The following is a 229,554-nucleotide window of genomic DNA, read 5'->3' on the forward strand; positions in this document are numbered from 1 at the left end:
ATGACGAACACGGAACAGGATCGCTGGTCGCGGGTGAAGGGACGTTTGCGGACGAGCGTTGGCGAGGACGTCTACACGAGCTGGTTCGCTCGGATGGATCTGGAGAGCGTGCACGACGAGAGCGTGCACCTGTCGGTTCCGACCCGGTTCCTCAAGAGCTGGATCCAGGCGCACTATGCCGAACGCGTGCTTTCCTGCTGGCAGGCCGAGATGCCCGAAGTGCATCGCATCGACCTCACCGTGCGCTCGGCGATCCGCGCGACGGCTCCGGTGAAGGAAACGGTTGCGCCCGTCGAAGTGCGCCGCATCGAGCGCACCGACGGCCGGCTCGTGCCTGAACTGCGCTCGGTTGCGACCGCGCCGGTGTCCGCGAGCCACGACGCGCTCGGCGGCTCGCCGCTCGATCCGCGCCTGACCTTCGCCAGCTTCGTCGTCGGCAGGTCCAACACGCTGGCCCATGCGGCGGCCCGCCAGGTCGCGGAAGGTCGCCGCGGCGATCCCGTGATGTTCAACCCGCTCTACATTCATGCCGGCGTCGGCCTCGGCAAGACGCATCTGCTGCAGGCGGTGACCTGGGCCGGCAATTCCGGCAGCGAGCGCAAGGTGCTGTATCTCACCGCCGAGAAATTCATGTACGGCTTCGTCGCGGCGCTGAAGACGCAGACGGCGCTGGCCTTCAAGGAGGCGCTGCGCGGCATCGACGTGCTGGTCATCGACGATCTGCAGTTCCTGCAGGGCAAGTCAACGCAGGCCGAGTTCTGCCACACGCTGAACGCGCTGATCGATGCCGGCCGCCAGGTCGTGATCGCTGCCGACCGTCCGCCGTCGGATCTGGAAAGCCTCGACGACCGCGTGCGCTCGCGGCTCGCCGGTGGCCTCGTGGTCGAGATGGGCTCGCTCGGCGAGGAACTGCGGCTCGGCATCCTGAAGTCGCGCGTCGCCGCCGCCCGCGCCCACCATGCGAGCTTCGATGTACCGGAGGAAGTGCTCGACTATCTGGCGCGCACCATCACCCATAACGGCCGCGACCTTGAAGGCGCGATCAATCGCCTGCTGGCGCACTCCAAGCTCAACAACCAGCCGGTGACGCTGGAGATGGCCGAGCGCGAGGTGCGCGACCTGATCCGCCCGCAGGAGCCGAAGCGGATCAAGATCGAGGACATCCAGCGCGTGGTCGCCCGGCAGTACAATGTCAGCCGCTCCGACTTGCTGTCGTCCCGCCGCACCGCCAATGTGGTGCGCCCGCGCCAGGTCGCGATGTATCTGGCGAAGACACTGACCTTGCGCTCGCTGCCGGAGATCGGCCGGCGCTTCGGCGGCCGCGACCACACCACGGTGTTGCACGCCGTGCGCAAGATTGAGGCACTGGTCGCCAAGGACACGGCGCTGTCGGAGGAAGTCGAATCGCTGAAGCGCCAGCTGCAGGAATAGGGCCGCTTCATCCGGCCGGCTCGTTCCATCGCCCTCCCCTTTGCCAAAGGGGAGGGCTAAACTTTTTTCCGACCCAAAACGTGGGGAACGGGGCTCGTTTCACGCCCGTATCCCTTGCACCGGCCGCCCATACGCGCCACCTTGCGGTCCCCCCGTGGGTTTGATCAAATCCGGTATTGATCCGGCTTTTCGGGTTTCCAATGCCGCGGTGCTGCCCTGAACGGCCGCCCGGCTTTTCCATCTGAGGGATCTGGCGGGTATTGCAATGAAGGTCACCGTCGAGCGCGCGCAACTCCTGAAATCGCTGGGTCACGTTCACCGCGTGGTCGAGCGCCGCAACACCATCCCGATCCTCGGCAACGTGTTGATCCGCGCCGAGGGCGCGAAATTGTCGCTGAAGGCGACCGACCTCGACCTCGAGGTGACGGAGACCTTGGCCGCCGAGACCGGAACCGCCGGCTCGACCACGGTGCCCGCGCACATGTTCTACGACATCGTCCGCAAGCTGCCCGACGGCTCGCAGATCGTGCTGGAAGCCGACGGCGACCGCTCGGTGCTGGCTGTGCGTGCCGGCCGCTCGCGCTTCACGCTGCAGACCCTGCCCGAGAGCGACTTCCCGGGCCTTGCCGCCGGCGACATGACGCATTCGTTCTCGCTGCCGGCCTCCGACATCAAGCGCCTGATCGACCGCACACAGTTCGCGATCTCGACCGAAGAGACCCGCTACTACCTCAACGGCATCTATCTGCACGCGGCAGGCAACGCCAAGGCGGCGACCCTGCGCGGGGTTGCGACCGACGGCCACCGGCTGGCGCAGATCGACCTCGCGCTGCCCAAGGGCGCAACCGGCATGCCCGGCGTGATCGTCCCGCGCAAGACCGTTGGCGAAGTACAACGGCTGATCGAGGGCGACGACGCCGAGATCTCGATTGAGCTGTCGGACGGCAAGATCCGTTTCACGCTCGGCAATGTGGTGCTGACCTCGAAGCTGATCGACGGCACCTTCCCGGACTATGGCCGCGTCATTCCGCAGAACAACGACAAGGAGCTGGTCGTCGACAAGAAGGATTTCGAAGCCGCCGTCGACCGCGTCTCGACCATTTCCAGCGAACGCGGCCGCGCGGTGAAGCTCGCGCTGTCCGCGGGCAAGCTGGTGCTCTCGGTCACCAACCCGGATTCCGGCAGCGCCACCGAGGAACTCGAGGTCGAGTACGCCTCCGACGCGCTGGATATCGGCTTCAACTCGCGCTATCTGCTCGACATCGCCGCCCAGATTGAGGGCGAGGTCGCGGTGCTGAAGCTCGCCGATCCCGGCTCACCGACCCTGGTGCAGGACCGCGACAGCAAGGGCGCACTCTACGTGCTGATGCCGATGCGGGTGTGATTCCTCCTTCTCGTCATGGCCGGGCTTGACCCGGCCATCCATCGAGCAAGAGATGACCTATTGGGTGTACATTCTCGCGAGCAAGCCCGGTGGAACCTCTTTAACTCGGTGTAACCAATAATCTGGTGCGGCGCGTCTACGAGCATCGCGAAGGTCTGGCCGAGGGCTTTACCAAGAAGTACGGCATCAAGACGCTCGTCTATTTTGAGGCACACGAGACGATTGCCGTCGCACTTCAGCGCGAGAAGAATATCAAGCACTGCGTGTGTGGAAGATCGATCTGATCGTTGCCGGCAATCCCGACTGGCGAGACTTATGTGATGAAATTGTCCGCTGACGCGGACGATGGATTGCCGGGTCAAGCCCGGCAATGACAAGGTAACATGACCCCGTCCCGCATTCACCGCCTGTCGCTGACGCATTTCCGCAATTACCGGACGGCGACGCTGCAGGTCGCCGGCGACATGGTGGCGCTGGTCGGGCCGAACGGTGCCGGCAAGACCAATTGCATCGAAGCGGTCTCGTTTCTGTCGCCGGGCCGCGGCCTGCGCCGCGCGACGCTGGAGGACATCGCCGACAACCAGGGCGACGGCTCCTGGGCGGTCTCGGCCGAAGTCGAGGGCGCGCTCGGCCTTGCGACGCTCGGCACCGGTATCGATCCGCCGACCGGCGACGCCGGCAGCACGAGGCGCTGCCGCATCGACCGCGAACCGGTGGGGTCCGCGACCGCGTTCGGCGATCATCTGCGCATCGTGTGGCTGACGCCGGCGATGGACGGCCTGTTCATGGGCGCCGCGTCGGAACGGCGGCGCTTCTTCGATCGCCTGGTGCTGGCGATCGATTCCGAGCATTCCAGCCGCGTCTCGGCACTGGAGCGCTCGCTGCGCTCGCGCAACCGGCTGCTCGAGGTGCGCAACTATGACGACCATTGGTGTGACGCGATCGAGCGCGAGACCGCCGAGCTCGCGGTCGCGGTCGCCGCATCACGGGGCCAGACCGCCGCCAAGCTCGCCGTGATGCTGCGCGAGCGCGGCACGGCCTCGGCCTTCCCCTCCGCCGAGATCATGCTCGACGGCTGGATGGAGAACGCACTGCTGCAGGAGCCTGCAACGGCGGTGGAGGACCGCTACCGCGAGATCCTGCGCGCCAGCCGGCCGCGCGATGCCGCCGCCGGGCGCACGCTCGACGGCCCGCATCTGACCGATCTGCAAGTGGTCTACGCGCCGAAGAACATGCCGGCGCGTGACGCCTCGACCGGCGAGCAGAAGGCGCTTTTGATCGGGCTGGTGCTGGCGCACGCTACGATGGTCGCGGAGATGACCGGCATCGTGCCGCTGCTGCTGCTCGACGAGGTCGTCGCCCATCTCGATCCGAACCGCCGCAAGGCGCTGTTCGACGAGCTCGCCAAGCTCGGCGCCCAGGTCTGGATGACCGGCGCCGATCCCGCGGCGTTCCTCGACATCGGCCCTCGGGGGGAGATTTTCGACGTCGAATCCGGCCGAGCCGCACGGCGCGGCTGAGGGTGCGGAATCTGCTCCGCGAGGGCCTCGAATCCGCCTTCGAATCGGGCTTTTCGAGACCGCCGAAATCGGCCTTTGAAAGCCTTGAAACAGGCCTAAAAAATCCTATTTATTCAATAGTTTGTAGATGGAGACTTTGCGCTAGGCGCAACCCCTCTTTCATGGCACAAATAGCGGAATCAGCGCCTCATATTGCGCAGCTGATTCGGATATCCTCGAAGGCCTCACATGACTGAACCTGCCCGGCAGACCCCTGCCGAATCTGAGCATCCCGTTCCGGCCGAATATGGTGCGGAATCGATCCGGGTGCTGAAGGGCCTCGACGCCGTCCGCAAGCGCCCCGGCATGTATATCGGCGACACCGACGACGGTTCCGGCCTGCACCACATGGTCTACGAGGTCGTCGACAACGCGATCGACGAGGCGCTGGCGGGCCATGCCAGCCGCGTCCTGGTCACCCTCAACGCCGACAATTCCGTCACCGTGTACGACGACGGACGCGGCATTCCGGTCGGCATCCACAAGGAAGAGGGCGTCTCGGCAGCCGAAGTCATCATGACCCAGCTGCACGCCGGCGGAAAATTCGACCAGAACTCCTACAAGGTTTCCGGCGGTCTGCACGGCGTCGGCGTCTCCGTCGTCAACGCGCTCTCGAGCAAGCTTGCGCTGCGGATCTGGCGCGACGACAAGGAACACTACATCGAATTCGCGCACGGCGATGCCGTGGCGCCGCTCAAGGTGGTCGGCGATGCCCCGGGCAAGCGCGGCACCGAGGTCACCTTCCTTGCCTCGGCCGAGACCTTCAAGAACATCGAATATGATTTCGCGACGCTGGAGCACCGGCTGCGCGAGCTCGCCTTCCTCAATTCCGGCGTCAACATCGTGCTCTCGGACATGCGTCACGCGGTCGAGAAGCGCGAGGAGATGCACTATTCCGGCGGTGTCGAGGAATTCGTCAAATATCTCGACCGCAACAAGAAGGCGATCGTGCCGGCACCGATCATGGTGCGTTCGGAAGCCAACGGCATCGGCGTCGAGGCGGCGCTGTGGTGGAACGACAGTTACCACGAGAACGTGCTGTGCTTCACCAACAACATCCCGCAGCGCGACGGCGGCACCCATCTGGCCGGCTTCCGCGGCGCGCTGACGCGCCAGGTCAACGGCTATGCCGAGGCCAATGCGAAGAAGGAAAAGGTCGCGCTGACCGGCGACGATTGCCGTGAAGGCCTCACCGCGGTGCTGTCGGTGAAGGTGCCCGATCCGAAATTCTCGTCGCAGACCAAGGACAAGCTGGTGTCCTCGGAGGTTCGGCCGGTGGTCGAGAACGTCCTGAACGAGGCGCTCGCCGCCTGGTTCGAGGAGAATCCGAAGGAAGCCAAGGAAATCGTCGGCAAGGTCATCCAGGCCGCCGCGGCCCGCGAGGCTGCGCGCAAGGCGCGCGAGCTGACCCGCAAGAATCCGCTCAGCGTCTCCTCGCTGCCCGGCAAGCTCGCCGACTGCCAGGAGAAGGACCCGGCTAAATCCGAACTGTTCATCGTCGAGGGCGACTCGGCAGGCGGCAGCGCCAAGCAGGGCCGCAACCGCGAATTCCAGGCGGTGCTGCCGCTGCGCGGCAAGATCCTGAACGTCGAGCGCGTCCGTCCCGACAAGATGCTGTCCTCCGAGCAGATCGGCACGCTGATCACCGCGCTCGGCACCGGTATCAGCGACGATTTCTCGGTCGACAAGCTGCGCTATCACAAGATCATCGTGATGACCGACGCCGACGTCGACGGCGCCCATATCCGCACGCTGCTGCTGACCTTCTTCTATCGTCAGATGCGCTCGATCATCGACGGCGGCTACCTCTATATCGCCCAGCCGCCGCTCTATAAGGTCTCGCGCGGCAAGTCCGAGCAATACCTGAAGGACGAGCGCGCCCTCGAGGACTATCTGATCTCGACCGGACTCGACGAATGCGTCTTCAAGCCGGCCTCCGGCGACGACCGCTCGGGCCGTGATCTGCTGTCGCTGGTCGAAGACGCCCGGGTCATCCGCTCGGTACTGCGCAACCTGCACAGCCGCTACAATCGCGCGGTCATCGAGCAGGCCGCGATCGCGGGCGTGCTGAGCCCGAGGATCACCGCCGAGATCGCCACCGCCAACTCGGCGGCGGAATACATCGCCAAGCGGCTGGACGCCGTGGCCGAAGAGGTCGAGCGCGGCTGGATCGGCACCTTCACGGAAGGCCATGGCTTCCAGTTCGAGCGCACCGTGCGCGGCGTCAAGGAAGTGGCGGTGATCGACGACGCTTTCCTCGGCTCGGCCGATGCTCGCAAGCTCGATGAATACGCGACCAAGCTGCAGGAGATCTATGTGCGGGCGGGCAAACTGCGGCGCAAGGATACCGAGCAGATCATCCACGGTCCGGTCGACCTGTTCGAAGCCGTGACTGATGCCGCTCGCAAGGGCATTTCGCTGCAGCGCTACAAAGGTCTCGGCGAGATGAATCCGGAGCAGCTCTGGGAGACCACGCTGGACAAGGACGCGCGCTCGCTGCTCCAAGTGAAGGTCAAGGAGGTCGACGAGGCCGACGATATCTTCACCAAGCTGATGGGCGACGTGGTCGAGCCGCGCCGCGAGTTCATCCAGGACAATTCGCTCAGCGCCACCATCGACATCTAGGGTTCTGCGCACGGCGAGGCGGGCGGGCGCTTTTCGGCGCGGTGGCGGCGCTACCTTTCGTGTGGAAGGTGCGCCGGGAGTTGTGTTACGGTGCCGGACGGCCATTGATTCCGTTGTGGAATTTCCAATGGCCAAGTCTGAATGATGCGTTAGGGGACATTCCGCGTGGCGCCGATCCAATACATCGTCGAAGGCGGCCGCCGCCTTTCGGGCACCATCGAGCCGTCGGGCAACAAGAACTCCGCGCTGCCGATCATCGCCGCGGCACTGCTCACCGAGCACCCGGTCACGCTGACCAACGTGCCACGTATCCGCGACACCGAAACGCTGGTCGAATTGTGCCGCTCGGTCGGCGCCACCGCCGAATGGACCGAACGCAACACGCTGCAGATTCATGCCAAGGAGATCCGCGCCGCCGATCTCGATCCGGCGCTGTGCGCGCGCATCCGCGCCTCGATCCTGCTCGCAGGTCCGCTGCTCGCCCGCTGCGGCGAGGTCGCGCTGCCGCCGCCCGGCGGCGACGTGATCGGCCGCCGCCGGCTCGACACACACTTCCTGGCCTTCGAGCAACTCGGCGCCACGGTCACCGCGACGCATCGGCTCGAATTCCGCGCCTCGCGCCTGAAGGGCGCCGACGTGTTCCTCGACGAGCCCAGCGTCACCGCGACCGAGAACGCGCTGGTCGCAGCCGTCGCCGCCCGCGGCACCACCTATCTGCGCAACGCGGCCTCCGAGCCGCATGTGCAGGACCTCGCCAATTTCCTGATCGCGCTCGGCGCCAAGATCGAAGGCGTCGGCACCAACACCATCATCGTGCACGGGCCGGCAACGCTCGGCAGCACGACTTTCGCGATCCAGCCCGACCATATCGAGGTCGGATCGCTGATCGGGCTTGCCGCGGTGACCCGCTCGCCGCTGCGCATCGCGCGCGCCGGCGTCGAGCATCTGCGCTCGATCCGGATGGGCTTTGAGCGGCTCGGCATCGTCTGCGGCGTCGAGGGCGACGACCTCGTCGTACCGTCCGGCCAGACCATGAAGATCCAGGACGATTTCGGCGGCCATGTGCCGAAGCTCGAGGACCAGCCCTGGCCGGCCTTCCCGGCCGACCTGATGTCGATCGCGATCGTCACCGCCACGCAGTGCGACGGCGTCATCCTGATGCACGAGAAGATGTTCGAATCCCGGATGTTCTTCGTCGACAACCTGATCGCGATGGGCGGCCGCATCGTGCTGTGCGACCCGCACCGCGCGATCGTCGCCGGCCCCAGCCGGCTGCGCGGCGCGCCGATGAACTCACCCGACATCCGGGCCGGTATGGCGATGCTGCTGGCCGCGGTATGTGCCGAGGGCACCTCCACCATCAACAACGCCGACCAGATCGAGCGCGGCTATGAGCGGATCGATGAGCGGCTCAACGCCCTCGGCGCCAAGATCAAGCGGATTCCCGCGCGATCGTGATCCGGGCACGATCCGGAAAAGTGTAAAGCGGTCCTCCGGTCTCAATCGACAATCTGGGGCGCGACGACCTCTGCGTGAGATCGTCGCGTTTGCGCAACTTGGCCATCCTTCCGGCCGGTTTGCCGTGCTAAGCGTGCCGTCATGACCTGCATCGACAAGATCGACCCGGCCGCGCCGAACGCGGCCGTTGTCGTCCCTCGCAACCTGCTCACGGCCGAGCTCGCGGAAACGCTGAAGCTCGCGGTGCCGCTCGCGCTGACCCAGCTCGGGCAGATCGCGATGATGACGACCGATCTCGCCTTCATCGGCCGGCTCGGCAGCGAAAACGTCGCCGCAGCGGCGCTGGCGCACACCGTGTATTTCGTCAGCTTCACCATCGGCATGGGCATGATGTCGGCGGTCTCCCCCCTGGCCGCGCAGGCGTTCGGCGCGCGCAACCCACGCGTGATGCGGCGCGCGCTCCGCGTCGGCCTGTGGGCCGGCTTTTTCATGGTGCTGCCGCTGATGGCGCTGCCGTTCCAGGGCGAGCGCATCCTCATCGCGCTCGGCCAGACCCAGGCCACCGCGCATCTAGCGCAGCAATATCTGTTCGGTCTCGCCTGGGGCATCCTGCCGGCGCTGTGGTTCATCGCACTCCGCGGCTTCATGAGCGCGGTGAACCGGCCGGAGCCGGTGCTGTGGATCACGCTCGCGGCGATCCCGGCCAATGCGCTGATGGTCTACCTGTTGCTGTACGGCAAATGGGGCATGCCCGAACTCGGCATGTTCGGCGCCGGACTTGCGACCACGATCGTCAATCTCGGCACCTTCCTTGCCGGCGTGTGGTTCGCGGCGCGCCGCCGTCCGTTCCGCAAGTACCATGTCTTCAGCCGGCTCTGGCGCATCGACTGGCCGCTGATGGGCAAGCTGGTCGCCGTCGGCGCGCCGATCTCGATCGCCTTCCTGCTGGAGTACGGCCTGTTCGGTGCGGCCGGTCTGCTGATGGGGCTGATCAGCACCACGGCGCTGGCCGCGCACCAGATCGCGCTGCAGATCGCGGCGATCCTGTTCATGGTGCCGTTCGGCGTCAGCATGGCCGCTACCGTGCGGGTCGGTCAGGCCGTCGGCCGCCGCGATACCGACGCGGTGCAGCGCGCTGGTTTTGTCGCGATCGCACTCTCTGGGATCTTCATGAGCATCATGACGCTCGCGGTGATCCTGGCCCGCTTCGAGATCGCGGCGCTGTTCCTCGGCGAGGCCTCCGACACCACCGCGCAGCTCACCGCGGCGCTGCTGTTGATCGGCGCGACCTTCTTCATCGCCGACGGCATCCAGACCACCACCGCGGGCGCGCTGCGCGGCATGAACGACACCCAGGTGCCGCTGCTGTTCGCCGTCATCAGCTATTGGCTGATCGGCTTCGCGTCGGCCTCAGCGCTCGCCTTCTGGGCCAAGCTCGACGCCGCCGGTGTCTGGATCGGGCTATCGCTCGGGACGGCGGTCTATGCGACCCTCCTTGTCTTGCGTTTCCGCTTGCTGGCACGCAGACTGGGCAAATGAGGGTCGACGAGGTCACGCCGAACGTGGATTCCGCCGCGCTGCTCGCCGGTGCGCAGTTCATCGACGCGTTCCGCGTCGCGACTGCGCGCCCCGACCTCGATGCGCGGCACGCCGCCGAAGCGATGGTGGCGCGGCAGCCGCGCTGGATCGAATGGCTGCTTGCCATGCGCAATTTCATCGTCGCGCCGCTTGGCCTGAAAACCTCGGGCGCGGCCGACGGCGCGGCACGCGACATGATCGGGATCTTTCCGGTGGTCAGCGAGACGCCGGAGCGGCTGATCGCGGGGTTCAACGACAAGCATCTCGACTTCCGGCTCGTCGTCGACGTCGCCTCCGCGGGAGCTGTGCGCAGCATCACCGCGACCACGCTGGTGCTCACCCACAACTGGTTCGGACGCGCCTATCTCGCAGTGATCATGCCGTTCCACCGCCTGATCGTGCCCGCGATGCTGCGCAAGGCCGTAGGCTGAATGACGGGACTCCAGACGCGTTTTCTTCACGCGAACTGGCGCCCGCTTCGCTCGTAAACGCTCTCGTCTCAAGCCGCGCTCTTCTCCGGCGTGTCGGCGACGATCTTCTCGGAGGCGTCGGCGTTGGTGCACCAATTGCCGTGGCAGCGCTTGAGGTCGTTGAGATTCTGCCGCATCTGATCGAGCGAGAAGCCGAGCGCGTAGAAGCGCTCGGCGGCATCGACCGGCAGGCCGCGGATCAGGCCATCCCGGCGGACCGCGGCGACCTCCTCGCCATAGGCGTGCAGCGCCGCATCGACCGGCGCCATGTCGGCCGGGCCGCTGCCGGCGCGCAATGCGGTCGCGACCGCCACCATGTAAGTCACGATCGCCTTGCTGACGTCGGCCAATGGCCGCGCCAGCCTCGCCTGGATGTCGGCCGGCAGCGGCACCACGCAGGCCCGCCCGATCATCACGACGTCGTGCCGCAGCCGCTGGATGGTCCGCAGCAACGGGCCGGTGTCCGGCCCCGATGACAGATGCATCGAGCGCTCGCGCTCGGCCTCGAGACCGGTCGCATGCAGATTGGTCACCGCGGTGCCGATGCCGTCCTGGATCCGGTGCAGCGCGTCGTTGTCGAGGCCGCGGGTCAGGCCGGCGAGCAATTCGGCGAACGCCGCCGACAGCAGCTCCAGCAGCTTCGATCCATTGACCCTGATCTGGCTGACCGCGCGCGACGGCAGCACCAGGAACGAGATCAGAAGCCCGGTGAGCGCGCCGACCGTCACCTCGAGGACGCGATCGATCGCGGAATCCAGCGGGTTGGAGTGATGCATCGTCGGCAGCAGCAGCACGATCACCGCCGTCACCGTCGCAGAGTTCAGGCTCGGATTGAGCGCGGCGATGAAGGCCAGCGGCACAATCGCCAGCACCAGCAGCGCCAGCAGGCTGCCCTCGCCGGAATGCGGGATCAGAACCGCGATCGCACCGCCATAGACGGCGCCGCCGATGGTGCCGAGCATGTAATCGCGGCTGGCCTTCAGCGAGCGGCCGACGCTCATCTGGGTCACGATCAGCGAGGTCAGCACCGCCCAGAGCGGCAGCATCAGGTTGAGCGCCAGCGCGATGGTATAGGCCGCCACGCCGGCGGACGCGATCCGGACCGCCAGCGCCAGCTGCGTCTTGCGGGTCCAGAGCTGGTCGAACATGCGTTTTGCGAAGGTCCTCATGCACCGTGATCCGCAATCAAAGGAAAGGCCCGTGTTACATGACTTGAAGCTAAACCGACCTGGACGTCAGGACTTGGAGCATGGCAGCAGCCCGCGGCGGCAAGGTGGCTTGAAAGGCCTGACCTGCCCGCCTACCCTGCGCCGCAAAATTGAGGAAACACGATGGCCCACGAAACCGCAACGCTCGCCGCCTATGTCGCCGATCTGAAATATTCCGACATTCCGCCGGAGGTGCTGGAGCGCGCCAAGGTTTTGACGCTGGATTTCCTCGGCAGCACCATCCGCGCCCGGCGCGACGCGGAATCGACGCCGTCGCTGATGAAGATGCTGGAGGCGCTGGCGCTCGACGGCAAGGGCGAGGCCACCGTGTTCGGCGATACCAAGACCTGGACCCCGGCAGTCGCCGCGCTGCTCAACGGCGCGCTCGGCCATTCGCTCGATTTCGACGACACCCACGCCGATTCATCGCTGCATCCGAGCGCACCCGTGGTGCCCGCCGCGTTCGCGGTCGGCGAGATGGTCGGCGCATCCGGCCGCGACGTGCTGACCGCGATCGTCGCCGGCTATGAGGTGTGCTGCCGGCTCGGCAACGCGCTCGACCCGACCTCGCATTACGCCCGCGGCTTCCACCCGACCGCGACCGCCGGCACCTATGGCGCGGCCGCGGCGGCAGCCAAGCTGTTCGGCTTGTCGAAGGAGCAGATCGTCTCCGCTTTCGGCGTCTCCGGCAGCCAGGCCGCGGGCTCGCTGCAATTCCTGGTCAACGGCGCCTGGAACAAGCGCTACCAGGTCGGCGCCGCCGCGATGAACGGCGTGATCGCCGCGACGCTCGCGCGCAACGACTTCATCGGCTCGAGCGAGGCGGTCGAGGGCAAGCACGGCCTTTTGGTCGGCTACAGCGACGATGCGCATCCGGACAAGGCGGTGGCCGGGCTCGGCAGCACCTATGAGACGCTGAAGATCGGCGTGAAGCCGTATCCGAGCTGCCGCTACACCCACGCCGCGATCGACGCGCTGATCGCGATGCGGCGCGAGCACAATCTGACGCCGGACCAGATCAGGAAGGTCGAGATCGGCCTGCACCGCAACGGCATCACGCTGACCGGCGACGCCGCCACCAAGCGCCACCCGACCTCGGTGGTCGGCGGCCAGTTCTCGATGTTCTTCACCGGCGCGATCGCGCTCGACCAGGGCCATTTCGGCTGGGACGATTACGACCGGCTGGGCGATGCGGCCATCGACGCGCTCGCCGACAAGTTCGACGTGGTGCAGGACGACCGCCTCGAGGTCGGCCGCACCCACCCGTTCGGCGCCCGCGTCTCGATCACCACAGATGACGGCACCCATGAGCGCCTCTATGCCGATCCCTCCGGCGAGCCGACCTCGTTCCCCGACGCAAAGGCGATGCAGCAGAAGTTCCTGACGCTGGCCCGCCCGGTGCTCGACAAGCGCGCCGACCAACTCGCCGACGCCATCCTGACGCTGGAGCGCTTCGATCGCGTGGAGAAGGCGACGCAGCTGGGGCGGCAGTAAGCAGGCGGTCGAGGCGGCTCACGTCGCGAGCCCGCGTTTACGGCTGTCGTCCCTGCGAAAGCAGGGACCCATACTCCGCGGCTTCTGTTGTGAACGGGACTCGTCGTTCCACCATCGCGCAACCAGCAGCAATGGTGGTTATGGGTCCCGGCCTGCGCCGGGACGACGATGAGGATGCGGTGTCGCGCCCTGGAATGACGGCGCGTCCTACTCCACTCCATCGATGATCACGAAATCCCCCTCTGAATATTTCTGTCGGATCGCCTTCGCCGCCTGATATTCAGGGCAGGTGTAACATTCCATCGCGGTGGCGCGGTCCCTGAATTCGATGACAAAGTTGCGCTGGCGCGTTGCGCCTTCCATCACCTCATAGGGGCCATTGCGCACGATGAAGTTGGCGCCGTATCTGGCGAATACCGGCATCGCGGCGGCGAGATATTCGGGATAGCGGGCTTCATCGTGAACCGTGACGTGCACGATCCAGTAGGCTTTCGGCATGATGGTCTCCGGCTGATGCGTGCTTTATGAAACTATGGCGCACCTCCTCACGAGATGCGCCACCGCATCAGAAAATTCCGAAGGCCGAGATTCAATTCACGATCGCGCGGGTGTTGTGTGACGTGCCGGTCAATTGCCGCCCGCGAGCCGCGGGCTTGCAGACGTCACGGTGACGACGTCACGGACCAGATCGAACACGCCGTCGGCCTCGGGCGGGATGTTCGGCGAGCGGCCGAGGCGCACAATGACGAGCCGCTGCGACGGCACGATAATCACGTATTGCCCGATCGTACCCTTGGCGAAGAAGGCGTCGCGCGGCCAGCCGTGCTCGACACGGTAGTGGGCGCCAAAGCTGTCGCCGAGATTGGTCCAGAAGCCGGCGCCATAGCCGACCCAGGCATTCGGCGTCGGCGATGCCGAATACTTCACCCAGCCCTCGGGCAGGATGCGCTTGCCGCCGGCCACGCCGTCGTTGAGATAGAGCTGACCCAAGCGCGCCCAGTCGCGCGCGCTCGCCATCATCGCGCCCGATCCTTCCGGCGTGCCCGCAGCGTCGAACTGCATCACGACATTGCGCATGCCGAGCGGTCCGAACAGCTCCTCACGCGCAAAGCGCATCACATCAGCCGCATGCCCGCCGGCGGCGTTGCGGACCAGGTGCGAGAGGATCAGGTAGTTGCCGTCGTGATAGTTCCAGACCCGGCCGGGCGCGCTCTCCAGCGGAGCGCTCTCGGCGAAGGCGGCCATATCCGATTCCATGTACTTCATGCGGTTGACCGGCTCGAGCACGGATGCCAGCGACGCCTGCAGCGAGCTGCCGAGCGCGAGGCCCGCGGTGTGGCGCAGCAGCTCGTCGACCGTAATCGCGTGGCGCGGATCGTCGGAATTCCGCCAGGCCGCGATCGGGACCGGCTGGTCGCGCGTCAGCCTGCCTTCGCGGACCAGGATTCCGATCAGGGCCGAGATCGCCGACTTGCTCATGGAGAAGCCGAGCAGCGGCGTGTCGATGCCGATGCCGTCGGCGTAACGCTCGGCGACGATGCGACCGTCCTTCATCACGACGACAGCGCAGGTGTGGCGGAATGGCGCCTCCGCGGGCTCGGCAAAGGTGCGGTCGAGCGCGGCCGCAAGCTGCGGGGTCTGCGGCGGGACGAGCTCCGGACCCGCGATCTCGGGCAGCAGCGCGGCCTGTGGCTTCTCCGGCGGAAGCGCGGTATCGCCCAGCGTCTCGCCATGGTCGAGCGTGCAGCCCATGCCCTCGCGATAGACCGCATGGCTGCGGCCGAGCCCGAACAGCGTCACGGTGACGTCCCTGCGGTCGAGGTCGACCTCGATGTCCATCGCCCAGGTGATCAGGCCGGCCCCCGGCATCGCATCGGTGGTCTCGGTCAGGTTTTGCCTGGGGTCGAGCCCGCTGACGAAGGTCTCCGAGCAGATGACGTTGGCCACAAAGCCGGTCGCGACCTCAGGCACATCGCGGGCGCGGGCGGCGGACAGTGCCAGCGCACCGAAGGCGGTGCTGGCGGCGAGAATGAGAAAGAGCTTTCGACGGGTCACGGGATCCTCCGGCATGGCGCGATAGGTGCGTGGCCGGATCAGGCCGCGGGGGACGGAAGAACGCTTGCCGGATTTGGAAGTCGGGCTAGCCGAGGATTGGAGGCGACTGGTCGATTCTGGAATTGTGACGTGATTACAATGACTTTGGCAGCGGGCTCGCTTCGCCTCTCCCGCTTGCGGGGGGAGGTCGGATCGCATCGAACGATGCGATCCGGGTGGGGGCTCTCTCCCCAAAATGAAAGGGCGTACGTTGCGGAAGCACCCCAACCCCGGCCCTCCCCCGCAAGCGGGAGAGGGAGGTTCACACCGCGCTTGCCTTCAGCTTCCGGTACTCCGTCGGGGTCACGCCGGTCGTCGCCTTGAAGGCGCGGTTGAAGGGGCCGAGCGACTGGAAGCCGGCGTCCATGGCGATGGTGATGACCGGGACTTCGGCCTGGGAGGGATCGGCGAGCGCGGCCTTGGCCTCCTCGATCCGGTGGTTGTTCAGGAAGACATTGAAGTTGCGGTAGCCGAGCCGCTGGTTGATCAGCCGCCGGAGACGATATTCGGGAATCTTCAGCCGGGTCGCCAGCGTGCCGATCGTGACGTTGTCGTGGCGGTAGATCCGCTCGTCCGCCATCAACCGCATCAGGGCATCGACCAGCTTGCGGTCGGCCGCCTCCTCGGCCGCGGCTGGTTTTGTCAGCACGTCCGCCTCCGCCGGCACCGTGAACAGGTCTGCACCATCGACGCGCATCATCGCCCAGGTGATTGCGGCCACGATGGCGGTGAGCACGGCCGCGTTCACCAGGTTGGCCCATTCCACTGTCACGCGGCTGCCGGCATAGGCAATCTGAAGCAGCGCGTTCAATCCGCCGTACAGCGCAGACGCGGCGACGATGAAGACGCGGACACGTCGGCGACGCTCGACCAGATCCGCCGACCACGATCCGATGGTTTGCGCCACCGCAAGCGCGATGAAGACGAGCGTGAGCGAATTGACCATGATGATCGCGATCCGCGCGTGACCGGCGGGTGCAATCCACATGCAATTGACGAAGCTGTAGGCCACGACCGCGGCCCAGATCAGGCCGTGCCACCAGCGCAGCTGGAACGTGTCATCGAACAGCGCGCGCGTGAACAGCCAGAACACCACGATATCGCCGGTCGAGAGCGCGATCAGTGGCGCATGCCAGTCCGAGACCGGCGGCCCGGCACCGATCGACGCGGTCACCGCATGTGCGGCCGAACCGAGCGCGAAGGCGGCCGCAAGGCGCCCGGAAAGCGCCTTGCGAAAATCGGTGAGCAGCAAGGCGGCAAGCACCAGCAGCAGCGCCACGCTGGCGCTGCGCAGGCAGAGTTCAAGTGCGGCCCAGTGTGAAGCAGCCGATGTCATCGCCGAACAATCGTCGGTCGGAGGTGGTTTTTCAAGATGGCTGGCGCTGCCAACGTTGACGCGACGTCACCCAGATATCGACGACGTCGCCCTCGAGCTTGCCCGGCCCCTCGTTCACGGCACCGAGCCGCCGCGCCACGGCCTGGGAAGCTGCGTTGACCGGATCGATGCAATGGATGATGCGGTCGACCGTGAAGTTCGCGAACACAAAGTCGATCGCAGCCCGCGCCGCTTCCACCGCATAGCCCTTGCCGCGATGCTCTTTGGCGATGCCCCAGCCGACCTCGAAGCCGGGCCATTCCGGCGGACAGTACGGGCCGACGCGGCCGATATAGCGGCTGGAGGATTTCTCCTCCACCGCGAACATGCCGAAGCCGTGCAGCGCCCAATGGCCGGATATGACGGCGGCGTTGCGCCAGCCCTTCAGCTCCGAGGTGACCGGCTGGTGATCCGGCGTGATGAAGCGCGCGGTCTCGGGATCGGACAGCATTCGCGTGTTCTCAGCGATATCCGATGCGCGCCACGGCCGCAGGATGAGCCGCGCGGTCTCGATCACGGGACCGTCGACCTGCAGCAGTCTTGCGCCTGGCTTGATCAGAGAAACCATGACTGTCTCCGGTTTCCAAGATTATGCTGTTATCACGCGCGCGCACGCGTCAGAAGTATGTCGTCGTCCCTGCGAAAGCAGGGACCCATAACCACAGGGCTTCGTTGCTTGACGAAGCCGTGGCCACAGCCTGCTCCATCACCGCGCCCTGTGGTTATGGGTCCCGGCTCGCGCTTCGCTTGGCCGGGACGACGATTGGAGTATGATTGTTACACCACCGTAAGGAGTCCGACATGAGCTGGCAGCCCTCGACCGATCCCGAACTCGGCGATCCCAAGACCTGCGACGCGCTGGATCTGATCATCGTGCCGCGCACCCGCGATCTCGGCGACGGCTTTGCCGTGCGCCGCGCGCTGCCGCACGGCAAGCGGCAGATGGTCGGGCCCTTCATCTTCTTCGACCATTTCGGACCGGTGCAGTATCTCGCCGGCAAGGGCATGGACGTGCGGCCGCATCCGCATATCGGGCTCGCCACCGTCACGTATCTGTTCGACGGCAGCATCATGCACCGCGACAGCGAGGGCAACATCCAGGAGATCCAGCCCGGCGCGATGAACCTGATGACCGCGGGCCGCGGCATCGCGCATTCCGAGCGCACTCCCGACGTGCAACGCCGCGACGGCCAGAAGATGCTGGGCCTGCAAAGCTGGATCGCGCTGCCGGCGGGCAAGGAGGAGATCGCGCCGTCGTTCCAGCATTATGGCGCAGGCGACCTGCCGATGATCTCCGAGCGCGACTTCACCGCGCGCATCATCGCGGGCTCGGCTTTCGGCATCACCTCGCCGGTCAGCATGGTCTCGCCCTGGTTCTACACCGAGGTGACCGCGAAGCCTGGCACCTTGGTGCCGCTCGATCCCGATCACGAGGAGCGCGCGATCTATCTCGTCGACGGCGAGGTCGAGATCGCGGGCGACCGCCACGAAGGGCCGCGGCTCCTGATCTTCCGGCCCGGCGACCGCATCACCGTGAAGACGCTGCGGCCGACCCGCATGATGTTCCTCGGCGGCGACGCCCTGGAGGGGCCGCGCCACATCTGGTGGAATTTCGTCTCCTCCTCCAAGGAGCGGATCGAGCAGGCCAAACAGGACTGGAAAACCGGCCGTTTCGCGCAGGTTCCGCACGAACACGAGTTCATTCCGCTGCCGGAGTGAGCTAATTCCTGTGGCTCTTTGATTTGAGCATGATCTTTTCGGAAAACCGCTGCACACTTTTCCGGATCATGCTCTAGTCTGCGGCGCCCGCACGCCTCGTGCGGGCGCTCGTCTTTGAAGGCTACCTAGAAAGATCACGCCATGACCGCGATGCTATCCAGCGATTTGCCCCTGCCCCGGATCGGCCGCGGCAAGGTGCGCGATATCTACGCCGTCGGCGACGATCGCGTGTTGCTGCTGACCACCGACCGCATCTCGGCATTCGACGTGGTGATGGCGGAAACCATTCCGATGAAGGGCGCGGTGCTGACTCAGATCAGCGCCTGGTGGTTCCGGCAGCTCGAGGGCACCGTGCCGCATCACATGATCAGCGCCGATGCCGACGAGATCATTCGCGCCGTGCCTGAACTGAAGAACCATCGCGCCGACATCCTCGGGCGCGCGATGCTGTGCAAGCGCACCACCGTGTTCCCGATCGAATGCGTGATCCGCGGCTACGTCTCCGGCTCGGCGTGGAAGGAATACGCGGCCGATGGCACGCTTGCCGGCGAGAAGCTGCCGGCCGGCCTGGTCGAGAGCCAGAAGCTCGAGCCCGCAATCTTCAGCCCGGCGACCAAGGCCGAGGCTGGCCATGACGAGAACATCACGGTCGCGCGGGTGCGCGAGATCGTCGGTGCCGACGTCGCCGCGACGCTGGAGAAGATGGCGCGCGACGTCTACGGCTATGGCGAGCAGACCAGCCGCGCCCGCGGCATCATCATCGCCGACACCAAGTTCGAGTTCGGCCGCGACAAGGACGGCCGCATCATCCTGATCGACGAGGTGATGACGCCGGATTCGTCGCGCTTCTGGGCGGTCGATGCCTACAAGCCCGGCCAGCCGCAGCCGAGCTTCGACAAGCAGCCACTGCGCGACTATCTCGACGTCGAGCGTCGCGCCGGCCGCTGGAACGGCGACGCGCCCGCCCCGCCGCTGCCGGCGAGCGTGGTGGATGCAACGAGCAAGCGGTATCTGGAAGCGTATCGCCGCGTGACGGGAAGCGAGCTGAAAGTCTGATCGGTCGTCCGTAGCGTGGGTAGAGCGAAGCGAACCCCACGATCTCTATCCGTGGCACGATGGTGATGGGTTTCGCTACGCTCTACCCCATCCGCGTCTTAATGGTTGCTACGAAATATCACCGCCAACCCCGCGAAGGCGCGCAGCGTCGTGCCCGCCATTGTGGCCGTGCTCGTGATGGTGGGCGCGCTTCGCTTTGCCCACCCCGCGGAGTTGCGCCTTTCGTCGCGGGATTGCACCGTAGTCGCCTCTGATGTCACTCTCCGGGCACAAACAAGAACAGCCCAGGGAGCGCCCCATGTCCGATACCGTGCTCGTCGAACGCGATGGTCCCGTCACCATCATCTCCATCAACCGTCCGCACAACCGCAACGCCGTCGATGGCGCCACCGCGCGCAAGCTGTATGACGCGTTTCTCACCTTCGATGCGGACGCGAGCGCATCCGTCGCGGTGTTCACCGGCACCGGCGGCTATTTCTGCGCTGGCGCCGATCTGAAGGCGGTGGCGGCGGGCGATCCCGAGAAGAAGCGCGAGGTCGGCGGCCACGACACGATCGCGCCGATGGGACCGAGCCGGCTGCGGTTGTCGAAGCCGGTGATCGCCGCGATCGAAGGCTTTGCGGTCGCCGGCGGCATGGAGCTCGCGCTGTGGGCCGACATGCGTGTTGTGGCCGAGGACGCAACCTTCGGCGTGTTCTGCCGCCGCTTCGGCGTGCCACTGATCGATCTCGGCACCATCCGCCTGCCGCGACTGATCGGCCATTCGCAGGCGATCGACCTGATCCTCACCGGACGCCCGGTCGGCGGCGCTGAAGCCCACCGCATGGGGCTCGCGAACCGATTGGTGCCGAAGGGCGAGACCCGCGCCCACGCCATCGCGCTCGCCAAGGACATCGCGAAATTCCCGCAGAACTGCCTGCGCGCCGACCGGCTGTCGGCGCTGCGGCAGTGGGACCTCGACGAGGAAGAGGCGATCAGAAGCGAGATGCGCGGCGGGCTCGAGGTGATCGCCTCGGGCGAAACGCTGTCGGGCGCGGCGCGCTTTGCCTCCGGCGTCGGCCGTCACGGCGCCTTCGGCAATGAGGGCGGCCACGGCTGAAGATCACGTCTCGCCTACCCTCTCCTTCCCCCTGAAAGGGGGAAGTTCGGGATGGGGGGCAGCCGCAGGCGACGCTTGATGCGGGAAAGCAGATCCCCACCCGCTTTGCTCTGACGAGCAAAGCGACCTCCCCTCTTCAAGGAGAGGTTGACGCCAATTCCGCGGCCCTGGGTTTCGTTGGGCTTTGCGCGAGAAGCAAAATGCGCGCGCTGAGAATTGGTTGTCACAAAAATCCTGTTGTCGTCCTGCGCCGGGCTCGTCTACGACTGGCGGCGAAAGTTCAGGACATTTTTTAACGTGATTGGTCGATCGCTTTATTTCGGCTCGCAAGCGCGGCGGGCGATGCACGACGTGCTCGGCGGCGGTGCTGCCAGTGTGCTCGGCATCACGTTCGGCCTGTCCTACGCGCTCTTGATCTTCGCCGGGCCATTGTCGCCCTATCTGTCATACGGCGTGGCGGCGACATTCATTTCCTCGGCAGTGCTCGCGACCTTCATCGCGCTCGGCAGCTCGCTGCCCTTCGCGGTCGCCGGCCCCGACACCTCCACCGCGGCGGTGACGGGCATCCTGATGGCCTCGCTGGTCGAGCGCATCGCTGCCGCCAATCCGACGGCGCCGCTGCTCGCGCCGGTGCTGATCACGCTCGGGCTCTCGACCATCGTCACCGGCATCGTGCTGTGCTGTCTCGGGCTGACACGGTTCGGCCGTGCCATCCGCTACGTGCCTTACCCTGTCGTCGGCGGATTCCTCGGGGCAACCGGCCTGTTGATCGTGCTGGGCGCGATCAGGGTGATCACCGGCTACCCCGTGCAGCTCAGCACCCTCTTCTACTTCACCAACATCATCACGATCTCCGAGCTCAGTGCCGCCTGCGCGATGGCGCTGGTGCTGTATCTGACCTGGCATCGCTCGCGCACCCCGTTCGGTCTGCCGATCATCCTGATCGGCGGCGTGATCGTGGCGCACCTCGTATTCTGGATCATCGGCATCACGCCCGAGGAAGCGCATCTGACCGGCTGGACCTTCGAGCCGCCGCCGGCATCGACCTTCATGCTGCCGTGGCACATGGCCGAGCTTGCGCAATATCCGTGGTCGGCGGTGCCGGACCTGCTCGGCAACATGATCGCCGTCGTGTTCGTCACGGCGGCGAGCACGCTGTTCAACACCACCGGCATCGAGGTCGCGGTGCATCGTGAGGCCAATCTCGAGCGCGAGCTCAACATCACCGGCCTCGCCAACATCGTGACCGGCGCTCTGGCCGGCTATGCCGGCTGCATCTCGGTCAGCCGCTCGATCCTTAATTTCTCAAGCGGCGGGCGCGGCCGGCTGTCGGGGCTGACAGTCGCCGCGATCTCGCTGCTGATGCTGGCGGTGGCTCCGCAGCTGCTCGGCTACATGCCGAAATTCGTGCTCGGCGGCCTTCTGCTCTATCTCGGCGCCGACCAGCTGCACAAATGGATGATCGAATCGCGCAAGCGGCTGTCGAAGACCGAATATGTGTCGCTGCTCGCGATCATCGCCATCATCGTGACCTGGGGCTTCGTGCCCGGCATCCTGATCGGCGTCATCATCGGCTGCGCCACCTTTGCGCTCAGCGCGGCGCGGGTCGAGGCGATCAAATACGGTTTCGACGGCTCGGAATATCGCAGCTCGCTGGATCGCTCGCGCGACGACCGCGAGGTGTTGTCGGCGCATGGCGGCAAGATCCAGGGGCTGACCCTGCAAAGCTATCTGTTCTTCGGCTCCGCCAACCGCCTGTACCAGCACGTCAAGGCGCTGCTGCGCGAGCACCCGGAGTGCCGCTATCTGCTGTTCGACTTCAAGCTCGTTACCGGCGTCGATTCATCGGCGGCCTACAGCTTTGCGCAGATCAAGCGCAGCGCGCACGAGGTCGGCGTCGAGCTGGTCCTGGTGCATCTGTCGGCCAAGGCCGAGCAGGTGCTGCGCTCCGGCGATTTCATCACCGAGGGTGTCACCGTGATCGACGAGCTCGATCGCGCGCTTGAATGGTGCGAGAACCAGATCATCGCGCAGCACCAGGAGCTCGCGCAGGAGGAAGCTGACCTGCGCGGCTGGTTCGCGGGGATGCTCGACAGCGAGAACGACGCCGACGCACTGATCCGGCGCTGCCAGCGCATCGAGGTCGACGCCGGCGAGGTCATCGTGCATGCCGGCGACGCCGCCGATTCCATGCACTTCATCCTCGACGGCCGGGTCGGCATCATGGTGCCCGCCGAGGACGGCCGCTCCACCCGGGTGCGCAGCCTCGGCCGCTACACCACGATCGGCGAGATGGGCCTCGTCTCGCAGGCCCCGCGCAGCGCAACCATCCAGGCCGAGATGGCGAGCGTGCTCTATGTGCTGAACACCCACCAGTTCACCGCGATCCGCGACGAGGAACCCGAGCTCAGCTACAAGCTGCTGACCTATTTCGTGTCGGTGATGGCGGAGCGGCTGACGTTTGCCAATCGCACGATTGCGGTGCTGCGGCGGTAGACAAGACGTAGCCCGGATGGAGCGCAGCGCAATCCGGGGTTTAGCCGCGCGGCAGCATCGGCCTCGGATTGCGCTTCGCTCCATCCGGGCTACGAGAGTGAGGTCGAGCTACAGCAACCCGCGGCTTTCGCTCGCCGCGAGCTCGGCCATCAGCGCCTTGTCGTCATAGCGCGCCCGCGAAAGGCTGCGGGCGAATGCGGGAGCCGGCGCGCCGACCACAGCGCGGGCGCAGAGATCGCCGGTGGCGCAGGCGCCCATCGTGCCGTAGCCGGAGAGCGCGGTGGCGAGGAACACGCCCGGTGTCTTCGCAGCCCCGATCAGCGGCCAATTCTCTCTCGTCATCGGATAGTAGCCGCCGTAATGCATGCGGTCGCGCGGCAGCGCGCCGAGATAGTGCGCGAGCTTTGGCTGCAGCCGGCTCGCCGCGCGCAGCACGACTTCGGGGAAATAGGGATTCAGCTCCGGCTCGCGATCCGGCTCGGTGGTCTGTTCCGCGTTGAACGCCCAGCCGAGCTTGATCCACTCGCCGTGATCGCCGCCGTCGGGCCGGCAATGGATGCTGCCCGGCATCGGCGCCAGCAGACGCGAAAATTCCGGCGCCGCTGACAGCGCCTCGCGCTCGTCATCGGACCAGGCCAGCGTCTGGCCGTCGAGATCGATCGCGAACGGCATTTTGCGATCGACCGCGCGGTTGCGGTCGGCGAACGCGATTTTCTGCTGCAGCACGTTGACGATCGGCAGCTCTTCGCCATGCATCGCCGCGACATGCGCCGCGAACGGGCCCGCGGCGTTGACGATGATGTCGGCCTTGATGGTCTGCCTCGCGCCATCGGCGAGTACATCGACGGTGAAGCGACCAGTCTTCGCGATGCCGAGCACCTTGGCCCGCTGGAATTGCGCGCCGAGCGGACGCACGGTCTCCAGCATGTACTGGCCGAGCTGCTGGCCGCTGATATCGCCGGCGCGGCGGATATGCAGCGCCGTCGCGACCTCCTTGTCGAAGCTCGGGTAATGGGCCTGGATCAGGTCGCGGCCGAGCAGGACGTCGACCCCGTCAGGCGCGCCCTGCCAGTCCGCCGAATGCGGCGGCAGATAGCCTCGGCCGTCGCCCTCATGCATGCGGATCAACTGTTCGGCCTTCGCGCCGTAACCGGCATGCAGCTGCTGCAACAGTTCCTCGGGCTTCTCCTCGCGGGTGACCAGAAGATAGCCGCGCCGCGTCATGTGGATGCGGTTGTCGCTGCGGCGCGCGATCTCCTCCATCAGGTCGGTGGAATGATTGGTGAAATCGGCCATCGTCGGATGCGGCCACCAGTTGCGGTAGTTCTCGCCCGACTGCGCCGAGGTCAATGCCATCGGCTGGCCTTCGTCGACGATCAGCAGGCGCGAACGCTTGTGCTGTATGGCGAGGTAATAGGCCGTGGCGATGCCGACGATGCCCGCACCGATCACCAGGATTTCGACATCATTGGTCTTCACGCGCACTCTCCTGCGGCCGCGCAGCGCGGCCCGCGATCATTCACATTGTCTGAGCGACGATCAGGCAGGGCGCCCTTCGCCTGCATCGCGCAGCGCCTGGCGCTGCGCCGAGCGCAGCGTCTTCTGCGTCTCCTCGATATGGTCGCGCAGCAGCCGGACCGCCTTCTTGACCTCGCCGTCGCGGCAGAATTCGAGCAGCCGGTAGTGCTCGCGCTGCGGCCGCTCCTTGCCGGTCGCCTGCGACACCAGCGCCCGGGTGAAGCGGCCGACATGGCCGTAATTCGCCTCGATCATGCTGAGCAGGCGCGGGCGATTGCACGGCGCGTAGAGCGTGGCGTGGAATTTCCAGTTGAAGGCGCCCCATTGCGCCGGATCGGGCTCGGCATCATAGGCGCGGAGGATTTTCGTCGCCTCCTCGAGATCGATCTCGCCCATGGCCGGGATCGCCAGGCGCAGCGCGTGGCATTCGAGCGCGATCCGGATCTCGAGCAGCTCGATCACCTCGTCGATCGACAGATCCGAGACCACCGCGCCGCGGTTCGGCAGGAAGGTCACAAAACCCTCGGCCTCGAGCTGGCGCAACGCCTCGCGCACCGGGATGCGGCTGGTCCCGAACCGCGCGGCAAGCTCGTCCTGACGCAGCTGCAATCCGGGCGCGAGCTCGCCCGAGCTGATCGCGGCCCGCAATGCCTCGCGCACGGCGTCCGGTGCTGAACCGTGGGGTCCGGCCCCTCGATGGCTGATGACGGTTGCGGGTTCCATCCGGCTTCTCTCTCTGTGCGGCGGGCATCAGGATATCCGCCATGGTCCATATTGTATAAAATCGGTTTCTAATTTATGCAATGCTATGTATAAAATCTCGCCTCATCGTATCCAACATTGCCAGCGCTCGCGAGCACCTGATGCGTCAAACCACCAAGCGGTTGATCTGCCTGGCTTTTCTTGCGGCGACGGTGTCCGCCCCGGCACAGGCCCAATCGTCCGGCGGCACCCTGGCCAAGATCCGCGATGCCGGCGAAATCCGGCTCGGCCACCGCGACGTCTCGGTCCCGTTCTCCTATCTCGACGACAACCAGCAGCCGGTCGGCTTCGCGATGGACCTCTGCGCGCGGATCGTCGATGCGGTGAAGGCCGAGCTCAAGCTACCGGCGCTGCAGATTAGGCTGCAGCCGATCCAGCTCTCCACCCAGATCCCACTGATCGAGAACGGCACCATCGACATCGTCTGCGGTCCCGCCACCAATACGCTGGAGCGGCAGAAGGTCGTCGCCTTCAGCAACACGATCTTCGTGTCGAGCATCCGCGCGGTGGTGCATAAGGACGCGCCGATCAAGACCTTTGAGGATCTCGGCGGCCGGCCGGTCTCGCTGACCTCGGGCTCGACCTCGATCGGACTGTTGAGCGCACGGGCCCAGGAGAAGAACTTTCAGACCAGAAACATCCTGACGGCGGACCACGCCGCATCATTCCTCGCGCTGACCACCGGGCGCAGCGAAGCCTTCGTGATGGACGACATTCTGCTGGCGAGCCTGATCGCGGGCAGCCGCAACCCGGCGGACTGGCGCATCATCGACGACAGCCTGCGCACCGAACCCTACGGGCTGATCATCCGCAAGGGCGACCCGGAGTTCAAGGCGCTGGTCGACAAGACGCTGGTCGCTATGATGAAGAACGGCGAATTTCAGGAGCTCTACGCAAAATGGTTCACGCGGCCGATCCCGCCGAAGAACGTGAACCTGAATTTTCCGATGACGGCGCCGCTGAAGGATGCCGTCGCCAACCCGAACGACAAGGGCGTGTGATCAAGCGAAAGCCCGGCTCCGATTCAATCGGAGCCGGGCTGAAGCGCGACGACAATGACGGCGATCAGACGCCGGCCATCATCACGTATTTGATCTCGACATATTCATCCATGCCATGGCGCGAGCCTTCGCGGCCGAGGCCCGATTCCTTGACGCCGCCGAACGGCGCCACTTCGGTCGTGATCAGGCCGGAGTTGACGCCGACCATGCCCGACTCCAGCGCCTCGGCGACGCGCCAGACGCGGCCGATGTCGCGCGAATAGAAGTAGGAGGCGAGGCCGAACGGCGAGGCATTGCACATCGCGATCACGTCGGCCTCGTCCTTGAAGCGGATCACCGGCGCAAGCGGACCGAAGGTTTCCTCGTGCGACACCAGCGCGTCCGGCCGCACATCCGACAGCACCGTGGGCTCGAAGAAGCTGCGGCCGAGCGACGAGCGCTTGCCGCCGGTCACGATCTTGGCGCCGCCCTTCACCGCATCGGCAATGTGCCGTTCGACCTTCTCGATCGCTTCCATGTTGATCAACGGCCCCTGCGTCACGCCCTGCTCCGTGCCGTCGCCGATCTTCATCTCGGCGACCTTCTTCGACAGCTTCGAGACGAACGCGTCGTAGATCTTGTCCTGGGCATAGAGACGGTTGGCGCAGACGCAGGTCTGGCCCATGTTGCGATACTTCGAGACGATGGCGCCTTCGACGGCGGCATCGATATCGGCGTCGTCGAACACCACGAACGGCGCATTGCCGCCGAGCTCGAGGCCAAGCTTCTTCACGCCGACCGACGCCTGCCGGTACAGGATCTTGCCGACCTCGGTCGAGCCGGTGAAGCCGACGAAGCGCACCGCCGGATGCTCGCACAGCACCTTGCCGATCGGCGGCGCATCACCGGTGATGATGTTGAACACGCCCTTCGGCACGCCGGCTTTCTCGGCCAGCGCAACGAGCGCGAGCGCGGACAGCGGCGTCTCGTTGGCGGGCTTCAGCACCACGGTGCAACCGGCCGCCAGCGCCGGCGAGACCTTGCGGGTGATCATCGAGTTCGGGAAATTCCATGGCGTGATGGCGCCGCAGACACCGATCGGCTGCCGGATCGCGAGCAGACGCGCGTCCGGACGCTGGGTCGGGATCGTCTCGCCGTAAACACGCCGCGCCTCTTCCGCGAAGAATTCGACATAGGCGGCGCCGATATCGACCTCGCCGAGCGCTTCCGCCAGCGGCTTGCCCTGCTCGGAGGTCAGGATCAGCGCAAGGTCCTCGCGGTTGGCGATGATCAGATCGAACCATTTGCGCAAGATGTTGGAGCGCTGTTTCGCGGTCAGCTTGGCCCAGGTCGGAAACGCGCGCTCGGCGGCCTCGACGGCCCTGGTCGCGTCATCGGCGCTCAGCTGCGGGATCTTGATCAGCTCGACGCCGGTCGCCGGATTGTTGACGGCGAATTCGGGGGTGCCGACCCAGGCGCCGTCGATGTAGCAGCGGTCGCGCAGCAGCGAGGGGTCCTTCAGGCGGCTTTGCAGGGAGGATGCTGCGGATTGGGTGGCGCGTGCGGCAACGGGCGGGGTCATGGCGTTACTCCTGTCATTTCTGGAATTTCTTGGGGGTGTTCGCGCCTATATAAGCGGAAAGCCGCTGCGATGCACCGGCGCCGGGCGCGACCCTGCCTCAAGCAATATTGAGGGCTCGCGCGCGATCTTTTTTTACGCGCCGTCGTGCAGCGGCGCTCAGACCGCCCCGCCAGACATATAGGTTTCCCGACGGCCGATCATGCGCTCGGCCGCGGCCTTGGCGTCCGCCTTGGTCGAGGTCGCGCAGGTCCGGTATTCGAGGTCGGCCTGCGCCTGCGCATCGCGGCGGCCGAACCAGGATTTGGCGCCGGTCTGCAGCAGCGCCAGCGCCCGCGCGACATTCTCGACGGCCTCGAACGAGTGCAGTGCGCCGGTACCTGCGTAGCGAACTTCGTAGAGACCTGGGCTGATCGGCGCTTCGATATTCTCGCCGCGGCCCGGCCGCGGATAGCGCTTCCATTCACTCCATGTCGAAATCATTGCTGCGCCCCCGCAAGGCGGGAAATGACGAATCTTTTCGTCAAATCCGGTCCAATCCGCCGCACCGTTTGTGCAGCGATCTGAATGCGTTAATGCAAATAATCAGGTGCGAAAATCATTCCTTGATCACGTTACCGTGGCCGCCCGCGAAGGTCACCGGGACTTGCGCGGCGTCCCCTGCAAAATCTGCGCGCGTGGTGAACGCCTCCCGACCAAGGCCGTTCCTAGCAGCCGGCCTTCACGACATCGCGACGTGGTCGCATCGCGCCCGCCTTGCGGGAGCGGAAAAGCGGGAGGATGATCCGCCCACTTCAAAACAATAAACCCCACCGGAGGAAGCCCCCAATGCAGAGCAAGGCTCAGATCGATCAGGTATTGCGCCAGAAGAGCGAGGCAAAGGAAATTCCCGGCGTGGTCGCCATCGCGGCCACCGGCAAGGACGTGATTTACGAAGGCGCGTTCGGCAAGCGCGACCTCTCCAAGAGCGATCCCATGACGGCGGACAGCGTGTTCTGGATCGCCTCGATGACCAAGGCGGTGACCTCGGCGGGCGCGATGCAGCTCGTCGAGCAGGGCAAGCTCTCGCTCGATGAGCCGATCGGCAAGCTGTTGCCCGATCTCGCCGCGGCGCAGGTGCTCGACGGCTTCGACGCCAAGGGCGAACCGCAGCTGCGGCCGGCGAAAAAGCCGATTACGCTGCGCCAGCTCATGACCCACACCGCCGGCTTCGCCTACGACATGTGGGACGCCAACCTCGGGAAGTATCTCGAAAAGACCGGCACGCCCGGCATCATCACCTGCCTGAATGCCGCGCTGAAGACGCCGATCATGACCGATCCCGGCACGCGCTGGGAATACGGCACCAATATCGACTTCGTCGGCAAGGCGGTGGAAGCCGCATCCGGCAAGAAACTCGATGCCTATCTGCGCGACAACATGTTCGCACCGCTCGGCATGAGCGACACCGCCTTCAAGATCTCCGACGACATGCGCAAGCGGCTGGTCGGCATGCATGCCCGCGGCGAGGACGGCACGCTGGCGGCGATCCCGTTCGAGCTCGAGCAGAACCCCGAATTCCACATGGGTGGCGGCGGCCTGTATTCGACCGCGGCCGACTACATCAAGTTCTGCCAGATGATCCTCAACAAGGGCAAAGGCAACGGCAATCAGGTGCTGAAGGCCGAGACGGTCGCGACGATGGGGCAGAATCACATCGGCGAGCTCACCGTCGGCAAGATGACGACGGCCTTGCCGATGTACACCAACGATGTCGATCTCTATCCCGACATCGTCAAGAAATGGGGACTGAGCTTCCTGATCAACACCGCCAAGACGCCGGAAGGCCGCAGCGCCGGCAGCCTCGCCTGGGCGGGCCTTGCCAACACCTATTACTGGATCGATCCGTCGCGCGACGTCTGCGGCGTGATCCTGACCCAGCTGTTGCCGTTCGCCGACAAGCACAGCCTGGAGGCCTTCGCAGGCTTCGAGAAGGGCATCTATGCCGGGCTGGACGCCGGCAGCGGGCAAAGGGCGGCGTAAGGCTCGATGAGATAAGTCGTACCAGCCGTTATGGGACTCCTCTCCCTCTCCCCGTTCTTACGGGGAGAGGGTTGGGGTGAGGGGCTACTCCCGCGCAGACGGTCGCAATTGGACTCGCAGAGACTCCCCTCACCCGGATCGCATCTTCGATGCGATCCGACCTCTCCCCGCACGCGGGGCGAGGTGAAGCGGAACCCGTCGCCGCTACAATCGAAAACCATACCCGCCATTGGTCGGGCCTGTCCCATCTGCGCCAAACGACTAAGATCGCGCAAAAAAGCGCGGCGACACGAACACGACCACGAGGAGGACGAGCTTGGCACCCACACCCAAGGGAGACAGCAAGGCAGACAGCTATGTCTGCGGCATTTCCGATACGCCGTTGCTCGGTGAAACCATCGGCCGCAGCCTCAACCGTGCTCGCGCACGCTGGGGCGAGCGCGAGGCGCTGGTCTCGCCCAGCCACAATGTGCGCTGGACCTGGAACGAATTCGCCTGTCACGTCGATGCCTTGGCGGCGGGCTTCATCGCGCTCGGGTTGCAGCGCGGCGAGCGGATCGGGATCTGGTCGCTGAACCGCCCGGAATGGACGCTGACGCAATTCGCCGCCGCGAAAGCCGGACTGATCCTCGTCACCATCAATCCGGCCTATCGGCTGAGCGAGCTGGAATTCGCGCTCGGCAAGGTCGGCTGCGCCGCGATCGTGACGGCGACCGCATTCAAGACCTCGGCATATATGGAGATGCTGAATACGCTGCTGCCCGAGCTCGCAAGCTCGGAGCCCGGTCACTTGCGGTCGGCGCGGCTGCCGAAACTGCGCGCCGTGATCCAGATCGGCGGACCGGCGGCGCCGGGCACCATTCCATTCGATGCGGTATCGCAGATGGGCGGCGAGCGCCATCGCGAGCAGCTTGCGGCGCTCGGCGAGAGCCTGCAGTTCGACGATCCCGTCAACATCCAGTTCACCAGCGGCACCACCGGCTCGCCGAAGGGCGTGACGCTGACCCATCACAACATTCTCAACAACGGCTACTTCACCGGCCGCGCCATGCGCCTGACCGAACAGGACCGCATCTGCATTCCGGTGCCGCTCTATCACTGCTTCGGCATGGTGATGGGCAACCTCGCTTCCGTCACGCTCGGCACCACCATGGTCTATCCCGGCGAAGGCTTTGATCCGCTGGCGACGCTGACGACGGTCGCGCAGGAGAGATGCACGACGCTGTACGGCGTGCCAACCATGTTCATCGCCGAGCTCGACCATCCCGACTTCGCGCGCTTCGACTTGTCCTCGCTGCGCACCGGCATCATGGCCGGCGCGCCCTGCCCGATCGAGGTGATGAAGCGCGTCAACACCGAGATGAACATGCGCGAGGTGACGATCGCCTACGGCATGACCGAGACCAGCCCGGTGAGTTTTCAGAGCGCGACCGACGATCCACTGGAGCGCCGCGTCTCGACCGTCGGCCGCATCCATCCGCATGTCGAGGTCAAGGTGGTCGATCTCGGCGGCAAGGTGGTGCCGCGCGGCGAACGCGGCGAGCTCTGCACCCGCGGCTACAGCATCATGCTCGGCTATTGGGACGAGAAGGAAAAGACCGGCGATGTGCTCGACGCCAATGGCTGGATGCACACCGGCGATCTCGCCGTGATCGACGACGAAGGCTATTGCAACATCGTCGGCCGCATCAAGGACATGGTGATCCGCGGCGGCGAGAACCTGTATCCGCGCGAGATCGAGGAGTTCCTCTACCGCCATCCGAAGATCCAGGACGTGCAGATCTTCGGCGTCGCCGACGAGCGCTATGGCGAAGAGCTGTGCGCCTGGGTCAGAATCAGGCAGGGCGAAACGCTCACCGCCGACGAGGTCCGCGCCTTCTGCCAAGGCCAGATCGCCCACAACAAGATCCCGCGCTATGTCGAGTTCGTCGATGAATTCCCGATGACGGTGACAGGGAAAATCCAGAAGTTCGTGATGCGCGATGCGGTGGAGCAGCGGCTGGGATTGAAGGCGGCGAAGACGGCGTGATCTCTCTTCTCCCTCGCCCCGCTCTTTGCGGGGAGAGGGTCGGGGTGAGAGACCGCCTCCGCAAATTCGAAAGCAGTGAATACGCGGAGACTCCCTCTCACCCGGAACGCATCTACGATGCGATCCGGCCTCTCCCCGCAAGCGGGGCGAGGCGAAGGAGAAAAGCCCCGCCTAAACCAGCAGCCCCTGCTGCTTCGCCAGATCCTGCAGCGACACCAGCGGCCGGGCGCCGATGTGCTGGATCACTTCGGCCGCGGCGAGCGCGCCGAGCCGGCCGGCATTCTCATGGCCGACCTTGCGCACGAGACCGACGAGGAAGCCGGCGGCGAACAGATCGCCGGCGCCGGTGGTGTCGACCAGCCTGTCGATGGGCGAGGCGGGCGGCGCGACGACACTGTCGCCGGAGATCACGACGCACCCCTTCTCGCTGCGGGTGACGACGCCGAGTTTGGTATCCTTGCCGAACTGCTTCAGCGCGGTGTCGAAATCCGAGGTCTGGTACAGCGAGTGCAGCTCGGACTCGTTGGCGAATACCAGATCCACCACGCCCTTGCGCATCAGATCGAGGAATTCGTCGCGGTAGCGATCGACGCAGAACGAATCCGACAGCGTCAGCGCGACCTGGCGGCCCGCGCCGTGCGCGATGGTCGCCGCCTTCACGAAAGCGTCCTTGGCGTTCTTCGGATCCCAGAGGTAGCCCTCGAGATAGATGATGCTGGCGGCAGCGATCTGGTTTGGATCGATGTCGTCGGGCGTCAGGTCCTGCGCGGCGCCGAGATAGGTGTTCATGGTGCGCTCGCCGTCCGGCGTCACCAGGATGTAGGAGCAGCCGGTGGCCGGGCCGGTCCTGGCCGGCGCGGTGTCGAAGGTCACGCCGGCGGCGCGGATGTCGTGGACGTAGAGCTTGCCGATCTGGTCGTCCTTGACCTTGCCGACATAGGCGGCGCGGGCGCCGAGACTGCCGACGCCGACGATGGTGTTGGCGGCCGAACCGCCCGACATTTCGGTCGCCACCCCCATGTCGCCGTAGATCGCGGTGGCGCGCGCCTCATCGATCAGCTGCATCGAGCCCTTGGTCATGCCGTGACGGGCAAGGAATGCCTCGTCGGTCTGCACCAGCACGTCGAAGATCGCGTTGCCGATCCCAAGAACGTCGTATTTTGCGTCAGCCATAGACCTGCCCTGTGTTAACGCCACCCAACAAGAGCCGCGACCTATCACGTTACGCCTCGGGGCAGCAAGGGAAGCTATTTGGGCGAAACCCTGTCAGCATTGCGCTCTGCCAACCCGTCATCCTGAGCGCGTAGCGCGTCTCGAAGGATGAAAGGCCCGGCTCAGGCCGATTCATCCTTCGAGGCTCGCTTCGCTCGCACCTCCAGCGACAAAGGCGGAGCCTTTGCGCGGGGATGACGGGTTTAAGACGGCACCACTGGAAGCAATACCTGCTACTGCTATACAGACCCCATGTTCCGCTCCTTCCTCACGGTCTCCTCGGGAACGCTGGCCTCGCGACTGCTCGGTTTCGTGCGCGATTCCGCGATCGCGGCGCTGCTCGGCGCGGGACCGGTGGCGGATGCATTCCTGGCGGCATTCCAGCTTGTGAATGTTGTGCGACGGCTGTTGTCCGAGGGCGGGCTGAATGCCGCCCTGGTGCCGGCCTGGCTGAAGGCGCGCGATGCCGGCGGCATGGACGCGGCAACCGCCTTTGCCGGCCGCGTGCTCGGCACCGTCAGTGCCGCGGTGATCGCGGCCGCGCTCGTCATCGGCGTGCTGATGCCGCTGGTGATCGCGGCGATCGCGCCGGGGTTCGTCGACCGCGACACGCTGCAATTCGCCGTCGACGACGCGCGGCTGATGCTGCCCTATCTCGCCTTCGCCGGCCCGGTCACGGTGATGATGGCACTGCTCAGCGCGCAAGGGCGCTTCGCGCTGACCGCGTTCTCGCCGCTGTTGTTCAACATCGCGCTAATATCGGTGATGGCCGTGCTGCTGGTGCGGCAGCAGGAGCCGGCGCAGGCCGCGCTGGTGATGGCGGCGACGATCGGCATTGCCGGCTTCCTGCAACTGTCGATGCTGGCGCTACGCGGCGCGAAACTCGCTTCGCCGCTCCGCGTGTCCTTCGATCCTGACATGCGCGGCTTTCTCGGCCGCGCGATCCCCGGCATGGTCGCGAGCAGCGCGCCGCAATGGCTGATGGTGGCAGGCGCGGTGATCGCATCGACCTCACCGTCGGCGGTGTCCTGGCTCTATTTCGCCAACCGCCTGCTCGAGCTGCCGCTCGGCATCGTCGGCGTCGCCATGGGCACAGTGCTGATCCCGGAGATGACGCGCGCCGTGCGCGGCGGCGAATCCAGCGCGATCGCGCATGCGGAATCGCGTGCCCTCGAGCTTGCGGTCGGGCTGGCCCTGCCGGCGACGCTCGGCCTGATGGTGCTGAGCGAGCCGATCGTGCGGATGCTGTTCGAGCACGGCGCGTTCACCGCCCAGGATAGCGCGGCAACCGCGCAAGCCTTGATCTGGCTGACGCTGGCCTTGCCGGCGCATGTGCTGGTGAAGGCGCTGTCGCCGGCATTCTTTGCGCGCGAGGACACGCTGACGCCGCTGCTCGCGACGCTGAAGGCGGTCGTGGTGGCGATCGCGGCGTCCTTCCTGCTCGGCCAGATCTTCGGCGCGAGCGGAATCGCCGCAGGCATTGCGCTCGGCTCCTGGAGCAACGCACTTGCGCTGATCCGCAAGGGTGCCGCAACCTTCGGCTTTTCGATCGACGCCGCAGCGCGCCGCCGGCTGCCGCGCATCCTGGCCGCGGCGCTCGCGATGGGCGCCCTGCTCTGGCTTGCGGAGGGCGGGCTGCCGTCAGCCGGCAGCCACGGTTTCGTGCAAGCAGCCTCCCTGCTCGCGTTGATCGCGGCAGGTATCGCCGGTTACGGGCTGTTCTTGCAGCTTTTCGGCGTCACCGGCTGGCGCGAGGCGGTTAACGCCGTCAGGCAAAGGCGCCCCGCCTGACTTGCGCGCGCGGAGCTTAAGTGGCAAACGACGCGGCAAAACTAGCCATTTCCGGGAATCGAGACCATGGCGTTCGTTGAACGGGTTTTCTCAGGCGTCCAGCCGACGGGCAATCTGCACCTCGGCAACTACCTCGGCGCCATCGTCAACTTCGTGAAGATGCAGCAGACCCACAACTGCATCTATTGCGTCGTCGACATGCATGCGATCACGCAGGGCGTCGAAGTCTGGGGCGGCCCGGCCGAGCTCGCCCGCAACACCCGCGAGGTCACCGCGGCCTTCATCGCCGCGGGCATCGATGCCAAGAAGCACATCGTGTTCAACCAGAGCCAGATTGCCGGCCATGCCGAGCTGACCTGGATCTTCAACTGCGTCGCGCGGATCGGCTGGCTGAACCGCATGACGCAGTTCAAGGAGAAGGCCGGCAAGGACCGCGAGAACGCCTCGGTCGGCCTCTACGACTATCCGGTGCTGATGGCCGCCGACATCCTGCTCTACCGCGCGACCCATGTGCCGGTCGGCGAGGACCAGAAGCAGCATCTGGAGCTGTCCCGCGACATCGCGCAGAAATTCAACAACGATTTCGGCGATTCGATCCGCGGTCATGGCTTTGCCGACGGCCTGTTCTTCCCGCAGCCCGAGCCGCTGATCACGGGGCCCGCGACGCGGGTGATGAGCCTGCGCGACGGCACCAAGAAGATGTCGAAGTCGGATGCGTCGGACAATTCGCGCATCAACCTCACCGACGACGCCGACACCATCGCGCAGAAGATCCGCAAGGCGAAGACCGATCCGGAGCCGCTGCCGTCGGAGGAGAAGGGTCTCGAAACCCGCCCCGAGGCCGACAACCTGGTCGGCATCTACGCGGCGCTGGCCGGCATCTCCAAGCAGGAGGTGCTGACACAGTTCGGCGGCGGGCAGTTCTCCAGCTTCAAGAACGCGCTGGTCGAGGTTTGCGTCGCGAAACTGGCGCCGATCGCCTCCGAGATGAAGAGGCTGGTCGCCGATCCCGGCCATGTCGACGCGGTCCTCGCCGACGGCGCCAACCGCGCCCGCGGCATCGCCGACGAGACCATGCGCATCACCAAGGACATCGTCGGCTTCATCCGCCCGCGCTGACGCTAAAGGCAGGAACTGCGCGCTCCCTCTCCCAAACGGCGAGGGAGTATGGCACCATGGGTTGGTTTGGTTCAGCACCGGGACATGCATGACCACCCAGCGACGAAGCTACGAATCAGGTCACAAGCCGAAATGCCTCGTCATCGTTGACGACACTGCGGAATGGGACCGCGCGGTCTATTACGCCAGCCGATGGGCGATCCGGGTCGGCGGCGGCGTCGTGATGCTGCGGGTGATCGAGACCGAGGACCAGAACCAGCAATGGCTCGGGGTCGCCGACATCATGCGCGCGGAGGCCGAGGAGGCCGCCAATGAGGCGCTCGACCGCGCCGCCGGCCGCGCCAACGGCATCGCCGCGATCACCCCGGAGCGGGTGATTCGCGAGGGCGACCCGATCGAACAGATCCTCGACGTGATCGACAAGGACGTCGATATCGCGGCGCTGGTGCTGGCCGCCAATCCGGGCGCCGAGGGGCCCGGGCCGATCATCACCACCATGGCCAAGACCATGGGGGCATTCCCGATCCCGGTGACCATCGTGCCGGGCGGCCTGACCGACGCCGAGATCGACGCCCTGTCCTAGCGCGTTACCGGCCCCGGACCCGCTTCCGGGCATGGGTGTGAGCCTGGAACCGCGGTTTTGCGGCTTGATCGCGGGCTTTTTAGTTGCCATCTGACTCCTTGATTTGACGCGTTTTCTTCGCGAACCGGTGTCACTTCGCTCGAAAACGCTATAATGGAACCCAACGCGCCGGCCTTGAACCGGCGACGCCGGAGACAGCAGATGTTCATTCAGACCGAAGCCACGCCCAATCCCGCCACGCTGAAATTCATTCCGGGCCGCATGGTGCTCGACAGCGGGACGATGGAATTTTCCTCGCCCGAGTCCGCCGCGCGCTCGCCGCTCGCCGAACGGCTGTTCGCCGTATCCGGCGTCACCGGCGTGTTCTACGGCGGCGACTTCATCACCGTGACCAAGGCGGACGGCGACTGGCAGCACCTCAAGCCCGCGATCCTCGGCGCCATCATGGAGCACTACATGTCCGGCGCGCCGCTGCTCGCCGACGGCACCGCGGCCAGCGACGATGCTCGCGATGAGGAAGACGAGTTCTTCGACGAGGCCGACGCCGAGACTGTCGAGCAGATCAAGGACCTGATCGAGACCCGCGTGCGTCCCGCGGTTGCCAATGACGGCGGCGACATCACCTTCCGCGGCTTCAAGGACGGCATCGTCTATCTCAACATGAAGGGCTCCTGCGCCGGCTGCCCGTCATCGACCGCAACCCTGCAACACGGCATACAGAACCTGCTCCGGCACTTCGTGCCCGACGTGCAGGAAGTCCGGCCGATGTGATGGAGCGGCGAATGGCGCGTGGCGGATCGCGAATAGCATTCTCCTCTGGACCTCTATTCGCCATTCCCCATTTGCCATTCGCCCTCCCATGATGATTCTCGCCATCGATACGGCGCTCGACGCCTGCTCCGCGGCGGTGCTCGACACCACCTCCGGCAATACAATCGCCATTGAATCGCAGGCGATGCAGCGCGGCCATGCCGAAGCGCTGATGCCGCTGATCGCTCGGGTGATGAAAGAGAGCGGCATCGGCTTTGCCGGGCTCGACCGCATCGCCGTCACCACCGGCCCCGGCAGTTTCACCGGCCTGCGCGTCGGCCTCTCGGCGGCGCGCGGCCTGGCGCTGGCCTCGGAAAAGCCGGTGGTCGGACTGTCGACGCTCGCCGCCTACGCCGCGCCTGTCGTCGCCGAGAATGGCGCGGCTGCGATCCTGTCGGCGATCGATGCGCGGCATGATCACGTCTATTTCCAGCTGGTGGGCGGCGACGGCAGCCCGATCATCAAGCCGAAGGTGGCGCCGATCGCGGAAGCGCTCGAGGCCTCCCAACACGGCGCGCTGCATCTGGTCGGCAACGCTGCCAATATCCTCGCCGAGCGCTGGCCCGCCGACGCGGCAACGCCGGTCAAGGTCAACCGGCAGCCCGCGCCCGATATTACCTGGGTCGCCTGGATCGGCGCGGCCGTGGATCCTGAAACCGCGCCGCCGCGGCCGTTCTATCTGCGTGCGCCCGACGCCAAGCCGCCGAGGGACCGGCTCGAGATCAGCACGCCGCGATCGACATGATCGGCTGGCTGTCACGATGGTGGGGCGGCGGTCCGCCCGCGGTCGAGCCCGCATCGCTGCGCGATGCGGCGCGACTCGCGCAATTGCACGGCGCGTCGTTTCATCGCGGCTGGGGCGAGGGCGAATTCGAGGCGATGCTGACCGAGCGCAACACGCTGGTGCACCGGCTGCGGCAGGGACGCAAGGTGATCGGCTTTGCCGTCTCGCGGATGGCGGCGGACGAGGCCGAAATCCTGTCGATTGCGATCGATTCCAATCAGCGCGGCCGCGGGCTGTCGCGCGACCTGCTGCTGACTCATCTCGGCCATCTTGCCGGCCGCGGCATCCGCACCATCTTCCTCGAGGTGGAAGAGAACAATCAGCCGGCGCGACGGCTCTATGAAAAGGCCGGATTCGGCGTGATCGGCCGCCGCGAACGCTACTACAAGCAGCCCGGCGGGGAACATTTGAACGCGCTTCTGATGCGGCGCGACTTGTCGTAACATCGGCGCGATGGCAGAACATCGCCCTGCTCTGCCATCCAAGGCCCAAGGACTGGCCAAGGACCTGCCAAGGACCCATGACGACGGTGAAAATCACGCCTGCGCAGAAGAATACCGGCATCGAGGCGCGCTGCGCCGCGACCGGCATGCGCATGACCGAACAGCGCCGTGTGATCGCACGCGTGCTGGCGGAGGCCATGGATCACCCTGACGTCGAGGAGCTCTACCGCCGCTGCGTGGCGGTCGACGACAAGATCTCGATCTCGACCGTCTATCGCACCGTCAAGCTGTTCGAGGATGCCGGCATCATCGAGCGCCACGACTTCCGCGAGGGCCGTGCGCGCTACGAGCAGATGCCCGAGAGCCATCACGACCACCTGATCAATCTGCGCGACGGCAAGGTGATCGAGTTCACCTCCGAGGAAATCGAGAAACTGCAGGCCGAGATCGCGCGCAAGCTCGGCTACAAGCTGGTCGATCACCGTCTCGAGCTGTATTGCGTCCCGCTCGACGAAGACAGCAAGTCGTAAGCCGGGTGAGTTTCGACCTCGTCATCTTCGATTGCGACGGCGTGCTGGTCGACAGCGAGGTGATCTCCTGTCGCGCGCATGCGGAGACGCTGACGCGGCACGGCTTTCCGATTACACCTGACGGCGTGCTGAAGCGCTTCCTCGGCGTGTCCGACCGCGAGGCGCGGCGGATCGTCGAGAGCGAGATCGGCCGCGCGCTGCCCGAAACCTTCGAAGCCGAGGTCAAGCACGCGACGCTGAGCTTCTATGCCGACGATCTCAGTGCGATCGCGCATGTCGGCGAGGCGATCGCTGCGCTCGGCTTACCGAAATGCGTGGCGTCGAGCGGCACGCCGGAAAAGATCCATCACGGCCTGACCTGCGCCGGGCTCTACGACCAGCTCGCACCGCATATTTTCTCCGCCACCCAGGTCAAGCGCGGCAAGCCGGCGCCCGATCTCTTCCTGTTCGCGGCGGCGCAGATGGGCGCCAGCCCGGCGCGCTGCGTCGTGATCGAGGACAGCGTGGCCGGCGTCACCGGCGCCCGCGCCGCCGGGATGACCGTGCTCGGATTTTACGGCGGCAGCCATTGCACGGCGGAACACGAGGACATGCTGCGCCAGGCCGGCGCGGCCGTCACCTTCGCCGATATGCGGAAATTGCCCGATTTGATCGCCCGGCTGGGGGCCAAAACCGCGGTTGCGTGAGCAATCTTCCCCTTCCCCCTGAAAGGGGAAGGTCGGGATGGGGGTTCCAGCCGCGGGCGCCGCTGCGTGCGGAGGGAGCTGATCCCCACCCGCTTTGCTCTGGCGAGCAAAGCGAGCCCCCCTTTTCAAGGGGAGGTGACAGGACCAGCCCCGGACCGCTGGATTTTCCCCGGTTTAAGCTATATTTCAGCCCCGGCGCCCCCGATGGCGCCGTTTCCATTTTTCGCTCTCAGGGTTCCATGACGACGCCGCGCAAGCTGCACATCAAGTCCTATGGCTGCCAGATGAATGTCTACGATGCGCAACGCATGGCGGACACGCTGGCCGGCGAGGGCTTTGTCGAGACCGCGAGCGCCGAAGACGCCGACCTCGTGATCCTCAACACCTGCCACATCCGCGAGAAGGCGTCGGAGAAAGTCTATTCCGAGCTCGGGCGGCTGCGCGTCGCCAAGGACGAGGCCGCGCGGGCGGGGCGCGAGATGAAGATCGCGGTCGCCGGCTGCGTCGCGCAGGCCGAAGGCGCCGAGATCATCCATCGCGCGCCGACCGTCGACATCGTGGTCGGGCCGCAGAGCTATCATCATCTGCCTGAGCTCTTGAAGCGCGCCAAGGCAAACGGCCGCGCGCTGGAAACCGAATTCCCGGTCGAGGACAAGTTCGGCTTCCTGCCGCAGCCGAAGCCGGATGCGATCCGCGCCCGCGGCATCTCCGCCTTCGTCACGGTGCAGGAAGGTTGCGACAAGTTCTGCACCTTCTGCGTGGTGCCCTATACGCGCGGCGCGGAAGTCTCGCGTCCGGTCGCCAGGATCATCGACGATGTGAAACAGCTCGCCGACAATGGCGTGCGCGAATTCACGCTGATCGGACAGAACGTCAACGCCTATCACGGCGAAGGTCCCGACGGCCGCGTCTGGCCGCTCGGCAAATTGTTGCAGCGGCTGGCCACAATTTCCGGCGTCACACGGCTGCGCTATTCGACCAGCCATCCGCGCGACGTCGACGACACCCTGATCGCGGCACATCGCGATTTGCCCGAACTGATGCCGTTCGTGCACCTGCCGGTGCAATCGGGGGCGGACCGGATCCTTGCCGCCATGAACCGCAAACATACCGCCGATGACTACCGGCGCGTCATCGACCGGTTCCGCGCCGCGCGGCAAGACATTGCTTTTTCATCAGATTTTATCGTGGGCTTCCCCGGAGAGACCGCGGAAGAATTTTCCGCCACCCTCGCGCTTGTCACGCAAATCGGATACGCTGCGGCGTATTCATTCAAATATTCGCCACGGCCGGGCACGCCGGCGGCGGAGATGCGGGAGACAGTGTCAGCAGCCGAGATGGACGAGCGCTTGGGGCGGCTTCAGGAATTGATCGACAGCCAGCAATCGGCCTTCAACCGGGCTGCGATTGGCACAACGGTCGATGTGCTGTTCGAGCGCGCCGCGCGCAATCCGGGCCAGATCGTCGGCCGCACCGCCTATCTGCAGCCCGCCCATGTGATGGCATCGCCTGACATCGTCGGCCAGGTCCTCCCGGTGAGGATCGACAGCCTCGAGCGCTACAGCCTGATCGGCGAGCTCGCGACGCGACCCGCGCCCGGCCTCATTTCGCAGACCATTGGAGCCTGAAATCCTTGCCCAAAAGCGCATCGGATTCGTCTTCGCTCGCTCCCAGCCGCAAACCTGACCGCGACATGCAAATGCCACCTGAGACCCGGCCCCCTGAAACTCAGGTCGTCATCGATTTCGACGACAACCGCGCGGCATCCGCGCTGGTCGGCCCCTACGGACAGAATCTGGCGCTGATCGAGCGGCGGCTCGGCGTCGTGGTCGATTCCCGCGGCAATCATCTCACCATCGCAGGCTCCCGAGACGGCTGCGACGCGGCGCGGCGCGTGCTGGAGACGCTCTACGCGCAGGCCGTCGAAGGACACGACCTCGATCAGGGCGAGGTCGAAGGTGCGATCCGCGCCGTGATCGCGCAGGGCTCGCTGTTCGAATTCGACAACAAGACCGCCAAGCCGACCTTCGAGACCATCAATCTGCGCAAGCGTCCGGTGCGCGCCCGCACCGCGGCGCAGGATTCCTACATCCGCGCGCTGAAGCGGCATGAGTTGGTGTTCGGCATCGGCCCGGCCGGCACCGGGAAGACCTGGCTCGCGGTCGCCCATGCCGCGCAGCTGTTCGAGCGCAAGGAGGTCGATCGCATCATCCTGACGCGCCCCGCGGTGGAAGCCGGCGAGCGGCTCGGCTTCCTGCCCGGCGACCTCAAGGAGAAGGTCGATCCGTATCTGCGCCCGATCTATGACGCGCTGTACGATCTGATGGATGCCCGCGTCGTCGAGCGCGCGCTGCAGGGCAACGAGATCGAGATCGCCCCGCTCGCCTTCATGCGCGGCCGCACCCTGACCAATGCCGCCATCATCCTCGACGAGGCGCAGAACACCACGACGATGCAGATGAAGATGTTCCTGACGCGTCTCGGCGAGAACAGCCGGATGATCGTCACCGGCGATCCGTCGCAGGTCGACCTGCCGCACGGCCAGACCTCGGGGCTCACGGAAGCCGTGAAGCTGCTCGACGGCGTCGAGGGCATCGCGCAGGTGCATTTCAAGGCCGAGGACGTCATCCGCCATGAATTGGTGGCGCGCATCGTGGCCGCCTATGAGGGATTGCCGCAAAAGCCGGCAAACGCCAGATCTTGAGACCAATAGCTTCGGCCGCGAGCCCGCACGACGCAGGATCCGGCCATAACGCAGATTTTGAAACCAACGTGTCTGCTTTTCCTGCAACCGAGGTTCTCGTCACCGCCGAATGCTGGCAGGCCGAGCCCAATGCCGACGCGGTGATCCACCGCGCCATCGAGGCTGCCGCCGAAATCGCCGATGCCGATGTCGCCGACGCCGAGCTTGCGGTGATGCTGACCGACGATGCCGGCATCCGCACCCTCAACGCCAACTGGCGCAGCATCGACAAGCCGACCAACGTGCTGTCGTTTCCGGCGCTGCAGCCGGAAGGCGCCGGCGGATCCGACGATGCCCCGCGCATGCTCGGCGATATCGCGATCGCCTATGAGACGACGCGGCGGGAAGCCGATGAAGAGCAGAAACCGTTCGACCATCATTTGAGCCATCTCGCGGTGCATGGCTTCCTGCACCTGATCGGTTACGACCACGAGAACGACGACGATGCCGAGGACATGGAGGCGCTCGAGCGCGAGATCCTCTCTTCCCTCGGCATTCCCGACCCCTATGCGGATCGGATCGCCTGACATGCCGGATTCCGAACCGACCCACGACAACCCGCGCAACGTGAGCAACCTGCCCGCCGTGGTGCACGAGGGCGAGGTGCAGCGCCCGGCGGCCGAGGGCTGGCTGGTGCGCGCGATCCGCACGCTGTTCGGCTGGAAGGCCGGCTCGGTGCGCGACGATTTGCAGGTCGTGCTCGACGCCTCGACGCCCGACGACGTCGGCTTCTCGGCGATCGAGCGCACCATGCTGCGCAACATCCTGTCGCTGAACGAGCGGCGGATCGCCGACGTCATGGTGCACCGCGCCGACATCGTCGCGGTCAAGCGCGACATTCCGCTCGGCGAATTGATGAGCCTGTTCGAGAGCGCGGCGCATTCGCGGCTCGTCGTCTACAACGAGACCCTCGACGACCCCGAGGGCATGGTGCACATCCGCGACCTGCTCGCCTTCATGACCGCGAGAGCCCGCGTCACCGACGCGACCAAGACGAAGCGCAAGAAGCCGTTTCCGGCCGGGCTCGATCTGCGCAGCGTCGATCTCGCGCTGCCGCTGTCGGAAGCCAATATCATCCGCAAGCTGCTCTATATCCCGCCATCGATGCGCGCGATCGACCTGCTGGCGCAGATGCAGGCCTCGCGGATCCATCTCGCGCTGGTGGTCGACGAATATGGCGGCACCGACGGGCTGGTGTCGATCGAGGATATCGTCGAGCAGATCGTCGGCGAGATCGACGACGAGCACGATTCCGACGAGCCGCCGTCCATCGTGCGCCAGCCGGACAACTCCTTCATCGCCGATGCGCGCGCCAGCCTCGACGATGTCCGCTCGGTGATCGGCGAGGATTTCGTGATCGGCGACGCCGGCGAGGAGGTCGAGACGCTCGGCGGTTACCTCGTATCGTTCGTCGGACGCCTGCCGGTACGCGGCGAGGTGATTTCGGGGCCCGGCAATTACGAGGTCGAGGTGCTCGACGCCGATCCGCGGCGGGTCAAGCGCGTGCGCATCACCGCGCGCAAGGAACGGCCGACGCCGCGCAAGGAGCGCGAGCGGCGCCGCGAGCAGGCGCCGGACTCCGGAAACCCGCAGGCGAATGACAACATGCCGCCGCCCGGCGAGGGAGCCGGTCCGCAGTGAGGCTGTCCGACAAGCTCCGATCGATCGGCCTTGCAATCATCCTGACCTGGGGATGGAAACGCGCCGTCCTCGCGCTCACGGCCGGCGCGCTGTCTGCGCTGGCGATGGCGCCGTTCAACGTCTGGCCGGTTCTGTTTCTCACCTTTTCCATCGCGGTCTGGCTGATCGACGGCAGCGCGGCCGGCCGCTGGCGCGGCGTGCCCGCCGCGGCGCTGTCCGGCTTCTGGTTCGGCCTCGGCTATTTCGTGCCGGGGCTGTACTGGATCGGCTACGCCTTCTTCGTCGATGCGGACACCTTCGCCTGGCTGACACCGTTCGCGGTGCTCGGCCTGCCCGCCTATCTCGCTTTGTTCACCGCGTTCGGCTTCGCGCTGGCGCGGCTGATCTGGCCGCGCGACGCCTCGCGCGTGCTGGCGCTCGCGGTCAGCCTGACGGTTTCGGAATGGCTGCGCGGCCATCTCCTCAGCGGCTTTCCGTGGAATGCGTTCGGCTACGCACTGACCGAGCCGCTGGCGCTGGCCCAGACCGCGTCGCTGATCGGGCTGTGGGGCATGACGTTCCTGGCCGTCGCGATCTTCGCAAGCCCGGCCGTGTTGATCGACGGCGGCTCGCGCGGCCGCAAGCCGTGGCGCGCGCCGGTGGCCGCGGTGCTGGTGCTGGCGGCAATGCTGGCGTTCGGCGTGATCCGCCTCGCGCAGCAACCGACCAGGATGGTCGACGGCGTCAAGCTGCGCATCATGCAGCCCGATTTGCAGCAGGACGCCAAGTTCAACTACTCCGCCAAGGCGGCGGTGATGCAGAAATATCTCACCCTGTCGGATCGCGCCTCAGGGCCGCACGCCACGGGCGTGAAGGATGCCACCATCCTGATCTGGCCGGAATCCGCGTTTCCGTTCTTCCTGACCAAGGAAGCCGACGCGATGGCGCAGATCGCCGACTTGCTGCCGAAGGGAACCGTGCTGATCACCGGTTCGGTGCGCGCGCCCGATCTGCCGCCCGGCGTCCGCGTGACGCGCGCCTATAATTCCATCTACGTCATCGACCACGACGGCAGCGTGCTCGCGGTCTATGACAAGCTGCATCTTGTCCCGTTCGGAGAATATCTGCCGTTCCAGGACTTGATGGAGAAGCTCGGCTTCGTGCAGCTCACCAAGGTGCAGGGCGGCTACATTCCCGGCACGATCCGACGGCCGCTCGATATTCCGAACGCACCGCGCGCCCTGCCCGTGATCTGCTACGAGGCGATCTTTCCCGGCAATATCGTGAGCCGCGACGACCGTCCCGGCTGGATCGTCAATGTCACCAATGACGGATGGTTCGGAATCTCGACCGGCCCTTACCAGCACCTGCAACAGGCCCGGCTGCGCACCATCGAGGAAGGCCTGCCGATGGTCCGCGCCGCAAATACGGGCGTCTCGGCCGTCATCGACCCGGTTGGCCGGATCGTCGCACAACTCGGGCTCGGCATCGAAGGCGTGCTCGATGCCGGCCTGCCGGCGGCCATCGCGCCGACGATCTATGCGCGTGTCGGGAACATCCCCGCCGCTGTGATTGTGATCACAGCCTTGGCGTTCGTGTTGCGGCGGCGGTTTGTGAGGCGAAAACCCTGACGGCTGCATATCGCCGGTTGTCGCGAACCCGAAAAAACGTCGAAATTTACCTCAGTATGATTCCACCAGTTGACAGATCGACCGTGCACTTCGCATTGTACGGGTCCACGCGAAATCACAAGCCAAGTCAGCCCCTTTGCGCAAATTGTCCGCATTTCGTCCCGATCCTCCTTGCAGGATTTGACGGCACCGGCGCCTGAGGCATACTCCACTTCCAACTTGCCTCATCCACGGGCGCGCAATCCCTTAGGAGAGTTGGAGATGTCCACCAAAGCGCCCAATCCTGTTGACAAATATGTCGGCAGCCGCGTCCGTATGCGACGCATCATGCTCGGCATGAGCCAGGAGAAACTGGGCGAGGCGCTAGGCCTGACGTTCCAGCAGGTGCAGAAATACGAGAAGGGCACCAACCGCGTCGGCGCCAGCCGGCTGCAGCAGATCTCCGAAATCCTGCAGGTGCCGGTCTCTTTCCTGTTCGATGGCGGCCCGAGCGGGGTCAAGACCGCCGACGGCTTCAGCGAGGGCGCCTCGCCGACCTACGTCTCCGATTTTCTGGCAACCGCCGAGGGCCTGGCCCTGACCCGCGCCTTCACGCGGATCGCGGACGCCAAGCTCCGCCGCAGCATCGTCGAACTGGTCGAGCAGATTGCGGCGCGCGAGGCAGCCGAGCAGGCCTGATTCAGCCATATCCGTTTGAGAGATCGTCAAATCTGGAATATGCCATTCCGGCGCGCGCCAACGCGATGAGCTCAGCTTGAGCATCATCGCGCTTGAGCGCCTCCTTCGAGCATGATTCCGGATCGTGCTTCGGCGCGTGCGCGCAATGACAAAGCGAATTCACAGGCGACGACAACAGCATGTCCAGCAATCCGTTCGAAACCGCCGTGATTCTCGACGGCATCCGCCGCTGGGTCGAGATCGAATCTCCGACGGAGCGGCCCGATCAGGTCAACAAGCTGGCTGATCTCGTCGCCTCGGGCTATCGCGACCTGCCGGCCACGGTGGAGCGCATTGCAGGACGCGACGGCTGCGGCGATCACCTGGTGACGCGCTCGTCCTGGGGCGAGGAGGCGCCGGGCATCCTGGTGCTGAGCCATCTCGACACAGTCCATCCGATGGGATTCATCGAACGGTTACCATTCAAGGTCGACGGCGACAGCGCGTTCGGCCCCGGCATCTACGACATGAAGGGCGGCGCCTACCTCGCCTATCATGCATTCCGGCAGGTCTGCGCCGACGGCGCGCGCCCGCCGCTCGGCATCACCCAGCTCTACGTGTCGGACGAGGAGATCGGCAGCCCGACCTCGCGGGCGCTGATCGAGGCCGAGGGCCGCAAGGCCAAATACGTGCTGGTGACGGAGCCGGCGCGCGACGGCGGCAAGATCGTCACCGGACGCAAGGGCGTTGCGCGTTTCGACGTCACCATCAAGGGCGCGCCGGCCCATGCCGGCACGCGCCCCGAGGACGGCCGCAGCGCGATCCGGGAGCTCGGCAATGTGATCCAGGCGCTGGAGGCCATGAACGATCTCAAGCGCGGCGTCACCGTCAATGTCGGTGTCGTCCGCGGCGGCACCAAGCCGAACGTGATCGCCGAAGAGGCCTATGCGGAAGTCGACATGCGCGTGCCGACCATGGCCGACGCCGACGAGCTGGTTCCGAAGATCCTCGGGATCACCTCACGCACCGAGGGCGTCAGCGTGAAGATATCGGGCGAATTGAACCGTCCGCCCTATGAGAAAAGCAATGCCGGCGCCGCACTCTACGAGCACGCCAAGGGGCTGGCCGCCGAGCTCGGCTTCGAGCTGGCGGATGTGTTCACCGGCGGCGGCTCCGACGGCAATTTCACCGCGCCGCACACCGCGACCCTCGACGGCCTCGGCGTCGACGGCAAGGGTGCGCATACCCATTACGAGCAGCTCTACATCTCGTCGATCGAGCCGCGCGCGCGGCTGCTCCACCGTCTCTATCAAACGCTGCGATGACACCGGCTCCAGGCGACCGCGGCGATCGCGATTCCCCCGACGACGGCACGATGGCGCATGCGCGCGGCTCGTTCTTCGGACGGCGCAAGGGCCATAAGCTGCGCCCGCATCAGGCCGACCTGATCGACACTCTGCTGCCGCATCTGGCCGTCGACATCTCGGCGCCCGCGCCCGAGGCGCTGACCGAGTTGTTCGATGACGGCATCGAGAATGTCAGGCTCGAAATCGGCTTCGGCGGCGGCGAGCATCTGATCGCGGAGGCACAGGCCTTTCCGAGCACGGGCTTCATCGGCTGCGAGCCCTATGTCAACGGCATGGCGAAGATCCTGACCCAGATCGAGGCGCAAAATATCGGCAACATCCGCCTGTTCGCCGGCGACGCGGCCGAACTGCTGGCCTGGGCGCCGACGCGCTCAGTTGCGCGCATCGACCTGATCCATCCCGATCCGTGGCCGAAGCGGCGGCACTGGAAGCGGCGCTTCGTGCAGGATGCAACGGTCACTGCGATGACACGATTGCTGCCGCCGGGCGGCGAATTCCGCTTCGTCAGCGATATCGATGATTATTGCGCCTGGACGCTGGCGCATCTGATGCGCTCGCCAGACTTCGCCTGGCTTGCCGAGCGCGCGATCGACTGGCAACAGCCGTGGCCGAACTACACGATGACGCGCTACGGCGCCAAGGCCGAGCGCGAGGGGCGCAAGGCGGCGTATTTGCGATTCAAGCGGTTGCCCTAACGCCGTCATTCCGGGCGATGCGCAGCATCGAACCCGGAACCTCGAGATTCCGGGTTCGTCGCTATCGCGACGCCCCGGAATGACGGATAGCTATCCCTTCACTTCCGCCAGCCGCGCCTTCCTGACGTCGGTCGCCTCCCACACCATCCGCTTGCCGCGCTCGCGGCCGAGCAGCTCGATCGGATCGTGATTGTCGATGTGGCCGAACTGGCCCTTGTAGACGCTGTAGCCGCACAATTCCTGCAAACGGCGCGGAAAGCGGGCCGCGGTCTCGCGCGGAATGCCGAGTTGCAGGTTCTCCTGCTGCCGCATCCAGCCCCAGCAATAGGCGCAGGAGAAGGCAAAGCGCCTGGCGTCGCTGCTATTTGCGCCGCCGCCATGCCACAGGGCGCTGTCGAACAGCATCACGCTGCCGGCCGGCATGGTCGCGGTGACCGCGTCGTACTCCTTGCCGTATTCGGGCGACGAATCGAATTTGTGGCTGCGCGGAATGATCCGCGTCGCGCCATTGTCGTCGCGGAAATCGGACAGCGCCCAGATCGCATTGATCGTGATCGGGATGTGCGGCCGCGGCAACGGGATCAATTGGGTGTCTTCGTGAATCGGCTGCGCCTCCTGGCCGGGCCCGAGCACCAGCGAGCAGAACGACGAGAGCAGGCATTCCCTGTCCAGCACGCGTTCGACCACCGGCAGCACGTTGTCATGCAGCGGCACCTCCCAGAACAGATCGTCATAGGTCAGGAGGTTGTTGATGCGCAGCGTCTTGAAGCCTTCGAACGATGTTCGGGCAGGTGCGAGACTGTGCTCGCGCTCGATTCTCAGCACCGCCGCCTTCAACCCCTCGACCAGATCGGGCGAGGCGGCGCGCTCGATCACGGTGTATCCGTCGTCGCGGATCCGCGCGGCGTGCGTTTGGATGTCGGCGTCCGTCAGCATGGCAATCTCCCCGTTGGCGCTGTGTCGCGCCTTGCGGAAAGCATAGCGGAACGATTTTGGGTTTGGGAAGTGTGCACTATGATCCGTCATGCTGAGGAGGCCGCAAAGCGGCCGTCTCGAAGCCCGACGGCCCGGCTGCAACAGCGTGGCCGTGCATCCTTCGAGACGCGCACAAATGCGCGCTCCGCAGGATGACGGAATGAAGAGTCCCCGGCGGACTAGCGCGACTTCCAGAACTCCACGACGCGCTGCGCCGTCGAGGGCATCAGGCGCACGAAATTCACCCGCGCACCTTCGATATCGGCAGGAGACGGCACGCGGTTCGGCCCGAGCCGCATCAGGATCAGGGCGCGCACGGTCGGCCATTCGAAGCCGATCGTCTTGCTCGCAATCAGGATCGGATCGTAACGGTCGCCGGAGATCAGGCGATCGAGCGTGACGATCTTCACGCCGGCCATCGCGGCGAGCGCCGCCACGCATTCCTCATACTTGAAGGCCTTTGCGAAGCCGGCCACCGCGGCCTCGTTCAATTCGCCGGCGCGATGCAGCGCCAGGATGGCGCGCTGCGCGGCTGTGAAATCGCGGCCCTCGACCTGAACGATCACGCCCTCGATCTCCTTCATCGCCAGCTTGATCTCGGCCTGGCGTTCCGGCTTGGCGACGGCATGCAGACGGCGGCGGATCACGTCGATCGAGCCGGCGAGCAGGCCCTTCAGATGCTCGGGCGGAAGATCATCGCGGCGGCCGATCCGCAGCGTCAGCACGCCGTCCTGGCCGGCTCGTTGTACCAAGGTCGTGAAGGAGGCGTCCGAGAACGCCGCGCCCGCATTGCCGGCCGCGCATCGGATGACGTCGCGATCGCCGCGTCGGACGAGGACGTCGGTCAGCGCAGTCGAGAGCTTCGATCGCTCGGCCATCGCGAGCAGATGGCCCTGGCCCTTGGCATTGGCGATCTCGACCAGCACCTTTTCGTCAATCACCGGCGATCGGCGCAGCAGCGGCCCCGCGATCGCGACCTCGTCCTCGCGGGCGAGTTGCCCGACCAGATGCCGCGGCGCGTTGGCGAGCAGCGCGAGCCGTTCGGCGAGATCGACCCGCGCAGCAAGCTCGGCATGCGGGACCAGGCTGGTCAGCACCCCGTCGAACAGGTCGATATGGTCGGGACGGAAGCTCGCGGCGCCCTGAAGAAACAGCTCGCCGAGCCGCCGCGCGGCCTCGGCGCGGCGCTTGGGGTCGCCGCGGCGAACGATGTCGTCGAGTTCCGGGATCAGCGCAGGGGCTGTCGTCATGAGCCTTGTCCGACCGGCGACTTCTGCCGATTTTCGGCAATCTATGGTCCCGTTCGTAAACGGAGGGTTAGATCAATCCGGCATCCTGGGAGCCGTAAAATCGCCTCCCGCCGGACCCGGGGGCCTTGCCGGAGCCGGGCAAAAGAGCTATATCCAGCGCAACTTATGGTATCTCATACGATCGCGTAGGAGAGTGGGCCCCCCGGGACCCGCTCTTTTTTATTACCTGACGGGACCCAACGAGGCCGGGTCCAGTTTGGGTAGCGTTAGCGGCCCCTTAAGGCCACCTGAACAACACAACAGACCTCCGCAGCCTTTAGACCTTAGACAGCCTTTGACACTGGATATGACCGAACCGACCGCCACGTCCGTGGACACCGAACTGCTCGCCGAGCCGCGTCTCGTCGTTGAGCCCGGGGTCGCGGCGCGTGTCGCCGCGGTCGCGGTCCCGGTGCTGCAGGGCATGGGCTATCGCCTGGTGCGCATCAAGGTCTCGGGCGACGCCGGCTGCACCGTGCAGATCATGGCGGAGCGGCCCGACGGCTCGATGCAGCTCGAGGATTGCGAGGCTATCTCGCGCGCGCTGTCGCCGGTGCTCGATGTCGCCGACCCGATCGAGCGCGCCTACCGGCTGGAAATCTCTTCGCCCGGCATCGACCGCCCACTGGTGCGCCGCTCCGACTTTGAGCGCTACACCGGGCATCTCGTGAAGATCGAGATGGCGGTAGCGCATCAGGGCCGCAAGCGGTTCCGCGGCCTGCTCGCCGGCGTCGAGGGCGATGCGGTGCGCATCAGGCGCGACGATCCGCGTCCCGACGAGGACGTCGAGGTTCTCCTGGTGATGGAGGACATCTCGGACGCGCGGCTGGTGCTGACCGACGAATTGATCGAGGAATCGATGCGGCGCGGCAAGGCCGCCGAGCGCGAGCTGCGCCGCGAGCTCGGCCTCGCGCCGCCGCAGCCGGCCCACGCCAAGAAGAGCGATCCGGCGAAGAGCCAGAAGCCGAAACCCAAGCCTGCTCACAAGCCCGGCAAGAAGCCGGCTCCGACCAACACCAAAAAGCACCGCCTGGCGGCCGAGCGCGCGCGCCGTGGCGAGATCGATCCATCCGAAGGAGACTAAGCCATGGCAGTCAGCGCCAACAAACTCGAACTGCTGCAGATCGCAGACGCAGTTGCGCGCGAAAAGTCGATCGACCGCTCCATCGTGATCGCGGCGATGGAAGACGCCATCGCCAAGGCCGCGCGTGCCCGCTACGGCAGCGAGACCGACGTCCATGCCGAGATCGATGCCAAGAAGGGCGAGCTGCGGCTGACCCGCCACATGCTGGTGGTCGACGTCGTCGAAAACTCGTCGAACCAGATTTCGCTGCACGATGCGCAGCGCGCCAATCCAGGCGCCCAGGTCGGCGACACCATCGCCGACACGCTGCCGCCGCTGGAATATGGCCGCATCGCCGCGCAGTCGGCCAAGCAGGTGATCGTGCAGAAGGTGCGCGAGGCCGAGCGCGACCGGCAGTACCAGGAATTCAAGGATCGCATCGGCGACATCGTCAACGGCATCGTCAAGCGCGTCGAATATGGCAGCGTGATCGTCGACCTCGGCCGTGGCGAAGCGATCGTGCGCCGCGACGAGATGCTGCCGCGCGAAGTGTTCCGCAACGGCGACCGCGTCCGCGCCTATATCTTCGACGTCCGCCGCGAGACCCGCGGTCCGCAGATCTTCCTGTCGCGCACCCATCCGCAGTTCATGGCGAAGCTGTTCGCGCAGGAAGTGCCGGAGATCTACGACGGCATCGTCGAGATCAAGGCGGTCGCCCGCGATCCGGGCTCGCGCGCCAAGATCGGCGTGATCTCGCGCGATTCCTCAGTCGACCCGGTCGGCGCCTGCGTCGGCATGCGCGGCTCGCGCGTGCAGGCCGTGGTGAACGAGCTGCAGGGCGAGAAGATCGACATCATCCCGTGGTCACCCGACATCGCGACCTTCGTCGTCAACGCGCTGGCGCCGGCTGAAGTCGCCAAGGTCGTGATCGACGAGGACCGCGAGCGCATCGAGGTCGTGGTTCCCGACACCAATAACCAGCTGTCGCTGGCGATCGGCCGCCGCGGCCAGAACGTCCGGCTCGCCTCGCAGCTGACCGGCTGGGACATCGACATCCTGACCGAGCAGGAAGAGTCGGAGCGCCGCCAGGCCGACTTCGAGAACTCGACCCGCGTGTTCATGGAAGCGCTCAATGTCGACGAGGTGGTCGGCCAGCTGCTCGCCTCCGAGGGCTTCACCTCGGTCGAGGAACTCGCGCTGGTGGACGTCAAGGAACTCGCCGGCATTGAGGGTTTCGACGAGGAGACCGCCACCGAGCTGCAGACCCGCGCCCGCGAATATCTGGAACAGCTCGAGGCGGAACTGGAAGCCAAGCGCAAGGAACTCGGCGTCGAGGACGCCATGAAGGACGTGCCCGGCATCACCGGCAAGATGCTGGTGAAGCTCGGCGAGAACGATGTGAAGACGGTCGAGGATCTCGCCGGCTGCGCCACCGACGATCTGGTCGGCTGGACCGAGCGCAAGGAAGGCAGCGAGCCGACCAAGCATGCCGGGTTCCTCGACGGCATCGAGATCTCGCGCGACGAGGCCGAGGCCTTGATCATGCAGGCCCGTCTGAAGGCCGGCTGGATCACCGAGGCCGACCTCGCCAAGCCTGCTGAGGAGGCCGAGGCCGCCGAAGCAGAAACGACGGCCTCGTAAGGAGATGCCCCACGGATGCTGGCTCAGGCTGACCCCGATCTCGACGATGGGCCGCGGACGCAGAAGTCCGCGACCACGCGGATGTGCGCGGTCAGCCGCGAGGTGCGTCCGATCGACGAGCTGATCCGGTTCGTCGTCGCGCCCACGGGCGAGGTGATCCCGGATCTCAAGCGCAAGCTGCCCGGCCGCGGATTATGGGTTTCCGCATCGCGGCGCAGCGTTGCGGAAGCGGTCCGCCGTCACCAATTTAGCAAGGGATTCAAGCGCGACGTCCGCGTCGCGCCGACCCTCCCCACCGACACCGACACCCTCCTGGTGCGCAGCGTCACCGAGGCCCTGGCGATGGCCGCCAAGGCCGGTCAGGTCGTTTCGGGCTTCGGCAAGGTCGAGGACGCACTCAACCGGAACGAAACTGCAGCCCTGATCCACGCTTCCGACGGCGCGGCGGACGGAATCCGCAAATTGGACGCGATCGTGAGGCAAAGGGGCGAAAAACGTGGTGAATCGCCGGTAATCCCCGTCGTCAATGTTTTGACGTCGGAAGAATTGGATTTGGCACTTGGGCGGTCAAATGTGATACATGCTGCGCTGCTCGCGGGCCCGGCGAGCAAGACGTTCCTGTCGCGCTGCCAGATGCTGGTCCGATACCGGATGGCCGACGACGACAAGACCGCCGAAGCGGCCAGAAATTCCAGAGCGTGATCCGGGAAGGCGGACGCCGTCTTTCCGACCGGTCATGCTCAGCAAACGACGACACGTTGAAGGATTTGTGCGGCAAACGCACAGCGAAACGAGATTAGGACTGCTGAATGGTTGATACCAAGACCCCTGGCGACAAGACTTTGAGTGTCCCGAGCAAGACGTTGTCGCTGAAGCCGCGCGTCGAGACGGGCACCGTGCGCCAGAGCTTCAGCCACGGCCGGACCAAGCAGGTCGTGGTCGAGAAACGCGGCAAGCGCCGCGTCGGTGGCGATGGCCCCGGCGAGGCGCATGCGCCGGAACCCGTGGTTGCAAAGCCGGCGGCGCCGGCCGCCAGGCCGCCGCTCGGCCGCCCGTCAGGCCCGCCTCCCGGCCAGCAGCAGCGTAACACCCGCTCCGGCGTGGTGCTGCCGACCCTGACCGAGGACGAGCGTTCCGCGCGCGCCAGCGCGCTGGCCGACGCCCGTCAGCGCGATATCGAGGAACGCCGCCAGGCCGAAGAGGAGGCCAAGCGCCGCGCCGTCCGCGAGGCTGCCGAGAAGGCCGAGCGCGAGGCCGCCGAGGCCCGCCGCAAGGCGGAAGAGGAACGCCATCGCCACGAGGAAGAGGCCAAGCGCAAAGCCGAAGTCGAGGCCAAGCGCCGCTTTGGCGAAGGCGAGGCCAAGCCCGGTGCGGCGCCTGTCGCTGCTCCCGCCAAGCCTGCCGGAGCCGCACCTGCGTCTGCTCCGGCCGCCCGTGCGCCCGCAGCACGCCCAACGACCACGACAACCGCGCGCACACCGGCCTCTGCGCCGAGACCGGCGGCGGTTGCAGCCGGGCCCGACGAAGATGAAGGTCCGCGCCTGGTGCGCCGCCCCGGCGGCGCCGTGCGCCCCGCCGCGGCTCCGAAGACCACCCACAAGCCCGGTCCGCAGAAAGAGCGCGGCCGCCTCACTCTGACCACTGCGCTCAACGCCGACGACGTACGCGAGCGTTCGATCGCCTCGTTCCGCCGCCGCACCCAGCGCCTGAAGGGTCATGCGTCGAACGAACCCAAGGAAAAGCTGATCCGCGAAGTCACCATCCCGGAAGCGATCACGATCCAGGAACTCGCGAACCGCATGTCGGAGCGCGCGGTCGACGTCATCCGCATGCTGATGAAGCAGGGCGCGATGCACAAGATTACCGACGTGATCGATGCCGACACCGCGCAGCTGATCGCCGAAGAGCTTGGCCACAGCGTCAAGCGTGTCGCGGCATCCGACGTGGAAGAGGGCCTGTTCGACGTCGTCGACAATTCCACCGACACCGAGCCGCGCTCGCCTGTCGTCACCGTCATGGGTCACGTCGACCACGGCAAGACCTCGCTGCTCGACGCGCTGCGCCACGCCAACGTGGTGTCTGGCGAAGCCGGCGGCATTACCCAGCATATCGGCGCCTATCAGGTGCTGTCGCCCGAGAGCGGCACCAAGATCACCTTCATCGACACGCCCGGCCACGCCGCATTCACCGCGATGCGCGCCCGCGGCGCCAAGGTCACCGACATCGTCGTGCTGGTGGTCGCGGCCGATGACGGCGTGATGCCGCAGACGATCGAAGCGATCAACCACGCCAAGGCGGCCAAGGTGCCGATGATCGTGGCGATCAACAAGATCGACAAGCCCGATGCACGGCCCGAGCGCGTGCGCACCGAACTGCTGCAGTACGAGGTGCAGGTCGAATCGCTCGGCGGCGACGTCGTCGACGTCGAAGTCTCGGCCAAGAACAAGACCAATCTCGACAAACTGCTCGAGATGATCGCGCTGCAGGCCGAAATCCTCGATCTGAAGACCAATTCGGAGCGTCCGGCGGAAGGCACCGTGATCGAAGCCAAGCTCGATCGCGGCCGCGGTCCGGTCGCGACCGTGCTGGTGCAGCGCGGCACGCTGCGTGTCGGCGACATCATCGTGGCCGGCGCCGAGATGGGCCGCGTCCGCGCCTTGATTTCCGACCAGGGCGAGAATCTCGAAGAGGCCGGTCCGTCCGTGCCGGTCGAGGTGCTCGGCTTCAACGGCCCGCCGGAAGCCGGCGACCGTCTCGCCGTCGTCGAGAACGAAGCCCGCGCCCGCCAGGTCACGAGCTATCGCGCGCACCAGAAGCGCGAGAACGCGGCGGCCTCGATCTCCGGCATGCGCGGCTCGCTCGAGCAGATGATGTCGCAGCTCAAGACCGCGGGCCGCAAGGAGTTCCCGCTGATCGTCAAGGCCGACGTGCAGGGCTCGCTGGAAGCGATCCTGGGCTCGCTCGAGAAGCTCGGCACCGACGAAGTCGCCGCCCGCATCCTGCATGCCGGCGTCGGCGGCATCTCGGAGTCCGACGTCACGCTGGCGGAAGGCTTCAACGCCGCGATCATCGGCTTCTCGGTCCGAGCCAACAAGGAAGCGGCGGCCGCGGCCAAGCGCAACGGCATCGAGATCCGCTACTACAACATCATCTACGACCTCGTGGACGATATCAAAAAGGCGATGTCCGGCCTGCTCGCCCCCACGCTGCGCGAAACCATGCTGGGCAACGCGCAGATCCTGGAAGTGTTCAACATTTCCAAGGTCGGCAAGGTCGCGGGTTGCCGCGTCACCGACGGTACCGTGGAACGCGGCGCCAATGTTCGCCTGATCCGCGACAACGTCGTGGTGCACGAAGGCAAGCTGTCGACGCTGAAGCGCTTCAAGGATGAAGTGAAGGAAGTGGTCTCCGGCCAGGAGTGTGGCATGGCATTCGAGAACTACGGCGACATGCGTGTCGGCGACGTGATCGAATGTTACCGCATCGAGACGATCCAGCGCTCTCTGTAAGTCCAAATCTTACGAAGCGCAGATCTTACTAAGCGTTGGGTCCATTTAACTGAAAATGCGACGGCGTGGCCGGACTTTAGTCCGGCCACCAGCGCATTGTCTGATTGAAGCAAAGCTAGGACATTGATGCCCGCGGCCAAGGCCTGCGGGCGCGACGGTTTTGGAAGAAGGTCATGCCCCGTCAAAAGAAGAGTTCCAGCCCCGGCGGCTCACAACGTCAGCTGCGCGTCGGTGAAACGGTTCGCCATGCAGTTGCCGAGATTTTGTCGCAGGGTGAGGTCCACGATCCCGATTTGGAAGGCCACATCATCACCGTTCCCGAGGTGCGTATGTCGCCGGACCTGAAGCTCGCGACGATCTACGTGATGCCGCTCGGCGGCCGCGACACCGACACGGTGATCGCCGCGCTCGAGCGCAACAAGAAGTTCCTTCGCGGCGAGATCGCGCATCGCGTCAACCTGAAATTTGCACCCGACATTCGCTTCCGCGTCGATGAGCGGTTCGACGAGGCGGAGCGCATCGAGAAACTACTGCGGACACCTGCGGTGCAGCGAGACCTTGCACCCGATTCGGACGACGAGTGATGACTGTGATGACGACCAACAGCGCTGTGGACGCGAAGGATGCCGACGCGCGCGACGCTGAGCGGGATGCTTTTGCCGGGCAGCGCGCCGACGAAGCGCGCCGCACCAACAACGACCCGCGCCAGAAGCAGGGCAGGCAGAACCAGCAGCCGCGCCGCGACAAGCGCGACGTCCATGGCTGGGTGGTGCTCGACAAGCCGATCGGCATGACCTCGACGCAGGCGGTCGCCGTGCTCAAGCGCCTGTTCCAGGCCAAGCGCGCCGGCCATGCCGGCACCCTCGATCCGCTCGCTTCCGGCGGCTTGCCGATCGCGCTGGGCGAGGCCACCAAGACGGTGCCGTTCGTGATGGACGGCCGCAAGCGCTACCGCTTCACGGTGTGCTGGGGCGAGGAGCGCGACACCGACGACACCGAGGGACGGCCGGTCAGGACCAGCGAAAGCCGGCCGACCGCCGATTCGATCCGGGAACTGTTGCCGCGCTTTACCGGGGTGATCGAGCAGATCCCGCCGCAATATTCGGCGATCAAGGTGCAGGGCGAGCGCGCCTATGATCTGGCGCGCGACGGCGAGACCGTGGAACTGAAGCCCCGCCCGGTCGAAATTCACGAATTAACCCTTGTGGAACATGGCGATAACGGCCAGTCCGTGTTCGAGGCCGAGTGCGGCAAGGGAACCTATGTCCGGGCGCTGGCCCGCGATATGGGCCGGATTCTGGGCTGTTTTGGCCATATCTGCGCCCTGCGGCGGACCCTTGTCGGTCCGTTTACCGAGCGGGACATGATTCCGCTGGAACAGTTGGAGGCTTTATGCAATAGAGCCGCGTCTGGCGAGGGCAGCCTCGCCGACGCGCTTTTGCCCGTTGAGACCGCGCTGGACGACATCCCGGCACTGGCCGTCACACGGGCTGATGCGGCAAGGCTCCACAGGGGCCAGGCCGTTTTGTTGCGCGGACGGGATGCGCCCAATACCAGCGGCACAGTCTATGTCACGGTGGCAGGCCGACTTCTCGCGCTTGCCGAAATTGGCAATGGCGAACTCATCCCCAAGCGCGTGTTCAACCTGAACGGACTGACTGCCGGTCCGGCTCGCAACAATGAAAGTAACTGACGATGTCGATTACCGCAGAACGCAAAGCGGAAGTCATCAAGACGAATGCCAACAAGGCCGGCGACACCGGCTCGCCCGAGGTTCAGGTCGCGATCCTGTCGGAACGCATCAATAACCTCACCGAGCACTTCAAGAGCCATGTGAAGGACAACCATTCACGCCGAGGCCTCCTGAAGCTCGTGTCGACGCGTCGCTCCCTGCTTGACTACATCAAGCGCAAGGACGAGGCGCGCTACAAGGCGCTGCTCGAAAAGCACAACATCCGTCGTTGATTTGAGAAGCACGCGCGCGAGGGTTCGCGCGCGTTTTCGCATGGTCGTCCGTGAACTCGGGCTTTCGAATTGTCGAAAGATGATCATGCGCAGCATGGCAGTCGCGCCATGCACACTAGCGTCCAGCAGCAATCCGGCCGCTGGACCGGGCAAGATGCCCAGATGACCGAAAGGATGGACGCCATCCGAAATCCAGGGACCATGGCAGGATCGCCGGATGCTGATCGCAACAGCGCATCAGTGTCTCGCCGTCTTGGCATGGTCTTTGTGTTTCAGGGCGCCGTGCTTTCGTGAAACCATGAAAGAAAACCGAAATGTTCAATTCGCATTCCGTCGAAATCGACTGGGGTGGACGTCCCCTCAAACTTGAAACCGGCAAGATCGCCCGCCAGGCCGACGGCGCCGTGATGGCCACATACGGCGAGACCGTGGTGCTTGCCACCGTCGTTGCGGCGAAGGCGCCGCGCGAGGGCGTCGACTTCCTGCCGCTCACGGTCGACTACCAGGAGAAGACCTACGCCGCAGGCCGCATTCCCGGCGGCTATTTCAAGCGCGAAGGCCGTCCGACCGAGAAGGAGACGCTGGTCTCCCGCCTGATCGACCGCCCGATCCGTCCGCTGTTCGTCGACGGCTGGCGCAACGAGACCCAGGTGATCGTCACCGTGCTCTCGCACGACATGGAGAACGATCCGGACATCGTGTCGCTGGTCGCCGCCTCCGCCGCCCTGACGCTGTCGGGCGCACCGTTCAAGGGCCCGATCGGCGCCGCGCGCGTCGGCTTCGCCAATGACGAATACGTGCTCAACCCGACGCTCGACGAGATGACCGAGACCCAGCTCGACCTCGTCGTCGCCGGCACCGCCGACGCCGTGCTGATGGTCGAATCGGAAGCCAAGGAGCTCAACGAGGACGTGATGCTCGGCGCGGTCATGTTCGGCCACCGCCACTTCCAGCCGGTCATCAACGCGATCATCGAGCTCGCCGAGAAGGCCGCCAAGGAGCCGCGCGAAGTCACCACGATCGACAACTCGGAGATCGAGAAGGAGATGCTCGGCATCGCCGAACAGGAGCTCCGCAAGGCCTATGCGATCCCGGTCAAGCAGGAACGCTATGCCGCGGTCGGCGCCGTCAAGGAGAAGGTGCTGGCGCACTTCTTCCCGGAAGGCCAGGAGCCGAAATACGACAAGCTCCGCGTCGCCGGCGTGTTCAAGGAACTGGAAGCCAAGATCGTTCGCTGGAACATCCTTGACACCGGCAAGCGCATCGACGGCCGTGACGCCAAGACCGTGCGCAACATCATCGCCGAAGCCGGCGTGCTGCCGCGCGCCCACGGCTCGGCGCTGTTCACCCGCGGTGAGACCCAGGCGATGGTCGTGACCACGCTCGGCACCGGCGAAGACGAGCAGTACATCGATGCACTGTCGGGGACGTACAAGGAAACGTTCCTGCTGCACTACAACTTCCCGCCCTACTCGGTCGGTGAAACCGGTCGCCTCGGCGGCACCAAGCGCCGCGAAATCGGCCACGGCAAGCTCGCCTGGCGCGCGATCCACCCGGTGCTGCCGCCGCATCACGAGTTCCCGTACACGATCCGCGTGGTCTCCGAGATCACCGAGTCGAACGGCTCGTCCTCGATGGCCTCGGTGTGCGGCGCGTCGCTGTCGCTGATGGACGCCGGCGTGCCGCTGAAGCGGCCGACCGCCGGTATCGCCATGGGCCTGATCCTCGAAGGTCAGCGCTTCGCGGTGCTGTCGGACATCCTCGGTGACGAGGATCATCTCGGCGACATGGACTTCAAGGTCGCCGGCACCGACCACGGCATCACCTCGCTCCAGATGGACATCAAGATCGAGGGCATCACCGAGGAGATCATGAAGGTTGCGCTTGGCCAGGCCAAGGAAGGGCGCATCCACATCCTCGGCGAGATGGCCAAGGCGCTGACCGCGGCGCGCGCCGAGCTCGGCGAATACGCACCGCGCATCGAGACCTTCAAGATCGCCACCGACAAGATCCGCGAAGTGATCGGCACCGGCGGCAAGGTGATCCGCGAGATCGTCGAGAAGACCGGCGCCAAGGTCAACATCGAGGACGACGGCACCGTGAAGGTCGCCTCCAACGATGGCGAGGCGATGAAGGCTGCGATCAAGTGGATCAAGTCGATCGCCTCCGATCCGGAGGTCGGCCAGATCTACGAGGGCACCGTCGTCAAGGTGATGGAGTTCGGCGCGTTCGTGAACTTCTTCGGCGCCAAGGACGGCCTCGTCCACATCAGCCAGCTCGCGACCAACCGCGTGCAGAAGACCTCCGACGTCGTCAAGGAAGGCGACAAGGTCAAGGTCAAGCTGCTCGGCTTCGACGATCGCGGCAAGACCCGCCTGTCGATGAAGGCGGTCGACCAGGAGACCGGCGAGGATCTCGAGGCCAAGCAGAAGACCGAAGCGCCGGCTGCGGCGCCGCGCGAAGCTGCCGGCGAGTAAGCCAGGGCAAATCGATTGTTACCAAATCGACTGTTACGAAAAGGGCGGCCCTGTGGCCGCCCTTTTTGGTTTGCCGAGATCGGACGCAAATCAATCTCCGCTGATCGGCATGCGCGGTTTTGACCCGGCATTGTGACCGGATTCGCTGGAACCCGTTCACAACTCGGGCCTAACATCAGGAAGCTTTCCCAGCACGGAGAACCACGATGTCCTCGATGTCCCGACGCCATTTGATCATCGCAGCAGGCGGCATCGCCGCGGCCGCCGCCGCATCGCGCGCAGCGTTCGCGCAAGCCACGGCGCAGGCTCCAGCCGGACCTTTCAAGATCGATCCGCTGACCTATCCCACCAATGCGCTGGAGCCGCATATCGACGCCAAGACGATGGAAATCCATCACGACCGGCATCACCAGGCCTATGTCACCAACCTCAACAATTTCGCCAAGGACAATCCGCAGATCGCCGAGAAGCCGGTCGTCGAGGTGCTCGCCAATCTCGGCAGCGTGCCGGAGGCGATCCGCACCGGCGTGCGCAACAACATGGGCGGCCATGCCAACCACACGATGTTCTGGCAGATCATGGGACCGAACGGCGGCAAGGCGGACGGCGAGGTGCTCGCCGCGATCGATCGCGACCTCGGCGGCATGGAAAAATTCCAGACCGATTTCAACGCTGCCGGCGGGCGCGTGTTCGGCTCCGGCTGGGTGTTCGTCACTGTGACCAAGGACGGCAAGCTCGCGATCGAGACCCGGCCGAACCAGGACAATCCGATCATGGACGGCAAGCGCGCGTTGCTCGGCAACGACGTCTGGGAGCACGCCTATTACCTGACCTACCAGAACCGCCGGCCGGATTATCTCAAAGCATGGTGGAATACGGTGAAATGGAAGGCCGTGGCCGAGCGCTATGCGGCAGCAAAGGCCGGCACGCTCGGCGTGTGAGCCGCCGGCCTCGCCGGTCGCAAACAACTGCGCTAGAGTTGAAAGCCCCGCGAGGCGATCGCGGGCTTTCACCTTTATGCATCCACAGCGTCACGCCGCCGGCGTCGCACGCGATAGGGAACAATGACGGCGCCGAACATCCGCCCCGCTCGTCCCGACGAACATGACGCGATCGCGCGCGCCTGGATGGACAGCTGGGCTTCGACCGGGCTCTCGCAAGCCAGCGACAGCCTGTTGAACGATCTGCGTATCCGCTTGCCGCGCGAGATCGCTGGTGGCTGGAGCCTGTTCGTCGCCGACGATCGCGGCGCCATCGCCGCCATGCTGGCGCTGCACCTGCCGACCTTGCTGCTCGATCAGCTGATGGTGGTCCCCGCCTATCAGGGCCGGAGCCTGGGACGCGAGCTGCTTGCCTTCACGCGCCGGCAGATGCCCGACGAGATCTGGCTGAAATGCGTCCGCGAGAACGAGAAGGCCTGGCGCTGGTACGAGCGCGAAGGCTTTGTGTTCGAGAAGGAAGCGCCCAATCCGGTCACCGGCTTCATGATGAAGCACTATCGGTGGAAGAAAACAAACCGCACATCGGAGGCTAGGCCATGATCAAGCTGTACTGGTCGCCGCGCTCGCGCTCGTTCTCAGCCATTTGGCTGCTGGAGGAATCCGGTCTGCCATACGAACGGGTGCTGACCGACATCAGCACCGGCGCGCAGAAATCGGCAGATTTTCTCAAGATCAACCCGATGGGCAAGGTGCCGGCGTTGACCGACGGCGACGCGCAACTCGCCGAGGCCGCCGCGATCTGCGCCTATATCGCCGACCGCTATCCCGAGACCAAACTCGCGCCGGCAGCGACGGACCCGAAGCGGGCGCGCTATCTGCAGTGGCTGTTTTTTTCGCCGAGTTGCATCGAGCCGGCGCTGATCCAGCTCTTCACCAAGCTCGAGGTGCCGACCAGCACCGCCGCGTGGGGCAGCGCCGCGCAGGTGTTCGACGTGCTCGACGCCGAGCTGCAGAAGGGGCCATGGATCCTCGGCGATCAATTCTCCGCTGCCGACATCGCGATCGGCGCGGGACTGAACTTTGCGGTGCGCGTGTTCAAGATGGTGCCGTCGCGGCCGTCGTTCGAGGCCTATATCGGCCGCTGCGTGGCCCGGCCCGCGTTCCAGCGCGCAGAGAAGATCGCGGCGGGAGGAAGCGCATAGCCCGGAGAAGCCAACGGGTCGCGCGAACGCGCGCCCGATGACAGGCTCCGCGAAATCCGGAACACGTCTTAACCTCCCCTTGAAAAGGGGAGGTCGCTTTGCTCGCCAGAGCAAAGCGGGTGGGGATCCGCTCTCTCCGCAGACAGCATCGTCCGCGGCTGCCCCCCATCCCGACCTTCCCCCTTTCAGAGGGAAGGAGAAGACAGGTCTGTGACCTCTCGCGTGATTCCCGAACGGCCTAACCCGGCACGACGCGGGGATCGACGTCCTGCGTGTAGTCAACGCCGTCGATGCCGAAGCCGAACAGGCGGAGGAACTGGCTCTTGTACTCGCCGAGATCGGCCAGTTCGCCGAGCGTCTCGGTGGTGAGCAGCGGCCAGCGCCGCGACACTTCCGTCTGCACCTCGGGCGACAGCTCCCAGTCGTCGACCCGGACGCGCTGCGCGTCATCGAGCGCGACGCCCTTACCGAGCTTCGTCCGGAACAGGCGATCGATCTGCTCGATGCAGCCTTCGTGGAGACCGAGCTGCTTCATCACCTTGAACAGCACCGTGCCATAGAGCGGCACCACCGGAATCGCCGAGCTCGCCTGGGTGACCACGGCCTTCAGCGCGACGACGCGAGCCGCGTCGGCGCCGAGCCGGTCGCGGATCGCTTCCGCCTTGCTGTCGAGATCGACCTTGGCGCGACCGAGCGTGCCGTTCCAGTAGATCGGCCAGGTCAGTTCGCTGCCGATATAGGTGTAGTTGAGCGTCCGGAAGCCCGGCGCCAGCACGCCGGCATCCGCCAACCGGTCGATCCAGCGTTTCCAGTCGTCGCCGCCCATCACAGCGACGGTGGCTGCGGTTTGCTCCTCGCTCGCCGGTTCGAGCGTGGTCTGAAACACCTCGCCGGTCTCGGTGTCGAGCGTCTTGATCTCGACCGGGGCGCCCAGCGGCTTGATCACCGAACGATAGGTCTTGCCGGTGTCGGGATCGGTCCGGACCGGAGCGGCCATGCTGTAGACCAGCAGGTCGAGCTGTCCGAATTTCTCGCGTACGCGCTCGATGAAGGTCGCCTTCAACTCGTCGGAGAAGGCGTCGCCTTCGAGCGTGAGCGGCGAGCGCCCGATCTTCTGGGCCTCGATCTCGAAGGCGCGGTTGTTGTACCAGCCGGCGCTGGCGCTTCTCTTTTCCGACGGCTCGCGCTCCAGCGACACGCCGATCGTATCGGCGCCGCCGGCGAAGGTCGCGACGATGCGGCTCGCGAGGCCATACCCCGTCGAGCAGCCCAGCACGGCAACGCGCTTCGGGCAGTCGGCGGCCGGGCCCTGCTTCAGAACATAGGCGATCTGTTCGCGGACATTCGTGGCGCAGCCGACGGGATGTGCCGTCGTGCAGATGAAGCCTCGCACGCGCGGTTCAATAATCATTCCCACCCCATTCCGGATCGTTGCAATGTTCCCATTCGCTGCCTGCGGACCTCCCTCAGCAAGCGAGGAGAGGCGAAATCACGCGTCAAGCCGCCTGAACACCAGCGTCGCGTTGGTGCCGCCGAAGCCGAACGAGTTCGACAGCACGGTGTTGAGCTTGGCGTTGTCGATGCGCTTGCGCACGATCGGCATGTCGGCAAACACCGGATCGAGTTCGGTGATATGCGCGCTCTCGCAGATGAAGCCGTTGTTCAGCATCAGCAGCGAATAGATCGCTTCCTGCACGCCGGTGGCGCCGAGCGAGTGGCCGGTCAGCGCCTTGGTCGCCGAGATCGGCGGGCACTTGTCGCCGGTGCCGAACACCTTGCGGATCGCCTCGATCTCCGGCGGATCGCCGGCGGGCGTCGAAGTGGCGTGCGGATTGATGTAATCGACCGGCGTGTTCACCGTCGACATCGCCATGCGCATGCAGCGCTCGGCGCCCTCGCCCGACGGCGCCACCATGTCGTAGCCGTCGGAGGTTGCGCCGTAGCCAACGACCTCGCCATAGATCCTGGCGCCGCGCGCCTTGGCATGCTCGAGCTCTTCCAGCACCACGACACCCGCGCCGCCCGCGATGACGAAGCCGTCGCGGTTGAGGTCGTAGGGACGCGAGGCGGTGGCGGGCGTGTCGTTGTATTTCGAGGACATCGCGCCCATGGCGTCGAACAGCACCGACAGCGTCCAGTCGAGTTCCTCGCAGCCGCCGGCGAAGATGACATCCTGCTTGCCGATCTGGATCGTCTCATAGGCGTTGCCGATGCAATGGTTCGACGTCGCGCAGGCGGACGAGATCGAATAGTTCACGCCCTTGATCTTGAACCAGGTCGCGAGCGTCGCCGACGCGGTCGAGGACATGCCCTTCGGCACCGCGAACGGACCGACGCGCTTCGGGCCCTTGGCGCGCGCGATGTCGGCGGCCTCCACCAGCGTGCGCGTCGACGGTCCACCGGATCCCATGATGATGCCGGTGCGGATGTTGGAGACTTCGCTCTCTTCGAGGCCCGAGTCGCGGATTGCCTGTTCCATCGCAACGTGATTCCACGCCGCACCTTCGGCAAGGAACCGCATCGCGCGGCGATCGATCACCTCGGCAGGATTGAGTGTCGGCGCACCGTGCACCTGCGAACGGAAGCCGAGTTCGGCGGCCTTCTCCGCGCGCGAAATGCCCGACTTCGCCTCGTAGAGGCTCGCAAGCACTTCCTGGGTGTTGTTACCGATGGACGAGACAATACCCATCCCCGTGATGACAACCCGCCTCATGTTCGCCTCGCCCTGCCTTTATGTTGCCGCATGATGATCCTGCTCAAGATGGCGCCGTGCCCTGCTTGAACAACCCGACCTTCAAGTCCTTGGCGCGATAGATAATCTCGTCGTCCATGGAAAGCCACCCGTCGGCAATTCCAAGCACGAGCTTTGACCGCATCACGCGCTTGATATCGATGTTGTACACAACCTTGCGCGCGTGCGGCAGCACCTGTCCGGAGAACTTCAGCTCGCCGAGGCCGAGCGCGCGGCCACGACCTTCGCCACCGATCCAGCCAAGGTAAAAGCCGACCATTTGCCACATGGCATCGAGGCCGAGGCAACCCGGCATCACCGGATCGTTCTTGAAATGGCAGCCGAAGAACCAGAGATCCGGTTTCACCTCGAGCTCGGCGCGCACCAGTCCCTTGCCGAACTCGCCGCCATTCTCCGAAATCTCGCTGATGCGATCGAACATGAGCATCGGCGGCAACGGCAACTGGGCGTTGCCGGGACCGAAAAGCTCGCCCCGCCCGCAAGCCAGCAAATCCTCGTATTCGTATCCGCCGCGCCGATCCAGCATCCTCTTTCCACCTCTGATGTCCCGATGAGCGCTTTGCTTGGTCGGACCTTGATCTACCCACGGGAACCGGAGTAACCCGTCCCGCATCTTGGCGCTACCTGGGTACGCTACGGCCTGTTATCTCTGCCGAAAGCGCATATGTGGTCCGCGCGCTCTCTAACATAGCGCCAACTGGGCGGCAAAGCGGCATTCGGAGGATAAATGACCGCTTCTCCTTAGGTTTCTACCGCAGCTTGGATTCGTTCTAGTTGCGAAAAACTTGCATCTGATAGGCATCCTTTTTATATTTATGAGGAATATTGCCTGAGTTGGGTGCATAGAGTGGATATGAACGAGGAAGTACCGGCTGTGAATGATGATGCCGTGCACCCGGCTGCCCGGGGCGCTGGGCACCACCCTGCCCTGACCGGCTGTCCGTGGCATGACGTCAACGAAATGTTGCAGTCTGCCGGTCTGCGGCCGACCCGCCAGCGCATGGCGCTGGGCTGGCTGCTGTTCGGCAAGGGTGCCCGCCACCTGACCGCTGAAATGCTGTACGAGGAAGCCACGCTGGCCAAGGTTCCGGTGTCGCTGGCGACTGTGTACAACACCCTGAACCAGCTGACCGATGCCGGGCTGCTGCGCCAGGTCAGCGTCGACGGCACGAAAACCTATTTCGACACCAACGTGTCGACACACCACCACTTCTATCTCGAGCACAATCACGAGCTGGTCGACATTCCCGACCCGAACCTCGTGCTCTCGAAGATGCCCGACGTGCCGGAAGGCTACGAGATTTCCCGCGTCGACATGGTCGTGCGGCTGCGCAAGAAGCGCTGAACCGTCTTACCGTCGATTTGAGTTGTGATGGCCGGGCTCGTCCCGGCCATTGTCGTTTTGCACTTACGTCATTCCGGGGCGATGCGTCACCATCGAACCCGGAATCTCGAGATTCCCCGGTGCGCAATTGCGCACCTGCGGTCTGGTGCTCGCGCACCATCCCGGAATGACGCTGCGCGTCAGTCCACCTTCTCGTCGGCGTAGACGCCCCAGAGGCGCTGCTGCTCGATCCAGCCGTCGAACCCGCTGCCGGTGACCCGGCACCAGTTATTGGCGCATTTCTTCACCTGCGCGACGACGCCGGCCTGCAAGCGGGCCGCGATCGCGCTGGTGGCGTCCGGGCGATCGTACAGCGAGGCCAGATCGTCCTTGTTCTTCATCGTGACGACCGCGGTGCGGCGGCCGGACAGCAGGGAGTGATAGACCCAGCCTTCGGCGCCCTCGGAATCGCGCACCCGGCGCCAGTTCTCGAACTCGGCGGTGATTTCGACCGGCAGCCCCGACCGCGTGTAGACCCAGGCGACGTCATTGTCCTTGGTCGGGCCGGCCCGGACGTTCACGTGATCCGACTTCAGGCTGACATAGCGCGGGATCGGCAGGCCGCTGGTGGTGGGGCTCAAATCCTTGGCGGAATGTCCGGGCATGACCGACGCACTCAGCATGCTTCCGACCAGAGCCACCAATGAACCGAAACGCCAGACCATCAACTTGTCTCCTGCCGAGATGCCCAACCCGCATTCGGCGAGCTGCAACCCAAACCGCGCCCGAAGGCCCCAGCGCCTCTGCCCGTTCGCTCCCGCACTGCAAGTCCGAGGGGTTCTTGTCTTGGCCCGGCCTTCTGCTAGAGAGGACGGAACGCCTGAGAGCCAGAACACCCGAATTTGCTCGTCGTTTCGCCTTGGCGAAAAGCCGGGGCAAGTATCGGGGAACCCTAGGAAGCGCGAAGGAAACGCCGGGACAGCGCGGCTATCAGCAGTGTCGAACAACCGGGTTAATGAGGCCTCAACGGTTTGCTTTTTGGCACGCCGCGCGCCTCATGAAAGCAGGACATGTCGGTGAAGAAAAAGCCTCTCGTCGTCGTCACCCGCAAGCTGCCGGACTCGATCGAGACCCGGATGCGCGAGCTGTTCGACGCCAGATTGAACCTCGACGACACGCCGATGACGCCGGAGCAGATCGCCGAGGCGGCGCGAACCGCCGACGTGCTGGTGCCGACCGTGACCGACATGATCCGCGAGGACGTGATCAATCAGCCCGACTGCAAGCTGAAGATGATCGCCAATTTCGGCAACGGCGTCGACAATATCGACGTCGCCGCGGCGCATGCCCGCGGCATCACGGTGACCAACACGCCGAAGGTGCTGACCGAGGACACCGCCGACATGACCATGGCGCTGATCCTGGCGGTGCCGCGGCGCCTGATCGAGGGCGCCTCGATCCTGACCGAAGGCAGGCAGCACTGGGCGGGCTGGTCGCCGACCTGGATGCTCGGCCACCGCATCGGCGGCAAACGGCTCGGCATCGTCGGCATGGGCCGCATCGGCCAGGCCGTGGCGCGCCGTGCCCGGGCCTTCGGCCTGCAGATCCACTATCACAACCGCCGCCCGGTGGCGCCCATGATCGCCGAAGAGCTCGGGGCGACCTATTGGGAAAGCCTCGATCAGATGCTGGCGCGGATGGACATCATCTCGGTGAATTGTCCGCACACGCCGGCCACCTATCACCTGCTCTCGGCGCGGCGGCTCAAACTGATCCGGAAAGAGGCCTATGTCGTCAACACCGCGCGCGGCGAGGTGATCGACGAGGACACGCTGATCAAGCTGATCGAGGCCGGCGATATCGGCGGCGCAGCCCTCGACGTCTATGAGCACGAGCCTGCGGTGAACCCGAAGCTGGTGCGGCTCGCCAAGGCCGGGAAGGTGACGCTGCTGCCGCATATGGGCTCGGCCACCATCGAAGGCCGCGTCGAGATGGGCGAGAAGGTGATCATCAACATCCGAACCTTCCTCGACGCTCACAAGCCGCCGGATCGCGTGCTGCCGAGCATGCTGTGATTTCGTAACCGGGATTACGCCGCGCTCGATACAAGCCACGCAGTTCCAACCTCCCCTTGAAAAGGGGAGGTCGCTTTGCTCGCGAGAGCAAAGCGGGTGGGGATCATCTCTCTCCACGAGCGACGGTGCGTGTGGCTGGACCCCCATCCCGACCTTCCCCTTTCAGGGGGAAGGGGAAGAGAGATTTGTAGCCCGGATGGAGCGCAGCGAAATCCGGGGCCTGTATCCGCGGACAGACCGCCCCGGATTGCGCTTCGCTCCATCCGGGCTACGGGGCTACGGAACGTGGATAGCCTTAGCCCGCCGTCGTTGGGGCGAGCTGCCAAAATATCGAAAACAACCCCATGCAAAGTTGCCGGGCTACGGGACTGCCGAGCACACTCTGAGACCAACATTCGGTGTTGTCCCTGCGAAAGCAGGGACCCATAACCACCGGTGTTCGTGGTTGGACCGAGCTGGGGCTCCAGCCTTTCGCATTTGTGAGAGCTGTGGTTATGGGTCCCGGCTTTCGCCGGGACGACGATGTGGTGACAGCCTGCCCTATCTCTTCCGCCGCGCCTGCTTGCGCCAGTCGGCGACGAACGACACGAAGGCGGCCAGCGCGGGCGGCGGCTGACGGCGGCTCGGATAATAGAGGAACGGTCCGTCGAACGGCGGGCACCAGTCGTCGAGCACGCTGACCAGCGCGCCGGATTTCACGCCGTAGCGGACATACCCCTCGAACGTCGCCCAGTAGCCGACGCCGTCATGGACCGCGCGCAGCGCGAGACCGAGATGGGTCGCGGTCAGCCTGGCCGGCGGCGAAATCTTCACCACGCGGCCGTTCTTCTCGAACTCCCAATCGAACATCACGCCGTTGCTGAAGCGGCTGCGGATGCAGGGGTGCGCCAGCAGATCCTTCGGATGCATCGGCCGGCCGTGCTTTGCGACATACTCACTGGACGCCACGATCGCGTAACGTTGCGGCGCGCCAAGCGGGACCGCGACCATGTCCTGTGCCAGGTGCTCGCCGTAACGCACGCCGGCGTCAAAGCCCTGCGCGACGATGTCCACGAACGCACTCTCCGCGACGACGTCGAGTTCGACCCGCGGATATCTGGCGAGGAACGGCGCGATCATCGGCGCCAGCACGAGATCGACCGCAGGCGGCGGCGCGTTGATGCGCAACCGCCCCGACGGCTCGGCGCGCAGGCCGCGCACCTCGGTGATCGCATCGGCGACGTTGACCATGGCCGGCGCGACGCGGGCCAGCAGCAGTTCGCCGGCCTCGGTCAGCGCGACGCTGCGGGTGGTGCGGTTCATCAGGCGGACGCCGAGCCGCTCCTCCATGTCGCGCAGGCGCTGGCTGAGGCTGGAGACCGAGACGCGCTGCTCGAGCGCCGCACGCCGGAAGTTGCGCGTGCGCGCCACCGCCACGAAGGCGTCGAGGTCGCGAAGGTCGAAGTCCTGCATTGTTCGATATAGTGAACAAGCCATTCGCGATTGTCCAGCTTATCGGTGAAAGCCGGCCGGCCCATATCACCTCGACATTTGGCGACGGATTTTCCGCCGCAAACGTTCGAGGAACATCCACATGGACACACGCAAACTCGGCTCAACCGGGCCCACCGTCTCGGCCCTCGGCCTCGGCTGCATGGGCATGTCCGAGGTCTATGGCCCGGCCGATCGCGGCGAGAGCATCGCCACGGTGCATGCGGCGCTTGATGCCGGCATCACGCTGCTGGATACCGGCGACTTCTACGCCATGGGTCACAACGAGATGCTGGTGCAGGAAGCCCTGAAGGACGTCGCGCGCGACCGGCTGCAGATCAGCGTCAAGTTCGGCGCGCTCCGTGGCCCCGCGGGCGAATTCGCCGGAATGGACACCCGGCCGGCCGCGACGAAGAATTTTCTCGCCTATTCGCTGCAACGTCTCGGCACCGACTACATCGACATCTACCGGCCGGCACGTCTCGATCCCAACGTTCCGATCGAGGAGACGATCGGCGGCCTCGCCGATCTGGTGAAGTCCGGCTACATCAGACATATCGGCCTGTCCGAGGTCGGCTCCGACACCATCCGCCGTGCTCATGCCGTGCATCCGATCGTCGATCTCCAGATCGAATACTCGCTGATCGAGCGTGGCATCGAGCGCGATATCCTGACGACCTGCCGCGAGCTTGGCATCGGCATCACAGCCTACGGCGTGCTGGCGCGCGGGCTGATCAGCGGCCACTGGTCGAAGGAGTCCGGCAAGATCGGCAGGGACTACCGGCTGATGACGCCGCGCTTCCAGGGCGCGAACCTCGATGCCAATCTCGCGCTGGTGGAGCAGTTGCGCGCCATTGCCGCCGAGATCGGAGCAACGCCGGCGCAGGTCGCAATCGCCTGGGTCGCGGCGCAGGGCAAGGAGATCGTGCCGCTGGTCGGCGCCCGCACCCGCAACCGTCTCACCGAAGCGCTCGGCGCGACCAAGCTGACGCTGACGCAGGCTCATCTCGCAGCGCTGGCTAAAGCCTTCCCGCCGGATATCGCGGCCGGCACGCGCTATGCGGCCGAGCAGATGGCGCATCTCGACAGCGAGAAGCGGGCCAGCACCTAAAGCATGATCGGGAAAAGTGCGAAGCGGTTTTCCGAAAAGATCATGCTCAAACAAAGAGCTAAGGCGCGATGACGATTCAACCTAATCTCATCGCGCTTTTGAGCGTTTTCGAGCGAAGTGGATACCGGTTCGCGTGAAGAAAACGCGTCACAACAAGAGTCTGGAGTCCCGTTCCGATTCTCTCGGAACGGGAAAGGCTCTAACGACAGCAATCAGGTGCGATGGACGCTGAGGTCAGTGATGGCGGGCCCATCGCCATTGAGCGGGTTCTGCGGATCGCGCGCGTAGCGCAGGGTTTCGAACCGCATCGCGCGCGCATCCACCATCAGGAGGCGACCGACCAGGCCCTCGCCGAATCCGACGATCTCGCGGATCGCCTCCAGCGCCATCATCGACCCCAGCACGCCGGCGAGCGCACCCATCACGCCGGCCTCGGCGCAAGCCGGCACCGTGCCCGGCGGCGGCGCCTCCGGAAACAGGCAGCGATAGGTCGGATTGAATTCGCCGTCCGCATTCTTCTCGTGCGCGCGGATCGTGGTCAGCGAACCGTCGAACTGGCCCAGCGCCGCCGTGATCAGCGGCCGCTTCGCGAGGAAGCAGGCATCGGCGACGAGATAGCGGGTCTCGAAATTGTCGGAGCCGTCGAGCACAAGATCGTAGTTCGCGATCAGCGCCATCGCATTGTCGGCGGTGAGTCGCATCGGATGCGCCTCGAACGTCACATGCGGATTGAGCGCATGGATCTGCGCCGCCGCGCTGTCGACCTTGCGCTTGCCGATATCGGACGTCGCATGGATGATCTGGCGCTGCAAATTGGAGAGCGAGACGATATCGTCATCGATCACGCCGAGCCGGCCGACGCCGGCGGCAGCCAGATACATCAACACAGGCGCGCCGAGGCCGCCAGCGCCGATCACCAGCACCGACGCTTGCTTCAGCGCATTCTGGCCGGGGCCGCCCACCTCGCGCAGCACGATGTGGCGGGCATAGCGTTCAAGTTCGTCGGCAGTCAGCATTGTTCGATCAGTTCCCACATATCGATCCCCTCATGTGAGGAGCGCGAAGCGCGTCTCGAACCATGAGGCCGGGTTCTCTGGCCTCATCCTTCGAGACGCGGCTCTCGCCGCTCCTCAGGATGAGGGTTGACGCACTCCCTGAACCGGAGCGCGGTTGTTGCCGACCAAGCAGATGTGCTTAATTGCCTGGACGTCAATGGTGTCAGTCATTCCCCCCGGATTTGTCATGAGATCGGTGCTTTCGGCAACATTGATGGCCGCCTCCATTACGGTCACAGGGATGGGCATGGCAGAGGCCCAGATGACCCCGCCCTCGACGGCGGGGGCGAAGCCGAAGACCGTGACGACGGTGCCGATACGCCCCGCTTTGCAGAAGCCGGAGGATACCGCTGGCGCGATGACGCAGGCCGAGCGGCTGGCGCTGCAATCCGACCTCGCCTGGGTCGGCGAATATAACGGCGCCATTGCCGGCGACGTCAGCGAGCGCATGGTCAATGCGATCAAGGAATTCCAGAAGAAGCGCGGCGGCAAGCCGACCGGCGTGCTGAACCCGCAGGAGCGCGGCGTGCTCGCCGACACTGCGCGGCGGAAGCAGGAAGGTGTCGGCTGGCGGATCGTCACCGAGCCGGCCACCGGGGCGCGGCTCGGCATTCCCACCAAGCTGGTGCCGCAGCTCACCAGCGATGCCGCCGGGGCCAAATGGACCTCGCCGACCGGCACCGTCCAGGTGCTGCTGACCCGGCGCAAGGAAGCCAGTCCGACCACCGCAAAGCTTGCCGAGCAGGAAAAGAAGGAGCCGGCCGGGCGCACCATCGACTACACCGTGGTGAAGCCGGATTTCTTCGTGCTGTCGGGCATGCAGGGCCTGAAGAAGTTCTATCTGCGCGGCACCCTGAAGGGAGACGAGGTCCGCATCCTCACCATCCTCTATGACCAGGCGATGCAAACCACCATCGAGCCGGTGGTGATCGCGATGTCGAGCGCCTTCAACGCATTTCCGTCCGCCGTGCAGGCCGGTCCGCCGCCGCGCAAGACCGTCGAATATGCCACCGGCGTGGTGGTCAGCGACGACGGTGCCATCGTGACCGATCGCGTGGCGACCGACGATTGCATCGCGCTGACGATCCCGGGCTACGGCAATGCCGATCGGATCGCCGACGACAAGGATCACGATCTCGCGCTGCTGCGCATCTACGGCGCGCGCGGGCTGAAGCCGCTCAATATCGCAGGCCAGGCGACGCAGACCGCGTTCGACATCACCGGGATCGCCGATCCGCAGAGCCAGGGCGGCGGCGCGGCCGCGAGCAGCGTGAAGGCTTCGGTCGCGCAGACCGGCGGCGGCGATCAGGCGCTGTCACCGGCGCCGGCGCTCGGGTTCTCCGGCGCGGCGGCGCTCGACGGCGGCGGCAGGTTTGCCGGCATCGCGGTGCTGAAGCCCGTCATCGTTGCGGGCCCCGCAAACGCGGCGCCGCCGGCGCAGGCCGCGCTGGTGCCGGCCGACACGGTGCGCAGCTTCCTGAAGGCGCACGGCGTCACCGCGTCGGGCGACTCGGCGGACGCCTTGGCCGCCGTGGTCCGCGTGATCTGCGTCAGGAAATAATTCAAGCCATCGCCCGCATGCGGGTGATCCGGCAGCGCAGCCCGGGTTCTGTCCATTTCGTCGTCCCGGCGCAGGCCGGGACCCATACGCCGCAGCAGGCGTTGTAGGCGAGACTCGTCGTTTCAGCAGCGCGCAACAATGACGGGCTGTGGTTATGGGTCCCTGTGTCTTGGAAGTCTGTCAGGATGGGTTGGGCGGGAAGCCGTTGGGTCCTTGGCGCTTGACGCCGTGAGCCGGCTCGGCCTCCCGCCCGTTCCATTACCAACCTGAACAGTTGCACGAGGCTGCGCCAACAGACCTCGCATCACAGGGACAGGCACCGTGATCATACCCCCTCGTTATGTCGGAATCGACGTCTCCAAGAAGCATCTCGATATCTTTGATGAAGCTGACGGCGTGTCCAGGCGCATCGCCAACGCGGCACAGGCCATCACACAGCAGGTGGCGCGTTGGCGATGCGATGCGCTGGTCGTCTTCGAGGCCACGGGCGCCTATGATCTCGCGCTTCGCGAGGCCCTAAGCCAGGCCGGTGTCCGCTTCGCTCGGATCAATCCGGCTCGAGCTCGCGATTTTGCGCGGGCCAGCGGCCAACTTGCCAAAACCGATCCGATCGATGCACGGATGCTGGCGGCCTTTGGCCGGGTCATGCAGCCGGCAACCGAGCGGGCCGCCAATCCCGCCCGCAACGCTTTGGCAGGGCTTGCAAAACGGCGGGACCAACTGGTTCTCATGCGCGCGCAGGAGAAGAACCGGCGCAGCGAGGCCGACGACTGCGCCATGGCCGAACGGATCAGTCGGCTCGTTGAGGTTCTCGACGGCGAGATCGCCGAGATCGAGGCCGATATCAACGCATTGACCAAGGCCGAGCCGGAGATCGCGGACGATGCGCGGTTGATGCGCTCACTGCCGGGCGTGGGTCCCGTGGCTTGCATGCAGCTGATCGCGAAGATGCCGGAACTTGGACATGTTGGAGCGAAGCAGATCGCCGCGCTCGCGGGCCTTGCCCCCTTCAACGTCGACAGCGGCGCCTTCCGTGGAAAACGCAAGATCGCCGGCGGCCGAAAGCGCGTTCGTGACGCCCTCTATATGGCGGCTCTGAACGCGGTTCGTCGGGCCGATCCATTCAAGGCCTTCTACGCGCGGCTGCGACAGGCCGGCAAACCAGCCAAGCTCGCTCTCATTGCCGTTGCCAGGAAGCTCCTAACGGTCCTCAACGCCATGATGCGCGACAGAAAGCCCTACCTGCAGACCAAGCCGACATAACAGTTGCCGGCTTTCGCCGGGACGACGATGGGGATGGCTCTCGATTCAAGATTTCAAACACGCGGTGTCATCGTCCGCCACCGGGTCGCGCGAACGCGCGCCCGATGACAGGCTACGGCGGACGATCAGGCATTCCAGAGACTCCTGTGATTCAGCCACGGCTCTTCCCATACGTCGTCCTGGCGAAAGCCAGGACCCATAACCACCGCATTCAGCGATGAAACCGGATCGCGGCCCCGGCGTCGCACAACAATGAGATTTGGGGTAATGGGTCCTGGCTTTCGCCAGGACGACGTTGAGGATGGTTCTCGGTTCAACCTGTCAAACAGCGTAGTCGGCGTCACCTCAACGCAAACCGCACCCCGGCGCGGGCGAGGCCGCCGGCAATGCCGACCGGAGTGCCGTCGGCGCGCCAGCAGGCTGCGCCCGACATCGTGCCGTCGGCGTGAAACTGGATCGCGTTCATGCCGCCGGCCACCGTCGGCACGACCTGCACTCTGTGGCCCTTGGCTGACAGCGCGGCGCGGACGGCCTCCGGCACCGCCTGCTCGACCTCCAGCGCATTGCCCTCGGTCCAGACCCGCGGCGCCTCGACCGCCTCCTGCAGGCTCATGCCGTGGTCGATCAGATTGATCAGCGCCTGCATCGCGCTCGGGAAGATGCGCTTGCCGCCGGGCAGGCCGAGCGCGTAAGCGAGCTTGCCGTCGCGCAGCGCCATCATCGGCGACATCGAGGTGGTGACGCGCTTGCCGGCGGCCAGCGACAGCGCATGCCCCGGCCGCGGATCGAACAGGTTCATGTAGTTGTTCGGCACGGTGCCGAGGCCGGGGATCAGGATCTTGGCGCCGAACAGATTGTTGATGGTCTGGGTGGTCGCGACCACATTGCCCATCGCATCCGCCGCGGTCATGTGCGTGGTGTGAGCGCTTTCGAGTTGGGTGACGCCGGCGCCCCAGGCTTTTGCAGCGGCGGGATCGATCGCGCGGCGTCGCTCCTCGGCATAGGCCTTCGAGGTCAGCCGCTCCACCGGCACGTTGATATAGGCGGGATCGCCGCTCGCGGCCGCGCGGTCGGCGAAGGCGATCTTCAGCACCTCGGCGAGATAGTGGATCGTCTCGGTCGTGCCGAAGCCGAGCCGCGCGATGTCATAGCCTTCGAGGATGTTGAGCATCTGCGTGATGTGCACGCCCGATGCCGCCGGGGGCGGAGGCCCGAGGATTTCCCAACCGCGGTAGTCGCAGCGGATCGGCTGCCGCTCGACGGTCTTGTAGGTCGCAAGATCCTCCTGCGCGATGAAGCCGCCGTTCTTCTTCATGTAGTCGACCAGGATGTCGCCGAGCGGCCCCTGGTAGAGCGCGTTGTCGCCATGATCGGCGATGTATTTCAGCGTCTCGGCATATTCCGCCTGCACCACGCGCTCGCCGGGCTTCAGCGGCGCGCCATCAGGCAGATAGATCGCCGAAATCGGCTTGTCCTTCAGCATCTCCTCGGCGCCATCGGTGATGCATTCATGCAAATAGGGCGTCGCCGCATAGCCGCGCGCGGCGTGCTTGATCGCGGGCTGCATCACGTCGGCGAGGCTCATGGTGCCGAAGCGGCGCAGCGTCTCGCACCAGGCCTTCAGCGAGCCCGGCACCGCGACCGCTTTCGGCCCGTTCAAATTCTCGTCGCCGACGGTGTCGAACACGTCGTGCGCCGAACCGGGCTTCGAGGTATAGGTATCCGGCCGCACCGCCTGCGGCACCGTGCTTTGGCCATCGATGAAGCGATGGCTGCCGTCGGCGAGGCGAATATGCGCCATGCCGCCGCCGATGATGCCGACCATCATCGGCTCGACCACGGTCAGCGTGAACAAGGTGGCGATTGCCGCATCGATCGCATTGCCGCCGGCAGCCAGCATCTCGGCGCCCGCGCTCGATGCCAACGGATGATTGCTCACCACCATGCCGCGGCTGCTGGTGGCCGGTTGCTTCTCGCATTGAAAACTTGTCGCGGCGCGGTCGCGCCAGGCATCATTCATTGACATGCCGTTCATCGCCATTGTGTTCTCGTTCTTGATGGAGCGATCGGAGCCATGTTCTCCGGCCGCGCGTGCACGGTCAAGGCGCCGCGATTTTCCTCGCGGCGGTATTCGCAAATAAGGTCACGGCTTCGCGCGATCGCGCAACCAGGTCTCGCGCGTCACCTTCCATTTCTCCGCTCTGGATTCGCCGTTATGGTGCGCAAGCTCGACGAAGCCGACGAATTCGGCTCCAGTCTTCTGCTTGACCCGGCGCGAGCCGACGTTGGACGGCGCGTTGCAGACATGGAAGTGATCGAGGCCAAGCGTCAGGAAGGCGAAATCGTTCACCGCCGCGATCGCCTCCGTCATCAGGCCCTGATTCCAATACGGCTCGGCGAGCCAGAACCCGCGATTGCCCTTGCGGCCGTCGGCGCGCGGCCGGAAATTGATGTTGCCGATCGCCTCGCCGTCGCCAGCACGCAACACCAGCACCCATTGATAGCTTTCCTCGCCGGCCGCGATCTTGTCGAGCTCCCGCCTGATAAAGCTTTCCGCGCCGTCGCCGGGATACGGCCACGGCACCACCGTGGCGAGAGTCTTGATCACATTCCAATTGTTGAAGTGACGCTGGATCGCCGCGGCATCCGACAGCGCAAGCGGCCGCAAGATCAGGCGCGGCGTCTCGATGCGCGGGGTCTCGAACATTGCTACTTCTGGCACTTCGGGCACCAGAACGTCGAACGGCCGTTCTGGGTGAAGCGCCTGACAATGCCCTCGCAGCCGGACGTACGGCACGTCTCGCCCTCGCGGTCATAGACCTGGAACGAATGCTGGAAATAACCGAGATCGCCATTGGTCAATCGATGGTCGCTGATCGAGGAGCCGCCGGCCTTGATCGCCTGGTTGAGCACCGAATGGATCGCGTCGACCAGCCGCTTGGCATGGTCGGTCGGCTCGCCCCCGGCAACGCCCTTGCGTTGTCCGGACTTGGTCGCAAGCGTCGCGGCCAATCGCCGCGGCGACAGATGCGAACGAAACAGCGCCTCGCAGACATAGATGTTGCCAAGTCCCGCCACCACGCGCTGATCGAGCAGCGCGGCCTTCAGGCTGGTCTTCTTGTTGTGGCAGGAGCGCGCCAGCATCGCGGCGTCGAACTCGTTGCCGAGCGGCTCGGGACCGAGCCCTTTCAGCAGCGGTTCATCCTCGATCGCGTTGCGCGCGATGATCTTCATGTAGCCGAAGCGCCGCGGATCGTTGAAGACGACGGCCGCGCCCGACGACATGTGGAACACGACGTGATCATGCGCGCGGTCCTCGCTGCGCGGATGGTGGAATTGCCCCGGCGTCGCCGCGCCGTCCTGCTTCAGCACGCGGAACGAGCCCGACATGCCCAGATGCATCAGCAGCACGTCGCCGGAGTTCAGGTCGGCCATCAGATATTTGGCACGGCGGCCGAGCCCGGTGATGGTCCGGCCCTCGAGCCGGGCGATAAAGTCTTTTTGAAACGGAAACCGCAAATCCTTGCGGCGGGCCTCGGCCTTGAGGATCTTGGACCCCTCCATGGCCGGCTGCAGGCCGCGGCGGACGGTCTCGACTTCGGGTAATTCCGGCATAGCAGGCATTCACCTTTTGGAAGTGACGTGATAGCGCCATTGCGGCCGCCGCGCTATGGTCTGGCTGGAGCGTTTTCGAGCGAAGCCTGTCCCGTACTTGATACGGGATGGGCACCGGTTCGCGTGAAGAAAACGCGACCAAAAGGTAAGAGTATGAGTTGATGGATCGGCCGGATCAAACCACCCATTTCGGCTTCAGGGACGTGCCCCTGGGCGAGAAGCAGACGCTGGTGAACGACGTGTTTCACAGCGTGGCATCCCGCTACGACCTGATGAACGATCTGATGTCGGCGGGCCTGCACCGGGCCTGGAAGGACGTCATGATCACGACGCTCGATCCGCCGAAGGGCGACCGGCCGTTCGCGCTGCTCGACGTCGCCGGCGGCACCGGCGACATCGCGTTCCGGGCCGCCAAGACCGCGGGCGCGGGCTTTCATGCCACGGTCTGCGACATCAATGCCGATATGCTCGCCGTCGGCCGCGAGCGTGCCGCGAAGCAGCACCTCGATGACCGCGTGTCGTTCGTCGAGGGCAATGCCGAAACGCTGGGTTTTGCCGACCGCGCGTTCGACGCCTACACCATCGCGTTCGGCATCCGCAACGTGCCGCAGATCGACCTCGCGCTGCGCGAGGCCTATCGCGTGCTCAAGCCGGGCAGCCGCTTCCTGTGCCTGGAATTCTCCACCGTCGACGTGCCCGGCCTCGACAAGATCTACGATCTGTTTTCCTTCAAGGTGATCCCGCCGCTCGGCCGCGCCGTCACCGGTGACGCCGAGTCCTATCAATATCTCGTCGAGTCGATCCGCAAATTCCCGCGGCCGAACGCGTTCGCCGAGATGATCGGCGCCGCCGGCTTTGCCCGCGTGAAGTGGCAGAGCCTCTCCGGCGGCATCGTGGCGCTGCATTCGGGCTGGCGTTTGTGATCTCTGCACTGACCCACATCACGCGCCTCGCCCGCGCCGGTTTCGTGTTTGCGCGCGAGGGCGTGTTCGGCGTCGTCGATCCCGCGCTGGTGCCGCCGCCCGGGCAGCTCGCGCTGAAGCTGGCGCGGCTGATCGAGCGCCGCTCGGCCAAGTCAGGTCCGCGGTTGTCGCGCGCACTGACGCGGCTCGGACCCGCCTATCTCAAGCTCGGGCAATTCCTCGCCACCCGCCCCGACGTGGTCGGCGTGGCGATGGCGCGCGATCTCGAAAGCCTGCAAGACCGGCTGCCGCCGTTCGCGCAGGAGGCGGCCGAAACCGTCATCACGCAGTCGCTGGAACGGCCGCTGGCGCAGGCCTTTGTGCATCTGGGCCCTGCGGTTGCCGCAGCCTCGATCGCGCAGGTGCATCGCGGCGAAATCGAGCGCGACGGCGTCCGGCAGCAGGTTGCGGTCAAGGTGCTCCGGCCCAGTGTCGCCGCGCGCTTCCGCCGCGACCTCAGCGACTTCTTCTTTGTCGCGCACAAGGCCGAAGCGCATTCCGCCGAGGCGCGGCGCTTGAGGCTGATCGAGGTCATCAACACGATGTCGCGCTCGGTCGCGATGGAGATGGACCTGCGGCTCGAGGCGGCCGCGCTGTCCGAAATGGCCGAGAACACCCGCGACGATCCGGACTTCCGTGTCCCCGCGGTGGATTGGGATCGCACCGCGCACAGCGTGCTGACGATGGAGTGGATCGACGGCATCGCGCTGAACGATCACGTCCGGCTGGCGCAGGCCAAGGTCGATTTGCCCGATCTCGGCCGCAAAGTGATCCAGAGCTTCCTGCGCCACGCGCTGCGCGACGGCTTCTTCCATGCCGACATGCATCCCGGCAATTTGTTCCTCGACGAGGCCGGCCGGCTCGTCGCCGTGGATTTCGGCATCATGGGACGGCTCGGGCTGAAGGAACGGCGCTTCCTGGCCGAGATCCTGCTCGGCTTCATCACCCGCGACTATCGCCGCGTCGCCGAGGTGCATTTCGAGGCCGGCTACGTGCCGGGCCACCATTCGGTGGAGAATTTTGCGCAAGCGATCCGCGCGATCGGCGAGCCGATCCACAACCGCACCGCTGAGGAAATCTCGATGGCGAAGCTGCTCACGCTTCTGCTCGAGGTCACCGGCCTGTTCGACATGCAGACGCGCCCCGAGCTGATCCTGCTGCAGAAGACCATGGTGGTGGTCGAGGGCGTGGCGCGCGGCTTCGATCCGAAGCTCGACATCTGGAAGATCGCCGACCCCGTGGTGCGCGAATGGATCACGCAGAATCTCGGCCCGGCCGGCCGCATCCAGGGCGCGCTATCGGGCGCGGGCGAGCTCGGCCGCGTCCTCGCCAACCTGCCGTCGATCGCCAACCGCGCCGTGACCGTGCTCGAGCAGCTGGAGACCATGACACGGGAGGGCCACATGCTGTCGTCGGACTCGATCGACGAAATGGCCCGCGCCGAGGCCCGCAAGGCGCGGGTGCAGACCGTCGGCCTCTGGGTCATTGCGATCGCCTCCATCGCGATCTTTTTCGCCATCCGGGCGCACTGATTGCAATGCATGCACCATGTGATAGCATCGCTATCACACTTGATTGAGCATGATGCCTGAGGGCACGCCATGGCCAGCCTGACCATCCGCAAACTCGACGACACGCTGAAGGCCTATCTGCGGCTGCGCTCCGCCAGGAACGGCCGCTCGGTCGAGGAGGAGGTCCGGGTGATCCTCCGGGACCTCGCGGACGGCGGTACGGGGCCCGCAGAGACGCTTGGGGCGGGTTCCGCGACGGCTGTCGCCCCTGTTCCACGGGCCGCCAGCGCGACAGGAGAGCCGCGCGTCACCCTGATCATCGGCGGAGGGATTGCGGCCTACAAGGCACTGGATTTGATCCGGCGGCTCAAGGAACGGCGCATCCAGGTCCGCTGCGTGCTGACCAAGGCGGCCCAGCAGTTCGTCACCCCGCTCGCCGCCAGTGCGCTGTCGCATGAGCGCGTCTACACCGACCTGTTCGACGCCGAGAGCGAGTTCGACGCCGGCCATATCCGCCTGGCGCGGGACTGCGACCTGATCGTGGTGGCGCCCGCGACCGCCGACCTGATGGCCAAGATGGCGCAGGGCCATGCCGACGACCTCGCCACCGCCACCTTGCTGGCGGCCAACCGGCCGATCCTGCTGGCGCCGGCGATGAACCCACTGATGTGGAACAATCCGGCCACCCGCCGCAACGTGCTGCAGCTCCGCCGCGACGGCGTCCATACCGTAGGCCCCAACGCCGGAGAGATGGCGGAAGCCGGCGAGGCCGGCGTCGGGCGGATGGCCGAGCCGACCGAGATCGCCGCCGCCGCCGACCGCATGCTGCGCCCGCCGCAGCCGCGTCCGCTGGCCGGCAAGCGGGTGCTGATCACCGCGGGCCCGACCCATGAGGCGATCGATCCGGTCCGCTACATCGCCAACCGCTCGTCCGGCAAGCAGGGCTTTGCCATTGCCGCCGCCGCGCGCGCCGCCGGCGCCGAAGTCGTGCTGGTGACCGGACCGGTCGAGCTCGACGACCCCCAGGGCATCTCGGTGATGCGCGTGGAGTCCGCACGCGACATGCTGCACCGGGTCGAGGCCGCGCTGCCGGTCGACGTCGCGATCTTTGCCGCCGCGGTCGCGGACTGGCGGGTCGCAACCGAAGGCAGCCAGAAGCTGAAGAAGACCGCGGCCGGCATGCCGCCGCTGCAGCTGGTCGAGAACCCCGACATCCTCGCGACAATTTCCAAGCTGAAGGAGCAGCGGCCGCCGCTGGTGATCGGCTTCGCCGCCGAGACCGAGCATCTGATCGAGAACGCCAAGGCGAAGTTCGCGCGCAAGGGCTGCGACTGGATCGTCGCCAACGACGTCTCGCCGGCGACCGGCGTGATGGGCGGCGACCGCAACACCGTTCACCTGCTCTCGCGCGAGGGCAAGGACGTCACCGTCGACTCCTGGCCTGTCATGACCAAGGAGGAAGTCGCGACCGCGCTGGTGTCGCGCATCGCAAGAGCCGTAGGAACCGCACCGTGAGCGCCATCATCAAGGTCGAAGTCCACCAATTGCCGCACGGCGCAGATCTCCTGCTGCCGATCTATCAGACCGCCGACGCGGCCGGCCTCGACCTGCTGGCGGCGGTGCCGCGGTCGGCGCCGCTGCTGCTGCTGCCGGGCCGCTACGAGATGGTTCCGACCGGACTGACGATCGCGCTGCCGCCGGGCTACGAGGCGCAGGTGCGGCCGCGCTCCGGCCTTGCCGCCAAATACGGCGTCACGGTGCTGAACTCGCCCGGCACGATCGACGCCGACTATCGCGGCGAGATCAACGTGCTGCTGATCAATCACGGCCACGAGGTGTTTTCGATCCGGCGCGGCGAGCGCATCGCGCAGATGGTGATCGCGCCGGTCACGCGGGCCGAGCTGGCTCCGGTCGGCGTGCTAACGGCGACCGGGCGCGGCGGCGGCGGCTTCGGCTCGACCGGACGCTAGCGCGCGAAGTGTGCGGACGAGCCTCGGGAGATCACGCTTCGTGCGCTCCCCGCACGATTACGGGGTCAATTCGCGTAAAATCCGCCCCACCCGGCCGCATTTTTTCACAGGGGATTCTGCGTTCACGGTCTGGACTCTTACTCGCCGAGTCCCGTTGGGACTATTCTGTTTTGATTCGAGCACGACGGGGGGTCTTCGTCGGGCTGACTGGTCCTGCTTGGGCATGATCGGCGGACAAACGTTGTACGTTTGCCGTGAGGGAACACCGGTCTCCTCTTTTCCGGATCATGCCTGGGGTTTGTGCGTTCTGGGGCAACATATGTCGGGCGTAGTCGCGGCAATGCGTCGAACCCTGCTGTCATGCACCTCACTGGCGCGCGACGGCATGATTGGGCTCGCCATCACCGCATTGCTGCCGGCTCGCGCCTCGTTTGCCGCCGAGAGCCCGGTCGCCCAGGCGATGTCAGATCATTTCGGCTTCAATCACCAGGAGGTCGCGGTCCTCGCGACGTCGCTTGCGCTGGTCGGCTTCTCGGCCGTCGCCGCGATCCTCTTGATGCGCACCCGCGTGCGCGCGACGAGGAACGAGGAGCAGTTGCAGTCCGAGATCTCGGACCTGCAGGCGCAATCGGACCGGCTGCGCGCGCTGCTGTTCGTCGAGCCGCAGGTCCTGATCTCCTGGGCCGCGGGCGACAACCGGCCGCAGATCTCGGGCGACATCTCGCTGGTGATGTCGCAGGAAGGCTCGCCGCAACGCGTCCTCGCCTTCGGAACCTGGCTGCCGCCCGAGCCGGCGCTGCAGATGGATCACGCGGTCGATGCGCTGCGCGAGAAGGGCGAGGCATTCCTGCTCAACCTCTCGACCTCGGCCGGCCGCGCCATCGAGGCGATGGGCCGCGCGATCGGCGGCCAGGCCATCGTGCGGATCCGCGAGCTCGGCGGGCTGCGCCGCGAGCTCGCCGAGTCCAACCTGCGCTTCAAGACGCTGCAGGAGGAAACCGAGCTGCTGCGCGATTTCGCCGCCGCCGCGCCATGGCCGATCTGGGCCAAGAGCCTCGAGGGCAACCTGCGCTATGCCAACGCGGCCTATGTCCGCGCCACCGAAGGCAAGAGCGTGTCGGACGCGCTGCAGCGCAATCTCGAACTGCTCGAAAGCGACCAACGCACCGAATTGACCCGCGCGCTGAACGACAATGCCAGTTATGCCGCACGACTGCCGATCGTGGTCAGCGGCGAGCGGCGGATCTACGACGTGCAGGCGCTCAAGCTCTCCGGCGGGAGCGCCGGCATTGCGATCGACGCCAGCGAAGCTGCGGCGCTGCGCGCGGCGATCGCGCGGATGATCGAAGCGCACCGGCGCACCCTCGACCAATTGTCCTCGGGGGTCGCGGTGTTCGATACCGACCGGCGGCTCACCTTCTACAACGAGTCCTATCGGCGGCTGTGGGGCCTCGACCAGGCCTTCCTCGACGGCAACCCCGACGATTCCAGCGTGCTGGACCGGCTCCGCGCCAACCGCAAGCTGCCCGAGCAGCCCGATTTCCGCGCCTGGAAGGCCAAGCTGCACGAGGCCTATCGCGCGGTCGAATCCGAGACCTATACCTGGTTCCTGCCCGACGGCCGCGCCATCAGCGTCGTCACCACGCCGAACCTCGAGGGCGGCGTAACCTATCTGTTCGACAACGTCACCGAGAGCCTCGACCTCGCGCGCCGCTACGACCGCCTGACCCGGGTGCAGCGCGAGACCCTCGACAATCTCGGCGAAGCGGTCGCGGTGTTCGGCAGCAACGGACGCGCCGAACTGTTCAACCCGCCGTTCGCCAAGATGTGGAAGCTGCCGGCCGACGCGCTGCAGGGCGAGCCGCATATCGAGGCAGTGGAAGCGCTGTGCCGGCCGCTGTTCGACGACGCCCTGACCTGGCGCACGCTGCGCGAATCGATTACCGCGATCGAGAACCGCGCCCAGGTCGCGCTCAAGCTCGAGCGCAAGGACGGCAGCGTGCTGAATTGCATGACCATCCCGCTGCCCGACGGCAAGACCCTGCTCGCCTTCCAGGACATCACCGACACCGAAAATGTCGAGCGGGCGCTGCGCGAGCGCAACGAGGCGCTGGAAGCCGCCGACCAGATGAAGGTGGATTTCGTCCACCACGTCTCCTACGAGCTGCGCGCCCCGCTCACCACCATCATCGGCTTCGCGCATTTCCTCAGCGATCCCTCGACCGGACCGCTGACGCCGAAGCAGGCCGAATATCTCGACTACGTCACCAAATCGACCAACGCGCTGCTGGCGCTGACCAACAACATTCTCGATCTCGCCACCATCGACGCCGGCGCGATGAAGCTCGAGCTCGGCCCGGTCAATATCGGCCAGGCGATCGAGGCCGCCGCCGAAGGCATCCAGGATCGTCTCGCGACCGACCGCATCACGCTGAAGGTCGATATCGAGCCCGACATCGGCGCCTTCGTCGGCGACGAGCGACGCGTGGTGCAGGTGCTGTATAATCTGCTCGCCAACGCGGTCGGCTTCTCGCCGCACGATGCCACCGTCACGATCAGCGCGCACCGCACCGAGCACAGCGTGGTGTTTGCGGTGACCGATGCCGGCCCCGGCATTCCGGCCGAGATGCGCGACAAGGTGTTCAACTGGTTCGAGAGCCATTCCCACGGCTCGCGGCATCGCGGCGCGGGGCTCGGCCTGTCGCTGGTCCGCTCCTTCGTCGAACTGCATGGCGGACGGGTGCGGGTCGATTCGACCGTAGGCCGCGGCACGACCGTGACCTGCGACTTCCCGATCGACCAGACCGCACATCGCAACGCTGCTGAATGACGGCGACCTCGACATTCTCGGTGGCACTCGCGAACGAGACCGCGACAGCAGAGCTGATGGCCGACCTCGCGCTGCTGATCGGCGCCGGCGACGTCATCACGCTGTCCGGCGACCTCGGCGCCGGCAAGACCACGGCCGCGCGCGCGTTGATCCGTTACCTCGCCGCCGACGACGCGCTGGAGGTGCCGAGCCCGACCTTCACGCTGGCGCAGAGCTACGAGCTGCCGTCGTTTCCGCTCGTCCATGCCGACCTCTACCGCATCAACGACGCCAGCGAGCTCGAGGAGATCGGGCTGTCGCCGCTGCCCGACGACATCGTGGCACTGATCGAGTGGCCGGAGCGCGCGCCCGACGCGATGCCCGCCAACCGCATCGATATCGCGTTCAGCCATCGCCCGGCGCTCGGATCGGCGGCACGCGCGGCCGAGATCACCGGCCATGGCAAGGGCGCGGCGAAGGTCGCGCGACTCAACGAGCTGCGCCAGTTCCTCGATCGCGCGGGCTTTCTCAATGCCCGGCGCGAACGCATGCCGGGCGATGCCTCGACACGCTCCTATGCGCGGCTGCGCAACGACGACGGCACCGTCATCCTGATGAACTCGCCGCGCCGTCCCGACGGCCCGGCGATCTACAGCGGCCAGTCCTATAGCGCAGCGGTGCATCTCGCCGAAGACGTCAGGCCGTTCGTCGCGATCGGAAACGGCCTGCGCAAGCATGGTTTCTCCGCGCCCGCGATCCGTCACATCGATCTCGGATCCGGCTTCCTCATCACCGAGGATTTCGGCGCCGAAAGCGTCATCGATGGCGATCCACCGCAGCCGATCGCCGAGCGTTACGAGGCCGCCGTCGACATGCTGGCGGCACTGCACCGCGAGGTGCTGCCGGAGCAATTGCCGCTGACGTCAGACGAGAGCTACGACATACCGGTGTTCGACATCGACGCCTGGCTGATCGAGATCGGGCTGATGCTTGAATGGTACCTGCCCGACCGCGGCGTGCAGCCGAGCGAGGAGCTTCGCGCCGAATTTCGCGGGATGTGGCGCGGCCTGCTGGAGAAGCCCGCAGCCGCGCCGCGGACCTGGGTGATCCGCGACTTCCATTCGCCGAACATCATCTGGCTTGCCGAACGCACCGGCATCCTGCGCGTCGGCGTCATCGATTTCCAGGACGCGCTGCTCGGCCCCGCAGCCTATGACGTGGTGTCGCTGCTGCAGGATGCCCGGATCGATGTGCCCGAGCAGCTCGAGTTGTCGCTATTGACCCGCTACATCAAGGCGCGGCGCGCGACCGATGAAGGCTTCGATCCGGCCGGCTTCGCCGAGCTCTATGCGATCATGTCGGCGCAGCGCAACACCCGCCTGCTCGGCACCTTTGCGCGGCTCAACCGCCGCGACGGCAAGCCGCAATATCTCAAGCACCAGCCGCGGATCTGGACCTATCTCGAGCGGTCGCTGGCGCATCCGGCGCTGACCAGCTTCCGCATCTGGTACACAGCCAACGTCCCTCCTCCAGTACCGTAGTTTACGGGTTATTAGCCTCAGGTCCCCTAAGGTTGCCGAGCCCGCACCTGATCCATGGCGCGGCCGGATCTGGAGCGGGACCACACGATGGGGACGGAACGACGCAAGGGCGATCGTGTCACGTTTGAGCGCGGCATAGCGGCGCACATGATGGGCATCGACGGCACCTGGCGGCGCGACTGCACCATGGAAGACGTGTCGGAGACGGGCGCCAAGCTCTCCGTCGACGGCTCGGTCGAGGGCCTGAACCTGAAGGAGTTTTTTCTGCTGCTGTCGTCCACAGGATTGGCCTATCGCCGCTGCGAGCTGGCATGGGTCAATGGCGACCAGATCGGCGTCAACTTTCTCAAACAAGGCGACAAGAAGAAGAAAACCGCCAGACGCGGCACGCAAGCTGCCGACGTCTAGGCCAGGGTCGTCATTGCCGTCTTACGGCCGTCATGTCTCGTGACTATGGCGTCTGATTGATGTGCTTGCCGAATCGCCGTGATATGATCGGCGCATGAGAGATGATGACCGAGAATATCCGGAAGATGCCCGTCACTCCCCATAAAGCCATGGTGCTCGCTGCGGGCCTCGGCGTGCGCATGCGCCCCCTGACCAACACGATGCCGAAGCCGCTGGTCAGCGTCGCCGGCCAGCCGCTGCTCGACCATGTGCTCGACAAGCTCGCCGGCGCCGGCGTCAGCGAAGCCGTCGTGAACGTGCACTATTTGCCCGACCAGATCATCGAGCACGTCAAGACCCGCAGCCGTCCGCGCGTGATCATCTCCGACGAGCGCGACCAGGTGCTCGGCACTGGTGGCGCGGTGGTGAAGGCACTGCCGCTGCTCGGCGATGCGCCGTTCTATCATCTGAACGCGGACACGATGTGGATCGACGGCGTGCGCTCCAATCTGGCGCGGCTCGCGGAAACCTTCGATCCCGCGCGGATGGATATCCTGCTGCTGATGGCGCCGACCGCTACGAGCATCGGCTATGGCGGGCGCGGAGACTATTCGATGTTGCCGGATGGAGCGTTGCGCAAGCGGCGCGAGCACCAGGTGGTGCCGTTCGTCTATGCCGGCGCCGCGATCATGTCGCCTGCGCTGTTCGCCGACGCGCCGGCCGGTGAGTTCTCGCTGACCAAGATGTTCGATCGCGCCAACGAGCAGGAGCGGCTGTTCGGCCTGCGCCTCGACGGCGTCTGGATGCATGTCGGAACTCCAGACGCGATCCAGGCTGCGGAAGAAGCCTACCTGGAAAGCGTCGCGTAGGCGGCACCCGTCGTCGTCAGCCCTCGGCGTCGATCGCAAGCACCGCGAAGCTTGCAAGCCAGTGTTCGCCCATATAGTCGCCGGCGATATGCGGCAGGCCGGCGTTGAGATGACGGCGCGCGGCATCCTGCAGGATCGGACGACGGGCATCGGCCGCCGGCAACGTGCCGGCCAGCGAACGCCAGCACCATGCGCGGCTGAGATTGAGCCCGTCGAGATGCGTCAGCTTGCCATCCGTGCGATCGGTGACCGTGGCGGGCCGGAACAGGGTTGCTGGTTCGCGCAGTTCGAGCCGCGGCAGGAAGCGGTCGAACCAGGGCAGGAAGTCGCCCGGCGCCAGCAGCCGGCGCATGCACTCCGCTTCGATCAGCGCGGACGACTGGAAGTCGTCGCCGCTCGGCTCACCCCAGGCGGGGCAGTCCTGATCGGCGCCGTACCAGCGCAGCGCTGTGTCGCGCAACAGCGCACCGAACGCATCGTCCTGTGTCACTGCGGCGTAGTCGGCTGCCATGCGCAGCCCGAACGCGGTGTTGAAATGGGTGCCGACCCGCACCGGATAGGTGGCGAGCGGCAGGAAATCGCGGAAGCGCTGTGCGAAAATCTCGGCAAGCGGAGCCATCCGCTCGCGCCAGTTGGTATTCTCGAGCAGCGCGAGCTCTGCCGCAAGCTTCAATAGCCAGCCCCAGCCGTAAGGCCGCTTGAAGCCGCGCGCGGTCGGGGCGGCGAGATAGCTGCATTCGGCCGCGATCTTCTCCGCAACGAACTGCGCGTCGAACAGCGCGCGGATATCGTCCGCCGCCTCGGATGAGGGATAGCGGCGCAGCAGCCGGGCAAGCATCCAGTAGCTGTGGACGCAGGAGTGCCAGTCGTACTGCCGAAGAACACCGGATGCAGCTCGCGCGGCGTGCGCGCATCCTCCGGCCCCGCCAGCACGTGATCCGGCTTGTTCGGATATTCGCGCGTGACATGGCCGAGCGCGATGCGCGCGAAGCGGACGGCGAGGTCTTCGGTCAGGATCGTCGCGCTCATGGTGAGGCATTCTCCTTGCGCTCGCGGCGAACAAGCATCTCGATCAGCCGCGGCGTCATATAGATCGGAAACTGCGTCGCGGCGAAGAACAAGGCCGTCATCGGCGACACCGCAGCGCCCATCGCCGACCAGACCAGTCCGACATTGCGGTTGCCGAGAATGAGGCCGCTGGTCAGCCGTGCAGCCAGATTGCCCGGCGTGAGCAGCGCGCCACATAATTGCAGGGCAAGATTGCAGGCGAAGGCAAGGCCGACGCAGGTGAACGCGGCGGCCGGTTGCGCTTCGATCTGGGTGCGCACCCCGGCCATGGTGGCGATCGCGAACAGCAGCAGCGAGGCGAGCACGAGCGCGTCGATGATGCGCGCATGCTGCACCAATTGTGCAGCGGCCTGACGGCGCAGCAGCAACGCCAGACCGCCGGCGGCGCCGACCAGCAGCGCAAGCCGCGTCGCAAGCGCCAGCGGATCGAGCGCGAGACCGGCAAATCCCGCGGCGATCAGCGGCACGGTAACCGGCGCCAGCGCCATCGACAGCAGCGTCACGGCAAGCGGAATGGTCGCGTCGAAGCCGAGCATGCGCGCGACGGCTGCCGTGCCGCTCGACGGCGGCGCACACACCGACAGCACCAATGCGACGATCAGCTCGGGTCGAAAGCCGGCGCCGCGCGCGGCAAGGCCGACTGCAAGCGGGCTCGCCAGCATGGCGAGCGCCGGCAACAGCAGCCAGACCAGCGGCCGCCGCAACGCGCGTCGGAACGCCGTCCCGTCGACCTGGAGGAAGGTGCCGAGCACCAGAACAAAGATCGCCGCCGCCATCAGCGGGCGCACGCCATCCGCCAAGGCCGGGAAAGCCAATCCCGCCAGCACGCCGGTGATCAGCAGTGTCGGCCCGCGCGGCACCAGCCTCGCAAATCTCGCCAAATTCCTGGGTCCCGTCGTCATGTCCGGCCAACGAGCATAGGCCGGAGCAAATCATTGTTGAAATCGATTATTGTTATATGCACTATTGCCACAATGAATTTATCCGCCATCGATCTCAACCTGCTGGTCGCCTTCGAGGCGCTGATGGAGGAGCGCCACGTCACCCGGGCGGCCGAGCGCATCGGGCTCGCCCAGCCGTCCATGAGCAGCGCGTTGCGGAGGCTGCGTGCGCTGTTTGCCGACGAACTGTTCCTGCGTGCCGGCGCGGGCATGCAGCCGACCGAAAAGGCGCTGGCGCTGGCCGGGCCGATCGGCGAAGCGCTGCGGCAAATCCGGAGCGCGTTGGTGCCCGATCAGGGCTTCGATCCGGCCATCGCGCGACGGCGCATCACCATCGCCGCGACCGACTACGGCGATCTCGTTGTGGTGCCGGAACTGACCCGGCTGCTGCGCGTCGAAGCGCCCGGCATTGACCTTGCCGTGCGCCCGCTCACCGACGCGACGGTGGCGCTGGCGAAGCTGGAGCGCGGAGAACTCGATGCGCTGATCGGCGGGCACCTGCCGGAGTCACCGCGCTGCGTCCGGCACCGGCTATTCGAGGAACGCTTTGTCTGCGTCCGCGATACCGCGCGCACGAACCGATCGGAGCGCCTGAGTCTGGAAGATTACGCGACCCTGCCGCACGCGCTGTTCTCGGCGGCCGGCGGCGACGGCCTGCCGAGCGTGATCGACGCGTTGCTGGCGCGCCATGGACTGAAACGACGAGTGGCGATGACGCTTGCGCATGTGGTGGCCGTCCCGTTCGCCGTGGCCGGCACCGATCTGATCGCCACGATGTCCGAGCGCGTCGCCCGGCGCTTCACGCATCTGGCCGACATTGCCGTCGTCGCGCCGCCGATCGACATCCCCGCCTTCGCGATCGACCTGATCCATACGAGCCGCGCTGCCCAGGATCCGGCGTTGCGCTGGTTCCTGGATGCCGCGGATCGCTGCGCCGGCCGATTGCGATATTGAGCGGTGACGGTTCTCCGACAGGGGTGGCTAACGACGGCCGCCGATCCCTATATTGGCGCCGGATTCGAATCAGGCAGCCCATGCGCGTCTTCAGTGTTCCCGTTTCTGCGCCGTTCCTGCGGACCGTCATCTCGGCGCTGGTCGATGGCCGGCTGGTCGCGGGATTCGAGGCGCAGAACGATCCGGCAAGGCTCGCCAACGCCACGCTGTATCTGCCGACCCGCCGCGCCGGGCGGCTGGCGCGGGAAATCTTCCTCGATGTGCTCGAGTCGGACGCCGCCGTGCTGCCGCGCATCGTCGCGCTTGGCGACATCGATGAGGACGAGCTCGCCTTCGCCGACCAAAGCGAGGACGTCGGCGGCGCCGCGCCGCTGGAGATTCCGCCAAGGCTCGGCGAGCTCGAGCGCCGGCTGACCCTGGCGCATCTTGTCGCGGCCTGGGCGAAGACGCCGGTGTCGGCGCCGCTGGTGGTCGGCGGGCCGGCCTCAACGCTGCAACTCGCCGGCGATCTGGCGCGGCTGATGGACGACATGGTGACGCGCGGCGTCGACTGGCGCGCGCTCGACCGCCTGGTGCCGGACCAGCTCGACAAATATTGGCAGCACTCGCTCGACTTCCTGCGTATCGCGCGCGACGCCTGGCCCAGCTACCTCAAGGAGATCGGCCGGATCGAACCCGCGGCGCGGCGCGATCTCCTGATCGAGGCGGAAGCGGCGCGGCTGACCGCGCACCACGCGGGCCCGGTGATCGCCGCCGGTTCGACCGGTTCGATGCCGGCGACGGCGAAATTCCTGCACGTGGTGGCGAAGCTGCCGAACGGTGCGGTGGTGCTGCCCGGGCTCGACACCGATCTCGACGAGGGCAGCTGGGACACGATCGGCGGCGAGCGCGGCGACGACGGCAGGTTCGTAACGCCGCCCTCGTCGAACCATCCGCAATTCGCGATGCACGCCTTGCTCGACCGCTTCGGCATCAAGCGTCGCGATGTCGAGAGCCTTGCCGACCCGGCGCCGCTCGGCCGCGAGGTGCTGGTGTCGGAGACGATGCGTCCCTCGACCGCGACGGCGCAGTGGCACGACCGGCTGGAACGACCGGAGATCGTGGCGCGGATTTCCGCCGGGATGACCAACCTCACCGTGGTCGAGGCGCCCAATCCGGAAATGGAGGCGCTGGCGATCGCGGTGGCGATGCGCGAGGCGCGGCATCTCGGCAAATCGGCCGCGCTGGTGACGCCGGACCGCGCATTGGCGCGCCGCGTGATGGCGTCGCTGACGCGCTGGAAGCTCGAGTTCGACGATTCCGGCGGCGATGCGCTGATCGAAACGCCGGCCGGCGTGTTCGCCCGCCTGACCGCGGAGGCTGCGGCCAAGGGGCTGGAGCCGCCGACATTGCTCGCGCTGCTCAAGCATCCGCTGTTCCGGCTCGGCGGTTCGCATGGCGCCCTGCGGCGCGCGATCGAGGTGCTGGAGATCGCGCTGCTGCGCGGCACGCGGCCGCAAGCCGGGACCGCCGGCCTCGCCCGCGACTTCGCGCGCTTCCGCGCCGAACTGATCAAGCTGCACGGCGGCGAGACCTCGTCGCTGCACGCGATGGAGCCGCGCGCCCGGCTGCGCGACAACGAACTCAACCGGGCGCAGGACCTGATCGCCAAGTTGCAGGCGGCGCTGGCGCCGCTCGAAGGCATGGCGTCGTCAAAACCCTATGATTTCGCCGAGCTCGCCGCGCGCCACCGCGAGGCCCTGATTGCGCTGTCCGGCGATCAGAATGGCGTTGCTGTCGCGTTCGAGGAGCGCGCCGGTGCGTCGCTGGCGTCCGCGTTCGACGAGCTGCTCGCCAAGCAGCAGCCGAGCGGGCTGATGACGCCGCTCGCCGACTATCCCGAGGTGTTCCAGACCGCGTTCGCCGACCGCATGGTGCGGCGGCCGGAAGCGGCGCGCGCGCAGCTCAACATCTTCGGCCAGCTCGAAGCCCGTCTCACCGAATCCGATCGCGTCATCCTCGGTGGTCTGGTCGAGGGCGTCTGGCCGCCGGCGCCGCGGGTCGATCCGTGGCTGAGCCGGCCGATGCGGTACGAGCTCGGGCTCGACCTTCCCGAGCGCCGCATCGGCCTTTCCGCGCACGACTTTGCTCAGCTGCTCGGCCATGACGAGGTGATCCTCACCCACGCCGCAAAAGTCGGCGGCGCACCGGCGGTCGCCTCGCGCTTCCTGCATCGGCTCGAAGCCGTTGCGGGCGAGGCGCGCTGGAGGGCCGCGACATCGGCCGGCGAAACTTACGTGCAATATGCCGCCGAGCTCGACCGGCCCGACAAGGTCGAGCCGATCCCGCAGCCGGAGCCGCGGCCGCCGCGCGAGGCACGGCCGCTGAAAATGTCGGTCACCGCGATCGAGGACTGGCTGCGCGATCCCTACACGATCTATGCGCGCTATATCCTCAAGCTCGATCCGCTCGACCCCGTCGACATGCCGCTGTCGGCGGCCGATCGCGGCTCGGCGATTCACGAGGCGCTCGGCGAGTTCACGCAGGTCTATGCCGACGCGCTGCCCGCCGACACCCTGCGCACGCTGCGCGAGATCGGCTCCAAATATTTTGCGCCGCTGATGGAGCGGCCCGAGGCGCGGGCGCTGTGGTGGCCGCGCTTCCAGCGCATCGCAGGATGGTTTGCCGAATGGGAGCAGGCCCGGCGCGGCCAGATCGAGGCCATCAAGGCCGAGATCCGCGGCGAGATCGGTATCCCGCTCGACGATGCCAGGACCTTCATCCTCTCGGCGCGCGCCGACCGCATCGAGCGGCGCGATGACGGCAGCTTTGCGATCCTCGACTACAAGACCGGCCAGCCGCCGACCGGTAAGCAGGTGCGCATGGGCCTGTCGCCGCAGCTGACGCTGGAAGCGGCGATCCTGCGCGAGGGCGGCTTCGCCGACATCCCGGCCGACTCCTCGGTCGGCGACCTCGTCTATGTCAGGCTGAGCGGCAACAACCCGCCGGGCGAGCAGCGTTCGCTGGAGCTGAAGATCAAGACCAACGACACGCCGCAGCCGCCCGATGAGGCCGCCGACAGCGCACGGCGCAAGCTGGAGGCCCTGATCCGCGCCTTCGACGACGAGCAGCAGGCCTACACCTCGCTGAACCTCTCGATGTGGGCCAACCGCTACGGCGCTTATGACGACCTCGCGCGCATCAAGGAATGGTCCGCCGCCGGCGGCCTGGGGATCGAGGAATGGTGAAGGCGCCACGTCCGATCCCGCCCGCCGTGCGCGACGCGCAGGCGCGCGCGTCCGATCCGAAGGCGTCGACCTTCGTGTCGGCCAATGCCGGCTCGGGCAAGACCCATGTGCTGGTGCAGCGCGTGATCCGCCTGCTGCTGTCGGGCGTGCCGCCGGAAAAGATCCTCTGCATCACCTTCACCAAGGCCGCGGCGGCAAACATGGCCGAGCGCGTGTTCACGACGCTCGGCCATTGGGTGACGCTCGACGACGCCGGGCTCGATGCCGCGATCCGCGAGGCCGGCATTGCCCATCCTTCCGCCACGCTGCGGCGCGAGGCGCGCAAACTGTTTGCCTGCGCGCTGGAGACGCCCGGCGGCTTGAAGGTGCAGACCATCCACGCGCTGTGCACCCGCCTGCTGCAGCAGTTTCCATTCGAGGCCAACGTGCCGGCACGCTTCGCCGTGCTCGACGACCGCGACCAGAACGAGATGATGGAGCGCGCCAACCTCGCGGTGTTCCTCGAAGCGTCGCGGATTCCCGACAGTCCCATCGGCCGCGCGCTGCGGACGGCGATGGCAAATGCCGCCGACGTCACCTTCAAGGAGGTGGTCCGCGAGGCCTGCCTCAGCCGCGACCATTTCATGGCCTGGACCGATGCCGCCGGCGACGCCGCGGCCGCCGCCGCGCAGATGTCGGCGGCGCTCGGCGTCTCCGCCGACGATCGCATCGAGAATGTCGAGCGCGAGATCGTCGACGGGCCGAACCTGCCGCGCGCGAGCTGGAAGGAGATGGCGACGCTCCTCGACACCAGCAGCAAGGCGGATCAGAAGCAGGCCGAACGGCTGCGGAGCGCGCTGACCTTCACCGGTGCAGCCCAGGTCGACGAATATCTCGGCGTCTTCCTCACCGACGAGCGCGCGCCGCGCGCGTCCGTCGTCACCAACAGTTTCATCAAGAAGAATTCGATCGCGGGCCATCGGGTCGAGGCGGAGATCGATCGGCTCGGTCCCTTGATCGAACGCCGCCGCGCCGTGATCGCGCGCGACCGCACCGAGGCGCTGATCCACATCGCGACCGCGGCCGCCGCGCATTACCGGCGCGAGAAGCTGGAACGCGGCCTGCTCGACTATGACGATCTGATCGACAAGACGCTGGCGATGCTCGACCGCGTCTCGTCGGGCTGGGTGCATTACAAGCTCGACCGCGGCGTCGATCACGTGCTGATCGACGAGGCGCAGGACACCAGCCCCCGGCAATGGGACATCGTCGCGCACATCATCTCGGAATTCACCTCCGGCGCCGGCGCGCGCGACGGCCTGGTGCGCACGGTATTTGCGGTCGGCGACGAGAAGCAGTCGATCTTCTCGTTCCAGGGCGCGGCGCCTCGCGAGTTCGACCTGCGCCGGCGCGAGCTGAAGCGGCGGTTCGAGGAAGCCGGGCTGAAATTCGACCCGGTGTCGTTCACCTATTCGTTCCGCTCGGGGCCGGTGATCCTGCACTCGGTCGACCATGTGTTCCGCGAGCAGGAGATCTTCCGCAGCATTCATGCGGTCGAGAACGGCTACCCGATCCACAACGCGATGGCCGATGCGGGCCCCAGCCAGATCGAGTTGTGGGATCTCGCGGTTGCCGACGATCGCCAGGACATCGAGGGCTGGCGCGCGCCGTTCGACGGCGTCTCGGTGACCAGCCCCGAGGTGAAGCTGGCAAGGCGCATCCAGGCCGAGATCAAGCGCCTCGTCTCCAGCGGCACCATGACCGGCAGCGCCGGCGGGCGGCGGCCGCTCAGCTACGGCGACATGCTGATCCTGGTGCGGCGGCGCGGCAACGCGTTCGACGCGGTGATCCAGGCGCTGAAGCACGCCGGCATCCCGGTCGCCGGCGCCGACCGGCTGAAGCTGACCGAGCACATCGCGATCATCGATCTGATGAACCTCGCCGACGCGCTGCTGCTGCCGCAGGACGATCTGGCGCTGGCGGTGGCGCTGAAGAGCCCGCTGTTCGGCCTCGACGACGACGATTTGTTCAAGCTGGCGTATCAGCGTCGCGGCCCGCTGCGCGAGGCACTGGCCGCGCAGGCGCCGACCAATGAGCGCTTCGCGGCCGCGCTGCGGCGTCTCGAACAATGCGAGCGCCGCTTCACCCAGGAGACGCCGTTCGCGTTCTACGCCTGGCTGCTCGGCGGCGACGGCGGGCGGGCGCGCATCCTGCGCCGGCTCGGCCATGAGGCCAACGACGCGCTCGACGAATTCCTCGAGCTTGCGCTGAGCTATGAGCGCAAGGCGCCGGCCTCGCTGCAGGGCTTTGTCGCCTGGCTGCGCGCCGCCGACACCGAGGTGAAGCGCGACATGGAGATTTCGCGCGACGAGGTTCGCGTCATGACCGTGCACGGCGCCAAGGGCCTCGAGGCGTCGGTGGTGTTCCTGGTCGACACCACGACCTCGCCGTCGGACACGCAGCGGCTGCGGCTGATCCATCTGCCGCAGGGCAACGCCGCGCTGAACGCGCCCGGCGTCGTGGTGTGGGCCGGCAAGAAGGCCGAGGATCCGCCCGGCGTCGCCGAGGCACGCAAGGCGATGCTCGGCGACACCGAGGACGAGTATCGCCGCCTGCTCTATGTCGCCATGACCCGCGCCGCCGACCGGCTGATCGTCGGCGGCTGCATGCCGGGCAACATGAACACGGTGCGCAAATCGTCCTGGTACGATCTGATCACCAGGGGGCTCGCCAATTCCGGGCTCAAGCTCGAGGAGCTGGAGACGCCAGGCGGCAAGGTGATGCGCTATTCGCGGCCGGATGACGTCACCGATCTCACCGGCGCGACGGCCTCAGCGGCCGCGGTGCCGATCGCATTGCCTTCCTGGCTGCGTGCTGCGGCCGCACCGGAATCAGCAGCGAGCATGCTGCGTCCGTCCGATCCGGCCGATGACGACAGCCATCCGATCCGGACCGGCGAATCGGTGCAGTTGCGTGCTCGCGCCCTGCAACGCGGCACGCTGGTGCACCGGCTGCTGCAGTCGCTGCCCGACGTCGTCCTTGAGCGGCGGCGCAGCGCGGCGCTCGGCTACCTCGCGCGCAATGCCGATGGCTGGAACGAACAGGAGCAGGCCGCGCTCGCGGATCAGGTGCTCGGCCTGATCGCCGATCCGCGCTTTGCCGCTGTGTTCGCGCCCGGCAGCCGCGCGGAAGTCTCGATCGTCGGGCGGCTGGAGCGGCCGGGCCAGCCGAAGGCGCTGGTCTCGGGCCAGATCGACCGCCTGGTGGTGACGCCGACCGACGTCCTGATCGTCGATTTCAAGACCAACCATGCCCCGCCCAAGACCGCAGCCGAGGCGCCGCGGGGCTATGTCCGGCAGCTCGCGCTGTACGGTGCGGTGCTCGCCAGGCTTTATCCCCAGCGCCCCGTGCGGGCCGCCCTGCTCTGGACCGAAACCACTGAAATCATGGAGATTTCCGCCTCCGCACTGGACGCCGCCCTGGCATAAGTTCATGTCGGCGTGAGCAAGCTTGACCCGGCAAGGGGGCATTCATACGTTTGCCCCATGCTCCCGGGCGCGATTCTCAACCGCGCCCTTTTGTCCCAACCGAACGAGGTACTCACATGGCCGTTGGCAAGGTTTCTGACGCCGATTTCGAAGCCGAGGTGCTCAAGGCGACCGGGCCGGTGGTCGTCGACTTCTGGGCCGAGTGGTGCGGCCCCTGCCGCATGATTGCGCCCGCTCTCGATGAGATTTCCGGCGCGATGGGCGACAAGGTCAAGATCGTCAAGCTCAACGTCGACGAGAGCCCGAAGACCGCGTCGAAGTATGGCGTGATGTCGATCCCGACCCTGATGATCTTCAAGGGCGGCGAGATGGCGTCCCGCCAGGTCGGAGCCGCTCCGAAGGCCAAGCTGCAGCAGTGGATCACCGCCGCGGTCTGATCCCGCTCCTTCTGATTAATAAATTCGTGCACGGCCGGCGGATTCGCCGGCCGTTTGCGTTGGGACCGTGTGTGTTGCGTTTGAAGGTCCCCGCACTTGCCCTCCCCGCGTCAAAAGCCCGCTTCCAGGTCCACGCCGCTCGTCGCGATGGAAGCGCGCTCGGTCGATGCCATCCCGCGCGGCAAGGAGTGGCAGTACGAACCCAAATGGGACGGCTTCCGCTGCCTGCTGAAACGCGAGGGCCACAAAGTCGACCTGCGCTCGAAATCCGGCGAAGACCTCGCCCGCTATTTCCCGGAGCTGGTCGCCGCGGCGCTGAACGTGAAAGCCAGATCGTTCGTGCTCGACGGCGAGATCGTGGTGCCGCACGGCCGAACGTTCTCCTTTGACGATCTCCTGCAGCGCATCCATCCTGCCGCCAGCCGGGTGACGCGGCTCGCACAGGAAACGCCGGCCTTGTTTCTGGCGTTCGATCTCTTGGCCGCGCCAGCCAGGACGAAGCTTTCCGGTCAGCCCTTGAGCGAACGACGACCGCAGCTCGAGGCGTTCGCCAAGTCGCAACTGAAGTCCAATTCCAGCTTTCGGCTGTCCCCGGCGACGACAAGCTACGCGCTTGCGAGGAAATGGCTGGCGCGATCCGGCGGCGGCTTCGACGGCGTGATCGCCAAGCGCCTGGACCTGCCCTATCAAGCCGGCAATCGCGACGGCATGCAGAAGATCAAGAGGTTTGGGAGCGCCGACTGTGTGGTCGGCGGCTTTCGCTACGCCACCAACAGGACCGGCGGCCGCAACGTGGTCGGCTCGCTGCTGCTCGGCCTCTATGACGACGACGGCTTGTTGCATCATGTCGGCTTCACCTCGGCGATCAGGCAACAGGACAAGCCGGCGCTCACCGACCGCCTCGAGCCGTTGATCGCCAAGCCCGGCTTCACCGGGAATGCGCCGGGCGGTCCGAGCCGATGGTCGACCGAGCGCTCGGCACAATGGTGTCCGCTGAAGCCGAAGCTCGTGATCGAGGTCTGCTACGACCATTTCAGTGGCGATCGTTTCCGCCACGGCACCTCGATCCTGCGCTGGCGTCCAGACAAGGCGCCGAAGCAATGCTCGTTCGAGCAACTGAAGCAGAAGGCGGCCGATCCGATGAAGCTGTTGCGGGGGTGACGGCACTGCTGGTGCGCTGCAGCGAAATAGGAACCCGGACAGGCGGTCCATGTTGAGGGTTCAAATGGCCCTCAGGAGGGATCCATGTCGAACCCCAGATCAACCGCGCAGGTCGCGGGACATCCTATCCATCCGATGCTTATTCCGTTTCCGGTCGTATGCTTTGTTTTGACCTTCGTTGCCGATCTCGCATTCTGGAAGACGGGCACTGACTTCTGGGCCAGCGCCTCACTCTGGCTGCTTGGTATCGGCCTGATCATGGCCGCACTCGCCGCCGTCGCCGGCGCGATCGATCTCCTCGGAGACGATCAGGTCCGCAACCTTTCCGATGCGTGGCAGCATGCCGGCGGCAATGTCATCGCGGTGCTGATCGAGCTGTACAACTGGTATTCGCGCTTCGAGCACGGCACCTCCGCCATCGTGCCGACCGGTCTCGCGCTATCGTTCATCGTGGTCCTGATCCTGCTGTTCACCGGCTGGAAGGGCTGGGAGATGGTCTATCGCGAGCATGTCGGCGTCTCGGATGAGGCGCACATCCATTAGCAGAGCTTCGTCTCGATCATGCCGAGGAAGCCTGAATCTCGGTCGTCATGGCCGGGCTTGTCCCGGCCATCCATCTGCATTCGAAAATGCCCTTCCGAAGATTGATGGATACGCGGGTCAAGCCCGCTATGACGAATCGACCCTTGGGGCGCGGTTACCGTATCCATCCCGTCGCCAGCGCCGAGGCGAGTTCGGCCTGGCCGTGCTGGCGCGCCAGCGCCGCCATTGCCGCGTGGTCGTAGGGGATGTGGCGGAAGGTTACGTCCCAGCCACCATCGACCCGCTCGAGGATCGCATAGCGCGCATCGGGCGAACCGGCCTCCACGACATGCGGATGCGGCTTGCCGGCGCGATAGCCGGGCGAGCCGACGCTGCCGGGATTGACGATCAGCCGGCCGTCGCGAAGCCGCACGGCGCGCGCAGTGTGCGTGTGTGCACAGAGGATCAGCGATTGCGGCACGCCCGCCGCTCTCGCCTCGATCGCTTCCAGCGAGGACATGCAGACTTCGCCGCCCGGCAACACCGTCTCGAGCCAGTAGGTCTCGTCATCCTGGGGCGTTGCATGACAGAGGAAAACCTCGTCGCGATAGATCGAATTCGCCGGCAGCGTGCGCAGCCAGTCGAGATGCCGCGGCTCGAGCTGGGTATAGGTCAGCCGCTCCCAGGAACCCATTTTCTCATGCGGGCGGTCGATCAGGTAGCGATCATGATTGCCGAGCAGATGGACCGCATCGAGCGCCATCAGCGTATCGATGGTGGGCCGGGCGTCGAGCGGCCCGCTCACCATGTCGCCGAGGTCGACGATGTCGGCAATGCCCTGCGCGCGGATGTCCGACAGCACGGCTTCGAGCGCGAGATGGTTGCCGTGGACGTCGGCGATCGCAGCAAAACGCATGGTGTTTCATCCTTAGGCGCAACGTTTCCTGAGCGCAGGTTCACGCAAACCGAGCCCGGATGGAGCGAAGCGTAATCCGGGGCCCTGTGTCCGCGGTCGAGCTTCCCGGATTTCGCTTCGCTGCATCCGGGCTACAACACAGACGTTATGCAGGAGGCGTGCCGTTGGCCGCAAGCACGGGACCGGCAAGATACAGCGAGCCCGTGATCAGGATGCGCGGCGGCACCTCGTAGGCCAGCGCGGCGAGCCGCCGCAAGGCGGCGGCGACGCCATCAGCGATCTCGACCCGCATGCCGAGCGCCCGCGCGGCATCGGCTAGTCTGTCCGGCGCCATGCCGTTGTCGCGGCCGGGCACCGGGACCGCGATGATGTGGCGGGTCAGTCCGGCGAAATTGGCGAGGAATGCGTTGGCATCCTTGTTGGCCATCATGCCTGCGATCACGACCAGCGGCCGCGACACGCGCTCCTCGAGATCGCCGAGCGCCGCGGCCGCGACGCGGCCGCCCTCGGCATTGTGCCCGCCGTCGAGCCAAACCTCGGAGCCCTGCGGCCCCTGGCCGACCAGCGCGCCGGAAACCAGCCGCTGCATTCGCGCCGGCCATTCCGCATTGACGATGCCGGCTTCAAAGGCCGCGATGTTGAGCTTGAATGCGTCGATCGCGCGCAGCGTCGCAATCGCAAGGCCAGCATTGTCGAACTGGTGCCGGCCGAACAGTTTTGGCGCGGCGAGATCCAGCAGGCCGCGCTCGTCCTGATAGACCAGCCGGCCCCGCTCGACGCCGACATGCCATTGCTGGCCGGCAGCGTGCAGCGGCGCGCGCATGCGGTTCGCCTGCGCCTCGATCACGGCCATCGCATCCGGCGCCTGCTCGGCCGAGATCACCGGCACCTTGCGCTTGATGATTGCGGCCTTCTCGCCGGCGATTGCCGTCAGATTGTCGCCGAGGAATTCCATGTGATCCATGCTCACCGGCGCGATCACCGAGGCGAGCGGCGCTTCGACCACATTGGTCGAATCGAGCCGGCCGCCGAGCCCGACCTCGAGCAATGCGACGTCGGCAGGATGCTTGGCGAACAGGCAGAACGCCACCGCCGTTTCCATCTCGAAGATGGTGATGGGATTGCCGGCGTTGATGCGCTCGCAGTGCTCGAACGTCGCGCGCAGCTCGTCGTCACCGACGAGCTTGCCGCCGCCGACAGCGCCCAGCCGGTAGCATTCGTTGATCCGCACCAGATAGGGCGAGGTGAAGACGTGCACGCGCAGGCCCGATGCCTCGAGGATTGCGCGCAGATAGGCGATGGTCGAGCCCTTGCCGTTGGTGCCGGCGACATGGATCACCGGCGGCAGCTTGCGCTCGGGATGATCGAGCCGCTCCACCAGGCCGCGCATGCGATCGAGGCTGAGATCGATGCGCTTGGGATGCAGCGCCGATATCCGCGCGATCAACGCCTCGAACGAGGCTTGCGGTGAGGCGGCGCTTGCGGTCACGCGTGCGGCGCAGCCGGCACCGTCTCCGGCGCCGTGACGATCTGGGCCGGCTCGATGACCGGTGCCGTGGGCTTTGATGCGGATTCGAGCGCCGGCGCCTTGGTCAGCAGGCGGCACAGCCGCGCCAGCGTCGCCTTCATCTCGTGGCGGTGCACGACCATGTCGACCATGCCGTGCTCGCGCAGATATTCGGCGCGCTGAAAGCCGTCCGGCAGCTTTTCGCGGATGGTCTGCTCGATCACGCGCGCGCCGGCAAAGCCGATCAGCGCACCGGGCTCGGCGATCTGGATGTCGCCGAGCATCGCATAGGACGCGGTGACGCCGCCGGTGGTCGGATTGGTCAGCACCACGATGTAGGGCTGGCGCGCCTCGCGCAGCATCTGCACGCCGACGGTGGTGCGCGGCATCTGCATCAGCGACAAGATGCCTTCCTGCATCCGCGCGCCGCCGGATGCGGCGAACACGATGAAGGGCGACTTCTTCTCGACCGCGAGCTCGAGCCCGCGCACCATGGCTTCACCCGCGGCCATGCCGAGCGAGCCGCCCATGAAATCGAAATCCTGCACCGCGACCACGACGCCGGCGCCCTCGAGCTTGCCGTAGCCGACCTTGATCGCGTCGTTCAGCCCGGTCTTGGTGCGGGCGTCCTTGATGCGGTCGACATATTTGCGCTCGTCGCGGAATTTCAGCGGATCCGCCGTCACCTCGGGCAACGCGACGTCGAACCAGGTCTCGTTGTCGAAGATCGATTTCAGCCGAGCCACCGCGCCCATGCGCATGTGGTAGTTCGAGCCGGGGATCACGAACTGGTTGGCCTCGACGTCCTTGTAGAACACGAGCTGCCCGGAATCCGGGCACTTGATCCAGAGGTTTTCCGGCGTCTCACGCCGCAGGATGTTGCGGATCTTCGGCCGGACGACGTTGGTGAGCCAATTCATGGTTCGCTCCGAAATGCGGATCGGTTCCGCACCAGCTGGATATATGGCGGGCCGGGCGAGCCCGGCAAGCCGCCATCGGCGGCCTTGTTGCCGCAAAATGTGGCTTATTCAGCGGCCTGTTTGGCGCCCCGGACCCCCTGCGCCAGCGCCGACACCAGGTCCGCCACCGCGCTCACGGTCTTCGGCGTCGCGCGGCCCTCGGCATCGAGATTGGCACGCACCACATCGACGATCGCGGTGCCGACCACCGCGCCGTTGGCGTTCTCGGCGATCGCGCGCGCCGTCTCCGGGGTGCGGATGCCGAAGCCGACGCAGACCGGCAGCTTGGTGTGCCGCTTGATGCGGGCCACGGCTTCCGCGACCACCTTCGAATCGGCCGTCGCGGCGCCGGTGATGCCGGTGATCGAGACGTAATAGACAAAGCCCGAGGTGTTGGCGAGCACCGCCGGCAGCCGCTTGTCGTCGGTGGTCGGCGTCGCCAGCCGGATGAAGTTCAGCCCGGCCTTCATCGCGGGGATGCAGAGCTCGGTATCTTCCTCCGGCGGCAGATCGACGATGATCAGGCCGTCGACGCCGGCGGCCTTGGCATCGGCCAGGAAGCTGTCGACGCCGTAGATGTAGATCGGATTGTAGTAGCCCATCAGCACGATCGGCGTGGCGTTATCCTCCTTGCGGAAGTCGCGGACCATCGCCAGCGTCTTGCGCAGCGTCATGCCGCCCTTGAGCGCGCGCAGCCCGGCGGCCTGGATCGACGGGCCATCGGCCATCGGGTCGGTGAAGGGCATGCCGATCTCGATGACGTCGGCGCCGGCCTTCGGCAGCGCCTTGAGGATGTCGAGCGAGGTCTTGGCGTCGGGATCGCCGGCCATCACGAAGGTGACGAAGGCGGAGCGGCCCTGCTGCTTCAGCTCGGCGAAACGTGCGTCGATACGGGTGGTCACTTCTTCCTGCCCTTCAAGATGTCGCCGACCTGCGGCACGTCCTTGTCGCCGCGGCCCGAGAGGTTGACCACCATCAGGTGATCCCTGGGCCGCTGCGGTGCGAGCTCGGACAGTTTCGCGATGGCGTGCGCCGATTCCAGCGCGGGGATGATGCCCTCGAGCCGCGACAGCAGCTGGAATGCGGCCAGCGCCTCCTCGTCGGTCGCCGAGAGGTACTTCACGCGGCCGGTCTCGTGCAGCCAGGCGTGCTCCGGGCCGATGCCGGGATAATCGAGGCCCGCCGAGATCGAATGCGCTTCCTCGATCTGGCCGTCGGCGTCCATCAAGAGATAGGTGCGGTTGCCATGCAGCACGCCGGGACGCCCGCCGGCCAGCGAAGCGGCATGCAGCTGCGTCAGTCCGTGACCGGCAGCCTCGACGCCGAAGATCTCGATCAAGGGATCGTCGAGGAACGGATGGAACAGACCCATCGCATTGGAGCCGCCGCCGATGCAGGCGATCAGCGAATCCGGCAGGCGGCCCTCGGCCTCCTGCATCTGCTTGCGCGTCTCGTGGCCGATGATCGACTGGAAATCACGCACCATCATCGGATAGGGGTGCGGACCCGCCACCGTGCCGATGCAATAGAAGGTGTTGTGCACGTTGGTGACCCAGTCGCGCAGCGCGTCGTTCATCGCGTCCTTCAGCGTGCGCGCGCCCGACTGCACCGGAACGACCTTGGCGCCCAGCATCTCCATGCGGATCACGTTCGGCTGCTGCCGCTCGACGTCGACCGCGCCCATATAGACCACGCATTCGAGCCCGAACCGCGCGCACAGCGTTGCCGTCGCCACGCCATGCTGGCCGGCGCCGGTCTCGGCGATGATGCGTTTCTTGCCCATGCGGCGCGCGACCATGATCTGGCCGAGCACATTGTTGACCTTGTGCGAACCGGTGTGGTTGAGCTCCTCGCGCTTCAGATAGATCTTGGCGCCGCCGAGATGCTCGGTGAGCCGTTCGGCGAAATAGAGCGGCGAGGGCCGGCCGACATAGTCCTTCAGATAGACGTTCATTTCGGCCTGGAACGCCGGATCGGCCTTGGCGTCGGCATAGGCTTTTTCGAGATCGAGGATCAGCGGCATCAGCGTTTCCGCGACGAAGCGTCCGCCGAAAATACCGAAATGCCCGCGCTCGTCGGGACCACTGCGGAAGGAATTGGGCAGGTTTGGATTCATCGAACCATCAGTTCTTCTTGCCGGCTTGCGGCGCTGTTTCCGCTCCCCCGCCCCGCTCTTGCGGGGAGAGGGCTGGGGTGAGGGGTTTCTCCGCTCGCTCGATCATCGTTGCAAGCCCCCTCACCCGCCCGCGCGTTGCGCGGCCGACCTCTCCCCGTTCACGGGGAGAGGTGAAGAAGGCTGGGTTGCGCGCGCGGCGCGGATGAAGGCGCGGATCAATTCGGGATCCTTGACGCCGGGCGTGCGCTCGACGCCCGACGAGACATCGACGCCGCCGGCGCCCGTGACGCGGACAGCTTCAGTGACGTTGTCGGCGTTGAGCCCGCCGGAGACCATGTAGGGCAGCGCAAGATCGAGATTTTCCAGCACGTGCCAATCGAAGGGCGCGCCGAGGCCACCCGGCCGCGTGGCATCCTTCGGCGCGCGGGCATCGAACAGGATGCGATCGGCGACGCCGGCATAACCCGGCAGCGGCGCAAGGTCGGCCGATGTCTCGACCGGCAGCGCCTTCATCAGCGGCAGGCCGAACTTCGCCTTGATGTCGCGCAGCCGCGCCGTGGTCTCCTTGCCGTGCAATTGCAGGATATCCGGCCGCAGCGTCTCGACGATGTTTTCCAGGGTCGCATCGTCGGCATCGACGGTCAGGGCGACCTTGACGGCGCGGCCCTTGGCGCGGCTGCCGAGCTCGCGCGCGGTCTCGAGGCCGATGTGACGTGGCGACGGCGGAAAGAATACGAACCCCACCATGTCGGCGCCGCCCTCAAGCGCGACGTCGAGCGTCTCGCGCGTGGACAGGCCGCAGATTTTGACGAGCAGGGGCATGGTCTCGAAACGGGTCTCAAAACGGGTTTTCGGGCGGCCGGAACAGGGGGCGGTCCCCGGTCCGACGGGCCGGGTTCTACAACGTCGCGCCCAGCTTGTCTCGCCCGGCGGCCCCGTAAAAACCTGATAGGGCCGGGGCCGGACGGCGCTGCGCGTCGTCCCGGGAGGCGGCGGCCCTGAGCTCGGCGAGCTCGGCGCGGACGTGGCGGGCGTCAGCCTCGTGCTGCCGGGCCGCGCGGCGCCAGCGCCCTTGCTTGAACCAGGTTCCGATGCCGCCCGCGATCACGCCCAGGATCGCGGAGGCGATAATGACGACGAACAGCGGCAGTGTGACTGCAACCGTCGGGGTCACCGAATTGAAGGGATCGAACGACACCGTCACCCAGTGACGGTTGGCGACTGCAAAAATGATGAAGATCAGTCCGAGCGGAATGACGACCACTGCCGTGAAGAACTTTCGCATGACCATCTCTCGCAGCGATGGAGAAAGTGCGGGCATATCGCCCGCAGCACGGCAACGCCTGGCGTCGCGCCTTAGGCGTCGGCCTTAAGCATCAGCCTTGGGCGCATCGACCTTGGCGGCGCCCGCCTCGGTCACGTCGCGGTTGAGACGCTCGCGCATTTCCTTGCCGGTCTTGAAGAACGGCACGCTCTTCTGGTCGACCGGCACATGCTCGCCGGTGCGTGGATTGCGGCCGGCGCGCGCCGGGCGGTGCTTCACCGAGAATGCGCCAAAACCGCGCAGCTCGACACGGTCGCCACGTGCCAGCGCCGCGACGATTTCATCGAGAATCGCATTCACAATGTTCTCGACATCCCGCTGATAGAGGTGCGGGTTGTGCTCGGCGATGCGCTGAACAAGTTCGGATTTGATCATCGAAAGTGGGATCCGGGCTCTTGCGGAAACCCATTTCCGTGAAAATGCCGTGCACTGTCAAGACGCTAAATCGATTTAGGGCGCCGTGAAATCACGTGACAAATAGCCCAATTGGGGCATGCGGTGATTCCCGCAAAGCGCGAATAGCCTGGTGAGCACGCCTTTGGAAGCCGATCAGTTGGTTCCGGCCGGGCTCCACAGCGCCAGCATGCCGTCCAGCCCGAACCGGTCGACTGCCTCGGCCACGCCGCCCTGCTCGATCCGCCGCGCGATCGCGCCAAGACCGAACGCATCGAGCGTCACGGACGCCGCCGTACGCAGGAAGGTCAGGTCGCCGAACCGCGGATTAAGCTTGTAATTGCGCACCGGCAGGTCGCTTTTGACCTTCTTCTCGGCAACCAGCCAGGCGATCGCGGTCTTCTCGTCCCCCAGCTGATCGACCAGCTTGAGATCGACCGCCTGCCGGCCGGTGAAGACGCGACCGTCCGCGACCTTCTCCAGCAGGTCATCGTCCATGCCGCGCCGTTGCTTCACCAATCCACGGAACCATGCATAGGAGTCCTTGACGAGACCGTCGATCGCGGCGCGGGCCTCCGGGCTGGTGGGTTCGAAGCCGTTGGGCGCGGCCTTCAGCGGGGAAGATTTGATCTCCTCCATTTTCACGCCGACAGTCTTGAGCAATTCCGAAACGTTCGGATACTGGAAGAGAACGCCGATCGAGCCGACCAGCGAGGTCTGCTGGGCGACGATATGATCGGAGGCGATCGCCGTGATGTAGCCGCCCGAGGCGGCCAATCCCTCGACCACGACGACAAGCGGCTTCTTCGCCTTCAGCTGCATCAGCGAGTCGTAAAGCTGCTCGGAGCCCGCAGTGGTGCCGCCAGGCGAATTGATGTGCACGACAACAGCCGCATAGCTCGACTTGCCGAGCCGCTCCAGCGCCTCGACGCGATCCTGGTCGCTACGGATCAGTCCGTCGATATTGACCCGCGCGATCGTGTTCGATGTCGAGAAGCCGCCGCGCCCGCCGGCGGCGATCACGCCCACGCCGACAATGGCCGCGATCGCAATGACCGCGGCGGCGACGCGCCAGAACGTCAGTTTGCGCCTGATGCGGCGACGATCGACGATCACGTCTGAATCCAGCGACATCGGATCTCTCCAGAAATGGTCAGCGCGCAATCCGCGCGTTTTGCAGTCGCAGCGTCACTATCAGCTTAGCCAAATACATCAATTGCGACGCAATATGAAGAAAACAAGGCCCGGTATTCGGAGACACTCGTAGCCCGCGTGCACGTGCCCTTCATCCCGGTCGCGCCTTAACCTCCCCTTGAAAAGGGAGGTCGCTTTGCTCGCCAGAGCAAAGCGGGTGGGGATGGGATCAGCTCTCTCCATGAGCAGCATCGCCTGTGGCTGACCCCCATCCCGACCTTCCCCCTTTCAGGGGGAAGGGGAAGAGAAATCGGTAGCCCGGATGAAGCGAAGCGTAGTCCGGGAGGCTTCAGCAGCGCGGATTGAAAGTCCCGGATCGCTTCGCTCCATCCGGGCTACGCGGCAAGATACACAAAAGGGGCCCCGGCTTGCGCCGGGGCCCCGATTGTTCGCTCAAATCACGCGAACGCTTACTTGTCGGTGCCGCGGTTCTTCAGCGCGGTGCCGAGGATGTCGCCAAGCGTCGCACCCGAATCGGAGGAGCCGTACTGCGCGATGGCCTCCTTCTCTTCGGCGACTTCCAGCGCCTTGATCGAGACCTGCACCTTGCGGGCCTTCTTGTCGAACTGGATGACGCGGGCATCGACCTTCTCGCCGACGGCGAAGCGCTCGGCGCGCTGGTCGTTGCGATCGCGGGCCAGCTCGGACCGCTTGATGAAGGTGGTGAACTCGGTGCCCGAAATCCGGACCTCGATGCCGCTCTCCTTCACTTCGAGCACTTCGCAGGTCACGACCGCGCCCTTCTTGACGTCGCCCGGCTCGGCGAAGGGGTCGCCTTCGAGCTGCTTGACGCCGAGCGAGATCCGCTCCTTCTCGACATCGACATCGAGCACCACGGCCTTGACCATGTCGCCCTTCTTGAAGTTGTCGATGACCTGCTCGCCCGGAAGCTTCCAGTCGAGGTCGGAGAGGTGGACCATGCCGTCGACATCGCCCTCGAGACCCAGGAACAGACCGAACTCGGTCTTGTTCTTGACCTCGCCCTCGACCACCGAACCGACCGGGAACTTCTCGACGAAGACTTCCCAGGGATTGCGCATGGTCTGCTTGAGGCCGAGCGAGATACGGCGCTTGACCGAATCCACTTCCAGCACCTGCACTTCGACTTCCTGCGAGGTCGAAACGATCTTGCCGGGGTGCATGTTCTTCTTGGTCCACGACATCTCGGAGACGTGGATCAGACCTTCGATGCCCGGCTCGAGCTCGACGAACGCGCCGTAGTCGGTGATGTTGGTGACGCGGCCGGTGAAGCGGGCACCCAGCGGGTACTTGCCCTCGATGCCCTGCCACGGATCATCCAGCAGTTGCTTCATGCCGAGCGAGATGCGGTGCGTCTCGTGGTTGATCTTGATGATCTTGACCTTCACGGTCTGGCCGATGGTCAGCACCTCGGTCGGGTGATTGACGCGGCGCCAGGCGATATCGGTCACGTGCAGCAGGCCGTCGATACCGCCGAGATCAACGAACGCACCGTAATCGGTGATGTTCTTGACCACGCCGTCGATCACCTGACCCTCTTCGAGGTTCTGCACCAGCTCCTGGCGCTGCTCGGCGCGGGTCTCTTCGAGTACCGTGCGGCGCGACACCACGATGTTGCCGCGGCGGCGGTCCATCTTGAGGATCTGGAACGGCTGCGAATTGTTCATCAGCGGCGCAACGTCGCGGATCGGACGAATGTCGACCTGCGAGCGCGGCAGGAAGGCCACCGCACCGTCGAGGTCGACCGTGAAGCCGCCCTTGACCTGGTTGAAGATGACGCCGTTGACCTTTTCGTTGTTCTGGAAGGCCTTCTCGAGCTTGCCCCAGCTTTCCTCGCGGCGCGCCTTGTCGCGCGACAGCACAGCCTCGCCGAGCGCATTCTCGATACGGTCGAGGAACACCTCGACTTCGTCACCGACCTTGAGATCGCTTTCACGGCCGGGGCCGGCGAATTCGCGCAGCGCAACGCGACCTTCGGTCTTCAGGCCGACGTCGATGACGGCCATGTCCTTCTCAATTGCAACCACCTTGCCCTTGATGACCGAGCTTTCCTGCAAATTGCCGCCGGCAAAGGACTCATCAAGCATCGCCGCGAAGTCGTCGCGGGTGGGAGTATAGGAAGACGCAGAATTCGAAACCATTTGTTCTCCAGATGCGGGATCTTGCCGGCCGTTCGGGTTGATGGGCGCACCGTGCGTGAAGTGTCGGGGTTCCGCAAACCCTGACGACCGCTCATTGCAGGAGGTGCAACAGCGGGCCGGCAGCAAGACTGCACGTTCGGTACGTATGATTGATCCGGAACCTGAAACGAAAATATCGACTGCAAGACCTGGGAGCGGGCGTTCCTCCAGATGCGGCGTTGGTTTCGTTTGAGGTTGACTCAAACCCATCGCCGGCCCGCTCAGACACGGCCTCGACATCGTCGATGCTGCTCCGAACGGCGCTGATATAGCCCTGCATGCGACTTTCGGCAAGCAGGAAATGCCCCATTTTGCTGGGTTTTCGGGCCGAAAGCGCCGCGACGGCCCGCGATTCTAGCGCCTGGCGCGCGCGGCCTCGACGATGGCGATGGCGGCACGCACGCCGGCCTCGATGTCGAGGTTCGAATTGTCCAGCGTGTGGGCGTCCGGAGCCGGCCGCAGGGGCGCGATCGCCCGGTTCTTGTCCCGCTCGTCGCGCTTGAGGATGTCGGCGAGCACCGCCTCTTCGTCGGCGTCCTCGCCGCGGGCGCGCGCCTCCAGCGTGCGCCGCCGCGCCCGCACGCGGGGGTCGGCGACCACGAAGATCTTCACGTCGGCATCCGGGCAGATCACGGTGCCGATGTCGCGTCCGTCCAGCACTGCACCGGGCGGATCGGCGGCGAACTGGCGCTGAAAATTCACCAGGACCTCGCGAACCTGCGGAATCGCCGACACCACGGAGGCGGCATCGCCGACCTTCTGGGTCTTCAGGATCGGATTGCCGAACTTTTCGGGGTCGAGCTCGAGCGCCGCGGCCACGGCCAGCACCTCGTTGCTGAGCTCGGCGCCGGCCTGCATCATCGCATAGGCCACCGCGCGGTAGATCACGCCGGTGTCGAGATGACGATAGCCGTAGTGGTGGGCGAGTCGCTTGCCGAGCGTGCCCTTGCCCGAGGCGGCGGGTCCGTCGATGGCGATGATCATGCGAAATCAGCTCCGAGCGCGCGCATCATCGGGATGAAATCCGGAAAACTGGTGGCGATGAAGGCGGTATCGTCGATCTTCACCGGCCGATCGGAGGCGCAGCCCATCACCAGCGCCGACATCGCGATGCGGTGATCCATATGCGTGGCAACGAGGCCACCGCCTGGAACATGGCCGTGGCCCTCGACGATCAGATCGTCGCCGGACACCTCGACCTTGACGCCGTTGACCCGCAGCATGTCGGCGGTTGCTTCAAGGCGATCGGATTCCTTGACGCGCAGCTCCTGCAGGCCGCGCATGATCGTGGTGCCCTCGGCGAAGGCGGCCGCGACCGCCAGCACCAGATATTCGTCGATCATCGACGGCGCGCGCTCCGGCGGCACCTCGACGCCCTTCAGCTTCGAGGCACGCACCCGCAGTTGCGCCATCGGCTCGCCGGCATCACCGCGCACCTCGCTCTCCTCGATCGAGGCGCCCATCTCGCGCAGCGTGGTGAACAGGCCGGTGCGCAGCGGATTGGTCATCACGTCGGAGAACACGACATCGGAACCTGCGACGATCAGCGCGGCCACGATCGGGAATGACGCGGAGGACGGATCGGCGGGCACTACGACGTTGGCGCCGTGCAGCTCGGGCTCGCCGTGCAGCGAGATCCGGCGGCCGTGGCTGCCTTCCTTGTCGGAGGAGATCTCGGCGCCGAAATGCTTCAGCATCAGCTCGGTGTGGTCGCGGCTCGCCTCCTGCTCGATCACCGTGGTGATACCGGGGGCGGAGAGCCCCGCCAGCAGCACCGCGGACTTGATCTGGGCCGAGGCGACCGGCGTCTTGTAGACGATCGGCACCGGATAGCGGGCGCCGTGCAGGGTGAGCGGCAGCCGGCCGCCCTCCCTTATGTTGCTGGTTCGGGCGCCCATCAGCTCCAGCGGGTCGAGGATGCGGCGCATCGGCCGCGAGCGCAGCGAGGCATCGCCGTCGAAAATGGCGGCGATCGGGCAGCCGGCCACCGCGCCCATCACCAGCCGGCAGCCGGTGCCGGAGTTGCCGAAATCGAGCGGCGTGGCGGGCTGTGCGAAGCCGCCGACCCCGACGCCGGAGACCGTCCAGGCGAACGGCGCCGTCCGCTCTACTTTGGCGCCCAGCGCGCGCATGGATTTGGCGGTATTGAGGACGTCCTCGCCCTCCAGGAGGCCGGAAATGCGGGTCTCGCCGACCGAAAGCGCCCCCAGGATCAGGGCACGGTGGGAAATCGATTTGTCGCCGGGAACGCGGACCGTGCCGGCCAGGGGGCCGCACGCGCGCGATTCCAGCGGGGTCGGGGTGTCAGAATGGGCCAAGATTGTGTCCTCTCGCGCCGCGGCAGGTATCACATAGGCAACACCGCGTCACGCGCCCGTCAAATGCGCGCAAACCGCTATTGACAGCGGCCCCTCAACTAGCCAAGTGAAGCTCCGTTTTTCAGGAAAATTCTGGGATTACCACGTGGCCAAGTCCGAGCTCGGAACCAAGCGCATTTGCCCGACCACGGGCAAGAAGTTCTACGACCTCAACAAGAATCCGGTGATCTCGCCCTATACCGGCGAAGTCGTGCCGATCGCGCCGGTCGCCCCGCCGCGGGGCCGTGGCGCCACCGTCAGTTCGCCTGCGACCGCAGCCGACATGCCGGAGCCCGCCGAGGCCGAAGAGATGGTCTCGCTCGAGGAGGCCGATGCCGAGGAGAACACCGGGAAGGTCAAGGCCCAGGTTCCCGAATCCGAGGACGATATCGAGGTCGATGAGACAATCGACGACGATGACGACGACGATTCGACCTTCATCGCCGACGAGGAAGAGGGCGATGAGGACGTCACCGACATCATTGGTGACGTCGGCGGCGACGAAGAGACTTGAGATCGGCGCCGATCTATGATCAACGGTGCTGCCGCGCGAGTCGTTTAGGCTGCGCGGGCCGGGATCGATCCCCCAGGGTCATCCCAACTGGATAAGGGGCCATAGCTCAGCTGGGAGAGCGCTTGCATGGCATGCAAGAGGTCGGCGGTTCGATCCCGCCTGGCTCCACCAACCTTCGCTCGCCTCGCGAGCTACGGCTCGGCAAGCCCGGAAAATCCATCGTAGCGAAGTGAGCGCGAAGGCTGCCGCGGCGTAGCCCGTAGGGCGAAGACTCCCCCTACTCCCCCAGCACCGCATTCAGCCGGTCGCGCAGCGCGACGATCTCGTCCTTCATCGCCATTAGTTCGCCGACGGTGCAGTCCGAGGCTGCGAGAATCGACTGCGGCACGGCCTTGGCCTTTTCGCGCAGCGCGTGGCCCTGCGGCGTCAGCGCGATCAGCACCACCCGCTCGTCTTCGGTGCTGCGGGTCCGCCTGATCAACTCCGCCGCCTCCAGCCGCTTCAAGAGCGGCGTCAGCGTGCCGGAATCCAGGAACAGGCGCTCGCCGAGGTCCTTCACCGGCACGTCGTCGCGCTCCCACAGCGCCAGCATCACGAGATACTGCGGATAGGTCAGCCCGAGCCGGTCGAGAAGCGGCTTGTAGACGCGGTTGAAGGCGTGCGCCGTCGAATAGACCGCAAAGCAGATCTGGTTATCGAGCCGCAGCGCCTGATCCGCCGCCGTCGGTTTCCTGGCCATGATTCCCATCGAATCCATCTCGTTTCCGGGTCATTCTGGGCTCTCGGGACCGCGGATTCAATTGCGAACAATTAAATGTGAGGCCGCATATTTTATATTGTGCGCAATATATTTGCGTGCAATACACGCGTCGTTGAATTCAAGCCCAACCCACCAAGGGAGACCACGATGTCTGTGAACGTGCTCTACAAGACCAGCGCCAAGGCAACCGGCGGCCGCGACGGCCATGCGGCAACGCTCGACGGCGCGCTCGACGTCAAGCTCACGACCCCGAAGGAACTCGGTGGCGGCGGCGGCGCCGGCAACAATCCGGAGCAGTTGTTCGCGGCCGGCTATGCCGCCTGCTTCATCGGCGCGATGAAATTCGTGGCCTCGCAGGGCGGCCCCAAGGTTCCCGCCGACGCCTCGGTGACCTCGACGGTCGGCATCGGCCCGCGCTCGGAAGGCGGCTTCGGCCTCGCCGTCGAGCTCGCGGTGTCGCTGCCCGGCCTTGCGCGCAACGATGCCGAAGCGCTGGTCGAGAAGGCCCACCAGGTGTGCCCCTATTCCAACGCGACCCGCGGCAATGTCGACGTCAAGCTGAGCGTCGTCTAATTCCACATCACGCAATGGTCCGCCGCGACGCGTGGCGGACCATTGCCCTTTCAGCGGCTGGTTCGCGTGGCGAACGCATGCGCCGCCTGCTGCATGGGCCTGCGCCGACGGAAGCATTGCTGCCCCGGCTGAAGACCGTTAGCTCTGGGACCCTCGTTATCTGATCCCAACTGAGCGAAGGTTGTTTCCATGAATACCCCAGCGGCTACGGGCGCGATGACCGGCCTGCGCGTGATCGATCTGACGCGCGTGCTCGGCGGTCCGTATTGCACCCAGATTCTCGCCGACCACGGCGCCGACGTGATCAAGGTCGAGCCGCCCGCCGGCGACGAGGTGCGCGACTGGGGTCCTCCCTTCCATGACGAGGATGCGGCCTATTTCGTCGGCATCAACCGCAACAAGCGCTCGATCGGCCTCGACCTCGCTTCCGAGGGCGGGCGTGCGGTGCTGATGAAGATGCTCGAGACCGCCGACGTGCTGATCGAGAATTTCAAGCCGGGCACGCTCGACAAATGGGGCATCGGCAACGACGTGCTGCGCGCGAAATTTCCGCGCCTCGTGCATTGCCGGATCTCCGGCTTCGGCGCCGACGGCCCGCGCGGCGGCAATCCCGGCTATGACGCGATCATCCAGGCGATGACCGGCATGATCGCCGCGACCGGTTCGCCGGAAAGCGGTCCGATGCGGATCGGCGTGCCGCTGGTCGACATCACCACCGGGCTCTACGCCACGATCGGCATCCTGATGGCGCTGTCGGAGCGGCAGCGCTCGGGGCTCGGCCAGTTCATCGAGACGACGCTGTACGAGACCGGGCTCGCGATCATGCATCCGCACACCGCGAACTACTTCATGCACGGCAAGCCGCCGTCGCTCACCGGCAACGAACATCCCAACCTCGTTCCTTACGCGATCTTCCCGACCAAGACCGACAACATCTTCATCGGCGTCGGTAATGACGGAACCTTCCGCAAACTCGCCAAGGAGATCGGCAAGCCCGAGCTCGGCACCGATCCGCGCTTTGCCCGCAACAAGGACCGCATCGCCAACCGAGATGCGCTCCGCGTCGAGCTGGCCGCGGTATTCAGCCAGCACGAGGCTGAGCCGCTGTGCAACCGGCTGCTCGCCGCCGGCCTGCCGGCAGGCCCGGTGCAGAAGATCGACCAGGCGCTGACCAACCCGCACACCATCCACCGCGGCGACGTCATCGAGAAGGATTGGTACAAGGGCGTCGCCTCGCCGATCCGCCTCGAACGCACCAAGCCGAACCTGCGCCGCACACCGCCGAAGTTCAGCCAGCACGCCGCGGAAGTGCTCGGCGAGTTCGGCTACTCGAAGGACGACATCAACGGCCTGGTTGAAAAGGGCGTGGTCTGCGGTCCTCAGCGTAAGCGCTAAAGGCGTTTTCGAGCCTGTCCCGCACGTGATGCGGGATGGGCACCGGTTCGCGTCAGAACAAAGCCGGAGCGTCGGCCCGTATCGAACCGGCCGACGCATCAACACTGCGGTGCAACGTCGCGGCCGGCGTTGCACCGCACGGATGCGGCTGCGGTCTTCGCCTTTTTTACCGCTTCCCTTCGCTTCGGCTTCCCCCCTACCATGACTTTCGTTTATACGGTCATTTGAACGTCATCCGGCGCTGATAACGCGCGCAACGAAAGACGACGTTCCAATTGGGAGGGGTTTTGATGTTCTTTCGACGACTAGGCGCTGCCGCGGCAGCCGCTGCCGCGCTTGCATTCGCGTCGCCCGCGTTCGCGGTGACCGAGATCCAGTGGTGGCACGCGATGACCGGCGCCAACAACGACGTCATCGTCAAGCTGGCCAACGACTTCAACGCCTCGCAATCCGACTACAAGGTGATCCCGACCTACAAGGGCGGCTACGCCGACACCATGAACGCCGGCATCGCCGCGTTCCGCGCCGGCAACGCGCCGCATATCATGCAGGTGTTCGAGGTCGGCACCGCGACGATGATGGCCGCCACCGGCGCCGTCAAACCGGTCTACAAGCTGATGGCCGACGCCGGCGAGAAGTTCGATCCGGGCGTCTATCTGCCCGCGATCACCGGCTACTACTCGACCTCCAAGGGCGAGATGCTGTCGTTCCCCTTCAACTCGTCGTCGACAGTGATGTGGATCAATCTCGATGCGCTGAAGAAGGCCAACATCGCGGAGATTCCGAAGACCTGGCCGCAGGTGTTCGACGACGCCAAGAAGCTGAAGGCAGCCGGCTATAACACCTGCGGCTTCTCCGGCTCGTGGGTCACCTGGGTCAATCTCGAACAGCTCTCGGCCTGGCACAATGTGCCGCTCGCCAGCAAGGCCAACGGCCTCGACGGCTTCGACACCGTGCTCGAATTCAACGGCCCGCTGCAGGTCAAGCATCTCGAGAACCTCGTCGAGCTGCAGAAGGACAAGACCTACGACTATGCCGGCCGCACCAACACCGGCGAAGGCCGCTTCACCTCGGGCGAATGCCCGATCTACCTGACCTCGTCGGCCTTCTTCGGCAACGTCAAGGCGCAGGCCAAGTTCAACTTCACCGCAGCGCCGATGCCGTATTATCCCGACGCCAAGGGCGCGCCGCAGAATTCGATCATCGGCGGCGCCTCGCTCTGGGTAATGGGCGGCAAGTCGGCCGAGGAATACAAGGGCGTGGCCAAGTTCCTGACCTTCCTCTCGGACACCGACCGCCAGGTCTGGATCCACAAGGCCTCGGGCTATCTGCCGATCACCAAGGCCGCCTATGCCAAGGCCAAGGAAGAAGGCTTCTACAAGGACCAACCCTATCTCGAGACCCCGCTGCTCGAGCTCACCAACAAGGAGCCGACCGCGAATTCCCGCGGCCTGCGCCTCGGCAACATGGTGCAGCTGCGCGACATGTGGTCGGAGGAGATCGAGCAGGCGCTGGCCGGCAAGAAGACCGCCAAGCAGGCGCTGGACGCCGCCGTCGAGCGCGGCAACCAGATGCTGCGGCAGTTTGAAAAGACCGCCGTCCGCTGACATGATGCCTTCGGGCTTGATCCGGACAAGCGCGAAGCGGTTTTCCGAAAAGATCATGCCCAGACGACAAGCTAAGGCGCGATGACGATCCGACCTCATCTCATCGCGCTTTAGGGCCATCAACCGGCAGGCCGCATCCGCGGCCTGCCCTTCTTCCGAGCCCATGCAAAAGCAAGCGATTTTCCAATCAAAGCTGCTGCCTTACGCGCTGGTTGCCCCGCAGCTCGCGATCGTCCTGATCTTTTTCTACTGGCCGGCCGTGCAGGCGGTGATCCAATCCTTCCTGCTGCAGGACGCCTTCGGTCTCTCCACCAGCTTCGTCTGGTTCGAGAACTATCTCGATCTGTTCAAGGAGCCGGCCTATTTCGCGGCGATCGTCCGGACCTTCGTGTTCTCGTTCGCGATCGCGGTCTCCTCGCTGTCCTTCGCGCTGCTGCTCGCGGTCATGGCTGACAAGCCGCTGCGCGGCTCGACGCTGTATCGCACGCTGCTGATCTGGCCCTATGCGGTGGCCCCGCCGGTGGTCGGCGTGCTCTGGGTGTTCATGCTGCACCCCTCGCTCGGCGTGCTATCGCGCTATCTGCGCGCCATGGGCATCGACTGGAATCCGCTGCTCGACGGCGACCAGGCGGCGGCCCTGATCATCCTCGCCGCGGCCTGGAAGCAGATCTCCTACAATTTCCTGTTCTTCCTCGCCGGGCTGCAGAGCATCCCGAAGAGCGTGATCGAGGCCGCCGCGATCGACGGCGCCCGTCCGATGCGGCGGTTCTGGACCGTGATCGTCCCGCTGTTGTCGCCGACCATCTTCTTCCTCTTGGTCATCAACATCGTCTACGCCTTCTTCGACACCTTCGGCATCATCGACACCATGACCCGCGGCGGTCCCGGCAAGGCGACCGAGACGCTGGTCTACAAGGTCTATACGGACGGCCTGCTCGGCGGCAATCTCGGCTCGTCGGCGGCGCAGTCGGTCATCCTGATGGTCATCGTCGTCATGCTGACGGCGATCCAGTTCCGGTTCGTCGAGCGCAAGGTGACCTACTGATGGTCGAGGAGGAGGGCTTTCAGCGCTATCTGGCTCACGTCATCCTGTGGATCGGGATCGCGATCGTGGCCTTCCCGGTCTATCTCGCGCTCGTCGCCTCGACCCAGGACAACGCCGTCATCGCCAACGGCCAGATGTCGCTGCTGCCCGGCGGCCATTTCCTCCAGACCTACTACCAGACGCTGTTTGTCGGCACGAGCGGCTCGACCCGCGAGCCGGTGCTCCACATGATGCTGAACTCGCTGATCATGGCGCTCTTGATCGCGGTCGGCAAAATCGCGATCTCGATCATCTCGGCCTACGCGATCGTGTATTTCCGGTTTCCGTTCCGGATGGCGATCTTCTGGATCATCTTCATCACCTTGATGCTGCCGGTCGAGGTGCGCATCTATCCGACCTACAAGATTGTCGCCGATCTGCATCTGCTCGACAGCTATGCCGGCCTGTCGCTGCCGCTGATTGCGTCGGCGACCGCGACGCTGCTGTTCCGCCAGTTCTTCATGACCGTGCCGGATGAATTGCTGGAGGCTTCGCGCATCGACGGCGCAGGCCCGTTCCGCTTCTTCTGGGATACGCTGCTGCCGCTGTCGCGCACCAACATGGCGGCGCTGTTCGTGATCCTCTTCATCCTCGGCTGGAATCAGTACCTCTGGCCGCTGTTGATCACCACGCGCGACGACATGCAGACCATCCAGGTCGGCATCCGCAAGATGATCACCACGACCGATGCGCTGACCGAATGGCCGATCGTGATGGCGACCGCGTTGCTCGCGATGCTGCCGCCGGTGTTCGTCGTCGTCGTGATGCAGAAACTGTTCGTGCGCGGATTGGTGGAGACGGAAAAGTAATGGCTAACGTCACGCTGCGCAGCGTCCGCAAGACCTATCCCGGCGGCTTCGAGGCCATCAAGGGCGTCGATGTCGACGTCGGCGACGGCCAGTTCTGCGTGCTGGTCGGCCCTTCCGGCTGCGGCAAGTCCACGCTGCTGCGCATGGTCGCGGGGCTCGAGACCATCACCGGCGGCGAGATCGACATCGGCGGCCGCGTCGTCAACCAGGTCGAGCCCGCCGATCGCGACATCGCGATGGTGTTCCAGAACTACGCGCTCTATCCGCATATGAGCGTCTACAACAACATGGCCTACGGCCTGCGCAACCGCGGCATGGCCGAGGCCGAGATCAAGACCCGCGTCGAGGAAGCCGCGCGTGTCCTTGAGCTGTCGCCGATGCTGGAGCGCAAGCCGCGCCAGCTTTCCGGCGGCCAGCGCCAGCGCGTCGCGATGGGCCGCGCCATCGTGCGCCAGCCGAAAGTGTTCCTGTTCGACGAGCCGCTGTCGAACCTCGACGCCAAGCTGCGCATCGCGATGCGGGTCGAGATCCGCAAGCTGCAGCGCCGGCTCAACACCACATCGATCTACGTCACCCACGACCAGCTCGAGGCGATGACGCTCGCCGACATCCTCGTCGTCATGAACGGCGGGCAGGTCGAGCAGATCGGTAATCCCCTGGAGATCTACCAGAAGCCGGCGACCACCTTCGTCGCCTCCTTCATCGGCGCCCCGCCGATGAACCTGATGCCGCTGCGCGCCGACGAGCTGAAGTCCCAGATCACGGGCGCCGACGGCGCCGGCATTGTCGGGATCCGGCCGGAGGATTTCGTGATCTCGAGCGAGACCGCATCCGGCGGCGTCGCGCTTGGCCTCACGGTCGAGGCGATCGAGCATGTCGGCGCCGAGACCTTCGTCTATGGCAGCCGCCAGCGCGAGGAGCAGGGCGTTGCCGCCAATCCGGGCGAGCTGCCGCCGGGCGAGGTGATCGTCCGGGTTCCCGGCGTCTCGGGTCCAGCCATCGGCGAGCGGATCCGGGCCGTCGCCCCCCGTGACAAGCTGCATCTTTTTACCGCCGACGGCCGCAAGCGCGTCGGGGAGTAACCGATCGGGAAGAATTTACCCCCATGTTGCGGGCGTTTAGGCTGGTTTCGGGGCTGCTTGAACGCTATCCAGATCGCCCCCATATCCCTCACTGACCGGAGGCCGGACGGCCCGCCGGTTGCATGGGGCGCCGCAAGGGCCCCTCAAAGTCGCTTCGAGAGGACTTTGTAATGTCTCGTGTTCCATCGTTGTCCAGTCCGTTCCTTTTGGGATTCGACGAGATCGAGCGTGCGCTCGACCGCGTCGTGAAGGGCGCCGACGGCTATCCTCCGTACAACATCGAGCGGTGCGACCGTACCAACGGGCAGCCTGAACGGCTGCGCATCACGCTGGCGGTGGCGGGCTTCACCCGCGACCAACTCGATGTAACTATTGAGGAAAATCAGCTCGTCATCCGCGGCCGCCAGCAGGACGACAAGGCTCGGCAATACATCCATCGCGGCATCGCCGCGCGCCACTTCCAGCGCACCTTCGTGCTGGCGGAGGGGATGCAGGTGCTGGGCGCGGATCTGAAGAACGGGTTGTTGTCGATTGATCTGGCCAGGCCGGAACCTGAACGGGTCATTAAGACAATCGCTATCAATGAGCACGAATAATAGAAACAACGAGCGGACTCGACCGCTTATCTGACTGAGGAGTCGAGACCATGAGTGAACTGAGTACCACCACCATCGAATCCGAGAGCGTCACACCGGAAGCGCTGGCCCATCTGGGCGAAGGTCATATCGCCTATGTGAAGCAGGTCCGCTCCGAGGACGTGCCGGATCTCTTTCCGCAGGCGCCGAAGATCGCGCCGGGCCTCAAACTGTTCGCACTGCACGCCGCCGACGGCACGCCGATCATGCTGACCGACAGCCGCGAAGCCGCCGTCGCGAACGCATGGAGCAACGAGCTGCAGGCCGTCAGCGTCCACTGACGCAGGGTTGAATTAGCATCCGCGAATTCAATGCGCGGGCAGGCCTCGACACCGAGGCGCCCGCGCATTTTTTATGGCGATGTGGTCGATGTGGCGAGCATCGGGCCCATGCTGAGTTGCACCTCGCCGGGGACGTTGTAGTCGCGCATCAGCATGCGGTTGTTGCGCAGCCCGCAGGCCTCCCGCTGCACCACGAACATCCAGAGCGCATGGCCGGCCTCCCGCACCAGGAGGCGCCGTGCCTGTCGTGTTGACGGCGGTGCTTCCGTGCGCGGATGGGCAGTATCGAACTCGCGCAGCTTGGCGAGCGCCTGTTCCAGCGCGCGACCCATGCGGCCGAGCGCACTCGCCCTCTCCTCGGAGAGCTCGTAAGCGAGAACGTCGACGGGAACGCGATCAAGGCGAAAATCGCGGGACATCAGTCATCCCTGGTTCGCACACGCAATGTTGCGCGCGTCCGTCTTCCGGCGTCATCGGCTGGTTGTCAATAAGTGCTCGTGTCTTCGACCGCCAAGCGAAAGCTCGCTCAACTTGAGCAATTCATTGCGCAGCCTTGGGCAGCGGACCATGGCCGCGGCTCGATTTCGCTCTGTGCATTTCCGTGCTGTGATAAGTTCCCGCGAGAAGCACTGCGACAGGGGAATTTCCAGCAAGAATTATTCGCCGCCAAATCGATTGAAGGAGATGCGACCATGCAGAAGAGCTCGCTGATCAATCTCGTTGCTTCAGTGTCGATTTCCGTCCTCGCGACCGGCGTCGCGATTTCCGCGCAGGACAAATACAGCCTGCAAGTGCCCAATGGTCTCGCGTTCTCCGAGTTCAGGGGATACGAGGACTGGCCCGTGATCGCGATCAGCGAGAACGAAGGCGTCATCGCCGCGATCCTGGGCAATCCGGCGATGATCGGCGCCTTCCGGGAAGGCATACCCGGCAATGGCAAGCCGTTCCCGGACGGCGCCAAGATGGCGAAGATCCATTGGATCCCGAAGAAGCAGGAGGCGTATCCCGGTCAGCCGACGGTGCCGGGCGCGCAGCACGACGTCGACTTCATGGTCAAGGACAGCAAGAGGTTCGCGGACAGCGGCGGATGGGGATACGGCGCGTTCGAGTATGACGCGGCGTCGGATGTATTCAGGCCCGCCACCACGGCGGACAATCCGCCCCAGGAAAATGACGCGAAGTGCGGCTATGCGTGCCACACGGTGGTACAGAATCGCGACTACGTCTTCACCGAGTACGGCAAGAGGTAGACACCGGATCGCACGGCTAAAGCGCGATGAGATTAGGTTGAATCGTCATCGCGCCTTAGCTCTTTGTTTGAGCATGATCTTTTCGGAAAACCGCTTCGCACTTTTCCGGATCATGCTTTAGCGTTGCACCAGCCGCGCGCGGATGTCCGGCTTCAGCACCTTGCCGACCTTGGAACGCGGGAGATCGTCCCAGACCTCGATCTGCTTCGGCGTCTTGATGCTGCCGATCTGCTGCTTGACGAAGGCGGCCAGCGCGGACGCATCGACGGTGTGGCCGGCGCGCGGTTGCACCACGGCGACGATCCGCTCGCCCCATTTGTCGTCGGGCAATCCGATGACGGCGCAATCCTGCACCGCCTCATGGGCACGCAACGCGTTCTCGACCTCGATCGAGTACACGTTGAAGCCGCCGGTGATGATCATGTCCTTGGCGCGATCGACGATGTACAGGTAGCCGTCGCCGTCGATGTAGCCGATATCGCCGGTGTGGTGCCAGCCATGCGCCGAAGCCTCGCGCGTGGCCTCGGGGTTCTTGTAGTAGCCTTCCATGACAAGCGATCCGCGCACGACGATCTCGCCGCGCGATCCCGCCGGCAACAGCTTGCCGTCGCCATCCATGATGCCGGCCTGCACCAGCGGGCCTATCCGCCCAGCCGACGAGAGTCGCTCCATCGCGATGGTGCCGTCCGGATTGTAGTGATCGGCGGGCGGCATGATCGAGATCATCATCGGCGCCTCGGTCTGGCCGAACAGCTGCGCCATCGGCCCGATCCGCTTCAGGGCTTCGGCGAGCCGCGTCGCCGAGATCGGTGCCGCGCCGTACCAGAAACATTGCAGAGAGCTGCGATCGGCCGCGTCGAGCCCGGGATGATCGAGCAGCATGTAGATCACGGTCGGCGGCAGGAAGGTGTGGGTGACGCGGTAGCGCTCGATCAGCGCCAGGAACTCGCCGATGTCAGGGTGGTGCATGATCACGACGCGGCCGCCCAGCGTCATGATGGGGAAACAGAGCACGCCGGCGGCATGCGTCAGCGGCGCCAGCGCGAGATAAATCGGACGGCCCTTGAACGGATAGCCCATCAGGGTCAGCGCGGTCATCGCCTCGATGTTGCGTCCCGACAGCATCACGCCCTTCGGCTTGCCGGTGGTGCCGCCGGTGCCCGGGATCATCGCGAGATCGTCGATCGTGGCGCGCTGATAGACATCGTCGGCGAGCCCGCCGAGCCAGCGGTCGAATGACGGCGCGAACGGCAGCTCGGCGTCGAGACAGACCAGCGCGCGCAGCTTGGGCAGGTCCTGCCGGACCGCTTCGGCCATCGGCGCGAAGGTCGAATGAAACAGCAGCAGGCTGCAATCGAACTGGTCGAGAATGAACTTGTTCTCGGCGGCCTCGTTGCGCGGATTGATCGGACACCACACGGCAGCCGCGCGCGAGATGCCGAACACGCAGGCGAAAGCGAGCGGATCGTTGCCGGACAGGATCGCGACCTTCTCGCCGGGAGCGATGCCCGACCGGTCGAGCCCGCGCGCGATCCGGTAGCTCAGCCGCTGCACCTCGCCGTAGCTGAGGTCGCGCCCGTCCATGGTGAGGCATGGCGCGTCGGCGCCGAGCGAGGCACCCTTGTCGAGATAATCGATGAAGCGCATGGCAGGTCTCGCGTAAGAGGCGGGTGACGCGCTAGTGCGTCACCCGCGAAGGTGCGTTTTCGAGCAAAACGAAAACGCTTCAGGGAACGGAGTGTTGAGCCCCGATCCGATCGGGGCTCAAGCTCAATCATGCACGGTCAGGACCGGCTTGCCGACCAGGCCGAAGCTGCGCAATTGCCCGAGCAGCTCGCGATGGCCGAATGCCTGACAGCCGGAGGCGAAGCCTACGCGCTTGGGCGGCTGCTGCAGCAGGTGCACGGCAGCATAGGCCTGCAGCATGCCGGTCTGCTTGTAGTTGCTGTTGCCGTAGATGACGCAGTGCGCGCGCCCCAGCGGGCCGGAGGCATACACCGAATCCAGCGACTTGTTGACGCGCGGATTCTCGCGCGGCGGCATGGTGTTCATCACGCCGGCAGCGGTCTGCGCCAGCGCGGCGTAGCGCTCGTCGGGCTTCATGTCCTTGGTCGCCTCCAGCGCGGCGGCGACGATCTGCGGCACGCCCAGCATCAGCGCCCGATTGAACACGCCGCCCAGCACCTTGACGTTGGCCACGCGCGGATCCTGCTTGAACCACACCGGGTGCGAGGTGCCGCCCCACGGCAGCGCCAGCGCCAGCTCGTGCTGGCCGGGGATGGCGAGGTTGTAGAGGCCGGCATCGGGCTGATGCTCGACGTACTTGTTCTGCTCCAGGTAGTAGGCCTTGGCCATCGCGGCGTTGACCAGGATGGTCTGCGTCGAGGCGATGGTCGGGCTGCCGCCCCAGAACACGGCGATGTCGAGCGTGTCGAGGCCGGGCGTTTCCAGGCACAGCTGCGCGGCGATCTCGCCGGTGGTGTACATCTGCGCGATGCCCGGCGCCAGCAGCAGGCCGGCATTGGCGAACCTCGTGCCAAACTCATGTTCGAGCGTGATCAGCCAGTCCTGCTCGCCGGTCGTATCCGTATAGTGGCACTTGGCAGCCAGGCAGGCCTGTACCACCTCGCCTCCGAACTTGGCGAAGGGGCCCACGGTGTTGAGCACCACCGAGGCGCCCTTGAACAATTCGGTCAGTGCGGCCACGGTGTGCGGCACCGACACGACCTCATAGTCGGCGGTCTCGATGCCGGCCACGTTCGACTTCATCGCGGCGTTGAGCTTCTCGGCGCTGCGGCCGGCGGCGATGAAGGGGATGTTGTACTCGCGCAGATATTCGCAGACCAGCCGGCCGGTATAGCCGGAAGCGCCATAGACGATGACGGGCTTCTTCTCGCTCATTGCGATCCTCCGAAATGCTTGTTGTCGGCTTTGTTGCTACATGCCCATGCCGCCATCGACCGGCAGGCCGATGCCGGTGATGAAGCGCGCATCGTTCGAGCACAGGAACACGGCAGCGTCGGCGATGTCGGACACCTCCGCGAGCTTGCCGAGCGGCGTCTGCTCCACCACCGAACCGACGGCGGCGTTGACGTCGGGCGCGAGACCGATCTTCACGATGTCATTGGCAAGCTGCAGGCCCATGTCGGTCGGGATCAGGCCGGGATAGATGCAGTTGACGCGCACGCCATAGCCGAGCTTGCCGGCCTCCATCGCGCCGACCCGCGTCATGCGGTCGACCGCGGATTTGGTGCCGGAATAGACCGCGATGCTCGGGAAGGCGATCGTCGCCGCGACCGAAGCGATGTTGACGACCGCGCCGCCCTTGCCCGCGGCGCCGCCCGGCCGCATCGCGCGGAAGGCGTGCTTCATGCCGAGCACGGTGCCGACGATGTTGACGTCGCACATGCGGCGCGCGTCCTCGGCCTTGATGTCGGCGACCAGCGAGGTGATCTCGATGCCGGCATTGTTGATCAGGATGTCGAAGCCGCCGAGGGTTTCGACCGTCGCGGCGGCGGCGCGCTCCCATTGCGCATCGTCGGTGACGTCGAGCCTGGCGAAGCCGGTCTTCACCCCCGACTTGGCGATCTCGGCAGCACTGGCCTTGCCGGCGTCATCGAGGATATCTCCGATCATGACGGCGGCGCCGGACCGCGCCAATGCCTGCGCGATCGCCGCGCCAATACCCCGGGCGCCGCCGGTGACCAGGGCTTTCCTGCCTTCAAGGCTCTTCCCACTCATGACGTAGTCCTCCCTTTGCTTGCCGATTGATGGTGGTGCTGACAGAGGCAGCGCGGGCCGGGGCCTGCGCATTTGGAGCGCAATGGTGATCGCGGCCGACGTCGGCAGGGCGCGGCGTTGGCGCGCCCCGGCGGTGCATTTCCTCCTGGTTCGTCGATTGGTCAGCCGTCTTGACGGTTGTCCAAATTATTTCGCCAACCCTCGTCCAGGAACTTGACACTTGTCAAGTCTGAATTTGACAAGTGTCAAAGAGGATGATTGTGAAGAGATGGAGCGCGCCGCGGTCGTCGCGGTATAGTTGCTAGAGGGAAGAAGCAGAGGAAAGGCACGGAATGGCGCGGCAAGCGACAGGAGCGGCCCAACGCGTGGCCGTAGCGGCCGAGGCGCTGCGCGACGAGAAGTTCAACGCGCGGCGCGTCGAGCTCGCGGAGGCCGCGCTGGAGACGCTTGGCGAGCTCGGCTTCGCGCGCACCAGCCTGCGCGAGATCGCGCAGAACTCCGCATTCACGCACGGCGTGTTTCACTACTACTTCAGCGACAAGCTCGACCTGATCTGCTGCTGCGTCCGCCACTACAAGGCGAAATGCGTGACGCGCTATGACGAGGTGGTGACGACAGCACGCAGCCGCGACGAATTGACCGAAGGCTTCCTCGCCAAGCTCGCGGCCACGCTCGAGAACGAAGCGCGCATGCATCGGCTCTGGTACGATCTGCGCTCGCAGGCGATGTTCGAGCCCGCGTTCCGCAAGGACGTGCTCGAGATCGACAAGAGCCTGGAAGCGATGATCTGGCGCATCGCCACGCGCTACGCCGAGCTCGGCAACAAGCGGCCGGCATCGTCACCGGCTGCGCTGTACGCGCTGTTCGACGGCCTGTTCCAGAGCGCGCTGCTCCGGCATCTCGCCAATGACGAGAAGGCTATCCCCGATCTGCTCGACGAAGTCCGCCGTCTGCTGCCGACGATCTGCTGAGGGAATTGCGAAGTACGCAGCTTCGTAGCCCCGATGAAGCTTCGTAGCCCGGATGGAGCGCAGCAAATCCGGGATTCTCGCCAGTTGCAAGATTTCCCCGGATTGCGCTTCGCTCCATCCGGGCTACGGAGATTGAAACGATCGCGCATTGACGTGCGCCACCGCGTGGCGCGCAGTCTATGTCTTGATAACAAGTTGGGCGAACGAATCCGCGAATGCGAACGTTTACGCCGCGCTCGCCGGCGGCAGCGCGAGCACCGAGTAGATCGCCTGGGCGTCGCGCGAGGCGCGCAGCTTCTTGGCGACGTCCTGGTCGCGCAGCAGGCGGGCGATCCGCGCCAGCGCCTTGAGGTGGTCGGCGCCGGCGCCTTCCGGTGCGAGCAGCAGGAAGATCAGATCGACCGGCTGGCCGTCCATCGCCTCGAAATCGATCGGGCGCTCGAGGCGGGCGAAGAAGCCGAACAGCTTCTCCAGCTTGGGCAGCTTGCCGTGCGGAATGGCGACGCCATAGCCGACCGCCGTGGTGCCGAGCTTCTCGCGCTGCAGCAGCACCTCGAAGATGGCGCGCTCATTCTGCCCGGTCAGAGCGGAGGCACGCGCGGCGAGTTCCTGCAGCGCCTGCTTCTTGCTGATGACTTTCAAAGCAGGGAGAATCGCCTCGGGTGCGACCAAATCGGTAATCGGCATTGGGACGTTCCGAGGTGAATGACCGTCAGGTTGCGAAATAGGCTTTACAGCGGCGGCGTCAAGAAGATGAGGTGGGATGCGGGCTTAGCCCGGGTCCGGTTGGCAGGGCTTCTACTCCAACGTATCGGCGGTGCCAACACCTGCGAACCCTGTTCCGCCCCCCTTGTTCCTGGAGGCGGCGGACCATAAGCAGGGCCGGCTTCGGACGTCAATGCCATCTGCCAACTATCCTCAGGGGCTCACCGCCGGCGGATCGACCCAGCCGACATTGCCGTCCGTACGGCGGTAAATGATGTTCAACCGGCCGCTGCCGCCATGCTGGAACACCAGGCAGGAGGCGCCGGTCAAATCGAGCTCCATCACGGCTTCGCTGACCGACAGCCGCTTCAGCGCGGTGGTTGCCTCGGCAATGATCACCGGACTGTATTCGGTGACCTCGTCCTCGTTCTCGGGCGCCTCGATGACGTAGCTCGGCGCGTCGAGCCCGACGCCGTTCAGTTCGGCAAGCGCGGCAGTCGCGGCATAGGTCTTGCGGGCGGAGCGATCCTTGAGCCTGCTCTTGTAGCGGCGCAGGCGCTTCTCGATCATCAAAAGCGCGGCGTCCGCGCTGGCATAGGCGTCGGTGGCATTGGATTCGGCTTCCAGCGTGATGCCGGAATCCAGATGCAGCGCGCAATCGGTTCGGAAGCCGAAGCCATCCTTGCTCAGCGTGATGTGACCCGAATAGTTGCCATCAAAATACTTTCGCAGGACCTCGTCGGTGCGCTCGCTGACGCGCGCGCGAAGCGCCTCGCCGATGCTGATGCTCTTTCCCGAGATTCGAAGGGTCATTTGATGCCTCAATTGCTGGATGCCTCGATCACTCTTGCAGGAGCATGATGCTTGCTGGGCTTCCGGTTACCTCCCTTTCTGGACGACGCTCGGCCTGGAAAGATTGAGACTATCCCGATTTGGCGCGAACGCAACGAGCGCATGGCCCGGTCCGTACCCGAACGGGGTCACGCTCAAGAAGTAACCTAAACGGAGGCTGTATCGCGCGACCGGTCGGACGAGGAGGCAGGAGCCGAAAGGGCATTACCGAGCATGCTCTGTTTGTCACGGCGGCGCTGCACCGAGGATGGTATCCGCATCGCCTCGCGATACTTCGCGACAGTACGGCGGGCGATATCAATGCCCGAGGCGCGCAAACGTTCCACGATCGTGTCGTCGGACAGGATCGCCGACGGGGCCTCGCCGTCGATCAATTGCTTGATGTGATGACGCACCGCTTCGGCCGAATGCGCCTCGCCGCCGTCGGCCGACGCGATCGAGGCGGTGAAAAAATACTTCAATTCAAAACTGCCGCGATTGGTCGCCATATATTTGTTGGCGGTGACGCGCGACACCGTCGATTCATGCATCTGGATCGCGTCCGCGACCGCCTTCAGATTGAGCGGCCGCAAATGCGCGACGCCATAAGTGAAGAAGCCATCCTGCTGGCGGACGATTTCGGTCGCGACCTTCAGGATGGTGCGGGCGCGCTGATCGAGCGCGCGGACCAGCCAGGTCGCATTCTGCAGGCAATCGGTGAAGTACGACTTGTCACCGTCCTTGCGGATCGTCTTCGACAGCTCAGCGTAATAGGTCTGGTTGACCAGCACGCGCGGCAGAGTGTCGCTGTTGAGCTCGACATGCCAGCCGCCGTCGGGACCCGGACGTACATAGACGTCGGGCACCATGGTTTGCGTCCGCGCGGCGCCGAACTTCAGTCCGGGCTTCGGGTCGAGCCGGCGGATCTCGGCGATCATGTCGGTGATGTCTTCGTCGTCGACGCCGCAGAGCTTTCGCAGGCCTGCAATGTCACGCTTGGCGAGCAGGTCGAGATGCTCGACCAGCGCCTGCATCGCGGGATCGTAGCGGTCGAGCTCGCGCAGCTGGATCGCCAGGCATTCGCTCAGGTTTCGCGCGCACACGCCCGGCGGATCGAATTTCTGCAGCACGGCGACGACCTCGTCGACCGCTTGCTGCGACGCACCGAGCCGCTCGGCGGCCTGGCCGAGATCGGCCGGCAGGTAGCCGGCGTCGTCGACCAGGTCGATCAGATACTGCCCGATCATGCGCTGCGCCGGCGCCGAGAACGCCACCGCGAGTTGTTCGGCGAGGTGGTCGGCAAGCGTCAGCTCGGCGGCCACGAAAGCTTCGAGATTGTACTCGTCGTCGCTGGAGGCGCCGCCGCCCCATTCGGTGTAGACCGATGGCGGTGCATCCTGCGCGGCGCGCGCCGCCGCTTCCGCCGGCTCCTCGGAAAACACGTTGTCGAGGCGGGTATCGAGCGTCTGCTCGATCTCGGCGCGGCTGCCGAGGTCGCGGTTCAGCCATTCCTCCTGGCCGGGCTCGAAGCCGGGCTCGAAGCCGGCCTCGCCGCCCGGGCCTGCGGCCATGTCGGAGGCGTCGCCATCGTCCCCATAGCTGCCGGAACCGTCGGAATCGCCGTAGTCCGGCCGCTCCATGGCCGGCTCGCCCGCCACCGGCGGCTCCGGTCCGTCGGCGGCCCTCTCCAGCAGCGGATTGCGCTCCAGCTCTTCCTCGACAAAGGCCGACAGGTCCAGGTTCGACAGTTGCAGCAGCTTGATCGCCTGCATCAGCTGCGGCGTCATCACCAGCGACTGCGACTGGCGGAACTCTAGTCTTTGGGTCAGCGCCATGGAGGCAAGAACGATCCTGAAAGTTGGCTCGATTCTTGCTTATATTAGTCCGAAGCCCTTGTACACGGCTTGACGGATTGGAAAATAGCGATAAGCGCGATCAGCAAAAGTGGACGCCCCGGTTTTGCGTCCGATCGTGCGTCAAATTCTTTAATTAGCCCATGATCTTATCGCCAAAGCGCTTCACACTTTGGCGGATCATGCGCTACAGGCGGAATTCCTCGCCAAGGTAAAGCCGACGTACATCGGGATCATTAACGATCTCCTCCGGGCTTCCCTCAGTCAAGATTTCACCGGCATAGACGATATAGGCGCGGTCGGTCAGGCCGAGCGTCTCGCGGACATTGTGGTCGGTGATGAGCACGCCGATGCCGCGGTTGGTGAGATGGCGGACGAGGTCCTGGATGTCGCCGACCGCGATCGGGTCGATGCCGGCGAACGGCTCGTCGAGCAGCATGTAATTGGGGCGCGTCGCCAGCGCGCGCGCAATCTCGACGCGGCGGCGCTCGCCGCCGGACAACGCGATCGACGGGCTCTTGCGCAGCCGCGTGATGTTGAACTCGTCGAGCAGCGAATCCAGCTCGTGCTCGCGCTTCTTCTTCGAGGGCTCGACCACCTCGAGCACCGCGCGGATGTTCTGCTCGACCGACAGGCCGCGGAAGATCGAGGCTTCCTGCGGCAGATAGCCGATGCCAAGGCGCGCGCGCTGATACATCGGCAGCTTGGTGACGTCGTGGCCATCGAGCTCGATCGCGCCGCGATCGGCCTTGATCAGCCCGGTGATCATGTAGAACACGGTGGTCTTGCCGGCGCCGTTGGGCCCGAGCAGGCCTACCGCTTCGCCACGGCGCACATAGATGCTGACGCCGCGCACGACCTGGCGGCTGCCGAAGCTCTTTTCCACGCTATGCACAGCCAGATAACCCGGCCGCTTGATCAGCTGCGGCGCGGCAGGCGCGCTGTTCCTGGCCGGCCTCGCACGCGCCGGCGCGGGCGCTACTGCCGGTTGGGATCGCTGCAGCTCGACGCCGGGAGCCGACGCGGCGCGCGCCATCGGCGGCGCATCACGCACCGGAGACGTCAGCATCTCGCCGAACTGATCCCCGAGCGCCGTGATGTCGTCATGCGAGCGCGCAAATCCGGTACTGCGTTTCGCAGAGCGCCGCCGGAACATGCCGAGAAAATCCACCATCCCCGCTTCGCTTCAGCCTTTCACGGTGATCCCGCGACCTCGCCTGCGCATCGATCGATTCGCGTGCGAAGCCGCAAGCATGAGCCGGAAATCTGAATACCGGCCTTCCCGCGCGACAAAAGCGGACGCGTTTGCGCGGAGATCATGCTCGAACAACACGGCAAAGCGCGATCACCCGCGCCTTGAATGAATGGATGCCCCTGTCCCGGCCGACATAATTCCCCTCGAGGCGCATTGTTCGGCCGGGCCGCTGCAGTAGATACAGTCTCGCCCCGCCGGCTTCAACCACGCGGCCGCAGAATATTATCTAACTGATTGATTCTGCTTGACCTTACGTGAGGCTTACTTGGACTTGCCGCCCGGAAGCAGCTGCAGCGGCGATGGGGCCGGGGCTGAGCCGGGGGCGGCCGGCGTGCCGCACTTGCCGCTCTGTCCGCCCGGCGACTGGATGAACAGGCCCTGCACCTTGCCATTGTCGGCTTCGACGCGCGAGACGCCGGTGGTCATGTCGACCAAAAGGCGGTCGCCGCGCAGCACATTCTGGCACTGGGTCAGCACCACCTGGCTGCCGCCGCCGCCAAGCATCGTGATCAAATTGGTCTTGGTGTCGAAGATCGCGGTCTCGCCGGTGACGACCTGATCCTTCTGGGTCACGACGACGTTACCCTTCGCCTCCAGCCGCTTGATCGAGGAGGCGCCGCCGGGGCCCGGGGTTGCCGTCTGCATCGGCGCGGCGCCCTTGGCGGCTGCCCCCTTGGTGCCGGCCGGGGCAGGCGCCGGCGCCTGGGTCGATTTATCCTCATAGAACACGACCAGCGTCTTCGACGTCATGGTGGTGTCGCCCTGCACGACCTTCACATTGCCGGCGAAGGTCGCCTCCTTTTTCTTGTCGCGCATTTCCAGCGAAGCAGCCTCGATCTGGATCGGCTGGTCGCGGTTCTGCGAGAAGCCCTGCATGGCGTTGGGCACGCCGCTCATCGAGCCCTGCGCGAACGCAGCGCTCGCGGCGAAAAGCGCGAGCAGGAACGCCGCAATTGCCATGCCGTGCGGAAAACGTCTCATCATCAAAATCATTTCGTGTTGGCGGATTTGCGCGGCTTCGGCGGCGGCGGAGCGGGCTCGGCCGGCGGGGCAGCATTGTTGTCGCCGAGCTTGTCGAGATTCATCACGACATTGCCTTCGAACCGCACCAGCTCGCCGCTGTTGTAGATCCGGAGCCTGTCGGCGGTCAGCGTGCCGTCGAGCAGCTTGACGTCAACATGCTCGTCCGACGACACGTTGCCCTTGTTGATGTCGACGAAGGCCTGCGTCAGCCTGGCCTCATAGCCGGTGGACGACTGCAGGAAGATGTCCTGGCGCAAGTCGAGCAGCTGCTTCTTGTTGTCGAAGAAGCCGGTGCGCGCATCCATCGTCACCGTCGACTGATCCTGCTGCGCCACCTTGGCGCGGATCGTCTTCAGCTCGACATGGTCAGGATCGGTGACGTCCTGGATTGCGGCCTTGGCCCACATTTCATAGGGTCGTCCGTCGTTGGAGAAGCCTGCGATATGCGGCGCCTCCATCGTGATCTTGGTGCCGGACACGACGAGGTTATCCATCTCGAGCGGCAGCTTGGGAATCAGGTCGTGGAACGGATTGAACAGCGCGATGTAGATGATCACTGCCATCGCCAGCCCGACCATCGCGGGAACCGCTACGCGCAGGACCCGCACCATGCGGCTGTGCCGCGCGGCGGCAGCAAAGCGCGCCTCGAGGCCCGTGACATAGGCTGGATTCTGAACCGAATTCACCTGAGCTCCAGAGGCGCGAAACTGCCCCTATTCTAGCCGGAGCCGCCCAAATATGCAGCCCGGACCTCACCTCGCGCCCCTGCACCGGACCACGCGTGAACAGTTTGGCCGAAACGGGGCGGAACTGCCCCGGCCGCGACGAATTCGGCGCTCATCATGAATGGGCGAAAATGTCCTCGGCCTCCCAACCGTCGAGATCGAGCCTGGCGCGGGCGGGAAGGAAGTCGAAGCAGGCCTGGGCGAGATCGGTCCGTCCCTCGCGCGCGAGCATGACATTCAGCTTGTCGCGCAGCGCATGCAGGTGCAGCACGTCGGAGGCCGCGTAGGTGAGCTGAGCCTCGCTGAGGCTTTGCGCGCCCCAGTCGCTCGACTGCTGCTGCTTCGACAATTCGACGTTCAGCACCTCGCGCACCAGATCCTTCAGGCCGTGGCGATCGGTGTAGGTGCGCGACAGGCGCGAGGCGATCTTGGTGCAATAGACCGGCGTCGGCATCACGCCGAACGTGTTGTAGAGCACCGCGACGTCGAACCGTGCGAAATGGAAGATCTTGGTGATCTTGGGATTGGCGAGCAGCGCCTTCAGGTTCGGCGAATCGGTGTGGCCCTTCGGAATCTGGATCACGTCGGCGGTGCCGTCGCCGTTCGACATCTGCACCACGCAGAGCCGGTCGCGGTGCGGATGCAATCCCATGGTCTCGGTGTCGATCGCAACGGAGTCGGTGTAGCGGGACAGATCGGGCAGGTCGCCGCGATGCAGGCGGATGGTCATGCTGTCAAAAACCTCGTCGAATCGCTCTCGGGACAGGCTATCGTCCAATTCCCCGACAGGCGAGCGTGCCCCAAGCTTCGGGTTGCGTGCCGGCATCAGGCCCGAAACGGGCCGAACGCCGCCGCTTGTTCCGCTGGCACGGATAGCTCAGGGTGTAGCGCTATTGTGCTGCGGAGACAATGGCTTGGGTGGCCCACCGCCCCACACCTGCGCCATTATTGCCAGCTGACGCGAAGGCCAAGCCGGCCGGTGACGTCCTCGCGATGGGTGCTGTCCACCGAGGTTGTGTAGCCCATGCTCGCATAGGCGCTGACCGCGTGATTGAGCTGCGCGGCGAAGCCGGCCCCGATCTCGACCGCGGTGCCGCGGCTCTGCACACCGATCAAATCGGTCGCAGCGAAGGCGATGCTGCGATCGTTCGCGGCCGTGTGCCAGAGATTGGCCTCGAGGTAGGGACGCAGTTCGGAGGTGCCGGCGATGAAGGTCGCAGGGACGCGCACGCCCAGCCGGCCGGTCAGCGTATCGGCGCTGCCGGGCGCGACGCTGGAGAAGATATCGTTGAAGCTGTCGAACGACTGGCGTTGCCAGATCAGTTGCGCCTGCGGCTCGATCGCGAGGAAGCGGTTCAACGGGATCGGCACGCCGGCTTCCAGCGATGCCGCGACGCCGGTGCCCGACAAGCGCGCGCCGACCTGGCGATCCGACTGCGGACTTGCGCCGTAGAAGCTGCCCATCAGCACGGCGTCGACATACCAGCCCGAGGGGCCGATATGGGTCCAGTAGCCGCCGATATTCTGACTGTCGATCGAGAGCGTGCCGGTGCGGACGTCGTTCCTGCCGAGCGCGAAGCCGTTGATGGTGCCGCTGGCCCAGCCATAGGCATAGAAGAAGCCGGCGCGATCATGATGTTCGGGCGCGGACTGGAAGCGCAGAATATCGACGCCGACCTGCACGCCGGCCATGGTGCCGTCGAAGGCGGGACTGACCGTGCCGGCCCAGCTCTGCGAGCTGTGCGAGCCATAGGCACGCGCCCACGCCGCCGGCTGTTCGCCGCTGCTGGTCAGCAACGCCTGATCGCCCTGGCGCTGGTGGAAGGTGCCGAGCGTTGCCAGCCCGAGCTTTTGCGCCACCTGCGGCAGCGCCGAATAGACCGCGACTTCCTCACGGTAGAGCTGGACCGGCGCGGCGCCTGCCGGCGGCGGCGTCAGCGACGACAGGTCCTCTGCAGGCAGCCCCGCGGGCGGCGGCACCACGCCAGGCGATGACGGCGGCGCCGGTGCGGGCGCAGCCGGGGGCGCGGGCGACGCCGTGCCGGGCAACAATGTCGAGCGCAGATACCAGTTGTCGGCGCTGCCGGCGGAGACGCCGCCGCGGAACAGCAGGTATTCGTGCGCGCCCGCCACGACCGCGTTGGAAAGGCCGAATGCGCCCGCAGCCGTGGTGCCGCCGTTGACGGCCTGCACCACCATGATGCCGTCGGCGGTGGTCAATGCGCCCGCGCCACCGGCATTGGTGACGGTCACCGCGGTCGAGCCCGACGCATTGCCACCGGAGATGACGAGGCGATCCGATGGCGAACCATCGCCGCCGAGCACGGTGCGCAGATAGAGCCCGCCGCCATTGCCGACGTAGTTGCCGGCAATGGTCAGGCTGTTCGCCGCGGTGGCGCCGCCATTGGTCAGGTTGATGACGCCGGCATTGGTGACGGTGATCGGCGGGCCGCCCGGAAACGGCGTGATCGACGGATTGGCGCCGTTGCCCGCCAGCAGGCTGGTGCCGGCCGCAATCGACACATTGCCGGTCAGCGACGTCTGCAGCGTCAGCGAGCCGCTGTTGACGAAGGTGTTGGCGAAGGTGCCGGTGCCGGCCCAGGTCCAGTCACTGCCCTCCATCGTCAGCGTCTGGAATCGCGCGAACGCATTGTTGGCCGTGCCGCTGCCTTGCAGCCGCACCTGATTGTTGCCGCCGCCGCCATCGGCAAGGCCGACGATCTGCGAGCCGGTTTGCAGGATCATCGTCACGGCGCCGCCGCCGCCCGCGAGCGCCGTGCCGCTGTTGCCGGCGATCAGGCCGGCATTGACGATGGTGGTGGCGCCGTTGAGCGTGCGGATCGCGGGCCCGGCCTGGCTGATGATCTTGCCGCCGGCGAGATTCTCGATGCGGGCGGTGAATGACGAACCCGCGGTGTTGGAGAACACGCCGTCGGCATTGACGCCGCGCGCCTCGATCGTGCCGCTGTTGCGCAGCACGCCCGCATTGCCTTGCATGAACACGGTGTTGTTGGCGGTGCCGCCCGCATCGCCGCCGGTCGTCAGCAGCGTGCCGGTATTGGTGATGCTCGCGAACTGGCCGGCGGAGAAGATCGCACGCGCGCCTGCGCCGGCCGTGGTGATGGTACCGCTATTGGTGAAGGTGTTGCTGTCGCCGGTTTGCACAAAAAGGCCGTGCGACTGCGGGCCCTGGGTGGTGATCGTCCCGGTATTGACCAGCGTGTTGTTGTTGTGCTGCGTGAGCCCGGTGATGGCAAGGCCGCGCGAGGTGCCGTTCTGAGTCGTGATCGCGCCGTTGTTGATCAGCGTGTTGCCGTTGCTACTGGCGGCGATCGCATTGCTGCCCGCGCCCGAGGTCGCGATCACACCCGACGCGCCGTTGGTGAAGACATTGCCGTCGCCGCTGCCGAAGATGCCGGTCCCGCCGCCGCTGACGGTCAGCGTGCCGTTGTTGGTGGCGGTGCTGCTGGAGACCAGACCGATCGCGGTCGCTCCGCCGCCCGGCGCGATGCCGGCGCCCTGCAGCACGTTCACGGTGACGTTCGAGCTGCCGGCAGCGGCCTGCACGCCAGCCGGCGAGGGATTCGGCGCTGCGATCGAGCAGGTTACCGTCTGCCCGCTTGCTGGCGCGAGGCTGTCGCAGGCGGCCAACGCCGGCGAAGCGGACAACAGGCAACCGCCACTTAAAGCCGTGCACGACAGGATCGCCGCGAGCCGCGATGAAACCATGTCCATCTTCCAACGCCGGCGCGAATCCGAGCCCACGGCCTCGCGCCACCTGCTACCCCCGCCCCGCTCTCAGCTACGCTGATCCGCTCCGTTCAAGCTTGAAACGATTTGCAGCGACGGTGTTGCACGACTGCCACAGACGGAACCATGAGATGCATCAACATGATTCACATCCTTGACGTGTGTACGCTTCCAGGGTTGTGGAGTACAGCATTCACCCGTTGCAGCCCTCATTCGATACAACCGGAAACAATTGCCTTCGCGCGTCGGGCATCCGGCCGGTCCCTTTCCCCGCCAACCTCGACGTGGTTCGCACGACCAGCCATCGCCCGCGCACTTTCGATTTCGATGGAACTGTTGCCCCCGCGCCCCGTGAAATCGTCCCGCGCCCACCCTATCTGTTGCCGGCCCGAACCCGCCTTGCAATGAAACGAGCCTTATGTCCGACCAGACCATCGCCGCGCCAATCGACGACCAGCAGGAGCGCGGCTTTTCGCGCTACCAATCGTTCCTGATCGCGCTGCTTGCCTTCACGCAATTCACGCTGATCCTCGACTTCATCATCATGTCGCCGCTCGGCGCCATCCTGATGCCGTCGCTGAACATCACGGCCGGGCAATTCGGCGTCGCGGTCTCGGCCTACGCGTTCGCAGCCGGCATTTCCGGCGTCCTCGCCGCCGGCTTTGCCGATCGCTTCGACCGCAAGCGGCTGCTGCTGTTCTTCTATGTCGGCTTCATGCTCGGCACCGTGCTCTGCGCGCTGGCGCAGAATTTCCACGTGCTGCTGCTCGGCCGCATCGTCACGGGCGTTTTCGGCGGGGTGATCGGCTCCGTCGTGCTTGCCATCGTCACCGACCTGTTCCCGCTGCAACAGCGCGGCCGCGCCATGGGGGTCCTGCAGACGGCATTCGCGGCGAGCCAGGTGCTCGGCGTCCCGGCCGGCCTGTTCCTGGCCAATCACTTCAACTGGCACATCTGCTTCGTGGCTATCGTCGGCCTGTCGATTGTCGCGATCGCGGCGATTGCAATCGCGATGCATCCGGTCGACGCCCATCTCAAACTGCAGCACGACAGCAATCCGTTCCGCCATCTGATCGCAACCGTGGGGCAGCCGCGCTACACGCTGGCCTTCCTGGTGACCACGCTGCTCGCGACCGGCGGCTTCATGCTGATGCCGTTCGGCAGCGCCTTCACCGTGCATAATCTCGGCATCGACATCGTTCACCTGCCGACGATCTATCTCGTCTCGGGCCTGTTCAGCATCATCATCGGGCCGCTGGTCGGCCGCGCCAGCGATGCGTTCGGCAAATATCCGACCTTCGCGTTCGGCTGTGTGGTGACCGTGATCATGGTGCTGATCTACACCAACCTCGGCCACGTCTCGCTGCTGACCGCGATCGTGGTCAATGTGCTGATGTTCATCGGCATCTTCTCGCGCATGATCCCGTCCCAGGCGCTGATGTCAGCGATTCCCGACGCCAGCCAGCGCGGATCATTCAGCGCGATCTCCGCGTCGGTGCAGCAGCTGTCGGGCGGGCTGGGCTCGGTGGCGGCAGCCGCGATCGTCGCCGAGAATCCGGACGGCTCGCTGCTGCATTTCGACCGGATCGGCTATGTCGTCGTGGCGAGCTCGATGATTTCGATGATCGCGATGTACTTTGTGCAGAAGCCGATCGCGCGGCGTGCGGGACGGCGGATCGTCTAACGAGACTGCGTCCGCCTCGGCCGATTACGGCTACGCCGCACCGACCCTACGAATGCGAGCGATTTCAATCGCTTGAAAGAGGGGTGGTGCCCAGGAAAGGACTCGAACCTTCACGGCCGTTAAGCCACTGGCACCTGAAGCCAGCGCGTCTACCAATTCCGCCACCTGGGCATGTGGAGCGGCTTAGTAAGGATCGGTTGCGCGCTTGTCAAATTCGCGATTGGAAATTCAAATACCCTGTACAGGATAAGGCCGATGGCGTATCGCCAGACGGTTAACCTACGTCAATCGCTCTCGAATCCCACAGGAATCACCCCATGGCATCGAACCTGGACACGCTGGTCACGGTCTTCGGCGGATCGGGTTTTCTGGGGCGGAACGTGGTCCGGGCGCTCTGCAAGCGCGATTATCGCATCCGAGTCGCGGTGCGGCGGCCCGAGCTGGCCGGCCATCTGCAGCCGCTCGGCCGTGTCGGGCAGATCCATGCCGTCCAGGCCAATGTGCGCTACCCGGCCTCGGTCGAGGCGGCGATGCGTGATTCGCATATCGCCATCAACCTGGTCGGCATCCTGGCCGAGGGCGGCGGGCAGAGCTTCGATGCCGTGCAGGTGAAGGGCGCCGAGACCATCGCCAAGGCGGCGGCCGCCGCCGGCGGGCGGATGGTCCATGTCTCGGCGATCGGGGCCGACGCGGATTCGCCCTCCAGCTATTTCCGCGCCAAGGCGGAGGGCGAGGCGGCGGTGCTGGCGGCCTTGCCGTCGGCCACCATCATGCGGCCGTCGCTGCTGTTCGGGCCCGAGGATCAGTTCACCAACCGCTTTGCGGCGCTGGCGCGGATCTCGCCGGTGCTGCCGCTGGTCGGCGGCGGGGTCAACACGGTGCAGCCGGCCTATGTCGGCGACGTCGCGAACGCCGTGGCCCATGCCGTGGACGGCAAGGCGGAGCAGGGCGCAGCTTACGAGCTCGGCGGGCCGGAAGTGCTGACCATGCGCGAGGTGATGCAGATCATCCTCAAGATCACCCAGCGCGATCGCATGCTGGCGCCGCTGCCGTTCGGCCTTGCCAAGTTCCAGTCGTACTTTCTGCAGTTCGCGCCGGGGCCGTTCACGCTGACGCCGGACCAGGTCGCGATGCTGCGTTCGGACAATGTGGTGTCCGACGCCGCCAAGGCCGCCGGCCTGACCTTCGCAGGCCTCGGCATCTCGCCGGATTCGATGGAAGCGATCGCCCCGCAATATCTCTGGCGCTTCCGCGCGACGGGTCAGTTCCAGAAGAAGAGCGCGTAGGCAGCTTCTCCACTTGTCGTCCCGGCGAAGGCCGGGACCCATAGCCACCGATGTCCGAGGTGTGGAACGCTGGGGCCACGGCTATTCGCGACCGCAATAGCCGTGGTTATGGGTCCCTGCTTTCGCAGGCACGACAGAGTGCCTTACCTTCCCATCGCCAGCGCGATCAGGCCGAGCGTGCCGACGATCACGCGCCACCAGGCGAAGAAGGTGAAGCCGCGGCGGGTGACGAAGTTGAGGAAGGCCCGCACCACGATCATCGCCGTGATGAACGACACCACGAAGCCGACCGCGATCACGCTGAGATTGTCGGAGGTGAAGTCGGCCCGGTTCTTGTAGAAATCATAGGCGAACGCGCCGACCATGGTCGGGATCGCGAGGAAGAACGAGAACTCCGCCGCCGAGCGCTTGTCGGCGCCGAGCAGCATCGCCGCCACGATGCTGGCCCCCGAGCGCGACACGCCGGGGATCATCGCCAGGCACTGCGCGACGCCGATCCAGAAATACATCAGCAGCGGGAAGCGGGTCGCATCGTCCTCGTACACTTTGAGATCGAGCTGATCGACCCACAGCAGCACGGCGCCGCCGACGATCAGCGTGAAGCAGACCACCCACGGATTGAACAGGAACTCCTTGATGTATTTGCCGGCGATCAGGCCGATCACGACCGCGGGCAGGAACGCCACCAGCACGCCGATCACGAAGCGGCGGTCGTCGGCATTGGTGAACATGCCAAGCGCCACGCGCCACAATTTGACGAAATAGAGCGCGAGGATCGCGAGGATCGCGCCGAGCTGAATCAGGATCGCAAAGCTCTTCCAGAAATTGCCTTCGCCCAGATTGAAGAAGCGCTCCGCAAGCAGCAGGTGGCCTGTCGAGGAGACCGGCAGGAACTCCGTGACGCCCTCGACGATGCCGAGAATCACCGCCCGCAGCATATCCGTCATCATGTTGTGGCCTGCCCTGTGTGGAAAACGGGATTCTTCTCGCTTATTCGTACATTGGCCGCAATCGCAAAAAATCGTCAAACAATGGGTTACCCGACCGATTTGCTGAGCTATAGCGTTTTTGTGACCCGCACCATCTGCGGGGATGGCTACCGGTTTGCGTGCTGACGCGACATAGAGACGACCGGAACTGGTCTGGCCAAAGCACTGGTCCAGGCCGCACAGGTTGATGATTTCTTAAGCGCCGCGAAACTACCAAGGGCTTCATGTATACGCTGTATCACCATCCGTTCTGTCCGCATTCGCGCTTCATTCGGCTCGTGCTCGGCGAGTATGGGCTCGATTTGCGCCTTGTGGAGGAACGGGTGTGGGAACGGCGCGAGGCGTTCCTGGCGCTCAATCCGGCGGCCACCACGCCGGTGCTGATCGCCGAAGGCTTTCCGCCGATTCCGGGTGCGCCTGTGATCGCCGAATATGTCGACGAGGCGCACGGCCTCGATGCCGGCGACCGGCGGCTGTTGCCGACGTCGACGGCCGAGCGCGTCGAGGTGCGCCGGCTGATGGCGTGGTTCAACGAGAAATTCTTCGAGGAAGCCTCCAACCCGCTGGTGACCGAGCGGATCTACAAGCGCTTCATGAGCGAGGACAATGGCGGCGGCCCGCCGGCGCCTGACATCATGCGCGCCGCCAAGGTCAATGTGCGCTATCATCTGAGCTATATCGGCTGGCTGGCGAAGACGCGGAACTATCTCGCCGGTGACCGCCTGACCTACGCGGACCTCGCCGCCGCAGCGCATCTCTCGGCGATCGACTATCTGGGCGACGTGCCATGGAGCGAGGACGACGCGGCAAAGTCGTGGTACGCGCGGGTGAAGTCCCGCCCGTCGTTCCGCCCGCTGCTCAGCGAATGGCTGGCGGGGGTGCCGGCCTCGCGCACCTATGTGGACCTCGACTTCTGAACCCGCCGGTCAGGCTCTCCCCTTCCGATCTCAAGGCAGCGCTGCAGCGCGAGGCGCATGCGCTCGGCTTCGATGCCATCGGCTTCACCACGCCTGATGCGACCAGCGAGGCCGGAAAATATTTCCTCGAATTCCTCGGCTCCGGCGGCCATGGCGACATGGACTGGCTCGCCGCCAATCCGGAGCGGCGCGCCGATCCGCGCGTGCTGTGGGGCGGCGTGCGCTCGATCATCATGCTCGGCGTCAATTACGGGCCCGACGACGACCCGCTCGACATCCTTGCGCGCCGGTCGCGTGGCGCGATCTCGGTCTATGCGCAGGGCGACGACTATCACGACGTGATCAAGAAGCGGCTGAAGGTTCTGGCGCGCTGGCTCGCCGCGATCACCGGCGATGAGGTGAAGGTGTTCGTCGACACCGCCGCTGTCATGGAGAAGCCGCTCGCGCAGGCAGCCGGCATCGGCTGGCAGGGCAAGCACACCAACCTCGTGTCGCGCGAATTCGGCTCGTGGCTGTTTCTCGGCGCGATCTATTCCGCCACCGAACTGCCGCGCGATGTTGGCGAGGCCGATCATTGCGGCAGCTGCCGCGCCTGCCAGGACATCTGCCCGACCGCGGCGTTCCCCGCGCCCTACAAGCTCGATGCGCGGCGCTGCATCTCGTATCTGACGATCGAGAACAAGGGCCCGATCCCGCACGAATTCCGCAAGAGCATCGGCAACCGCATCTATGGCTGCGACGATTGCCTCGCGGTGTGTCCGTGGAACAAGTTCGCGCAAGCGGGGCGCGAGCAGAAGCTCGCCGCGCGCGATGCGTTGCGGGCGCCCGCGCTCGCCGATCTGGCACGGCTCGACGATGCCGCTTTTCGCGCGCTGTTCACGAAATCGCCGGTCAAGCGCATCGGCCGCGACCGCTTCATCCGCAATGTGCTGATCGCGATCGGCAACTCCGGCGATGCAAGCCTTGCCGGCGAAGCGCGGCGTTTGCTCGACGATGCGAGCCCGCTGGTGCGCGGCGCCGCGGTGTGGGCGCTGTCGCAACTGATCGCCCGCGATGCGTTCGCGGCGCTGGCATCGCGCGCCGGCGGCGAGCCCGACGTCACGGTGCAGCAGGAGTGGCGCGCCGCGGCGGCCTCTTGATTTCATCGCGCCATTCCCGTCATGGTCGCACGCCATGACAAACCAGCCCTTCTTCACCAGGCACGGCGACGGCTTCATGCCGACATCCGTTGCGGACGGACCGTGGAGTCCGGAATCCCTGCACGGCCGCGTCGTGATCGGCCTGCTCGCCTTCGTCATCGAGGAGCGCCACGGCTCCGACGATTTCGTCCCCGCGCGGTTGACGGTCGACATGTTCCGGCTGCCCAACATCACGACGCCGATCGAGGTGACGACGAAGCTCGTGCGCGACGGCATGCGGATCAAGATGATCGAGGCCGAGTTTTTCTCCGGCGGCACGAGCATGGCGCGCGCCTCCTGCCAATTGTTGCGCCGGACGGAAAACGCCCCCGGCAATGTGTGGTCGCCGCCGAACTGGCAGGTGCCGGCACCGGCGGAGATTCCGAAGCCGACCGATCCGAGGCTCGGCATGAACGGCAAATGGGAGACGCGGCCGATCGTCGGCCATATGGGCTCGCTCGGCGAGCGACGGCTCTGGATGAGCGAGGTGCGCGAGCTCGTCGCGGGCGTGAAGATGACGCCGTTCGTCCATGTCGCGACCGGCGCGGATTTCGCCAGCCCCTTCGCCAACGCCGGCGATCAGGGCCTCGGCTACATCAACAGCGACGTCACGATCTATCTGCATCGCTTGCCGGTGACCAACTGGATCGGCTTCGAGGTCGTCAACCACCACGCCACGGACGGCATCGCGATCGGCGAATGCTGGCTCTATGACGAAAAGGGTCCGATCGGCACCTCCACGGTGGCGGCGCTCGCCCAGCGCAGGCCGATGACCAATCCGCCGCCGCCATGACTGTCATTCCGGGGCGATGCGCAGCATCGAACCCGGAATCCATCGGGCCGCAAAGACCAACGGAGAAATGGATTCCGGGTTCGCGCTTCGCGCGCCCCGGAATGACGACGGGGCGATTGAGGCCTAGACTAAGCCAGATGCCGCTGCATCTCCGGCCGCGCCTTAAGCTCCGCGCCCTGCTTGCCGACGATCTTGGCGATGCGCTCCGGCGCGAAGTTCAAATCGACGAAGGCCGGCGCGGTGTTGGCGACCTCGCGGTACTCCGTGATCTTGCCGTCGCGCAGCCGCATGATCGCGACGCCCTCGAACATCGCACGCGCCCCCTTGGCTTCCGGCAAGGTCGAGCGGTAGCTGAACGTGTAGCGCGCGTAGAGCGTCGCGCCATCGCTGACGGGATCATGCATCACCCAGCGGAAATCGGTCGCGGTCCGATAGAACCAGTCGTCGATCATCTCGGCGATTTTGCCGTGGCCCTTGAAGGCACCGTAAAACACGTCGTGATAGACGCCGTCGTCGGTGAAAAGGCTCGCAAAGGCCTTGCCGTTGCGCTGCTCGACCGCGTCGCAAAACGCGCGCAGCATTGTCGTGGTGTCCATTGGCGCTTCCCCCTCTACGGAGAGCTTAGCCGATCTCCGCCACCGCGGCGATGATCCGGGCGATGTCCTGCGGACGCGAGAGGCGATGGTCGCCGTCCTGGATCATGGTCAGCACGACGTCCTCGGCCGGCAGGCGGTGCACCAGCGCGAAGGCGTGCTTCCACGGCACGTCGGGATCCTGCGCGCCCTGCAGGATGCGCACCGGGCAGCCGACGTCGATCTTGCTTCCGAGCAGCAAATGATTGCGGCCCTCCTCGATCAGGTTGCGGGTGATCGGATAGGGCGTGCCGTCGCCATATTCAGACGGACGCAGCCACATGCCCCTGGTCTCGATCTCGGCGCGGACCTCCGGCGAGAAGGCCTTCCACATCAATTCCTCGGTGAAGTCGGGTGCCGGCGCGATCAGCACGAGGCCGGCGAGCTGTGCCTTCCCGTTCCCGCGCCGCATGATCTCACGCGCAAGCAGCAGCGCCATCCAGCCGCCCATCGAGGACCCGATCACGACCTGCGGCCCGCTGCAGAACTGCGAGAACACCGCCACGCTCTCCTCGAGCCAGCGGCCGATGGTGCCGTCGGCGAACTCGCCGCCGGATTCGCCATGGCCGGAATAGTCGAACCTGACGCAGCCGCGACCATGCTCGGCCGCCCATGCATCGAGCGCGAGCGCCTTGGTGCCGGACATGTCGGACTTGAAACCGCCGAGCCATATCAGTCCGGGGCTGCTGCCGGCACGGGCGCGCACCGCGATCCGGCGCGCCTGACTGCCCTCGCCGACCTCGATGAAGGCCGGTTCCTGTTCCGATGCGGCGGTTTGGCTCATGGTTCGGTCACTCGGGTGTCAGACATCTGCTTTTCAATTGTCGCGCGGCACCGGTCAACGGCTGCCAGTCCCGTCTTGCGGACCAGACGCGCCCGCTATATGTGGCGGGCGTGGCCAAAATGCCTCGCAATTGGCGGTTTTGCCGCTTAAAGAAGCGAGTTCGCTTGCCCGTTGCAGCATCTTGCTTCAAAATATCCGCCTTCCCTTTCACAACTTTGGAGAGTTACCCATTCGCCGTCCCAATAGAGCCCCGCCCACAGTCGCCAAAGAAGGGCCGCGCACCAATGACGAGATTCGCAACGCGCAGATCCAGCTGATCGATGCGGATGGTGTCAATCAGGGCACCGTCGAAACCATGGTGGCCATCAAGATGGCCATGGAAGCCGGCATGGATCTCGTCGAGATTTCGCCGAATACCAGCCCTCCCGTCTGCAAGATCATGGACTACGGGAAGTACAAGTATTCCGCGCAGAAGAAGGCTGCCGAAGCTCGCAAGAAGCAGAAGGTCGTCGAGATCAAGGAGATCAAGCTCCGCCCGATGATCGACGATCACGACTATGACGTGAAGATGCGCGCGATGCAGCGCTTCTTCGAGGAAGGCGACAAGGTCAAGATCACCTTGCGCTACCGCGGTCGTGAGATGGCGCACCAGGAGATCGGCACCAAGCTGTTGGACAAGGTGAAGGCCGACGTCGCCGAATTCGCCAAGGTCGAGCAGGACGCGAAGTTCGAGGGCCGCCAGGTCGTAATGGTGCTGGCGCCGCGCTAGTGTGCTGAATGCGAAGTTCGTGCGATTTCGCGGCAGCTACTTTCACGAACTTCGCATTCATAAAGCACACTAGAATCATAAGTTTGCTAGTGTCCTTATCGAATCCGAAGTTCGCTCCGAAGGTGCGGCAAACGATGCGAACTTCGGATTCGGGACACTAGTTCGAATTTGTCGCTTTGTTGAAATGAAATGGCCCGTCAGGCGATCTGGCGGGCTGTTTCGTATTTTGGGCACCGCTCATGGCCCGGTGGTGCCAACCTCCCCTGAAAAGGGGAGATCGATTTGCTCGCCAGAGCAAAGCGGGTGGGGATCCACTCTCTCCACGAGCAGCGGCGCCGACGGCCGACCCCCATCCCGGCCTTCCCCTTTCAGGGGGAAGGGGAAGACCGATCCGCCCGGATTCCCCGCCTGAAACGTTGCAAAACCGCCGATCCTCTGTCATAAGCCGGGCCTTCGCCGCCCGGCTGATCAAGGGCTGCCGTGGCGACGGTTCGTGCAGGTTCTTTCAATTCGGAAAAAACCCTAGCACTTTCAACGCTCTAACGAGCATTTTAGCCGGCCGGACGCCTCTCGGGGCGATTTTCGTGCTGTGCGACAGGAGAGCCAAATGCCCAAGTTGAAGACCAAGTCGGGCGCTAAAAAGCGCTTCAAGGTGACCGCCACTGGCAAAGTCATGCACGCCCAGCGCGGCAAGCGCCACGGCATGATCAAGCGGACGAAGAAGCAGATCCGTCAGCTTCGCGGCACCCGCGTGCTGTTCAAGACCGACGGCGACAACGTCAAGAAGTACTTCTTGCCGAACGCCTGATCGCACCGATCGCTTGAACCCTCGCCGCGACTGCGCGGCGCCCCGTCACCTCTTCCAGATCAAGGATTTCCGTCATGTCTCGCGTCAAACGCGGTGTGACCGCTCACGCCAAGCACAAGAAAGTCTACAAGGCCGCCAAGGGCTATTACGGCCGTCGCAAGAACACCATCCGCGTCGCCAAGCAGGCCGTCGAAAAGGCCGGCCAGTATGCCTTCCGCGACCGCAAGCGCAAGAAGCGCACCTTCCGCGCGCTCTGGATCCAGCGCATCAACGCCGCGGTCCGTCCGTTCGGCATGACCTACAGCGTGTTTATCAACGGCCTCTCCAAGTCGGGCGTCGTCGTCGACCGCAAGGTGCTGTCGGATCTCGCGATCCACGAGCCGGTTGCGTTCCAGGCGATCGCTGAAAAGGCCAAGGCCGCGCTGGCCGCCTGATCCTAGCGGGCGGCCCTAACGCGATTTGGGGCCCGCCTTCAGCGCCTTCTGCGAATAGCGCTGGGCGACGATCGCCCGGCAGAACGCCGTGAACGAGCGGTACATGGTGCCGCTTTCGTTGTCGTATTTGTGGTCGCAGCGCTTGAGCTGGCCGGCATAGGCCTTCTTCTGCGACGCTCCGAGGCTGGACAGGAAGTCCCCCTCGCACCTCTTCTCGACCACGGCGCCGAACTGGACGTCTCCGCTGGCGCCGTATTCGCACGCCTCGAAGATCTTCATCGCGCGGTTGCAGCTCGGCGCCTTCTGAAGCTCCGCGATGATGTCGTCCATCTGGGTCGATTTGGCGGGACATTCCTCGGTCGCGGCATGCGCCGTGGTGAGCATCAACAGCAGCGCCGGCATGGCCAGGCAAGATCGCAGCAACATCGCGTGGGCCTCCTTGAACTCCCCTTGGGTAGCCCGGCCTCCGCGCGGGGTTCAATGCTGCCGGCCATCGGCCCGAAATGACCGGCTTTTTGCTTGACGTTACCGCCTTCGGGCGGCGACAACCCAGCCGAATTTTGGCGCATGGTACCGGTTCGGGTAGCGGTTCTTCCCACCGGATCATGCTCCGCTCAAGCGCAGGAATTGACCGTGTCCGACCTCGCAACGCTCGAACAATCCATCCTCGACCAGATCGCCTCAGCCGCTGACGAGGCCGCCCTTGAGGCGGTCCGCGTCTCGGCGCTCGGCAAGAAGGGCTCGATCTCGGCCTTGCTCGCCACCCTCGGCAAGATGTCGCCGGAGGAGCGCAAGACCGAGGGCGCCAAGATCAACCTCACCAAGGATGCTGTGACGCAGGCGCTCGCGGCCAGGCGCGACGTGCTGAAAGCGGCCGCGCTCGATGCGCGCCTCGCCGCCGAGACCATCGACGTCACGCTACCGCTGCGCGAGGCGCCGGCGGAGACCGGCCGCATCCATCCGCTGAGCCAGGTCTGGGACGAGCTCACCACGATCTTCGCCGACATGGGCTTTGCGGTCGCCGAAGGTCCCGACATCGAGACCGACGACTACAACTTCACCAAGCTGAACTTCCCCGAAGGCCATCCGGCGCGCGAGATGCACGACACCTTCTTCTTCAACCCGAAGGAGGACGGCTCGCGCATGCTGCTGCGGACCCACACCTCGCCGGTGCAGGTGCGCACCATGCTGACCCAGCAGCCGCCGATCCGCGTGATCTGCCCGGGCCGCACCTATCGCATCGATTCCGACGCGACGCACACGCCGCAATTCCATCAGGTCGAGGGCCTGGTGATCGACAAGGGCTCGCATCTCGGCCACCTCAAATGGATCCTGCACGAGTTCTGCAAGGCGTTCTTCGAGGTCGACCACATCAACATGCGGTTCCGGCCGTCGTTCTTCCCGTTCACCGAGCCGTCGCTCGAGGTCGACATCCAGTGCCGCCGCGACAAGGGCGAGATCCGCTTCGGCGAGGGCGAGGACTGGCTGGAGATTCTCGGCTGCGGCATGGTGCACCCCAACGTGCTGCGTGCCTGCGGCCTCGATCCCGACGTTTACCAGGGTTTTGCCTGGGGCATGGGCATCGACCGCATCGCGATGCTGAAATACGGCATCGCCGACCTGCGCCAATTGTTCGACAGCGACGTGCGCTGGCTCAGCCACTACGGCTTCAAGCCGCTCGACATCCCGTCGATCGCGGGCGGGCTGAGCACGTAACGTCTACGCGACGTTGCGGAGCGAGCGATCAAGATAACCTAGTCAACACCAACAAGAACCGAGGCATGCAGCCGTGAAGTTCACCCTCTCCTGGCTGAAGGAACATCTCGAGACCGACGAGCCGCTCGACAAGCTCGCTAACAAGCTCACCATGATCGGGCTCGAGGTCGAGAACATCGAGGACAAGGCGAAGGCGCTGGCGCCGTTCACCATCGCGCGTGTGATCTCGGCCGAGCAGCATCCGAATGCGGACCGGCTGCGCGTGTGCATGGTCGACACCGGCGACGGCGGCGCGCCGGTGCAGGTGGTGTGCGGCGCGCCGAATGCGCGTGCCGGGCTGATCAGCGTGTTCTCGCCGCCCGGCACCTACATCCCCGGCAAGAACATCACGCTCGGCGTCGGCACTATCAGAGGCGTCGAGAGCCGCGGCATGCTGTGCTCGGCGGCGGAATTGCATATCTCGGAAGACCATGACGGCATCATGGAGCTGCCGGCGGACGCGCCGCTCGGCAAGGGCTATGCCGACTGGGCCGGGCTCGGCGATCCCACCATCGAGATCAACTTGACGCCGAACCGGCAGGACTGCACCGGCGTGCACGGCATCGCGCGCGATCTCTCCGCCGCCGACATGGGCAAGTTCAGGGATCCCGGCATCAAGCCGGTCAAGGGCGAATTCCGCTGTCCGGTCGAGGTGAAGGTGGAAGACGCCACGCTGTGTCCGGGCTTCGCGCTGCGCCTGGTGCGCGGCGTGAAGAACGGCCCGTCGCCGGAATGGCTGCAGAAGCGGCTGACCTCGATCGGGCTGCGCCCGATCAACGCGCTGGTCGACATCACCAACTTCATGACCTACGACCGCGCCCGCCCGCTGCACGTGTTCGACGCCAGGAAGGTGCAGGGCAACCTCACCGTCCGCCGCGCCAAGGACGGCGAGACGCTGCTCGCGCTCGACGGCCGCACCTACACGCTCGACAGCAACATCTGCGTGATTGCCGATGAGCACGGCGTCGAATCGCTCGCCGGCATCATGGGCGGCGAGGCCTCGGGCTGCGACGACAACACGACCGACGTGCTGATAGAATCGGCGCTCTGGAACGAGATCAACATCGCGCAGACCGGCCGCAAGCTCGGCATCAATTCGGACGCGCGCTATCGCTTCGAGCGCGGCGTCGATCCGGCCTTCATGGTGCCCGGGCTCGAGCTCGCGACCAAGCTGGTGCTGGAGCTGTGCGGCGGCACGCCGTCCGACAACGTCGTGGTGGGCAAGCAGTTCGGCGAGGATCGCGTCATCGACTTCCCGCTCAGCGAAGTGAAGCGCCTCGCCGGCATCGAGGTGCCGCTGGTCGAGGTGAAGCTGATCCTCACCCGGCTCGGCTTCATGCTTGCCGGCAACGGGCCCGTGGTGAAGATCGCGATCCCGTCCTGGCGCACCGACGTGCACGGCAAGGCCGACATCGTCGAGGAGATCGTGCGCATTGTCGGCGTCGACAAGGTGCCGATGACGCCGTTCGAGCGCGGCGAGGAGCCGCGCAAGCCGGTGCTGACGCCGATGCAGCTGCGCACCCGCCGCGCCAAGCGCGCGCTCGGCGTGCGCGGCATGGTGGAAGCCGTGACCTGGTCGTTCATCACCAATGACGCGGCAAAACTGTTCGGCGGCGGCCAGAGCGAGCTGGTGCTCGCCAACCCGATCGCGGCCGATCTCTCCGACATGCGGCCGAGCCTGCTGCCCGGCCTCGTCGCGGCGGTTCAGGCCAACATCAACCGCGGCTATCCTGACGTGGCGCTGTTCGAGGTCGGCCAGGTGTTCCGCGGCGACCGCCCGGAGGACCAATTGGTCGCCGCCTCCGGCGTGCGCCATGGCTTCGCTTCGTCGAAGGGGATCGGGCGGCACTGGGCCGGCTCGGCCGTGGCGGATGCGATGGATGCCAAGGCCGACGCCTTCGCCGTGCTGGCGGCTGCCGGCGCGCCGATGCAGGCGCTGCAGGTCGTCCCCGGCGGTCCGGCGTGGCTGCATCCGGGGCGCTCCGGCACCATCCAGATCGGCCCGCAGAATGTGCTCGGCACTTTCGGCGAGCTGCATCCGCGTGCGGCCGAGGCGCTCCGCGCCGACGGCCCGATGATCGTGTTCGAGGTGATCCTCGAGCGCATTCCGCAAGGCAAGCAGAGGGCGACGCGTGCCAAGCCGGTGCTGGAACTCTCGGCATTCCAGCCGGTGTCGCGCGACTTCGCCTTCATCGTCGATCGCAGCGTCAAGGCGGGCGACATCGTCCGCGCAGCGCAGAATGTCGACAAGAAGCTGATCACCGATGTGACCGTGTTCGACGTCTACGAAGGCAAGGGCATCGACCCCGACAAGAAGTCGATCGCGATCGCGGTGACGATCCAGCCGCGCGAGAAGACCATGACCGATCAGGAGATCGACGCGGTCGCCGCCAAGGTCGTCGCCGAGGTGACCAAGAAGACCGGCGGCACGCTGCGCGGGTGATGCTCCCCTCCCTCTCCCCCGTTCTTGCGGGGTCGAGACGAGCGTAGCTCGCTCTTAGAGGGTTGGGGTGAGCGGCTCGTCCCGCAGACACGGTGAACATGGAGTTCGCGGAGACTCCCCCTCACCCGAAATTCAAGCTCCGCTTGAATTTCGACCTCTCCCCGCAAGCGGGGCGAGGTAAGCCAGAGGTCGCCCGCCGTGACTCTCCCATGACCTCCCTCAGCCTGATCCCGTCCGACATCTCGACCAGCATCGCGCTCGCGATCTGTGCGATCGCCTTCGTGTCGGGCACGGCGCGCGGCTTCTCGGGCTTCGGCTCGGCGCTGATCTTCATGCCGCTCGCGAGCAGCGTCGCGGCGCCGCGGCTGGTGGCGGCGCTGCTGCTCGTCATCGACTTCATCGCCGCCACGCCGCTGCTGCCGAACGCATGGACCCATGCCGACCGCAAGGCGACCGCGGTCATGGTCGCTGGCGCGCTGGTCGGCGTTCCCATCGGCACCTATTTCCTGACCGTGCTCGAGCCTGTCACGACGCGCTGGATCATCTCCTGCTTCGTTGCGGCGCTGCTCGCACTGCTGCTGTCGGGCTGGCGCTATCACGGCAAGGAGCACGTCGCCCTCTCCGTCGGAGTCGGCGGCCTCTCCGGCTTCTGCAGCGGCCTCGCGCAGACCGGCGGCCCGCCGATCGTCGCCTACTGGCTGGGCCGCCCGATCTCGTCGGTGATCTCGCGCGCCAATATCGTGCTGTTCTTCGGTGCCTCGGACTTCTTCTCGCTGTTCAGCTACTGGTTCACCGGCTTGATCACGATCGAATCGGTCAAGTTCTCGCTGATCGTCGGCCCGATCTACGGCATCGGCGTCTGGTTCGGCGCCGCGCTGTTCGGCAAGGCGAGCGAAAAGGTGTTTCGCGCGATCTGCTACGCGCTGATCGCGGCTGCCGTCATCGTCGGCCTGCCGGCGCTTGATGGCATCCTGCGCGGCGGCTAGGGTCGCAGCACCCAAAAGAGACCAGGGAGACACCGATGATCGATCGCCGCAACGCATTGAAACTGGCGCTCGGCAGCGCCGCCGCGCTCGCGGCGCCTCACGTGCGCGCGCAAACCGACAAGGCGCGGACCCGCATCGTGTTCCTCGGCACCAAAGGCGGGCCACGCGTCGGCAACGGCGCTTCGAACCCCGCCAATCTCGTCGTCGTCAACGATACCCCATTCGTGATCGATTGCGGCATGGGCGTCAGCCGCCAGCTTGTACGCGCGGGCGTGCCGATCCCGCAGGTCAAGTACATCTTCATCAGCCATCATCATTCCGATCACAATCTGGAATACGGCAATCTGTTCTACAACGCCTGGGCGGCCGGCCTCTCGACGCCGATTCATTCGTTCGGCCCCAAGGGCATCGAGGCGATGACCAAAGAATATTGGGAGCTGAACAAGTTCGACGTCGAGACCCGGATCGAGGACGAAGGCCGCCCGGACCCGCGCAAGCTGCTGATCGCGAAAGACATCAGCGACGACGGCGTGGTGCTGAAGACATCGGATGTCACCGTCACCGCGTTCCGCACGCCGCATCCGCCGATCACGGATAACTTCGCCTACAAGTTCGAGACCCCGGACGGCACCATCGTGTTCTCCAGTGACACCGCCTACAACCCGAAGCTCGCCGAGTTTGCCAAGGGCGTCGACGTGCTGGTGCACGAATGTCTCTACGTCCCCGCGGTCGATCGCCTGGTCGCCACGACCAAGAACGGCGCCACGCTGAAGAAGCATCTGCTCGACAGCCACACCTCGACCGAAGATGTCGGCCGCATCGCAGCCGCCGCCGGCGTGAAGACGCTGGTGCTGAGCCACTTCGTCCCCGGCGACGATCGGCAGGTCACTGACGATGACTGGACGAGGGACGTGAAGAAGAACTATTCCGGCCGCATCGTGGTGGCCAAGGATCTGATGGAGCTGAAGCTGCCGGTGTGATCGGACAAATCATGTCGCGAGAATGCGGTTTCATGATCACCTGCTGCGCAACATCTTCGGTGTCGTCCCTGCGAACGCAGGGACCCATAACCACGAATAGTTATTGCTGAACAATGGTGGAACGACGAGTCCCGATCACAACATTTGCTGCGGCGTATGGGTCCCTGCTTTCGCAGGGACGACACCTGTTGTGCGGCAGCACTCGCCACCAAATCACCGCACACACCACGGTAGGCCGACCACGCTCAACCGTCTCCTCTCACGATCATCAATTCATCGCCCCGGAGCGAGGCGACGTGCGGCGCTTGTGTTTTGCGGCGGGCGCTGCGGGCGCCGGTGTCGCTTCCTTCGCCCCGCCGATCCTGCGCAGCGCGGCGTCGGCGGCGCGCTCGCCGCTGTCCCAGGCGCCGTCGATCGTGCCCCACAGCGTTTCGTGGGTGGCCTCGCCCGCGAGATACATCGCGCCGATCGGCTCGGCCAGGATCCGGCGCGAGAATTGTGCGCCGGGTGCAGCGGCCGACATCGCGCCCATAATGAAGGGCTGTGCATTCCAGCGCGTCGCGCTGGTCTTCTTCACGGCGGCGCCGACCTCGCTGCCATAGAGCTTGGTCAGCCATTCCGCCGCGAAAGCCGACATCGCCTGCTCGCCCTGCGCCGACAGGTCGCGGCCGAACGAGCCCGCGACGTCGATCGTGCACAGCGAGGAGCCCGCGATATTGCCGTAGAGCAGCGCCGTCTTGGTCGAATTGCTCTGCTCGATGATGACGTCATCGCGCGACAGCCCGAGCGGATTGCCGGGAATCTGCAGCGCGATGCGATCGTAGCTGCCGAGGCTGAGCTTGGCGGCGGCATCGAGCGCGCGCTTCGGAAGCTCCGGCGCGAACTTGATGTTGCCGCTCGCAAGCACGTTGCTCGACACGGTGACGATGGCGGCGCGCGCGGTGATCTTGCCGGAGGGCGTCTCGACCATGACGTCGCGATTGCTCCACAGGATACGCTGCGCCGGCGTCGACAGCGCCAGCGGCAGTCCCTCGCCGAGCTTTGCGATCAGCGCGCCGAGCCCCTGCCGGCAGGCGATCGCGGTGTTGCGATCCTGCGCACGCACCTTGTCGACGGCGGAAAGATCCTTCAGATCCTTGCCGCAGAAATTGGGCCCGAGCAGGAATTCCGCGGTGCCGGCCCAATCGCCGAGGTCCTTCGGCATCGCCGCGGCGCAGGCGATATCGGCCTTGCGCGCAGCGTCGTCGATGGCGCGATTGGCGCGCACCAGCGCCGCCAAAAACTCCTCAGTCTCGCCGGGACGGGCGTAGCGCCGGCCGATGCGAATCTTTTGCCCCGCAGGCGCCGTGACGATGTCGAGACCCGCGGAGCGGGCCAGCCGGATCATCGGATTGGTTTCGGGATTGTGCATCCAGCGCGCGCCGCGGTCGAACGGCACGCCGAATGTCGACGCGTCGGTCTGGCAGCGACCGCCGACCTGGCCCGCCGCCTCCACCACGATCACCTTGCGGTTGGCGGCAACGATCCGGCGCGCCGCAGCGATACCTGCGGCCCCTGCACCGATCACGACGATATCGGCCTCGCGCGGCGGCGGCGCCGCAAGCACCCGGCCGCCCAGCGCGGGCGCCAGCGCGAAAGCCGCGGACGCCGACAGGAAATCGCGGCGGGTCACTGTCATGACATAGCTTCTGGCATGGTTTCCGGGGACTTGCGGAGAACGGGAACGCTTCGCGAACTGTGCCGCATCTCACCGACCGCAGCAACCATCATGGTAAATCAATCATGATTGATCCGCCGATGGCATGAACTAAATTGCAACAGCTTGCGACCATGATTAAGTGAAACACAAGCGGTCACAGAACCGCTGGGGGGGGAATCCATGGGCCTAATGCTCGATACCGTCGGTAAATGGATCGCGGGGTACCTGCAGAAGGAAGTCCCCGGTTACGAGCCGTTCACGCCGAGCGACCCGGACCATCTGCGGAGCATCATGCAGCCCGGCGACGTGCTGCTGGTCGAAGGCAACAACCGGATTTCGGGCATCATCAAATACCTCACGCAGTCGACCTGGTCGCACGCGGCGCTGTTTGTCGGACCGATCGACGGCGCGTTCGAGCCGGACGGCGAACAGCATGTGCTGATCGAGGCCAATATCGGCGAGGGCGTGACCTCCGCGCCGCTGTCGAAATATCTCGCCTATCACACCCGCCTCTGCCGTCCGGTCGGCCTGTCGTTCGAGGACCGCACCACGGTGTGCCGCTACGCCATCAACCGCATCGGCTTCGGCTACGACACCAAGAACATCGTCGATCTCGCGCGCTATCTGTTTCCGCTGCCAATCCCGCAGCGCTGGCGCCGCCGCATGATCGCGTTCGGCTCCGGCGATCCGACCAAGATCATCTGCTCGGCGCTGATCGCGCAGGCCTTCGACGCCGTGCGCTATCCGATCCTGCCCAAGATCACGCGCGCCGCCAGCCGCAAGGCGCGACGCGAGATCCTGCATATCCGCGATTCCTCGCTCTACATGCCGCGCGACTTCGACATCTCGCCCTATTTCGAAGTCGTCAAACCCACCATCGTGCACGGTTTCGACTACACGGCCCTGCACTGGGCCGACAAGCAGAAGCCGCTCCAGGAGGTGGCGGGCGAGTTCGGTGTGTTTCCAGAACGTAAGTCGCCGCCGCTTGTTCCTGAAGCGACTGACGAAGAGGCGCCGCTTCCGGCTGCGGAAATGACCGCCGAAGGTCACGCGCCGGTGTGACGATCAGAATGTTGCCGCAAGCGTCAGCCGAACGGCAAGCGGCTCGGCAGGATGCACATGGCGGTCGGCGACGCCATCGACCGGTTCGCCCGGCAGCCGCGAGAGATAGTAGTATTCGATCTGGTTGGTTTGCGCGTTGAAGAGATTGAGGACGTCGAGCTGCAGCCGCATCCCGTTGTCGAATTTATAGCCGGCGCGGGCGTTGACGATGAATGACGATAGCGAGCGCACGCTGTCGTCCTCGATCAGCGGGCGCGGGCCGAAATAGCGGGCGCGCAGGCTGCCGAACCAGCCGGTGTCGCGGCCGAAGGTGACGCCGCCACTGGCAACCCACGCCGGCGCACCCGGAATGAAATCGCCGGCCGGATCGACATCCGTGAAGCGGGCGCGGGTATAGGCGAGATCGAAATCGAGGCTCATCCACGGCAAGAGCTTGTACTGGTTGGTCCACTCGACGCCGACCCGCCGGCTCGGCCGGCTCGGCTCCGTGGTGCCGGCATCGCCGACGAACAGCAGTTCGGAATCGAAGTCGAGCACGAACACGGCGAGCGACGAGGTGAGACCGTCGATCGCCCTGGTGCGGATGCCGAGCTCGGCGCCCTTCGAGCGCACCAGCAGCGGCACGCGATCGAGCGGCGTCACCTTGTCATTGGGATCGACGGTGATGGTCGCACCCCTGATGTCGTTGGAATGCAGGCCGAAGCCGGCATTGCCGTAGAACTCGGTCTTGTACCATGGGCCAAGCACGATGCCGGCCTTCGGGCTCGTCAGCGCCGCCTGCGCGTTGCCGGAATTCTGCGGCGTGTCGCTCAGCACATGGCCGGCGAAATAATCCTCGCGGATGCCGACCGTGGTGCGCAGCCAGTCGGTCCAGCGCGCGGTGCTGTCGGCCCACAGCGCGACACTGCCTTCCTGGACCTGATCATTGCGCACCGTGGACAGGATCTCGCGCTGCACGGTCTTGAACAGGCCGACATTGATGTCGTCGTAGCGGGTCTGCACGCCGACCCGCGTCTGGGTATCGATGCCGACGACGCGGACATCGACGGCGTGGCTGGCATCAAGGCCGTAGACGGTACGCCTGTCGGTCTGGCTGAACTGGTCGCCATTGACGGGGTCATCGAGGAAATAGGTGAAATCGTTGTAGAGCTGCAACGACGAGCGGATGACATAGGCGTTGAGCTTGGTCTGCCCGTAGTCGCTCGACTGCGCCCAATTGCTCGACAGGCTGAAGCGGCTGGCGGTGCCGCCATCGGTCGGATTGAGCGTGCCATAACGGCCGATCAGGCCCTGGTCGATCGCACGCTGCGCGACCTGGTCGGTCGAGTTCCAGCCGTTGGAATAGGCCATCGCGGTCAGCGAGAAGCCGTCGGTCGCGGTACCCTGACTGTAGCGCAGCACGCCGTTGAGCTTGCGGATATCGTCGGGCACGTCCCACGGGCCGTTGTATTTGTTGGCCTCGAAGGCAGCGAGCAGCGTTCCGTCGCCGACGCGCGTCGAGCCCGCGGCCAGCGCGCGCTGATAGCCGAAGCTGCCGGCGGTCAGTTCCACGATGTTCTTCGAAAGCCTGTCGAGATAGTTGATGTCGACGGCACCGGCGGAGGCGAAATCGCCCTTGTCCGCATAGTACGGGCCCTTGCGGACATCCATCGACTGGATCAGCTCCGGGATCAGGAAGTTGATGTCGGCATAGCCCTGGCCGTGACCATGGGTCGGCATGTTGACGGGCATGCCGTCGACGGTGATGGCGAGGTCGGTGCCGTGATCGAGATTGAAGCCGCGCAGAAAATACTGGTTGGCTTTGCCCTCGCCGGAATGCTGGGTGACGATCAGGCCCGGCACCGCTTCAAGAACTTCGCCGACGCGCGAGATCGGCCGCGCGTTCACCTCGGCGCCGCTGATCTGCAGCGCGCTGGCCGCGGTCGGCTGCAGATTGGACGCGGGTACGGTAGCCGAGCCGCCGGTAATGCCGCTGGTCGCAGCGGTGGATTGGCGCGGTTGCGGTGCTACCGGCTTGCGGCCGGTGGCGGCACGGCGCGGACGTTGCGACGGCTTGGCGTGTTTGGGCGAGGCCTGGTCGGGCGACGTCACCATGACCGGCGGCAACTGCTCGGTGGTGGCGGCGACGGTCTGCGCTTCGGCGACCGGTGCGAATGCTGCAATGGATGCAGCGGCGGGAAATATCCGCCAGACAGTACGACGCAACGCCCATGCCCCCGCATGATACCTGCTACAGTCACGCGACGACCGCACCAGTCCAACCAACCCCGGCAAAGCGACGCTAGCAAGCACGGTATGACGTTACAATAAGAATATCATACTCTGGCCCTGCAACACGGATAAGCCATGCAACGCATCACCATCACCATCGAGGATGATCTGCTCGCGGAGATCGACGCCGCCGCCGAGGCGCGCGGCTATCAGAACCGCTCCGAGATCATCCGTGATCTCGCACGCGCCGGCTTGCAGCAGAGCGCGGAAAACGCGCCGTCAGGGCAATGCGTCGCGGCGCTGGTCTATGTCTACGATCACGCCGCGCGCGACCTGTCGAAGCGGCTGGTGCAGAATTTCCACGGCCATCACGACCTGTCGCTGGCGACGCTGCACGTCCATCTCGACGACGACAGCTGCATGGAGGTGACGGCGCTGAAGGGTGCCAGCAGCGAGGTCCGCCACCTCGCCGATCACGTCATCGCCGAACGCGGCGTGCGTTACGGCCGCGTCGTGATGATCCCGACCGCGCCGGACAAGAAGCCGCGCAAGCGGGGGCATGGGCACGATTGAGGTTTCGTAGCCCGGATGAAGCGCAGCGCAATCCGGGGCCCTGGTGCCGCGAACGAAGTGTCCCGGATTGCGCTTCGCTCCATCCGGGCTACCAAACGAATACGCTACGCCGCCTTCGCCTTGGTGCCACGCGGCAGGCCGGCGCGGGCGAGGCCGCCATAGAGCGCCTCGTTCGGCATCTCGGATTTCAGGATCGCGCGCACCTCGACCAGGCGATCGAGATCGATGCCGGTTGGAAACCCCTTGCTCTCGCAGAGGAAGACGAGGTCCTCGAACACGACATTGCCGGTGGCGCCCGGCGCGAACGGGCAGCCGCCGAGGCCGCCGAGCGAGCCGTCGAGCACGCGGGCGCCCTCGTCGAGCGCGGCGGAAGCATTCGCGATGCCCATGCCGCGGGTGTCGTGCAGGTGGACGCAGACCGGCTTCGATCCGGCGATCTTCACCGCGCCCCGCGTCAGCTCGCCGACCTGCTTCGGCCCGGCATAACCCACCGTGTCGGCAATCGCGACCATGTCGACGCCGACCTCGTACAGCTTCTCGGTAAGGCGCAGCACCTCGTTCGGATCGACGGCTCCGACGATCGAGCAGCCCAGTGCCATCGAGATCGCGGCATTGACCAGCGGCTTGTGCGCGCTGGCGTCGCGCAGCTCGCAGAGCCGCCTGATGTTCTCGATCGCCGATTCGCGCGAGCGGTTGGCATTGGCCTGGCTGTGCTCCTCGGTCGCCGATACCACGGAGGCGATCTCGGCGACGTCGGTGGCCAACGCCTCGTTGACGCCGCGCTCGTTCAGCGCCAGCGCGACACCGTGCGCGCCGGGCAGCGCGGCGATGGTGGCGACCACGTCACGGACATCGACGAATTGCGGGAAGGTCTTGGCCGGCAGGAACGAGCCGACCTCGAAATGCCGGACGCCGGCGGCGTATTCATCACGCACCCAGCGCTGTTTCGCCGCGGTCGACGGGAACTTCTTCACTAGCTGCAGCCCGTCGCGCAGGCCGACTTCGCGCAGGCTCACCTTGTCGCTCGGATAGATATCGTGGACGCGGGTCATGTCAGCCTCACGCAGCGTTTCCGGTTGATGAAATCTTCTGTTGTGCGAGCTCGGCGCGCACCGCTTCGGTATCGGCGCCAAGCACCGGCACCTTCAGGCCTTCGCCGATATTGCGGCCGTTCCATTCGAGCGGCAGCGCGGGGACACGGAACGGCTTGCCGTCGGCGTTCAAATTGTTGACCAGCCCGCCGGGACGCAGCACATGCGGATCCTGCAGCAGATCCTCCGGCCGGTTGATCGGCGAGAAACAGATATTGAGCGCATCGAGCCGCGCCGAAAGGTCCGCCACGTTCCAGCCCTTGATCACCTCGGCGACGCGCGGAATGATCCGGTCGCGCGCCATGATGCGGTCCGTGGTCGAGCGCAGCGTCGGATCGTCGGCGAATTCTGTGAGGCCGAACTCGCGGCAGAAGCTCTGCCAATGACCTTCGGTGACGACGCCGATGAAGATGCGATCGCCGCCCGCGGCATCGAAGATGTCGTAGATCGGCCAGGCGTGCTCGCGTTCAGGCATCGAGCGCGGCTTGCGGCCGGTCATCTCGTACTCGACCATGTGCTGGGCGACCAGGAACAGGCAGTTCTCGAACAGGCCGATGCGGATGTCGGCGCCATCAGCCTTGCCGCCGCGCTTCTGATAGAGCGCGGCGAGGATCGAGATCACCCCGAACATGCCGCCCATGATGTCGTTGGCGGAGGACCCGACGCGCTGCGGCTTTTCGCGCGTGCCGGTCATCGCCGCGAGTCCCGACATCATCTGCACGACCTCATCGAGCGCCGGGCGATGATCGTAGGGACCGGACAGAAAGCCCTTGTGGCCGGCGATGATCAGCTGCGGATATTTTTGGCGAAGCTCCTCGGCGCCAAGCCCCTGCTTGTCGAGCTGACCGTCGCGAAAATTCTCCAGGAACACGTCGGCGCTGGCAAGCAGCCGGTGCATGGTGTCGCGGTCCTCGGGCTTGGCGAAGTCGAGCACGACGCTGCGCTTGCCGCGGTTGAACAGCGGGAAGAACGAGACCCCCATGCCGCCGAGCGAACGGGTCTTGTCGCCGGCGGGCGGTTCGACCTTGATCACCTCGGCGCCGAGTTGCGCCAGGATCATGCCGCAGGCCGGCCCCATCACCATGTGGGTCATCTCGACGACCCTCACGCCTTCCAGCGGCAGTCCGTTCCCGGTCATCGGTTTCTCCGTGTTCGTTGCGCTCTTGTTCTGACGCGTTTCTTCACGCGAACCGGTAGCCACTTCGCTCGAAAACGCATTGTGATCCGCGCAGGTTAGGCTTCCGCACGCTATCTGAAAAATATAATCTGTCGAATAGTGTATTCGTGGTTCTAGAACGCTGAACCCTCATGGATTCGCGCCAGCTTCGCTATTTCATCGCGGTTTACGAGCAGCGCAACCTGTCGCGGGCTGCGGACCAGGCCAACGTCGCGCAATCCGCGCTCAGCCACCACATCGCCAATCTGGAAGCTGAATTCGCCACGCCGCTGTTCGAGCGCAAGCCGCGCGGCATGGAACCGACCGCGGCGGGCGAGCGGCTCTATGAGCATGCCCGCATCATCCTGCGCGCGATGGCGGCGGCCGAGCGCGAAATCAAGGAAGGCGCCAGCGTCATCGCCGGCGACATCTCGATCGGCATGGCCAATTCCGGGATGAAGGCGATCGGCGTGCCGCTGATGCGGACCGTGCTGACGAAATATCCGAACCTGAAGCTGTCGCTGACCGAGAGTCTCTCCGGCGCGACGCTGCTGCATCTGCTGAGCTCCGAGGTCGACCTCGCGCTGGTCTACAATCCGCCTTCGGACAAAGACCTGATCGCCGAGCCGGTGCTGGAGGAACAGATGTTCTGCGTCGGCACCGAGAAGCTGATCGGCAAGAAAACGCCAATTCCCTTTGAAGAAGTGACGCGGCTGCCCCTGATCCTGTTGCGATACGGACTATCGGCGCGCGCGCTGCTGGATGACCCCGTGCTGCTGAAGCGTCTCGAGGCCAACGCGATCATGCATCTCAACTCGACCAGCGGCATGATCGGCGCGCTGACCGCGGGTTTGGGCTGCACGATTGCGACGACCCATTTCGTCAGCGAGTCGTTGAAGGCCCGACTGCTGGTCGCGCGCGAAGTCATCGAACCAAAACTGACCCGTACCCTCTATCTTTGCCGCTTGCGCAATCGCCCGATGACTTACGTCATGGAGGAGATGTGCCGCCTGATCCGCGCCCTGATCGCAGACCAGGTGGGCCGCGGCGCCTGGGAGGCGACGCTTCTGATCTAAGGCGCTTTCAAGCGAAGTAGGCACCGTTCGCGTGAAGCAGGCGCGTCAGAAACTGCGCCATCGAAAATATCGAACGATTCCTTCGATATGTTCGTCTGGATTTCTGGCTTCCGGCTGCCAAACATGCGCGACCGGTACGCCTTCGCAAGAAGGGCGGCCGTTGCACCATTCGGGGAGGATCATCATGAGCGCCGTCGAACTCGGCTCGGTCGCCGATCTCGCCACCACGACAAGCGGACCCGACGAGATTTCGCGACGGCTCGAGGCGCTGCCCACATCCGGCTACGTCTGGCGGCTGGTGATCCTGCTCTCGCTCGGCGGGTGCTTCGAAATCTACGACCTGTTCTTTACCGGCTATATCGCGCCGGGCCTTGCCCGCAGCGGATTGATGACCACGACGACGCAGGCGTTCTTCGGCTTCTCCGGGATCGGCGCCTTCGTCGCGGCGACCTTCGCCGGCCTGTTCATCGGCACGTTCTGCCTCGGCTTCCTCGCCGATCGCTTCGGGCGCAAGGCGATCTTCACTTGGTCGCTGCTGTTCTACAGCGCCGCATCGGTGATCATGGCGTGCCAGACCACACCCGGCGGCCTGCTGCTGTGGCGCTTCATCGCCGGGATCGGGATCGGCATCGAGGTCATCACCATCGACGCCTATATCACCGAGCTGGTGCCGAGCTGGATGCGCGGCCGGGCGTTTGCGATCAACCAGGCGGTGATGCTGTCGGCAGTGCCGATCGTCGCCGCACTTGCGTGGTGGCTGGTGCCGCTCTCGCCGCACGGCATCGACGGCTGGCGCTGGGTGGTGCTGATCGGCGCCGCCGCCAGCATGATCATCTGGGTATTGCGACTCTACGTTCCGGAAAGCCCGCTCTGGCTGGCCCGCCATGGCCGCGCTGCCGAGGCCGAGACGATCATGCGGACGCTCGAGGCCGCATCGCCGACGGCGGCGCCGCGCCCGACCGCCACGGCCGCGATGATACCGGCACGTGCGCCGGCCGAGACCGGCTATGCCGACCTGTTCAGGCCACCCTACGTCTCGCTCGTCGTGCTGTTCATGATCTTCAATCTCTGCCAGGCATTCGGCGTCTACGGCTTCTCCAACTGGGTTCCGGCGCTCCTGGTGCAGAAGGGCATCAACGTCACCAAGAGCCTGCAATATTCCTTCATCATCGCCTTCGCCTATCCGCTCGCGCCGCTCTTGGCCGCGACCTTCGCCGACCGCTTCGAGCGCAAATGGATCATCTGCGGCGCAGCCGCCGCGATCTCGGTGTTCGGCCTCGCCTTCTCGCAGCTCACCGAGCCGGTGCTGCTGATCGCCAGCGGCGTGCTGGTGACGGGGGCCAACATGACGCTGTCCTACGCCTATCACGCCTACCAGACCGAGGTGTTCCCGACCGCGATCCGGGCGCGCGCCGCGGGCCTCGTCTATTCCATGAGCCGGCTCAGCGCGACCTTCTCCGGCTTCATCGTGGCGTTCATGCTGAAGGAGGCCGGCGTCGGCGGCGTGTTCGGCCTGATCACCGCGGCGATGGTCATCGTGATCATTGCTATCGGTGTCTGGGGGCCGAACGTCCGTGGCAAGCCGCTCGACGCCTAGAGCATTTCGCTCGAAAACGCTGACACCGCGGCACAAACGGCACTTGCCGAAGCCATATTGGGTGTCTACCTCTCGCGGGTCATTTGTGCAGAGGTAGCCCAGTCATGTTAGCCGCCGCCGTCAAGGCGCTTTCGCAAATCTTGTCGCCGCCGATGCGCTCGATCCTGTGGCGCTCGATCGGGCTTGCGCTGGTGCTGATCACCGTGCTGGCGATCGGATTGCAGCGGCTGCTGAGCTGGTTTGCCGACACTGGCGAGGTCTGGGCCGAAGGCATGCTCGGCCCCAACTTCCATTCCACGCTGCACGTGCTGTCCTGGATCGTCTCGATCTCGGCGGGCCTTGGCGTCGTGCTCGGCGGCATCTTCCTGATGCCCGCGATCACCTCGCTGGTGGCAAGCCTGTTTGTCGACGACGTCGCCGACCATGTCGAGCGCGAGCATTATCCGGCTGACCATCCCGGCGTGGCGCTGCCGGTCACGCTCGCGATGATCGAGGGCGTCAAGACCGCGCTGCTGACGATCCTGGTCTATCTGGTCGCGCTGCCGTTCGTGCTGTTCGCGGGCGCGGGCTTCATCATTTTCTTCATCGCAACCGCCTGGCTGCTCGGCCGCGAATATTTCGAGCTTGCGGCGATGCGGTTCCGCTCGCCTGATGACGCCAAGGCGATGCGCAAGGAGAACGCGGCGACAGTCTTTACGGCGGGCCTTTTCATCGCGGCCTTCGTCTCGATCCCGATCGTCAATCTGGCGACGCCGCTGTTCGGCATGGCCTTCATGGTGCACATGTACAAGCGGCTGTCGGGCCCGCGGCGCGAGTTCGAACCGGCGCGGCGAACCAACGTGTCCTCGGTCTAGGTGGTATCCGGAAGCACGGGCAGCGATGCCGGTACCCGATCGCTTGCGAATGGCACGAGCAGCAGTCCGACGATCGCCACGCAGGCGAGCATCGCCCATGCCTCGTTGACGGTGAGTGCGAGCGACGCCCGTTCGACCAACGGCCGGATGAACGCCACCGTGGCGTCGTCCGGCAGACCCAGCGGGCGATCGATCAGCAACTTCGGATCGAGCCCGATCGCCTGCGCCGCGGTGACATCCCCCGCCAGCAGCCGCACGCGGAAATCCTCGCCATAGATCGGGCTTCGCCCATAGAGGATGGTATCGATCAGGGTGATCCCGATCGCGCCGCCCAGATTGCGCATCAAATTGAACAGTCCGCTGGCGTCGGCGATTTCCGCCTCCGGCAGGGCGCCCAGCGCAATGCGCGTCGGCGGCAGCAGGCAAAACATGATCGCGACGCCGCGCACGACCTGCGGCCAGAACATCTCGCCAAAATCCGCCGTGCGCGGTTGAAAGGCGCTCCAGCCGAGGCCGAGCGCGAACAAGGCGAAGCCCGCGCCGGTCAATTGCCGCGCGCCGACGCGGCTTTCCAGGATCGCCGCAAGCGGCGCGGCGACGAGCTGCGCAGCCCCCGTGACCAGCATGATCGTGCCGATCTCGAAGGCGTCGTGGCGGCGGACGAAACCGAGGAATACCGGCATCAGATAGGTCGATCCATACAGACCAATGCCGAGGCAAAAGCTCAGTGCGCAACCGATCGCGAACGGACGCCGCCTGAAAAGCGTCAATTGCGCGATCGGATTGGCCGCGCGAAGCGTGCGCCGGATCAGCAGCGTCAACCCCGCAATGCTTGCAATCAGCAGGCCGAGGCAAGGCATCGACGCCCAACCGCGTTGCGGCGCTTCCTTCAGACCGATCATGAAGCTTGCGAGCGTCGCCGCGAGCAGGACAAGCGACCATTTATCCAGTCTGGAGAACGCACGAAGCTGCACGCCTTCCTTCGGAAGCAGCGACGGCGTTACCGAGGCTGCCACCGTTCCCGGAACCAGATTGATCAGGAATAGCCATGGCCACGACCAGGTCTGCGTGATCCAGCCGCCGACGACGGGTCCAACGGTCGGCGCGAGCACCGCGACGACGCCGCCGATCGTGGTGGCCACCGGATGAAGCCGCGCCGGGAACAGCGTGAACACGGCGGAGAACACTGCGGGGATCAGGACGCCGCCGGAAAATCCCTGCAGCACACGAAATGCCAGCAGCGCGGCAAAGCCGCCGCTGAGGGCGCAGCCGACCGACGCGACGGTGAACAGGCTCACGGCAAGCGCGAACAGCCATCGCAACGACAGCGCATGCGTGAACAGGCCGGTCAGTGGGATCGCGATCACCTCCGCGATCAGATAGGCGGTCTGGATCCAGCTCATCGCCGCCGGCGAGATCGCAAGCGCGCGCTGGATCGTCGGCAACGAGGTTGCGACGACCTGGATGTCGAGAATCGCCATGAACATGCCGAAGCACATCAGGAGGAAGCCGGCCCAGGTCGCAGCCGATGGGCTGTCGGTTCGGTGATCCGCCTTGCTCATGGCGTGCTTGTACGTGGCCAATCGGAAACGGATAGCGCGCGGTTCTCGATCCGAATCCGGACCGCAAGCACCGCGAGATTGAGGAGGGTGAACATCAGCGCCAATCGCGGCAGGTGGAGCGTGAGGGGCAGAAGCGCGATTTCACCGACCACGACGGCGTAGTTTGGATGCGGGAGATATCGGTACGGCCCGGATGCGACCGGCGGCGCGCCCGGCAGCACGACGATTCGCGTGGTCCATCGCGGCCCGAGCGCGACGAGGATCCATATCCGCAGGCCTTGCAGCAGCAGAAAACCCGCCAGCGCGGCCAGGTTGACGTCCTGGTCGCGGCCCCAGATCCACAGCGCGGTCAGCCAGCCGGCGTGAACCAGGACAATGAGCGGGTAGTGATTGGCGCCGACCTCGACCGCGCCTCGCGCGAGAAGCCGCTCGGTGTTGCGACGTGACAGCACGAGCTCGCCGAGACGCTGCAGCGTGACCAGAGCGAGGATGACCGACGCGAAGCTCATGCCGCGTGCCTGAGCGCAACGCAACTGAGCGTGAAGCCCGGCCCGAGCGCCGTGAGCAGCGAGCGCGGCGGCAATCCCTTGGCGCAGGCTCGTTCGAGAACAAAGAGAACCGTCGGGCCCGACATGTTGCCGCAAGCCGCGATGACGTCGCGTTCGTGATCGAGCGTGCCCTGATCGAGCGCGAGTGCCCGCTCCAGCGCGGCGATGACCTTGGCGCCGCCGGGATGGCAGAGGAAGCGGTCGATGTCATCGGCCGTCAGCTGCATCCGCGCGAGGATTTCGGCAACAGCCGGCCCAACATGGTCGCGGACGAAATCCGGAATGGTTCGCTGAAAGACCACGCCGAATCCTTCCGGATCGACCGTCCAGCCCATGATGTCGAGCGTATCCGGCCACAGCTTTTCGCCCGTCGCCTCGATGCGCGTCGCACCACCGTCGCCGGCGCGCAGCACGATCGCGGCCGCGCCATCGCCGAACAGGCTGGCCGCAACGATATTTGCCTTGGTGAGCTCGTCGTGCCGGACCGCGAGCGTGCAGAGCTCGAGCGCAACCAGCAGCACGTTCGCTCCCGGCCGCGCTTCGGCCAGTCGCGCCGCGATCGACAGGCCGGACACACCGCCCGCGCAGCCGAGGCCGAACACCGGCACGCGCGACACATCCGTCCGCAGTCCGAGCTTGCCGGCGACGCGCGCCTCCAGCGTCGGCGTGGCTATACCCGTCGAGCACACCGTGACCACGATATCGATGTCACTGCCGGTCAGGTCGGCGCGCGCAATCGCCTTGCGCGCCACGTCGACGTACAGCGTCTCCGCGCCCTCGAGGAACGCCAGCGTTCGCTCCGGCCAGCCGCGCCGTTCGAGATACCATTCGATCGGCTTGACGCCGTAGCGATGCTGAATGCCGGTGTTGGCGAACAGGCTGGAGAGCGTCTCGAACTCGGCATAGCGGTCGGCGAGGAGATTGCGCGCGGCCTGCAGGACCTGTCCCTGATGGAATAGATGCGGTGGAACCGCCGTCGCCAGGGAAACAAGCGCGGCCGTCTGCTTTATCTCGATCATCGTGGCTCCATTTCCCCCGCTCTTGGAACCGCGCGATGAGCAAAATATTTCAACACGCCTGCGACATAGCGCGAGCGCGGTATTCACTATAAATTGACCCGGCGCCAATATCCGCGCCGCCTCTTCGCAAATCAGGAAGCGGTGGCGCCCAGCCTGCGCATCACGCTCTTCACCAAGCCGAGCGGCGCCGGCGACAACGGGCCCTGCGGCGCGCGCGTGATGAAGGCGACCAGGACCAGCGCCAGGATCGCAAGCCAAAAGCACAGCCAGAAGCCGTCGATATAGGCGAGCGTGTTGGCCTCGCGCTGCACCAGCGCCGCCAGCGTGCCGACGGCGCGCCCCGTAGCTGTCCCGATGCCATGGCCGGAAAATTCACCTGCCAGCCGCTGGAGCAGGTTCACGACGTCGATATCGCCGTTCTGCACGTGCTGTCCGAGATAGTTGGAATGGATCTGCTCGCGAACCCGCAGCCAGGTCCCCATCAGCGCGACGCCGATCTCGGCGCCGCCGAGGCGCATGATCTGGATATAGGCCGCGAACGCCGTCGCCCGCGACGGATCGGAATTCGACAGTGCCATGATGATGATCGGCAGCAGCGTGAACGCCTGCCCGATCGACGCGAGCAGGACGATGCCGACAAAATCCTCGCGCGCCCAGACATGGCTGAGCTGCGTGCCCCAGAGATTGGCCGCCGCGAACGCCGAGAAGCCGAGCACCACGACGATGCGCGGATCGAGGTGGCGCAGCAGCAGAATCGAGATCGGCACCAGCACGAACATCGGCAGCGCGCCGTAGGTGAACAGCAGCACGCCCGACTGCTCCGGCCGCAGCGCGCCGACGGTGCCGAGGAAGTTCGGCACCAGCGACGAATTCGACAGGCTGGTCAGCGTGTACAGCAGGATGACGACCAGCGAGAGGCCTATATTGCGCGAGAACAGCACGTTGAAATGTGCCCAGGGCCGGCGCGCGACCATTTCGTTGATCATGAAGGCGACGATCAACAGCGCGCCGCCGATCAAGAGCGCCATCACCGTGCCCGACGACAGCCAGTCCAGCCGGTTGCCCTGATCGAGCCCGGCATAGACCATCGACACCCCGGCGCCGAGCAGCAGCATGCCGCCCCAATCGGCATGGTGCAGCAGGTCGCGATTAACCGGCTCGTTCGGCGTGCCAAGATACACCATCAGGCCCATCAGCGGCGCGATCACCACGCCCTGCCAATACAGCCACTGCCAGCCGAGATGCTCGACATAGAAACCGACCAGCGAGCTCGACGAGTCGAGCGCGAAGCCGACGCGGATCGAATACATCGCGATCGCCGGCAGCCACCATCGGATCGGCAGGTTGCGCAGGATGATCATCAGCGTCGCCGGCACGAAAGTGCCGAGCAGCATGCCGTGGGCGATGCTGAGCGCGATCAGCGTCGTGTAGTCGCGCACGAACGGGATAGTCAGCGAGACCACCGCATAGACCAGGCTCGGAATGCCGAGCACACGGCGCAGGCCGAACACGGTGGCGAGCCAGGCCACCGCAGGCGCGACGAAGATCTGCGAGCCGATGGCGGCCGTCGAGAGCCATGCGCCCTCGTCGAAGCTGAGCGAGAACGCGCCGCGCAGATCGGGCAGGCCGACCGAGGTCAGGCGGCTGTCGAAATTCGCCAGAAACGCACCGAGCAGCACGGCGACGACCGCGAACAGCGGATAGCGCGCGACGTCGCCGCGCGAGACCGGACCACGGTCGCGGTCGTCACTTTCCGCCATTGGCGGCCGCCTCGCCGGTATCGATCCGCGTGACCACCGACATGCCCGGCAGCAGGCGCTCGAGCAAGGGCTGGCCCTTGTCGAACTGGATCCGCACCGGGATGCGCTGCACCACCTTGGTGAAATTGCCGGTGGCGTTATCGGGCGGCAGCAGCGCGAATTGCGATCCGCTCGCCGGTGCGATGCGCTCGACGACGCCGCGCAGCTTCTGGCCCGCGAACGTATCCACGGTGACCTCGACCGGCTGGCCCGGCTTGACGTTGGTCAGCTGGGTCTCCTTGTAGTTGGCGATCACATAGACGTTCGGCAGCGGCACGACGTTGATCAGATTGGCGCCGATGTTGACGTAGTCGCCCGGCTGCACCTGGCGCTCGCCGGTGACGCCGTCGAACGGCGCGACGATCTTGGTGTAGCCAAGCTTGAGCTTGGCCGATGCCAGCAGCGCCTTCGCGGCGTCAAGGTCGGCGGCACGCTGCTTCTTGGTTCCTTGCAGAACCTCGAGCTGATGGCGCTGCGCCGCGATCACAGCGCGGCTGGCGCGTACGTCGGCCTCCGCCTTGGCATAAGATGCGGTCGCCTGCTCGAGCCGCTGCCGCGTGCCGGCGTCGGTTTGCGACAGCGACTGCTGACGCTCTTCCTCCTGACGTGCCAGGGTCTGCTGCGCCTCCGCGGACAGCCGCGCAGCTTCGGCCTGCGCGATGGTCGCATATTGCAGCTCGACCTGGTTGTTGAGGTTATCCAGCACGGCCTGGGCACCGACCACGCCGGCCTCGGCCTGCGCGACCTGCGCCTGGTAATCGGCGGGATCGATCTGCACCAGGAGATCGCCGGCCCTGACGCGCTGGAAATCGGAGACGGCGACGGTGAGCACCTCGCCGGACACGCGGCTGGAGAGCTGGGTCAATTCGGCGCGCACATAGGCATCATTGGTGGTCTGGATCGTGGCGCTGCCGACCCAGGCATCCCAGCGACTGGTCGCCACCGCGACGAACACCAGCGCGACGAGCACGGCAAAAAGCGGAATCGCGAAGCGGCTCCAGAAGCCGCTTGCTGAAGATTGCGGCTTGGCGGGCGCCGCAGCAGGCGCGGTCTGGCTGGCGGGTGACGGACCATCTTCAACCTGCTCTGCCACACCGCACTCCCTCAATCACGCACCGGAACAACCGACAAACCTATCGCGCGAACCGGCATCCACTTCGCTCGAAAATGCTCTGATAGCACATGACGACGATCATGCCTCAGACGGTCTTTTCCGGCCACCGGCAGAGATCATTGATCAGACATACGTCGCAACGTGGACCGCGGGCGAGGCAGGTGTAGCGGCCATGCAGGATCAGCCAGTGATGGGCGTGCAGCATGAACTCGGTCGGGATCACCTTTTCCAATCCCAACTCGACCTCGAGCGGCGTCTTGCCGGGCGCGAGGCCGGTGCGGTTGCCGACGCGAAACACATGGGTGTCGACCGCCATCGTGTGCTCGCCGAATGCCATGTTGAGCACGACATTCGCGGTCTTGCGGCCGGCGCCGGGCAGCGATTCGATCTCGGCACGCGTGCGCGGCACCTCGCCGCCGAACTCGGCGATCAGCTTCTGCGACAGCGCGATGACGTTCTTCGCCTTGTTGCGATAGAGCCCGATGGTCTTGATGTAGTCGCGCACCCTGTCTTCGCCGAGCTCAAGCATCTTCTCCGGCGTGTCGGCGACCGCGAACAGCGCTCGCGTCGCCTTGTTGACGCCGGCATCGGTCGCCTGCGCCGACAGCACCACCGCAACCAGCAGCGTGTAGGGGTTGAGGTGCTCGAGTTCGCCCTTGGGCTCGGGATTGGCTTTGCGGAACCGGTCGAAAGCCTCGTAGACCTCCTCCGATGTCCATGGCTTCGGCTTTACGGTTCGCTTGGCGGCCTTCTTGGCCGCCTTCTTTGCCCCGCGTTTGGGCAGCAGCCTTGCCGCTTTCGCAGGCTTCTTCTTCGGTGCAGACCGAACGCTTGATGTGCTGGCGCGTTGAGAGCGGATGATTTTGGCCATGAACCGGATATACTGATACGTCATGACCGCAGGCAACGACTTTGATCCGGGCGAAGACCTCAGGGCCAATGACCTCGCGGCTGATGCCGCTGAGGCCGAGCCCAAACTGTTCTCGGCATTGCTGACGCCGCACCGCTCGCTGAATCGCACCGGCTTTATCGTGCTGATGTCGTTCGTCACCGTGGTCAGCTTCATTGCCGGCGCGGTGTTCTGGTGGCTCGGCGCCTGGCCGATCTTCGGCTTCTTCGGCCTCGACGCGCTGGTGATCTATTGGGCGTTCAAGGTCAATTTCCGCACCGCCAAGGCGAGCGAGGAGATCACCGTCACGGCGTCGGAACTGCGGGTGCGCAGGATCAGCCATCGCGGGCATGTGGCGGAATGGGTGCTCAATCCGCTCTGGGTACGGTTCGAACAGATCTCGCATGAGGAGTTCGGCATCGAGCGGCTTTATCTGGTCTCCCGGGGCCGCCGGGTCAGCGTCGGCAGCTTCCTGGGTCCGGACGAAAAGGCCAGCTTCTCCAAGGCCTTGACGGCGGCGCTCAACGCCGCGAAACGCGGCCCGACTTACAACCCCATCCACTAGGTCTTATTTGAGCATGATCTTTTCGGAAAACCGGTCTCCACTTTTCCGGATCATGCTTGTCAGAAATCGGGTGGTTTGGACGCGCCATGGCTCCTAAATCAGACACCATGATGACACTCGCCATACACGACCAGCGCCTGGCCAAGCCGGGCCTCCAGAGCGCCGCGCTGCGCGACTATGACTCGGTTCGGCGCGCCATCGCGTTCATCTCGGAGCATTGGCGCACGCAGCCGACCATCGAAGCGATGGCCGATGCCGCCGCCGTCACGCCGGATGAATTGCACCATCTGTTCCGACGCTGGGCCGGGCTGACGCCGAAGGCCTTCATGCAGGCGCTGACCCTGGACCACGCCAAGAACCTGCTGCGCGATTCCGCCAGCGTGCTCGATGCGGCACTCGACTCCGGCCTGTCAGGGCCGGGACGGCTGCACGACCTGTTCGTCACGCATGAGGCGATGTCGCCGGGCGAATGGAAGACCGGCGCCGGCGGCATGACGCTGCGCTACGGCTTCCATCCCTCGCCGTTCGGCACCGCGATCGTGATCGCAACGGATCGCGGGCTTGCGGGGCTTGCCTTCGCCGATCACGGTGACGAGCAGACCGCATTCGCCGACATGAAGCGGCGCTGGCCGAACGCGACCTATGTCGAGGACACCGACGGCACCACCGCACTGGCACAGCGCGTGTTCGATACACGGTTGTGGCGGGCGGACCAGCCGCTGCGCGTCGTGTTGATCGGCACCGACTTCGAGGTGCGGGTGTGGGAGACGCTGCTCAAGGTCCCGATGGGCCGCGCGGTCAGCTATTCCGACATCGCCTGCAAGATCAACAGCCCGAAAGCTTCGCGCGCGGTCGGCGCCGCGGTCGGCCGCAATCCGGTGTCGTTCGTGGTGCCCTGCCATCGCGCACTCGGCAAGAGCGGCGCGCTGACCGGCTATCACTGGGGCATCACCCGCAAGCAGGCGATGCTGGGCTGGGAAGCCGGCCAGGTCGGATTGCACTAGCTCAATTGCAGGATGGGTTTCGCTTCGCTCTACCCATCCTGCGGGCCTACCCCGCGAGATCGACCTTGGACGCAACGGTGGAATCGGCATTGAGCCGATAGACCACCGGCGCGCCGGTCGCGAGCTCGCGCTTGAGGATCTGCTCGGGCGTCAGCTTTTCCAGCACCATGATCAGCGCGCGCAGCGAATTGCCGTGGGCGGCGATCAGCGTGCGCTGGCCGCGCAGCACGCCGGGCAGGATCTCCTGCACGTAATAGGGCAGCGTGCGCGCCAGCGTGTCCTTCAGGCTTTCGCCGCCGGGCGGCGGCACGTCGTAGGAACGGCGCCAGATCAGAACCTGGTCCTCGCCCCACTTTTTGCGGGCGTCGTCCTTGTTGAGGCCGGAGAGATCGCCGTAATCGCGCTCGTTGAGCGCGAGATTCTTCGTGGTCGGCAAACCGGTCTGGCCGATCTGCTCCAGCATCAGCTTCAGCGTGTGCTGCGCACGGGTGAGGTCGGAGGTGAACGCGACATCGAACGACAGACCCTGCGCCTTCAGCTTGCGGCCGGCCTCGTTGGCTTCGTTGACGCCCTGCTCGGTGAGATCAGGGTCCTTCCACCCGGTGAAGAGGTTCTTCAGATTCCAGTCGCTCTGACCGTGACGAACGAGCACAAGGAGACGATCACTCATTTCAGATTCCGTTTTCGCTTAGCTGGATTTCATTCCGTCGAGCGGCGTCAGTCGCTCAACCCGAGAACGTCGGCCATCGAATACATGCCGGGCTTCTTGCCATGCGCCCACAGCGCCGCCTTCAGCGCGCCCTGCGCGAACAGCGCGCGGTCCTCTGCATGGTGCGAGAGCGTGATGCGCTCGGAGGGGCCGGCAAAGATCACGCTGTGATCGCCGGCCGCAGTGCCGCCGCGCAACGAGGCAAAGCCGATATCGCCCGCGCGCCGCGCGCCGGTGAGGCCATCGCGGCCGCGCGCCGAATGCTGATCAAGCGCGATTCCACGTCCCGCGGCCGCGGCTTCGCCGAGCATCAGGGCGGTGCCCGACGGCGCATCGATCTTGGACTTGTGGTGCATCTCGAGAATTTCGATGTCAAAGCTCTGGTCGAGCGATTGGGCGACGCGCTTGACGAGCGCGGCGAGCAGATTGACACCGAGGCTCATATTGCCGGATTTCACCACGATGGCGCGGTTGGTCACGCTGCGGATCACCGCATCGTCGGACGGCGACATCCCGGTGGTGCCGATGACGTGAACGAGGCCGCGCTCGGCCGCGATTGCGACATTGGCGATGGTCGCGGCCGGCACGGTGAAATCCAGGATGCCGTCGGCGCCGGCCGACATCGACCACAGATCGGCCGACAGCTTGACGTCATTGGCGGGAAGGCCGGCGAGCACGCCGGCGTCCTTGCCGAGCAGTTCCGAGCCCGGCGCTTCCAGCGCACCGACCAGCACCGCCCCCGGGGTCTCGGAAATCACCCGCGTCAGCGTGCGGCCCATCCGGCCGCCGGCTCCCGCAACGATCAAACGCATGTCAGCCATGGCTCACCTCTCCACGCGATATAGCGAGCCAAGGCTGTTCCGGCAACCGAACCGGCTACCCGCGATCAGGGCTGCGGGCCGTCATAGCCCTCGATGATGATGAGGTCGGCGATCGAATGCGGCTGCCGCACCTTGATGTTGGCCTGGTATTCCGGGGAGTTGTAGCAGGCCATCGCGGTTGCGTAGTCGGGGAATTCGATCACGACATTGCGGGAGCGGCTCTCTCCCTCGACGCAGTTGAGCTGGCCGCCGCGCACCACGTAACGGCCGCCGAACTTCTTGAAGATCGCAAGGTTGGCCACCGCGTATGGCTTGTAGCCCTCGTCATTGTGAACGTCGACGCGTCCAATCCAGTATCCCTTCGCCATCTCTGTTCTCCCTCTTGTTGTTCAGGCGAGCGCCTGGGCGATTTCGGCGTGAATGGCTTCGGCTGAAGCCTTCGGATCGGCGGCTTCCATCACCGGGCGTCCGACCACGAGATAGTCGGCGCCGGCGGCGATGGCGCGAGCCGGCGTCATGATGCGCTTCTGGTCGCCGCTCGCCGAGCCTGCGGGGCGGATGCCCGGCGTCACCAGGTTCATCTGATCGCCGACGATCTTGCGCAAGGCGGCGGCCTCCTCGGGCGAGCTGACGAGGCCGTCAACACCAAGCGCCTGCGCCTGCCTGGCGCGCGCTTCGACGAGATCGGAGACGTTGAGGCGATAGCCGGCCGCATGCAGGTCGGTGTCGTCGTAGGAGGTCAGCACCGTCACCGCGAGGATCTTCAGGCCGGACCCGGCGCGTGCCTCGACCGCCGCCTTCATGGTCTGCGGGTAGGCATGCACGGTGAGAAAGGTCGCGCCGAGCCCGGCGACGCTTTCGACCCCGCGCGCGACGGTGTTGCCGATGTCGTGCAGCTTCAGATCGAGGAAGACCTTCTTGCCGCTGCCTGCAAGCTGCTTCGCCAGGATGAGGCCGCCGGCATAACCGAGCTGATAGCCGATCTTGTAAAAGGTGACGGCATCGCCGAGCCGGTCGATCATCGCCTCGGCGCTGGCGACGGACGGCAGATCGAGCGCCACGATCAACCGGTCTCTTGGAGCGATCCTGGCTGGCTGCATGTCACCTCACATCATGCGTTGGGATTGGTCGATCAGCTGCCGCACCAGCGCCTGCATCGCGTCGATGTCGGCCTGGTGCTTCAGATGATCCATATCGTCGTAGGCCTGCTCGGCGAATGACAGCGCGAGCTGGTTCGGGATCACGGTGGCGTGGCACGCCGTCAGGATCAGGCGCAGCGCAGCCAGCGCGCGCGTGCCGCCGAGCCGGTTGCCGGATGCGGCTGAAATCGCGAACGCGCGGCCGTGGAACACCTGACCTCGCACCTCATGCGGATCCTGCACGCGGCTCACCCAGTCGATCGTGTTCTTCACCAGCGCCGGCACCGAGGAATTGTATTCCGGCGTCACGATCAGCACGCCATGATGGGCTCCGATCATCCGCTTCAGATTCACGGCATGCTGCGGCACGCCGGATTTCGCCTGCAGGTCGCCGTCATAGATCGGCAGCGGAAAGTCGCCGAGCGAGATGCGGGTGACGTCGGCGCCGGATTGCACCAGTTCGTGCGCCAGCACGGCCGCCAGCTTCGCATTGAGCGAGCCTGACCGAAGCGATCCGGGGATCACGAGGATTTTCAGCGCGGACATTTTGAAATCGCAGGTAAGGCGCACGCCCGGCGCGACGGCGCCGGGTGGTCAGCCCTTGCGATACACCCAGACCCGCGCGGGCGGAAGGTTCATCCAGATCCGCTCGGAGGCCTCTGTGGACACGCCCGGCAGCGACTTCGGAATCGGAGGCACCACCGAATAGGTGAACTGAATGAACGGCGCGCCGGGTGCGAGCGCCAGGAAGGCGTCACGGACCAGCCTCAGGCGGGTCAGCATCGGCTTGGTGACGAGCGGCAGACCGGAGACCACGGCCGAGGCGGGAGATTTCAGCACCTCCCACAGCGTATCGCGCAGCCTATAGGCGTCCCCCTGGACGACCCTGGCGTGCGGATAGCGTTCGCGCAGCAAGGCGCAGAAGCCGGGATTGTATTCGACCAGGACGAGACGCTTTTGATCCACGCCGTGCTCGATCAGCGCGTTGGTAATCGCCCCGGTGCCGGGTCCAAGTTCGACGACCGGCCCCTCGGCGTCGGGATCGACATATTGCGCCATGGTGCGGGCGAGCAGCCGTCCGGACGGCATCACCGCGCCCATATGCAGCGGCTTCTCCATCCATGAACGGAGAAATCGAACCTCGTCGTCGAGACGGAGGGGCTTCTTCGACGCACGCACGGACGATTGCAAAGGCATGTCGCTACCAGGCGGGGACCGCACAATCGAGCGGTTGTCAGAAAACAGTCACAAAGACGTATAGGTCGAAGTCGTTACGGTCAAGCATAACGACTGCGGCTAGACGGAGCGATTGCCAAAGAAGTCCTTGACCTTAGAGAAGAAACCCGCTGCCTCCGGCTGGGTTGCGCCGGACGACAGCTTTTCGAACTCCATCAGCAGTTCTTGCTGTTTCTTGGTCAGATTCTGCGGCGTTTCGACCACGACCTGGACATACATGTCGCCGGTCTGACGCGAGCGGAGCACCGGCATACCCTTTGATGCGATGCGGAATCGCCGGCTGGATTGGGTGCCGGCCGGCACCTTGACCTTGGTCTTGCCCTTGTCGATGGTCGGCACCTCGAATTCACCGCCGAGCGCTGCGGTCACCATCGAGATCGGCACGCGGCAGTGCAGGTCGGCGCCGTCGCGCTGGAAGAACTGGTGCGTGGTCAGCGACAGGAAGATGTAGAGGTCGCCGGGCGGTCCGCCGCGGACACCGGCCTCGCCTTCACCGGCGAGACGAATGCGGGTGCCGTCCTCGACCCCCGGGGGAATGTTGACTGACAGCGTGCGCTCGCGCGTCACCCGGCCGGAACCGGCGCAGGAGGTGCAGGCATCCTCGATCATCTGGCCGCGACCCTGACAGCCGGGACAGGTCCGCTCCAGCGTAAAGAAGCCCTGGGCCTGCCGGACACGGCCGGCGCCGCCGCAATGCGAGCAGGTCTTCGGCTTGGTGCCGGCCTTGGCGCCGGTGCCCGAGCAGGATTCGCAGGTGACCGAGACCGGAATCTCGATCTGCGCGGTCTTGCCCTGGAAGGCCTCCTCGAGCGTGATCTCCATGTTGTAGCGCAGATCGGCGCCGCGCTCGCGGCCGCCGCTGCGGCGCTGCCCGGCCATGCCGAACAGGTCCTCGAAAATGTCGGAGAAGGATGAGGCGAAGCCGGCGCCGAAGCCGGGACCGCCGCCGCCCATGCCCTGCTCGAAAGCGGCATGGCCGAAGCGGTCATAGGCGGCGCGCTTGTCGCCGTCCTTCAGCACCTCATAGGCTTCGTTGATTTCCTTGAACCGGACTTCGCTGGTGGCGTCGCCCGGATTCTTGTCCGGATGCCATTTCATCGCGAGCTTGCGGAAAGCCGATTTCAGCTTGGTCTCGTCCGCGTTCCGCTCAACCTCGAGGGTCTCGTAATAGCAGCGCTTGGTGGACATCCTTCAATTCCGTCCGAAGTTCGTCGCCATCGCCAAGGATTGCGCCTGTCTGGAAGATGCAGTGATCGCCTTAAAGAAAAATGACCCCCACTCCTCCGAGACGCGGCGCGTGCTCTTTGGTGTGAGGGCCATGATCGCAAGCCCGCGCCTAAGCAGACTTCTTGTTGTTCTTGTCGTCGTCGACCTCGGTGAACTCCGCGTCGACAACGTCATCCTTAGCAGCGTCCTTGGCCGCATCGGCCTCGGCCTGCTGCTTGTACATGGCCTCGCCGAGCTTCATCGAAGCCTGCGCCAGCGTGTTGGTCTTGGCCTTGATCGCCTCGGCGTCGTCGCCCTTCAGCGCTTCCTTGAGGTCGCTGACGGCGTCTTCGATCGCGCGGCGCTCGGTGTCGGCGATCTTCGAACCGTGTTCGGCCAGAGCCTTCTCGGTCGAGTGAACCAGACCGTCGGCATGGTTCTTGGCGTCGACAGCCTCGCGGCGCTTCTTGTCCTCGGCCGCGTTGACCTCGGCGTCCTTGACCATCTTGTCGATGTCGGCCTCGGACAGACCGCCGGATGCCTGGATCCGGATCTGCTGTTCCTTGCCGGTCGCCTTGTCCTTGGCCGAGACGTTGACGATGCCGTTGGCGTCGATGTCGAAGGTCACCTCGATCTGCGGCATGCCGCGCGGAGCCGGCGGAATGCCCATCAGGTCGAACTGGCCGAGCATCTTGTTGTCGGCCGCCATTTCACGCTCGCCCTGGAAGACCCGGATGGTGACGGCGCCCTGATTGTCTTCGGCGGTCGAGAACACCTGGCTCTTCTTGGTCGGGATCGTGGTGTTGCGGTCGATGATGCGGGTGAACACGCCGCCCAGCGTCTCGATGCCCAGCGACAGCGGGGTCACGTCGAGCAGCAGCACGTCCTTGACATCGCCCTGCAGCACGCCGGCCTGGATCGCAGCGCCGATTGCGACGACCTCGTCGGGATTGACGCCCTTATGCGGCTCCTTGCCGAAGAACTGCTTCACGACTTCCTGAATCTTCGGCATGCGGGTCATGCCGCCGACCAGCACCACTTCGCCGATCTCGCCGGCGGTCAGGCCGGCATCCTTCAGCGCCTTGCGGCACGGCTCGATGGTCTTCTCGACGAGATCGGCCACCAGCGCCTCGAACTTGGCGCGGGTCAGCTTCATCGTCAGATGCTTCGGACCGGTCTGGTCAGCCGTGATGAACGGCAGGTTGATTTCGGTCTGCGTGGTCGACGACAACTCGATCTTGGCCTTCTCCGCAGCTTCCTTCAGGCGCTGCAGGGCGAGCTTGTCGTTGCGCAGGTTGATGCCCTGCTCCTTCTGGAATTCGTCGGCGAGATAGCCGACCAGGCGCATGTCGAAATCTTCACCGCCCAGGAAGGTGTCGCCGTTGGTCGACTTCACCTCGAACACGCCATCGCCGATCTCGAGGATCGAGACGTCGAAGGTGCCGCCGCCGAGGTCGTACACGGCGATCGTGCCGGACTTCGACTTGTCGAGACCGTAGGCGAGCGCGGCAGCCGTCGGCTCGTTGATGATGCGCAGCACTTCGAGGCCGGCGATCTTGCCGGCGTCCTTGGTGGCCTGACGCTGCGCGTCGTTGAAATAGGCGGGAACCGTGATGACGGCCTGCTCGACCTTCTGGCCGAGATGCGCCTCAGCGGTCTCCTTCATCTTCTGCAGAATGAAGGCCGAGACCTGCGAGGGCGAATAGGTCTTGCCATCGGCTTCGACCCAGGCGTCGCCGTTCGATGCCTTGACGATCTTGTAGGGAACGAGCTTCTTGTCCTTCTCGACCATCGGGTCGTCATAGCGGCGGCCAATGAGGCGCTTCACCGCGAAGAACGTACGCTCGGGATTGGTCACCGCCTGGCGCTTCGCCGGCTGGCCGACGAGGCGCTCGCCATCGTCAGTGAAGGCAACGATCGACGGCGTCGTCCGCATGCCCTCGGCATTCTCGATCACCTTGGCGTTCTTGCCATCCATTACGGCGACGCACGAATTCGTGGTGCCGAGGTCGATCCCAATGACCTTACCCATGGTTTTCATATCCTCTTTGCTACGGCAGGTTGGTTGGGCCCTGACGGCGCTCCGTACCGAACCCCCAGACGTTCACATACTCGCGATATTGCGACGGTGAGCCTGATATAGGAGAGAGGGTCCTGCCCGCAAGGACTGGACGCAACGTTGAGGCCTGAAAAGACTGACGTTTGAAAGATTGTGTCAGCCCGGCTGCGGCGCCGGTTCAACCCCGATCCAAGTTAACAAATCGGCAATGATGCCGCCCGCCGTCGACCGCGAACATCCGCCACGCGACGTCCGCGCTGTTGAGTGAACACTCACAAACGTCGTATGCGAGAGCGGCGCACAGGCCGAGGGCGCGCTGTTTGGCCGCTGGTGGCCGATCGTCGGAAACGTCGGGAAACTGGAAAGTGCCAGCCAATCGGGACGAAAAGCCCATGGAATCGGGCCTGCAGGCCCGGAGGGCGGCTTTGGCGGCCTGTTGCAGGGTCATCAAAACCGCTAAAAGCGGTCCGACTGAAAGAGGCCATCCAGCCCTGCACCGGCCCCGTTGCGCGGCCACCAAGCAAAACCGGTAGATCCCCATGACGCCTTTTCGACTTCTCGTTGCGGTTGCCTTGCTGCTTGCTGCCACCTGTCGTGGCTTTGCCGCCGACGTGGTGTTTCCGCCGGGCGCGCATGTCGGGATGAAGCCGCTGGTGGGCCTCAACCGCGCCAGGTCGTTCATCGGCTTCGAGACCGAGGACCAGGGCGTGAAGGTCTTGATCGCCGATCTGCCCGCGGACGCCTACAACGAGGTCGTGAGCGCCTTCAAGGCCAACCCGGCCGGTAGCGGAAACATCAAGCCGGAGAGCCTCGAGACGCCGGCCGGCCTCGCCTATTACACCGTGGAGAGCGCGCGTGACGGCACCACCAATGTGCGGCGCTATTCCATGATCCTGCCGGGACCGACCTTCTCCGGCTATGTCGCGGTCCAGGTGCCGGAGAACGCCAGCAAGATCTACACCGACGACGCCGTGCGGCAGATGTTCGCCACCGCCCAGATCCGCAACGAGGTGCCGGTCGACGAACAGCTCGGCATGATGCCGTTCAAGGTCACCGAGCTCGGCAGCTTCAAGAATGTCCGCATGCTGGCGCCGGGCGCCGCGCTGCTGATGGCCGACGGCGACGACAGGGGCCTTGAGACCAAGCCCTTCATGCTGCTTGGCATCATCGGCTCGGCCCCGGCCACACCGGATGATCGCGGCCGCTTCGCCCAGCAGATCGCCACCACCATCCCCGGCGTGCGCGACGGGCGGATCACCATGTCCGAACCGATCCGGATCGACGGCCAGCCCGGCTTCGAGACGCGCATCGACGCCGTCAGCGGCAAGGACAATACCCCGGTGACCATCGTGCAGTGGCTGCGGTTCGGCGCGCAAACATCGATGCGCATCATCGGCAGCTCCCCGCGCACCGATTGGGAGAAGGCCTTCCCGCGCTTCCGCGCGGTGCGCGACGGCATCCAGCCGCGCGGCTGACAGGCCCGCCGAAAAATCGGACTTTCGCAGCTCCACGAACGGAACTAGCCTCCTCGCACGGTTATCAGAGCGAGGAGGGGCGGCGATGTTGGATCGACGACAGGTCGTTGCAGGGCTCGGTACGCTGGCGCTTGCCGCGCTGGTTCCAAAACATCTCTGGGCGGCTGCGATCAAGCCCGACGACGGCTCCGCGCTGCTCGTGATCGACGTCCAGAACTGCTTCCTGCCCGGCGGCAGCCTCGCGGTGAAGGACGGCGAGCAGGTGGTGCCGGTGATCAACCGGATCGCCAAGAGCTTTGCCAATGTGGTGATGACGCAGGACTGGCACACGCCCGGACACATCTCCTTTGCCTCGACCCATTCCGGCAAGAAGCCGTTCGAGACCGTCGACCTTGCCTATGGCAAGCAGGTGCTGTGGCCCGACCACTGCGTGCAGGGCACCGACGGCGCCTCGCTGTCGAAGGAACTCGCGATCCCGCAGGCCGAGCTGATCATCCGCAAGGGGTTTCACAAGGACGTCGACAGCTACTCCGCCTTCACCGAGGCCGACGGCAAGACCACCACCGGGCTCGCCGCCTATCTGAAGGCGCGCAATGTCGAGCGGGTTTTCGTGGCCGGGCTCGCCACCGATTTCTGCGTGGCATGGACCGCGCTCGATGCGCGCAAGGCCGGCTTCGAGACCTATGTGGTGGAAGATGCCTGCCGCGGCATCGACACGCAGGGATCGCTCGCCAAGGCCTGGGACGACATGGCCAAGGCCGGCGTCAAGCGCATCCAGTCCTCGGATATCGCGTAGGACGCTGCCTCGCGAGATCCGCATGGCCGAGTCTGCGTCACCCCTTGCATTCGATCTCGCGCAGCGCCTGCCATCGCCGCGCCTGGCGGGCCTGATCGTCCGGATCACCGGTTATCGCGAGACCGCAACCGGCCGGTTCGCACAACGACAGACCGCGCCGCTGATCGTCCCGCTGATCATCAGTTTCGGCTCGCCGTTCCTGATCGCGCTCTCGCGCGAGCCCGGCGCGGCCGATCGTCAGCTCAGCTTCGCCGCCGGCCTGCATGCCGGGCCTGTCTACATCGAGTCCGACGGCCACGCCGCCTGCGTGCAGGTCGATTTCACTCCGCTCGGCGCCTACGGCTTCTTCGGCGCCGCCGTGACCGACCTGGTCGGGCGCATGGTCGATATCGACGATGTGCTCGGCCATGATGGCCGTCGTCTGCGCGAGCAACTCGGCGCCGTGACGTGCTGGCAGCGCCGCTTCGACCTGATCGAGGCGTTCGTGCTGCGCCGCGCCGGCCACATGCCGTCTCCCGAAGTCGCGTTCGTCTATCGAAAACTGGCGCGGGCGGCCGGCACTATCAGCATCACGGCATTGGCCGACGAGATCGGCTGGAGCCGCAAGCATCTGGCCGGCCGGTTTCGGTCCGAACTCGGCCTCGCCCCCAAATCGCTGGCGCGCATGATGCGGTTTCACCGGGCGAGCCGGCTGGCACAAAGCGGCGCAGCGCTTGGCTGGGCGGGGATCGCGGCGGAAAGCGGCTATGCCGACCAGGCCCATCTCGCCCGCGAGTTCGTCGAGTTCGCAGGCGAACCGCCAACCGCCTGGGCGCGCCGCCAGGCGCTGACCGACCGCCGGCTGGTTCACGCCGGCGATGGGCTGGCTGACTGGTAACAAACCTTCAAGCCAACGCCGCGTTGCCTCGTGCAGGATGGCGCCGTCAGCCAAGGAGGTGAGCGACCATGACGCACGACATCGAACCGCCCCGCATCTACCCGACCCTGCGCTGCAAGGACGCCGAGGCGATGACCAATTGGCTCACGACAGTGCTTGGGTTCAGCGAACACGTCGTCTACCGCGATGGCGGCGTGATCCATCACGCCGAGCTCGCTTACGGTTCCTCGATGCTGATGCTGGGCCAGAGCCGTGACGACGCATATGGCAGGCTGGTCGGCGACCTCGACCACCGCCGCACCGACTCGATCTATATCGCCATCGACGATCCCGACGCGCTGCACGCGAAGGTCAAGGCTGCCGGCGCCAAGATCGAGATGGAACTGCGAGACACCGACTATGGCAGCCGCGACTTCGCCTGTCGCGATCCGGAAGGCAATCTCTGGAGCTTCGGCACCTATTGTCCGAAGGCACACGAGAAGCCGCGACCGTGAGCCCGCGCAATCCGCGAGCTCACAAACGGGCAGCCGGGATCGGACGGATCAGGCGGTGATGTCGGCGGTCGGGGCGGCCTTGGCGCCGCCCTTGGAGACGCCGACCAGGGCCGGACGCAGGATGCGCTCGCCGATCATGTAACCGGCCTGCACGACCTGCACTACGGTGCCCGACGGCACCGACGGATCAGGCACCTCGAACATCGCCTGCTGGAAGTTCGGATCGAACTTCTCGCCGATCGGGTCGAACTTCTTGACGCCGTTCTTCTCCAGCGCGTTGAGCAGCGAACGTTCGGTCAGCTCGACGCCTTCGATCAGCGCCTTCAGGCCGGGATCGGCGGCCTCCTTCGTCTCGGCCGGCACAGCGTCGAGCGCGCGCTGCAGGTTGTCGGCGATATCGAGCACGTCGCGGGCAAAGCCGGTGATGCCGTAGGTCTTGGCGTCGCTGACCTCGCGGCGGGTGCGCTGACGGAGGTTCTCCATCTCGGCCAGCGTGCGCAGCGTCCGGTCCTTCGCCTCGGCGAGTTCCTTGATCAGCGCCTCGGCCGATCCGGCCTCGGGCTCGTCAGGCATGATGTAGGGCTTCGAGACCACGGGTTCACCCGTCGGCGCCGAATTCTCGGTGTTGTCATTGGCCCGGTTCGGATCGGTCATGGCTTGCCTTCTCGAAAACTCGCGTCGGTTCAAATCTTGGGGATTGCTTGCCGGGATATCGTGCTTTGGGCGGCGAAAATCAAGCGCAACATACCGGTCTCGGGAACTGGGATCTCCGGCTTGGGTGAAGAAAACCCGTCAAATGAAAGCGAAATCGCCCTCCGGTCAGCCGCCCAGCATCTTGCTGACGATGCGCGCGGCATAATCGACGGTCGGGATCACCCGCGCATAGTTCAGCCGCGTCGGTCCGATCACGCCGAGGACGCCCACGATCCGCCCCTGGGCGTCGCCGTACGGCGCGATGATGGTCGAGGAACCCGACAGCGAGAACAGCTTGTTCTCCGAGCCGATGAAGATCCGCACGCCCTCGCCGCGTTCGGCGCGGCCGAGCAGATCGATCACGCCGCGCTTGGTTTCGAGATCGTCGAACAGCGACTTGATGCGCTCGAGGTCGTCGAGCGCATGCAGGTCCTCGAGCAGATTGGCGTGACCGCGCACGATCAGCTGGCGGTCCTCGTTCTCGCCGCCGGACCAGCTCGCGATGCCCGCCGCGACCACCTTTTGCGTGAGCTGATCGAGCTCGGCGCGGTTTTGCGTCAATGCCGTCTCGAGCTCAAGCCGCGCTTCAGCCAGCGTCCGGCCGCGGATCCGCGCATTGAGGAAGTTGGTTGCTTCGGTCAGGGCCGAGGATGGAACCCCCGGCGGCAGCGCCAGCACGCGGTTTTCGACCTGGCCGTCTTCGCCGACCAGCACGACCAGCGCCTTCTCCGGCTCGAGCCGCACGAACTCGATGTGCTTCAGCCGCGCATTCGACTTTTGCGTCAGCACCACCGCCGCGGCGCGGGTCAGTCCCGACAGGCGCGTCAAGGCTTCGCCAAGCGCGGCCTCGACGGATTGCGCGCGTCCGACGGCCGCAAGCTGGGTCTGGATCGATTGACGCTCGGCCTCGGTGAGGTCGCCGACCTGCATCAGCGCGTCGACGAAGAAGCGCAGCCCGAGTTCGGTCGGCAACCGGCCGGCGGAGGTGTGCGGCGCATAGATCAGGCCGAGCTGCTCGAGATCCGACATCACATTGCGGACCGAGGCCGGCGACAGCGGTAATGCGATCAGGCGTGAAATGTTGCGCGAACCGACCGGCTCGCCGGTCGCGAGGTAGCTTTCGACGATTTGACGAAAAATGTCGCGCGAACGCTCATTGAGCTGGGCGAGCCCGGCATGCGGCGCGATCAGGCCAATCGGATCGTGGTGAGTCACACTCCAGTCCCTCACAATTACTGCATAATTTGTCGATCCGGGAGGCCGATGACAAGCATGCATTCGGCCCCCTCGTACCGGACCATACCGGGGCCGAAAACCCTTGCCGCTGCCCCTTCCCGCTCCTACAAGCACGGCCAGCCAATTTTCTCGGATTTCTGGAGGATTTCATGCGGCCAAGCCGCCGTGCACCCGATGAACTGCGTCCCGTGTCGCTGGAACGCGGCGTCGTCAAATATGCCGAGGGTTCCTGCATGGTGAAGTTCGGCGACACCCATGTGCTGGTGACCGCCACGCTGGAAGAGCGGTTGCCGCCGTGGCTGAAGGGACAGGGCCGCGGCTGGGTCACCGCCGAATACGGCATGCTGCCGCGTGCCACCCTGGAACGCACCCGCCGCGAGGCCTCGGCCGGCAAGCAGGGCGGCCGGACGGTCGAGATCCAGCGGCTGATCGGCCGCTCGCTGCGCGCGGCGGTCGATCTCGAGGCGCTCGGCGAACGCCAGATCACGGTCGATTGCGACGTCATCCAGGCCGACGGCGGCACCCGGACCGCCTCGATCACCGGTGCCTGGGTGGCGCTGGCCGACTGCATCAACTGGATGAAGACCCGCAACATGCTGAAGGCCAATGTGTTGCGCGACAATGTGGCGGCGATCTCCTGCGGCATCTACCAGGGCACGCCGGTGCTCGATCTCGACTATGCCGAGGATTCCGAAGCCGACACCGACGCCAATTTCGTCATGACCGGTGACGGCCGGATCATCGAGGTGCAGGGCACCGCCGAGAAGACGCCATTCTCGGAAGGCGAATTCCTGGCGCTGATGGCGCTGGCGCGCAAAGGTGTCGCGCGTCTGGTCGACTTGCAAAAGATCGCGGTGGCGTAGTCAGATTGGCCATGCACCGCCGAATCACCGGAAGGCTCGTCATCGCCACCCATAATCCCGGCAAGCTTGCCGAGATGCGGGAACTGCTGGCGCCGCACGGCGTGGAGGCGGTGTCGGCCGGCGAGCTCGATCTCGCCGAGCCCGAGGAGACCGGCGACAATTTTCGCGCCAACGCGGCGATCAAGGCGATCGCGGCTGCGAAGGCGACCGGACTGCCCGCCTTCGCCGACGATTCCGGCCTCGTGGTCGACGCGCTCGACGGCGCGCCCGGGATCTACTCGGCGCGCTGGGCCGGCGAGGGCAAGGACTTCATGGCGGCGATGACGCGGATCGAGCGGCTGCTGCAGGAACGCGGCGCCACCGCACCGGACCGGCGCAAGGCGCACTTCGTGTCGGCGTTGTGCGTGGCCTGGCCCGACGATCATCTCGAGGAGGTCGAGGCGCGCGTCGATGGAGCCCTGGTCTGGCCGCCGCGTGGCACTGCCGGCTTTGGCTACGATCCGGCCTTCCTGCCGGATGGCTACACGCGGACCTTCGGCGAGATGACCAGCATCGAGAAGCACGGCCTGCCGCCGCTCGGGCTCGGCCTGTCGCATCGCGCCCGCGCCTTCGTGAAGCTCGCGGAGATCTGCCTTGAGCCACGCTGACCGAGAAGCCTTCGGCGTCTACGTGCACTGGCCGTTCTGCCTGTCGAAATGCCCGTATTGTGATTTCAACAGCCACGTGCGGCATGCGCCCGTCGACGAGGCGCGTTTCGTGCGCGCGTTCGCCCGCGAGATCGAGACGACCGCCGCGCGCGTGCCGGGGCGTCAGGTGTCCTCGATCTTCCTCGGCGGCGGCACGCCGTCGCTGATGCAGCCGCAGACCGTCGGTGCCGTGCTCGATGCCATCGCCAAGCACTGGACGGTGGCGCGCGATGTCGAGGTCACGCTCGAGGCCAATCCGACCAGCGTCGAGGCGACACGCTTTCGCGGCTATCGCGCAGCCGGCGTCAACCGCGTCTCGCTCGGCGTGCAGGCGCTCGATGACGCCTCGTTGAAGGCGCTGGGCCGCCTGCACACCGCCCGCGAGGCGCTCGACGCGGTCACGATCGCGCGCGCTGCGTTCGACCGTTACTCGTTCGATCTGATCTATGCCCGCCCCGACCAGACGCCGCGGATGTGGGCCGATGAACTGAAGCAGGCGATCTCGGAAGCGGCCGAGCATCTGTCGCTCTACCAGCTCACGATCGAGGAAGGCACGCCGTTCTTCGGACTGCATGCCGCCGGTAAATTGCAGACGCCGGATGAGGCGACCGCGCGCGCGCTCTACGACGTGACGCAGGAGGTCTGCGCGCGCGAGGGATTGCCGGCCTACGAGATCTCCAATCACGCCCGCGCCGGCGCGGAGTGCAAGCACAACCTCGTCTACTGGCGCGGTGAGGAATATGCCGGCATCGGCCCCGGCGCACATGGAAGGCTCGACATCGATGGCGTCAGGCACGCGACCGCAACCGAGCGGCGCCCCGAGGCTTGGCTGTTGAACGTCGAGGAGCGCGGTCACGGCGTCGTCAGCGATGACAGCCTCAACAGCGAAGAGCGCGCCGACGAGTTTCTGCTGATGGGGCTGCGGCTCGCCGAGGGCATCGATCCCAAGCGCTATGCGAAGCTCTCCGGCCGCCAGCTCGACCCGCACCGGATCGCGATGCTGCGCGAGGAAGGCGCGATCGCCGTCGACGCCGACGGACGGCTCCGCGTGACCAAGTCGGGATTCCCGGTGCTCGACGCGGTCGTTGCGGATCTCGCCGCCTAAAGCGCGATGAGATTAGGTTGAATCGTCATCGCGCCTTAGCTCTTTGTTTGAGCATGATCTTTTCGGAAAACCGCTTCGCACTTTTCCGGATCATGCTTTAGGTGCACGCTGCCAAAATATCGAAAACAACCCCATGCAAAGGAGCTGGCGGGTGCCGGCGCTCGACAAGGCAGCTTGACCGCCCGACGAAAATTAGGCGCCAAAACTCTTCGGCGAGCCTGCGACCGGCGTGCTGCCGCCTGAGGCCACCTTCATGACCGCAAGGCCGCGCTCATTGGTGCCGTCGGAGCGGAAGCGGAACAAACCGTCGATACCGGCAAAGCCGGACGGATTGGTCAACGTCTCCGGTGCAAAGCGCTGCGCGCCTTGCGTGCGTGCGAGCGCCGCCATCAGCGCCACCGCATCATAGGCAAGCGTCGCGGTGCGCACCGGCTCGCCGCCATATTTGCTGCGGTAACGGCCGGCGAAGCTGCGGAAGCCGGATGGATCGGGCGCGGCGTAGAGGCCGCCCTGCAAGACGGGGGTCGCGAACACCCGCGGATTGTCCCACAGCCCGGTGCCGAGCAGCTGGATGTTGCGCAGGTTGGCGCCGGCTGCGGTCAAGGCATCGGCGGTCGCGACGACCGAATCACCATCGTCGGCGATCAGCAGCGCATCGGCCTGGCCGAGCGCCTGCGCCACGGTTCGCGCCGGCGTCGCGCGATCGGCGCCATATTTCTCGAATGCGACGACGCGGCCGTTCTTGCGGCCGACCGCCTGCTTGAACGCGGCCTCGACCACGTTGCCATAGGCATTGTCCGGCACCATCGCGGCGAACGAGCGCTTTCCGATCCCCGCCGAGTAGTCGACGATGCGGTTGATATCGGACTCCGGCAGGAAGCTCAGCAGATAGACGCCGCGCCCGGCCACGCTCGAATCGGTGGAGAATGCGATCACCGAGGTTCCGCGCGGCCGCGTCAGTTGCGCGACGGCCGGCACCGAGCCTGCGAACAGCGGTCCCAGAATGATCTCGGCGCCTTCGGACAGTGCCTGCTGGGCACCCTGCGATGCGCCCTGCGGGCTGCCGCCATCGTCCTTGATCAGGAGCTGGATGTTCGGGTTCTGAAATTCCGCCAGCGCCATTTCGGCCGCGTTCCGCATCGACTGGGCGGCAAGCCCGGCATTGCCGGAAGCCGACAGCGGCAGGATCAGGCCGATCTTGACCTGCCCGGTGCCGACCGCCTGCGGCTGCTGCTGCGGTCCGGCGGGACCGCCTTCCTGGTTGCCGCCGAACGGGGTGGAAAACTGGCTCAAGCTCTGCTGCACGCCGGAACAGGCCGTCAGCAACGGCGCGCCCACGATGAGGCCGAGCGCGGTCCGCCGGGTGGTGCCCGACGGCGGGGACTTGCGGTGATGCGGGCCTTCCATCGTCTCTCTTCTCTTGGCCGACCGTGATCAGCCAGGACTCCATCCAGCTCTGATGAGGCGGGTGGATTCAGGCATATTCTCGGCGAATAGTTAACTAAAACAAAAGGATTATGGCCCCGCGGCGCCCTTGCCGCGGCCTCCATTTCCCCGTCAGGCAGCGTTCCGTCACCGCCGTTTGCGGATGTGGCGCAAGCGCTGCCATCCCTCTAGATTGGCATTATGCGCGCAAAAGCCAGTTCCCTCCACAGTTCGGATGCCACAACAGGCGCTGCGGCCAAAACCTTTTCGATCGGCGGCCAGCAATTGGCCGCGCCAAGGGCGGCACCCGGGCTCCATCTGGTCGCGACCCCGATCGGAAATCTCGCCGACATCACCCTGCGCGCGCTGGAAACGCTGGCCGGTGTCGACGTCATCGCCTGCGAGGACACAAGGATCACCCGCCGGCTGACCGAGCGTTATGCGATCGCCGCCGAGCTCGCGCTCTACCACGAGCATAATGCGGCCCAGGCCCGCCCCAAGATCCTGGAGCGCCTGGCGCAGGGCGCCGCGATCGCGCTGGTCTCGGACGCGGGCACGCCGCTGATCTCCGATCCCGGCTTCAAGCTGGTGCGCGACGTCTGCGCCGCCGGGCATGCCGTCATCGCGGTGCCGGGACCATCATCGGTGCTGACGGCGCTGTCGGTCGCGGCATTGCCGACCGACCGGTTTTTCTTCGAGGGATTTTTACCCGCGAAGGAGCACGCGCGTCGCGCCCGGCTCAACGAGCTGGCGAGGATCGATTCGACGCTCGTGATGTTCGAATCGGGCAATCGCGTACAGGACACGCTGCGCGATCTGGCCGCGATCATGGCCGGCCGCGATGCCGCGATCTGCCGCGAGCTGACCAAGCTGCACGAGGAGATCACGCGCGCGCCGGTCGCCGAGCTGGCAGCAAGCGCGGACGCGCTGGAAACACGCGGCGAGTTCGTGCTGGTCATCGGACCTCCGGCCGATGATGCCGGGGTGATGGACCAGGATACGCTCGACGATCTGCTGCGGGCGCAGCTCGCCCGCGGCAGCGTCAAGGATGCGGTCGCCCATGCGGTCGAACTGTCGGGCCGGCCGCGCCGCGAGGTCTATGCCCGTGCCCTCGAGCTTGCGAAGACCATCGGGGACGGCAATGGCGAAGACTGACAGCGCCTCGCCCGAGCGCGTCGCGGCGTTCCGGACCGGCATCTCGGCGGAGAGCCGCGCCGCAGCCCTTCTGATCGCCAAGGGCTATCGCATCCTTGCACGACGCTTCCGTACCCCCTTTGGGGAGATCGACCTGGTGGTGCGCCGGCGCAATTTGCTGGCCTTCGTCGAGGTCAAGGCCCGTGCCAGCCTCGACGACGCCGCCTATGCGGTGACGCCGCGCCAGCAGCTGCGCATCATCAATGCCGCCCAGGCCTGGCTGATGGCGCATCCCGAACATGCCGAATTTGAGCTCAGATTCGACGCCGTGCTGATTGCGCCGAAGAGCCTGCCGCGCCATCTGTTAGCGGCATTCGATGCAAGCCCTTAACGTTATCCTCAGACCTCGCGGAACATGCCTATGAAATTGAAGATCGCCGTCCAGATGGATCCCATCGTGCGCATCAATATTCGCGGCGATTCGACCTTTGCGCTGCTGCTCGAGGCGCAGAAGCGCGGCCACGGCATTTCCTACTACACGCCCGACAAGCTATCGCTGCGCGGCGAGGAGCTGGTGGCGCCGGTGCAGCCTCTCACCGTGCGCGACGAGGTCGGCAATCACTTCACGCTGGGCGAGCCGAAGCGCGAGGCGCTCAACGGCTTCGACGTCGTGCTGCTGCGTCAGGATCCGCCGTTCGACCTCGCCTACATCACCTCGACCCATTTCCTCGAGCGCATCCATCCGAAGACCTTGGTCGTCAACGACCCGGCCAGCGTGCGCAACGCGCCGGAAAAGCTGTTCGTGATGAATTTCCCGCAGCTGATGCCGCCGACCCTGATCTCGCGCGATCTCGACGAGATCAACGCATTCCGCGACCAGCATGGCGCCGTCGTCATGAAGCCGTTGCACGGCCATGGCGGCGCCGCCGTCTTCCGCGTGATGCCGCAGGACATGAACTTCGGCTCGCTGTTCGACATGTTCTCCGTCACGTTCAAGGAGCCCTGGGTGATCCAGCGCTTCCTCCCCGAGGTGAAGCATGGCGACAAGCGCATCATCCTGGTCGACGGCGAGTTCGCTGGCGCCGTCAACCGCGTGCCGGCGGCGGACGATCTGCGCTCCAACATGGTCCGTGGCGGCGCAGCCGCGGCGACCGAGCTCTCCGATCGCGAGCGCGAGATCTGCGCCACGCTCGGACCTGCGCTGCGCGAACGCGGCCTGCTGTTTGTCGGCATCGACGTGATCGACGGCAACCTCACCGAGATCAACGTCACCTCGCCGACCGGCATCCGCGCAATCCAGCGGCTCAATGGCCCCGACGTCGCGGCGATGATCTGGGATACCATCGAGAAGAAGCGCGCCGCCAGATAACCCTTCCTTGTGCGCCGCACGGCCGGCTGAAATCCAGCCAGCGTTCGACCACGCATGCGTTCTCCTTATTCTTCTTGCCAGCTTGCGCGGGCGAGGGCAGCATCCTCTTGCCTGCGTCAGGTCAAGCGGCGGGTCAACGCGCGGGCAACAACGCGAAAACATCATAAAAATTGTGGAGGAAGACGTTATGACGCTCAATGTCTCACGACGATCCTTGCTCGCGCTCGGTGCCGGTCTCGGCGCCAGCACCCTGCTCGGGGGCACCGCACAGGCACGCGCGCCGAAGCTCGGCACGCAGACACCCTACTGGCACCGCTTTATGCTCGGCGAAGCCGAAGTGACCGTCGTATCCGACGGACCGCTTCCGCTCGGCGACCCCTCCGGCACCTTCACCGGTGTGCCGAAGGAGGAGGTGAAGAAGATGCTCTCCGACAACTTCCTCTCGCCCGACAATGTCGTGCTCGAGCAGAATTCGCCGATCGTCAACACCGGCGACAAGCTGATCCTGTTCGATACCGGCATGGGCACCTCGAAGGCCTTCGGTCCGACCACCGGCCGGCAGCAGAAGAGCATGAAGGAAGCCGGCATCAAGCCGGAGGACATCGACGCCGTCGTGCTGTCGCACGCGCATATCGATCATATCGGCGGCATTGTCGGCGCCGACGACAAGCCGCTGTTTCCGAATGCGCAGTACTACATCGCCCAGAGCGATCTCGAGTTCTGGACCGACGAAGGCAAGATGGGCAGCCCGTTGAAGGATTTCATCGTGCATGCCCGCAAGAACCTGCTGCCGGTGCGCGACCGCATCGTGTTCTTCAAGGACGGTCAGGAATTCCTGCCCGGCGTGACGGCAATCGCAGCGCCCGGCCACACCGTGGGCCACACCATCTTCATGGTGAGCTCGGGCGGCAAATCCTTCGCGTTCCTCGGCGACCTCTCGCATCACGCGGTGCTGCTGCTGGAGCGTCCGCGGATGGAATTCTCCTACGACACCGATCCGAAGCAGGCGGCTGCGTCGCGGGTCAAGCTGCTGGAGATGCTGGCCGCGAACAAGACGGCCGTGATGTCCTATCACTTCGCCTGGCCGGGCTACGGCCACGTCGCCAAGATCGGCGAAGGCTTCCACTACTATCCAGAGCCGATGCAGATGAACCTGTGACGGGCTGATTGCGAAGATGGACCGCCTCGGGAGCGGCCGCCGCCGCTCCCGAATGCATTTGTCGCCCGGTGTAAGGAGCCCACGGGGCGCCCGGCCTATTCCGCCGGCGCAAGGCGGCTCTCGGAGCGAGTGCGCATCGTCTCTCGCGCGCCAATCCGCGCACGACGTTTGCGCCACCAGATCACGACGCCGGTCACCGACAGCGCCGCGACCACCAATCCCATCAGCGAGATCAGGATGCGCCCGGGCAAGCCGGCGATCCGGCCGGAATGCAACGGAAACTGCATCTGCACGAACACGTCGGCCGCGGTGCCGACCCATGGCAGCCGTTCGCCGAGCGGACGGCCGTCCTCGCTGTCGTAGTAAAGCTGCGCCGGCCCGACGCCCGCGGCGCCATGTTCGTCGCCCGGCTCGAAGAATGCGACCGCATAGACGCCGTGGGCCGGACCATAATTGATCGAACCGATCGGTGTGGTCCAGCCGCGGGCCTTGCCGTCGGCCGCGGCCCGCGTGGCGATCTCCGCATAGGTCATCCTTGGCTCGATCGGATCGTCGAGATGACGGTATGGTCGCTGCTCGTAGGGTGTCGGCGTGTAGTTGGACACGGTCTTCATCAACGGCGAGAACACCTCGAAAAAGAGGTTCAGCGAGAATGCCGTGAATGCGATCACGAACAGCAAGGCCCAGGTCCACAGGCTGAAGGCGCGATGAATGTCGAAATTGATTCGATAGGCGCTGCCTGAGGTCTTGATCTTCCAGGCCGGCGCCCAGCGGGTCCAGAAACCCTTGCCGCGCCGGCCTGATATCGCCGACGCCCGTTCCGCCTTTGCACGCCGCCGCGACGGCAGGGTCAGGTAGAAGCCGACGAAACAATCGATCGTCCAGATCACGGCGATGATGCCGAGGAAGCGCATGCCCCAGCGATCGCTGCCCCAGAATTCGGGGATGTGCATCGTGTAGTGCAGCTTGTAGAGGAACGAGACGAAGTTTTCGCGGGTCACCGGCCAGACCGCGCCCCAATAGCGGCGTCCGAGCTCGACGCCGGTGTTCGGATCCAGAAAGACCTGGTTATAGTCGAGCGTGTAACGTGTGCCGGTCGCCGGATCGATCCGCGGCAGCACGAAGAACCACAGCGACTCGTCTTTCTCCGCCGTCATGAACATGTGGACGACGCGGGCGCGATGATCGCGCTGCTCGATCAGCCGGACGAGCTCGACCGACGGGATCGCGGGTCCGGAGCTCGTCACCTCGAACAGCTTCCTGTTGAGCACATCGTCGATCTCGTGGTCCCACGAGATGATCGCGCCGGTGACGCCCGAGAAGAACAGGAAGGCCGCGGTGAGAAGACCCGCCCAGCGATGCAGTCGTCCGAAGATGGATCTCATGTGCATTTCAGCATGTCATTTGGCTGATCACCAGCGATAGGTCAGCTTCGCGATCGCCTTGCGGCCCTCCGCGTAGAAGCAGCTGGTGTTGCCGTAGCAGGCTGCCACGTAGCGCGTATCGGCGAGGTTGGTGACGTTGAGCGAAAGGCGATAATTGTCCCTGGTATAGGCGACGAGCGCATCGACGACCGTGGATGCCGGCACCTTGAAGGTGTTGGCGTCGTCACCGAACGTCGATCCGACATAGCGGACGCCGCCCCCGAACTGGACGCCGGCGAGCGGGCCGCCCTGAACGGTGTAATCGCCCCACAGCGAGAAGCGATTGAGCGGCACGGTGGTCGGCGCCTTGCCGACATTGACGGGATCCTTGGTGACGACCGCGTCGACATAGGCATAGCCGCCGCGGATGTTGACGCCCTCGACAAGCGTCGCGGTGCCTTCGAGCTCGACGCCGCGCGATTTGACCTCGCCGGTCTGCTCCGCGAAATAGAACGGCGGGGCGTAGGTGACGACGTTGGATCGGGTCAGGTCGAAGGCGGCCAGCGTGATCAGCGCATTGATGCCGACCGGCTGGTACTTGACGCCGACTTCGTACTGGACGCCGCTTTCCGGCTTCAGCAGCTCGCCGGCGGCATTGACGCTCAGCACCGGCAGGAATGATTCCGAGTAGCTGAAATAGGGCGCGATGCCGTTGTCGAAATTGTACATCACGGCGGCGCGGCCGGTGAATGCCGAGGCATCGGTCGAGGTCGACGTTTTCGCGAGATTGTTGTCGAGGTCCGTGGTGGCGAAATCCTGCCGCCCGCCAAGCAGGAACGACAGCCGGCCGAGCCGGATCTGGTCCTGCAGATAGAGGCCGGCCTGCGACTGCTTGATGCCGGTGTCGTCATACGGTCCGTTGTTAGTCCAGCTGTTGGTATAGACCGGCGCGAAGACGTTGAGCTTGCCGGTGCTATAGCTCGAGGCCATGTCGCGGAACGACGTGTTGCGGTAATCGACGCCGAACAGCGTCGTGTGGCTCAGCATGCCGGTGACGAACTTGCCCTGCAGCTGGTTGTCGACCGCGAAGGAATCGATCGTCGAGCTGCCGCCGGCGCCGCCGCGCGACAGCAGGCCCGCGGCCTCGTCGGCCGCCGATGCATAGCCGGTGCCGTAGAAGCTCTTCTGCTCGTTGTGCATCCACGAATAGCGCAGGTTCTGGCGGAAGGTCAGCGCGTCGTTGATGTCGTGCGACAGCATGTAGCCGACCGAGGATTGTTCGGTGTCGAACTGGTTGAAGCCGGGCTCGCCGACGAAGCGCGTATTCGGAATGTAGCGGCCGTTATTGGCCCAGACGGTGCCGGACGGCGGCAGGAATTGCAGGCCCCAGCCGGTGCGTTCCTTCTGGTAGTTCGCGAGGAAGGTGATCGTGGTGTCCTCGTTCGGCTTCACGGTGACGGCGGGCGCGATGAAGACGCGATTGTCCTTGGTGTAGTCGACCTGGGTCTCACCATCGCGCGCGACGCCGGTCAGGCGCCACAGCACCGTTCCTTCCTTGTTGGCGCGGCCGCCGATATCGAACTCGCCCTGATAGCGGTTGAAGCTGCCGCCCGACAGCGACACTTCCCCGAACTCGCGTGCAGTCGGCAGCTTGCTGACATAGTTGAGGATGCCGCCGGTGCCACTGCCGCCGAACATCGCCGACGATGGCCCCTTCAGGACCTCGAGACGCTCGGCTCCGTACGGATCGAGCCCGAGGAAGTGCACATAGTTGCTGCTCGGCAGCCGCAGGCCGTCGAGATAGAGTCCCGGCATCGTCATGTCGAAGCCGCGGATCTGCAGGCCGCCGAAGCGGGTGTCCGATCCGCCATTCACGTCGCCGCTGACACCGGCGGTGTAGCGCAATGCCGCGCCCACCGATTCCGCACCCTGGTTCCTGATCTGGTCCGTCGTGACGACCGAGATCGATTGCGGGATTTCGATCAGCGGCGTGTCGGTCTTGGTCGCCGAGCCCGAACGCGTGGCAACGAACCCAACCACCGGACCGCCGGCTCGCTCACCGGCGCCGGCACCGGAACGTGCCGCCGCTGGCGGCGTCGCCTGCTGGGATCGAGCCACACGATTGGCGCGGCTCGCGCGTGCGGTCACCGGACGACGAACCGGTTTTGCATTCGCAGTGATCGAGCGCTGCTGAGGCGCGTCCACGCTCACCGGCGGCAGTTCCGATTGCGCGTCGGCGCGTTCGGTCGTGACACCTGCGGCAAGGACGGCAGCGGTACACAGACCGATCGTTCGCAGCGCTGGATGTTGACGGGTGGAATGCGAAGCAAGTCGATCGATCACGCGAAGGCGCCCCTGATGTCAGCCTGGATGGATTTGTGATCCGGCTCTACAGCGCGGGGCTCGCGAGTACAGACCTCGGCAGTTGGAATAGATCGAGACTGCGCGCGCGATCAGTGTGCGATCACTGAAACAGCAAGCAAATCGACGACACGCTGCGACAATAAGCGCGCGATGCCCGTCGTGCTGGAATGATTCTTGAAAATGATTCCTGCAGTTGTCGACGACGCGAGTTGTGTTCGATCGCGCGAGGCGCGCGTCATCGCGAGCGACGCCTGACGCTTCCGCGCCGGCCGGAAGCGAATGCGCCGCGCGGTGAATTGGCACCGGGCGACCAGCCCTCGGCGCCGCGAACGTTCTTGTAATGTTCTTGCACTTGCCGCCCGGTTCCGCTACCTTCGATTGCGGAAGAATAGGGGCAGCATGGTCCAGCGCGTTTCCACCGTCGCATTCGAGGGGATCGAGGCCCGCGCGGTCGACGTGCAGGTTCAGGTCGCGCCGGGCTTGCCGGCATTCGCGATCGTCGGCCTGCCCGACAAGGCGGTGTCGGAAGCCCGCGAACGCGTGCGTTCGGCCTTGATCGCCTCCGGCCTCGCGCTTCCTGCCCGCCGCATCACCGTCAACCTCGCGCCCGCCGACCTGCCCAAGGAGGGCAGCCATTACGACCTGCCGATCGCGCTCGGCCTGATGGCGGCGATCGGCGCGATCCCGCCGGATGCGCTGAACGGCTTCACCGTGCTCGGCGAGCTCGGGCTCGACGGCTCGATCGCGCCGGTGGCGGGCGTGCTGCCCGCGGCAATCGGCGCCAATTCGCGCGACGAGGGATTGATCTGCCCGGCCGCCTGCGGCTCGGAAGCCGCCTGGGCCAGTCCGGACATCCAGATCATCGCGGCACACTCGCTGATCCAGATCGCCAACCACTTCAAGGGCACGCAGGTGCTGTCGCGCCCGCAGCCGAAGGTGCATGAGCGCGAGGAAGCGCTGCTCGACCTGCGTGACATCAAGGGCCAGGAGAGCGCGAAACGCGCGCTCGAGATCGCCGCCGCCGGCGGTCATCATCTGTTGATGATCGGCTCGCCCGGCGCCGGCAAATCGATGCTGGCGGCGCGACTGCCCTCGATCCTGCCGCCGCTGTCGCCGTCGGAGCTGCTCGAAGTCTCGATGATCGCCTCAGTTGCCGGCGAGATCCGTGACGGCGCCTTGACCGCGCGACGCCCGTTCCGCAGCCCGCATCATTCCGCCAGCATGGCCGCGCTGACCGGCGGCGGCATGCGCGCCAAGCCGGGCGAGATCTCGCTGGCGCATCAGGGCGTGCTGTTCCTCGACGAATTGCCGGAGTTCGATCCGCGCGTGCTGGATTCGCTGCGCCAGCCGCTGGAGAACGGCGAGGTATCGGTGAGCCGGGCCAACCACCGCGTCACCTATCCGGCGCGCTTCATGCTGGTCGCGGCCATGAACCCGTGCCGTTGCGGCCACGCCTATGAGCCCGGTTATTCCTGCAAGCGCGCACCTGTCGACCGCTGCACCGCCGACTACCAGATGCGGATCTCCGGCCCGCTGATGGATCGCATCGACCTGCGGATCGAGGTGCCCGCCGTGACTGCGGCGGATTTGATCCTGCCGCCGCCGGCGGAAGGATCGGCCGAGGTTGCCGCCCGCGTCGCGGCCGCGCGCGACATCCAGCTCGCTCGCTATGCGGCTGCCGACATGCCGCATGTCCGCACCAATGCGGAAGCGCCGAGCTCGCTGCTCGAGACCATCGCGCAGCCCGACGCGCATGGGCAGAAGCTGCTGCGCGAGGCCGCCGACACCATGCACCTCACCGCGCGCGGCTATCACCGCGTGCTGCGGGTGGCGCGCACGCTTGCCGATCTCGACGGCGCCGAGACGATCGGCCGGCTGCACCTTGCCGAAGCGCTGTCCTATCGTGCATTGGCCGACGATGTGCGCCGCGCCGCGTGATCCGAAGCGCAGCCCCGTCCCGATTCGTGCCGCAATGCCCCGCGTCAACGCGGCGGTAACGAGTTTTGTTTACGCTCCGCAAACCATAAGCACCGCGATCGGCGGCAAGCTTGGGTCGAGCGAGTTGTGTCATGTTGCGTTTGAAGATTTTGACCTCGGTGGTCCCCCTTGCCGTGGCCGCGGTCCTTGCCCGCGTCGAATTCCTGCCGGGCCCCCGGCCCTGCATCGAGGTGGGCGGCGCCACGATGCAGATCGCATCGGTCCCCTGGCTGGCGCAACTTCACGTCAGCTTCACTGACGACCCCGGCCAAGCCACCGTCCGGGTCCAGATCGCCGACAGCGCCGACGCCGCCGACTTCACCGTGATCGACGACATCGACGATGCCGAGGCCGGCGCCTGCGAGAGCAGCGCGGCGGCGCAGCTGATCGGGATTTCCAGCGATGCCTCGGCAACCGGCTCCGTCATCTATCTGACGCATGATGACGGTCCGTCCGACTACCGTGTCTTCGTGCAGTCGAAGACGTTCTCTGTGCGCGATGCCGCGGCCCTGATCGTCAGCGCCCGGGGCGGACACCGCCGCCTTGAAGCCGCATCGCCCGCACCTGACACGCGCGTCCCGAACCGGGTCATGGCGGAATTAACCCCCCGCTAACCTTGTTCTGAGGGCAGCGCGAAATGGCCACCAACTTCAAGCACTTTGCAAGCTGGCCGACGCATCGTCAGCGCCAGATCAAGCTGTCTCAGGGTCACCATTGATGGGGCGTTTCTTCCGGATCAAGTTGCGCCTTCGCCGCTTCCTCCGGCGCCATTCCTGGGTCGCGACGATCGTCCGCTCGTTCACGATCTTCTCCGTCGCGTTCGGCAGCGCCTTCGGGTTCATTTCGGGCGCGCTCTCGCAACAGAGCGGCTACGATCCCAATGCATTCGCGATTGGGGTCAGCTTCCTGTTCGCGCTCGCCTGCCTCTGGATCGTGACGCTCGGCATCCGCCTGCGGCTGATGCGCAAGCGGCTGCGCACCATCGCCATGCACAATGAAGCGATGGCCGACCGCAACTGGGAACTGCAGGAGGCCGAGCAGCGCGCCTCTACCCTGTTCGAGGCGCAGGACGATCTGATCGTGCTGCGCGACCTCGACGGGCTCATCACCTATGCCAACGATGCCTATTGCGAGCTGGCGCAGAGGCCCCGCAGCGAATTGATCGGCAGCACCGCCACGCTGAAGGTGCTCGAGCAAGGCGACACCGCGCTCGAATCCAACGGCACGCGGGTCTACGACCAGAAGATCGAGGGACCGCTCGGGCCACGCTGGATCGCCTGGCGTGAGGGCCTCGTGCGCAACGATGCCGGCGCGCCCGCGGAGATGCAGAGCGTCGGCCGCGACGTCACCGACCGCACCGAGAGCGAGCGCGCGCTCACCGAAGCGCGCGATCAGGCCGACGCCGCCAACCGCGCCAAGTCGCGCTTTCTTGCGATGGCGAGCCACGAGATCCGCACTCCGCTGAACGGCATCATCGGCATGAGCGGATTGCTGATGGATACGCAGCTGACGCCGGAGCAGATGACCTACGTCAAGGCGGTCAAGACGTCGGGCGACGCGCTGCTCGCGCTGATCGAGGAGTTGCTCGATTATTCCAAGATCGAGGCCGGCAAGATCGATCTCGAACACCGCGCGTTCGCGCTGTCCGGCCTGATCGAGGACATCACCGAGCTGCTGGCGCCGCGCGCGCAGACCAAGGGCATCGAGATCGCCGCCTATGTCGACGAACGGCTGCCGATGCAGGTGACCGGCGACGCCGCGCGGCTGCGTCAGGTGCTGCTCAATCTCGCCGGCAACGCCATCAAGTTCACCGCGACCGGTGGCGTGGCGCTGATCGTCGAGCCCGGCATCTGGCCGAACGAGATCAGCTTCCTGGTCCGCGACACCGGCATCGGCATCGCACCGGAAGCGCAGCAGCGTATATTTCGGGAGTTCGAGCAGGCCGACGACCGGATCGCGCGCAGCTATGGCGGCACCGGGCTCGGCCTTTCGATCAGCGACCGCATCATCAAGCGGATGGGCGGCCGCATCACGCTCGCAAGCACGCCGGGCGCCGGCTCGACCTTCGAGGTGTCAATCCCGCTCGTCGCCGCCGATACCGGCGAGGCCAGCGGCTTCGCCGCGCCCGACTTGACGGGACAGTCGATCATGCTGGTGGCGCCGCACAGCATCGAGGTCTCGCTGATCTCGCGGCGGTTGCAGCGCTGGGGCGCGCAGACCTGCATCGTGTCGGATGCCAACGTCGCCGAGGCGCTGCTGCCAGAGCGGAGCTGGCATGCGGCCCTGATCGACCACACGCTCGGCACCCCGGCGATGGAGGCATTTGCCGACGCCGCCCGCCTCCATGCAACCCATCGCATCGTGATGTTCACGCCGGCGACGCGGCAGGACCTTTCGGCCTCCGAGTCAGCCATGTTCACCGGCTACCTGGTGAAGCCATTGCGCGCGTCGTCGCTCGCCGCGCGCCTGACCGCATCGCCGGAAATCGCGGCGCCGAGCCTCGCGATCGAGGCGGCCGCCGAGTCCGCACCCACTGCGCCCGCATCCGCGTTGCCGGACAAGGGGCTCTCGATCCTGGTCGCCGAGGACAATGAGATCAACGCGCTGTTGATGCGCTCGCTGCTCACCCGGCTCGGCCATAACGTGGTCATCACCACCAACGGCGAGCAGGCAATGGAATCCTGGCTGTCGGCGACCTCAGCCGGCACGCCCTATGATCTCGTGCTGATGGACATCCAGATGCCGCGCCTCAACGGCATCGAGACCACCAAGCAGATCCGCGCCCATGAAGCGGCGCAATCCGTCCGCCGGACTCCGATCCTGGCACTGACGGCAAATACCCTGGTGGAGGACCGCTATGCCTGCTTCGAAGCCGGCATGGACGGTTTTCTGATCAAGCCGCTCGACCGCGAAAAGCTGGAAGAAGCGCTTGCGGGCCTCGCCGCCGCGCGGCATATCGCGGCGTAGTGCGCCACCTAACCCCGCGTCGTCCCGGCGAAGGCCGGGACCCATAACCACGAATGCCAATTGGTGAACGACCGTCTCGCCGCGTGCCTTTTGCAGGGGCCGCGGAGTATGGGTCCCGGCCTACGCCGGGACGACGCCGTTGATGTGGTCAGCTTTGGCGGATCAAACCTTACAGCCGGCGCAGCGCGACCGACTGCACCACGTGGTCGGCGCCCTTCTTCAGGATCAGCGTGGCGCGCGGGCGGGTCGGCAGGATGTTGTCCTCGAGATTGGCGAGGTTGGTACGCTCCCAGATCGCGATCGCGGTCGCCGTTGCTTCCTCGTCCGACAGCGGCGCATAGCGGTGGAAGTAGGACCTCGGATCGGTGAACGCGGTGTCGCGCAGCGCCAGGAAGCGCTTGATGTACCACTCCCGCAGCACGGCCTCGTCGGCGTCGATATAGACCGAGAAATCAAAGAAGTCGGAAACGAACGGCACCGCTTTGCCGTCGCGCGGCAGCCGCCCGGTCTGCAGCACGTTGACGCCCTCGACGATCAGGATGTCCGGCTGGTCGATCTCGACCCATTTGTTCGGCACGATGTCGTAGGTCAGATGCGAATAGACCGGCGCACGCACGCGACGCCGTCCCGCCTTGATGTCGCTGAGGAACGACAGCAGCGTCGGCAGGTCGTAGCTTTCCGGGAAGCCCTTCTTCTGCATGATGCCCTGCCGCTCGAGCACCGCATTCGGAAACAGGAAACCGTCGGTCGTGATCAGATCGACCTTCGGCCGCGGCGACCAGCGCGCCAGCAGCGCCTGCAGCACGCGGGCGGTGGTCGACTTGCCGACCGCGACCGATCCGGCGACGCCCACGATGTAGGGCATCTTGCGGTCGCGGATGTTGAGGAACTGACGCTGCGAGTAATATAGCCGCTGCGTCGCATCGACATAGATCGAGAGCAGCCGCGACAGCGGAAGGTAGATGTCCTCGACCTCCTGCAAATCGAGGCGATCGTGCATCGAACGCAGGCGGTCGAACTCGCCCGGCTCCAGCGTCATCGGCGTATCGTCACGCAGATGCGACCATTGCTGGCGCGTGAAGATGCGGTAGGGGTTGTACTGTTGATCTGGTGCCCGGATGTCCATGAGGCCGCCCCTCTCGATGCGCTCGATCATTTGCGCTAGTCGCGCTTGCGCGACGCCTTCTCTTCCAGTCCCGACATCGAGGTGCGCTTCTCCAGCGCGGCCTCAACATCCTCCAGCCTCACGCCGCGGGATTTCAACAGAACCAGCAGGTGAAACACGAGATCGGCACTTTCCGCGATGAGGTGATCGCGGTCATTCTCGACCGCGGCGATCACGGTCTCGACCGCTTCCTCGCCCAATTTCTTGGCGCAATGCTCCGCGCCCTTGTCGAGCAGCTTGCGGGTGTAGGACGCCTCACCGCCCGTTGCAGCGCGGGCGTCGATGGTGGCGGCCAGATCGTGGACCGTGAAACGCGACATCAACTCAACTCAAGCATGCACAGCGGCACCGCACGGGTGCCATCCCTTAGGTGGGGACTTAGCATTTTTGTGACAAGGAGTCCTCAACCACTCCGTTTGAGCGTGGTCTTTTCGGAAAACCGGTTTCCACTTTTCCGGACCACGCTCACGCTAGGGATCGAGCCGCATCGGCAGGCCGGCGCGCACCATGTGATCCTTGGCCTGACGGATGGTATATTCCCCGAAGTGGAAGATCGACGCGGCCAGCACACCGGTGGCGTGACCCTCGCGGACGCCGTCGACCAGGTGGTCGAGATTGCCGACACCACCGGATGCGACGACCGGTACGGGGACACTGTCCGCGATCGCCCGGGTCAGCGGCAGGTCAAAACCCTGCCTGGTACCGTCCCGATCCATCGAGGTCAGCAGGATTTCGCCGGCGCCGAGCGAGACGACCTCCTGGGCGTATTCGATGGCGTCGATCCCGGTGGCATTCCGTCCACCATGGGTGAAGATCTCCCAGCGGTCCGAGCCGCCGGCGCGCTTGACCCGCTTGGCGTCGATCGCGACCACGATGCACTGCTCGCCGTATTTCTCGGCCGCTTCCTTGACGAACTCGCGCCGGCTGACGGCCGCCGAATTGATCGAGACCTTGTCGGCGCCGGAGCGCAGCAGGGTCTTGATGTCGTCGACGGTGCGGACACCGCCGCCCACGGTCAGCGGCATGAAGCAGGCCTCCGCGGTCCGCCGCACCACATCCAGCATGATGCCGCGGTTTTCGTGGGTGGCAGTGATGTCGAGGAAGGTGAGCTCGTCGGCACCGGCGGCGTCATAGGCGATCGCGGCCTCGACCGGGTCGCCGGCGTCGCGCAGATCGACGAAGTTGACGCCCTTGACCACGCGCCCGTCCTTGACGTCGAGGCAGGGGATCACGCGAACCTTGAACATGATCTCCTCCTACGCGCCGCGGATCAGCTGAAGGGCAGCGGCCGGATCGAGCCGTCCGTCATAGAGTGCGCGGCCGACGATCGCACCGGCGAGCTTTTTGGCGCGCGGCTCCAGCAGCGCCTTGACGTCATCGATCGAGGCAAAGCCGCCGGAGGCGATCACCGGAATCGAGATGCGATCGGCAAGCGCAATGGTCGCATCGAGGTTGAGACCCTTGAGCAGGCCGTCGCGGGCGATGTCGGTGAAGATGATCGCGGCGACGCCGGCATCCTCGAAGCGCTGTGCGATCTCGAGCGCGGTCACATGCGAGGTCTCGGCCCAGCCTTCGACCGCGACCTTGCCGTCGCGCGCATCGAGGCCCACGGCGACGCGGCCGGGGAATGTCTTCGCCGCGCCCTTCACGAGCTCGGGATCGCGCACCGCGGCGGTGCCGATGATGACGCGCGTGATGCCCTTGTCGAGCCAGGCCTCGATGGTCTTGAGGTCGCGGATGCCACCGCCGAGCTGCACCGGCATGGTGACGGCCTTCAGCATCGCCTCCACCGCATGCGCATTCATCGGCTTGCCGGCGAAGGCGCCGTCGAGATCGACGACGTGGAGATATTCGAAGCTCTGCGCGGCAAAGCTCGCCGCCTGCGCCGCCGGATCGAGATTGAACACGGTGGCGCGCGCCATGTCGCCCTGCTCCAGGCGCACGCACTGGCCGTTCTTCAGATCAATCGCTGGAAAGAGAATCACGGCTTCCACTTCAAGAAATTGGCGATCAAAGCGAGGCCGAAGCGCTGGCTCTTCTCGGGGTGAAACTGGGTGCCGATCGCGGTGTCCTTGCCGACGATCGCGGTCACCGGCCCGCCATAGTCGGCGCGCGCGAGCACGTCCGCCTCATTGGCGGCGTTGAGGTGATAGGAGTGCACGAAATAGGCGTGACGTCCCTTCGGCCCGAGCGGCAGCCGCTCCAGCACCGGATGCTCGCGCACCATGTCGAGCGTGTTCCAGCCCATATGCGGGACCTTCAGACTCTCGTCGCGCGGCTCGATCTTCTCGACATCGCCGCCGATCCAGTTGAAGCCCTCGGTGATCACGTGCTCCTTGCCGCGCGTCGCCATCAGCTGCATGCCGACGCAGATGCCGAAGAACGGCCGCGCCTTGACCCGCACCGCCTCGGTGAGCGCTTCCAGCATGCCGTCGACCGCGTCGACGCCGCGGCGGCAATCGGCGAACGCGCCGACACCGGGCAGCACGATGCGATCGGCGCGATATACTGCGTCGGGATCGCGCGTCACCTTGATGGCTTGCGGATCGTCCATGCTGCGTGCGGCGCGCTCAAAGGCCTTGGCGGCCGAATGCAGATTGCCGGAGCCGTAATCGATGATTGCAACGGTCATCGCGATCCTCCTGGCTCTGGAAACAATCCGATGATGCCGCCCTGCGGCATCGGCGGGGCTTTTGAAAATGACTGACCCGGAATGTCGCGGGTCGGGGGCGGCGCGCCGCGATCGACGGACCGCTGGTCGTTGACAGCGCCGCGATGCCGCGCGGTCCAGCGCGCGAAGAAACGGCGCTCGGCTGCCTCCGCATCGTCGCCCACGACGATGTCGATCTGGCGCCACCTGCGCCGCGACAGCGTCCAGCGTTGCAGGGTCGCAGCCTCGAGGCCGAGCAACACCATCAGCACCAGGTCGACGAAGAAGATCGCGCTACGGCCGACGCCAAGCTTGGCCAGCGCGTAATCGATCACGAAAGTAAGAACGAACCAGCCGATCAGCGCCAGCCAGAGCCGATGCCAGGCCAGCCAGATCACGCCCGCAACCGCGGCCCAGAAATGGAAGCCGTCGCGCACGAAGACGAACTTGTCGGTCGCCGCGAGATCGGCGCCGTTGGCCACGGGGGCATGCACTGTATAGACCGGCATCGAACGCTCCGCCGAGGATGGACTCTTATTTAAAGCATGATCTTTCGGAAAACCGGCATCCACGCTTCCGGATCATGCTCCAGAGATCAGCCGCCGAGCTGACCCTTGGTCGAGGGCACTTCGCCCTGGGCACGCGGATCGATCGCAATTGCCGTCCGCAGCGCCCTCGCCAGACCCTTGAAACAGGATTCGGCGATATGATGGCTGTTCTCGCCATATAGGGTCTCGACGTGCAGAGTCACGCCGGCGTTCATCGCGAAGGCGTTGAACCACTCGCGCACCAACTCGGTGTCGAACTCGCCGATCTTGTCGCGCGGGAATTCGGCCTTGAATACCAGCACCGGGCGGCCGGAAATGTCGATCACGACGCGCGACAGCGTCTCGTCCATCGGCATGTGGATCGAGGCGTAGCGGGTGATGCCGGCCATGTTGCCGAGCGCCTGCTTCACGGCCTGCCCGAGCGCGATCCCGACGTCTTCGGTGGTGTGGTGGTAATCGACATGGAGATCGCCATCCGCCTTCACCGTGATGTCGATGCGCGAATGCCGGGCCAGGAGGTCGAGCATATGGTCGAAGAAGCCAATCCCGGTCGAAACCGTGGATACGCCTGCTCCGTCGAGGTTGACCGTCACCTCGATGTCGGTCTCCTTGGTCTTGCGCTTGATGGTTGCGGTGCGCATGAAAATTGAGCTTTCCCGTGCCGAAAACGCCGGTCTTTTAACAGGCTGATGTCACCTTCGCTACTGCGGGATGACCTCGAAACGCCCCAACTTCCGGCCATGGTGACCGGAATTCGTTGTCGATCTGGTTCTGCCGCGTTTTCTTCACGCGAACCGGTGCCACCTCGCCTGAAAACGCTCCGATTTCGTCCCGATTGTAACCCCCTGCCCGACCGCCTAAATCTGCCCGGAAGAGAGGTAACCTATGCAAGCATCCCCAAATGAGCTGCCGGTCTGGCATGGCACCACGATCTGCACGGTCCGCAAGGGCGGCAAGGTGGTGATCGGCGGCGACGGGCAGGTCTCGATCGGCCAGACCGTGATCAAGGCCAATGCCAGGAAGGTCCGCCGGATCGGCAAGGGCGACGTGATCGGCGGCTTTGCCGGCGCCACCGCCGACGCCTTCACCCTGTTCGAGCGGCTGGAAAGCAAGCTGGAGCAATATCCGGGGCAGCTGACCCGGGCGGCCGTCGAGCTCGCCAAGGACTGGCGGACCGACCGCTACCTGCGCCGGCTGGAGGCCATGATGATCGTGGCCGACAAGGACGTTTCCCTGGTGCTGACCGGAACCGGCGACGTTTTGGAGCCCGAATCCGGGGTCATGGCGATCGGTTCCGGCGGCAATTACGCCCTTGCCGCGGCCCGCGCGCTGGTCGACACCGACAAGGACGCCGAGACCATTGTCCGCCGCGCGCTGGATATCGCCGCCGATATCTGCGTCTACACCAACCGGAATGTGACGATCGAGACGATCGGCGGCTGAGCATGGCCGGCCCCTATCATTTCCGCCCGATGACGCCGGCCGATCTGCCGCTGGTCAAGCGGTGGCTGGCGTTGCCGCATGTCCGCCAATGGTGGGGCGATCCGGCCGAGCAATATGCGCTGGTCAGCAGCGACCTCGATGAGCCGGCCATGGACCAGTTCATCGTCGCGGCCGATGGCGGCAACCTCGGCTATATCCAGTGCTACGACCTGACGGCGTGGAATTCCGGCTTCGGGGCCCAGCCGGAGGGCACGCGCGGGATCGACCTCTTCATCGGCGAGCCCAGCATGATGGCAGGTGGCCACGGCTCGGCGCTGATCCGCGCCTTTGTCGACGACCGGCTAGCGCGGGGCGCGCCACGCATCGTCACCGATCCCGATCCGGCCAATGCGCGCGCGATCCGCGCCTATGAGAAGGCGGGTTTTCGGAAGATGGGTATGGTCGATACGCCGGACGGGCCGGCGCTGCTGATGGCGCGCGACGCATGACGATCGCGCACAAGCCCATCACCGGCGTTTCAGCGTGGCATTGGCTGGCGATCGCGGCAGCGCTGCTCGTGCTGCAGGCGGCGCTGCTCTATGCGATGGGTCGTCTGCCGATCTGTGCCTGCGGCTATGTCAAGCTATGGCACGGCTCGGTTATGAGCTCGGAGAATTCGCAGCACATCGCCGATTGGTACACGCTGTCGCATGTGCTGCATGGCCTGCTGTTCTACGGTCTGACCTTCCTCCTGCTGCCGCGCCTCGCCTGGCCCGGGCGGCTGATTGTCGCGATGCTGATCGAAGGCAGCTGGGAGCTCGTCGAAAACTCCAATTGGATCATCGAGCGCTACCGCGCCGGCACGATCTCGCTGGATTATTACGGCGACACCATCGTCAATTCGGTGTCGGACACGCTCGCGATGGTTGTCGGTTTCCTGCTGGCGCGCAGGCTGCCGATCGCGGCGACCGTCGCGCTCGGCGTGTTGTTCGAAACCGTGCTGCTGCTTCACATTCGCGACAATCTGACACTGAACATCATCATGCTGATCCACCCGTTCGAGGCGATCAGGCAGTGGCAGGCCGGGCCGCCGATTCTTTAGGGGACCATGCCTCGGAGGACTGCCGCTTGCCGAGACCGCGATTCCAACCTAGCTAGAGCCAATGACTCACTTCTCTCCCCGTGAAATCGTTTCTGAACTCGACCGCTTCATCGTCGGCCAGACCGACGCCAAGCGCGCCGTCTCGATCGCGCTGCGCAACCGCTGGCGGCGGCTGCAGCTCGCCGGTTCCCTGCGCGAGGAGGTTCTGCCCAAGAACATCCTGATGATCGGGCCGACCGGCGTCGGCAAGACCGAGATCGCGCGGCGGCTGGCCAAGCTCGCCGGCGCGCCGTTCCTCAAGGTCGAGGCCACCAAGTTCACCGAGGTCGGCTATGTCGGCCGCGACGTCGAGCAGATCGTCCGCGACCTCGTCGAGGTCGCAATCGCACAGACCCGCGAGCGCAAGCGCAAGGATGTCCAGGCCCGCGCCCAGCTCGCCGCCGAGGAACGCGTGCTGGACGCGCTGGTCGGCCCGGGATCGAGCCCGGCGACGCGCGAGTCGTTCCGCAAGAAGCTGCGCGCCGGCGAACTCAACGACAAGGAAATCGAGATCGAGACGCAGTCGGGCGGCAGCGGCATGCCGATGTTTGAAATCCCCGGCATGCCCGGCGCCCAGATGGGCGCGATCTCGCTCGGCGACATCTTCGGCAAGATGGGCGGACGCAGCAAGACCCGCCGCCTGACGGTGGAGGGCTCGCACGAAATCCTCGTCAACGAGGAATCCGACAAGCTGCTTGACACCGATCAGCTGGTGCAGGAGGCGATCAACGCGGTCGAGAACAACGGCATCGTGTTCCTCGACGAGATCGACAAGATCTGCGTCCGCGAGAACCGCGCCGGCGGCGACGTCTCCCGCGAGGGCGTGCAGCGTGACCTGCTGCCGCTGATCGAGGGCACCACGGTCTCGACCAAGCACGGCGCCGTCAAGACCGACCACATCCTGTTCATCGCCTCGGGCGCGTTCCATATCGCCAAGCCGTCGGACCTTTTGCCGGAGCTGCAGGGCCGCCTGCCGATCCGCGTCGAGCTGCAGGCGCTGACGCGCGACGACATGCGCCGGATCCTGACCGAGCCGGAGGCGTCGCTGATCAAGCAATATGTCGCGCTGATGAAGACCGAAGGCGTCACGCTCGACATCACCGACAACGCCATCGACGCGCTGGCCGATGTCGCCGTGGCGGTGAATTCCACGGTCGAGAACATCGGCGCAAGGCGGCTGCAGACCGTGATGGAGCGGGTGCTGGACGAGATCTCCTTCACCGCGCCCGATCGCCACGGCGAGACCATCCAGGTCGACGCCGACTACGTCACCAAGCATGTCGGCGACCTCGCCAAGAACGCCGACCTGAGCCGGTTTATTTTGTAGGCGGCCACCATAGTCGTCCCGGCGAAAGCCGGGACCCATAACCCCGACAGTCTGCGGTGACAAAGACTCGGGCCGACATTCCTTCTAGAACTACCTTCGGTGGTTATGGGTCCCGGGTCGCGCTTCGCTTGCCCGGGACGACGAGAGTGGGCGATCGATGAATCTGCGGGTGTGGCAAAACCCCTGGCGCCTGATGCTGGCCATCAATGCGGCCGTGCTGGTCGGCGTGTTCCTGCACAAGATCGCGCTGCCGCCCTTCGTTCCCTACATCCATCTGCTGGTCGACTATCATTACGGCTTCACCAAGCGCGCGCTGGTCGGGGCGATCGTGTCGCTGTTCACCGACAAGGTGCCCGTATGGCTGGTGTTCGCGCTGGCCGGCGCGATCTGGCTGGTGACGCTCGGACTGTTCATCAAACTGTTCCGCCGCACATTCGGCTTCAACGACGCGCATTGGCCGTTGTTCGTCTTCATGGCGGGCTCGCCGTTCTTCCTGAAGAACTTCATGCACACGCTCGGCCATTTCGACATCTATGGCTGTGCGTTGACGATGGTGCTGCTGCTAATCCCGGCGCGCTCAATGGCGTATGTGCTGATTGCCGCGCTGTTCTCCATCCTGCTGATCCTGGTCCATCACATCTTCGTCCTGATGTATGTGCCGACCATCACGGCGATCGTGGTGCTGCGCTTCTATCTGGTGCAGGGCGTGACGCCGCGGAACCCCGTCTTCGGCATCGCGGCGCTCACAGGGGTCGGCATCCTGTTCCTGGTCGCGCAATTCGCTGGCACGGTCGACGTGCCCTATGACGAATTCATCCGTCATCTGCAGAGCCGGATGGCCGATCCGTCACGCACGGATCTGCTTCAGTTCGGCTACATCTGGTACCAGCCGCTGTCGAAGGAGTTCGCCGACACCTGGGCGCGCATGCCCTCGAACATCCTGGGCGTTCCGGTGTTTGCGCTGCTGATCTGGCTGCATACGCCGCTTTGGCGCTATTTCGCGCGACTGATCGGCGCGCTCGCGAGCGAACTGCATCGGAGGATCGTGCTCGGCGCGCTCGTCATGATCAGCGCCGGCTATTTCGTGATGTTCGTGACCGTGTTCGACTATTCGCGCTGGATCTCGAACTGGGCGGTCTGCATGTTCCTGATGCTGCACGCCACAAGGATGCTGCCGGCGTCGAAGGACGTGCCGTCGATCTCGTCGAACGACCGCAAGACGACGATATCAGGCTGGATCGTGACGCTGATCCCGCGCGTCGGGATCGTCAGGCCGTTCTAACATTTTCGTTGAGCATGCTCAGCGCGCGCGCCGGACACGCACATAAAGCGCGCCCTCGCCGCCATGGCCGATATGCGCTTCCTCGAAGCCGACGACCAGCGAGCGGAATTCCGGCAGGCTGAGCCATTCCGGAACCTGGCGGCGCAGCACGCCGCGTTCGGAATCGAGACCACCGACCTTGCCCTTGCCGGTGATGACGAGCACGAAAGTGAGCCCGTCGCTGTGCGCGCGCTGCAGGAAGGTGAATAGCACGCGATGCGCACGCATCTGGGTCATGCCGTGCAGATCAAGCCGCGCATCGATCTCCTGCCGGCCGCGCGAGAGCTTTGCCCGTTCGCGACGGCCGATCGGCGCCAGCGGCGGCACCTGCGGGCGTTGCGCCGGCGCAGCCTTGGCCGCTGTCGCCGGCCTGACCGGGATGGGTTTGGCAATCGCGTGATGGGGGGCCGGATCGGAGGCGATGGCGTGGGCCTTCGCGGCGACCGGCCGCTTGCGCAGTGGCTTGACCTGCTTTGCCACGCTCTCCCAGAGCGCACGCTCCTCTTCGCTCAGCGCGCGCTTGCGCCGCGACGGAGCGGACAGATCGGGGATCGGCGCGGGTCGTTTCATTGCTCGCGGTGATGGCGATAGCGCCGGAAGCGCCGCTTCTCCGGTTGCGGAATATCGGGCCGGGCGACCGGCAGCGGCACCGGTTCTGCCACAGGTGCGGCCTGCGCGACAGGGGTCGTTGCTGCCGGCGCGGCGGGCGCGACATCCTTCGCGGCCGGGTTCCTGGCGGCGCTATTGCCTGACTCTTTCGCCGCGCTTTTGGCGATGCCGGCGGTCGGCACATCCGCGGCCTTCGCCGCCGGCTTGTCCTCCGGAGGCTCGGTCTGCGGAAACAGCTTTGCGATCTTGGCCGAGGGCCGCTCATCCGGAACCGGCAGCTTGTAGCCGCGCGCGACGGGGTCGAGACCCCTCGGCACCAGCATGACGAACTGCATGTTGTGCCGCAGCCGGCCCGAGACCTTTCCGGCTTCCGCGCCGGCGCCGAAATAAAGATCGGCGCGCGCCGGCCCGACGATCGCCGATCCCGTGTCCTGCGCGATCATCAACCGGTGGAACGGCGTCTTCGACTGCTCGGATTCGATCGGCAGCTCGCCGGCGATGAAGAACGGCGTGCCGTAGACATGCAGCGCCTTGTCGACCGCGATCGAGCGGCCCGGCGTCAACGGCACGCCCTGTGCGCCGACGGCCTCGTCCTTGTCGGACAGCGGGACCTCGCGGAAGAAGACGTAGGAGCGGTTCTGCCGGCGCAGGTCCTTGGCGCCGTCAGGGTTCTGCTCCATCCACTCCCTGATCTTCTGCATCGACATCTGATCCTTCGGGATGATGCCGCGGTCGATCAGAACGCGTCCGACCGGCGTATAGGGATAACCATTATGCGCATCGTAATTGATGCGCAGCGTGGTGCCGTCCTCGAGCTTGATCCGCGCCGAGCCCTGGATCTGCGCGAACAGGAGATCGGTCTGGCTCTTCAGCCAGCAGATCTCGAGCCCGCGGCCGGCGATCGCGCCGTCCTCGATCTGGCCGCGGTCGTAATAGGGCACGAGCTTGCGCCGGCCGATCTTGCGATACACCGCACCGCCATTGGGCAGGCCGACCGAATTCTGCGTCTTGCCGCGCACGAACAGGTTGGACGGGCGTCGATAGACCGGCACGTTATAGACGTCGGTCTGGGTCCGCGATCCATCGAGCACCGGCTCGTAGTAACCGGTGACGAAGCCGGCGTCCTCGCCGAGCCGCGAGATGCGCAGTGGCACGAAATTCTGCTCGAAGAAGTCCTTCGCCTTAACGCCGTCGCTCAGCGCGAGTCCCTTGGCGATCCGGCAGGGATCGCGCAGCGAGCTCCCGAGCGCTTTCGAATCGGCAGGCGCACCCTGCTGGGCCGCGATCGGCTTGCAGCTGGTGCGGAACGCCTTGTAGGCCGCGAGATGATCGTCGGCGCTCCAGCCAGCGACGTTACTCCAGGCGAGCGGCTCGTACTGGCTGCCGCTGACTTGCAGCGGCATTTCCAGATTGGGATAGGGGATCGGGTGGCTATGCTCGTGTCGCGGCGGAGGGTGCCGGCTTGATCTGTAGCGCGCAGCGATCGCTGCGGTGGAGCACAGCACCGCGAGCACGCAGCACGCGACCGCGAGCCGCCCGTAGCTGAGATGCTTAGTGAGCGCTTCCAGTGCCAACCAGCTTCCAATTCGGATCGCGGGAAGTCGAGTCGCGGGCGAATGTCCAGATATCGGTGATGTCGGCGACCTTGTCCGGGCTGCCGTCGACGATGGTGCCGGCCTTGTCGCGCGTGACCGAGATCATCTGCGACACGAAGCGGACGGTGAGCTGGGTCGAGCGGTCGCGCGCCTCCGCGCTGACGATCTCGGCCTTGTCGATCGAGACGAACCGCGTCTCGGTCTTCTGCTCGTGCTTCTCGCGATCCTTGATCGCGGCCTCGAAGCTTTCATAGACCTCGGTCGACAGCAGGTCGCGCAGCGCACGGCGATCGCCATTGGCGAAGGCCAGCACGATCATTTCATAGGCCGAGCGGGCACCTGAGAGGAAATGCCGCGGATCGAACGACGAATCCTGGACGGCCACCGCGTCGAGACCCTGCGCCAGCGCCGTGCCGGGCTCGGCGATGCCCTTCCAGCGTTCCGTGGGCTCGACCGGCTCGGCGGGCGCCGCCGAGGCCGGCTGGTCGATCACCGATCCAGGGATCGGAACGACGTTGTTGTCCTGACCGCGCTGCACGACGTTGGGCGCGGCGCGATCATAAGGCGGCCGCTCGCTTCCCGTGCGCTGTCCGAGAACGCTGCGCAGGCGCAGGAAGATAAACACGGCCAGCGCCAGGAAGATGATGGTGTAGATATCCACGTCGAATTCGCTTTCTGGTCTCTGCCGGCAACGGGCCGGCCGTCAAAGCGTTCCCGGTCGGGAACAGCAGAGATTACATCACCGATAGAGTCCGCAGATGTAGGCACGAAACTATGCCCGGCCAATGGCGCTTTTTGGCACGGGCAAGTGTAGCGCGTTTTGACCCCCGGGGGAAACCGTTCCTTTTCAGGAAATCGCGCATCTTCAATAATTTAGGAAGCTGTTAAGAGATTGGGCAGGCTCGCGCGCGCTGCCCTTTGCCGGGAGAACTTGCCGCCGGCCCGCCCTTTCGTCGTCCTTGTGGACCGAGCCGGGCCTATGATAGCCACTCGCCCGGCATCGGCATTCTCAACACCTTAACGCGTGCCGTCGGACATTCTGTCCATCGAGCGCTGCTCCAGGAGACATTTTCATGACCAATGGCAACGGCGCCCCCGTCGAACAACCCGCTCCCCAGCTCAACGTACTGGCGCAGTACACCAAGGACCTGTCGTTCGAGAACCCGAATGCGCCAGCCTCGCTCGGCCAGCAGCAACAGCAGCCGGCGATCAACATCCAGATCAACGTCTCCGCCAACAACCTGTCGGAGAACGAGTACGAGGTGATCCTCTCGATCGAGGGCAAGGCCGAGACCGCAGGCAAGGTGATGTTCAGCTTCGACCTCGCCTATGCCGGCGTCTTCCGGATCGTGAATGTGCCGAAGGAGAACCTGCACCCGCTGGTCATGATCGAGTGCCCGCGGCTGCTGTTCCCGTTCGCACGCGAGATCGTCGCGACCTCGGTCCGCGACGGCGGCTTCCCGCCTTTGTTGCTCGACCCCGTCGATTTCCTCGGTCTCTACCGCCAGAACATGGAGCGGCAGGCGGCCGCCCAGGCTGCTCCCGGCGTCAAGCCGAGCTGATTTGAGTCAGAGAATACCGAAGCCTAACCCGTTATCCTGAGGTGGCCGCAACGCGGCCGTCTCGAAGGATCAACGGCCCGACGGTGGCCGCGCATCTTTCGAGGCTCGCCCCATCAAGATGATGGGGATAGAGTCCAATAGGGGCTCAAGCCGCCGGTGCTGCCGCAGGCGCTGGCGGCGGCAGGTAATCGTTCCAGATCGGCTTGTCGCCGAGCGTGGCAATGAAGGCCCTGTGGGCCTCCCGATCGGCGTCACTGACCCGCGCGAGTAGCGGGGTCTCGCGCTGCCGCCGCGGCGTATCACCACTATGGCCGCCCGCACGCGCATCCGACGTTTCCGACGCCAGGATCAGCTGCGACTGCCGCGCGCCGATCAGGTCGATATAGACCTCGGCCAGCAGCTCGGCGTCGAGCAAGGCGCCGTGCTTGGTACGGCGGGAATTGTCGATCTGATAACGCGAACAGAGATCGTCGAGCCGGTTCGACACGCCGGGATGCTTGCGCCGTGCCAGCAGCAGCGTATCGACCAGCTGGTCCTTCGGAATCGCCTTCCGCTTGATGCGGTCGAGCTCGGCGTTGATGAAGCTGATGTCGAACGACGCGTTGTGGATCACCAGCGGCGTATCGCCGATGAAGGCCAGGAACTCGTCGACCACTTCAGTGAACAGCGGCTTGGAGGCCAGAAACTCGGTCGACAGCCCGTGCACGGCGAACGCTTCCGCCGGCATGTCGCGCTCGGGATTGATGTAGACGTGATAGGTCTGCCCCGTCGGCATGCGGTTGAAAATCTCGACGCAGCCGATCTCCACCAGCCGATCGCCGCGCAGCGGATCGAGGCCAGTGGTTTCAGTATCGAGAACGATTTCGCGCATGACGTGAAAGAATCCGAAATGGCGGGCGAATCAGGCGCGCCGCTTCGGCATCTTAACAACCTCGGCCAGAATGTCGCGGATACGCGCCCGCACCGGATCGAGTCCGTGCGAGGTATCCACTATGAAATCCGCGCGTTTGCGCTTCTCCGCGTCCGGCATCTGCTTGGCGATGATGGCGTCGAGCTTGGCCGCATCCATCGTGCCGCGGGCGAGCACCCGTTCGCGCTGCAGTTCCGGCGAGGTGGTGACGACAACGACGGCATCGACACGCTTCTCGCCGCCGGTTTCGAACAGCAACGGCACGTCGACAACGACGATCGGGCTACCTGCGGCTTCCGCATCAGCGAAGAATTTCTGGCGCGACGCGCCGAGCATCGGATGCACGATCTGCTCGAGCTGCTTCATCGCAGCAGGATCGTGCACCACGCGCGCCGACAGTTTCGCGCGATCAACCTTGCCGCCGGTGGTGGTGCCGGGAAAGGCGGCCTCGATCGCCGGCGCGGCTTCGCCTTCGTAGAGCTGATGCACGGCCGCATCGGCGTCATACACCGGCACGCCGGCCTCCATGAACAGTTTGGCCGTGGTGGATTTTCCCATCCCGATCGAGCCGGTCAGTCCCAGAATCAGCATCGCATCAACATCGGTTCAGCATCTCTCCCGTCGCCACGCCTCCGCGCCTCACACCGCGAGTAGCTTCTCGCCGCGCAGGAACGCCAGCAGCGACAATAGCGGCAGGCCGAGGATGGTGAAATGGTCACCTTCGATCCGCTCGAACAGATGCACGCCGAGGCCCTCGAGCTGGTACGCTCCGACGCTGGTCGTCACCGCCTCGCCGGCCTGGTCGAGATAGCTCTCGATCTCGCCGGCTGCGAGCCGCCGCATCGTCATGCGGGCCACGCTCACATCGCTGAACAGGACCTTTCCATCGCGCACGACCGAGACGGCGGAATGCAGCTCATGGGTCCGTCCGGCGAGCAGGCCGAGCTGCTCGGCAGCCTGCGTGCGGCCGGCGGGCTTGCTGAACATCCGCTGCCCCAGCGCCAGCGTCTGGTCGGCGCCGACGACATATTGACCGGGCCGCTGCCTGGACACGAACAACGCCTTCTCGCGCGCCAGGAGCGATGCGATCTCGCCGGGCGCCGAAAGGCCGGAATTCTTCTGCACCGCGCGTTCGTCGATGTCGGCCGGCAGCGCCTCGAAATCGAGGCCGGCATTTTCAAGCAGCATCTTTCGCGCGCTGCTCTGCGACGCGAGGATCAGCTTCTGTGGGCCGCGCCAGATGCTCATGACGTGGGAATCATTCCGACGGCCGCGCGCGCTGGCGGTCGTTGAAGAGTTTCATCACCGCGGCCGCGGTCTCCTCGATCGAACGCCGTGTGACGTCGAGCAGCGCCCAGTTGAATTTCGCGCTGAGGCGCCGGGCAAAGGCGACCTCGTCGGCTACCGACTGCTTGTCGATGTAGGTGTCATTGTCGCGGTCACCTATCGTGAGCAGGCGGTTCTGCCGGACCTGGATCAGGCGCTCGGGCGTCGCATGCAGGCTGACCACCAGCGGCTTCTTCAGGGTCTCGAGCTGGTGCGGCAGCGGGATGCCCGGCACCAGCGGCACATTCGCCGTTCGGATGCCGCGGTTGGCGAGATAGATCGAGGTCGGTGTCTTCGAGGTACGGGATACCCCGACCAGCACGACATCGGCCTCCTCGAGGCCTTCGACATGCTGACCATCGTCATGCATCATCGTGTAGTTCAGCGCATCGATGCGGCGGAAATATTCCGCGTTCAGCACGTGCTGCGCGCCGACGCGCCCGGTCGTCGCGGCACCCAGATACGCCTCGAACAACTGCATCACAGGCCCGATGATCGACAGGCTCGGAACGTTGATCTCCTTGCATTTGCCCTCGAGCCGGCCGACCAGATCCTTCTCCAGCAGCGTGAACAGGACGATGCCGGGCGATTCCTCGATCTCGTCGAGCACACGATCGAGCTGCTTCTGGCTGCGCACCAGGGGATAGACATGCTCGACCGCGGTCACATTGGCGTATTGCGCGGCGACCGCGCGCGCCACGGTGATCAGCGTCTCGCCGGTCGAGTCCGACACCAGATGCAAATGGAAGTAGTTGGAGGTCGTCGGCACCAGAGCCCCTGTCTATCCTGTGAATCCCTGTGGAGGTCGAGGAGAAGAATCCGGGTCCAGGGCCAGGCCCCTGTATATCTCGCCCCATTCTTCACAGCACGTCGCAAAAGGATAAGTCGACGTCATGACGGAGATGATAGTGAAGCAATGTGGATTTGTCTCTTCATAAGCTGGCCACAGAGGCGCGCAACCAATTGAGTCCTGCGACAGATTCCGGATATCCGCCGCCGCCGACCAGAATGTTGAGGGATGTGAACAAGCGCGCAGCAACCGCTGGACCGCCTTGCATGAGTCAAATTCACTGCCATTAAGACTCAAACCTTAGATTCTAAAATTAATTAGGTTTAGGAGAGCCGTGTGTGCGGATATGTATCCGTCCCTCGCCGGCAAAGCCTTGCGCGCAACGCTGAGTCCTCCCGAACTGTTCCCCGAAAGGCATCACTGCGATGTTCGACTGGATCAACGCCCTGCCGATCTATGCCTGGGTCAAGGCCCTGCACATCGTCGCCGTGATTTCTTGGATGGCCGGCATGCTCTATCTGCCGCGGCTGTTCGTCTATCATTGCGAGGCCGAGGTTGGCTCCAGGCAGTCCGAGACCTTCAAGGTCATGGAGCGGCGGCTTTTGAAGGGGATCATCAACCCCGCGATGATCGTGACCTGGCTGGCCGGGCTTTTCCTGGTCTGGGCCGGACACTGGTACCTATCCGGCTGGTTTCACGTCAAATTCGCGCTGGTGCTCGCCATGTCGGGTATCCACGGCTTTTTGTCCCGCTGCGTGAAGGATTTCGCCGCCGACCGGAATCAGCGAACCCAGAAATTCTATCGTATTATCAACGAGGTGCCGACGGTTCTGATGATCCTGATCGTGATCATGGTGGTGGTGAAGCCGTTCTAGACATCACGATGCTCAAGACACATGCTTCAGTCCTTCTTGCGAAGGACGAATCGATTTTCTATATAGGATTTATCCCACCCTACGCAGGCGGATGTGGTCGCGTTCCGGTTCTTTTCGGACCGGCGCCGCATCAGGTTTGAAAGCCCAAACGGCACTTTCCTGGCTGAGACCTGCGGACCTTCCTTTGGCGTCCGCTTTTTCCAAAGCCACCTCGCACCCCTTCCCTACTTACTTCCTCACAGGACGACCCCAATGCGGGAAATCAAACTCCAGGACCTCAAATCGAAAACGCCGGCCGAGCTCGTCTCGTTCGCGGAAGAGAATGGGGTCGAGAATGCCAGCACCATGCGCAAGCAGGAGCTGATGTTCGCAATTCTCAAGCAGCTCGCGATCGCCGAGACCGACATTATCGGTGAGGGCGTTGTCGAGGTGCTGTCCGACGGCTTTGGCTTCCTTCGTTCGCCTGACGCGAACTACCTGCCCGGCCCCGACGACATCTACGTTTCGCCGTCGCAGATCCGCCGTTTCGGCCTGCGTACCGGCGATACGATCGAAGGCCATATCCGCAGCCCGAAGGAAGGCGAACGCTATTTCGCGCTGCTGAAGGTCAACACGCTCAATTTCGAAGACCCGGAGAAGTCGAAGCACAAGGTCAATTTCGACAACCTCACGCCGCTGTTTCCCAATCAGCGTTTCCGCATGGAGCTTGAGGATTCCACCAAGAAGGACCTTTCCGCCCGTGTGATCGATATCGTCGCGCCGATCGGCAAGGGCCAGCGCGCGCTGATCGTGGCGCCACCGCGCACCGGCAAGACGGTGCTGATGCAGAACATCGCGCACTCCATCACCGCCAATCATCCCGACTGCTATCTGATCGTGCTTCTGATCGACGAGCGTCCGGAAGAAGTCACGGACATGCAGCGCTCGGTGAAGGGCGAGGTGGTGTCGTCGACCTTCGACGAGCCGGCGGTGCGTCACGTCCAGGTCGCCGAGATGGTGATCGAGAAGGCCAAGCGCCTCGTCGAGCACGGCCGCGACGTCGTGATCCTGCTCGATTCGATCACGCGCCTCGGCCGCGCCTACAACACCGTCGTGCCGTCATCCGGCAAGGTGCTGACCGGCGGTGTCGACGCCAATGCGCTGCAGCGTCCGAAGCGCTTCTTCGGCGCCGCGCGCAACATCGAGGAGGGCGGTTCGCTGACCATTATCGCGACCGCGCTGGTCGATACCGGCAGCCGTATGGACGAAGTCATCTTCGAAGAGTTCAAGGGCACCGGTAACTCCGAACTGATCCTCGACCGCAAGGTTTCGGACAAGCGGACCTTCCCGGCGATCGATATTGCCCGTTCCGGCACCCGCAAGGAGGAGCTGATAACCGATCCGCAGGTGCTCAAGAAGATGTACGTCCTGCGCCGCATCCTCAATCCGATGGGCACCATGGACGCCATCGACTTCCTGCTCGACAAGCTCCGCAACACGAAGAGCAACTCGGAATTCTTCGATTCCATGAACACCTGAGGCCACGGCCGAAAAGAACAAGGGCGCTCCGCAAAAACGGGGCGCCTTTTTTCATGCTGCGGATTTGCTGCAGCGACGTGCAGCATAAAAGGAGCGGCCCACCGCACTGGCCTTTTCATTTAACTATCTGAATTTATTTATATTTATATCGTAGCCTTGTGATCTAGCTGACGACACCGCAGCAAAATTGCTGCGCGGCTGCTGCGGTGAAGTCAGACGATGCTGCATTGCAGCATTTTGCTGTATAGGGCGCGCAATCGGAGCGGCATTGCCTTTCCCGATTTGCTGGAAGAAATAGGCGATGCATCCGCGTGACCAGACCATCTTCGCGTTATCCTCGGGGCGTCCACCGAGTGCGATTGCCATCGTCAGGCTGTCTGGCCCAATGGCCGAGTCGGTCATTGTAGGACTGGCGGGCAAGACGCCGGTGCCGCGGCTGGCGACCCGCGCGCTGCTCCGCGATTCGAACCATCAACCCATCGATGACGCGGTCGTGCTGTGGTTTCCAGGCCCGGCCAGTGCCACCGGCGAGGACGTCGCCGAACTTCATGTCCATGGCGGACGCGCGGTGTTGTCGGCGATGTTCGATGCGATCGCGGCATTCGACAACGTGCGGCCGGCCGAGCCGGGCGAGTTCACGCGGCGGGCCTTCGAGAACGGTAAGCTCGACCTGACCGAGGCCGAGGGCTTGGACGATCTGATCCACGCCGACACTGACCGGCAGCGGCGTCAGGCGCTGCGCCAGTTGAAAGGGTTGCTCGGCGACCGGGCGCGGGACTGGCGCGAGCGAATCATCGCGGCGTCGGCGCTGATCGAGGCCGGCATCGATTTCTCCGACGAAGGCGATGTGCCGGCCGAGCTGATCGCACCGGCGCTCGATAAGATCCGGGCGCTGCATGAGGAGATCAAGCAAGTCCTTGCAGGGCAGGGGCAAAGCGAGCGGCTGCGCGACGGCCTCGTGGTCGCGATCGCCGGTCCGCCGAATGTAGGCAAATCGACCCTGATCAATCAGCTCGCCAAGCGCGAGGTCGCGATCGTCTCGCCGCATGCCGGCACGACCCGCGATGTGATCGAGGTGCAGCTCGATCTCGACGGCTATCCAGTGACGATCATCGACACCGCCGGGATTCGCGAGACCGACGACCCGGTCGAGCAGGAGGGCGTCCGCCGCGCCCGCGCCCGCGCCGCGGAGGCGGACCTGGTGCTGTGGCTGGCCGACAGCGGCAATGCAAAGGCGGGACATGGCGGCACGACGCCGACCTGGTTGGTGCGGAACAAGATCGACCTGGTCAGGACCACGGCGGGTGAGCGCGGCAGTTACCCCGAATTCAGGATCTCGGCTGCTCGCGGCGACGGGTTGTCAGAGCTCATCGCCGCCTTGGTCGGGTTCGCTCAGGACTACTTTGGAACCAGCGAAGGTGGCTTGATCAGTCGGACGCGGCAGCGCGGATTGTTGCAGGAGGCCGTCGAATCTCTTCAGCGCAGCATCGACGTGGTCGGGCAGGGCGAAGAGCTGGCGGCGGAGGAACTCCGCCGGGCTGCTTACTCACTCGGTCGTCTGCTCGGCCGGGTGGACGTTGAAGACATCCTCGATGTCATCTTCCGCGAATTCTGCGTCGGGAAGTAGCGGGCGCCCGTCTGTTTCACGTGAAACATGGTTTCGATCCGGTTAAGGAACCCTCGCCCTGTTTCACGTGAAACAATTGCCGGTCAGAAGGCGCACTGTTTCACGTGAAACAGCTCCGTCTATCATTGCGAGCGACGCGAAGCAGTCCATATTTGCCTCGGGTTTCGGTCTCAAAGCGGCAATCCCAACTTCGTTCTTCCGGCTTTCATGACTCCACGATAGAAGTCCCGCCATGATTTCCAGGGCAGACTCATTTGACGTCATCGTCATCGGCGGCGGCCATGCCGGCTGCGAGGCCGCGAGCGCTTCTGCCCGGATGGGCGCAAAGACCGCGCTGGTGACCCATCGTTTCGCGACCATCGGCGCGATGTCCTGCAATCCCGCCATCGGCGGGCTCGGCAAGGGCCATCTGGTCCGCGAAGTCGACGCGCTGGACGGTCTGATGGGCCGCGTGGCCGACGCCGGCGGCATTCAGTTTCGCATGCTCAATCGCCGGAAGGGTCCGGCGGTCCGCGGCCCCCGGGCCCAGGCTGACCGCAAGCTCTACGCCGCGGCGATGCAGGCGGCGATCACCGAGACCGCGAACCTCAGCGTCATCGAAGGCGAGGCGGATGAACTGGGCGTCGTCGATGGTCGCGTGACCGGCATTTGCCTGGGCGATGGCCGTCAGCTGTCGGCGGGGGCGGTTGTCATTACGACCGGCACCTTCCTGCGTGGCCTGATTCATCTCGGCGAGAGGAACTGGCCGGCGGGCCGGGCCGGCGAGGCGCCCGCCATGGGTCTGTCTGCCTCGTTCGAGCGGGCAGGGTTTGTGCTCGGGCGGCTCAAGACCGGGACACCGCCGCGCCTCGATGGCACCACGATCGACTGGTCGGCGGTTGAAATGCAGCCCGGAGACGAGCCTCCAGAGCCGTTTTCGGTCATGACTGACCGGATTACGACCCCGCAGATCCAGTGCGGCATCACCCGGACCACGCCGGCGACCCATGAGGTGATCCGGGCCAATGTGCATCGCTCGCCGATGTATTCCGGCCAGATCAAGAGCTCTGGACCGCGCTATTGCCCCTCGATCGAGGACAAGATCGTCCGTTTCGGCGACCGCGACGGCCATCAGGTCTTCCTGGAGCCGGAAGGGCTCGACGACACCACGGTCTATCCGAACGGCATCTCGACCTCGCTGCCGGAAGAGGTCCAGCTTGCGATCCTCGCCAGCATTCCAGGCCTCGAGCGGGTGAAGATGGTCCGGCCGGGCTATGCGATCGAATACGACCACGTCGACCCGCGCGAGCTCGATCCGACCCTGCAGACCAAGCGTCTGCGCGGGCTTTTCCTAGCCGGCCAGATCAATGGCACCACGGGCTATGAGGAGGCCGCGGGGCAGGGCGTTGTCGCCGGGCTCAATGCCGCGCTCGCTGCCGGCGGTGCCGATCCGATCGTGTTCGACCGCGCCGACGGCTATCTCGGCGTGATGATCGACGATCTCGTGACCCGCGGGATCACCGAGCCGTATCGCATGTTCACCTCGCGCGCCGAGTACCGGCTGACGTTGCGGGCCGATAACGCCGACCAGCGCCTGACCGACAAGGGCATTGCGCTCGGATGCGTCGGAACGGCGCGTGCCGAGCGCCATCGGACCAAGATGGCGGCGCTGGAGGCGGCCAAGCGGCTGGCGAAGTCGCTTGCGATCACACCGAATGAGGCCGCCAAGCACGGACTCGCGCTTAATCGCGACGGCCATCGCCGGTCGGCCTTCGAGCTGCTGGCTTACCCCGAGATCGAATGGCCCGCAGTCCGAGCGATCTGGCCGGAGTTGTCGGCTATTGACCCCGCGATCGCGGTGCATCTCGAGATCGATGCCAAATACGATGTCTATCTGAAGCGCCAGACCGCCGATGTCGATGCCTTCCGGCGTGACGAGGGTCTGGTTTTGACCGACGTCGACTATGCCGATGTCCCGGGTCTTTCGAACGAAGCGCGAGCCAAGCTGCAGAAGGCCCAGCCGCGGACGGTCGGGCAGGCGGGCCGGATCGACGGCATGACGCCGGCGGCGCTGGGTATTCTGGCGGCCTATCTCCGGCGCGAGGCGCGACAGAAGACTGCGAAGGCCTCTGCCTAACGTTTTACGTGAAATGGCAGGCGGCCCCGTCATTGCGAGGAGCGGAAGCGACGAAGCAATCCATCGCTTCCTCAGGTGGGCACTACGGATTGCTTCGCTTCGCTCGCATTGACGAGCTCAATCGGCGTTCCAGAGAATGGCTTCAATTTCGCAATCCGCCGAACTCCGCGTCTCCACCAAAGACAAGGCCGCGGCGCTCGCGCTGACGCCCGTTTCACGTGAAACAGAGGCGCGGCTCGACCGATACGTCGCCCTCCTCCTGGCGTGGCAGGCCAAGACCAATCTCGTCGCGCCATCGACGCTGCCGACCCTCTGGACCCGCCACGTCTCCGATTCGCTGCAGCTCCTGAGTCTGGTGCCGACGGCGAAGTCGTGGGTCGATCTCGGCAGCGGCGGCGGCTTCCCCGGTGTCGTGCTGGCCTGCGCGCTGGCCGAGACCCCGGGCGCGTCGATTCATTTGGTTGAGCGAATCGCCAAGAAGGCGGCATTCTTGCGCGAGGCGATACGGGTGACGGCGTCCCCGGGGACGGTGCATCTGGCTGATATCGGGGATACTGTGGATAGAATCCCGGGGCTCATCGATTGCGTCACCGCACGGGCGCTGGCTCCGTTACATCAACTCATCGGCTTTGCGGAGCCGTGGGTCAAAAACGGCGCCAAGGCGCTGTTTTTGAAGGGTCAAGATGTAGAGGCCGAATTGACCGAGGCCACTAAATATTGGATTATTGAGCCAAAGCTACACGCCAGCCGGACCGGCGGACAGGGCTGGATCGTCGAACTCGGGTCAATCGAGCGGCGCTAGGGGACTCCGCGAGAGCAAATGGTATTTTGGTATGACTGTGATGGACGAGGTTTATCAAGAGGATAAGGCGTCCCAGCCGCCTGGCCATCCGCGCATCCTGTCGCTCGCCAACCAGAAGGGCGGCGTCGGCAAGACCACCACAGCGATCAATCTTGGGACTGCACTCGCTGCGATTGGTGAGCGTGTCCTGATCGTCGATCTCGATCCGCAGGGCAACGCCTCGACCGGCCTCGGCATCGATCGCCGCAACCGCAGCTGCTCGACCTACGACGTCCTGATCGGCGAGGCGCCGCTGCGCGATGCCGTGGTCGCGACCGCGGTGCCGCGGCTGCATATTGCCGCCTCCACCATGGACCTTTCCGGCCTCGAGCTCGAGCTCGGCACGACGCCGGGCCGCGCGTTCCGGCTGCGCGATGCGATCGCGGGATTGAACAACAACGTCTCGCCGGAAGCCGACTACACCTATGTGCTGATCGACTGCCCGCCCTCGCTCAATTTGCTCACGGTGAATGCGATGGCGGCGTCGGACGCGATCCTGGTGCCGCTGCAATGCGAGTTCTTCGCGCTCGAAGGTCTGTCGCAATTGCTGCAGACCGTGGAGCAGGTGCGCTCGACGCTTAATCCGAACCTGTCGATCCACGGCATCGTGCTGACCATGTTCGACTCGCGCAACAACCTCTCCAACCAGGTCGTTGCCGACGTGCGCCAGTTCATGGGCGACAAGGTCTACGACACCATGATCCCGCGCAACGTGCGCATCTCCGAGGCGCCGTCCTACGGCAAGCCGGTCCTGGTCTACGACCTCAAATGCGCCGGCAGCGATGCGTATCTCAAGCTCGCCACCGAAGTGATCCAGCGCGAGCGCGAGCTGCGCACGCATTGATGTTGCGTAGGATGGGTAGAGCGAAGCGAAACCCATCACTCTCATTGCGAGCCGCGATGGGTTTCGCTTCGCTCTACCCATCCTACGTTTCTTCTGAAATTCAAGTCCGGAGTACTGCGTGTGAATCCAAGGGAGCTCGCAACAATGGCCGATGAAGCGCGTTCGCGACTGGGGCGCGGGCTGGCAAGCCTGATCGGAGATGTCGGCGGCGAGGCGGCCGCGCATGTCGAGCGGCCGCGCAACCAGCGCAAGGTGCCGATCGAATTCCTCAAGGCCAACCCGCGCAACCCGCGGCGCACCTTCGCCGACACCGAGCTCGGCGAGCTTGCCGATTCGATCAGGCAGCGCGGCGTGATCCAGCCGATCGTGGTGCGTGCGATCAAGGGCACGCAGGACCGCTACGAGATCATCGCCGGCGAGCGCCGCTGGCGCGCCTCGCAACTCGCCGGCCTGCACGAAGTGCCGA

The 229,554-nt window shown here is 65.3% G+C and carries 208 protein-coding genes, 2 tRNA genes and 2 pseudogenes (1 of these 212 only partly in view); 120 read left to right on the top strand and 92 right to left on the bottom strand.

What is annotated here, in order from left to right:
• The 8 genes and pseudogenes from dnaA to QA639_RS00040 all read left to right on the top strand — a co-directional run bounded on the left by dnaA (position 1) and on the right by QA639_RS00040 (position 10,466).
• Positions 1-1,431, top strand: a complete 1,431-nt coding sequence (dnaA, locus tag QA639_RS00005) for a chromosomal replication initiator protein DnaA (RefSeq protein WP_028335551.1) — start codon at positions 1-3, stop codon at positions 1,429-1,431.
• A gap of 265 nt (positions 1,432-1,696) precedes the next feature.
• Positions 1,697-2,815, top strand: a complete 1,119-nt coding sequence (dnaN, locus tag QA639_RS00010) for a DNA polymerase III subunit beta (protein ID WP_016842669.1) — start codon at positions 1,697-1,699, stop codon at positions 2,813-2,815.
• Positions 2,816-2,867: 52 nt separating this feature from the next.
• A pseudogene (locus QA639_RS00015) lies at positions 2,868-3,152 on the top strand (GIY-YIG nuclease family protein).
• 46 nt (positions 3,153-3,198) lie between these two features.
• Positions 3,199-4,335: a DNA replication/repair protein RecF gene (recF, locus tag QA639_RS00020; protein WP_283088923.1), complete on the top strand. Its 1,137-nt coding sequence runs from the start codon at positions 3,199-3,201 to the stop codon at positions 4,333-4,335.
• Positions 4,336-4,563: 228 nt separating this feature from the next.
• On the top strand, positions 4,564-6,999 hold the full coding sequence (gene gyrB / locus QA639_RS00025; RefSeq protein WP_283088924.1) for a DNA topoisomerase (ATP-hydrolyzing) subunit B: 2,436 nt from the start codon (positions 4,564-4,566) through the stop codon (positions 6,997-6,999).
• A 165-nt stretch (positions 7,000-7,164) separates the two neighbouring features.
• Positions 7,165-8,457, top strand: coding sequence for a UDP-N-acetylglucosamine 1-carboxyvinyltransferase (murA, locus tag QA639_RS00030; protein ID WP_283088925.1), 1,293 nt, complete (start codon positions 7,165-7,167; stop codon positions 8,455-8,457).
• A gap of 141 nt (positions 8,458-8,598) precedes the next feature.
• On the top strand, positions 8,599-9,996 hold the full coding sequence (locus QA639_RS00035; RefSeq protein ID WP_028335547.1) for an MATE family efflux transporter: 1,398 nt from the start codon (positions 8,599-8,601) through the stop codon (positions 9,994-9,996).
• Positions 9,993-10,466, top strand: coding sequence for a DUF2867 domain-containing protein (locus QA639_RS00040; RefSeq protein WP_157342610.1), 474 nt, complete (start codon positions 9,993-9,995; stop codon positions 10,464-10,466). The genes QA639_RS00035 and QA639_RS00040 overlap by 4 nt, the downstream gene beginning before the upstream one ends.
• A 68-nt stretch (positions 10,467-10,534) precedes the next feature.
• On the opposite strand, the gene QA639_RS00045 is transcribed toward QA639_RS00040, so the two are convergent.
• Positions 10,535-11,674 (bottom strand): FUSC family protein, encoded by a 1,140-nt coding sequence (locus QA639_RS00045; RefSeq protein ID WP_050383405.1) that lies wholly within the window; start codon positions 11,672-11,674, stop codon positions 10,535-10,537.
• Between the two features lie 162 nt (positions 11,675-11,836).
• Here QA639_RS00045 and QA639_RS00050 point away from each other — a divergent pair, with 162 nt between their 5' ends.
• Complete coding sequence (locus QA639_RS00050; protein ID WP_028335544.1) at positions 11,837-13,207, top strand: MmgE/PrpD family protein; 1,371 nt, start codon at positions 11,837-11,839, stop codon at positions 13,205-13,207.
• 207 nt (positions 13,208-13,414) lie between these two features.
• Here the strand turns inward: QA639_RS00050 and QA639_RS00055 are convergent, their stop codons facing one another.
• From QA639_RS00055 to QA639_RS00070, 4 genes are all read right to left on the bottom strand, one after another.
• The gene (locus tag QA639_RS00055) at positions 13,415-13,705 is read right to left on the bottom strand and encodes a DUF1330 domain-containing protein (protein WP_157342612.1); all 291 of its coding nucleotides are present in this window, start codon (positions 13,703-13,705) and stop codon (positions 13,415-13,417) included.
• Between the two features lie 129 nt (positions 13,706-13,834).
• Positions 13,835-15,262 carry a serine hydrolase domain-containing protein gene (locus QA639_RS00060; protein ID WP_283088926.1) on the bottom strand — a complete coding sequence of 476 codons (1,428 nt, stop codon included), beginning with the start codon at positions 15,260-15,262 and terminating at the stop codon, positions 13,835-13,837.
• 301 nt (positions 15,263-15,563) lie between these two features.
• Positions 15,564-16,637 (bottom strand): helix-turn-helix domain-containing protein, encoded by a 1,074-nt coding sequence (locus QA639_RS00065; RefSeq protein WP_157342616.1) that lies wholly within the window; start codon positions 16,635-16,637, stop codon positions 15,564-15,566.
• A 31-nt stretch (positions 16,638-16,668) separates the two neighbouring features.
• Positions 16,669-17,244 carry a GNAT family N-acetyltransferase gene (locus tag QA639_RS00070; protein WP_157342617.1) on the bottom strand — a complete coding sequence of 192 codons (576 nt, stop codon included), beginning with the start codon at positions 17,242-17,244 and terminating at the stop codon, positions 16,669-16,671.
• A gap of 233 nt (positions 17,245-17,477) precedes the next feature.
• Between QA639_RS00070 and QA639_RS00075 the strand changes: the two genes are divergently transcribed.
• The 4 genes from QA639_RS00075 to QA639_RS00090 all read left to right on the top strand — a co-directional run bounded on the left by QA639_RS00075 (position 17,478) and on the right by QA639_RS00090 (position 23,046).
• Positions 17,478-18,395 (top strand): pirin family protein, encoded by a 918-nt coding sequence (locus QA639_RS00075; protein WP_283088927.1) that lies wholly within the window; start codon positions 17,478-17,480, stop codon positions 18,393-18,395.
• Between the two features lie 141 nt (positions 18,396-18,536).
• Entirely contained in the window at positions 18,537-19,451 is a 915-nt protein-coding gene (locus QA639_RS00080) for a phosphoribosylaminoimidazolesuccinocarboxamide synthase (RefSeq protein ID WP_028335538.1), read from the top strand.
• Between the two features lie 298 nt (positions 19,452-19,749).
• Positions 19,750-20,550: a crotonase/enoyl-CoA hydratase family protein gene (locus tag QA639_RS00085; protein WP_028335537.1), complete on the top strand. Its 801-nt coding sequence runs from the start codon at positions 19,750-19,752 to the stop codon at positions 20,548-20,550.
• Positions 20,551-20,892: 342 nt separating this feature from the next.
• Positions 20,893-23,046 carry a SulP family inorganic anion transporter gene (locus tag QA639_RS00090; RefSeq protein WP_283090703.1) on the top strand — a complete coding sequence of 718 codons (2,154 nt, stop codon included), beginning with the start codon at positions 20,893-20,895 and terminating at the stop codon, positions 23,044-23,046.
• 108 nt (positions 23,047-23,154) lie between these two features.
• Here QA639_RS00090 and QA639_RS00095 read toward each other — a convergent pair whose 3' ends face one another.
• Together QA639_RS00095 and QA639_RS00100 are read right to left on the bottom strand one after the other, a co-directional pair.
• Complete coding sequence (locus tag QA639_RS00095; RefSeq protein ID WP_283088928.1) at positions 23,155-24,525, bottom strand: NAD(P)/FAD-dependent oxidoreductase; 1,371 nt, start codon at positions 24,523-24,525, stop codon at positions 23,155-23,157.
• Between the two features lie 60 nt (positions 24,526-24,585).
• Entirely contained in the window at positions 24,586-25,287 is a 702-nt protein-coding gene (locus QA639_RS00100; RefSeq protein ID WP_283088929.1) for a GntR family transcriptional regulator, read from the bottom strand.
• Positions 25,288-25,427: 140 nt separating this feature from the next.
• On the opposite strand from QA639_RS00100, the gene QA639_RS00105 reads away from it, so the two are divergent.
• Positions 25,428-26,327 carry a transporter substrate-binding domain-containing protein gene (locus tag QA639_RS00105; RefSeq protein ID WP_028335533.1) on the top strand — a complete coding sequence of 300 codons (900 nt, stop codon included), beginning with the start codon at positions 25,428-25,430 and terminating at the stop codon, positions 26,325-26,327.
• 64 nt (positions 26,328-26,391) lie between these two features.
• On the opposite strand, the gene QA639_RS00110 is transcribed toward QA639_RS00105, so the two are convergent.
• On the bottom strand, positions 26,392-27,888 hold the full coding sequence (locus QA639_RS00110) for an NAD-dependent succinate-semialdehyde dehydrogenase (protein ID WP_028335532.1): 1,497 nt from the start codon (positions 27,886-27,888) through the stop codon (positions 26,392-26,394).
• 156 nt (positions 27,889-28,044) lie between these two features.
• Positions 28,045-28,368, bottom strand: a complete 324-nt coding sequence (locus tag QA639_RS00115) for a hypothetical protein (protein WP_028335531.1) — start codon at positions 28,366-28,368, stop codon at positions 28,045-28,047.
• 345 nt (positions 28,369-28,713) lie between these two features.
• Between QA639_RS00115 and QA639_RS00120 the strand changes: the two genes are divergently transcribed.
• Positions 28,714-29,907: a serine hydrolase domain-containing protein gene (locus QA639_RS00120; RefSeq protein WP_157342627.1), complete on the top strand. Its 1,194-nt coding sequence runs from the start codon at positions 28,714-28,716 to the stop codon at positions 29,905-29,907.
• A 316-nt stretch (positions 29,908-30,223) separates the two neighbouring features.
• Positions 30,224-31,936 carry an AMP-binding protein gene (locus QA639_RS00125; protein ID WP_051376218.1) on the top strand — a complete coding sequence of 571 codons (1,713 nt, stop codon included), beginning with the start codon at positions 30,224-30,226 and terminating at the stop codon, positions 31,934-31,936.
• Between the two features lie 171 nt (positions 31,937-32,107).
• Here the strand turns inward: QA639_RS00125 and QA639_RS00130 are convergent, their stop codons facing one another.
• Positions 32,108-33,109, bottom strand: coding sequence for an adenosine kinase (locus QA639_RS00130; protein ID WP_028335528.1), 1,002 nt, complete (start codon positions 33,107-33,109; stop codon positions 32,108-32,110).
• A 291-nt stretch (positions 33,110-33,400) separates the two neighbouring features.
• On the opposite strand from QA639_RS00130, the gene murJ reads away from it, so the two are divergent.
• The 16 genes from murJ (at position 33,401) to trmB (ending at position 48,607) form a co-directional block, all read left to right on the top strand.
• Positions 33,401-34,939, top strand: a complete 1,539-nt coding sequence (gene murJ, locus QA639_RS00135; RefSeq protein ID WP_283088930.1) for a murein biosynthesis integral membrane protein MurJ — start codon at positions 33,401-33,403, stop codon at positions 34,937-34,939.
• A gap of 66 nt (positions 34,940-35,005) precedes the next feature.
• Complete coding sequence (trpS, locus tag QA639_RS00140) at positions 35,006-36,058, top strand: tryptophan--tRNA ligase (RefSeq protein WP_283088931.1); 1,053 nt, start codon at positions 35,006-35,008, stop codon at positions 36,056-36,058.
• An 88-nt stretch (positions 36,059-36,146) separates the two neighbouring features.
• Positions 36,147-36,641, top strand: coding sequence for a universal stress protein (locus tag QA639_RS00145; RefSeq protein WP_028335525.1), 495 nt, complete (start codon positions 36,147-36,149; stop codon positions 36,639-36,641).
• 201 nt (positions 36,642-36,842) lie between these two features.
• Positions 36,843-37,412 (top strand): NifU family protein, encoded by a 570-nt coding sequence (locus QA639_RS00150; protein ID WP_028335524.1) that lies wholly within the window; start codon positions 36,843-36,845, stop codon positions 37,410-37,412.
• 88 nt (positions 37,413-37,500) lie between these two features.
• On the top strand, positions 37,501-38,196 hold the full coding sequence (tsaB, locus tag QA639_RS00155; protein WP_283088932.1) for a tRNA (adenosine(37)-N6)-threonylcarbamoyltransferase complex dimerization subunit type 1 TsaB: 696 nt from the start codon (positions 37,501-37,503) through the stop codon (positions 38,194-38,196).
• Positions 38,193-38,678, top strand: coding sequence for a ribosomal protein S18-alanine N-acetyltransferase (rimI, locus tag QA639_RS00160; protein WP_057015309.1), 486 nt, complete (start codon positions 38,193-38,195; stop codon positions 38,676-38,678). The genes tsaB and rimI overlap by 4 nt, the downstream gene beginning before the upstream one ends.
• Before the next feature lie 77 nt (positions 38,679-38,755).
• Positions 38,756-39,208 (top strand): Fur family transcriptional regulator, encoded by a 453-nt coding sequence (locus QA639_RS00165; protein ID WP_016840396.1) that lies wholly within the window; start codon positions 38,756-38,758, stop codon positions 39,206-39,208.
• Between the two features lie 5 nt (positions 39,209-39,213).
• The gene (locus QA639_RS00170; protein ID WP_028335521.1) at positions 39,214-39,894 is read left to right on the top strand and encodes an HAD family hydrolase; all 681 of its coding nucleotides are present in this window, start codon (positions 39,214-39,216) and stop codon (positions 39,892-39,894) included.
• 239 nt (positions 39,895-40,133) lie between these two features.
• Positions 40,134-41,522, top strand: a complete 1,389-nt coding sequence (miaB, locus tag QA639_RS00175) for a tRNA (N6-isopentenyl adenosine(37)-C2)-methylthiotransferase MiaB (RefSeq protein ID WP_283088933.1) — start codon at positions 40,134-40,136, stop codon at positions 41,520-41,522.
• A 5-nt stretch (positions 41,523-41,527) separates the two neighbouring features.
• Positions 41,528-42,598 (top strand): PhoH family protein, encoded by a 1,071-nt coding sequence (locus QA639_RS00180; RefSeq protein WP_080667141.1) that lies wholly within the window; start codon positions 41,528-41,530, stop codon positions 42,596-42,598.
• Positions 42,599-42,666: 68 nt separating this feature from the next.
• A complete protein-coding gene (gene ybeY, locus QA639_RS00185; protein ID WP_050383422.1) occupies positions 42,667-43,164 on the top strand; it encodes an rRNA maturation RNase YbeY in 498 nt (165 codons plus the stop codon).
• A 1-nt stretch (position 43,165) separates the two neighbouring features.
• Positions 43,166-44,278, top strand: coding sequence for a hemolysin family protein (locus tag QA639_RS00190; RefSeq protein WP_028335517.1), 1,113 nt, complete (start codon positions 43,166-43,168; stop codon positions 44,276-44,278).
• Complete coding sequence (lnt, locus tag QA639_RS00195; protein ID WP_283088934.1) at positions 44,275-45,888, top strand: apolipoprotein N-acyltransferase; 1,614 nt, start codon at positions 44,275-44,277, stop codon at positions 45,886-45,888. Before QA639_RS00190 ends, lnt begins: the two co-directional genes overlap by 4 nt.
• Before the next feature lie 261 nt (positions 45,889-46,149).
• Positions 46,150-46,566, top strand: a complete 417-nt coding sequence (locus tag QA639_RS00200) for a helix-turn-helix domain-containing protein (protein ID WP_028335515.1) — start codon at positions 46,150-46,152, stop codon at positions 46,564-46,566.
• Positions 46,567-46,745: 179 nt separating this feature from the next.
• Positions 46,746-47,870: a M20 family metallopeptidase gene (locus tag QA639_RS00205; RefSeq protein WP_283088935.1), complete on the top strand. Its 1,125-nt coding sequence runs from the start codon at positions 46,746-46,748 to the stop codon at positions 47,868-47,870.
• A complete protein-coding gene (trmB, locus tag QA639_RS00210) occupies positions 47,867-48,607 on the top strand; it encodes a tRNA (guanosine(46)-N7)-methyltransferase TrmB (protein WP_283088936.1) in 741 nt (246 codons plus the stop codon). The genes QA639_RS00205 and trmB overlap by 4 nt, the downstream gene beginning before the upstream one ends.
• A gap of 90 nt (positions 48,608-48,697) precedes the next feature.
• Here trmB and QA639_RS00215 read toward each other — a convergent pair whose 3' ends face one another.
• A complete protein-coding gene (locus QA639_RS00215; RefSeq protein WP_283088937.1) occupies positions 48,698-49,543 on the bottom strand; it encodes a phytanoyl-CoA dioxygenase family protein in 846 nt (281 codons plus the stop codon).
• A 218-nt stretch (positions 49,544-49,761) separates the two neighbouring features.
• On the bottom strand, positions 49,762-50,832 hold the full coding sequence (locus QA639_RS00220) for a DUF2336 domain-containing protein (RefSeq protein WP_157342641.1): 1,071 nt from the start codon (positions 50,830-50,832) through the stop codon (positions 49,762-49,764).
• A gap of 346 nt (positions 50,833-51,178) precedes the next feature.
• Between QA639_RS00220 and rimP the strand changes: the two genes are divergently transcribed.
• The 11 genes from rimP to QA639_RS00275 all read left to right on the top strand — a co-directional run bounded on the left by rimP (position 51,179) and on the right by QA639_RS00275 (position 63,669).
• Entirely contained in the window at positions 51,179-51,955 is a 777-nt protein-coding gene (gene rimP / locus QA639_RS00225) for a ribosome maturation factor RimP (RefSeq protein WP_028335509.1), read from the top strand.
• 3 nt (positions 51,956-51,958) lie between these two features.
• On the top strand, positions 51,959-53,575 hold the full coding sequence (gene nusA / locus QA639_RS00230) for a transcription termination factor NusA (protein WP_028335508.1): 1,617 nt from the start codon (positions 51,959-51,961) through the stop codon (positions 53,573-53,575).
• 15 nt (positions 53,576-53,590) lie between these two features.
• The gene (locus tag QA639_RS00235; protein ID WP_050383429.1) at positions 53,591-54,277 is read left to right on the top strand and encodes an RNA-binding protein; all 687 of its coding nucleotides are present in this window, start codon (positions 53,591-53,593) and stop codon (positions 54,275-54,277) included.
• Positions 54,278-54,384: 107 nt separating this feature from the next.
• Positions 54,385-57,084 (top strand): translation initiation factor IF-2, encoded by a 2,700-nt coding sequence (gene infB, locus QA639_RS00240; RefSeq protein WP_028335506.1) that lies wholly within the window; start codon positions 54,385-54,387, stop codon positions 57,082-57,084.
• A 173-nt stretch (positions 57,085-57,257) separates the two neighbouring features.
• Positions 57,258-57,668, top strand: coding sequence for a 30S ribosome-binding factor RbfA (rbfA, locus tag QA639_RS00245; protein ID WP_283088938.1), 411 nt, complete (start codon positions 57,258-57,260; stop codon positions 57,666-57,668).
• On the top strand, positions 57,668-58,777 hold the full coding sequence (gene truB / locus QA639_RS00250) for a tRNA pseudouridine(55) synthase TruB (RefSeq protein WP_050383430.1): 1,110 nt from the start codon (positions 57,668-57,670) through the stop codon (positions 58,775-58,777). Before rbfA ends, truB begins: the two co-directional genes overlap by 1 nt.
• Before the next feature lie 2 nt (positions 58,778-58,779).
• The gene (gene rpsO, locus QA639_RS00255; RefSeq protein WP_016844725.1) at positions 58,780-59,049 is read left to right on the top strand and encodes a 30S ribosomal protein S15; all 270 of its coding nucleotides are present in this window, start codon (positions 58,780-58,782) and stop codon (positions 59,047-59,049) included.
• 314 nt (positions 59,050-59,363) lie between these two features.
• On the top strand, positions 59,364-61,526 hold the full coding sequence (pnp, locus tag QA639_RS00260) for a polyribonucleotide nucleotidyltransferase (RefSeq protein ID WP_028335503.1): 2,163 nt from the start codon (positions 59,364-59,366) through the stop codon (positions 61,524-61,526).
• A gap of 206 nt (positions 61,527-61,732) precedes the next feature.
• Positions 61,733-62,467: a superoxide dismutase gene (locus QA639_RS00265; RefSeq protein WP_283088939.1), complete on the top strand. Its 735-nt coding sequence runs from the start codon at positions 61,733-61,735 to the stop codon at positions 62,465-62,467.
• Positions 62,468-62,590: 123 nt separating this feature from the next.
• Positions 62,591-63,067, top strand: coding sequence for a GNAT family N-acetyltransferase (locus QA639_RS00270; protein WP_283088940.1), 477 nt, complete (start codon positions 62,591-62,593; stop codon positions 63,065-63,067).
• Entirely contained in the window at positions 63,064-63,669 is a 606-nt protein-coding gene (locus QA639_RS00275; protein ID WP_028335500.1) for a glutathione S-transferase family protein, read from the top strand. Before QA639_RS00270 ends, QA639_RS00275 begins: the two co-directional genes overlap by 4 nt.
• 238 nt (positions 63,670-63,907) lie before the next feature.
• Here the strand turns inward: QA639_RS00275 and fabV are convergent, their stop codons facing one another.
• From fabV to fabA, 3 genes are all read right to left on the bottom strand, one after another.
• Positions 63,908-65,080 carry an enoyl-ACP reductase FabV gene (gene fabV, locus QA639_RS00280; protein WP_283088941.1) on the bottom strand — a complete coding sequence of 391 codons (1,173 nt, stop codon included), beginning with the start codon at positions 65,078-65,080 and terminating at the stop codon, positions 63,908-63,910.
• A gap of 78 nt (positions 65,081-65,158) precedes the next feature.
• Entirely contained in the window at positions 65,159-66,382 is a 1,224-nt protein-coding gene (fabB, locus tag QA639_RS00285; protein WP_092081034.1) for a beta-ketoacyl-ACP synthase I, read from the bottom strand.
• A 43-nt stretch (positions 66,383-66,425) separates the two neighbouring features.
• A complete protein-coding gene (gene fabA, locus QA639_RS00290; protein WP_016844716.1) occupies positions 66,426-66,947 on the bottom strand; it encodes a 3-hydroxyacyl-[acyl-carrier-protein] dehydratase FabA in 522 nt (173 codons plus the stop codon).
• A gap of 327 nt (positions 66,948-67,274) precedes the next feature.
• On the opposite strand from fabA, the gene irrA reads away from it, so the two are divergent.
• A complete protein-coding gene (gene irrA, locus QA639_RS00295) occupies positions 67,275-67,766 on the top strand; it encodes an iron response transcriptional regulator IrrA (protein WP_026192029.1) in 492 nt (163 codons plus the stop codon).
• Between the two features lie 179 nt (positions 67,767-67,945).
• Here irrA and QA639_RS00300 read toward each other — a convergent pair whose 3' ends face one another.
• The gene (locus tag QA639_RS00300) at positions 67,946-68,470 is read right to left on the bottom strand and encodes an SH3 domain-containing protein (protein WP_428841130.1); all 525 of its coding nucleotides are present in this window, start codon (positions 68,468-68,470) and stop codon (positions 67,946-67,948) included.
• Positions 68,471-68,815: 345 nt separating this feature from the next.
• Here QA639_RS00300 and QA639_RS00305 point away from each other — a divergent pair, with 345 nt between their 5' ends.
• Positions 68,816-69,820, top strand: coding sequence for a 2-hydroxyacid dehydrogenase (locus QA639_RS00305; protein WP_028335496.1), 1,005 nt, complete (start codon positions 68,816-68,818; stop codon positions 69,818-69,820).
• Between the two features lie 540 nt (positions 69,821-70,360).
• On the opposite strand, the gene QA639_RS00310 is transcribed toward QA639_RS00305, so the two are convergent.
• Positions 70,361-71,272, bottom strand: coding sequence for a LysR family transcriptional regulator (locus QA639_RS00310; protein ID WP_050383437.1), 912 nt, complete (start codon positions 71,270-71,272; stop codon positions 70,361-70,363).
• A 121-nt stretch (positions 71,273-71,393) separates the two neighbouring features.
• Here QA639_RS00310 and QA639_RS00315 point away from each other — a divergent pair, with 121 nt between their 5' ends.
• Positions 71,394-72,401, top strand: coding sequence for an aldo/keto reductase (locus QA639_RS00315; RefSeq protein ID WP_028337568.1), 1,008 nt, complete (start codon positions 71,394-71,396; stop codon positions 72,399-72,401).
• Between the two features lie 212 nt (positions 72,402-72,613).
• On the opposite strand, the gene QA639_RS00320 is transcribed toward QA639_RS00315, so the two are convergent.
• Complete coding sequence (locus QA639_RS00320; protein ID WP_028337567.1) at positions 72,614-73,417, bottom strand: HesA/MoeB/ThiF family protein; 804 nt, start codon at positions 73,415-73,417, stop codon at positions 72,614-72,616.
• A 226-nt stretch (positions 73,418-73,643) separates the two neighbouring features.
• Between QA639_RS00320 and QA639_RS00325 the strand changes: the two genes are divergently transcribed.
• Together QA639_RS00325 and QA639_RS00330 are read left to right on the top strand one after the other, a co-directional pair.
• Positions 73,644-75,017 (top strand): serine protease, encoded by a 1,374-nt coding sequence (locus QA639_RS00325; RefSeq protein WP_283088943.1) that lies wholly within the window; start codon positions 73,644-73,646, stop codon positions 75,015-75,017.
• A 321-nt stretch (positions 75,018-75,338) separates the two neighbouring features.
• Entirely contained in the window at positions 75,339-76,280 is a 942-nt protein-coding gene (locus tag QA639_RS00330; RefSeq protein WP_283088565.1) for a transposase, read from the top strand.
• A gap of 340 nt (positions 76,281-76,620) precedes the next feature.
• Here the strand turns inward: QA639_RS00330 and ggt are convergent, their stop codons facing one another.
• The 3 genes from ggt to mutM form a co-directional block, all read right to left on the bottom strand.
• On the bottom strand, positions 76,621-78,300 hold the full coding sequence (gene ggt, locus QA639_RS00335) for a gamma-glutamyltransferase (protein ID WP_283090704.1): 1,680 nt from the start codon (positions 78,298-78,300) through the stop codon (positions 76,621-76,623).
• A gap of 123 nt (positions 78,301-78,423) precedes the next feature.
• Positions 78,424-78,987 carry a GNAT family N-acetyltransferase gene (locus QA639_RS00340; protein WP_283088944.1) on the bottom strand — a complete coding sequence of 188 codons (564 nt, stop codon included), beginning with the start codon at positions 78,985-78,987 and terminating at the stop codon, positions 78,424-78,426.
• Positions 78,988-78,989: 2 nt separating this feature from the next.
• Positions 78,990-79,895 carry a bifunctional DNA-formamidopyrimidine glycosylase/DNA-(apurinic or apyrimidinic site) lyase gene (gene mutM / locus QA639_RS00345; protein ID WP_050383441.1) on the bottom strand — a complete coding sequence of 302 codons (906 nt, stop codon included), beginning with the start codon at positions 79,893-79,895 and terminating at the stop codon, positions 78,990-78,992.
• A 161-nt stretch (positions 79,896-80,056) separates the two neighbouring features.
• Here mutM and ubiE point away from each other — a divergent pair, with 161 nt between their 5' ends.
• The 8 genes from ubiE to QA639_RS00385 all read left to right on the top strand — a co-directional run bounded on the left by ubiE (position 80,057) and on the right by QA639_RS00385 (position 89,944).
• On the top strand, positions 80,057-80,818 hold the full coding sequence (gene ubiE / locus QA639_RS00350) for a bifunctional demethylmenaquinone methyltransferase/2-methoxy-6-polyprenyl-1,4-benzoquinol methylase UbiE (RefSeq protein WP_028337562.1): 762 nt from the start codon (positions 80,057-80,059) through the stop codon (positions 80,816-80,818).
• Positions 80,815-82,389 (top strand): 2-polyprenylphenol 6-hydroxylase, encoded by a 1,575-nt coding sequence (gene ubiB / locus QA639_RS00355; RefSeq protein WP_283088945.1) that lies wholly within the window; start codon positions 80,815-80,817, stop codon positions 82,387-82,389. The genes ubiE and ubiB overlap by 4 nt, the downstream gene beginning before the upstream one ends.
• Positions 82,390-82,458: 69 nt before the next feature.
• Positions 82,459-83,883: a bifunctional phosphopantothenoylcysteine decarboxylase/phosphopantothenate--cysteine ligase CoaBC gene (gene coaBC / locus QA639_RS00360; RefSeq protein ID WP_283088946.1), complete on the top strand. Its 1,425-nt coding sequence runs from the start codon at positions 82,459-82,461 to the stop codon at positions 83,881-83,883.
• Complete coding sequence (dut, locus tag QA639_RS00365) at positions 83,880-84,338, top strand: dUTP diphosphatase (RefSeq protein ID WP_283088947.1); 459 nt, start codon at positions 83,880-83,882, stop codon at positions 84,336-84,338. Before coaBC ends, dut begins: the two co-directional genes overlap by 4 nt.
• A 319-nt stretch (positions 84,339-84,657) precedes the next feature.
• Positions 84,658-87,168 (top strand): sensor histidine kinase, encoded by a 2,511-nt coding sequence (locus tag QA639_RS00370; RefSeq protein WP_283088948.1) that lies wholly within the window; start codon positions 84,658-84,660, stop codon positions 87,166-87,168.
• Positions 87,165-88,688, top strand: coding sequence for a tRNA (adenosine(37)-N6)-threonylcarbamoyltransferase complex ATPase subunit type 1 TsaE (gene tsaE, locus QA639_RS00375; protein WP_283088949.1), 1,524 nt, complete (start codon positions 87,165-87,167; stop codon positions 88,686-88,688). Before QA639_RS00370 ends, tsaE begins: the two co-directional genes overlap by 4 nt.
• An 87-nt stretch (positions 88,689-88,775) precedes the next feature.
• Positions 88,776-89,096: a PilZ domain-containing protein gene (locus QA639_RS00380; protein WP_028337556.1), complete on the top strand. Its 321-nt coding sequence runs from the start codon at positions 88,776-88,778 to the stop codon at positions 89,094-89,096.
• A gap of 125 nt (positions 89,097-89,221) precedes the next feature.
• Positions 89,222-89,944, top strand: coding sequence for a nucleotidyltransferase family protein (locus QA639_RS00385; protein ID WP_028337555.1), 723 nt, complete (start codon positions 89,222-89,224; stop codon positions 89,942-89,944).
• A 16-nt stretch (positions 89,945-89,960) separates the two neighbouring features.
• Here the strand turns inward: QA639_RS00385 and QA639_RS00390 are convergent.
• Positions 89,961-90,973 (bottom strand): annotated as a pseudogene (locus QA639_RS00390) (DUF2891 domain-containing protein).
• On the bottom strand, positions 90,970-91,893 hold the full coding sequence (locus tag QA639_RS00395; protein WP_283088950.1) for a hypothetical protein: 924 nt from the start codon (positions 91,891-91,893) through the stop codon (positions 90,970-90,972). The pseudogene QA639_RS00390 and the gene QA639_RS00395 overlap by 4 nt, the downstream one beginning before the upstream one ends.
• A gap of 54 nt (positions 91,894-91,947) precedes the next feature.
• On the opposite strand from QA639_RS00395, the gene QA639_RS00400 reads away from it, so the two are divergent.
• From QA639_RS00400 to QA639_RS00425, 6 genes are all read left to right on the top strand, one after another.
• On the top strand, positions 91,948-92,907 hold the full coding sequence (locus QA639_RS00400; protein ID WP_283088951.1) for a LysR family transcriptional regulator: 960 nt from the start codon (positions 91,948-91,950) through the stop codon (positions 92,905-92,907).
• Between the two features lie 80 nt (positions 92,908-92,987).
• On the top strand, positions 92,988-96,134 hold the full coding sequence (gene addB, locus QA639_RS00405; RefSeq protein ID WP_283088952.1) for a double-strand break repair protein AddB: 3,147 nt from the start codon (positions 92,988-92,990) through the stop codon (positions 96,132-96,134).
• Positions 96,128-99,601 carry a double-strand break repair helicase AddA gene (gene addA / locus QA639_RS00410; protein WP_283088953.1) on the top strand — a complete coding sequence of 1,158 codons (3,474 nt, stop codon included), beginning with the start codon at positions 96,128-96,130 and terminating at the stop codon, positions 99,599-99,601. The genes addB and addA overlap by 7 nt, the downstream gene beginning before the upstream one ends.
• Positions 99,602-99,717: 116 nt before the next feature.
• Positions 99,718-100,038, top strand: coding sequence for a thioredoxin (gene trxA / locus QA639_RS00415; RefSeq protein ID WP_016847387.1), 321 nt, complete (start codon positions 99,718-99,720; stop codon positions 100,036-100,038).
• A 147-nt stretch (positions 100,039-100,185) separates the two neighbouring features.
• Positions 100,186-101,199 (top strand): ATP-dependent DNA ligase, encoded by a 1,014-nt coding sequence (locus QA639_RS00420; RefSeq protein WP_283088954.1) that lies wholly within the window; start codon positions 100,186-100,188, stop codon positions 101,197-101,199.
• 84 nt (positions 101,200-101,283) lie between these two features.
• Positions 101,284-101,742 (top strand): DUF2231 domain-containing protein, encoded by a 459-nt coding sequence (locus QA639_RS00425; protein WP_283088955.1) that lies wholly within the window; start codon positions 101,284-101,286, stop codon positions 101,740-101,742.
• Positions 101,743-101,896: 154 nt separating this feature from the next.
• Here the strand turns inward: QA639_RS00425 and QA639_RS00430 are convergent, their stop codons facing one another.
• The 12 genes from QA639_RS00430 to aroA all read right to left on the bottom strand — a co-directional run bounded on the left by QA639_RS00430 (position 101,897) and on the right by aroA (position 114,607).
• Positions 101,897-102,637: a metallophosphoesterase family protein gene (locus QA639_RS00430; RefSeq protein WP_283088956.1), complete on the bottom strand. Its 741-nt coding sequence runs from the start codon at positions 102,635-102,637 to the stop codon at positions 101,897-101,899.
• 145 nt (positions 102,638-102,782) lie between these two features.
• Complete coding sequence (locus tag QA639_RS00435; RefSeq protein WP_283090705.1) at positions 102,783-104,027, bottom strand: bifunctional folylpolyglutamate synthase/dihydrofolate synthase; 1,245 nt, start codon at positions 104,025-104,027, stop codon at positions 102,783-102,785.
• 95 nt (positions 104,028-104,122) lie between these two features.
• Positions 104,123-105,064, bottom strand: coding sequence for an acetyl-CoA carboxylase, carboxyltransferase subunit beta (accD, locus tag QA639_RS00440; RefSeq protein ID WP_028337545.1), 942 nt, complete (start codon positions 105,062-105,064; stop codon positions 104,123-104,125).
• A gap of 104 nt (positions 105,065-105,168) precedes the next feature.
• Complete coding sequence (trpA, locus tag QA639_RS00445; protein ID WP_028337544.1) at positions 105,169-106,005, bottom strand: tryptophan synthase subunit alpha; 837 nt, start codon at positions 106,003-106,005, stop codon at positions 105,169-105,171.
• Positions 106,002-107,219: a tryptophan synthase subunit beta gene (gene trpB / locus QA639_RS00450; protein ID WP_028337543.1), complete on the bottom strand. Its 1,218-nt coding sequence runs from the start codon at positions 107,217-107,219 to the stop codon at positions 106,002-106,004. Before trpB ends, trpA begins: the two co-directional genes overlap by 4 nt.
• A gap of 120 nt (positions 107,220-107,339) precedes the next feature.
• Positions 107,340-108,041: a phosphoribosylanthranilate isomerase gene (locus QA639_RS00455; RefSeq protein ID WP_028337542.1), complete on the bottom strand. Its 702-nt coding sequence runs from the start codon at positions 108,039-108,041 to the stop codon at positions 107,340-107,342.
• 76 nt (positions 108,042-108,117) lie between these two features.
• A complete protein-coding gene (locus tag QA639_RS00460; protein WP_028337541.1) occupies positions 108,118-108,504 on the bottom strand; it encodes a lipopolysaccharide assembly protein LapA domain-containing protein in 387 nt (128 codons plus the stop codon).
• 84 nt (positions 108,505-108,588) lie between these two features.
• Positions 108,589-108,918: an integration host factor subunit beta gene (locus QA639_RS00465; protein ID WP_016847379.1), complete on the bottom strand. Its 330-nt coding sequence runs from the start codon at positions 108,916-108,918 to the stop codon at positions 108,589-108,591.
• A 174-nt stretch (positions 108,919-109,092) separates the two neighbouring features.
• Entirely contained in the window at positions 109,093-110,070 is a 978-nt protein-coding gene (gene sppA, locus QA639_RS00470) for a signal peptide peptidase SppA (protein ID WP_028337540.1), read from the bottom strand.
• 470 nt (positions 110,071-110,540) lie between these two features.
• Positions 110,541-112,250, bottom strand: a complete 1,710-nt coding sequence (gene rpsA / locus QA639_RS00475; RefSeq protein ID WP_028337539.1) for a 30S ribosomal protein S1 — start codon at positions 112,248-112,250, stop codon at positions 110,541-110,543.
• A 393-nt stretch (positions 112,251-112,643) separates the two neighbouring features.
• Positions 112,644-113,273: a (d)CMP kinase gene (gene cmk / locus QA639_RS00480; RefSeq protein WP_018269281.1), complete on the bottom strand. Its 630-nt coding sequence runs from the start codon at positions 113,271-113,273 to the stop codon at positions 112,644-112,646.
• Positions 113,270-114,607 carry a 3-phosphoshikimate 1-carboxyvinyltransferase gene (aroA, locus tag QA639_RS00485; RefSeq protein ID WP_050383457.1) on the bottom strand — a complete coding sequence of 446 codons (1,338 nt, stop codon included), beginning with the start codon at positions 114,605-114,607 and terminating at the stop codon, positions 113,270-113,272. The genes cmk and aroA overlap by 4 nt, the downstream gene beginning before the upstream one ends.
• A gap of 145 nt (positions 114,608-114,752) precedes the next feature.
• Here aroA and QA639_RS00490 point away from each other — a divergent pair, with 145 nt between their 5' ends.
• Complete coding sequence (locus tag QA639_RS00490; protein ID WP_028337537.1) at positions 114,753-115,160, top strand: TIGR02300 family protein; 408 nt, start codon at positions 114,753-114,755, stop codon at positions 115,158-115,160.
• Positions 115,161-115,255: 95 nt separating this feature from the next.
• Positions 115,256-115,331, top strand: a tRNA-Ala gene (locus tag QA639_RS00495).
• 106 nt (positions 115,332-115,437) lie between these two features.
• Here the strand turns inward: QA639_RS00495 and QA639_RS00500 are convergent.
• Entirely contained in the window at positions 115,438-115,899 is a 462-nt protein-coding gene (locus tag QA639_RS00500) for a MarR family winged helix-turn-helix transcriptional regulator (protein ID WP_157342667.1), read from the bottom strand.
• Positions 115,900-116,067: 168 nt separating this feature from the next.
• Between QA639_RS00500 and QA639_RS00505 the strand changes: the two genes are divergently transcribed.
• The 8 genes from QA639_RS00505 (at position 116,068) to QA639_RS00540 (ending at position 123,386) form a co-directional block, all read left to right on the top strand.
• A complete protein-coding gene (locus QA639_RS00505; protein WP_026192038.1) occupies positions 116,068-116,493 on the top strand; it encodes an organic hydroperoxide resistance protein in 426 nt (141 codons plus the stop codon).
• A gap of 189 nt (positions 116,494-116,682) precedes the next feature.
• Positions 116,683-117,888: a CaiB/BaiF CoA transferase family protein gene (locus tag QA639_RS00510; RefSeq protein WP_028337534.1), complete on the top strand. Its 1,206-nt coding sequence runs from the start codon at positions 116,683-116,685 to the stop codon at positions 117,886-117,888.
• A gap of 290 nt (positions 117,889-118,178) precedes the next feature.
• Positions 118,179-119,495 carry a sn-glycerol-3-phosphate ABC transporter substrate-binding protein UgpB gene (gene ugpB / locus QA639_RS00515; RefSeq protein ID WP_028337533.1) on the top strand — a complete coding sequence of 439 codons (1,317 nt, stop codon included), beginning with the start codon at positions 118,179-118,181 and terminating at the stop codon, positions 119,493-119,495.
• 163 nt (positions 119,496-119,658) lie between these two features.
• Positions 119,659-120,540: a sn-glycerol-3-phosphate ABC transporter permease UgpA gene (gene ugpA, locus QA639_RS00520; RefSeq protein WP_157342669.1), complete on the top strand. Its 882-nt coding sequence runs from the start codon at positions 119,659-119,661 to the stop codon at positions 120,538-120,540.
• Positions 120,540-121,388 (top strand): sn-glycerol-3-phosphate ABC transporter permease UgpE, encoded by an 849-nt coding sequence (gene ugpE / locus QA639_RS00525; RefSeq protein WP_028337531.1) that lies wholly within the window; start codon positions 120,540-120,542, stop codon positions 121,386-121,388. Before ugpA ends, ugpE begins: the two co-directional genes overlap by 1 nt.
• The gene (locus QA639_RS00530) at positions 121,388-122,470 is read left to right on the top strand and encodes a sn-glycerol-3-phosphate import ATP-binding protein UgpC (RefSeq protein ID WP_283088957.1); all 1,083 of its coding nucleotides are present in this window, start codon (positions 121,388-121,390) and stop codon (positions 122,468-122,470) included. Before ugpE ends, QA639_RS00530 begins: the two co-directional genes overlap by 1 nt.
• A 170-nt stretch (positions 122,471-122,640) precedes the next feature.
• A complete protein-coding gene (locus QA639_RS00535; protein ID WP_021082592.1) occupies positions 122,641-123,066 on the top strand; it encodes an Hsp20 family protein in 426 nt (141 codons plus the stop codon).
• Between the two features lie 50 nt (positions 123,067-123,116).
• The gene (locus QA639_RS00540) at positions 123,117-123,386 is read left to right on the top strand and encodes a BQ00720 family protein (RefSeq protein ID WP_016843536.1); all 270 of its coding nucleotides are present in this window, start codon (positions 123,117-123,119) and stop codon (positions 123,384-123,386) included.
• A gap of 71 nt (positions 123,387-123,457) precedes the next feature.
• Here the strand turns inward: QA639_RS00540 and QA639_RS00545 are convergent, their stop codons facing one another.
• Positions 123,458-123,805, bottom strand: coding sequence for a DUF6665 family protein (locus tag QA639_RS00545; RefSeq protein ID WP_028337529.1), 348 nt, complete (start codon positions 123,803-123,805; stop codon positions 123,458-123,460).
• A 273-nt stretch (positions 123,806-124,078) separates the two neighbouring features.
• Between QA639_RS00545 and QA639_RS00550 the strand changes: the two genes are divergently transcribed.
• The gene (locus QA639_RS00550; protein WP_028337528.1) at positions 124,079-124,636 is read left to right on the top strand and encodes a cytochrome P460 family protein; all 558 of its coding nucleotides are present in this window, start codon (positions 124,079-124,081) and stop codon (positions 124,634-124,636) included.
• A gap of 117 nt (positions 124,637-124,753) precedes the next feature.
• Here QA639_RS00550 and QA639_RS00555 read toward each other — a convergent pair whose 3' ends face one another.
• The 3 genes from QA639_RS00555 to QA639_RS00565 all read right to left on the bottom strand — a co-directional run bounded on the left by QA639_RS00555 (position 124,754) and on the right by QA639_RS00565 (position 128,377).
• Positions 124,754-126,283 (bottom strand): AMP-binding protein, encoded by a 1,530-nt coding sequence (locus tag QA639_RS00555; protein WP_028337936.1) that lies wholly within the window; start codon positions 126,281-126,283, stop codon positions 124,754-124,756.
• A gap of 123 nt (positions 126,284-126,406) precedes the next feature.
• On the bottom strand, positions 126,407-127,537 hold the full coding sequence (locus tag QA639_RS00560) for a DUF5938 domain-containing protein (protein WP_283088958.1): 1,131 nt from the start codon (positions 127,535-127,537) through the stop codon (positions 126,407-126,409).
• Positions 127,538-127,573: 36 nt separating this feature from the next.
• Entirely contained in the window at positions 127,574-128,377 is an 804-nt protein-coding gene (locus tag QA639_RS00565; RefSeq protein WP_050383464.1) for an SDR family NAD(P)-dependent oxidoreductase, read from the bottom strand.
• Positions 128,378-128,742: 365 nt separating this feature from the next.
• On the opposite strand from QA639_RS00565, the gene QA639_RS00570 reads away from it, so the two are divergent.
• Positions 128,743-129,348: a TetR/AcrR family transcriptional regulator gene (locus QA639_RS00570; RefSeq protein ID WP_026192040.1), complete on the top strand. Its 606-nt coding sequence runs from the start codon at positions 128,743-128,745 to the stop codon at positions 129,346-129,348.
• 225 nt (positions 129,349-129,573) lie between these two features.
• Here the strand turns inward: QA639_RS00570 and ptsN are convergent, their stop codons facing one another.
• The 8 genes from ptsN to QA639_RS00610 form a co-directional block, all read right to left on the bottom strand.
• The gene (ptsN, locus tag QA639_RS00575; protein ID WP_016843543.1) at positions 129,574-130,035 is read right to left on the bottom strand and encodes a PTS IIA-like nitrogen regulatory protein PtsN; all 462 of its coding nucleotides are present in this window, start codon (positions 130,033-130,035) and stop codon (positions 129,574-129,576) included.
• A gap of 231 nt (positions 130,036-130,266) precedes the next feature.
• Entirely contained in the window at positions 130,267-130,866 is a 600-nt protein-coding gene (gene hpf / locus QA639_RS00580; RefSeq protein WP_028337939.1) for a ribosome hibernation-promoting factor, HPF/YfiA family, read from the bottom strand.
• 185 nt (positions 130,867-131,051) lie between these two features.
• Positions 131,052-132,719, bottom strand: a complete 1,668-nt coding sequence (gene rpoN, locus QA639_RS00585) for an RNA polymerase factor sigma-54 (protein ID WP_283088959.1) — start codon at positions 132,717-132,719, stop codon at positions 131,052-131,054.
• A 205-nt stretch (positions 132,720-132,924) separates the two neighbouring features.
• Positions 132,925-133,911: an LPS export ABC transporter ATP-binding protein gene (lptB, locus tag QA639_RS00590; protein ID WP_283088960.1), complete on the bottom strand. Its 987-nt coding sequence runs from the start codon at positions 133,909-133,911 to the stop codon at positions 132,925-132,927.
• 342 nt (positions 133,912-134,253) lie between these two features.
• On the bottom strand, positions 134,254-134,985 hold the full coding sequence (locus QA639_RS00595; RefSeq protein WP_038378080.1) for an LptA/OstA family protein: 732 nt from the start codon (positions 134,983-134,985) through the stop codon (positions 134,254-134,256).
• A complete protein-coding gene (lptC, locus tag QA639_RS00600) occupies positions 134,982-135,701 on the bottom strand; it encodes an LPS export ABC transporter periplasmic protein LptC (protein ID WP_283088961.1) in 720 nt (239 codons plus the stop codon). Before lptC ends, QA639_RS00595 begins: the two co-directional genes overlap by 4 nt.
• A gap of 154 nt (positions 135,702-135,855) precedes the next feature.
• Complete coding sequence (locus QA639_RS00605; protein WP_028337944.1) at positions 135,856-136,470, bottom strand: ribonuclease H-like domain-containing protein; 615 nt, start codon at positions 136,468-136,470, stop codon at positions 135,856-135,858.
• A gap of 215 nt (positions 136,471-136,685) precedes the next feature.
• Positions 136,686-139,469: an autotransporter family protein gene (locus QA639_RS00610; RefSeq protein ID WP_283088962.1), complete on the bottom strand. Its 2,784-nt coding sequence runs from the start codon at positions 139,467-139,469 to the stop codon at positions 136,686-136,688.
• A 439-nt stretch (positions 139,470-139,908) separates the two neighbouring features.
• On the opposite strand from QA639_RS00610, the gene QA639_RS00615 reads away from it, so the two are divergent.
• Positions 139,909-141,174 (top strand): MFS transporter, encoded by a 1,266-nt coding sequence (locus tag QA639_RS00615; protein WP_028337946.1) that lies wholly within the window; start codon positions 139,909-139,911, stop codon positions 141,172-141,174.
• Positions 141,175-141,258: 84 nt separating this feature from the next.
• Here QA639_RS00615 and QA639_RS00620 read toward each other — a convergent pair.
• Positions 141,259-141,345: transfer RNA gene (locus QA639_RS00620), tRNA-Leu, on the bottom strand.
• Positions 141,346-141,491: 146 nt separating this feature from the next.
• On the opposite strand from QA639_RS00620, the gene QA639_RS00625 reads away from it, so the two are divergent.
• The gene (locus QA639_RS00625; protein ID WP_050383471.1) at positions 141,492-142,460 is read left to right on the top strand and encodes a complex I NDUFA9 subunit family protein; all 969 of its coding nucleotides are present in this window, start codon (positions 141,492-141,494) and stop codon (positions 142,458-142,460) included.
• 143 nt (positions 142,461-142,603) lie between these two features.
• Here QA639_RS00625 and QA639_RS00630 read toward each other — a convergent pair whose 3' ends face one another.
• Positions 142,604-143,410: an undecaprenyl-diphosphate phosphatase gene (locus tag QA639_RS00630; RefSeq protein ID WP_283088963.1), complete on the bottom strand. Its 807-nt coding sequence runs from the start codon at positions 143,408-143,410 to the stop codon at positions 142,604-142,606.
• Positions 143,411-143,673: 263 nt separating this feature from the next.
• Here QA639_RS00630 and QA639_RS00635 point away from each other — a divergent pair, with 263 nt between their 5' ends.
• The 3 genes from QA639_RS00635 to QA639_RS00645 are packed head-to-tail and all read left to right on the top strand — an operon-like array spanning position 143,674 to position 146,337.
• Entirely contained in the window at positions 143,674-144,366 is a 693-nt protein-coding gene (locus tag QA639_RS00635; RefSeq protein ID WP_016839974.1) for a glutathione S-transferase family protein, read from the top strand.
• A complete protein-coding gene (gene queG, locus QA639_RS00640) occupies positions 144,315-145,505 on the top strand; it encodes a tRNA epoxyqueuosine(34) reductase QueG (protein WP_283088964.1) in 1,191 nt (396 codons plus the stop codon). Before QA639_RS00635 ends, queG begins: the two co-directional genes overlap by 52 nt.
• A gap of 34 nt (positions 145,506-145,539) precedes the next feature.
• Positions 145,540-146,337, top strand: a complete 798-nt coding sequence (locus QA639_RS00645; protein WP_283088965.1) for an acyl-CoA thioesterase domain-containing protein — start codon at positions 145,540-145,542, stop codon at positions 146,335-146,337.
• A 128-nt stretch (positions 146,338-146,465) separates the two neighbouring features.
• On the opposite strand, the gene QA639_RS00650 is transcribed toward QA639_RS00645, so the two are convergent.
• Together QA639_RS00650 and QA639_RS00655 are read right to left on the bottom strand one after the other, a co-directional pair.
• Positions 146,466-146,933: a nuclear transport factor 2 family protein gene (locus tag QA639_RS00650; RefSeq protein WP_283088966.1), complete on the bottom strand. Its 468-nt coding sequence runs from the start codon at positions 146,931-146,933 to the stop codon at positions 146,466-146,468.
• Between the two features lie 25 nt (positions 146,934-146,958).
• A complete protein-coding gene (locus QA639_RS00655; RefSeq protein ID WP_028337953.1) occupies positions 146,959-147,753 on the bottom strand; it encodes an alpha/beta hydrolase in 795 nt (264 codons plus the stop codon).
• 229 nt (positions 147,754-147,982) lie between these two features.
• Between QA639_RS00655 and infC the strand changes: the two genes are divergently transcribed.
• The 3 genes from infC (at position 147,983) to rplT (ending at position 149,764) form a co-directional block, all read left to right on the top strand.
• A complete protein-coding gene (gene infC, locus QA639_RS00660; RefSeq protein WP_028337954.1) occupies positions 147,983-148,522 on the top strand; it encodes a translation initiation factor IF-3 in 540 nt (179 codons plus the stop codon).
• Positions 148,523-149,129: 607 nt separating this feature from the next.
• Complete coding sequence (gene rpmI / locus QA639_RS00665) at positions 149,130-149,330, top strand: 50S ribosomal protein L35 (RefSeq protein WP_008539890.1); 201 nt, start codon at positions 149,130-149,132, stop codon at positions 149,328-149,330.
• Positions 149,331-149,404: 74 nt separating this feature from the next.
• A complete protein-coding gene (gene rplT, locus QA639_RS00670; protein ID WP_018269297.1) occupies positions 149,405-149,764 on the top strand; it encodes a 50S ribosomal protein L20 in 360 nt (119 codons plus the stop codon).
• Positions 149,765-149,779: 15 nt separating this feature from the next.
• On the opposite strand, the gene QA639_RS00675 is transcribed toward rplT, so the two are convergent.
• Complete coding sequence (locus QA639_RS00675) at positions 149,780-150,190, bottom strand: hypothetical protein (RefSeq protein ID WP_028335743.1); 411 nt, start codon at positions 150,188-150,190, stop codon at positions 149,780-149,782.
• A 207-nt stretch (positions 150,191-150,397) separates the two neighbouring features.
• Between QA639_RS00675 and pheS the strand changes: the two genes are divergently transcribed.
• From pheS to QA639_RS00695, 4 genes are all read left to right on the top strand, one after another.
• On the top strand, positions 150,398-151,480 hold the full coding sequence (pheS, locus tag QA639_RS00680) for a phenylalanine--tRNA ligase subunit alpha (RefSeq protein WP_283088967.1): 1,083 nt from the start codon (positions 150,398-150,400) through the stop codon (positions 151,478-151,480).
• 73 nt (positions 151,481-151,553) lie between these two features.
• Entirely contained in the window at positions 151,554-153,962 is a 2,409-nt protein-coding gene (pheT, locus tag QA639_RS00685) for a phenylalanine--tRNA ligase subunit beta (protein ID WP_283088968.1), read from the top strand.
• 209 nt (positions 153,963-154,171) lie between these two features.
• Complete coding sequence (locus QA639_RS00690; protein ID WP_283088969.1) at positions 154,172-154,948, top strand: sulfite exporter TauE/SafE family protein; 777 nt, start codon at positions 154,172-154,174, stop codon at positions 154,946-154,948.
• A 35-nt stretch (positions 154,949-154,983) separates the two neighbouring features.
• The gene (locus QA639_RS00695) at positions 154,984-155,928 is read left to right on the top strand and encodes an MBL fold metallo-hydrolase (RefSeq protein ID WP_283088970.1); all 945 of its coding nucleotides are present in this window, start codon (positions 154,984-154,986) and stop codon (positions 155,926-155,928) included.
• A gap of 268 nt (positions 155,929-156,196) precedes the next feature.
• Here QA639_RS00695 and QA639_RS00700 read toward each other — a convergent pair whose 3' ends face one another.
• On the bottom strand, positions 156,197-157,606 hold the full coding sequence (locus QA639_RS00700) for a flavin monoamine oxidase family protein (RefSeq protein WP_283088971.1): 1,410 nt from the start codon (positions 157,604-157,606) through the stop codon (positions 156,197-156,199).
• A gap of 201 nt (positions 157,607-157,807) precedes the next feature.
• Between QA639_RS00700 and QA639_RS00705 the strand changes: the two genes are divergently transcribed.
• Positions 157,808-158,689 carry a YiiX/YebB-like N1pC/P60 family cysteine hydrolase gene (locus QA639_RS00705; protein WP_050383480.1) on the top strand — a complete coding sequence of 294 codons (882 nt, stop codon included), beginning with the start codon at positions 157,808-157,810 and terminating at the stop codon, positions 158,687-158,689.
• A gap of 3 nt (positions 158,690-158,692) precedes the next feature.
• On the opposite strand, the gene QA639_RS00710 is transcribed toward QA639_RS00705, so the two are convergent.
• Positions 158,693-160,783 (bottom strand): TonB-dependent receptor, encoded by a 2,091-nt coding sequence (locus QA639_RS00710; protein ID WP_283090706.1) that lies wholly within the window; start codon positions 160,781-160,783, stop codon positions 158,693-158,695.
• A 252-nt stretch (positions 160,784-161,035) separates the two neighbouring features.
• On the opposite strand from QA639_RS00710, the gene nikR reads away from it, so the two are divergent.
• Entirely contained in the window at positions 161,036-161,473 is a 438-nt protein-coding gene (gene nikR, locus QA639_RS00715) for a nickel-responsive transcriptional regulator NikR (protein WP_050383482.1), read from the top strand.
• Positions 161,474-161,577: 104 nt separating this feature from the next.
• Here nikR and QA639_RS00720 read toward each other — a convergent pair whose 3' ends face one another.
• Complete coding sequence (locus tag QA639_RS00720) at positions 161,578-162,525, bottom strand: beta/alpha barrel domain-containing protein (protein WP_157342748.1); 948 nt, start codon at positions 162,523-162,525, stop codon at positions 161,578-161,580.
• Between the two features lie 7 nt (positions 162,526-162,532).
• Positions 162,533-163,702, bottom strand: a complete 1,170-nt coding sequence (locus tag QA639_RS00725; protein ID WP_157342752.1) for a CaiB/BaiF CoA transferase family protein — start codon at positions 163,700-163,702, stop codon at positions 162,533-162,535.
• 170 nt (positions 163,703-163,872) lie between these two features.
• Here QA639_RS00725 and QA639_RS00730 point away from each other — a divergent pair, with 170 nt between their 5' ends.
• The 3 genes from QA639_RS00730 to QA639_RS00740 all read left to right on the top strand — a co-directional run bounded on the left by QA639_RS00730 (position 163,873) and on the right by QA639_RS00740 (position 167,247).
• On the top strand, positions 163,873-164,796 hold the full coding sequence (locus tag QA639_RS00730) for a LysR family transcriptional regulator (protein WP_283088972.1): 924 nt from the start codon (positions 163,873-163,875) through the stop codon (positions 164,794-164,796).
• Positions 164,797-164,980: 184 nt separating this feature from the next.
• Complete coding sequence (locus QA639_RS00735) at positions 164,981-166,393, top strand: MFS transporter (protein ID WP_283088973.1); 1,413 nt, start codon at positions 164,981-164,983, stop codon at positions 166,391-166,393.
• 104 nt (positions 166,394-166,497) lie between these two features.
• Positions 166,498-167,247, top strand: a complete 750-nt coding sequence (locus QA639_RS00740; RefSeq protein ID WP_283088974.1) for a sulfate transporter family protein — start codon at positions 166,498-166,500, stop codon at positions 167,245-167,247.
• Here QA639_RS00740 and QA639_RS00745 read toward each other — a convergent pair.
• The 6 genes from QA639_RS00745 to nth all read right to left on the bottom strand — a co-directional run bounded on the left by QA639_RS00745 (position 167,244) and on the right by nth (position 174,160).
• The gene (locus QA639_RS00745) at positions 167,244-168,809 is read right to left on the bottom strand and encodes a DHA2 family efflux MFS transporter permease subunit (protein ID WP_428841131.1); all 1,566 of its coding nucleotides are present in this window, start codon (positions 168,807-168,809) and stop codon (positions 167,244-167,246) included. The genes QA639_RS00740 and QA639_RS00745 overlap by 4 nt on opposite strands.
• Positions 168,806-169,318 (bottom strand): isoprenylcysteine carboxyl methyltransferase family protein, encoded by a 513-nt coding sequence (locus tag QA639_RS00750; protein WP_283088975.1) that lies wholly within the window; start codon positions 169,316-169,318, stop codon positions 168,806-168,808. The genes QA639_RS00745 and QA639_RS00750 overlap by 4 nt, the downstream gene beginning before the upstream one ends.
• Complete coding sequence (locus QA639_RS00755) at positions 169,315-170,367, bottom strand: type III polyketide synthase (RefSeq protein WP_283090708.1); 1,053 nt, start codon at positions 170,365-170,367, stop codon at positions 169,315-169,317. Before QA639_RS00755 ends, QA639_RS00750 begins: the two co-directional genes overlap by 4 nt.
• Before the next feature lie 140 nt (positions 170,368-170,507).
• Positions 170,508-172,136, bottom strand: coding sequence for an MFS transporter (locus QA639_RS00760; RefSeq protein ID WP_050383487.1), 1,629 nt, complete (start codon positions 172,134-172,136; stop codon positions 170,508-170,510).
• Positions 172,123-173,268 (bottom strand): HlyD family secretion protein, encoded by a 1,146-nt coding sequence (locus QA639_RS00765; RefSeq protein ID WP_050383488.1) that lies wholly within the window; start codon positions 173,266-173,268, stop codon positions 172,123-172,125. Before QA639_RS00765 ends, QA639_RS00760 begins: the two co-directional genes overlap by 14 nt.
• 106 nt (positions 173,269-173,374) lie before the next feature.
• The gene (gene nth, locus QA639_RS00770) at positions 173,375-174,160 is read right to left on the bottom strand and encodes an endonuclease III (RefSeq protein WP_050383613.1); all 786 of its coding nucleotides are present in this window, start codon (positions 174,158-174,160) and stop codon (positions 173,375-173,377) included.
• Positions 174,161-174,182: 22 nt separating this feature from the next.
• Between nth and QA639_RS00775 the strand changes: the two genes are divergently transcribed.
• A complete protein-coding gene (locus QA639_RS00775) occupies positions 174,183-174,743 on the top strand; it encodes a DUF2244 domain-containing protein (protein ID WP_028335762.1) in 561 nt (186 codons plus the stop codon).
• A 107-nt stretch (positions 174,744-174,850) separates the two neighbouring features.
• A complete protein-coding gene (locus tag QA639_RS00780; protein ID WP_028335763.1) occupies positions 174,851-175,747 on the top strand; it encodes a methylated-DNA--[protein]-cysteine S-methyltransferase in 897 nt (298 codons plus the stop codon).
• 46 nt (positions 175,748-175,793) lie between these two features.
• Here the strand turns inward: QA639_RS00780 and QA639_RS00785 are convergent, their stop codons facing one another.
• The 9 genes from QA639_RS00785 to QA639_RS00825 form a co-directional block, all read right to left on the bottom strand.
• On the bottom strand, positions 175,794-176,417 hold the full coding sequence (locus QA639_RS00785; protein ID WP_028341753.1) for a 2,3-bisphosphoglycerate-dependent phosphoglycerate mutase: 624 nt from the start codon (positions 176,415-176,417) through the stop codon (positions 175,794-175,796).
• 47 nt (positions 176,418-176,464) lie between these two features.
• Positions 176,465-177,277, bottom strand: coding sequence for a 4-hydroxy-tetrahydrodipicolinate reductase (gene dapB / locus QA639_RS00790; protein WP_016841511.1), 813 nt, complete (start codon positions 177,275-177,277; stop codon positions 176,465-176,467).
• A gap of 65 nt (positions 177,278-177,342) precedes the next feature.
• Positions 177,343-177,645, bottom strand: a complete 303-nt coding sequence (locus QA639_RS00795) for a DUF1330 domain-containing protein (RefSeq protein WP_028335765.1) — start codon at positions 177,643-177,645, stop codon at positions 177,343-177,345.
• Between the two features lie 21 nt (positions 177,646-177,666).
• Positions 177,667-178,377, bottom strand: a complete 711-nt coding sequence (pyrF, locus tag QA639_RS00800; RefSeq protein WP_028335766.1) for an orotidine-5'-phosphate decarboxylase — start codon at positions 178,375-178,377, stop codon at positions 177,667-177,669.
• A 6-nt stretch (positions 178,378-178,383) separates the two neighbouring features.
• Positions 178,384-178,962 carry an NADPH-dependent FMN reductase gene (locus QA639_RS00805; protein ID WP_283088976.1) on the bottom strand — a complete coding sequence of 193 codons (579 nt, stop codon included), beginning with the start codon at positions 178,960-178,962 and terminating at the stop codon, positions 178,384-178,386.
• 48 nt (positions 178,963-179,010) lie between these two features.
• A complete protein-coding gene (locus QA639_RS00810; RefSeq protein ID WP_028335768.1) occupies positions 179,011-179,613 on the bottom strand; it encodes a class I SAM-dependent methyltransferase in 603 nt (200 codons plus the stop codon).
• Positions 179,614-179,712: 99 nt separating this feature from the next.
• Complete coding sequence (gene dnaJ, locus QA639_RS00815) at positions 179,713-180,840, bottom strand: molecular chaperone DnaJ (protein WP_050383491.1); 1,128 nt, start codon at positions 180,838-180,840, stop codon at positions 179,713-179,715.
• A gap of 148 nt (positions 180,841-180,988) precedes the next feature.
• Complete coding sequence (gene dnaK / locus QA639_RS00820; RefSeq protein ID WP_028335770.1) at positions 180,989-182,890, bottom strand: molecular chaperone DnaK; 1,902 nt, start codon at positions 182,888-182,890, stop codon at positions 180,989-180,991.
• 205 nt (positions 182,891-183,095) lie between these two features.
• Positions 183,096-183,365, bottom strand: a complete 270-nt coding sequence (locus QA639_RS00825; protein WP_283088977.1) for a hypothetical protein — start codon at positions 183,363-183,365, stop codon at positions 183,096-183,098.
• Positions 183,366-183,456: 91 nt separating this feature from the next.
• Between QA639_RS00825 and QA639_RS00830 the strand changes: the two genes are divergently transcribed.
• From QA639_RS00830 to QA639_RS00845, 4 genes are all read left to right on the top strand, one after another.
• Positions 183,457-184,392, top strand: coding sequence for a hypothetical protein (locus QA639_RS00830; RefSeq protein WP_283088978.1), 936 nt, complete (start codon positions 183,457-183,459; stop codon positions 184,390-184,392).
• An 85-nt stretch (positions 184,393-184,477) separates the two neighbouring features.
• Positions 184,478-185,188 carry a bifunctional nicotinamidase/pyrazinamidase gene (pncA, locus tag QA639_RS00835; RefSeq protein WP_038382697.1) on the top strand — a complete coding sequence of 237 codons (711 nt, stop codon included), beginning with the start codon at positions 184,478-184,480 and terminating at the stop codon, positions 185,186-185,188.
• 22 nt (positions 185,189-185,210) lie between these two features.
• Positions 185,211-186,065, top strand: coding sequence for an AraC family transcriptional regulator (locus tag QA639_RS00840; RefSeq protein WP_283088979.1), 855 nt, complete (start codon positions 185,211-185,213; stop codon positions 186,063-186,065).
• 68 nt (positions 186,066-186,133) lie between these two features.
• A complete protein-coding gene (locus tag QA639_RS00845; protein WP_283088980.1) occupies positions 186,134-186,559 on the top strand; it encodes a VOC family protein in 426 nt (141 codons plus the stop codon).
• A gap of 48 nt (positions 186,560-186,607) precedes the next feature.
• Here QA639_RS00845 and grpE read toward each other — a convergent pair whose 3' ends face one another.
• Both grpE and hrcA read right to left on the bottom strand, forming a co-directional pair.
• Complete coding sequence (grpE, locus tag QA639_RS00850) at positions 186,608-187,213, bottom strand: nucleotide exchange factor GrpE (RefSeq protein ID WP_157342826.1); 606 nt, start codon at positions 187,211-187,213, stop codon at positions 186,608-186,610.
• A gap of 165 nt (positions 187,214-187,378) precedes the next feature.
• Positions 187,379-188,467 (bottom strand): heat-inducible transcriptional repressor HrcA, encoded by a 1,089-nt coding sequence (gene hrcA, locus QA639_RS00855; protein ID WP_016841498.1) that lies wholly within the window; start codon positions 188,465-188,467, stop codon positions 187,379-187,381.
• Positions 188,468-188,637: 170 nt separating this feature from the next.
• Here hrcA and rph point away from each other — a divergent pair, with 170 nt between their 5' ends.
• From rph to hemW, 3 genes are read left to right on the top strand one after another with little or no spacing between them, the layout of a single operon-like run.
• Complete coding sequence (gene rph / locus QA639_RS00860) at positions 188,638-189,351, top strand: ribonuclease PH (RefSeq protein ID WP_157342828.1); 714 nt, start codon at positions 188,638-188,640, stop codon at positions 189,349-189,351.
• Between the two features lie 11 nt (positions 189,352-189,362).
• Positions 189,363-189,998: an RdgB/HAM1 family non-canonical purine NTP pyrophosphatase gene (gene rdgB, locus QA639_RS00865; RefSeq protein WP_283088981.1), complete on the top strand. Its 636-nt coding sequence runs from the start codon at positions 189,363-189,365 to the stop codon at positions 189,996-189,998.
• On the top strand, positions 189,985-191,142 hold the full coding sequence (hemW, locus tag QA639_RS00870; protein WP_050383497.1) for a radical SAM family heme chaperone HemW: 1,158 nt from the start codon (positions 189,985-189,987) through the stop codon (positions 191,140-191,142). The genes rdgB and hemW overlap by 14 nt, the downstream gene beginning before the upstream one ends.
• A 192-nt stretch (positions 191,143-191,334) precedes the next feature.
• Here the strand turns inward: hemW and QA639_RS00875 are convergent, their stop codons facing one another.
• Positions 191,335-192,549: a penicillin-binding protein activator gene (locus tag QA639_RS00875; protein WP_283088982.1), complete on the bottom strand. Its 1,215-nt coding sequence runs from the start codon at positions 192,547-192,549 to the stop codon at positions 191,335-191,337.
• Positions 192,550-192,768: 219 nt separating this feature from the next.
• On the opposite strand from QA639_RS00875, the gene rsmI reads away from it, so the two are divergent.
• The 4 genes from rsmI (at position 192,769) to QA639_RS00895 (ending at position 196,229) form a co-directional block, all read left to right on the top strand.
• Positions 192,769-193,722 (top strand): 16S rRNA (cytidine(1402)-2'-O)-methyltransferase, encoded by a 954-nt coding sequence (rsmI, locus tag QA639_RS00880; RefSeq protein ID WP_283088983.1) that lies wholly within the window; start codon positions 192,769-192,771, stop codon positions 193,720-193,722.
• Positions 193,709-194,092: a YraN family protein gene (locus tag QA639_RS00885; RefSeq protein ID WP_028335783.1), complete on the top strand. Its 384-nt coding sequence runs from the start codon at positions 193,709-193,711 to the stop codon at positions 194,090-194,092. Before rsmI ends, QA639_RS00885 begins: the two co-directional genes overlap by 14 nt.
• A 30-nt stretch (positions 194,093-194,122) precedes the next feature.
• The gene (gene gshB / locus QA639_RS00890) at positions 194,123-195,070 is read left to right on the top strand and encodes a glutathione synthase (protein ID WP_283088984.1); all 948 of its coding nucleotides are present in this window, start codon (positions 194,123-194,125) and stop codon (positions 195,068-195,070) included.
• 187 nt (positions 195,071-195,257) lie between these two features.
• On the top strand, positions 195,258-196,229 hold the full coding sequence (locus QA639_RS00895; RefSeq protein WP_283088985.1) for an MBL fold metallo-hydrolase: 972 nt from the start codon (positions 195,258-195,260) through the stop codon (positions 196,227-196,229).
• A 95-nt stretch (positions 196,230-196,324) separates the two neighbouring features.
• Here QA639_RS00895 and fsrB read toward each other — a convergent pair whose 3' ends face one another.
• Both fsrB and QA639_RS00905 read right to left on the bottom strand, forming a co-directional pair.
• Positions 196,325-197,614, bottom strand: coding sequence for a siderophore utilization protein FsrB (fsrB, locus tag QA639_RS00900; protein WP_283088986.1), 1,290 nt, complete (start codon positions 197,612-197,614; stop codon positions 196,325-196,327).
• Between the two features lie 27 nt (positions 197,615-197,641).
• Positions 197,642-199,633, bottom strand: coding sequence for a TonB-dependent siderophore receptor (locus tag QA639_RS00905; RefSeq protein WP_283088987.1), 1,992 nt, complete (start codon positions 199,631-199,633; stop codon positions 197,642-197,644).
• A gap of 723 nt (positions 199,634-200,356) precedes the next feature.
• Between QA639_RS00905 and QA639_RS00910 the strand changes: the two genes are divergently transcribed.
• From QA639_RS00910 to QA639_RS00920, 3 genes are all read left to right on the top strand, one after another.
• Positions 200,357-201,895: a YifB family Mg chelatase-like AAA ATPase gene (locus tag QA639_RS00910; protein WP_283088988.1), complete on the top strand. Its 1,539-nt coding sequence runs from the start codon at positions 200,357-200,359 to the stop codon at positions 201,893-201,895.
• Between the two features lie 131 nt (positions 201,896-202,026).
• A complete protein-coding gene (locus QA639_RS00915) occupies positions 202,027-202,548 on the top strand; it encodes a hypothetical protein (protein WP_050383502.1) in 522 nt (173 codons plus the stop codon).
• 103 nt (positions 202,549-202,651) lie between these two features.
• A complete protein-coding gene (locus QA639_RS00920) occupies positions 202,652-204,901 on the top strand; it encodes a PAS domain-containing hybrid sensor histidine kinase/response regulator (RefSeq protein ID WP_283088989.1) in 2,250 nt (749 codons plus the stop codon).
• A gap of 169 nt (positions 204,902-205,070) precedes the next feature.
• Here the strand turns inward: QA639_RS00920 and coaA are convergent, their stop codons facing one another.
• The 7 genes from coaA to hisB all read right to left on the bottom strand — a co-directional run bounded on the left by coaA (position 205,071) and on the right by hisB (position 209,905).
• Positions 205,071-206,027: a type I pantothenate kinase gene (gene coaA / locus QA639_RS00925; protein WP_026192056.1), complete on the bottom strand. Its 957-nt coding sequence runs from the start codon at positions 206,025-206,027 to the stop codon at positions 205,071-205,073.
• A gap of 35 nt (positions 206,028-206,062) precedes the next feature.
• Positions 206,063-206,386 (bottom strand): phosphoribosyl-ATP diphosphatase, encoded by a 324-nt coding sequence (locus tag QA639_RS00930; RefSeq protein WP_028335793.1) that lies wholly within the window; start codon positions 206,384-206,386, stop codon positions 206,063-206,065.
• Positions 206,387-206,536: 150 nt separating this feature from the next.
• The gene (hisF, locus tag QA639_RS00935) at positions 206,537-207,313 is read right to left on the bottom strand and encodes an imidazole glycerol phosphate synthase subunit HisF (protein ID WP_283088990.1); all 777 of its coding nucleotides are present in this window, start codon (positions 207,311-207,313) and stop codon (positions 206,537-206,539) included.
• Positions 207,314-207,322: 9 nt separating this feature from the next.
• Positions 207,323-208,051 (bottom strand): 1-(5-phosphoribosyl)-5-[(5-phosphoribosylamino)methylideneamino]imidazole-4-carboxamide isomerase, encoded by a 729-nt coding sequence (gene hisA / locus QA639_RS00940; RefSeq protein WP_283088991.1) that lies wholly within the window; start codon positions 208,049-208,051, stop codon positions 207,323-207,325.
• Positions 208,048-208,698, bottom strand: a complete 651-nt coding sequence (hisH, locus tag QA639_RS00945; RefSeq protein ID WP_283088992.1) for an imidazole glycerol phosphate synthase subunit HisH — start codon at positions 208,696-208,698, stop codon at positions 208,048-208,050. The genes hisA and hisH overlap by 4 nt, the downstream gene beginning before the upstream one ends.
• Complete coding sequence (locus QA639_RS00950; protein WP_283088993.1) at positions 208,695-209,225, bottom strand: DUF2628 domain-containing protein; 531 nt, start codon at positions 209,223-209,225, stop codon at positions 208,695-208,697. The genes hisH and QA639_RS00950 overlap by 4 nt, the downstream gene beginning before the upstream one ends.
• Before the next feature lie 86 nt (positions 209,226-209,311).
• Positions 209,312-209,905: an imidazoleglycerol-phosphate dehydratase HisB gene (gene hisB / locus QA639_RS00955; RefSeq protein ID WP_016841476.1), complete on the bottom strand. Its 594-nt coding sequence runs from the start codon at positions 209,903-209,905 to the stop codon at positions 209,312-209,314.
• A gap of 244 nt (positions 209,906-210,149) precedes the next feature.
• Here hisB and hslV point away from each other — a divergent pair, with 244 nt between their 5' ends.
• The 5 genes from hslV (at position 210,150) to QA639_RS00980 (ending at position 214,436) form a co-directional block, all read left to right on the top strand.
• Positions 210,150-210,707, top strand: a complete 558-nt coding sequence (gene hslV, locus QA639_RS00960; RefSeq protein ID WP_028335798.1) for an ATP-dependent protease subunit HslV — start codon at positions 210,150-210,152, stop codon at positions 210,705-210,707.
• Between the two features lie 2 nt (positions 210,708-210,709).
• A complete protein-coding gene (locus QA639_RS00965) occupies positions 210,710-211,195 on the top strand; it encodes a GNAT family N-acetyltransferase (protein ID WP_283088994.1) in 486 nt (161 codons plus the stop codon).
• Entirely contained in the window at positions 211,192-211,788 is a 597-nt protein-coding gene (locus tag QA639_RS00970; protein ID WP_283088995.1) for a DUF2585 domain-containing protein, read from the top strand. Before QA639_RS00965 ends, QA639_RS00970 begins: the two co-directional genes overlap by 4 nt.
• A 61-nt stretch (positions 211,789-211,849) precedes the next feature.
• A complete protein-coding gene (hslU, locus tag QA639_RS00975; protein WP_016841472.1) occupies positions 211,850-213,154 on the top strand; it encodes an ATP-dependent protease ATPase subunit HslU in 1,305 nt (434 codons plus the stop codon).
• A 157-nt stretch (positions 213,155-213,311) separates the two neighbouring features.
• A complete protein-coding gene (locus QA639_RS00980) occupies positions 213,312-214,436 on the top strand; it encodes a hypothetical protein (RefSeq protein ID WP_283088996.1) in 1,125 nt (374 codons plus the stop codon).
• Positions 214,437-214,454: 18 nt separating this feature from the next.
• Here QA639_RS00980 and QA639_RS00985 read toward each other — a convergent pair whose 3' ends face one another.
• The 3 genes from QA639_RS00985 to QA639_RS00995 all read right to left on the bottom strand — a co-directional run bounded on the left by QA639_RS00985 (position 214,455) and on the right by QA639_RS00995 (position 217,340).
• Positions 214,455-215,045 (bottom strand): Smr/MutS family protein, encoded by a 591-nt coding sequence (locus QA639_RS00985; protein WP_283088997.1) that lies wholly within the window; start codon positions 215,043-215,045, stop codon positions 214,455-214,457.
• Positions 215,042-216,487, bottom strand: a complete 1,446-nt coding sequence (gene mltA / locus QA639_RS00990; RefSeq protein ID WP_428841203.1) for a murein transglycosylase A — start codon at positions 216,485-216,487, stop codon at positions 215,042-215,044. The genes QA639_RS00985 and mltA overlap by 4 nt, the downstream gene beginning before the upstream one ends.
• 148 nt (positions 216,488-216,635) lie before the next feature.
• Positions 216,636-217,340, bottom strand: coding sequence for a Tim44/TimA family putative adaptor protein (locus QA639_RS00995; RefSeq protein WP_028335804.1), 705 nt, complete (start codon positions 217,338-217,340; stop codon positions 216,636-216,638).
• Positions 217,341-217,752: 412 nt separating this feature from the next.
• On the opposite strand from QA639_RS00995, the gene secB reads away from it, so the two are divergent.
• Positions 217,753-218,241: a protein-export chaperone SecB gene (gene secB, locus QA639_RS01000; RefSeq protein WP_016841467.1), complete on the top strand. Its 489-nt coding sequence runs from the start codon at positions 217,753-217,755 to the stop codon at positions 218,239-218,241.
• A gap of 145 nt (positions 218,242-218,386) precedes the next feature.
• Here secB and dnaQ read toward each other — a convergent pair whose 3' ends face one another.
• From dnaQ to QA639_RS01020, 4 genes are read right to left on the bottom strand one after another with little or no spacing between them, the layout of a single operon-like run.
• A complete protein-coding gene (gene dnaQ, locus QA639_RS01005) occupies positions 218,387-219,112 on the bottom strand; it encodes a DNA polymerase III subunit epsilon (protein WP_050383510.1) in 726 nt (241 codons plus the stop codon).
• Positions 219,113-219,142: 30 nt separating this feature from the next.
• Entirely contained in the window at positions 219,143-219,742 is a 600-nt protein-coding gene (coaE, locus tag QA639_RS01010; RefSeq protein ID WP_050383511.1) for a dephospho-CoA kinase, read from the bottom strand.
• A gap of 48 nt (positions 219,743-219,790) precedes the next feature.
• Positions 219,791-220,399: a Maf family protein gene (locus QA639_RS01015; RefSeq protein ID WP_283088998.1), complete on the bottom strand. Its 609-nt coding sequence runs from the start codon at positions 220,397-220,399 to the stop codon at positions 219,791-219,793.
• Between the two features lie 10 nt (positions 220,400-220,409).
• Positions 220,410-221,246, bottom strand: a complete 837-nt coding sequence (locus QA639_RS01020; RefSeq protein ID WP_283088999.1) for a pyruvate, water dikinase regulatory protein — start codon at positions 221,244-221,246, stop codon at positions 220,410-220,412.
• Positions 221,247-221,719: 473 nt separating this feature from the next.
• On the opposite strand from QA639_RS01020, the gene hemJ reads away from it, so the two are divergent.
• Both hemJ and rho read left to right on the top strand, forming a co-directional pair.
• Positions 221,720-222,142, top strand: a complete 423-nt coding sequence (gene hemJ, locus QA639_RS01025; protein ID WP_028335809.1) for a protoporphyrinogen oxidase HemJ — start codon at positions 221,720-221,722, stop codon at positions 222,140-222,142.
• Positions 222,143-222,394: 252 nt separating this feature from the next.
• A complete protein-coding gene (rho, locus tag QA639_RS01030; RefSeq protein ID WP_021078151.1) occupies positions 222,395-223,660 on the top strand; it encodes a transcription termination factor Rho in 1,266 nt (421 codons plus the stop codon).
• Positions 223,661-223,783: 123 nt separating this feature from the next.
• Here rho and QA639_RS01035 read toward each other — a convergent pair whose 3' ends face one another.
• The gene (locus QA639_RS01035; protein ID WP_244978490.1) at positions 223,784-224,062 is read right to left on the bottom strand and encodes a hypothetical protein; all 279 of its coding nucleotides are present in this window, start codon (positions 224,060-224,062) and stop codon (positions 223,784-223,786) included.
• On the opposite strand from QA639_RS01035, the gene mnmE reads away from it, so the two are divergent.
• The 5 genes from mnmE to QA639_RS01060 form a co-directional block, all read left to right on the top strand.
• Complete coding sequence (mnmE, locus tag QA639_RS01040) at positions 223,962-225,287, top strand: tRNA uridine-5-carboxymethylaminomethyl(34) synthesis GTPase MnmE (RefSeq protein ID WP_157342863.1); 1,326 nt, start codon at positions 223,962-223,964, stop codon at positions 225,285-225,287. The genes QA639_RS01035 and mnmE overlap by 101 nt on opposite strands.
• Positions 225,288-225,519: 232 nt before the next feature.
• Positions 225,520-227,403: a tRNA uridine-5-carboxymethylaminomethyl(34) synthesis enzyme MnmG gene (mnmG, locus tag QA639_RS01045; protein ID WP_283089000.1), complete on the top strand. Its 1,884-nt coding sequence runs from the start codon at positions 225,520-225,522 to the stop codon at positions 227,401-227,403.
• A 136-nt stretch (positions 227,404-227,539) separates the two neighbouring features.
• Positions 227,540-228,205 (top strand): 16S rRNA (guanine(527)-N(7))-methyltransferase RsmG, encoded by a 666-nt coding sequence (rsmG, locus tag QA639_RS01050; protein WP_157342867.1) that lies wholly within the window; start codon positions 227,540-227,542, stop codon positions 228,203-228,205.
• Between the two features lie 31 nt (positions 228,206-228,236).
• Complete coding sequence (locus tag QA639_RS01055) at positions 228,237-229,088, top strand: ParA family protein (RefSeq protein ID WP_028335813.1); 852 nt, start codon at positions 228,237-228,239, stop codon at positions 229,086-229,088.
• A 144-nt stretch (positions 229,089-229,232) separates the two neighbouring features.
• Positions 229,233-229,554 carry the 5' end (the start) of a ParB/RepB/Spo0J family partition protein gene (locus QA639_RS01060; RefSeq protein WP_157342870.1) on the top strand. Its footprint extends 569 nt past the window's final position, so 322 of the gene's 891 nt are visible here — the first part of the coding sequence; it begins with the start codon at positions 229,233-229,235; the stop codon falls past the right edge of the window.

Source organism: Bradyrhizobium pachyrhizi (assembly GCF_029714545.1).
GTDB lineage: Bacteria > Pseudomonadota > Alphaproteobacteria > Rhizobiales > Xanthobacteraceae > Bradyrhizobium > Bradyrhizobium pachyrhizi.

Excerpts from the sequence above, each read along its gene's own strand:
- dnaA (WP_028335551.1), top strand. The coding sequence starts at position 1 with ATGACGAACACGGAACAGGATCGCTGGTCGCGGGTGAAGGGACGTTTG.
- dnaN (WP_016842669.1), top strand. The coding sequence starts at position 1,697 with ATGAAGGTCACCGTCGAGCGCGCGCAACTCCTGAAATCGCTGGGTCAC.
- recF (WP_283088923.1), top strand. The coding sequence starts at position 3,199 with ATGACCCCGTCCCGCATTCACCGCCTGTCGCTGACGCATTTCCGCAAT.
- gyrB (WP_283088924.1), top strand. The coding sequence starts at position 4,564 with ATGACTGAACCTGCCCGGCAGACCCCTGCCGAATCTGAGCATCCCGTT.
- QA639_RS00035 (WP_028335547.1), top strand. The coding sequence starts at position 8,599 with ATGACCTGCATCGACAAGATCGACCCGGCCGCGCCGAACGCGGCCGTT.
- QA639_RS00040 (WP_157342610.1), top strand. The coding sequence starts at position 9,993 with ATGAGGGTCGACGAGGTCACGCCGAACGTGGATTCCGCCGCGCTGCTC.
- QA639_RS00045 (WP_050383405.1), bottom strand. The coding sequence starts at position 11,674 with ATGAGGACCTTCGCAAAACGCATGTTCGACCAGCTCTGGACCCGCAAG.
- QA639_RS00050 (WP_028335544.1), top strand. The coding sequence starts at position 11,837 with ATGGCCCACGAAACCGCAACGCTCGCCGCCTATGTCGCCGATCTGAAA.
- QA639_RS00055 (WP_157342612.1), bottom strand. The coding sequence starts at position 13,705 with ATGCCGAAAGCCTACTGGATCGTGCACGTCACGGTTCACGATGAAGCC.
- QA639_RS00065 (WP_157342616.1), bottom strand. The coding sequence starts at position 16,637 with ATGACATCGGCTGCTTCACACTGGGCCGCACTTGAACTCTGCCTGCGC.
- QA639_RS00070 (WP_157342617.1), bottom strand. The coding sequence starts at position 17,244 with ATGGTTTCTCTGATCAAGCCAGGCGCAAGACTGCTGCAGGTCGACGGT.
- QA639_RS00075 (WP_283088927.1), top strand. The coding sequence starts at position 17,478 with ATGAGCTGGCAGCCCTCGACCGATCCCGAACTCGGCGATCCCAAGACC.
- QA639_RS00080 (WP_028335538.1), top strand. The coding sequence starts at position 18,537 with ATGACCGCGATGCTATCCAGCGATTTGCCCCTGCCCCGGATCGGCCGC.
- QA639_RS00085 (WP_028335537.1), top strand. The coding sequence starts at position 19,750 with ATGTCCGATACCGTGCTCGTCGAACGCGATGGTCCCGTCACCATCATC.
- QA639_RS00090 (WP_283090703.1), top strand. The coding sequence starts at position 20,893 with ATGCACGACGTGCTCGGCGGCGGTGCTGCCAGTGTGCTCGGCATCACG.
- QA639_RS00100 (WP_283088929.1), bottom strand. The coding sequence starts at position 25,287 with ATGGAACCCGCAACCGTCATCAGCCATCGAGGGGCCGGACCCCACGGT.
- QA639_RS00105 (WP_028335533.1), top strand. The coding sequence starts at position 25,428 with ATGCGTCAAACCACCAAGCGGTTGATCTGCCTGGCTTTTCTTGCGGCG.
- QA639_RS00110 (WP_028335532.1), bottom strand. The coding sequence starts at position 27,888 with ATGACCCCGCCCGTTGCCGCACGCGCCACCCAATCCGCAGCATCCTCC.
- QA639_RS00115 (WP_028335531.1), bottom strand. The coding sequence starts at position 28,368 with ATGATTTCGACATGGAGTGAATGGAAGCGCTATCCGCGGCCGGGCCGC.
- QA639_RS00120 (WP_157342627.1), top strand. The coding sequence starts at position 28,714 with ATGCAGAGCAAGGCTCAGATCGATCAGGTATTGCGCCAGAAGAGCGAG.
- QA639_RS00130 (WP_028335528.1), bottom strand. The coding sequence starts at position 33,109 with ATGGCTGACGCAAAATACGACGTTCTTGGGATCGGCAACGCGATCTTC.
- murJ (WP_283088930.1), top strand. The coding sequence starts at position 33,401 with ATGTTCCGCTCCTTCCTCACGGTCTCCTCGGGAACGCTGGCCTCGCGA.
- trpS (WP_283088931.1), top strand. The coding sequence starts at position 35,006 with ATGGCGTTCGTTGAACGGGTTTTCTCAGGCGTCCAGCCGACGGGCAAT.
- QA639_RS00145 (WP_028335525.1), top strand. The coding sequence starts at position 36,147 with ATGACCACCCAGCGACGAAGCTACGAATCAGGTCACAAGCCGAAATGC.
- QA639_RS00150 (WP_028335524.1), top strand. The coding sequence starts at position 36,843 with ATGTTCATTCAGACCGAAGCCACGCCCAATCCCGCCACGCTGAAATTC.
- tsaB (WP_283088932.1), top strand. The coding sequence starts at position 37,501 with ATGATGATTCTCGCCATCGATACGGCGCTCGACGCCTGCTCCGCGGCG.
- rimI (WP_057015309.1), top strand. The coding sequence starts at position 38,193 with ATGATCGGCTGGCTGTCACGATGGTGGGGCGGCGGTCCGCCCGCGGTC.
- QA639_RS00165 (WP_016840396.1), top strand. The coding sequence starts at position 38,756 with ATGACGACGGTGAAAATCACGCCTGCGCAGAAGAATACCGGCATCGAG.
- miaB (WP_283088933.1), top strand. The coding sequence starts at position 40,134 with ATGACGACGCCGCGCAAGCTGCACATCAAGTCCTATGGCTGCCAGATG.
- QA639_RS00190 (WP_028335517.1), top strand. The coding sequence starts at position 43,166 with ATGCCGGATTCCGAACCGACCCACGACAACCCGCGCAACGTGAGCAAC.
- QA639_RS00200 (WP_028335515.1), top strand. The coding sequence starts at position 46,150 with ATGTCCACCAAAGCGCCCAATCCTGTTGACAAATATGTCGGCAGCCGC.
- QA639_RS00205 (WP_283088935.1), top strand. The coding sequence starts at position 46,746 with ATGTCCAGCAATCCGTTCGAAACCGCCGTGATTCTCGACGGCATCCGC.
- trmB (WP_283088936.1), top strand. The coding sequence starts at position 47,867 with ATGACACCGGCTCCAGGCGACCGCGGCGATCGCGATTCCCCCGACGAC.
- QA639_RS00215 (WP_283088937.1), bottom strand. The coding sequence starts at position 49,543 with ATGCTGACGGACGCCGACATCCAAACGCACGCCGCGCGGATCCGCGAC.
- QA639_RS00220 (WP_157342641.1), bottom strand. The coding sequence starts at position 50,832 with ATGACGACAGCCCCTGCGCTGATCCCGGAACTCGACGACATCGTTCGC.
- rimP (WP_028335509.1), top strand. The coding sequence starts at position 51,179 with ATGACCGAACCGACCGCCACGTCCGTGGACACCGAACTGCTCGCCGAG.
- nusA (WP_028335508.1), top strand. The coding sequence starts at position 51,959 with ATGGCAGTCAGCGCCAACAAACTCGAACTGCTGCAGATCGCAGACGCA.
- QA639_RS00235 (WP_050383429.1), top strand. The coding sequence starts at position 53,591 with ATGCTGGCTCAGGCTGACCCCGATCTCGACGATGGGCCGCGGACGCAG.
- infB (WP_028335506.1), top strand. The coding sequence starts at position 54,385 with ATGGTTGATACCAAGACCCCTGGCGACAAGACTTTGAGTGTCCCGAGC.
- rbfA (WP_283088938.1), top strand. The coding sequence starts at position 57,258 with ATGCCCCGTCAAAAGAAGAGTTCCAGCCCCGGCGGCTCACAACGTCAG.
- truB (WP_050383430.1), top strand. The coding sequence starts at position 57,668 with ATGACTGTGATGACGACCAACAGCGCTGTGGACGCGAAGGATGCCGAC.
- rpsO (WP_016844725.1), top strand. The coding sequence starts at position 58,780 with ATGTCGATTACCGCAGAACGCAAAGCGGAAGTCATCAAGACGAATGCC.
- pnp (WP_028335503.1), top strand. The coding sequence starts at position 59,364 with ATGTTCAATTCGCATTCCGTCGAAATCGACTGGGGTGGACGTCCCCTC.
- QA639_RS00265 (WP_283088939.1), top strand. The coding sequence starts at position 61,733 with ATGTCCTCGATGTCCCGACGCCATTTGATCATCGCAGCAGGCGGCATC.
- QA639_RS00270 (WP_283088940.1), top strand. The coding sequence starts at position 62,591 with ATGACGGCGCCGAACATCCGCCCCGCTCGTCCCGACGAACATGACGCG.
- QA639_RS00275 (WP_028335500.1), top strand. The coding sequence starts at position 63,064 with ATGATCAAGCTGTACTGGTCGCCGCGCTCGCGCTCGTTCTCAGCCATT.
- fabV (WP_283088941.1), bottom strand. The coding sequence starts at position 65,080 with ATGATTATTGAACCGCGCGTGCGAGGCTTCATCTGCACGACGGCACAT.
- fabB (WP_092081034.1), bottom strand. The coding sequence starts at position 66,382 with ATGAGGCGGGTTGTCATCACGGGGATGGGTATTGTCTCGTCCATCGGT.
- fabA (WP_016844716.1), bottom strand. The coding sequence starts at position 66,947 with ATGCTGGATCGGCGCGGCGGATACGAATACGAGGATTTGCTGGCTTGC.
- irrA (WP_026192029.1), top strand. The coding sequence starts at position 67,275 with ATGAACGAGGAAGTACCGGCTGTGAATGATGATGCCGTGCACCCGGCT.
- QA639_RS00300 (WP_428841130.1), bottom strand. The coding sequence starts at position 68,470 with ATGGTCTGGCGTTTCGGTTCATTGGTGGCTCTGGTCGGAAGCATGCTG.
- QA639_RS00305 (WP_028335496.1), top strand. The coding sequence starts at position 68,816 with ATGTCGGTGAAGAAAAAGCCTCTCGTCGTCGTCACCCGCAAGCTGCCG.
- QA639_RS00310 (WP_050383437.1), bottom strand. The coding sequence starts at position 71,272 with ATGCAGGACTTCGACCTTCGCGACCTCGACGCCTTCGTGGCGGTGGCG.
- QA639_RS00315 (WP_028337568.1), top strand. The coding sequence starts at position 71,394 with ATGGACACACGCAAACTCGGCTCAACCGGGCCCACCGTCTCGGCCCTC.
- QA639_RS00320 (WP_028337567.1), bottom strand. The coding sequence starts at position 73,417 with ATGCTGACTGCCGACGAACTTGAACGCTATGCCCGCCACATCGTGCTG.
- QA639_RS00325 (WP_283088943.1), top strand. The coding sequence starts at position 73,644 with ATGAGATCGGTGCTTTCGGCAACATTGATGGCCGCCTCCATTACGGTC.
- ggt (WP_283090704.1), bottom strand. The coding sequence starts at position 78,300 with ATGAATGATGCCTGGCGCGACCGCGCCGCGACAAGTTTTCAATGCGAG.
- QA639_RS00340 (WP_283088944.1), bottom strand. The coding sequence starts at position 78,987 with ATGTTCGAGACCCCGCGCATCGAGACGCCGCGCCTGATCTTGCGGCCG.
- mutM (WP_050383441.1), bottom strand. The coding sequence starts at position 79,895 with ATGCCGGAATTACCCGAAGTCGAGACCGTCCGCCGCGGCCTGCAGCCG.
- ubiE (WP_028337562.1), top strand. The coding sequence starts at position 80,057 with ATGGATCGGCCGGATCAAACCACCCATTTCGGCTTCAGGGACGTGCCC.
- coaBC (WP_283088946.1), top strand. The coding sequence starts at position 82,459 with ATGGCCAGCCTGACCATCCGCAAACTCGACGACACGCTGAAGGCCTAT.
- QA639_RS00370 (WP_283088948.1), top strand. The coding sequence starts at position 84,658 with ATGTCGGGCGTAGTCGCGGCAATGCGTCGAACCCTGCTGTCATGCACC.
- tsaE (WP_283088949.1), top strand. The coding sequence starts at position 87,165 with ATGACGGCGACCTCGACATTCTCGGTGGCACTCGCGAACGAGACCGCG.
- QA639_RS00380 (WP_028337556.1), top strand. The coding sequence starts at position 88,776 with ATGGGGACGGAACGACGCAAGGGCGATCGTGTCACGTTTGAGCGCGGC.
- QA639_RS00385 (WP_028337555.1), top strand. The coding sequence starts at position 89,222 with ATGCCCGTCACTCCCCATAAAGCCATGGTGCTCGCTGCGGGCCTCGGC.
- addB (WP_283088952.1), top strand. The coding sequence starts at position 92,988 with ATGCGCGTCTTCAGTGTTCCCGTTTCTGCGCCGTTCCTGCGGACCGTC.
- addA (WP_283088953.1), top strand. The coding sequence starts at position 96,128 with ATGGTGAAGGCGCCACGTCCGATCCCGCCCGCCGTGCGCGACGCGCAG.
- trxA (WP_016847387.1), top strand. The coding sequence starts at position 99,718 with ATGGCCGTTGGCAAGGTTTCTGACGCCGATTTCGAAGCCGAGGTGCTC.
- QA639_RS00420 (WP_283088954.1), top strand. The coding sequence starts at position 100,186 with ATGGAAGCGCGCTCGGTCGATGCCATCCCGCGCGGCAAGGAGTGGCAG.
- QA639_RS00425 (WP_283088955.1), top strand. The coding sequence starts at position 101,284 with ATGTCGAACCCCAGATCAACCGCGCAGGTCGCGGGACATCCTATCCAT.
- QA639_RS00430 (WP_283088956.1), bottom strand. The coding sequence starts at position 102,637 with ATGCGTTTTGCTGCGATCGCCGACGTCCACGGCAACCATCTCGCGCTC.
- QA639_RS00435 (WP_283090705.1), bottom strand. The coding sequence starts at position 104,027 with ATGCGCGGCCTGGTGGAGCGGCTCGATCATCCCGAGCGCAAGCTGCCG.
- accD (WP_028337545.1), bottom strand. The coding sequence starts at position 105,064 with ATGAATTGGCTCACCAACGTCGTCCGGCCGAAGATCCGCAACATCCTG.
- trpB (WP_028337543.1), bottom strand. The coding sequence starts at position 107,219 with ATGAATCCAAACCTGCCCAATTCCTTCCGCAGTGGTCCCGACGAGCGC.
- QA639_RS00455 (WP_028337542.1), bottom strand. The coding sequence starts at position 108,041 with ATGCCCCTGCTCGTCAAAATCTGCGGCCTGTCCACGCGCGAGACGCTC.
- QA639_RS00460 (WP_028337541.1), bottom strand. The coding sequence starts at position 108,504 with ATGCGAAAGTTCTTCACGGCAGTGGTCGTCATTCCGCTCGGACTGATC.
- QA639_RS00465 (WP_016847379.1), bottom strand. The coding sequence starts at position 108,918 with ATGATCAAATCCGAACTTGTTCAGCGCATCGCCGAGCACAACCCGCAC.
- sppA (WP_028337540.1), bottom strand. The coding sequence starts at position 110,070 with ATGTCGCTGGATTCAGACGTGATCGTCGATCGTCGCCGCATCAGGCGC.
- rpsA (WP_028337539.1), bottom strand. The coding sequence starts at position 112,250 with ATGGTTTCGAATTCTGCGTCTTCCTATACTCCCACCCGCGACGACTTC.
- cmk (WP_018269281.1), bottom strand. The coding sequence starts at position 113,273 with ATGATCATCGCCATCGACGGACCCGCCGCCTCGGGCAAGGGCACGCTC.
- QA639_RS00500 (WP_157342667.1), bottom strand. The coding sequence starts at position 115,899 with ATGGCCAGGAAACCGACGGCGGCGGATCAGGCGCTGCGGCTCGATAAC.
- QA639_RS00505 (WP_026192038.1), top strand. The coding sequence starts at position 116,068 with ATGTCTGTGAACGTGCTCTACAAGACCAGCGCCAAGGCAACCGGCGGC.
- QA639_RS00510 (WP_028337534.1), top strand. The coding sequence starts at position 116,683 with ATGAATACCCCAGCGGCTACGGGCGCGATGACCGGCCTGCGCGTGATC.
- ugpB (WP_028337533.1), top strand. The coding sequence starts at position 118,179 with ATGTTCTTTCGACGACTAGGCGCTGCCGCGGCAGCCGCTGCCGCGCTT.
- ugpA (WP_157342669.1), top strand. The coding sequence starts at position 119,659 with ATGCAAAAGCAAGCGATTTTCCAATCAAAGCTGCTGCCTTACGCGCTG.
- ugpE (WP_028337531.1), top strand. The coding sequence starts at position 120,540 with ATGGTCGAGGAGGAGGGCTTTCAGCGCTATCTGGCTCACGTCATCCTG.
- QA639_RS00530 (WP_283088957.1), top strand. The coding sequence starts at position 121,388 with ATGGCTAACGTCACGCTGCGCAGCGTCCGCAAGACCTATCCCGGCGGC.
- QA639_RS00535 (WP_021082592.1), top strand. The coding sequence starts at position 122,641 with ATGTCTCGTGTTCCATCGTTGTCCAGTCCGTTCCTTTTGGGATTCGAC.
- QA639_RS00540 (WP_016843536.1), top strand. The coding sequence starts at position 123,117 with ATGAGTGAACTGAGTACCACCACCATCGAATCCGAGAGCGTCACACCG.
- QA639_RS00545 (WP_028337529.1), bottom strand. The coding sequence starts at position 123,805 with ATGTCCCGCGATTTTCGCCTTGATCGCGTTCCCGTCGACGTTCTCGCT.
- QA639_RS00550 (WP_028337528.1), top strand. The coding sequence starts at position 124,079 with ATGCAGAAGAGCTCGCTGATCAATCTCGTTGCTTCAGTGTCGATTTCC.
- QA639_RS00555 (WP_028337936.1), bottom strand. The coding sequence starts at position 126,283 with ATGCGCTTCATCGATTATCTCGACAAGGGTGCCTCGCTCGGCGCCGAC.
- QA639_RS00560 (WP_283088958.1), bottom strand. The coding sequence starts at position 127,537 with ATGAGCGAGAAGAAGCCCGTCATCGTCTATGGCGCTTCCGGCTATACC.
- QA639_RS00565 (WP_050383464.1), bottom strand. The coding sequence starts at position 128,377 with ATGAGTGGGAAGAGCCTTGAAGGCAGGAAAGCCCTGGTCACCGGCGGC.
- ptsN (WP_016843543.1), bottom strand. The coding sequence starts at position 130,035 with ATGCCGATTACCGATTTGGTCGCACCCGAGGCGATTCTCCCTGCTTTG.
- hpf (WP_028337939.1), bottom strand. The coding sequence starts at position 130,866 with ATGACCCTTCGAATCTCGGGAAAGAGCATCAGCATCGGCGAGGCGCTT.
- rpoN (WP_283088959.1), bottom strand. The coding sequence starts at position 132,719 with ATGGCGCTGACCCAAAGACTAGAGTTCCGCCAGTCGCAGTCGCTGGTG.
- lptB (WP_283088960.1), bottom strand. The coding sequence starts at position 133,911 with ATGGTGGATTTTCTCGGCATGTTCCGGCGGCGCTCTGCGAAACGCAGT.
- QA639_RS00595 (WP_038378080.1), bottom strand. The coding sequence starts at position 134,985 with ATGATTTTGATGATGAGACGTTTTCCGCACGGCATGGCAATTGCGGCG.
- QA639_RS00605 (WP_028337944.1), bottom strand. The coding sequence starts at position 136,470 with ATGACCATCCGCCTGCATCGCGGCGACCTGCCCGATCTGTCCCGCTAC.
- QA639_RS00610 (WP_283088962.1), bottom strand. The coding sequence starts at position 139,469 with ATGGTTTCATCGCGGCTCGCGGCGATCCTGTCGTGCACGGCTTTAAGT.
- QA639_RS00615 (WP_028337946.1), top strand. The coding sequence starts at position 139,909 with ATGTCCGACCAGACCATCGCCGCGCCAATCGACGACCAGCAGGAGCGC.
- QA639_RS00625 (WP_050383471.1), top strand. The coding sequence starts at position 141,492 with ATGGCATCGAACCTGGACACGCTGGTCACGGTCTTCGGCGGATCGGGT.
- QA639_RS00630 (WP_283088963.1), bottom strand. The coding sequence starts at position 143,410 with ATGATGACGGATATGCTGCGGGCGGTGATTCTCGGCATCGTCGAGGGC.
- QA639_RS00635 (WP_016839974.1), top strand. The coding sequence starts at position 143,674 with ATGTATACGCTGTATCACCATCCGTTCTGTCCGCATTCGCGCTTCATT.
- queG (WP_283088964.1), top strand. The coding sequence starts at position 144,315 with ATGGCTGGCGGGGGTGCCGGCCTCGCGCACCTATGTGGACCTCGACTT.
- QA639_RS00645 (WP_283088965.1), top strand. The coding sequence starts at position 145,540 with ATGACAAACCAGCCCTTCTTCACCAGGCACGGCGACGGCTTCATGCCG.
- QA639_RS00650 (WP_283088966.1), bottom strand. The coding sequence starts at position 146,933 with ATGGACACCACGACAATGCTGCGCGCGTTTTGCGACGCGGTCGAGCAG.
- QA639_RS00655 (WP_028337953.1), bottom strand. The coding sequence starts at position 147,753 with ATGAGCCAAACCGCCGCATCGGAACAGGAACCGGCCTTCATCGAGGTC.
- rpmI (WP_008539890.1), top strand. The coding sequence starts at position 149,130 with ATGCCCAAGTTGAAGACCAAGTCGGGCGCTAAAAAGCGCTTCAAGGTG.
- rplT (WP_018269297.1), top strand. The coding sequence starts at position 149,405 with ATGTCTCGCGTCAAACGCGGTGTGACCGCTCACGCCAAGCACAAGAAA.
- QA639_RS00675 (WP_028335743.1), bottom strand. The coding sequence starts at position 150,190 with ATGTTGCTGCGATCTTGCCTGGCCATGCCGGCGCTGCTGTTGATGCTC.
- QA639_RS00690 (WP_283088969.1), top strand. The coding sequence starts at position 154,172 with ATGACCTCCCTCAGCCTGATCCCGTCCGACATCTCGACCAGCATCGCG.
- QA639_RS00695 (WP_283088970.1), top strand. The coding sequence starts at position 154,984 with ATGATCGATCGCCGCAACGCATTGAAACTGGCGCTCGGCAGCGCCGCC.
- QA639_RS00700 (WP_283088971.1), bottom strand. The coding sequence starts at position 157,606 with ATGACAGTGACCCGCCGCGATTTCCTGTCGGCGTCCGCGGCTTTCGCG.
- QA639_RS00705 (WP_050383480.1), top strand. The coding sequence starts at position 157,808 with ATGGGCCTAATGCTCGATACCGTCGGTAAATGGATCGCGGGGTACCTG.
- QA639_RS00710 (WP_283090706.1), bottom strand. The coding sequence starts at position 160,783 with ATGGTGACGTCGCCCGACCAGGCCTCGCCCAAACACGCCAAGCCGTCG.
- nikR (WP_050383482.1), top strand. The coding sequence starts at position 161,036 with ATGCAACGCATCACCATCACCATCGAGGATGATCTGCTCGCGGAGATC.
- QA639_RS00720 (WP_157342748.1), bottom strand. The coding sequence starts at position 162,525 with ATGACCCGCGTCCACGATATCTATCCGAGCGACAAGGTGAGCCTGCGC.
- QA639_RS00725 (WP_157342752.1), bottom strand. The coding sequence starts at position 163,702 with ATGACCGGGAACGGACTGCCGCTGGAAGGCGTGAGGGTCGTCGAGATG.
- QA639_RS00730 (WP_283088972.1), top strand. The coding sequence starts at position 163,873 with ATGGATTCGCGCCAGCTTCGCTATTTCATCGCGGTTTACGAGCAGCGC.
- QA639_RS00735 (WP_283088973.1), top strand. The coding sequence starts at position 164,981 with ATGAGCGCCGTCGAACTCGGCTCGGTCGCCGATCTCGCCACCACGACA.
- QA639_RS00740 (WP_283088974.1), top strand. The coding sequence starts at position 166,498 with ATGTTAGCCGCCGCCGTCAAGGCGCTTTCGCAAATCTTGTCGCCGCCG.
- QA639_RS00745 (WP_428841131.1), bottom strand. The coding sequence starts at position 168,809 with ATGAGCAAGGCGGATCACCGAACCGACAGCCCATCGGCTGCGACCTGG.
- QA639_RS00750 (WP_283088975.1), bottom strand. The coding sequence starts at position 169,318 with ATGAGCTTCGCGTCGGTCATCCTCGCTCTGGTCACGCTGCAGCGTCTC.
- QA639_RS00760 (WP_050383487.1), bottom strand. The coding sequence starts at position 172,136 with ATGGCGGAAAGTGACGACCGCGACCGTGGTCCGGTCTCGCGCGGCGAC.
- nth (WP_050383613.1), bottom strand. The coding sequence starts at position 174,160 with ATGGCCAAAATCATCCGCTCTCAACGCGCCAGCACATCAAGCGTTCGG.
- QA639_RS00775 (WP_028335762.1), top strand. The coding sequence starts at position 174,183 with ATGACCGCAGGCAACGACTTTGATCCGGGCGAAGACCTCAGGGCCAAT.
- QA639_RS00780 (WP_028335763.1), top strand. The coding sequence starts at position 174,851 with ATGATGACACTCGCCATACACGACCAGCGCCTGGCCAAGCCGGGCCTC.
- QA639_RS00785 (WP_028341753.1), bottom strand. The coding sequence starts at position 176,417 with ATGAGTGATCGTCTCCTTGTGCTCGTTCGTCACGGTCAGAGCGACTGG.
- dapB (WP_016841511.1), bottom strand. The coding sequence starts at position 177,277 with ATGGCTGACATGCGTTTGATCGTTGCGGGAGCCGGCGGCCGGATGGGC.
- QA639_RS00795 (WP_028335765.1), bottom strand. The coding sequence starts at position 177,645 with ATGGCGAAGGGATACTGGATTGGACGCGTCGACGTTCACAATGACGAG.
- pyrF (WP_028335766.1), bottom strand. The coding sequence starts at position 178,377 with ATGCAGCCAGCCAGGATCGCTCCAAGAGACCGGTTGATCGTGGCGCTC.
- QA639_RS00805 (WP_283088976.1), bottom strand. The coding sequence starts at position 178,962 with ATGTCCGCGCTGAAAATCCTCGTGATCCCCGGATCGCTTCGGTCAGGC.
- QA639_RS00810 (WP_028335768.1), bottom strand. The coding sequence starts at position 179,613 with ATGCCTTTGCAATCGTCCGTGCGTGCGTCGAAGAAGCCCCTCCGTCTC.
- dnaJ (WP_050383491.1), bottom strand. The coding sequence starts at position 180,840 with ATGTCCACCAAGCGCTGCTATTACGAGACCCTCGAGGTTGAGCGGAAC.
- dnaK (WP_028335770.1), bottom strand. The coding sequence starts at position 182,890 with ATGGGTAAGGTCATTGGGATCGACCTCGGCACCACGAATTCGTGCGTC.
- QA639_RS00825 (WP_283088977.1), bottom strand. The coding sequence starts at position 183,365 with ATGACCCTGCAACAGGCCGCCAAAGCCGCCCTCCGGGCCTGCAGGCCC.
- QA639_RS00830 (WP_283088978.1), top strand. The coding sequence starts at position 183,457 with ATGACGCCTTTTCGACTTCTCGTTGCGGTTGCCTTGCTGCTTGCTGCC.
- pncA (WP_038382697.1), top strand. The coding sequence starts at position 184,478 with ATGTTGGATCGACGACAGGTCGTTGCAGGGCTCGGTACGCTGGCGCTT.
- QA639_RS00840 (WP_283088979.1), top strand. The coding sequence starts at position 185,211 with ATGGCCGAGTCTGCGTCACCCCTTGCATTCGATCTCGCGCAGCGCCTG.
- QA639_RS00845 (WP_283088980.1), top strand. The coding sequence starts at position 186,134 with ATGACGCACGACATCGAACCGCCCCGCATCTACCCGACCCTGCGCTGC.
- grpE (WP_157342826.1), bottom strand. The coding sequence starts at position 187,213 with ATGACCGATCCGAACCGGGCCAATGACAACACCGAGAATTCGGCGCCG.
- rph (WP_157342828.1), top strand. The coding sequence starts at position 188,638 with ATGCGGCCAAGCCGCCGTGCACCCGATGAACTGCGTCCCGTGTCGCTG.
- rdgB (WP_283088981.1), top strand. The coding sequence starts at position 189,363 with ATGCACCGCCGAATCACCGGAAGGCTCGTCATCGCCACCCATAATCCC.
- QA639_RS00875 (WP_283088982.1), bottom strand. The coding sequence starts at position 192,549 with ATGGAAGGCCCGCATCACCGCAAGTCCCCGCCGTCGGGCACCACCCGG.
- rsmI (WP_283088983.1), top strand. The coding sequence starts at position 192,769 with ATGCGCGCAAAAGCCAGTTCCCTCCACAGTTCGGATGCCACAACAGGC.
- QA639_RS00885 (WP_028335783.1), top strand. The coding sequence starts at position 193,709 with ATGGCGAAGACTGACAGCGCCTCGCCCGAGCGCGTCGCGGCGTTCCGG.
- gshB (WP_283088984.1), top strand. The coding sequence starts at position 194,123 with ATGAAATTGAAGATCGCCGTCCAGATGGATCCCATCGTGCGCATCAAT.
- QA639_RS00895 (WP_283088985.1), top strand. The coding sequence starts at position 195,258 with ATGACGCTCAATGTCTCACGACGATCCTTGCTCGCGCTCGGTGCCGGT.
- fsrB (WP_283088986.1), bottom strand. The coding sequence starts at position 197,614 with ATGAGATCCATCTTCGGACGACTGCATCGCTGGGCGGGTCTTCTCACC.
- QA639_RS00910 (WP_283088988.1), top strand. The coding sequence starts at position 200,357 with ATGGTCCAGCGCGTTTCCACCGTCGCATTCGAGGGGATCGAGGCCCGC.
- QA639_RS00915 (WP_050383502.1), top strand. The coding sequence starts at position 202,027 with ATGTTGCGTTTGAAGATTTTGACCTCGGTGGTCCCCCTTGCCGTGGCC.
- QA639_RS00920 (WP_283088989.1), top strand. The coding sequence starts at position 202,652 with ATGGGGCGTTTCTTCCGGATCAAGTTGCGCCTTCGCCGCTTCCTCCGG.
- coaA (WP_026192056.1), bottom strand. The coding sequence starts at position 206,027 with ATGGACATCCGGGCACCAGATCAACAGTACAACCCCTACCGCATCTTC.
- QA639_RS00930 (WP_028335793.1), bottom strand. The coding sequence starts at position 206,386 with ATGTCGCGTTTCACGGTCCACGATCTGGCCGCCACCATCGACGCCCGC.
- hisF (WP_283088990.1), bottom strand. The coding sequence starts at position 207,313 with ATGTTCAAGGTTCGCGTGATCCCCTGCCTCGACGTCAAGGACGGGCGC.
- hisH (WP_283088992.1), bottom strand. The coding sequence starts at position 208,698 with ATGACCGTTGCAATCATCGATTACGGCTCCGGCAATCTGCATTCGGCC.
- QA639_RS00950 (WP_283088993.1), bottom strand. The coding sequence starts at position 209,225 with ATGCCGGTCTATACAGTGCATGCCCCCGTGGCCAACGGCGCCGATCTC.
- hisB (WP_016841476.1), bottom strand. The coding sequence starts at position 209,905 with ATGCGCACCGCAACCATCAAGCGCAAGACCAAGGAGACCGACATCGAG.
- hslV (WP_028335798.1), top strand. The coding sequence starts at position 210,150 with ATGCAAGCATCCCCAAATGAGCTGCCGGTCTGGCATGGCACCACGATC.
- QA639_RS00965 (WP_283088994.1), top strand. The coding sequence starts at position 210,710 with ATGGCCGGCCCCTATCATTTCCGCCCGATGACGCCGGCCGATCTGCCG.
- QA639_RS00970 (WP_283088995.1), top strand. The coding sequence starts at position 211,192 with ATGACGATCGCGCACAAGCCCATCACCGGCGTTTCAGCGTGGCATTGG.
- hslU (WP_016841472.1), top strand. The coding sequence starts at position 211,850 with ATGACTCACTTCTCTCCCCGTGAAATCGTTTCTGAACTCGACCGCTTC.
- QA639_RS00980 (WP_283088996.1), top strand. The coding sequence starts at position 213,312 with ATGAATCTGCGGGTGTGGCAAAACCCCTGGCGCCTGATGCTGGCCATC.
- QA639_RS00985 (WP_283088997.1), bottom strand. The coding sequence starts at position 215,045 with ATGAAACGACCCGCGCCGATCCCCGATCTGTCCGCTCCGTCGCGGCGC.
- mltA (WP_428841203.1), bottom strand. The coding sequence starts at position 216,487 with ATGCCGCTGCAAGTCAGCGGCAGCCAGTACGAGCCGCTCGCCTGGAGT.
- secB (WP_016841467.1), top strand. The coding sequence starts at position 217,753 with ATGACCAATGGCAACGGCGCCCCCGTCGAACAACCCGCTCCCCAGCTC.
- dnaQ (WP_050383510.1), bottom strand. The coding sequence starts at position 219,112 with ATGCGCGAAATCGTTCTCGATACTGAAACCACTGGCCTCGATCCGCTG.
- coaE (WP_050383511.1), bottom strand. The coding sequence starts at position 219,742 with ATGCTGATTCTGGGACTGACCGGCTCGATCGGGATGGGAAAATCCACC.
- QA639_RS01015 (WP_283088998.1), bottom strand. The coding sequence starts at position 220,399 with ATGAGCATCTGGCGCGGCCCACAGAAGCTGATCCTCGCGTCGCAGAGC.
- rho (WP_021078151.1), top strand. The coding sequence starts at position 222,395 with ATGCGGGAAATCAAACTCCAGGACCTCAAATCGAAAACGCCGGCCGAG.
- mnmE (WP_157342863.1), top strand. The coding sequence starts at position 223,962 with ATGCATCCGCGTGACCAGACCATCTTCGCGTTATCCTCGGGGCGTCCA.
- QA639_RS01035 (WP_244978490.1), bottom strand. The coding sequence starts at position 224,062 with ATGACCGACTCGGCCATTGGGCCAGACAGCCTGACGATGGCAATCGCA.
- mnmG (WP_283089000.1), top strand. The coding sequence starts at position 225,520 with ATGATTTCCAGGGCAGACTCATTTGACGTCATCGTCATCGGCGGCGGC.
- rsmG (WP_157342867.1), top strand. The coding sequence starts at position 227,540 with ATGGCTTCAATTTCGCAATCCGCCGAACTCCGCGTCTCCACCAAAGAC.
- QA639_RS01055 (WP_028335813.1), top strand. The coding sequence starts at position 228,237 with ATGACTGTGATGGACGAGGTTTATCAAGAGGATAAGGCGTCCCAGCCG.